At 47.7% G+C, this 230,686-nt stretch carries 197 protein-coding genes, 4 tRNA genes and 2 pseudogenes (2 of these 203 cut by a window edge); 82 read left to right on the top strand and 121 right to left on the bottom strand.

The genetic code is table 11. From position 1 onward, the window contains the following. The 10 genes from M1D30_RS04815 to ilvC all read left to right on the top strand — a co-directional run. On the top strand, positions 1 to 1,657 hold the 3' portion of the coding sequence (locus M1D30_RS04815) for a translation factor GTPase family protein (RefSeq protein WP_248506826.1). 503 nt of this gene lie to the left of the window's left edge; 1,657 of the gene's 2,160 nt are visible here — the last part of the coding sequence; its start codon lies off the left edge, out of view; its stop codon occupies positions 1,655 to 1,657. Between the two features lie 190 nt (positions 1,658 to 1,847). Next, positions 1,848 to 3,410, top strand: a complete 1,563-nt coding sequence (locus M1D30_RS04810; RefSeq protein WP_248506825.1) for a sensor histidine kinase KdpD — start codon at positions 1,848 to 1,850, stop codon at positions 3,408 to 3,410. Positions 3,411 to 3,459: 49 nt separating this feature from the next. Continuing rightward, positions 3,460 to 4,158, top strand: coding sequence for a response regulator transcription factor (locus M1D30_RS04805; protein WP_248506823.1), 699 nt, complete (start codon positions 3,460 to 3,462; stop codon positions 4,156 to 4,158). Between the two features lie 274 nt (positions 4,159 to 4,432). Beyond that, the gene (locus M1D30_RS04800) at positions 4,433 to 4,849 is read left to right on the top strand and encodes a hypothetical protein (protein ID WP_248506821.1); all 417 of its coding nucleotides are present in this window, start codon (positions 4,433 to 4,435) and stop codon (positions 4,847 to 4,849) included. A 114-nt stretch (positions 4,850 to 4,963) separates the two neighbouring features. Beyond that, positions 4,964 to 7,300 (top strand): transglycosylase domain-containing protein, encoded by a 2,337-nt coding sequence (locus tag M1D30_RS04795; protein WP_248506818.1) that lies wholly within the window; start codon positions 4,964 to 4,966, stop codon positions 7,298 to 7,300. A 4-nt stretch (positions 7,301 to 7,304) separates the two neighbouring features. Continuing rightward, a complete protein-coding gene (ilvD, locus tag M1D30_RS04790) occupies positions 7,305 to 9,107 on the top strand; it encodes a dihydroxy-acid dehydratase (protein WP_248506815.1) in 1,803 nt (600 codons plus the stop codon). 4 nt (positions 9,108 to 9,111) lie between these two features. Further along, complete coding sequence (gene ilvB, locus M1D30_RS04785; protein WP_248506812.1) at positions 9,112 to 10,818, top strand: biosynthetic-type acetolactate synthase large subunit; 1,707 nt, start codon at positions 9,112 to 9,114, stop codon at positions 10,816 to 10,818. A 17-nt stretch (positions 10,819 to 10,835) separates the two neighbouring features. Further along, a complete protein-coding gene (ilvN, locus tag M1D30_RS04780; protein WP_248506809.1) occupies positions 10,836 to 11,375 on the top strand; it encodes an acetolactate synthase small subunit in 540 nt (179 codons plus the stop codon). A 12-nt stretch (positions 11,376 to 11,387) separates the two neighbouring features. After that, positions 11,388 to 12,128 (top strand): acyl-[acyl-carrier-protein] thioesterase, encoded by a 741-nt coding sequence (locus M1D30_RS04775; protein ID WP_248506807.1) that lies wholly within the window; start codon positions 11,388 to 11,390, stop codon positions 12,126 to 12,128. A 198-nt stretch (positions 12,129 to 12,326) separates the two neighbouring features. After that, positions 12,327 to 13,376, top strand: a complete 1,050-nt coding sequence (gene ilvC / locus M1D30_RS04770) for a ketol-acid reductoisomerase (RefSeq protein ID WP_248506805.1) — start codon at positions 12,327 to 12,329, stop codon at positions 13,374 to 13,376. Between the two features lie 17 nt (positions 13,377 to 13,393). Here the strand turns inward: ilvC and M1D30_RS04765 are convergent, their stop codons facing one another. The 25 genes and pseudogenes from M1D30_RS04765 to M1D30_RS04645 form a co-directional block, all read right to left on the bottom strand. Beyond that, positions 13,394 to 13,792, bottom strand: a complete 399-nt coding sequence (locus M1D30_RS04765) for a hypothetical protein (RefSeq protein ID WP_248506803.1) — start codon at positions 13,790 to 13,792, stop codon at positions 13,394 to 13,396. A gap of 12 nt (positions 13,793 to 13,804) precedes the next feature. Next, positions 13,805 to 14,590: a glycoside hydrolase family 25 protein gene (locus M1D30_RS04760; RefSeq protein WP_248506801.1), complete on the bottom strand. Its 786-nt coding sequence runs from the start codon at positions 14,588 to 14,590 to the stop codon at positions 13,805 to 13,807. Position 14,591: 1 nt separating this feature from the next. After that, positions 14,592 to 15,902: a gliding motility-associated protein GldE gene (gene gldE, locus M1D30_RS04755; protein ID WP_248506799.1), complete on the bottom strand. Its 1,311-nt coding sequence runs from the start codon at positions 15,900 to 15,902 to the stop codon at positions 14,592 to 14,594. Positions 15,903 to 15,905: 3 nt separating this feature from the next. Further along, the gene (locus M1D30_RS04750; protein WP_248506792.1) at positions 15,906 to 16,247 is read right to left on the bottom strand and encodes a single-stranded DNA-binding protein; all 342 of its coding nucleotides are present in this window, start codon (positions 16,245 to 16,247) and stop codon (positions 15,906 to 15,908) included. 24 nt (positions 16,248 to 16,271) lie between these two features. Beyond that, entirely contained in the window at positions 16,272 to 16,829 is a 558-nt protein-coding gene (locus M1D30_RS04745; RefSeq protein WP_248506790.1) for a hypothetical protein, read from the bottom strand. A 41-nt stretch (positions 16,830 to 16,870) separates the two neighbouring features. Then, positions 16,871 to 16,943: transfer RNA gene (locus M1D30_RS04740), tRNA-Gly, on the bottom strand. Between the two features lie 34 nt (positions 16,944 to 16,977). Beyond that, positions 16,978 to 17,061 (bottom strand) — tRNA-Leu (locus tag M1D30_RS04735). Between the two features lie 28 nt (positions 17,062 to 17,089). Beyond that, positions 17,090 to 17,171, bottom strand: a tRNA-Leu gene (locus M1D30_RS04730). A 48-nt stretch (positions 17,172 to 17,219) separates the two neighbouring features. Continuing rightward, positions 17,220 to 17,292: transfer RNA gene (locus tag M1D30_RS04725), tRNA-Gly, on the bottom strand. Between the two features lie 103 nt (positions 17,293 to 17,395). Then, positions 17,396 to 18,550, bottom strand: a complete 1,155-nt coding sequence (nspC, locus tag M1D30_RS04720; protein ID WP_248506788.1) for a carboxynorspermidine decarboxylase — start codon at positions 18,548 to 18,550, stop codon at positions 17,396 to 17,398. A 312-nt stretch (positions 18,551 to 18,862) separates the two neighbouring features. Beyond that, complete coding sequence (locus tag M1D30_RS04715) at positions 18,863 to 19,282, bottom strand: putative toxin-antitoxin system toxin component, PIN family (protein WP_248506786.1); 420 nt, start codon at positions 19,280 to 19,282, stop codon at positions 18,863 to 18,865. Beyond that, complete coding sequence (locus M1D30_RS04710) at positions 19,279 to 19,578, bottom strand: type II toxin-antitoxin system RelB/DinJ family antitoxin (protein WP_248506784.1); 300 nt, start codon at positions 19,576 to 19,578, stop codon at positions 19,279 to 19,281. Before M1D30_RS04710 ends, M1D30_RS04715 begins: the two co-directional genes overlap by 4 nt. Before the next feature lie 442 nt (positions 19,579 to 20,020). Further along, positions 20,021 to 21,331 carry an McrC family protein gene (locus M1D30_RS04705; RefSeq protein WP_248506776.1) on the bottom strand — a complete coding sequence of 437 codons (1,311 nt, stop codon included), beginning with the start codon at positions 21,329 to 21,331 and terminating at the stop codon, positions 20,021 to 20,023. Then, entirely contained in the window at positions 21,315 to 22,553 is a 1,239-nt protein-coding gene (locus tag M1D30_RS04700) for an McrB family protein (protein WP_248506774.1), read from the bottom strand. Before M1D30_RS04700 ends, M1D30_RS04705 begins: the two co-directional genes overlap by 17 nt. Before the next feature lie 648 nt (positions 22,554 to 23,201). After that, on the bottom strand, positions 23,202 to 24,431 hold the full coding sequence (locus tag M1D30_RS04695) for an AbiH family protein (RefSeq protein WP_248506772.1): 1,230 nt from the start codon (positions 24,429 to 24,431) through the stop codon (positions 23,202 to 23,204). A 3-nt stretch (positions 24,432 to 24,434) separates the two neighbouring features. Beyond that, positions 24,435 to 25,907, bottom strand: a complete 1,473-nt coding sequence (locus tag M1D30_RS04690; RefSeq protein ID WP_248506770.1) for a restriction endonuclease subunit S — start codon at positions 25,905 to 25,907, stop codon at positions 24,435 to 24,437. Further along, positions 25,904 to 26,785: a protein adenylyltransferase Fic gene (gene fic / locus M1D30_RS04685; protein WP_248506768.1), complete on the bottom strand. Its 882-nt coding sequence runs from the start codon at positions 26,783 to 26,785 to the stop codon at positions 25,904 to 25,906. Before fic ends, M1D30_RS04690 begins: the two co-directional genes overlap by 4 nt. Then, entirely contained in the window at positions 26,782 to 28,296 is a 1,515-nt protein-coding gene (locus M1D30_RS04680) for a class I SAM-dependent DNA methyltransferase (protein WP_248506766.1), read from the bottom strand. The genes fic and M1D30_RS04680 overlap by 4 nt, the downstream gene beginning before the upstream one ends. Before the next feature lie 2 nt (positions 28,297 to 28,298). Next, a complete protein-coding gene (hsdR, locus tag M1D30_RS04675) occupies positions 28,299 to 30,641 on the bottom strand; it encodes an EcoAI/FtnUII family type I restriction enzme subunit R (protein ID WP_248506764.1) in 2,343 nt (780 codons plus the stop codon). Positions 30,642 to 30,857: 216 nt separating this feature from the next. Then, positions 30,858 to 32,009: a Fic family protein gene (locus M1D30_RS04670; RefSeq protein WP_248506763.1), complete on the bottom strand. Its 1,152-nt coding sequence runs from the start codon at positions 32,007 to 32,009 to the stop codon at positions 30,858 to 30,860. A 353-nt stretch (positions 32,010 to 32,362) separates the two neighbouring features. Next, positions 32,363 to 32,506 (bottom strand): annotated as a pseudogene (locus M1D30_RS04665) (cell filamentation protein Fic); the annotation flags it as partial. Between the two features lie 182 nt (positions 32,507 to 32,688). Continuing rightward, a complete protein-coding gene (locus M1D30_RS04660) occupies positions 32,689 to 33,711 on the bottom strand; it encodes a Fic family protein (protein ID WP_248506761.1) in 1,023 nt (340 codons plus the stop codon). Between the two features lie 820 nt (positions 33,712 to 34,531). Next, on the bottom strand, positions 34,532 to 35,203 hold the full coding sequence (locus M1D30_RS04655) for a YggS family pyridoxal phosphate-dependent enzyme (protein WP_248506759.1): 672 nt from the start codon (positions 35,201 to 35,203) through the stop codon (positions 34,532 to 34,534). Positions 35,204 to 35,211: 8 nt separating this feature from the next. Continuing rightward, positions 35,212 to 35,700 carry a DUF4494 domain-containing protein gene (locus tag M1D30_RS04650; protein WP_248507740.1) on the bottom strand — a complete coding sequence of 163 codons (489 nt, stop codon included), beginning with the start codon at positions 35,698 to 35,700 and terminating at the stop codon, positions 35,212 to 35,214. Positions 35,701 to 35,724: 24 nt separating this feature from the next. Next, positions 35,725 to 36,816: a hypothetical protein gene (locus M1D30_RS04645; protein WP_248506758.1), complete on the bottom strand. Its 1,092-nt coding sequence runs from the start codon at positions 36,814 to 36,816 to the stop codon at positions 35,725 to 35,727. Between the two features lie 138 nt (positions 36,817 to 36,954). Between M1D30_RS04645 and M1D30_RS04640 the strand changes: the two genes are divergently transcribed. The 4 genes from M1D30_RS04640 (at position 36,955) to M1D30_RS04625 (ending at position 42,876) form a co-directional block, all read left to right on the top strand. After that, positions 36,955 to 38,157, top strand: coding sequence for a pyridoxal phosphate-dependent aminotransferase (locus M1D30_RS04640; RefSeq protein ID WP_248506756.1), 1,203 nt, complete (start codon positions 36,955 to 36,957; stop codon positions 38,155 to 38,157). Positions 38,158 to 38,183: 26 nt separating this feature from the next. Continuing rightward, positions 38,184 to 39,419, top strand: coding sequence for an FtsX-like permease family protein (locus tag M1D30_RS04635; protein ID WP_248506754.1), 1,236 nt, complete (start codon positions 38,184 to 38,186; stop codon positions 39,417 to 39,419). A 125-nt stretch (positions 39,420 to 39,544) separates the two neighbouring features. Then, positions 39,545 to 41,200 (top strand): AMP-binding protein, encoded by a 1,656-nt coding sequence (locus M1D30_RS04630; RefSeq protein WP_248506752.1) that lies wholly within the window; start codon positions 39,545 to 39,547, stop codon positions 41,198 to 41,200. 14 nt (positions 41,201 to 41,214) lie between these two features. Further along, entirely contained in the window at positions 41,215 to 42,876 is a 1,662-nt protein-coding gene (locus M1D30_RS04625; RefSeq protein ID WP_248506750.1) for an AMP-binding protein, read from the top strand. A 64-nt stretch (positions 42,877 to 42,940) separates the two neighbouring features. Here M1D30_RS04625 and M1D30_RS04620 read toward each other — a convergent pair whose 3' ends face one another. Next, positions 42,941 to 43,540, bottom strand: a complete 600-nt coding sequence (locus tag M1D30_RS04620; protein WP_248506748.1) for a Crp/Fnr family transcriptional regulator — start codon at positions 43,538 to 43,540, stop codon at positions 42,941 to 42,943. A gap of 60 nt (positions 43,541 to 43,600) precedes the next feature. Next, positions 43,601 to 45,382, bottom strand: coding sequence for a translation elongation factor 4 (gene lepA / locus M1D30_RS04615; protein WP_248506746.1), 1,782 nt, complete (start codon positions 45,380 to 45,382; stop codon positions 43,601 to 43,603). A 109-nt stretch (positions 45,383 to 45,491) separates the two neighbouring features. Between lepA and M1D30_RS04610 the strand changes: the two genes are divergently transcribed. After that, positions 45,492 to 45,890 (top strand): hypothetical protein, encoded by a 399-nt coding sequence (locus tag M1D30_RS04610; RefSeq protein ID WP_248506739.1) that lies wholly within the window; start codon positions 45,492 to 45,494, stop codon positions 45,888 to 45,890. 33 nt (positions 45,891 to 45,923) lie between these two features. Further along, complete coding sequence (locus tag M1D30_RS04605; RefSeq protein ID WP_248506737.1) at positions 45,924 to 47,618, top strand: glycoside hydrolase family 43 protein; 1,695 nt, start codon at positions 45,924 to 45,926, stop codon at positions 47,616 to 47,618. Between the two features lie 85 nt (positions 47,619 to 47,703). Here M1D30_RS04605 and M1D30_RS04600 read toward each other — a convergent pair whose 3' ends face one another. The 7 genes from M1D30_RS04600 to M1D30_RS04570 all read right to left on the bottom strand — a co-directional run bounded on the left by M1D30_RS04600 (position 47,704) and on the right by M1D30_RS04570 (position 56,212). Continuing rightward, positions 47,704 to 48,435 carry a YebC/PmpR family DNA-binding transcriptional regulator gene (locus M1D30_RS04600; RefSeq protein WP_248506735.1) on the bottom strand — a complete coding sequence of 244 codons (732 nt, stop codon included), beginning with the start codon at positions 48,433 to 48,435 and terminating at the stop codon, positions 47,704 to 47,706. 85 nt (positions 48,436 to 48,520) lie between these two features. Then, positions 48,521 to 50,968, bottom strand: a complete 2,448-nt coding sequence (gene pheT, locus M1D30_RS04595) for a phenylalanine--tRNA ligase subunit beta (protein WP_248506733.1) — start codon at positions 50,966 to 50,968, stop codon at positions 48,521 to 48,523. A gap of 111 nt (positions 50,969 to 51,079) precedes the next feature. Next, on the bottom strand, positions 51,080 to 51,874 hold the full coding sequence (locus M1D30_RS04590) for a prephenate dehydrogenase/arogenate dehydrogenase family protein (protein WP_248506731.1): 795 nt from the start codon (positions 51,872 to 51,874) through the stop codon (positions 51,080 to 51,082). Between the two features lie 137 nt (positions 51,875 to 52,011). Next, positions 52,012 to 53,076, bottom strand: a complete 1,065-nt coding sequence (locus tag M1D30_RS04585; protein ID WP_248506729.1) for a bifunctional 3-deoxy-7-phosphoheptulonate synthase/chorismate mutase type II — start codon at positions 53,074 to 53,076, stop codon at positions 52,012 to 52,014. Positions 53,077 to 53,079: 3 nt separating this feature from the next. Continuing rightward, the gene (locus M1D30_RS04580) at positions 53,080 to 54,240 is read right to left on the bottom strand and encodes a pyridoxal phosphate-dependent aminotransferase (RefSeq protein WP_248506727.1); all 1,161 of its coding nucleotides are present in this window, start codon (positions 54,238 to 54,240) and stop codon (positions 53,080 to 53,082) included. A gap of 33 nt (positions 54,241 to 54,273) precedes the next feature. Next, positions 54,274 to 55,104: a prephenate dehydratase domain-containing protein gene (locus M1D30_RS04575; RefSeq protein WP_248506725.1), complete on the bottom strand. Its 831-nt coding sequence runs from the start codon at positions 55,102 to 55,104 to the stop codon at positions 54,274 to 54,276. A 229-nt stretch (positions 55,105 to 55,333) separates the two neighbouring features. Further along, complete coding sequence (locus M1D30_RS04570; protein ID WP_248506723.1) at positions 55,334 to 56,212, bottom strand: lipopolysaccharide assembly protein LapB; 879 nt, start codon at positions 56,210 to 56,212, stop codon at positions 55,334 to 55,336. Positions 56,213 to 56,306: 94 nt separating this feature from the next. Between M1D30_RS04570 and tatA the strand changes: the two genes are divergently transcribed. Further along, positions 56,307 to 56,522 (top strand): twin-arginine translocase TatA/TatE family subunit, encoded by a 216-nt coding sequence (tatA, locus tag M1D30_RS04565; RefSeq protein WP_371874171.1) that lies wholly within the window; start codon positions 56,307 to 56,309, stop codon positions 56,520 to 56,522. Further along, entirely contained in the window at positions 56,512 to 57,261 is a 750-nt protein-coding gene (tatC, locus tag M1D30_RS04560; RefSeq protein WP_248506721.1) for a twin-arginine translocase subunit TatC, read from the top strand. The genes tatA and tatC overlap by 11 nt, the downstream gene beginning before the upstream one ends. A 16-nt stretch (positions 57,262 to 57,277) precedes the next feature. Here the strand turns inward: tatC and M1D30_RS04555 are convergent, their stop codons facing one another. Both M1D30_RS04555 and M1D30_RS04550 read right to left on the bottom strand, forming a co-directional pair. Then, on the bottom strand, positions 57,278 to 58,792 hold the full coding sequence (locus M1D30_RS04555) for an SLC13 family permease (protein ID WP_248506719.1): 1,515 nt from the start codon (positions 58,790 to 58,792) through the stop codon (positions 57,278 to 57,280). A gap of 35 nt (positions 58,793 to 58,827) precedes the next feature. Next, positions 58,828 to 60,654, bottom strand: a complete 1,827-nt coding sequence (locus M1D30_RS04550; RefSeq protein ID WP_248506717.1) for a S41 family peptidase — start codon at positions 60,652 to 60,654, stop codon at positions 58,828 to 58,830. Positions 60,655 to 60,819: 165 nt separating this feature from the next. On the opposite strand from M1D30_RS04550, the gene M1D30_RS04545 reads away from it, so the two are divergent. The 5 genes from M1D30_RS04545 to M1D30_RS04525 are packed head-to-tail and all read left to right on the top strand — an operon-like array spanning position 60,820 to position 68,559. Further along, complete coding sequence (locus M1D30_RS04545) at positions 60,820 to 62,313, top strand: 4Fe-4S binding protein (protein WP_248506715.1); 1,494 nt, start codon at positions 60,820 to 60,822, stop codon at positions 62,311 to 62,313. A gap of 27 nt (positions 62,314 to 62,340) precedes the next feature. Continuing rightward, on the top strand, positions 62,341 to 63,690 hold the full coding sequence (locus tag M1D30_RS04540) for an aldo/keto reductase (protein ID WP_248506713.1): 1,350 nt from the start codon (positions 62,341 to 62,343) through the stop codon (positions 63,688 to 63,690). Then, positions 63,687 to 64,391, top strand: coding sequence for a YjjG family noncanonical pyrimidine nucleotidase (locus tag M1D30_RS04535; protein ID WP_248506711.1), 705 nt, complete (start codon positions 63,687 to 63,689; stop codon positions 64,389 to 64,391). Before M1D30_RS04540 ends, M1D30_RS04535 begins: the two co-directional genes overlap by 4 nt. A gap of 60 nt (positions 64,392 to 64,451) precedes the next feature. Then, positions 64,452 to 65,699: a phosphoserine phosphatase SerB gene (gene serB / locus M1D30_RS04530; RefSeq protein ID WP_305883868.1), complete on the top strand. Its 1,248-nt coding sequence runs from the start codon at positions 64,452 to 64,454 to the stop codon at positions 65,697 to 65,699. A gap of 25 nt (positions 65,700 to 65,724) precedes the next feature. Next, a complete protein-coding gene (locus M1D30_RS04525; protein WP_248506709.1) occupies positions 65,725 to 68,559 on the top strand; it encodes an outer membrane beta-barrel protein in 2,835 nt (944 codons plus the stop codon). A gap of 75 nt (positions 68,560 to 68,634) precedes the next feature. Here the strand turns inward: M1D30_RS04525 and M1D30_RS04520 are convergent, their stop codons facing one another. Together M1D30_RS04520 and M1D30_RS04515 are read right to left on the bottom strand one after the other, a co-directional pair. Beyond that, positions 68,635 to 70,032: an aminopeptidase C gene (locus M1D30_RS04520; protein ID WP_248506707.1), complete on the bottom strand. Its 1,398-nt coding sequence runs from the start codon at positions 70,030 to 70,032 to the stop codon at positions 68,635 to 68,637. Between the two features lie 67 nt (positions 70,033 to 70,099). Beyond that, positions 70,100 to 71,545: a Na+/H+ antiporter NhaC family protein gene (locus M1D30_RS04515; RefSeq protein WP_248506705.1), complete on the bottom strand. Its 1,446-nt coding sequence runs from the start codon at positions 71,543 to 71,545 to the stop codon at positions 70,100 to 70,102. 185 nt (positions 71,546 to 71,730) lie between these two features. Here M1D30_RS04515 and M1D30_RS04510 point away from each other — a divergent pair, with 185 nt between their 5' ends. Beyond that, the gene (locus M1D30_RS04510; protein ID WP_248506703.1) at positions 71,731 to 73,707 is read left to right on the top strand and encodes a hypothetical protein; all 1,977 of its coding nucleotides are present in this window, start codon (positions 71,731 to 71,733) and stop codon (positions 73,705 to 73,707) included. 100 nt (positions 73,708 to 73,807) lie between these two features. On the opposite strand, the gene M1D30_RS04505 is transcribed toward M1D30_RS04510, so the two are convergent. The 3 genes from M1D30_RS04505 to M1D30_RS04495 all read right to left on the bottom strand — a co-directional run bounded on the left by M1D30_RS04505 (position 73,808) and on the right by M1D30_RS04495 (position 77,338). After that, positions 73,808 to 74,317, bottom strand: coding sequence for an OmpH family outer membrane protein (locus tag M1D30_RS04505; RefSeq protein ID WP_248506701.1), 510 nt, complete (start codon positions 74,315 to 74,317; stop codon positions 73,808 to 73,810). Between the two features lie 102 nt (positions 74,318 to 74,419). Continuing rightward, on the bottom strand, positions 74,420 to 74,596 hold the full coding sequence (locus tag M1D30_RS04500; protein ID WP_248506699.1) for a hypothetical protein: 177 nt from the start codon (positions 74,594 to 74,596) through the stop codon (positions 74,420 to 74,422). 18 nt (positions 74,597 to 74,614) lie between these two features. Further along, positions 74,615 to 77,338 (bottom strand): leucine-rich repeat domain-containing protein, encoded by a 2,724-nt coding sequence (locus M1D30_RS04495; RefSeq protein WP_248506697.1) that lies wholly within the window; start codon positions 77,336 to 77,338, stop codon positions 74,615 to 74,617. A gap of 250 nt (positions 77,339 to 77,588) precedes the next feature. On the opposite strand from M1D30_RS04495, the gene M1D30_RS04490 reads away from it, so the two are divergent. The 6 genes from M1D30_RS04490 to M1D30_RS04470 all read left to right on the top strand — a co-directional run bounded on the left by M1D30_RS04490 (position 77,589) and on the right by M1D30_RS04470 (position 80,801). Further along, positions 77,589 to 77,834: a hypothetical protein gene (locus M1D30_RS04490; protein ID WP_248506695.1), complete on the top strand. Its 246-nt coding sequence runs from the start codon at positions 77,589 to 77,591 to the stop codon at positions 77,832 to 77,834. Further along, a complete protein-coding gene (locus tag M1D30_RS04485; protein WP_248506693.1) occupies positions 77,834 to 78,109 on the top strand; it encodes a Txe/YoeB family addiction module toxin in 276 nt (91 codons plus the stop codon). Before M1D30_RS04490 ends, M1D30_RS04485 begins: the two co-directional genes overlap by 1 nt. A 142-nt stretch (positions 78,110 to 78,251) precedes the next feature. Next, positions 78,252 to 78,386, top strand: coding sequence for a hypothetical protein (locus tag M1D30_RS13725; protein ID WP_256466176.1), 135 nt, complete (start codon positions 78,252 to 78,254; stop codon positions 78,384 to 78,386). Beyond that, the gene (locus tag M1D30_RS04480; RefSeq protein ID WP_248506686.1) at positions 78,383 to 78,754 is read left to right on the top strand and encodes a hypothetical protein; all 372 of its coding nucleotides are present in this window, start codon (positions 78,383 to 78,385) and stop codon (positions 78,752 to 78,754) included. Before M1D30_RS13725 ends, M1D30_RS04480 begins: the two co-directional genes overlap by 4 nt. Positions 78,755 to 79,211: 457 nt before the next feature. Then, positions 79,212 to 79,976: a competence protein CoiA gene (locus M1D30_RS04475; RefSeq protein WP_248506685.1), complete on the top strand. Its 765-nt coding sequence runs from the start codon at positions 79,212 to 79,214 to the stop codon at positions 79,974 to 79,976. A gap of 132 nt (positions 79,977 to 80,108) precedes the next feature. Beyond that, the gene (locus M1D30_RS04470; protein WP_248506684.1) at positions 80,109 to 80,801 is read left to right on the top strand and encodes a hypothetical protein; all 693 of its coding nucleotides are present in this window, start codon (positions 80,109 to 80,111) and stop codon (positions 80,799 to 80,801) included. Positions 80,802 to 80,858: 57 nt separating this feature from the next. Here M1D30_RS04470 and M1D30_RS04465 read toward each other — a convergent pair whose 3' ends face one another. The 5 genes from M1D30_RS04465 to M1D30_RS04445 form a co-directional block, all read right to left on the bottom strand. Continuing rightward, the gene (locus M1D30_RS04465; RefSeq protein WP_248506682.1) at positions 80,859 to 81,452 is read right to left on the bottom strand and encodes a hypothetical protein; all 594 of its coding nucleotides are present in this window, start codon (positions 81,450 to 81,452) and stop codon (positions 80,859 to 80,861) included. Between the two features lie 127 nt (positions 81,453 to 81,579). Further along, positions 81,580 to 82,248 carry a hypothetical protein gene (locus M1D30_RS04460; protein ID WP_248506681.1) on the bottom strand — a complete coding sequence of 223 codons (669 nt, stop codon included), beginning with the start codon at positions 82,246 to 82,248 and terminating at the stop codon, positions 81,580 to 81,582. Continuing rightward, entirely contained in the window at positions 82,245 to 82,649 is a 405-nt protein-coding gene (locus M1D30_RS04455) for an EVE domain-containing protein (protein ID WP_248506679.1), read from the bottom strand. Before M1D30_RS04455 ends, M1D30_RS04460 begins: the two co-directional genes overlap by 4 nt. Then, entirely contained in the window at positions 82,646 to 86,386 is a 3,741-nt protein-coding gene (locus M1D30_RS04450; RefSeq protein ID WP_248506678.1) for a BREX-1 system adenine-specific DNA-methyltransferase PglX, read from the bottom strand. Before M1D30_RS04450 ends, M1D30_RS04455 begins: the two co-directional genes overlap by 4 nt. 9 nt (positions 86,387 to 86,395) lie before the next feature. After that, complete coding sequence (locus M1D30_RS04445; protein ID WP_248506676.1) at positions 86,396 to 89,809, bottom strand: helicase-related protein; 3,414 nt, start codon at positions 89,807 to 89,809, stop codon at positions 86,396 to 86,398. 1,229 nt (positions 89,810 to 91,038) lie between these two features. Here M1D30_RS04445 and M1D30_RS04440 point away from each other — a divergent pair. Together M1D30_RS04440 and M1D30_RS04435 are read left to right on the top strand one after the other, a co-directional pair. Further along, a complete protein-coding gene (locus M1D30_RS04440) occupies positions 91,039 to 91,341 on the top strand; it encodes an ATP-dependent Clp protease adaptor ClpS (RefSeq protein WP_248506675.1) in 303 nt (100 codons plus the stop codon). A gap of 9 nt (positions 91,342 to 91,350) precedes the next feature. Further along, the gene (locus M1D30_RS04435; RefSeq protein WP_248506673.1) at positions 91,351 to 93,555 is read left to right on the top strand and encodes an AAA family ATPase; all 2,205 of its coding nucleotides are present in this window, start codon (positions 91,351 to 91,353) and stop codon (positions 93,553 to 93,555) included. 90 nt (positions 93,556 to 93,645) lie between these two features. Here M1D30_RS04435 and M1D30_RS04430 read toward each other — a convergent pair whose 3' ends face one another. Both M1D30_RS04430 and M1D30_RS04425 read right to left on the bottom strand, forming a co-directional pair. Next, positions 93,646 to 94,545, bottom strand: coding sequence for a M48 family metallopeptidase (locus M1D30_RS04430; RefSeq protein WP_248506671.1), 900 nt, complete (start codon positions 94,543 to 94,545; stop codon positions 93,646 to 93,648). A 152-nt stretch (positions 94,546 to 94,697) separates the two neighbouring features. Continuing rightward, complete coding sequence (locus M1D30_RS04425; RefSeq protein WP_248506669.1) at positions 94,698 to 95,057, bottom strand: hypothetical protein; 360 nt, start codon at positions 95,055 to 95,057, stop codon at positions 94,698 to 94,700. A 484-nt stretch (positions 95,058 to 95,541) separates the two neighbouring features. On the opposite strand from M1D30_RS04425, the gene M1D30_RS04420 reads away from it, so the two are divergent. From M1D30_RS04420 to M1D30_RS04410, 3 genes are all read left to right on the top strand, one after another. Next, the gene (locus M1D30_RS04420) at positions 95,542 to 96,156 is read left to right on the top strand and encodes a peptidylprolyl isomerase (protein WP_248506667.1); all 615 of its coding nucleotides are present in this window, start codon (positions 95,542 to 95,544) and stop codon (positions 96,154 to 96,156) included. 72 nt (positions 96,157 to 96,228) lie between these two features. After that, positions 96,229 to 97,347: a chorismate synthase gene (aroC, locus tag M1D30_RS04415; protein WP_248506665.1), complete on the top strand. Its 1,119-nt coding sequence runs from the start codon at positions 96,229 to 96,231 to the stop codon at positions 97,345 to 97,347. A gap of 252 nt (positions 97,348 to 97,599) precedes the next feature. Continuing rightward, the gene (locus tag M1D30_RS04410; RefSeq protein ID WP_248506663.1) at positions 97,600 to 98,499 is read left to right on the top strand and encodes a YafY family protein; all 900 of its coding nucleotides are present in this window, start codon (positions 97,600 to 97,602) and stop codon (positions 98,497 to 98,499) included. A gap of 203 nt (positions 98,500 to 98,702) precedes the next feature. On the opposite strand, the gene M1D30_RS04405 is transcribed toward M1D30_RS04410, so the two are convergent. The 5 genes from M1D30_RS04405 to holA form a co-directional block, all read right to left on the bottom strand. After that, positions 98,703 to 102,014, bottom strand: a complete 3,312-nt coding sequence (locus M1D30_RS04405) for an autotransporter-associated beta strand repeat-containing protein (protein WP_248506656.1) — start codon at positions 102,012 to 102,014, stop codon at positions 98,703 to 98,705. 117 nt (positions 102,015 to 102,131) lie between these two features. Further along, positions 102,132 to 103,040 carry a dihydroorotate dehydrogenase gene (locus M1D30_RS04400; protein WP_248506654.1) on the bottom strand — a complete coding sequence of 303 codons (909 nt, stop codon included), beginning with the start codon at positions 103,038 to 103,040 and terminating at the stop codon, positions 102,132 to 102,134. Further along, complete coding sequence (locus M1D30_RS04395; RefSeq protein ID WP_248506653.1) at positions 103,028 to 103,843, bottom strand: dihydroorotate dehydrogenase electron transfer subunit; 816 nt, start codon at positions 103,841 to 103,843, stop codon at positions 103,028 to 103,030. Before M1D30_RS04395 ends, M1D30_RS04400 begins: the two co-directional genes overlap by 13 nt. Before the next feature lie 279 nt (positions 103,844 to 104,122). Further along, positions 104,123 to 104,632 carry a helix-turn-helix domain-containing protein gene (locus M1D30_RS04390; RefSeq protein WP_248506651.1) on the bottom strand — a complete coding sequence of 170 codons (510 nt, stop codon included), beginning with the start codon at positions 104,630 to 104,632 and terminating at the stop codon, positions 104,123 to 104,125. 834 nt (positions 104,633 to 105,466) lie between these two features. Continuing rightward, the gene (gene holA / locus M1D30_RS04385; protein ID WP_248506649.1) at positions 105,467 to 106,495 is read right to left on the bottom strand and encodes a DNA polymerase III subunit delta; all 1,029 of its coding nucleotides are present in this window, start codon (positions 106,493 to 106,495) and stop codon (positions 105,467 to 105,469) included. A gap of 181 nt (positions 106,496 to 106,676) precedes the next feature. Between holA and M1D30_RS04380 the strand changes: the two genes are divergently transcribed. Further along, entirely contained in the window at positions 106,677 to 107,069 is a 393-nt protein-coding gene (locus tag M1D30_RS04380; RefSeq protein ID WP_371874170.1) for a type I restriction enzyme HsdR N-terminal domain-containing protein, read from the top strand. 91 nt (positions 107,070 to 107,160) lie between these two features. Here M1D30_RS04380 and M1D30_RS04375 read toward each other — a convergent pair whose 3' ends face one another. Together M1D30_RS04375 and M1D30_RS04370 are read right to left on the bottom strand one after the other, a co-directional pair. After that, entirely contained in the window at positions 107,161 to 108,024 is an 864-nt protein-coding gene (locus M1D30_RS04375) for a zinc ribbon domain-containing protein (protein WP_248506646.1), read from the bottom strand. 3 nt (positions 108,025 to 108,027) lie between these two features. After that, positions 108,028 to 108,807, bottom strand: a complete 780-nt coding sequence (locus M1D30_RS04370; RefSeq protein ID WP_248506644.1) for a Nif3-like dinuclear metal center hexameric protein — start codon at positions 108,805 to 108,807, stop codon at positions 108,028 to 108,030. 172 nt (positions 108,808 to 108,979) lie between these two features. Between M1D30_RS04370 and M1D30_RS04365 the strand changes: the two genes are divergently transcribed. After that, on the top strand, positions 108,980 to 110,332 hold the full coding sequence (locus tag M1D30_RS04365; RefSeq protein ID WP_248506636.1) for an aldo/keto reductase: 1,353 nt from the start codon (positions 108,980 to 108,982) through the stop codon (positions 110,330 to 110,332). A 3-nt stretch (positions 110,333 to 110,335) separates the two neighbouring features. Here the strand turns inward: M1D30_RS04365 and M1D30_RS04360 are convergent, their stop codons facing one another. Then, positions 110,336 to 110,737 carry a hypothetical protein gene (locus tag M1D30_RS04360; RefSeq protein WP_248506634.1) on the bottom strand — a complete coding sequence of 134 codons (402 nt, stop codon included), beginning with the start codon at positions 110,735 to 110,737 and terminating at the stop codon, positions 110,336 to 110,338. 157 nt (positions 110,738 to 110,894) lie between these two features. On the opposite strand from M1D30_RS04360, the gene M1D30_RS04355 reads away from it, so the two are divergent. The 8 genes from M1D30_RS04355 (at position 110,895) to M1D30_RS04320 (ending at position 119,839) form a co-directional block, all read left to right on the top strand. Then, a complete protein-coding gene (locus M1D30_RS04355; protein WP_248506632.1) occupies positions 110,895 to 112,184 on the top strand; it encodes a histidine-type phosphatase in 1,290 nt (429 codons plus the stop codon). Positions 112,185 to 112,213: 29 nt separating this feature from the next. Next, positions 112,214 to 113,734 (top strand): alkaline phosphatase family protein, encoded by a 1,521-nt coding sequence (locus M1D30_RS04350; protein ID WP_248506630.1) that lies wholly within the window; start codon positions 112,214 to 112,216, stop codon positions 113,732 to 113,734. Between the two features lie 43 nt (positions 113,735 to 113,777). Then, positions 113,778 to 114,236: a tetratricopeptide repeat protein gene (locus M1D30_RS04345; protein ID WP_248506628.1), complete on the top strand. Its 459-nt coding sequence runs from the start codon at positions 113,778 to 113,780 to the stop codon at positions 114,234 to 114,236. Positions 114,237 to 114,244: 8 nt separating this feature from the next. Then, entirely contained in the window at positions 114,245 to 115,132 is an 888-nt protein-coding gene (locus tag M1D30_RS04340) for a DMT family transporter (protein ID WP_248506627.1), read from the top strand. Between the two features lie 83 nt (positions 115,133 to 115,215). Then, positions 115,216 to 116,502 carry a M20/M25/M40 family metallo-hydrolase gene (locus tag M1D30_RS04335; protein ID WP_248506625.1) on the top strand — a complete coding sequence of 429 codons (1,287 nt, stop codon included), beginning with the start codon at positions 115,216 to 115,218 and terminating at the stop codon, positions 116,500 to 116,502. Beyond that, positions 116,502 to 117,296, top strand: a complete 795-nt coding sequence (locus M1D30_RS04330) for a hypothetical protein (RefSeq protein ID WP_248506623.1) — start codon at positions 116,502 to 116,504, stop codon at positions 117,294 to 117,296. The genes M1D30_RS04335 and M1D30_RS04330 overlap by 1 nt, the downstream gene beginning before the upstream one ends. 38 nt (positions 117,297 to 117,334) lie before the next feature. Continuing rightward, positions 117,335 to 117,835: a calycin-like domain-containing protein gene (locus M1D30_RS04325; RefSeq protein ID WP_248506621.1), complete on the top strand. Its 501-nt coding sequence runs from the start codon at positions 117,335 to 117,337 to the stop codon at positions 117,833 to 117,835. Between the two features lie 3 nt (positions 117,836 to 117,838). Beyond that, positions 117,839 to 119,839 (top strand): TonB-dependent siderophore receptor, encoded by a 2,001-nt coding sequence (locus M1D30_RS04320; protein WP_248506619.1) that lies wholly within the window; start codon positions 117,839 to 117,841, stop codon positions 119,837 to 119,839. Positions 119,840 to 119,899: 60 nt separating this feature from the next. Here M1D30_RS04320 and M1D30_RS04315 read toward each other — a convergent pair whose 3' ends face one another. The 13 genes from M1D30_RS04315 to M1D30_RS04250 form a co-directional block, all read right to left on the bottom strand. Next, on the bottom strand, positions 119,900 to 121,045 hold the full coding sequence (locus M1D30_RS04315) for an OmpA family protein (RefSeq protein ID WP_248506617.1): 1,146 nt from the start codon (positions 121,043 to 121,045) through the stop codon (positions 119,900 to 119,902). A gap of 32 nt (positions 121,046 to 121,077) precedes the next feature. Then, positions 121,078 to 121,626, bottom strand: a complete 549-nt coding sequence (locus M1D30_RS04310) for a 2-oxoacid:acceptor oxidoreductase family protein (protein ID WP_248506616.1) — start codon at positions 121,624 to 121,626, stop codon at positions 121,078 to 121,080. Positions 121,627 to 121,653: 27 nt separating this feature from the next. After that, a complete protein-coding gene (locus M1D30_RS04305) occupies positions 121,654 to 122,370 on the bottom strand; it encodes a thiamine pyrophosphate-dependent enzyme (RefSeq protein ID WP_248507734.1) in 717 nt (238 codons plus the stop codon). A 187-nt stretch (positions 122,371 to 122,557) separates the two neighbouring features. After that, positions 122,558 to 123,643 carry a 3-methyl-2-oxobutanoate dehydrogenase subunit VorB gene (locus tag M1D30_RS04300; protein ID WP_248506614.1) on the bottom strand — a complete coding sequence of 362 codons (1,086 nt, stop codon included), beginning with the start codon at positions 123,641 to 123,643 and terminating at the stop codon, positions 122,558 to 122,560. 3 nt (positions 123,644 to 123,646) lie between these two features. After that, positions 123,647 to 123,877: a ferredoxin family protein gene (locus tag M1D30_RS04295; RefSeq protein ID WP_248506612.1), complete on the bottom strand. Its 231-nt coding sequence runs from the start codon at positions 123,875 to 123,877 to the stop codon at positions 123,647 to 123,649. 190 nt (positions 123,878 to 124,067) lie between these two features. Beyond that, positions 124,068 to 124,427, bottom strand: a complete 360-nt coding sequence (locus M1D30_RS04290; RefSeq protein WP_248506611.1) for a hypothetical protein — start codon at positions 124,425 to 124,427, stop codon at positions 124,068 to 124,070. A 185-nt stretch (positions 124,428 to 124,612) separates the two neighbouring features. Beyond that, positions 124,613 to 124,792: a tetratricopeptide repeat protein gene (locus M1D30_RS04285; RefSeq protein WP_248506610.1), complete on the bottom strand. Its 180-nt coding sequence runs from the start codon at positions 124,790 to 124,792 to the stop codon at positions 124,613 to 124,615. Beyond that, positions 124,792 to 125,670, bottom strand: coding sequence for a bifunctional methylenetetrahydrofolate dehydrogenase/methenyltetrahydrofolate cyclohydrolase FolD (folD, locus tag M1D30_RS04280; protein WP_248506609.1), 879 nt, complete (start codon positions 125,668 to 125,670; stop codon positions 124,792 to 124,794). Before folD ends, M1D30_RS04285 begins: the two co-directional genes overlap by 1 nt. Before the next feature lie 82 nt (positions 125,671 to 125,752). Then, a complete protein-coding gene (ffh, locus tag M1D30_RS04275) occupies positions 125,753 to 127,096 on the bottom strand; it encodes a signal recognition particle protein (protein WP_248506596.1) in 1,344 nt (447 codons plus the stop codon). A gap of 85 nt (positions 127,097 to 127,181) precedes the next feature. After that, the gene (locus tag M1D30_RS13790) at positions 127,182 to 128,339 is read right to left on the bottom strand and encodes a 5-formyltetrahydrofolate cyclo-ligase (protein ID WP_371874169.1); all 1,158 of its coding nucleotides are present in this window, start codon (positions 128,337 to 128,339) and stop codon (positions 127,182 to 127,184) included. A 12-nt stretch (positions 128,340 to 128,351) separates the two neighbouring features. Then, the gene (locus M1D30_RS04260; RefSeq protein WP_248506594.1) at positions 128,352 to 129,116 is read right to left on the bottom strand and encodes a DnaJ domain-containing protein; all 765 of its coding nucleotides are present in this window, start codon (positions 129,114 to 129,116) and stop codon (positions 128,352 to 128,354) included. A 9-nt stretch (positions 129,117 to 129,125) separates the two neighbouring features. Beyond that, the gene (locus M1D30_RS04255) at positions 129,126 to 129,752 is read right to left on the bottom strand and encodes an AAA family ATPase (RefSeq protein WP_248506592.1); all 627 of its coding nucleotides are present in this window, start codon (positions 129,750 to 129,752) and stop codon (positions 129,126 to 129,128) included. A 75-nt stretch (positions 129,753 to 129,827) separates the two neighbouring features. Beyond that, positions 129,828 to 131,405 carry an NAD(P)/FAD-dependent oxidoreductase gene (locus M1D30_RS04250; protein WP_248506590.1) on the bottom strand — a complete coding sequence of 526 codons (1,578 nt, stop codon included), beginning with the start codon at positions 131,403 to 131,405 and terminating at the stop codon, positions 129,828 to 129,830. 153 nt (positions 131,406 to 131,558) lie between these two features. On the opposite strand from M1D30_RS04250, the gene thrA reads away from it, so the two are divergent. The 5 genes from thrA (at position 131,559) to M1D30_RS04225 (ending at position 138,798) form a co-directional block, all read left to right on the top strand. Continuing rightward, positions 131,559 to 134,024 (top strand): bifunctional aspartate kinase/homoserine dehydrogenase I, encoded by a 2,466-nt coding sequence (thrA, locus tag M1D30_RS04245; RefSeq protein WP_248506588.1) that lies wholly within the window; start codon positions 131,559 to 131,561, stop codon positions 134,022 to 134,024. 41 nt (positions 134,025 to 134,065) lie between these two features. Further along, on the top strand, positions 134,066 to 135,325 hold the full coding sequence (locus M1D30_RS04240) for a cofactor-independent phosphoglycerate mutase (protein ID WP_248506586.1): 1,260 nt from the start codon (positions 134,066 to 134,068) through the stop codon (positions 135,323 to 135,325). 48 nt (positions 135,326 to 135,373) lie between these two features. Further along, positions 135,374 to 136,768 (top strand): threonine synthase, encoded by a 1,395-nt coding sequence (thrC, locus tag M1D30_RS04235; RefSeq protein ID WP_248506585.1) that lies wholly within the window; start codon positions 135,374 to 135,376, stop codon positions 136,766 to 136,768. Then, the gene (locus M1D30_RS04230) at positions 136,765 to 137,844 is read left to right on the top strand and encodes an agmatine deiminase family protein (RefSeq protein WP_248506583.1); all 1,080 of its coding nucleotides are present in this window, start codon (positions 136,765 to 136,767) and stop codon (positions 137,842 to 137,844) included. The genes thrC and M1D30_RS04230 overlap by 4 nt, the downstream gene beginning before the upstream one ends. A 99-nt stretch (positions 137,845 to 137,943) precedes the next feature. After that, positions 137,944 to 138,798, top strand: a complete 855-nt coding sequence (locus tag M1D30_RS04225) for a carbon-nitrogen hydrolase (RefSeq protein WP_248506581.1) — start codon at positions 137,944 to 137,946, stop codon at positions 138,796 to 138,798. Between the two features lie 805 nt (positions 138,799 to 139,603). Here the strand turns inward: M1D30_RS04225 and M1D30_RS04220 are convergent. From M1D30_RS04220 to M1D30_RS04205, 4 genes are read right to left on the bottom strand one after another with little or no spacing between them, the layout of a single operon-like run. Continuing rightward, the gene (locus M1D30_RS04220; protein ID WP_248506579.1) at positions 139,604 to 139,786 is read right to left on the bottom strand and encodes a hypothetical protein; all 183 of its coding nucleotides are present in this window, start codon (positions 139,784 to 139,786) and stop codon (positions 139,604 to 139,606) included. A 6-nt stretch (positions 139,787 to 139,792) separates the two neighbouring features. Further along, a complete protein-coding gene (locus M1D30_RS04215; protein WP_248506577.1) occupies positions 139,793 to 140,602 on the bottom strand; it encodes a polysaccharide biosynthesis/export family protein in 810 nt (269 codons plus the stop codon). 34 nt (positions 140,603 to 140,636) lie between these two features. Beyond that, the gene (locus tag M1D30_RS04210) at positions 140,637 to 141,068 is read right to left on the bottom strand and encodes a BT0820 family HAD-type phosphatase (RefSeq protein WP_248506575.1); all 432 of its coding nucleotides are present in this window, start codon (positions 141,066 to 141,068) and stop codon (positions 140,637 to 140,639) included. After that, positions 141,065 to 143,602 (bottom strand): tyrosine-protein kinase, encoded by a 2,538-nt coding sequence (locus tag M1D30_RS04205; RefSeq protein WP_248506573.1) that lies wholly within the window; start codon positions 143,600 to 143,602, stop codon positions 141,065 to 141,067. The genes M1D30_RS04210 and M1D30_RS04205 overlap by 4 nt, the downstream gene beginning before the upstream one ends. Before the next feature lie 188 nt (positions 143,603 to 143,790). Between M1D30_RS04205 and M1D30_RS04200 the strand changes: the two genes are divergently transcribed. Next, positions 143,791 to 144,951 carry an FprA family A-type flavoprotein gene (locus M1D30_RS04200; RefSeq protein ID WP_248506572.1) on the top strand — a complete coding sequence of 387 codons (1,161 nt, stop codon included), beginning with the start codon at positions 143,791 to 143,793 and terminating at the stop codon, positions 144,949 to 144,951. 435 nt (positions 144,952 to 145,386) lie between these two features. On the opposite strand, the gene M1D30_RS04195 is transcribed toward M1D30_RS04200, so the two are convergent. Beyond that, on the bottom strand, positions 145,387 to 146,187 hold the full coding sequence (locus M1D30_RS04195; RefSeq protein ID WP_248506570.1) for a nucleotidyltransferase family protein: 801 nt from the start codon (positions 146,185 to 146,187) through the stop codon (positions 145,387 to 145,389). A 213-nt stretch (positions 146,188 to 146,400) separates the two neighbouring features. On the opposite strand from M1D30_RS04195, the gene M1D30_RS04190 reads away from it, so the two are divergent. The 4 genes from M1D30_RS04190 (at position 146,401) to M1D30_RS04175 (ending at position 150,996) form a co-directional block, all read left to right on the top strand. Next, entirely contained in the window at positions 146,401 to 147,609 is a 1,209-nt protein-coding gene (locus M1D30_RS04190; RefSeq protein WP_248506568.1) for a galactokinase family protein, read from the top strand. A gap of 382 nt (positions 147,610 to 147,991) precedes the next feature. After that, positions 147,992 to 148,363, top strand: a complete 372-nt coding sequence (locus tag M1D30_RS04185; protein ID WP_248506566.1) for a GxxExxY protein — start codon at positions 147,992 to 147,994, stop codon at positions 148,361 to 148,363. Positions 148,364 to 148,708: 345 nt separating this feature from the next. Continuing rightward, on the top strand, positions 148,709 to 149,815 hold the full coding sequence (locus tag M1D30_RS04180) for an NAD-dependent epimerase/dehydratase family protein (RefSeq protein WP_248506564.1): 1,107 nt from the start codon (positions 148,709 to 148,711) through the stop codon (positions 149,813 to 149,815). A 416-nt stretch (positions 149,816 to 150,231) separates the two neighbouring features. Further along, complete coding sequence (locus M1D30_RS04175; RefSeq protein ID WP_248506563.1) at positions 150,232 to 150,996, top strand: DNA alkylation repair protein; 765 nt, start codon at positions 150,232 to 150,234, stop codon at positions 150,994 to 150,996. A 254-nt stretch (positions 150,997 to 151,250) separates the two neighbouring features. Here M1D30_RS04175 and M1D30_RS04170 read toward each other — a convergent pair whose 3' ends face one another. The 17 genes from M1D30_RS04170 to gmd form a co-directional block, all read right to left on the bottom strand. Then, a complete protein-coding gene (locus M1D30_RS04170) occupies positions 151,251 to 152,561 on the bottom strand; it encodes a Fic family protein (protein WP_248507731.1) in 1,311 nt (436 codons plus the stop codon). Between the two features lie 250 nt (positions 152,562 to 152,811). Then, entirely contained in the window at positions 152,812 to 153,954 is a 1,143-nt protein-coding gene (locus tag M1D30_RS04165) for a Fic family protein (RefSeq protein ID WP_248506561.1), read from the bottom strand. 944 nt (positions 153,955 to 154,898) lie between these two features. After that, complete coding sequence (locus M1D30_RS04160; RefSeq protein WP_248506559.1) at positions 154,899 to 155,090, bottom strand: hypothetical protein; 192 nt, start codon at positions 155,088 to 155,090, stop codon at positions 154,899 to 154,901. Positions 155,091 to 155,227: 137 nt separating this feature from the next. Continuing rightward, positions 155,228 to 155,779, bottom strand: a complete 552-nt coding sequence (locus M1D30_RS04155) for a DUF4411 family protein (protein ID WP_248506557.1) — start codon at positions 155,777 to 155,779, stop codon at positions 155,228 to 155,230. Continuing rightward, a complete protein-coding gene (locus tag M1D30_RS04150) occupies positions 155,779 to 156,924 on the bottom strand; it encodes an ImmA/IrrE family metallo-endopeptidase (protein WP_248506555.1) in 1,146 nt (381 codons plus the stop codon). Before M1D30_RS04150 ends, M1D30_RS04155 begins: the two co-directional genes overlap by 1 nt. Positions 156,925 to 157,139: 215 nt before the next feature. Next, positions 157,140 to 157,370, bottom strand: coding sequence for a hypothetical protein (locus M1D30_RS04145; RefSeq protein WP_248506554.1), 231 nt, complete (start codon positions 157,368 to 157,370; stop codon positions 157,140 to 157,142). Further along, on the bottom strand, positions 157,336 to 158,052 hold the full coding sequence (locus M1D30_RS04140) for a hypothetical protein (protein WP_248506553.1): 717 nt from the start codon (positions 158,050 to 158,052) through the stop codon (positions 157,336 to 157,338). The genes M1D30_RS04145 and M1D30_RS04140 overlap by 35 nt, the downstream gene beginning before the upstream one ends. Positions 158,053 to 158,100: 48 nt before the next feature. Beyond that, the gene (locus M1D30_RS04135; protein WP_248506552.1) at positions 158,101 to 159,390 is read right to left on the bottom strand and encodes a hypothetical protein; all 1,290 of its coding nucleotides are present in this window, start codon (positions 159,388 to 159,390) and stop codon (positions 158,101 to 158,103) included. A gap of 68 nt (positions 159,391 to 159,458) precedes the next feature. Then, positions 159,459 to 160,490 carry a DUF2971 domain-containing protein gene (locus M1D30_RS04130; protein ID WP_248506551.1) on the bottom strand — a complete coding sequence of 344 codons (1,032 nt, stop codon included), beginning with the start codon at positions 160,488 to 160,490 and terminating at the stop codon, positions 159,459 to 159,461. A gap of 2 nt (positions 160,491 to 160,492) precedes the next feature. Further along, positions 160,493 to 162,064 carry a hypothetical protein gene (locus M1D30_RS04125; protein WP_248506549.1) on the bottom strand — a complete coding sequence of 524 codons (1,572 nt, stop codon included), beginning with the start codon at positions 162,062 to 162,064 and terminating at the stop codon, positions 160,493 to 160,495. A 5-nt stretch (positions 162,065 to 162,069) separates the two neighbouring features. Beyond that, positions 162,070 to 163,536 carry a hypothetical protein gene (locus tag M1D30_RS04120; RefSeq protein ID WP_248506547.1) on the bottom strand — a complete coding sequence of 489 codons (1,467 nt, stop codon included), beginning with the start codon at positions 163,534 to 163,536 and terminating at the stop codon, positions 162,070 to 162,072. Next, positions 163,529 to 164,647 (bottom strand): HNH endonuclease, encoded by a 1,119-nt coding sequence (locus M1D30_RS04115; RefSeq protein WP_248506545.1) that lies wholly within the window; start codon positions 164,645 to 164,647, stop codon positions 163,529 to 163,531. The genes M1D30_RS04120 and M1D30_RS04115 overlap by 8 nt, the downstream gene beginning before the upstream one ends. Then, entirely contained in the window at positions 164,647 to 167,079 is a 2,433-nt protein-coding gene (locus M1D30_RS04110; RefSeq protein WP_248506543.1) for an ATP-binding protein, read from the bottom strand. Before M1D30_RS04110 ends, M1D30_RS04115 begins: the two co-directional genes overlap by 1 nt. A gap of 456 nt (positions 167,080 to 167,535) precedes the next feature. Further along, positions 167,536 to 168,447, bottom strand: a complete 912-nt coding sequence (locus M1D30_RS04105; protein ID WP_248506541.1) for an AbiH family protein — start codon at positions 168,445 to 168,447, stop codon at positions 167,536 to 167,538. A 1-nt stretch (position 168,448) separates the two neighbouring features. Next, complete coding sequence (locus M1D30_RS04100; protein ID WP_248506539.1) at positions 168,449 to 168,637, bottom strand: hypothetical protein; 189 nt, start codon at positions 168,635 to 168,637, stop codon at positions 168,449 to 168,451. 200 nt (positions 168,638 to 168,837) lie between these two features. Next, on the bottom strand, positions 168,838 to 170,112 hold the full coding sequence (locus tag M1D30_RS04095) for a GDP-L-fucose synthase (RefSeq protein WP_248506538.1): 1,275 nt from the start codon (positions 170,110 to 170,112) through the stop codon (positions 168,838 to 168,840). Between the two features lie 93 nt (positions 170,113 to 170,205). Next, positions 170,206 to 171,309, bottom strand: coding sequence for a GDP-mannose 4,6-dehydratase (gene gmd / locus M1D30_RS04090; RefSeq protein ID WP_248506536.1), 1,104 nt, complete (start codon positions 171,307 to 171,309; stop codon positions 170,206 to 170,208). A 477-nt stretch (positions 171,310 to 171,786) separates the two neighbouring features. Between gmd and M1D30_RS04085 the strand changes: the two genes are divergently transcribed. The 8 genes from M1D30_RS04085 to M1D30_RS04055 all read left to right on the top strand — a co-directional run bounded on the left by M1D30_RS04085 (position 171,787) and on the right by M1D30_RS04055 (position 180,321). After that, entirely contained in the window at positions 171,787 to 172,125 is a 339-nt protein-coding gene (locus tag M1D30_RS04085) for a hypothetical protein (protein ID WP_248506534.1), read from the top strand. A gap of 150 nt (positions 172,126 to 172,275) precedes the next feature. Beyond that, positions 172,276 to 174,582, top strand: a complete 2,307-nt coding sequence (locus M1D30_RS04080) for a VapE domain-containing protein (protein ID WP_248506532.1) — start codon at positions 172,276 to 172,278, stop codon at positions 174,580 to 174,582. A gap of 1,048 nt (positions 174,583 to 175,630) precedes the next feature. Beyond that, positions 175,631 to 176,113 (top strand): DNA-binding protein, encoded by a 483-nt coding sequence (locus M1D30_RS04075; RefSeq protein ID WP_248506531.1) that lies wholly within the window; start codon positions 175,631 to 175,633, stop codon positions 176,111 to 176,113. A 123-nt stretch (positions 176,114 to 176,236) separates the two neighbouring features. After that, the gene (locus tag M1D30_RS13785; protein ID WP_371874168.1) at positions 176,237 to 176,347 is read left to right on the top strand and encodes a smalltalk protein; all 111 of its coding nucleotides are present in this window, start codon (positions 176,237 to 176,239) and stop codon (positions 176,345 to 176,347) included. Between the two features lie 2 nt (positions 176,348 to 176,349). Beyond that, complete coding sequence (locus tag M1D30_RS04070) at positions 176,350 to 176,784, top strand: N-acetylmuramoyl-L-alanine amidase (RefSeq protein ID WP_248506529.1); 435 nt, start codon at positions 176,350 to 176,352, stop codon at positions 176,782 to 176,784. An 874-nt stretch (positions 176,785 to 177,658) separates the two neighbouring features. After that, on the top strand, positions 177,659 to 177,955 hold the full coding sequence (locus M1D30_RS04065) for a hypothetical protein (protein ID WP_248506527.1): 297 nt from the start codon (positions 177,659 to 177,661) through the stop codon (positions 177,953 to 177,955). Between the two features lie 51 nt (positions 177,956 to 178,006). Further along, positions 178,007 to 179,263 (top strand): HNH endonuclease, encoded by a 1,257-nt coding sequence (locus M1D30_RS04060; protein ID WP_248506525.1) that lies wholly within the window; start codon positions 178,007 to 178,009, stop codon positions 179,261 to 179,263. After that, positions 179,263 to 180,321, top strand: a complete 1,059-nt coding sequence (locus M1D30_RS04055) for a hypothetical protein (RefSeq protein ID WP_248506523.1) — start codon at positions 179,263 to 179,265, stop codon at positions 180,319 to 180,321. Before M1D30_RS04060 ends, M1D30_RS04055 begins: the two co-directional genes overlap by 1 nt. 44 nt (positions 180,322 to 180,365) lie before the next feature. Here M1D30_RS04055 and M1D30_RS04050 read toward each other — a convergent pair whose 3' ends face one another. The 7 genes and pseudogenes from M1D30_RS04050 to M1D30_RS04020 form a co-directional block, all read right to left on the bottom strand. Beyond that, a complete protein-coding gene (locus M1D30_RS04050) occupies positions 180,366 to 180,596 on the bottom strand; it encodes a helicase associated domain-containing protein (RefSeq protein WP_248506521.1) in 231 nt (76 codons plus the stop codon). A gap of 21 nt (positions 180,597 to 180,617) precedes the next feature. Continuing rightward, positions 180,618 to 182,324 (bottom strand): DUF262 domain-containing protein, encoded by a 1,707-nt coding sequence (locus M1D30_RS04045; protein ID WP_248506519.1) that lies wholly within the window; start codon positions 182,322 to 182,324, stop codon positions 180,618 to 180,620. 156 nt (positions 182,325 to 182,480) lie between these two features. Beyond that, on the bottom strand, positions 182,481 to 182,885 hold the full coding sequence (locus M1D30_RS04040; protein WP_256466175.1) for a WbuC family cupin fold metalloprotein: 405 nt from the start codon (positions 182,883 to 182,885) through the stop codon (positions 182,481 to 182,483). Between the two features lie 160 nt (positions 182,886 to 183,045). Continuing rightward, a pseudogene (locus tag M1D30_RS04035) lies at positions 183,046 to 183,897 on the bottom strand (IS3 family transposase); the annotation flags it as partial. After that, on the bottom strand, positions 183,882 to 184,388 hold the full coding sequence (locus tag M1D30_RS04030) for a helix-turn-helix domain-containing protein (RefSeq protein WP_371874186.1): 507 nt from the start codon (positions 184,386 to 184,388) through the stop codon (positions 183,882 to 183,884). The pseudogene M1D30_RS04035 and the gene M1D30_RS04030, both read right to left, overlap by 16 nt. A gap of 103 nt (positions 184,389 to 184,491) precedes the next feature. Then, positions 184,492 to 185,097 (bottom strand): RloB family protein, encoded by a 606-nt coding sequence (locus M1D30_RS04025; RefSeq protein WP_248506515.1) that lies wholly within the window; start codon positions 185,095 to 185,097, stop codon positions 184,492 to 184,494. Next, positions 185,075 to 186,400: an ATP/GTP-binding protein gene (locus tag M1D30_RS04020; RefSeq protein WP_248506513.1), complete on the bottom strand. Its 1,326-nt coding sequence runs from the start codon at positions 186,398 to 186,400 to the stop codon at positions 185,075 to 185,077. Before M1D30_RS04020 ends, M1D30_RS04025 begins: the two co-directional genes overlap by 23 nt. 215 nt (positions 186,401 to 186,615) lie before the next feature. Here M1D30_RS04020 and M1D30_RS04015 point away from each other — a divergent pair, with 215 nt between their 5' ends. Further along, the gene (locus M1D30_RS04015) at positions 186,616 to 186,906 is read left to right on the top strand and encodes an HNH endonuclease signature motif containing protein (RefSeq protein ID WP_248506511.1); all 291 of its coding nucleotides are present in this window, start codon (positions 186,616 to 186,618) and stop codon (positions 186,904 to 186,906) included. Between the two features lie 206 nt (positions 186,907 to 187,112). Here the strand turns inward: M1D30_RS04015 and M1D30_RS04010 are convergent, their stop codons facing one another. The 4 genes from M1D30_RS04010 to M1D30_RS03995 all read right to left on the bottom strand — a co-directional run bounded on the left by M1D30_RS04010 (position 187,113) and on the right by M1D30_RS03995 (position 190,144). Beyond that, positions 187,113 to 187,904, bottom strand: coding sequence for a transposase (locus tag M1D30_RS04010; RefSeq protein WP_248506509.1), 792 nt, complete (start codon positions 187,902 to 187,904; stop codon positions 187,113 to 187,115). Positions 187,905 to 187,959: 55 nt separating this feature from the next. After that, positions 187,960 to 188,172: a hypothetical protein gene (locus M1D30_RS04005; protein ID WP_248506507.1), complete on the bottom strand. Its 213-nt coding sequence runs from the start codon at positions 188,170 to 188,172 to the stop codon at positions 187,960 to 187,962. Between the two features lie 71 nt (positions 188,173 to 188,243). Next, positions 188,244 to 189,527, bottom strand: coding sequence for a DegT/DnrJ/EryC1/StrS aminotransferase family protein (locus tag M1D30_RS04000; protein ID WP_248506505.1), 1,284 nt, complete (start codon positions 189,525 to 189,527; stop codon positions 188,244 to 188,246). Between the two features lie 29 nt (positions 189,528 to 189,556). Further along, the gene (locus M1D30_RS03995) at positions 189,557 to 190,144 is read right to left on the bottom strand and encodes a sugar transferase (RefSeq protein WP_371874167.1); all 588 of its coding nucleotides are present in this window, start codon (positions 190,142 to 190,144) and stop codon (positions 189,557 to 189,559) included. A gap of 545 nt (positions 190,145 to 190,689) precedes the next feature. Between M1D30_RS03995 and M1D30_RS03990 the strand changes: the two genes are divergently transcribed. The 3 genes from M1D30_RS03990 to M1D30_RS03980 are packed head-to-tail and all read left to right on the top strand — an operon-like array spanning position 190,690 to position 195,196. Next, entirely contained in the window at positions 190,690 to 192,270 is a 1,581-nt protein-coding gene (locus M1D30_RS03990) for a phage integrase SAM-like domain-containing protein (RefSeq protein ID WP_248506504.1), read from the top strand. A gap of 55 nt (positions 192,271 to 192,325) precedes the next feature. Continuing rightward, positions 192,326 to 193,879 carry a phage integrase SAM-like domain-containing protein gene (locus M1D30_RS03985; protein ID WP_248506502.1) on the top strand — a complete coding sequence of 518 codons (1,554 nt, stop codon included), beginning with the start codon at positions 192,326 to 192,328 and terminating at the stop codon, positions 193,877 to 193,879. Between the two features lie 54 nt (positions 193,880 to 193,933). Further along, on the top strand, positions 193,934 to 195,196 hold the full coding sequence (locus tag M1D30_RS03980; protein WP_248506500.1) for a RadC family protein: 1,263 nt from the start codon (positions 193,934 to 193,936) through the stop codon (positions 195,194 to 195,196). 93 nt (positions 195,197 to 195,289) lie between these two features. On the opposite strand, the gene M1D30_RS03975 is transcribed toward M1D30_RS03980, so the two are convergent. The 4 genes from M1D30_RS03975 to M1D30_RS03960 form a co-directional block, all read right to left on the bottom strand. Further along, positions 195,290 to 196,600: an ATP-binding protein gene (locus M1D30_RS03975; protein ID WP_073203472.1), complete on the bottom strand. Its 1,311-nt coding sequence runs from the start codon at positions 196,598 to 196,600 to the stop codon at positions 195,290 to 195,292. Positions 196,601 to 196,906: 306 nt separating this feature from the next. Continuing rightward, entirely contained in the window at positions 196,907 to 197,473 is a 567-nt protein-coding gene (locus M1D30_RS03970; protein ID WP_248506498.1) for a recombinase family protein, read from the bottom strand. Positions 197,474 to 197,764: 291 nt separating this feature from the next. After that, a complete protein-coding gene (locus M1D30_RS03965) occupies positions 197,765 to 198,898 on the bottom strand; it encodes an ATP-binding protein (protein WP_371874166.1) in 1,134 nt (377 codons plus the stop codon). Between the two features lie 119 nt (positions 198,899 to 199,017). Next, on the bottom strand, positions 199,018 to 199,581 hold the full coding sequence (locus M1D30_RS03960) for a recombinase family protein (RefSeq protein WP_256466174.1): 564 nt from the start codon (positions 199,579 to 199,581) through the stop codon (positions 199,018 to 199,020). Positions 199,582 to 200,267: 686 nt separating this feature from the next. On the opposite strand from M1D30_RS03960, the gene M1D30_RS03955 reads away from it, so the two are divergent. Both M1D30_RS03955 and radC read left to right on the top strand, forming a co-directional pair. Next, a complete protein-coding gene (locus tag M1D30_RS03955; RefSeq protein WP_248506492.1) occupies positions 200,268 to 200,807 on the top strand; it encodes a phosphoribosyltransferase in 540 nt (179 codons plus the stop codon). 11 nt (positions 200,808 to 200,818) lie between these two features. Further along, complete coding sequence (gene radC, locus M1D30_RS03950; RefSeq protein ID WP_248506491.1) at positions 200,819 to 201,544, top strand: DNA repair protein RadC; 726 nt, start codon at positions 200,819 to 200,821, stop codon at positions 201,542 to 201,544. Positions 201,545 to 201,674: 130 nt separating this feature from the next. Here the strand turns inward: radC and M1D30_RS03945 are convergent, their stop codons facing one another. Further along, positions 201,675 to 202,979 (bottom strand): hypothetical protein, encoded by a 1,305-nt coding sequence (locus M1D30_RS03945; protein ID WP_248506489.1) that lies wholly within the window; start codon positions 202,977 to 202,979, stop codon positions 201,675 to 201,677. Positions 202,980 to 203,656: 677 nt separating this feature from the next. On the opposite strand from M1D30_RS03945, the gene M1D30_RS03940 reads away from it, so the two are divergent. The 12 genes from M1D30_RS03940 to M1D30_RS03885 all read left to right on the top strand — a co-directional run bounded on the left by M1D30_RS03940 (position 203,657) and on the right by M1D30_RS03885 (position 214,276). Further along, a complete protein-coding gene (locus tag M1D30_RS03940; protein WP_248506487.1) occupies positions 203,657 to 204,001 on the top strand; it encodes a single-stranded DNA-binding protein in 345 nt (114 codons plus the stop codon). A gap of 444 nt (positions 204,002 to 204,445) precedes the next feature. Then, the gene (locus M1D30_RS03935) at positions 204,446 to 204,679 is read left to right on the top strand and encodes a hypothetical protein (protein ID WP_248506485.1); all 234 of its coding nucleotides are present in this window, start codon (positions 204,446 to 204,448) and stop codon (positions 204,677 to 204,679) included. Positions 204,680 to 205,269: 590 nt separating this feature from the next. Next, positions 205,270 to 205,554, top strand: coding sequence for a hypothetical protein (locus tag M1D30_RS03930; protein WP_248506483.1), 285 nt, complete (start codon positions 205,270 to 205,272; stop codon positions 205,552 to 205,554). A 67-nt stretch (positions 205,555 to 205,621) separates the two neighbouring features. Beyond that, positions 205,622 to 205,993 (top strand): hypothetical protein, encoded by a 372-nt coding sequence (locus M1D30_RS03925; RefSeq protein WP_248506481.1) that lies wholly within the window; start codon positions 205,622 to 205,624, stop codon positions 205,991 to 205,993. A gap of 72 nt (positions 205,994 to 206,065) precedes the next feature. Beyond that, positions 206,066 to 206,827 carry a hypothetical protein gene (locus M1D30_RS03920; protein WP_248506479.1) on the top strand — a complete coding sequence of 254 codons (762 nt, stop codon included), beginning with the start codon at positions 206,066 to 206,068 and terminating at the stop codon, positions 206,825 to 206,827. 321 nt (positions 206,828 to 207,148) lie between these two features. Further along, positions 207,149 to 207,769, top strand: coding sequence for a plasmid mobilization relaxosome protein MobC (mobC, locus tag M1D30_RS03915; RefSeq protein WP_248506478.1), 621 nt, complete (start codon positions 207,149 to 207,151; stop codon positions 207,767 to 207,769). Then, positions 207,766 to 209,337 (top strand): relaxase/mobilization nuclease domain-containing protein, encoded by a 1,572-nt coding sequence (locus M1D30_RS03910; protein ID WP_248506476.1) that lies wholly within the window; start codon positions 207,766 to 207,768, stop codon positions 209,335 to 209,337. The genes mobC and M1D30_RS03910 overlap by 4 nt, the downstream gene beginning before the upstream one ends. Positions 209,338 to 209,386: 49 nt before the next feature. Beyond that, the gene (locus M1D30_RS03905; protein WP_248506474.1) at positions 209,387 to 210,073 is read left to right on the top strand and encodes a ParA family protein; all 687 of its coding nucleotides are present in this window, start codon (positions 209,387 to 209,389) and stop codon (positions 210,071 to 210,073) included. A gap of 2 nt (positions 210,074 to 210,075) precedes the next feature. After that, positions 210,076 to 210,582, top strand: coding sequence for a hypothetical protein (locus tag M1D30_RS03900; protein ID WP_248506472.1), 507 nt, complete (start codon positions 210,076 to 210,078; stop codon positions 210,580 to 210,582). A 158-nt stretch (positions 210,583 to 210,740) separates the two neighbouring features. Further along, a complete protein-coding gene (locus M1D30_RS03895) occupies positions 210,741 to 211,157 on the top strand; it encodes a hypothetical protein (RefSeq protein WP_248506470.1) in 417 nt (138 codons plus the stop codon). Between the two features lie 545 nt (positions 211,158 to 211,702). Then, on the top strand, positions 211,703 to 213,139 hold the full coding sequence (locus M1D30_RS03890) for an ATP-binding protein (RefSeq protein ID WP_248506468.1): 1,437 nt from the start codon (positions 211,703 to 211,705) through the stop codon (positions 213,137 to 213,139). A gap of 63 nt (positions 213,140 to 213,202) precedes the next feature. Beyond that, positions 213,203 to 214,276, top strand: coding sequence for a DUF3644 domain-containing protein (locus tag M1D30_RS03885; protein ID WP_248506466.1), 1,074 nt, complete (start codon positions 213,203 to 213,205; stop codon positions 214,274 to 214,276). Between the two features lie 83 nt (positions 214,277 to 214,359). Here M1D30_RS03885 and M1D30_RS03880 read toward each other — a convergent pair whose 3' ends face one another. The 11 genes from M1D30_RS03880 to M1D30_RS03830 all read right to left on the bottom strand — a co-directional run bounded on the left by M1D30_RS03880 (position 214,360) and on the right by M1D30_RS03830 (position 225,182). Continuing rightward, the gene (locus tag M1D30_RS03880; RefSeq protein WP_248506465.1) at positions 214,360 to 215,268 is read right to left on the bottom strand and encodes a BRO family protein; all 909 of its coding nucleotides are present in this window, start codon (positions 215,266 to 215,268) and stop codon (positions 214,360 to 214,362) included. Positions 215,269 to 215,318: 50 nt separating this feature from the next. Then, the gene (locus M1D30_RS03875) at positions 215,319 to 216,161 is read right to left on the bottom strand and encodes a hypothetical protein (RefSeq protein WP_248506463.1); all 843 of its coding nucleotides are present in this window, start codon (positions 216,159 to 216,161) and stop codon (positions 215,319 to 215,321) included. An 8-nt stretch (positions 216,162 to 216,169) separates the two neighbouring features. Further along, positions 216,170 to 218,239, bottom strand: coding sequence for a type IA DNA topoisomerase (locus M1D30_RS03870; RefSeq protein WP_248506461.1), 2,070 nt, complete (start codon positions 218,237 to 218,239; stop codon positions 216,170 to 216,172). Between the two features lie 5 nt (positions 218,240 to 218,244). Next, positions 218,245 to 218,679 carry a DUF4494 domain-containing protein gene (locus tag M1D30_RS03865; RefSeq protein WP_248506459.1) on the bottom strand — a complete coding sequence of 145 codons (435 nt, stop codon included), beginning with the start codon at positions 218,677 to 218,679 and terminating at the stop codon, positions 218,245 to 218,247. Positions 218,680 to 218,704: 25 nt separating this feature from the next. Continuing rightward, the gene (locus M1D30_RS03860) at positions 218,705 to 219,301 is read right to left on the bottom strand and encodes a hypothetical protein (RefSeq protein WP_248506457.1); all 597 of its coding nucleotides are present in this window, start codon (positions 219,299 to 219,301) and stop codon (positions 218,705 to 218,707) included. A gap of 55 nt (positions 219,302 to 219,356) precedes the next feature. Continuing rightward, complete coding sequence (locus M1D30_RS03855) at positions 219,357 to 220,181, bottom strand: topoisomerase C-terminal repeat-containing protein (RefSeq protein WP_248506456.1); 825 nt, start codon at positions 220,179 to 220,181, stop codon at positions 219,357 to 219,359. A 79-nt stretch (positions 220,182 to 220,260) separates the two neighbouring features. Next, complete coding sequence (locus M1D30_RS03850) at positions 220,261 to 220,956, bottom strand: hypothetical protein (RefSeq protein ID WP_248506454.1); 696 nt, start codon at positions 220,954 to 220,956, stop codon at positions 220,261 to 220,263. Next, positions 220,953 to 222,131 (bottom strand): toprim domain-containing protein, encoded by a 1,179-nt coding sequence (locus M1D30_RS03845; protein ID WP_248506452.1) that lies wholly within the window; start codon positions 222,129 to 222,131, stop codon positions 220,953 to 220,955. Before M1D30_RS03845 ends, M1D30_RS03850 begins: the two co-directional genes overlap by 4 nt. A 40-nt stretch (positions 222,132 to 222,171) precedes the next feature. Beyond that, a complete protein-coding gene (locus tag M1D30_RS03840; RefSeq protein WP_248506450.1) occupies positions 222,172 to 224,043 on the bottom strand; it encodes a zincin-like metallopeptidase domain-containing protein in 1,872 nt (623 codons plus the stop codon). A gap of 44 nt (positions 224,044 to 224,087) precedes the next feature. Then, entirely contained in the window at positions 224,088 to 224,285 is a 198-nt protein-coding gene (locus M1D30_RS03835; protein WP_248506442.1) for a hypothetical protein, read from the bottom strand. A gap of 132 nt (positions 224,286 to 224,417) precedes the next feature. Continuing rightward, complete coding sequence (locus tag M1D30_RS03830; protein ID WP_248506440.1) at positions 224,418 to 225,182, bottom strand: DUF4099 domain-containing protein; 765 nt, start codon at positions 225,180 to 225,182, stop codon at positions 224,418 to 224,420. Between the two features lie 427 nt (positions 225,183 to 225,609). Between M1D30_RS03830 and M1D30_RS03825 the strand changes: the two genes are divergently transcribed. Continuing rightward, positions 225,610 to 226,443 (top strand): peptidoglycan DD-metalloendopeptidase family protein, encoded by an 834-nt coding sequence (locus M1D30_RS03825; RefSeq protein ID WP_248506438.1) that lies wholly within the window; start codon positions 225,610 to 225,612, stop codon positions 226,441 to 226,443. A 40-nt stretch (positions 226,444 to 226,483) separates the two neighbouring features. Here the strand turns inward: M1D30_RS03825 and M1D30_RS03820 are convergent, their stop codons facing one another. The 3 genes in view from M1D30_RS03820 to traM are tightly spaced (at most 58 nt apart) and all read right to left on the bottom strand, a layout consistent with a single transcriptional unit that may run on beyond the window. Further along, on the bottom strand, positions 226,484 to 228,808 hold the full coding sequence (locus M1D30_RS03820; protein WP_248506436.1) for a type IV secretory system conjugative DNA transfer family protein: 2,325 nt from the start codon (positions 228,806 to 228,808) through the stop codon (positions 226,484 to 226,486). A 23-nt stretch (positions 228,809 to 228,831) separates the two neighbouring features. Continuing rightward, positions 228,832 to 229,662 carry a conjugative transposon protein TraN gene (traN, locus tag M1D30_RS03815; RefSeq protein ID WP_248506434.1) on the bottom strand — a complete coding sequence of 277 codons (831 nt, stop codon included), beginning with the start codon at positions 229,660 to 229,662 and terminating at the stop codon, positions 228,832 to 228,834. Positions 229,663 to 229,720: 58 nt separating this feature from the next. Then, a protein-coding gene (gene traM / locus M1D30_RS03810) for a conjugative transposon protein TraM (RefSeq protein WP_248506432.1) crosses the window boundary here: on the bottom strand, positions 229,721 to 230,686 show its 3' portion. Its footprint extends 240 nt past the window's final position; only the last 966 of its 1,206 coding nucleotides appear in the window; the start codon falls outside the window, past its right edge — the gene reads right to left on this strand; its stop codon occupies positions 229,721 to 229,723.

Genomic DNA, 230,686 nt, shown 5'->3' with positions numbered 1-230,686 from the left:
TCCCGATTTCAATGCCGTAATTGATGTGCTTCTGATGAAGAAATATTCATGGAAGCCTGAAGGTGGTGCTCCTATCATTGAGGAGATTCCTGCCGACCAGATGGAGAAAGCAAAGGAGTTGCACGCTGCCCTCGTAGAGGCAGCTGCTGCCAATGATGATACACTGATGGAGAAATTCTTCGAGAGCGAGAGTCTTACTGAAGACGAAATGCGCGAAGGTATCCGCAAGGGTCTGGTAACCCGCTCCATCTTCCCCGTGTTCTGCGTCTGCGCAGGCAAAGATATGGGCGTGCGCCGTCTGATGGAGTTCCTGGGCAATGTTGTTCCTTTCGTGAGCGAGATGCCTAAGGTACGCAACACCCGTGGCGAAGAGGTCAATCCCGATGCCGCAGGCCCTGCATCACTCTATTTCTTCAAGACTGGCGTAGAACCTCATATCGGTGAAGTACAGTATTTCAAGGTAATGAGCGGCTCCGTGAAGAGTGGCGACGATCTGACCAACTCAGACCGTGGTTCTAAGGAACGCATCGGCACCATCTATGCTTGTGCAGGCGCCAACCGTATTCCTGTTGACGAACTCAAGGCAGGCGATATCGGTTGCACAGTTAAACTGAAGGATGTAAAGACCGGCAACGCTCTCAATGGCAAGGACTGCGAGTGGCGCTACGACTTCATTAAATATCCCAACTCTAAGTATTCTCGTGCCATCAAGGCCGTCAACGAGGCCGAGACCGAGAAGATGATGGTAGCCCTGACCAAGATGCGTCAGGAAGATCCCACATGGGTTGTTGAACAATCAAAGGAATTGCGCCAGATTATCGTTCATGGTCAAGGTGAGTTCCACCTGCGCACCTTGAAATGGCGTATGGAGAACAACGAGAAGATTAAGATTGAGTATATCGAGCCTAAGATTCCATATCGTGAGACCATCACAAAGATGGCACGTGCCGACTATCGTCACAAGAAACAGTCTGGTGGTGCAGGTCAGTTTGGTGAGGTTCACCTGATTGTAGAGCCTTATGCTGATGGCATGCCAGATCCCACTTCATTCAAGATTAACGGCCAGGAGTTCAAGATGAACATCAAGAGCAAGGAAGAAATCGATTTGGATTGGGGCGGCAAACTCGTATTCATCAACTCGGTTGTTGGTGGTGCCATCGACATGCGCTTCATGCCCGCCATCCTGAAAGGTGTGATGGAACGCATGGAACAGGGTCCGTTGACAGGTTCTTACGCTCGCGACGTGCGCGTCATTGTTTATGATGGCAAGATGCACCCCGTTGATTCTAACGAACTTTCATTTATGCTCGCTGCACGTAACGCTTTCAGTGCAGCCTTCCGCGAGGCTGGTCCTAAGGTACTGGAGCCCATCTATGATCTTGAGGTCTATGTACCTGCCGACTATATGGGCGACGTGATGAGTGACCTGCAGGGACGCCGTGCCATTATCATGGGTATGGACTCTGAGGCAGGCTATCAGAAACTCTCTGCCAAGATTCCTTTGAAGGAGCTCTCCAACTACTCTATCGCACTAAGCTCTATCACTGGCGGCCGTGCATCGTTCACCACCAAGTTTGCCTCTTACGAACTGGTGCCCAACGATATTCAGCAAACACTTATCAAAGAGCACGAGGCAGAACTCAAAGACGAAGATTAAACAAGCCATTTACACTTTCAAAAACAGGAGCAAAGGCACATCTTTGTTCCTGTTTTTATTTTCATAATTAAAACTATAAACAATCATTTTTGTTAATCCAAGTTAATTTTAACCAAAATCATTAACTAATTCAGCCCTTGAATTCTATAATTATTTATCTTTGCAACCAACAACAAAACATAGAAGCGAAATGAAGAAATCAACAATATGGACTATCGCCATCATCATGGGTCTCTCATTCTTGGGACTGCTCTACATGCAGATATCCTATATTGAAGAGATTGCAAAGATGAAGAAAGAGCAGTTTGACGAAAGTGTAAACCGTTCGCTTTATCAAGCCTCACGCAACTTAGAGTTGAACGAGACCTTACGTTACCTGGAAAAAGACGTCAATGATGTGGAACGCCGGGCTGTAACTCAAGACTCCGTCATCGTCAATGGTCTTGATGGCAGCATACAACATGCGCATCAATTCTCTGTATCGGCAGAAGACGGAACGTTCTACTCGGCTTTCGAGCTCAAGACCTTTGCAACAAAGCCAGCGAACACACCAAAGGCAATGATGATGCGCACAGACAAAGACCAGCTGTCTGAAGCTACTAAAAGCTTACAGGAAGCCGTACGCACACGCTATGTATATCAAAAGGCCCTACTCGACGAAGTAGTATATAACATTCTCTACACAGCAAATGAAAAGCCTCTCAAGGAGCGTGTCAACTTCAAGCTCCTGGATCAGGACATCAGCGTGCAGTTACAAAACAGTGGCATTGACATGCCATATCATCTTGCCGTTCTCACTGCCGATGGTCGTGAAGTATATCGTTGTCCAGACTATTCCACCAAAGGCGAACAGTGGAGCTATTCACAGACACTATTCCGAAACGACCCCTCAACAAAGATGGGCGTGGTTCGAATCCACTTCCCCGACATGGACTCATACATCTATTCGAGTATCCGATTTATGATTCCTTCCGTTATCTTCACTGTTGTGTTGCTCATTACATTCGTATTTACCATCGTCATTATCTTTAGACAAAAGCGTTATACAGAGATCAAGAACGATTTCATTAACAACATGACACATGAGCTTAAGACTCCTATCAGCAGCATATCACTGGCAGCCCAGATGTTAGGAGATGAGGCTGTCACCAAAAGTCCTTCAATGATGAAACATCTGAGTACAGTTATTGGTGATGAGTCGCGCCGTTTACGCTTCCTCGTAGAAAAAGTTCTTCAGATGTCAATGTTCGATCGTAAGTCAACATCCTTTAAGAAAAAAGAGCTTGACCTCAATGAACTTTTAGAGCAGACCTCTGCCACATTCAATTTGCGCGTAGAGCATACCGGAGGCAAGATTACGACAGAGATTGAGGCGATTGATTCAGCCATATTTGTGGACGAAGTACATTTTCAAAATGCCATCACCAACCTACTGGACAATGCGGTAAAGTATCGCAAGCCAGACCAACCCGTCAACATTCACATTCGTACATGGAACGATGGAGACAATCTTTGCTTCAGCATCAAAGACAATGGTCAAGGTATTAAGAAGGACAGCGTCAAGAAGATTTTCGATAAATTCTATCGCGTACACACAGGCAATGTTCACGATGTGAAAGGCTTCGGATTGGGCTTGGCATATGTCAAGGAAATTATCAATCTTCATGACGGAGAGATAAAATGTGAAAGTGAATACGGAAAGGGTACGAAGTTTACAGTTACGCTACCCGTTCTTAAAGAAGATTCCGAATAATAATTAAAAACATCGATATTAATAAATTTAAAGAAGAAAGGAAAAAGTTATGGAAGACAAACTGAAAATCTTGCTTTGCGAGGACGACGAGAACCTCGGTTCATTGTTGCGTGAATATCTGGCTGCTAAAGGCTACGAAGCAGAACTATGCCCCGATGGCGATGCTGGTTTCAAGGCTTTCATGAAAACCAAGTTCGACATCTGTGTACTCGATGTCATGATGCCCAAAAAAGACGGATTTACTTTGGCACAAGAGATTCGTTCTGCCAATGCAGAAATCCCCATCATTTTCCTCACTGCTAAGACTTTGAAGGAAGATATTCTCGAAGGTTTCAAATTGGGAGCCGACGATTATATCACCAAGCCCTTCTCAATGGAAGAACTTGTATTCCGTATTGAAGCAATACTTCGCCGCGTACGTGGTAAGAAAAACAAGGAGTCTACCGTTTACAAGATTGGTAAGTTCATATTCGACACCCAGAAACAGCTACTCTCACTTGATGAAAAGCAAACCAAGCTCACCACAAAAGAGAACGAGCTTCTGGCCCTCCTCTGTAGTCATGCCAACGAGATTCTGCAGCGCGACTTTGCTCTGAAGACCATTTGGATTGACGATAACTATTTCAACGCACGTTCTATGGATGTATACATCACCAAGTTGCGCAAGCACCTAAAGGACGATCCTCAGATTGAAATTATCAACATCCACGGAAAAGGTTACAAACTCATTACACCCGAGGAAGATTAATACAATCACAATACAACAAGGAGCCTCAAAAGTTTTTAACTTTTGAGGCTTTCTTTTTTAAATATGCTTAATCTTGATTTAATTTTATTATCTATAAGGTTTTCTAAGAAAAAACAAATAGTCTATTGTCAGAATTATTAATAAATTTGCAATCAGAAATCAAACAATAGACCAAAGGATTATGTCAACGAGATTGATCATCATTTTATTACTCATACTGGGCTATGCAGAAATAAAAGCCCAGCGACGATTAGTCGTTATAGACATCGAGACTATGAAACCGATAACCGAAGTCAACATAACAACAGAGAGCGGGATATGGCATTCCGATTCCCTTGGCTATATAACCATTCCAGAAAGTAGTAAGACATTAATTTTTAGCCACGTTAATTATGAAGAGAGGTTAGTTAATTTAAGTGAACTTCGAGATACCGTATTCCTTATCTCAAAACTATTAAACCTAAAAGAAGTCATAGTCTTTGGTAAAGATAAGCAACAACACGACTATCGAAAACTGAATGAAAAGATGCAACCAGACACAAAAGAATTACAAATGGTTGCAGCAGGAAAGAACATGAACGGAGGGCTGAATCTGCTAGGATTAATCAATTATCTTTTTCCATCAGAAAAGAGATTATCAAAAAAGGAAAAGAAAAAGAAAAAACTCAAGGAAATACTGGATAAATACTAAATAAAAACACATTGTCTCATTAAAACTCAAAAAAAGTCTTATTTTAGCGCTGTTTCGAATTAATTTCGTACCTTTGCATGCAAATTAATTAAGATTCGACAAATAAAAGACGAGATGAGAAAATGGTTTATCGGATTCCTATGGACCCTGCTAGCTATCATCGTGTTAGGAACAGCAGGCTGTTTTTGGGCAATCTCTGAAGGAAAAATAGGCTATATGCCCCCCATTGAGGATTTACAAAATCCTATTAACCGCTATGCAACACAGGTATATTCTGCCGATGGCGAGTTGATGGGCACTTGGAGTATCAGCAGAGAGAATCGCGTGATGGTACAGTATTCCGAGTTGTCGCCTTGGCTCATCAAAGCATTGGTGGCCACAGAAGATGCACGATTCTACGAGCATTCTGGTATTGACTTCTATGCCCTTGGCCGCGCTATCGTTAAGCGTGGAATCATGGGACAGAAGAATGCTGGTGGTGGTTCAACTATCACCCAACAGTTAGCCAAGCAACTATTCTCCGACGTTGCTCACTCTACCATGGAGCGTGCACTTCAAAAGCCCATAGAATGGGTGATTGCCGTGAAGTTAGAGCGTAACTACACGAAGGACGAGATCATCACGATGTATCTGAACTACTTTGACTTCTTGCATAATGCTGTAGGCATTAAGACTGCAGCCAACACCTATTTCTCAAAGGAGCCATCAGAATTAACCATCACCGAAGCAGCCACACTGATTGGTCTTTGCAAAAATCCCTCATACTTCAACCCCGTGCGCTATGAAGAACGTGCACTGGATCGTCGCAACGTGGTACTGAATCAGATGTTAAAGGCCGAGTATATCACTCCTGAGCAGTATGACAGTTGCTGTCAGGTCCCCATGAACCTGAAATTCCACGTCGCCGACCACAACGACGGCATTGCCACCTATTTCCGTGGTTTCCTTAGTCGATACATGATGGCGAAGCGACCAAACAGAAGCGACTATCCAGAATGGAACTATGTGAAATACGTCATTGACTCACTGAACTGGGAAACAGATCCATTGTGTGGATGGTGCAACAAACACACCAAGCGCGATGGCTCAAATTACAACATCTATACAGATGGATTAAAAGTCTATACCACCGTCGATTCGCGCATGCAACGCTATGCCGAAGAAGCATGCTACGAGCACGTGGTAAAAGGACTACAACCAGAGTTCAATAAAGCCAATAAGTCAAAACCCAACGCTCCATATTCACGAAATCTGTCGAAAGAAGAAATCAAAAAGATTCTTCAGCGCAACGTACGCCAATCAGAACGCTATCGTGTTATGAAGAATGAAGGCTATTCTGACGAGGAGATAAACAAGTCCTTTAACACGCGTATACCCATGACCATTTTCACCTATCATGGCGAAGTGGACACGATTATGACCCCCATGGATTCTATACGCTATTACAAATCATTCCTGAGAACAGGCTTCTTCAGTATGGAGCCACAGACAGGTGCCGTCAAAGCCTACGTAGGAGGTCTGGATTATCAGCATTTTGCCTACGACATGGCCACAGAGGGTCGTCGTCAGGTTGGTTCAACCATCAAGCCCTTCCTTTATTCATTGGCCATGGAAAATGGTATGACTCCATGCGACGAAGTACCCAACGTACAGGAAACCTACATGGTTGCAGGACAGCCATGGACGCCACGCAATGGCAGTCGCGCTCGCTATGGCGAGATGGTATCGCTGAAATGGGGTCTGCAACAGTCTAACAACTGGATATCGGCCTACCTCATGATGCATCGCCTTACCCCCGAAGGCTTTGTCACCTTACTTCGTAACTATGGCATCATGAACCCCGAGATACACCCCTCACCAGCCCTTTGCTTGGGTCCATGCGAGATTACCGTGAGCGAGATGGTTAGTGCCTATACAGCCTTTGTCAACCACGGCATCCGTTCGGCCCCCATGTACGTAACACGTATCGTAGATAATGAGGGCAACGTTCTTGAGGAGTTTAAACCCAGGATGAACGAGGTTATCAGCGGAGAGAGTGCCGACAAGATGCTCTATATGCTACGAGCCGTGGTCGATGGTGGCACGGGTGGCCGTTTGCGTTTCCGCTACAACCTGACTGCCCCCATTGGCGGAAAGACAGGTACCACCAACTCCAATAGTGATGGATGGTTCATGGGAGTCACGCCCAACCTCGTTTCAGGTTGTTGGGTTGGCGGCGACGACCGAGATATTCACTTTGATTCCATGCTCTATGGACAAGGTGCATCAATGGCCCTGCCAATCTTTGCGCTATATATGAAGAAAATATATGCCGACAGTCACCTGCCCTATACCCAGGAAGATCAGTTTGACATGCCTGCAGATTTCGACCCCTGCAATCGTGAAGACGACATGGAACTGGTAGACGATGCAGGTGCTGACGAACAAATCATTAATCAAATATTCGAATAGCCATATGAAAAATCAGTTGCGTAGTGCAGTATGCACAGAAGGTAGAAGAATGGCTGGCGCTCGAGCATTATGGGTGGCCACAGGTATGAAACGTGAGCAGTTTGGCAAACCAATCATAGCCGTCGTCAACTCGTTTACGCAGTTTGTACCAGGTCATACACATCTTCACGAAATCGGTCAGATTGTTCGCGAGGAAATCGAGAAGATGGGCTGCTATGCGGCTGAATTCAACACAATAGCCATTGACGACGGCATCGCTATGGGACACGACGGCATGCTCTACAGTCTGCCCAGTCGTGACATCATCGCCGACTCAGTGGAATATATGGTCAATGCCCACAAGGCCGATGCCATGATTTGCATTTCCAACTGCGACAAAGTGACACCAGGCATGCTGATGGCTTCCATGCGTCTGAACATTCCTACGGTATTCTGCTCAGGCGGTCCTATGGAGGCCGGCAAATGGCGAGGCGAGAATGCCGACCTGATCACGGCGATGATTAAAGGTGCCGACCCTTCAGTTTCCGACGAAGAGATGGCCCAGATTGAAAATTGTGCCTGCCCAGGCTGTGGTTCATGCTCTGGCATGTTCACGGCCAACTCGATGAACTCTCTGACAGAGGCCATCGGACTCTCTCTCCCAGGCAATGGCACCATCCTGGCTACGCATACCAACCGCATTGAACTCTTCAAGGCTGCTGCCCGACAGGTAGTGAAGAACGCCCTGGCCTATTACGAGGATGGCGACGAAAGCGTTCTGCCTCGCAATATCGCCACACGCAAGGCCTTTATGAATGCCATGGCACTCGACATCGCCATGGGTGGCAGTACCAACACCGTACTCCATCTGTTAGCAGTAGCCCAGGAAGCTGGTGCCAACTTCACCATGAAGGACATCGACGAGCTGAGTCGCCGTGTGCCATGTCTCTGCAAACTGGCTCCCAACACGCAGAAATACTCCGTTCAGGAGTGTGGACGTGCAGGTGGTATCCTGGGCATATTGAACGAGTTGAACAAAGGAGGCCTGATTGACGGAACTGCTCCACGTGTGGATGGCATGACCCTCGATGAGGCCATGAAGAAATACAGTATTGTTGATGGCGCCGTGGATCCTGAGGCGAATCGCATCTATCAGACAGCACCAGGCAACCGTTTCTCAACCAAGATGGGCTCACAGAGCGAACAGTGGGGCACCCTCGACACCGACCGTGCCAATGGTTGCATTCGCGACCTCGAACACGCCTACACCAAAGACGGAGGACTTGCCGTACTCTTTGGCAACATCGCTCAGGACGGTTGCGTGGTAAAGACGGCAGGTGTTGACGAGAGCCTATGGCATTTCGAGGGTCCTGCTGTGGTGTTTGATTCCCAGGAGGATGCTTGCGAGGGCATTCTTGGTGGCCAAGTGAAGAGTGGCGATTGCGTCGTCATCACCCACGAAGGTCCTAAGGGCGGCCCTGGCATGCAAGAGATGCTTTACCCCACCTCCTATATCAAGAGTATGCACCTGGGTAAGGAGTGTGCATTGATCACCGACGGACGCTTCTCTGGTGGCACATCAGGTCTGAGCATCGGCCATATCTCACCAGAGGCAGCCAACGGAGGAAATATAGGTAAGGTGAAGGATGGCGACATCATCGTCATCGACATCCCCAGTCGCTCTATCAACGTAAAACTCAACGACGAGGAACTGGCAGCACGCCCACAACAGCCCCTGAAGCGCCATCGCGTGGTCAGCAAGGCTCTGCGTGCCTATGCACAAAGTGTGAGCAGTGCCGATAAAGGTGGAATCAGAATAATCGAATAAGAAGATGAAAGACAGAATAACAGGAGCAAAAGCTCTGATGCGCGCATTACAGGCCGAAGGCGTGAAAACCATCTTCGGCTATCCAGGAGGCAGTATTATGCCCACCTATGATGCGCTCTACGACTACACACGAGGAGAGAAGAAATGCTTTGACCATATTCTGGTGCGCCACGAACAAGGCGCCACACATGCAGCCGAGGGCTATGCTCGCGTCTCTGGCCAGGTGGGTGTTGCCTTGGTGACCAGTGGTCCTGGTGTCACCAATACGTTGACGGGCATTGCCGATGCCATGCTCGACTCTACCCCTATCGTCGTTATCGCAGGTCAGGTACCCATCACAGCCCTGGGCACGGATGCCTTCCAGGAGGTGGACCTCGTGGGCTTGGCTCAACCCATCTCAAAGTGGTCATACCAGATTCGTCACGCTGAGGATGTAGCATGGGCCGTCAGTCGTGCCTTCTATATCGCCCGTACTGGTCGTCCTGGTCCTGTTGTTCTCGACTTCCCCAAGAACGCACAAGTAGAGGAGATTGACTGGGAGCCAAAGAAGGTCGACTTCGTACGCTCGTATGTGCCCTACCCCAAACTTGACAATGAGGCTGTTCGTCAGGCAGCCGAGCTGATTAACAATGCCAAGCGTCCCTTAGCCCTTGTAGGACAAGGCGTGGAACTGGGCAATGCGCAGGAAGAACTGAAAGCATTCCTCGAGAAGGCCGACATCCCTGCCGGACGCACCATGCTGGGTCTATCAGCCCTTCCCTCAAACCATCCTCTGAACGTGGGTATGCTGGGCATGCATGGCAACTATGCCGTCAACCTGAAGGAACAGGAGTGCGACGTACTCATCGCCATCGGCATGCGCTTCAGCGACCGTGTCACAGGCAATCTGAAGACCTATGCCAAACAGGCGAAGATTATCCATCTGGATATCGACCGAAGTGAGATTGACAAGAACGTGAAGACCCATGTGGCTGTTGTAGCCGACTGTAAGGAGTCGCTGCCAGCCCTCACCTCACTCATCAATAAGAATCATCACGAGGAATGGCGCGCATCGTTCAAACCACTCGACGAGAAAGAACGCACCAAGGTCATCGAGCCAGCCATCCACCCCAAAGAGGGTCCGCTACTCATGGGCGAGGTGGTCAACGCCGTGGCAGAACAGGCTGCCGATGATGCCGTCTTGGTAACAGACGTTGGTCAGAACCAGCTCTTTGCTACGCGCTATTTCAAATATCACCACAAGCGCAGCATCTGCACCAGTGGCGGACTGGGTACCATGGGCTACGGCATGCCGGCAGCTATCGGTGCCACCTTTGGCGCCCCACAACGCACCATCTGCTGCTTCATGGGCGATGGTGGTTTCCAGATGAACATCCAGGAGTTGGGCACCATCATGGAACAGAAGGCCCCAGTAAAGATGATTCTGATGAACAACAACTATCTGGGCAACGTACGCCAATGGCAGGACATGTTCTGGCTTCGCCGCAAGTCGTTCACCAAGATGATGAACCCCTGCTATGAAGCCATTGCCCAGGGCTATGGCATCCCCTATCAGGCAGTCGTCGAGCGTAAAGACCTGAGCGCTGCCATCGAGAAGATGCTCAGCACCGATGGACCATTCATTCTGGAATGCGCCATTATGGAGGAGGACAACGTACTGCCCATGACGCCTCCAGGCATGGATGTGGACAAGATGCAATTGGAAGTATGAAGTAAGAAGTTAGAAGTATGAAGGAGAATACGAAATTATATACCCTCCTCGTTTACTCAGAAAACGTGGCAGGTATCTTGAACCAGATTACAGCTGTGTTCACCCGTCGTCAGGTCAACATTGAGAGTCTCAACGTGTCGGCATCAAGTATCCCTGGTGTACACAAATACACCATTACAGCCTGGAGCAACGAAGACCAGATTAACAAGATCACACGCCAGATAGAGAAGAAGATAGACGTTATCAAGGCCAACTACTTCACAGACGACCAGCTGTTTATCCGTGAAGCCGGTCTTTATAAACTGTCGACAGATAAAGTGCTGGCCAACCCAGAGATATCGCGCACAGTACGCCGCTATGATGCCACGATAACCGAGGTGAACCCCACCTACACCATCGTGATGAAGAGTGGCCAGACAGACGACATCATCGAACTCTTCCGTGCGCTCGACGCCTTCGATTGTGTGCTGCAGTACACCCGTTCTGGTCGTATTGCCGTGACACGTGGTACTCAGGAGCAAGTAAGCGCCTTCCTTGAGGAGCGCGAAAAAAAATAAGAAACACATATTATGGAAAAAGTAGGAAAATATCAATTCCTGGCCGAGCCCTTTCACTGTGATTTCAGTGGCCGACTCTTTATGGGACATCTGGGCAACCACCTGTTGAACGCAGCCGACTTTCACAGCACCGATCGTGGCTTTGGCATGAAATATCTCATGACCATCAAGCGTTCGTGGGTACTCTCACGCCTCGCTATCGAGGTGAACGAGATGCCAGAACAGTATACCAAGTTCAATGTTGAGACATGGGTTGAAAACGCCATGCGCTTCTTCACCCAGCGTAACTTCGCCGTAACTGACGACAATGGCAAGGTGTATGGCTACGGACGCAGCGTCTGGGCCATGATCGACACCGACTCACGCCAACCCTGCGACATCCTGTCCATCAAAGACGGCGCCATCAACGAATGGATTGAGGCCGAGAAGCCCTGCCCCATCGATAAGGGCGGTCGCGTGAAGATGTCAGACAATGCAGAGTTTGTCCACGCCATCGACACCTATTATAATGATGTGGACATCAACGGCCACATCAACTCCGTGAAATATATAGAGCACGTGCTTGACCTCTGGTCAATCGACTGGTATAAAGCCCATCGCATCCAGCGCTTCGAGATAGCCTATGTGGCAGAATCACATGCTGGCGACAAGCTATCTTTCTATCGCGAGGAGACCGGCGAGAACGAATTTTGTGTACGTATCGTTCGTACCGATGGTACCGAATGCTGCAGAAGTAAGGTGAAATTCCTATAAAGTTGAAAGAATATTTGGTTATTTGCTTTCAATTTGTTACCTTTGCACAAAATTATTAGAATCAATCCCCCGTCACTCCCTCGTGTAGGAAGCGAATGGACTCATCAGAAGGCGGTGGTCATCACCAAACGTCCGGTTCTCGAGTAGGGCTGGCATAGTTCATAGGGACAAGTCGAACATTTAAAAACAAATGCTATTATGGCACAAATGAATTTTGGTGGCGTTATTGAGACAGTTGTCACCAGCAAAGAGTTCTCACTCGAGAAAGCACGTGAAGTATTGAAAGATGAAGTAATCGCCGTTATTGGCTATGGTGTGCAAGGTCCAGGACAGGCCTGCAACCTGCGCGACAATGGCTTTAATGTCATCGTTGGTCAGCGTCAGGGCAAGACCTACGACAAGGCCGTAGCCGATGGCTGGGTACCTGGCAAGACCCTTTTCTCAATCGAAGAGGCAGCCGAGAAAGGCACCATCCTCTGCATGCTTCTCTCTGATGCTGGTCAGATGCAGCAGTGGCCCACCATCAAGCAATATCTGAAGCCTGGCAAGACCCTGTACTACAGTCACGGCTTCGCCATCAACTGGAGCGACCGCACAGGCGTTGTTCCTCCCAAGGATGTCGATGTAATCATGGTTGCTCCTAAGGGTTCTGGCACATCGCTTCGCACCATGTTCTGCGAGGGTCGTGGTCTGAACTGCTCATATGCTGTCTATCAGGATGCTTCAGGCAAGGCCAAGGAGAAGACACTGGCCTTTGGTATCGGTATTGGTGCAGGCTACCTGTTCGAGACAACCTTCCAGCGCGAGGCCACCTCAGACCTCACTGGCGAGCGTGGCTCACTGATGGGAGCCATTCAGGGACTGCTGTTGGCACAATATGAGGTGCTGCGCGAGAACGGCCACACCCCCTCAGAGGCCTTCAACGAGACCGTTGAGGAGCTCACCCAGAGCCTTGGCCCCCTCTTTGGCGACAAGGGTATGGACTGGATGTATGCCAACTGCTCTACCACCGCTCAGCGTGGTGCATTGGACTGGGCTCCCCGTTTCCACGACGCCATCAAGCCCGTCATGGAGTGGCTCTACTACTCAGTTAAGACTGGCAACGAGGCACAGATCACCATCGATGCCAACTCAAAGCCCGACTATCGTGCCGGACTCGAGAAGGAACTCGAGGCCATGCGCAACCAGGAGATGTGGCGTGCAGGCGAGACCGTCCGCAAGTTGCGCCCTGAGAATCAGGAAGACTAAGAACAACTGAAATATTATTATTGTATAGTGTCGGACACCTCAACGTGTTCGACACTATCTTTTTCCTCCGACACCTCCGATACCACGGCACGCTGCTCCATTCTGCTGGCAATGGTCAACAGAATCTCACGCGCCTCATTCACATGCTTTCCGTCAGCATGCTGTTCCAGATAGTCACGATAAGCCCTTGCCGTATTCTCTGTCAGCGTCATCAACCAATCTAAGGAATCCGTGTCTACCGTCACCGATGCCAACTCCGCCTTCTCCCCTATCTCGTTCTGCTCCCTCAGCAGCACATCCTGCTGCTCAGCACGATAAGCCATCAGCTCATCGTTAGCATTCTTGGCAAAATAAAGGCCCACAAAGATGCCCAGCAGGGCAATAACAACAGATACAATAAGCGATGATTTATTCATTGTGGGATGATATTAATGAATAAAACGCAAATCGTTCAAAGTATGGCCCCCCATCAAGCAACTCTTATCCACCATGCCACTCACACCCTGGATACGCCCCTTGCAGGTATACTGCCAGATAGTATAGTCACGGTCGTCGGCCAGCACAGGCGGCTCATCGGCATACATAGCCACCATCAACTGATAGTCGTCCAACTCGCCCACCAGATACTTATTATAGAAGTTGCGGCCAGTATACACCAGCGGTTTCTGATGATAAACCTCCTCCAGCATATCCAGAAACTTATGCAGCGAGTCGCAGAACTCCTCCGTAGGCAGACTGCCCGTCGTCTCCACGTCGAGCATAGGAATCAAGTCCTGCTCACCAGGCAGACACTGCGTGGTGAAGTTCTCCAGCTGCAACTGCAGGTCGGCCTTGGGACGAAAGAAGTGATACGAGCCCACCATCAAGCCATGACGATGTGCCAGGTCAATATTGCGCTCATACTGCGAGTCAATACGATCGCCACCCTCCGTCGCCTTCAGATAAACATAAGCCATCTTCGTTTTCTCGCCTACCGTCTCCCAGAACACCTCACCCTGATAGTGACTCATGTCGATGCCATGCACATGCGTGCACGTATCCTCGCACACCAAGTAAGGATTCTCATGAATCGTTGGAGGCACCACGCGCTTCTTTTTTTTCACCACACGCGTGGTGCGAGCACGTTTTCTGGTTCTCTTACGCGTTTTTGCGCCAGTGTCCACCACGGCCACAAAACAAAACAGTATAGTGAGAAATATCGTCAGTTTCTTCATGTTAGCTCTGCTTCAAAATCACCTTAATCTTAGAAATACGATGGCCGTCCAGTTCCACGATCTCGAACTTAAACTGCCCATATTCTATGCGTTCGTGCTCACTTGGAAAGTCGCCCTTCAACTCCAGCAGCAGTCCTGCCAGCGTATCGGCATCGCCCTCCACCTCTTTAAACACCTCATCGTCCAGTTTCAGAATCTTATAGAAATCAGACAACAGCGTTTTGCCTTCGAAGATATAAGTATTCGCATTCACACGAACAAAGTTCTTCTCCTCCTCGTCATATTCGTCATTGATTTCGCCCACAATCTCCTCCAGGATATCCTCAAGCGTAATCAGACCACTGGTGCCACCAAACTCATCCACCACAATGGCAATGTGCACCTTGTTCTCCTGGAAGTCGCGCAGCAAATCGTCAATCTTCTTCGTCTCAGGCACGAAATACGGCGGACGTATAAGCGACTGCCAGCGGAACGAGGCCGGTTTGCCCAGATGCGGCAGCAAGTCCTTGATATACAAGATGCCACGAATATTGTCGGCAGAATCCTGATACACAGGAATACGCGAGTAGTTATTCTCCACGATACACTGGATCACCTCAGGGAACGTCGAACGGAAGTCCAGGTCCACAATGTCCTGACGGCTGGTCATCACCTCCTTGGCCGTCTCGTCGCCAAAGCGCACGATGCCCTCCAGCATATTCTGTTCCTCCTTCAGTTCCTCCTTATCGGTCAGTTCCAGAGCCTGCTCCAGGTCGTCCACGCTCAACACGTGGTTCTCTTTGCGCACCACCTTTTCGGCCAGGGCCCCAGAGCGAATCAAGATGCTCGACAAGGGATAGAACAACTTGCGCAGCAGCATGATGGTGGGTGCAAACCATCGGCACGCCTTCAACGCATGCTGTCCGCAATAAATCTTTGGCATAATCTCGCCAAACAGCAGCAGCAAGAACGTGAGCAGCACCGTGATCACCACAAACTCCAGCCATTTCACCTCGCCAAAATCCAATACAGAGGCGAAGAAATAGTTGCACAGCATGATGATGGTCACATTAATCAGATTGTTGGTAATCAGAATCGTGGCCAACGTACGCTCAGAATCCTCGCGCAAGAACTTGATTTTACGGTCAACCTTGTTTTTCTCGTCATCCAACTCGTTCAGATGACTGGGAGAAAGAGAGAAAAAAGCAATCTCAGAACCCGAAGCAAACCCAGAAGCCAGCAGTAGCAAGCACGCCAACACTGCCGAAAGCATTTCACCAAAACCAATTGGGTTCACCTGAACCCCAGATAACACTTCTTGGAGATAGTCCATTTTTTATGTTGTCTGCTGACGTGGCGTCAGCAATTCTATATTGTCAGCCCAAATTTCCGTATAGTACTGGCGTTTTCCCTGCTTGTCGTCGTACGACGCATAATGAATACGCCCTTCAATATAAAGTTTGTCACCCTTATGCACGAAACGCTCCACAATCTCGGCCAACTTATGCCAGCAGATTACACTGTGCCACTCCGTACGGTCGGGCACCTGCGTTCCGTTCTGCAATGTGTATCCGCGTTCGGTTGTTGCCAACGACAAACGAGCCACAGGCTGTCCCTGGTCCACATAGCGCACCTCGGGATCCTTACCCACATTGCCAATCAACATCACCTTATTCATTTTCCAGATACCGTCATTACACGATTATTTCATCACCTTCTTAGCTTTACCCAAGAAGACAAACTTAAAGTTCTTACCTTTGGCCGAGGGGAACTGACTGCGCTCGTCCACACGCTGGCGCAAGTGCTCCACAATGCGATTATAGCAATCCAGGCCAGAGAAGGCACGCACCTGAGCCACGAAATGCGTATCGCGATACTGGAACTTGCCCGTGCCAGGTACCATCAGCACACGCTTAAAGTCGATAGAACCCTCATACCAGCCATCACGCTCCTCGTTCAGTCGCATGATAACGGGCGAAGCCGCATGATTCTTAGCCTCGGCCCCCTCACTGGGACGAACAGCACGCTTCTCCTTAAAGTCGAGCATGGTGGGCGCTTCAGTCTTTATGATAATGAAATATACACGTGGACGAATTTTATAGCGTTTAGGATAGAGCACATCACTTGCCACATAGTCACGAATATCAGCCTCCAAAACAGGGTTCATGCCTATTTCGTTAATGTTACTCAAAAAATCCAGAGCTTCTTCTACATTCGAAACAAGTGTCTCGTTGTCAAAGTATCTTAAGTATAAATTCATTTTTATGAGAAAAAGGTTGTGTTTCCTAAAATAAAAAAAAGAGCGGAAAACGGGACTCGGACCCGCGACCCCAACCTTGGCAAGGTTGTGCTCTACCAACTGAGCTATTTCCGCAATTCTTATCAAAAAATAATCAAAAAAAAAGAGGTGAAGAGGAGGAGACTCGAACTCCCACGTCGCAATTGACACTACCCCCTCAAAGTAGCGCGTCTACCAATTCCGCCACCTCTCCAACACATTTTACATATTGAAAAAAAGAGTGCCCAGAACAGGACTCGAACCTGCACGCCTCGCGGCACACGCACCTGAAACGTGCGCGTCTACCAATTCCGCCACCTGGGCATTTTATGATTAAGGCCTTCCTTAATCTCTCTTTTTGTTCAATCTGTGAGCGGAAAACGGGACTCGGACCCGCGACCCCAACCTTGGCAAGGTTGTGCTCTACCAACTGAGCTATTTCCGCAGAAAACTTCTGTTCAAAGTGCATCTCTCTCGATTGCGGATGCAAAGGTACTACTTTTTTCTGAACCACCAAAATTTTTCCTTGATTTTTTCAAAAAAAAGTGCTAATCCATGCGATTTCTATAGTCTTCGTAGCCAAAAGTCTTCAAAATTTCTACATTTCCGTCCTCATGGAGCATTCCAAGGGCCGGATGAGAGATGCCATTAAACATACAAGTTTTCACCGTTGTGTAATGAATCATATCCTCAAAAATCACCTCTTCGCCCACCTTCAGTTCATGATCAAACTTCCACGACGCCATAAAATCGCCACTCAGGCAACTGTTACCTCCCAGTCGATAGAGGAAAGGCGTTTGTGGGTCCACACATACATCGCCGTCCATATCCACATGTTCAGCGCCACGCACATCAGGATAATAAGGCATCTCCAGGCAGTCGGGCATATGACAAGTAAAACTCACATCCAGGATAGCCGTACGAATACCCTTATCCTCGACCACGTCCACCACATGACTCACCAGCGGCCCCGTCTGCCATGCGAAGGCACTGCCAGGCTCCAGGATAATCTTCAGCCAGGGATAGCGCTCGTGCAGTCCCTTTAATATATTAATAAGGAGGGGCACGTCGTAATCCTTACGCGTCATCAGGTGTCCCCCCCCCAGGTTCAGCCATTTCAGCTGAGGGAACCACTTCGAGAACTTCTCCTCAATATGCACCAGCGTACGTTCCAGCACATCCGCCCCACTCTCGCAATGACAGTGGCAGTGGAAGCCCTCCACGTCGGCAGGCAGCGTTTCAGGCAACTTGTCGGCCGTCACGCCAAAGCGCGTGCCAGGCGCACAGGGGTTATAGAGCATGGTGCCCACCTCCGAATATTCAGGATTCACGCGCAAGCCTATGCTCACCTTTCCAGCCACCCTGTCGTGATATCGCTCATATTGCGACAGCGAGTTAAACGTCAGGTGACTGCTACAGTTCACGATCTCGTCAATCTCATTGTCCGTATAGGCAGGCGAGAACGTGTGAGCCTTGGCGCCAAACTCCTCCTTGGCCAGTCGTGCCTCACTCAGACTGCTGGCCGTCGTACTGTTGATATACTCGCGAAAAATCGGAAACGTCTTCCACAGAGCAAACGCCTTAAAGGCCAGGATAATCTCCACATCGGCCTTTTTAGCCACGTCGGCAATCAGCGCCAGGTTCTTGCGCAGTTTCTTCTCCTCAATAATATAAATAGGTGTCGTCATAGAATTCTGTTTCATGCTGCAAAGTTAACCATTATTTTTATGATGACCAAGGAATGCATCATTAAAGAAAAAATTTGGAGATAATTTTTGCAGTAAACGCAGTATTGTATTTAGGTCGATAGTGAGAAATTTTTAAAAAAAACTTTCCAAAAAATTTGGTACATTAAAAAAAACATCATAAATTTGCATCCGGAAGAACCATTTGCGTGCTTTACGCCGCATTTGCGTTTAGTTTTCATAATAAAGGATATAGTTGATATTTTCGCTGGTTCGTCGTGATGACGAGCCAGTTTTTCTTTTATGGCATAGCGTCAGCCCTCAGCCATCTTACTCTATATTACCCTTCGAATCCATTATCACCTTCAAGAAGTCGGCAGGACTAATAACCTTAGGCGTTTGAGGATAATGTTTGAAGTTGCCAGTAACCAAAAAAGAATCATCAACACTCAACGATACTTCATAAAACACGCGATCGTCCTCGTCAGGCATAGATTCATGAAAGGCTGCTCGCGAAGTTTCAATTCCATGTTCCTTGATAAAGGAGATCAGCGCATCTGCAACACCAGGCACAAGTTTGAACTTCCCACGATGAAGCACCTCCTGATATTCCTCAATGATGCTACTTTCATACAAGGGTGTAAACACACCATCAAACAACAACCTCACAACCTTGGCCGTTGCCGACAGCGAATTGCGAGTGATAAGGGCAGACACCAACACGTTGGTATCAATAACAGCGTATATCATGCTTTCTTACCCTTCCTTTTGCGAATATCTTCCCTTGCTGCACGAATCTCCGCATTGATTTCATCCAGCGAGAGTTCAGGCTCTTGACTCAACTCCGCAGCACTCCTTTGCTGCATAAACAAGTCCAACGCACTTGGCGCACCCTTGATAGTAAAGGGAATGCTGCGACTTCTTATCACAGCTTTCACAAAGATATTAAACGCAGTATTAGCACTCATACCAAACTGTTCGCAGAGTGCATCGAACTGCATTTTCATTTCAGAGTCCATTCTGACTGTAACTGCTGATTGTGCCATAACTTTTCTCTTTAAATATACATTATGACAGCACTATGCCATCATTTCGATGGCAAATATACAGAGAATTTCTGATAAATGCAAATTTTTCTGCAAAAAAACACTTATCTTTCTTCCAACCCTCAGCCATCAGACTTCAGACTTCAGACTTCACCCCTCAGCCCTCATTTTTTCAAAATCTTTTCTTATAATTTGGAATTCTTTAAAAAAATTCGTACCTTTGCACTCAGATATGTTTGATGCCTATGGGGTTTCATAATCCCATAAGGCATAAAAAAATTTTTGTGTTGGGAGACTGGTTCGTCGTGATGACGAGCCAGTCTCGTCTTTTTTATGGCATAGCGTCAGACATCAGCCCACAGCCTTCTCCCCTCGTTTTCCAAATGATATGCCGGTATGCCGATATGGGTAGACAGTAGCTGGCACCTGCCATCCCTGAACACTATTTAAATATAGCTCTAAACTCCCATTCGTATTGAGCCATGAGGCTGCAGTATTCTTTGTAACTATTTACAGGACTATCAACAGTAATACCATAAATATTCATAGAACCACCATAGCCATTAAGAATCTTGGGGACTGGTTTATAGTCACGCAAGCTATAAGGCCAAGGAACAATAAAACCACCATGATTTGCAGCCAGGATATACATATAAGTGATAACCTGATGAAGGTCATCCCCATCAAGCTCTTGCAGTTTCAAATTAGCATAACGCTTATATTTGGCATCAAGTACCATATCCCTTTTATAGAAATCAGGATAACGCCAACCACTACCATCCATAAATAGGGATACCTTCCCCTTAAAAATCTTGTTTTGAGGATGCTCAAAACCACAATCCTTCAGAATCGTATTCAGATATTCCTCCCACAGCCATGCGCCATCAAAAAGAACACCATATATCTCATCATCATCACGTCCGTACTTAATCTCTTCATAACGCAATATCTGAACGCAGAGTCGCTGCAGATGACGATATTCGCTAAAATAAGGATGACTCAAAGGACGAAGATTCTGATTGATAACCTTTCTACGATTATTCTGACTATAGCTTGGAGTAGCCTCCCTAATCAGGCTCACTGCATCCTTTGTCATATCATCATTCTTCAGAATACCACTGCTGTATTGATGATTAGCAATATACTCAATTGTATGGCGAATCAGTTGGGTCACATGATTATCGTAGGCATATTCCCTCGTAGAATAAGCCACCTTGCCAGCAAAAGGAATATTCATTCGAATATGTCTGGGCACATCTATCCTTCCTCTGATATTAGCATTATTATATTCACGAGTCTGATACTCCTTATACAATCCCTGCTGCATAGCACGCTTCAAGAACGCAGGAAAGAGATAAATCAGAAAATCGAAGATACTCTCTTCGTCTGCATGATACTTCAAATCAAAGAGATTGATAGCAAATACCTTCTGCAGCATATAGTGCAGGAAGTAGTCATCATCGCCCTGAGCAAAACGCGAATGGATTCTCACCTTCGTATCGCGATAACCAATAAAGCCCATGACATTCTTAGTGCATAGCTTGCCCTCCTTCACCTCAAACACATACTGCTTACCAATCTTATCCCCATACTCTTCCAGATTCTGAGGAAAGATTAGCAAATTGGGGTGATCTTCAAGGCTTAGCTGTCCAATGGGCTTCTCAGCAATCTTTTGCAGATTAGCAAGATGCAGCTCATCGTCAATAGGCAGGCCGTCCCAATTATTATCCGCTATTTTAAATAGATGCTTCATCTATTGGCGTTTCGTTGTCGTATGCCTTTTTCAGTTCGTCCAATTGCTCTTTAGCATTCATATTTCCACGCAGATACTCATAGAGCAAGCCTTTCAGATGATAATCCCACAGCTTCTGGAAATCTCCATTATATTGCTCAATCTTCTTGAAATAGGCTGCACCAATCTGATAAGCCTCGCCCAGTCCACGAACTTTCAGAATAGCATTATTCAGACTCTCCATTCGTTTCTTGGCCTCATCCTCGTAAGGACTACCCTCAAGCATCTTCATACTGTCCTTAGCCGTCACCTCCTTCCAAGTAAAACGGCGACGCATAGCAAAGTCCATACTTTCCACGCTACGATCAATATCATTCATCGTACCAATGATGTAGACATTCTCAGGCACATAGAAACCTTCCTTAAACACATCGCCCTCCTCTATCAGGTTCTGGTATTGCGTCTTCACGCGACCAGCCACGCCTCTGTATCCTGGGTCAATCGAGAAGAACAACTCACCAAATATCTTGGAAATCTCACCGCGATTAATCTCGTCGATGATAAATACGAACTTCTTCTCAGGAATCAGGTCTACAGTCACATTTTTTAAGTGAACAGACTTTCTCTTTTTCAGAATATTGTAGAACACATATATATACGAATCCTGCTGAGTTCTGTATTTGCGATGGAAGTATGTCTGAATATCTTTTCCACCTTTGATAGGAACATCGTTTTCAAGCAATGTTGTCAAATCAGATTTTGGTAGAGCAACCTCACTGGTTTTCTCATTTGCTGGAACTTTAACGATGATTGATTTCTCTTTATTATCTATTATATAAAAGGAGTTCTTGGTTCCTGACGTTTCGAACTTCGTGTTTTCTTCGAGCGACTCTTCGATAAAGTCCTCTAACAAGTCGCGAACAGACGATTCCTGCTGCAAAGCCTGAATAGTTTTTTTAGAATCCTGCAAATTCTTAAGAGCGCGAGCACAGAATTCTTTAAACACTCCATCTTTGCGTTCAAATCCTACCTCGCCAGCATTCTCCTGAATAGGACGCAATCCCTCAACAAAGTCGGTATAGTCATACGATGGATGGAACTGCACTAACTCACACTCTGCCTTCATTTCTTTGGCAATAGCTTTAGCCAGATACGTTTTTCCTGTACCAGGCGCACCTGTAAGAATCAAATTCTTATTTGCTTTCAACAATCGGATGTATTTATCAACATTCGTTGCTTGCATCGTTTTATCTCCTTCATCGCTTGACTCTGTCCTTTCTGGTGTAGAATCGCTTTCCTTCCAGATATCATTAAGCAGTCTACCATATTCATGTATATCTCTGCCCTTTCTATTTTTGATTAGGAACTTTTGTATATCAGCAATAGAGGCATCTTGGGTATTACCCATACCCATCCTTTCACCAATCACTCGTAGTCTGTCCAAGCTGTAATAAGGAATAATTGATTCATTGGAATACATGAAAGCAATTTTCCATTTAATCATTGGAGCTAATTCAATAGATTCAATAGCATCCAAATCTCCAGCAAACCCACTTTCTGCGGCTTTAACAACTGCCTTTTTTACGTTTTCAAACGCTTTTCTTGCTGTTTTGCCAAAAGACGAGTTCCATGCATATTTTCCATCAGACATACGAGCCCTATCATCATTAGGCCTTGTGTTATATTGATAAATTCCAAATTTAAATGATGAATTACCGCTGATTGAACCTAGTATTCTTGTTTTAATTTCAAGCCAATAGCAGAATGAATCTGAGCGATTCAAATTCGTATATTGCTCAAGAGTCATATCCTTTAGCTTCTCTAAAGGAAATCTCTCAAGAAATTCTTGATTTAATTTATGATGTTCTTTGTAATCCATATAGTTTTGATTTTAGTTATTATTTCGGTTGGTAAGTGGTTCACAATATTCCTTGTTCACCACCCTATCTCGCATCAACTTCATATCTGTAAAGTTACGACTGGTATTCTGAACGAGCTCAAGATAGTTGTCTGTTCCATCCTTTTTCACATAATAATATGGTTTGATGGAGATACAATTACGATGCTCGAAAAGAGTATTCAATAATGTTCTGTCTGAATTACCACACGAATGTCCCATGATGTAAATCTGAAAAGGTGCCGACTCTGCAAAAGACAATAACCTCCTATAATTATCTGATTCTAGATATTTTATTGATTTTACATTGGTAAGACAATCATTGTCATTCAATTTCTGTAGTTTCTTATAATCATCATCCAGTTCATCTCCATAGCCAAAGATGATACTTTGAGGATTATCTATTTTTCCATGTATATAATTGATGAAGCCCAAATTACTATCATGATAAAACTGAGCCGTTTGTGTATAGTTGAAGTTTAACAGCATCACAGCTTCTGGTAGCAGGTAAGAACGTGGAACATCAGTAAAGGGTATTTTCCCTTCATGATATTTATTGCGGAAATACCGAATACTTTCAATATAATCCTCTACTTTCCACCCGTATTGATGCATTTTGTTTATTATAAACGATTCATCCTGCTTCATCCACGAATCGACCCATTCTTTTAGAATGTTCTTGCCTGAAACAGAAATATCATCTAGCTTTATTGGAGCATATATCTTTTCTTTGATACTCTCATTTTTAGCTACCTTTTGTTTCTCGATATATCCTAAATACTTTATCAACAATTCTTTAATATACTGCAATTGTCTATTTAAAATCTCCGCTTTTTTCGCAGAGTCGTCAGACAATGCATATTCTTTCAAAAGGTCGTAATAATCATTCTCGATATCTACCCATTTTTTTGTCTCTATGCTCTTATGGATTCGCTCAAAAAGAGGGGAATACTCTATTTCAAAAGCTTCTTTATTCTTTGTCACATCAAAGAAGTCGTTGTCCTCTGCAAGGCTTATTTTATATTGGTTATAATAGAATAGGTCACGCCATGTGTCATAACCCAATATCGTGAACTTGCACAGGCCATCATCAGATGTCTTACCTCTGAAATCACGAAGTTTTAGCATCCTTTGTTTCCAATACCAGTATATAAAATCCTTATAGCTGGTTTTGAGACCATGCGCCAAGTCAAAGCCATTACCGATGAGTACAAGCCTGTTCATGTTTTACTTCTTTAGTTTATCGATTTCACCAAGCACTTGCTCGAGCTTCTCCACAATGCGGTGTTGCTCTGCAAGAGGAGGTATAGGGACAAATGAGTCTGCAACTTTATCAGAATTTAAGTTTTGTACAACAGCGCCAGCAACTTTATCGCTGAATTGTTTGTGGGCAAATGCTGAAGATAAAACATAGAATAAAAAGGATTGATCAAACACTTCTGCATATGGAGAAATCATGAGCCATCCGTCGTGTATACATCCCTCAATATTTGTTATATATGGTCTTCCGAAACTCATAGAATTAGTCAGGAGAAAATCTCCAGGATGAACCATCCTCGTTTTCTTTAATCCCTCTGGCTTTATTTTCTCCTTACATGAGTTGATATACTTACCTCCTTTATCGGTATCTCCAATTTTTATCCAATTCAATCCATTGGGAGCATCTGTCAAAAATTCTTTTATAGGACGAGGAGATCCACCGCGAGCTATTTCTGTAACATCGCCTAACCTTATCCACTCCCAACTCTCAGGAATCTCGAAAGGTATCTCGTCCTCGGAGATAGGTTTTACTTCGAGGTCTTTCTTTTTGAGTTTGCCAGCCTTTACAAGTTCTTCTTTCTCCTTGCGGATTTTTGCAAGGAGGACTGAGGCGGGTTCGTCGTTGGGGTCTTGGGGGACGAGACGGCCTTCAATGGCTTCTTGAAGAATGCTTTTCTTTAAGCGTTCTGGTAGTTCTGCATTCAGTTTGTTAAGTGCATCTTGAGCCTTGCCGTATTCCTCAACCTTTGGCAGAAGTTCTTCTATCTTTGCTACAATGCGATGTTGCTCTGCAAGAGGAGGAAGAGCAAAGGGGAATGCTACGATTTTCTCTCTAGATATATTCGGTTGAGCTCCACCTTCGCCCATTTCTGTAAATGTTTTCTTGCTTGCCATCAAATAGTACAACAAATACTTGTTATACACATGATAAGGAGTACAAGCACAACATGCTTGATTAGTGGTTAGTTTTATACCAGCAATCGCTACTTTACCAATGGTAGCACCATACATAGCAATTAGAACATCACCTACTTCGCACATCCTAAGCGAGCATTTTTCCAATGCTTTGGGAGTGACTTTAATCTCAGAATCATATACGAAGCCATTATTTAGTTCTCCAGTTCTTAACCAAGGTATAGTTCCATTGTTATAAAAATCGGGATTACCTTTAGCTGGTGTCGCTCCAGCTCCCCAATCACCAATCCATCCAAGTTTACACCATTCCCATGAATCAGGTATTTCAAATGGGGCTTCATCTTCAGAGAAAGGTATTTCTTTTAAGGCAGACTTCTTAAGTTTACCTTCCTTTACCAGTTCTTCCTTCTCCTTACGAATACGTTCTAGGAGGGCTGATGCGGGCTCGTCGTTGGGGTCCTGAGGTACCAAGCGGCCCTCAATGGCCTCTTGCAGTATAGCGTTCTTCAGTTGTTGTGCGTTCATGCTTCGTCCTCCTGCTCGTAGTAGTAAGAATAATCGATACCCTTCATGAAGATTTCGCGATCGTCAATCTTGTCTGTCAGAGCTTGTTTCAATAACTCACGAATTCGTGTGCTGTCCATGTGACTCGCAATCATAGCATCGAGATAGTCTTTCTTATCTATCTTACTCCAGTCCACACACATCTTCAGCTGTTTCTTGAAAATCAAGTCAAGCCAGATGCGTGTAGAGCGACCATTACCTTCCATAAAAGGATGGGCCACATTCATCTCCACATACTTATCTACTATCTCATCGAAAGTAGTCTCTGGCATCTGCTCGATAGTTTTCAAATTATCACGCAGGTATTCTGCAAGACAAAACAGGGTATTACCCTTTGAAATAGTCTTCGTGCGTATCTTTCCCGCAAAGTCGTAAAGGCCTCCAAAAAGATAGGCGTGAATTTGCTGCAAAGATTTTACCTTACCCACATCTTTGTCTGCAACGAGATTGCTTTCCCAAAGAGTATAAGCTTTTTTGCGGCTTTGACCGTCAATAGTGTTGTCGCTATATGTAAACCAATCAAGGAAGTCCATAGCGCGCTGATTATTAGTATATTTCGCTAGCAATTTGATGCCTTCTGCATCTAGCACATCTGTATCATATTGCTTGCCATCAGCTGCACGTAGTTTCAGTTGGTTAGTGGCACTAACCAACTCATTTTCTTCCTTGCGAAGTTTGGTCTTAAGATACTTCCAATAGTTGCGGTTCTTTTTGTAGTCCGATTGGTCGTTGATGGCTCCCACAACATCCTGTACTGAAAACCACCATTTGGAATTTTCTTCGTCCCAAATGGCTCTGACCTCATGGTCTTTATAGAAACGGAATGATATTTTGCTCATAACGACTCCTTATTGATTTCAATTCCCAACATCTGCTGAATTTCGTTCAGCGTCTGGTCAATTTTGGCATCGAGGGAAGTGCGTTTCTCGTGATACTGCTTCAGCAGCTCTTCGGGACGGAGCACCTCTTCCTCTTCTTTGGGGAACTTACATTGGTCGAAGTTCAGGCCAAGGTCCAGCAACTCTTGTGCTGAGAAACAGCGAGATTTCTCGTCGCCTGATTCTTCGTCGATGATTTCAACGCGATTCTGCCACCAGTCTTTGATGGGTTGGCAATGGGCTGCCTGCATGGGTTTGGTCTTTGAGAAATGCTTATAGCCCTCTGGCATATCCAGACGATAGAACCATGTTTCCTTGGTGCTAAAGCCCTCAGCAGCGCCTTCAGCTTTCTCGTTGTTGAAGAACAGGATATTTGTTGCAATGCTGGTATAGGGTGCAAAAATACTACCGGGCAGACGGATAATGGTGTGCAGATTAAACTCACGTAGCAGCTTTTCCTTGATGGCCAGTTTGGCATTGTCTGCACCAAACAGGAAGCCATCAGGCAGAATGACAGCAGCCCTACCCTTCTTCTTCAGTCGATACTGGATGACCACCATAAACAGGTCGGCTGTCTCACTGGAACTCAGATCGGCTGGGAAGTGACGCTTCACGTCGTTCTTCTCGTTGCCACCATAAGGAGGATTCATCAGAATCACGTCGAACTTGTCATCATCAGTATAGTTCAGCACATCCTTTGTGAGCGAGTTGCCATAGTTCACCTGAGGCGAGTCGATATCGTGCAACAGCATATTGGTGACGCAGAGCATATAAGGGAACTGTTTCTTCTCGATGCCATAGATGGAATGGGCATAAGCCTCTCGATCCTCTGCCGTCTTAACCTGCTTGTCAAGGGCTTTCAGCCATGAGGTGAGGAAGCCACCAGTGCCACAAGCGAAGTCGGCCATTTGCTCGCCTACCTGAGGCGCAATGATCTCTGCCATGAAATCTGTCAGGGCACGAGGGGTATAGAACTCACCTGCAGAACCTGCAGACTGCATTTCTTTCAGGATAGTCTCGTAAATCTCGCCAAAGGCGTGACTCTCCTCATAGCTGCTCAGGTCGAGGTCGTCGATAACGTTAATCACCTGTCGAAGCAGCACACCATCCTTCATGTATTGGTTGGCATTGAGGAAAGTGGCCTTAACAATGGCACTACGCATGGGCGTAGAGGGTGTTACCTCCAGTCCCTTCAGTGTAGGAAACAGGGTGTTGTCTACAAAGTCCAACAGCGCATCGGCTGTCAGGGCTTCACCATCGCCATTGTCCTTTGCCCAGTTGCGCCAACGGCAATCTTCTGGAATAAATGACTTGTAGTTATCTTCGTTAAACTCCCAATCGTTTTCTTTCTCATCATATACTTTCAGAAACAACATCCAGGCAATCTGTTCTATTCGCTGGGCATCGCCATTGATACCTGCGTCGTTGCGCATGATGTTTCTGATGTTCTTAACAAAGTTAGTTAATGCCATTCTTATGCTATATCGTTATAAATCATTGTTTCTAATTCCTTGACTGCCGAGAAATACTGCTGGTTACCACCAAACATCTTGGCAATACTGGCTGGTGAACCCATCTGACGGAAGGGGTCTAGGCTCAGCACCTTTCTGTTTTCCAACTGACTGATGCCGTCTGTGGCATACTTGTCAAGCAGGGCTTCGAGCACCTTCTTGGCTTCTGGGCCATACTTGCTGAACACGTCGCGCTTCTTCACGTTCTCAGCACGCTCTCTGCGAGAAAGCGGTTTCTTGCCATAAGCAATGTGGCAGATAAAATCAAAGTCGTCAACATCGGCCATGCCCTGACTCTCTTTCAAGGCTTGCAGGTCGATACCACTCTCGCGCATCAGGTCTGTGATTTCAGCCTTGCGCTCTGCCTCATTCCAATGGTTGATAAAGTCGTTGAGGTTGGCATAAGTGTCGTTGATATTCTTCTTGGTGTAGTCAGTGATGCTCTCTGTACGAAGCAGTTTACCATTCGAATCATACACAGAAACAACCTTGTTGATAACCCTTACCTCGCAACCATCTCTGTCGACAATGGGTCGTTCTTCCTGCACCTTGGTGCCACTGTCATCTGTTTTATCCGTGGGCAGCACATAGGGCTTTGCCCTGTCAGGCAGATAGCCTTTATCCACCTCTAACGGGCCATCCCAGTCTGGATCGGCAAACAGGCGTGTGATATTACGGAAGTCCATGATGGTGAAGTGTGTCTTACCATCCTTCTCACGTATACGAGTGCCTCGTCCCACAATCTGCTTGAACTCCGTCATGGAGTTGATGCGCTGGTCGAGTGCTATCAGCTTCACCATCTTGCAGTCTACGCCTGTTGAGAGTAGTTTGCTGGTGGTAGCGATGACAGGGGTCTTGGAGGCCACAGAGATGAAGTAGTCGAGTTTTGACTGACCATAGGCATCGCTGCCCGTGATGCGCACCACATAATCTGGATAAATCTTGCACATATCAGCATTCTCGTTGACCAAGGCAATGCGCATACGTTCTGCATGATCCTCGTCAGCACAAAACACAATGGTCTTCGCCATTGGATCAGTGGCTTTCAGATAACACGATATTTCGTGAGCCACCTCTCGTGTTCTGTCTTCTATGACGATATTGTAGTCGTAATCCTGATTATTGTATATTCTGTCTTCAATGGGATGGCCGTTGATATCCAATTGTCCCTTGGTGGGTCGCCATTCGTCACCAATGTTGGTGGTGATGTTTATCACCTTGTAGGGAGCTAGGAAGCCATCGTCGATACCCTCTTTCAGACTATAGGAATAGAGTGGTTCGCCAAAATAGGTAATATTCGACTGGTAGCGTGTTTCCTTGGGTGTGGCTGTCATACCTATCTGGATGGCCCCACTGAAGTATTCAAGTATCTCGCGCCAGTTGCTGTCATCCTTTGCACTTCCACGATGACACTCGTCGACAATCACTAAATCGAAGAACTCAGGCTTGAACAGCTCTTTATAATTCTGTTTGCCATCTTCGCCTATCAGCTGCTGGTATAACGAGAAGTAAACTACATGAGCAGTTGGCTTACTCTTTTTATCCTGTGCATAGTTCACCTTATGCGTCACGTTGGTGAGTGGCTTAAAATCCTGCTCGATAGACTGATCAACCAAGATGTTACGGTCGGCCAGATAAAGCACTTTCTTCACCAGTCCTGCATTAATCAGGCGATAGACTATCTGGAAGGCTGTATAGGTCTTACCTGTACCCGTTGCCATCACCAACAGCATACGCTTGGTTCCTTGGGCCACAGCGCCCACAGTGCGATTAACAGCATTACGCTGATAATAGCGTGGTGGATAGATATCCAATCCTGTGCAAAAAGGCTGATTGATAACCTTCAGTTCTGCATCAGACAGGCCATTGCCGTCATGACTCTCGGAAAGGAATCGGGCATAAAGCTCTTCTTTCGTAGGAAATTCATCCATTGAGAACGAACGCTCCCTGCCAGTCAGGAAATCGTACTCATGGAACCCAAAGCCGTTAGAGCTGAAAGCGAAAGGGATGTCCATCATCGAGGCGTATTCCTTGGCCTGCTGCATGCCATAACTAACGGAGTGGTTGGCATCCTTGGCCTCAACTATGGCTATAGGCGTAGCACGATTAAAATAAAGCATGTAATCAGCATACTTTGCCTTGCCTCGTGCCACAAGGTTTCCCCTAAGGTTAATCTTACCATCTGTAAGCTTCACCTTGGTTTCCATCGTGATGTCATCTACCGACCATCCCTTCCCCAAAATAGAGGGTGTGATGTATCGCAATTTGATGTCTTCCTCTGACAAGGAATAAACAGAATCGTCCATAATCTGCGGGTTGTTAGTTATGTGCCTACAAAGGTACTAAAAAATTCGCAAACTGTTTACATTTTATCTGGAAAAATTGGGGAAATGAAAAATGAAAAAACGAAATGATATGGGTGTAGGGGTGTATGCCATGCAGTGGTGGTGGGGGAAAAGAAATGCACCCACACAAGGAAAAGGATATTCCTGGTGTGGGTGCAATGGGGTGCGCTAGGATTGTCACTTATTCAATTCATTAAGAAGTGCAAGTCCCTTCACCGTCAACAGGTATTTCTGCCGTGGATGGCGAGGTGACTGGGGGTACAGCAGACGGACATAACCCTCTGCGATAGCTGGGTTGAGATACAGATTCAATACGTTCTTCCTGTCTTTCAACCCTATGCCTTCCATTATTTCCTTTACTGACAATTCCTGTTCTCTAACAACTTGGACCAATCTAACGATATTCGGATTATCAGTATGCAACTTATCCTGTACTTGTGGGGTACTTGTGGGGTACTTGTGGGGTGAAGCCAGATTCGGCTGCTCGCTCCACTCCTCAGTGGGATGGATATGCAGGTAGCGGTTACGCAAATCCCATTGCTCACCAAGTAGCAGATTACGGAAGAAACGCTCCAGATAAACGGGGGAATAGTCTATTCCTTTCGCCACATTGCGATAGTTGGCACGTACTAGTGCATTGCGGAAATACCACGAATGACGAGCAAACTGATCATTGCTTACTTCAAAACCTAATGAACGTAGGTACTGTATAGTAAAAACTGCCGTTGTGCGTGTATTGCCCTCACCAAACGCATGGATTTGCCATAAACCTGAGACGAATCGTGTCAGATGGGCTATCATCTCGTCATGGCTTTTGCCTTTGTAGCTGTATGCACGTTCCTGCTCAAGGTCGTAGTCAAGAGCACGATGCAGGTCTTCCCAGTTCAGATAGAGCACTGTGTCACCTTCCAACACCCATTCCTTCTTAGTGATGTCGTAGGTACGAAGCTCACCAGCATGTTTCATCACGCCCTCGAAAACGCGACGATGAATAGACTGGTAGCCACCTGTGCTGAAGTCGAAGGTAGGACTGGAAAGCACCTTCACAATGTTCGACGACACACGGTCGCCCTCCTCCTTATCTTCATCGTTAGCATCATGAGCAGTCTTGGTGATGTAGTATTGATTGACAAGTTCACGAGCTTCATCGATGGTAATATCACCCTCGATGTGCTTACGGGCAGTATCCTGAAGATAGTTCGAAACTTTCAAACCATCTACTGCCTGCAGTCCAATAGCAGTCTGCCAATAACCAGCCTTCTCCTGCTGCCCAGGCTCACCTTGGCGGATATACTCGTCAAAGTCTATATACAGTTCCTTTTCTTTCATTCTGCCTACAAAGTTACTATAAATTTTGCAAACTGTTTACATTTTATCTAGAAAAATTGGGGAAATGAAAAATGAAAAAACGAAATGATATGGGTGTAGGGGTGTATGGGTGTATGCCTAGCGGTGGTGGTGGGGAAAAGAAAATGCACCCACACAAGAAAAAGGATGTTCCTGGTGTGGGTGCAATGGAGTATGGATTTTCGAGGTACTTTCGTTAGAAACTAAAAATAAATCCTAATTTATTTGATAGTTTGCGCACTTAATCGTATCTTTGCAGCGTGAAAGGAAACAATTTCCTCCCGCTGAAATGATAGAGTAGCACCGTAATCGGGTTAGCAAATCAGTTCAGCGGTTTAATCGTTTTGTTCATAATAATATGAATAATCGATGCCCTTCATAAAAGTTTCGCGGTCATTGATCTTGTCGGTCATTGCCAGCGAAAGTAACTCTTTAATCTTGGTACTATCGTTCTGACTCTCTATCATTGCGTCAAGGTAAGCACGCTGCTTGCCATCTGGGGCTTCGAATTTGAAGTGGTTAGTGATACTAACCAGTTCAACACCATCTCGTTATAAAAACGTATTGACTTTTTGCTCATCGTCCCATAATTTTAGCCATTAACTCTTTTGCCGCTACGAACATCGTCATTAAACAGTGGGTTATTGCCAATGCATCAGGTCTATTCCTTTACGAAATCCCAGTAACCAGTTTTGTCACTTCCCTTTCTAGTAATAATTCCGAGGTCACGGAACTTCTTTAATTGTTTCTCTATGCCACGCTGACTCAATCCTATTTGAGCTGCAAGGTCTCCAGCAGATAAAGATGGATTGGATGCCAAAAGTAGCAAGACCTTTTTTTCGTTTACACCGAACTTTACACCATACTTTACACCGAACTCTTTGCCGAACTTTGCATCGAACTCATCAGCTGTATTTGACAAAGGGTTTCCCTGATGCTGTTTCAGCGTCTTATATATCTCACCCAGCATAAAGTCGATAAACGGACCTGACTGCCCAGCATTCGTACTGGCTGTGATGGCATCGTAATACTGCTGCTGATTGCTATAGACCATATTCTCTACAGGCAAATGCTCGAAGAGCGGATGCAATTTGCCAAGTATCAGTGACTGCCACAAGCGCCCCATTCGTCCGTTGCCATCGACAAAGGGATGAATAAACTCAAACTCGAAATGAAACACACAGGAACGGATAAGCAGATGATCTTTTGAATGTTTCAGCCAATCAAAGAGTTCGCCCATCAACATAGGAACACGATCGGCAGGAGGAGCCAAATGAACCAATCCTTTCTCGCCAAACACGCCCACGCCACCTTTACGATAGTGCCCTGCATTATCAACCAATGCCTGCATCATCACACCATGTGCCTTTAGAAGGTCTTTCTCCTTGAAGGCATCGAGCGTAGGATATAACTCGTAGGTCTTTATGGCGTTCTTTACCTCCTGAATCTGTCGGACTGGAGCCACCACGTTTTTTCCATCAAGGACATCGCGAACCTCTTCCTCTGAAAGCGTATTGCCCTCAATGGCCAGTGAGGAATGAATGGTCTTGATGCGGTTTGCCTTGCGAAGGCGCAAACCATCCTCCTGCTCCAAACGAATGGCATAACGCTCTATCTGTGCAGAAATCTCTGCAATCAGATTGATGGCTTCGGCACTTACTGTGAATGGTGGTATGTAGCTCATTGTAGTTTTATTTTCTCCTAACTGCCTACAAAGTTACTAAAAAAATCGCAAACTGTTTACATTTTATCTGAAAAAATTGGGGGACATAGGAGAGATTCCATGAGATGTCAGGAATATGTCAAGAAAACTTTTGGGATGCTTTCGGTTTATGGCATATCGGCATAACGGCATATCGGCATATCATTTGGGAAATCGATATTTTTATGGCGCATCGACGGAAAAGATATATATATTTTATATTTAATATATATTATAATATATATTAAATATAATTATTATACCACCCTCCTTCACACTCCCTATCATGAAAATGAAAAATCGAAATGATATGCCGATATGCCGATATGCCGTTATGCCATAAATAATTATACATGTAAAGAAAAAGTGCTAAAAATTAGGGGTCTGAGAATGGACAAACTAGAGTGGCGAAAGGGGTGTTTTTGGGGTGTTTTCGGCTTGATTTTCGGTGGTTTTGCTCCCCTATCGATTTTACGATGCAACGGAGGCTGAGTTACACCCTAACGGAGGCTGTTTTGCACTGTAATTCAGGCTCCGTTGCAAGGTAACTCAGCCTCCGTTGCACCCTAAACGAATATGCGAACGCTTTCTGATTCTTTACAATTTTGGAGGTGTTTTTATAAGTCTCTAACTATCAGAATATTAGTTATTTGCGCATATTTGGGCTGTACGCAAGAAAAAAATTTTTGGTGGAGAATTTTTAAATCTCAGAGGGGCTTTTGTACATTTTATTGTCATCTCGACTAAGCGCAGCGCATGGAGAGATCTCTCGGCAGGCTCGAGATGACAGGTGTCGCGAGGGTTAATACACCCTCGGACCAAAGATGGTGGTGCCCACACGCACCATGGTGCTGCCATGCTGCACAGCCAGGTGATAGTCGTGACTCATGCCCCACGAGCGCTCGCAGAAGTGGGGATCGGCAGCGAAATACTGCTGCTTCACCTCGTCGAAGAAGTTGGCAGCGGTTTGAAACTCGCTGGCTATCTGGGCCTCGTCGTCGACATTCGACGCCATCATCATCAGGCCGCAGATCTGGACGTGCGACATCTGGCGCCACTCGCCATCGGCCAGCAACTGGCGACAGGCATCGAGGGTGAGACCGTATTTCGTGGCTTCCTCGGCAATATGGAGCTCGAGGAGCACACGCACCACCCTATCGGCCTTGGCTGCCTGCTTTTCGATTTCGCGCAGCAGCTTCAACGAGTCGACTGCCTCGATCATCGAGATATAGGGGGCAATGTATTTCACCTTGTTGGTTTGCAGGTGACCAATGAAATGCCACTCGATGTCGGGGGGCAGCACCTTCACCTTCTGGGCCAACTCCTGCTCGTGACTCTCGCCAAACACACGCTGGCCCTCTTCATAGGCGGCCGTGATATATTCGGCAGGATGGAACTTACTGATAGCCACCAGTCGCACCCCATTGGGGAGCGACTGGCGCACTTTATTTAATTGTCCTTTAACGTCGTACATACCCACAATTAGCCTTCGTACTCTGGCTTATCATCGGCCTTGGCAGCGCCCTTGGCCACATGTTCAAAGACATCCATCAGCTGGGTCTCGGCCACGCTGGCAATGGTATAGTCGATCATGGTGCCACCCATCACCTCGTCGAGGTTTTTCACGGCGCCATTGAACGAGCCGGCCTGCACCAGGTAGTTCACGTTTGACTTCTTCTCTTTCTCGGTCTTCTCGTCGATGGTGATAAACTGCAGCTTGGCCTTATACCAACGGTCGGCCAACTCCTGGTCGCTGAAGAAGATCTCGCCATAGGGGGCCTTCTTGATGTCGGTGACGGTGAACTCGCCGCTGATATACGACGACATCTCTTCGATAATGCGCTCCTCGGCCTCGCTAAAGCTCAGGGCGTCAACGACATAGGCCTCGGTCACCTTTTTCTGAAGACCGTCTTCCATGGTCTTCTCATAACGTATCTTACATTCAAACCAGTTTGCTGTTCTACTTCTCATCATTTTTGTTTCGTTCTTTATTTTTTATTCGTTAGTATTATCGTTTGACTTATCGTTTGATTCCTCTGGCTCTACCACGCCCTTGGCACGCATCTGGCGCTTCTGGGCCTGCTCCTGCTGCTTCAGGGCCTCGGCCGCGCGCTCCTCGCGACGACGGAGGATTTCCTCGGCTTTCTTCTGGTAGATGGCATCCATCTCTGACTGCATCAGCGTGTCGTCCTCGAGCGACTCTGGGTCGAAGGTGGTGTCGAACGGATCGGCCGACGCCTTTTGCTGGGCAGGCTCCACAAACTCGATACGCTCGGCCGAGGGCATCAGCTCGGTGTAGAGATAGAAACAGAACAGGGCGATGACCACCGTGCCCACCAGGGCATAGACGGAACGCATGGTGCTGCGACGCTGGGTGAGGGTGTCCTTCATCTCCTCGACCGACTTGAAACGCTGCGAGGGATCCTGGGCCGTGGCCTTCTTGACCACCTTCTTATATTCGAACGGCAGGGCACTCTGGCCATAGAGATGAATAATGAGTTTGCCCAGCGAATAGACATCGCTGCGCTCGTCGATGGTGCCATGACTGAACACCTCGGGCGCCACAAAATCCTCGCTGCCTGCATAGAGGTCGTTCTGGTCGGACAGCGACGTATAGAACGAGCCATGGGTGAGCAAAAGAGGCGAGGTGTCGCCCTTGCGCACAAAGATGCTATCGGGCGAGAAACAGAGGTGATAGACGCCCTCGGCATGCAACTTCGTGGCATAGTCCATCAGCGTGGTGACCAACTGGTCGACAAAGCCCTTCTGGGCCACGATGGCAGGACTGGCGAAGAGCAACTGCGAGAGTGTCTGCCAGTTGCCGGTCTCGAGCTCCAACTCACTCACCGTACCGTTGTTTTCTTTCACGCCGAAATGCAACTGCTGGCGGGTGCGCTGGTGCAGCGACCATTGCTCGTCCTTCTTCAGGGCGTCGCAAAAGGCAATGCTATCGGTGAGACTTGGTTTGAGCTTCACCACAAAATGATATTTACTGTCTATCTGCGTCCTATAGAAGTCGCCTATAGGCAGTTTCTCGCTACGAGGCTTCAACTCCTCCTGCGCATTCAGCATTTCTTGGAAATTCATACGGTTTTCTTTTAGAATCGTGCAAAATTACGCAATAAATCCGAATTGAGCAAACAAATAAGGATTTTTTCGGCGGAACATGCCGTTATATCGAAAGAAAGTCGTAACTTTGCAAACGTTTAATCAAACAGAAAAAAGATGCCTGAAATATCAGTACGCGGTCTGGAGATGCCCGAGTCGCCTATCAGGAAACTGGCTCCCCTCGCCGTTGCCGCCAAGAAACGCGGCACAAAAGTGTATCATCTGAACATCGGACAGCCCGACCTGCCTACACCACAGGTTGGACTGGATGCTTTGAAGACCATCGATCGCGAGATTCTGGAATACTCGCCTTCGCAGGGCTATCAGAGCTATCGCGAGAAGTTGGTGAGCTATTACGCCAAATACAATATCAACGTGACGGCCGACGATATCATCATCACATCGGGCGGTAGCGAGGCTGTGCTCTTTGCCTTCCTCAGCTGTCTGAACCCTGGCGACGAGATTATCGTGCCCGAGCCTGCCTACGCCAACTACATGGCCTTTGCCATCTCGGCTGGCGCCAAGATCCGTACCATCGCCACCACCATCGAGGAGGGCTTTTCACTGCCCAAGGTGGAGAAGTTTGAGGAGCTGATCAACGAGCGCACTCGCGCCATCATGATTTGCAACCCCAACAACCCCACGGGCTATCTGTACACCCGTCGCGAGATGAACCAGATTCGCGACCTGGTGAAGAAATACGACCTCTATCTGTTCTCGGACGAGGTGTATCGTGAATATATCTACACGGGCTCTCCCTATATCTCGGCCTGCCATCTGGAGGGCATCGAGCAGAACGTCATCCTGATTGACTCTGTGTCGAAGCGCTATTCGGAGTGTGGCATCCGTGTGGGTGCGCTGATCACGAAGAACAAGGAGGTGCGCGCTGCCGTGATGAAGTTCTGTCAGGCCCGACTCTCTCCCCCATTGATTGGACAGATTGTGGCCGAGGCTTCGCTGGATGCGCCTGAGGAATACTATCGTGATGTTTACGATGAGTATGTGGAGCGCCGTAAGTGCCTGATTGACGGACTGAACCGCATTCCTGGCGTTTATTCGCCCATCCCCATGGGTGCTTTCTATACGGTGGCCAAACTGCCTGTTGACGATGCTGAGAAGTTCTGCCGCTGGTGTCTGTCGGATTTCGAGTACGAGGGACAGACGGTGATGATGGCTCCTGCCGCTGGCTTCTATACCACGCCTGGCGCTGGCATCAATCAGGTGCGTATTGCCTACGTGCTGAAGAAGGAGGACCTGATGAAGGCGCTCGTGGTGCTGCAGAAGGCTCTGGAGGCCTATCCGGGGAGAGTGAGTGAGTAGTTCAATTGATAATTGATAATTGATAATTGAACTTCCCATTATTCATAGCCAAGAGAATTTATAGCGATCAGGGCGACCGCCGCAAGGTGAGCCGCCCGGCTATTCGCATAGCCACCGTGGGTGTGGCCATCGGACTGGCCGTGATGATTATCACGGTGAGCGTGGTGCTGGGATTCAAGCACACCGTTCGCGACAAGGTGGTGGGCTTTGGCAGTCATATCCAGGTGTACAACCTGCAGGGCAACATCTTCCCCATCTGCATCAACGACAGTACGCTGAAGGCCTATGAGGAGGCTGACGGCGTGCGCCATGCTGAGCGCTTTGCCATGACGCAGGGCATCCTGAAAACGAACGATGATTTTCTGGGGGTGATCCTTAAGGGCGTGGGCAGCGAATACGACACGCAGTTCCTGCAAGACTGCCTGGTGGAGGGTGAACTGCCGACTTTCTCGGATGGGAAATCGAAATACCCGCTGGTGGTGTCGAAGACCATGGCGGATAAGTTGCGCCTGCATGTGGGCGACCGTCTGTTTGCTTATTTCATTGGCAACGACGATGTGCGCACGCGTCGCTTTACGGTGAGTGCCATCTACCAGACCAACATGAAGCGCTTCGACGATATGATGTGTCTGACGGACCTCAGCGTGACGCAACGACTGAATGGCTGGGACAGTCTGCAGTGTACGGGTGCTGAGGTGCTGGTGAACGACTTCGACCGACTGAAGGAGACGAACCGCAACCTGCTGGACATCCTGCACGGCAAGGGCGATCGCGACAACGAGATGTCGGTGAGCTATACTATCACGGATATCTATCCGCAGGTGTTCTCGTGGCTCGAACTGCTCGACATCAACGTGTGGATCATCCTGGGACTGATGATTGCCGTGGCGGGCTTCACCATGATTAGTGGACTGCTCATCATCATCCTGGAGCGCACGCAGATGATTGGCATACTCAAGGCGCTGGGTGCTCGCAATGCCACCATAAGGCGCACGTTCCTGTGGTTTGCCGTGTTTATTATTGGGCGTGGACTGCTGTGGGGCAACATCATCGGACTGGGCATCGTGCTGCTGCAGAAATATACGGGTCTGGTGAAGCTGGATGCGCAGACCTACTATGTGAACGAGGCGCCCATGGAGGTGAACCTGGTGCTGATTGCCCTGATTAACATCGTGACGCTATTGGTGAGCGTCTTTGTGCTGATTGCGCCAAGCTATCTGGTGTCGCACATCCATCCGGCACGCTCCATGCACTACGAATAGTCTATTTTAGGAATTAATTATTCTCTTTTTCCATTTTTTAAGATAATACTATAAAATACTGCACGATTTTTTTTGTTTTGTGCAAAAAACAATGTACCTTTGCACAAAATTTTGAAATTTGTGCAATGAACACTGGTTCTAGTTTTAATAAACTCATCTATGACGCTATCATCAAAAACTGGGATGCCGATGCCCTGACAGACTATCAAGGCGCAACGCTTCAGTTTCACGATGTGGCAAGAAAAATCGAAAAACTACATATCGTTTTCGAGAACTGTGGTATTCAGAAAGGAGACAAGATTGCCATCTGCGGACGCAACTCTGCCCACTGGGCCGTTACTTTCCTGGCAACGCTGACCTATGGGGCCGTGGCTGTGCCCATTCTGCATGAGTTTAATGCAGAGCAGATTCACAATATCGTGAACCATTCGGAGGCGAAGGCCTTGTTTGTGGGCGACTTCGTGGCTAAGGAGATTGACCCTGAGCAGATGCCCAACCTGGAAGGCATCGTCTTTATGCCCGACTTCTCGTTGATGGTGTCGCGTTCGGAGAAGTTGACTTATGCGCGCGAACATTTAAATATGATGTTCGGCTCGAAATATCCTCGTGCGTTCCGTCAGGAGCATGTGCACTATCACGAGGACCAGCCCGAGGAGTTGGCATTGATTAACTATACCAGTGGCACAACAGGCTTCTCGAAGGGAGTCATGCTGCCCTATCGCACCCTTTGTAGCAATGTGCAGTTTGTCATCGACCGTCTGTCGAAGGAGGTGAAAGCGGGCGACCCGCTGCTCGACATCCTGCCCATGGCTCACATGTATGGCCTCGCCATCGAATTTTTGTTCGGCTTCTGCAATGGTTGTCACCTGTTCTTCCTCAACCGCCTGCCTTCGCCTACACTCATTGCCAAGGCTTTCACCGACATTAGACCCACACTGGTGGTGTCGGTGCCCCTGATCATCGAGAAGATTATCCGCAAGAAGGTGTTCCCTGTGATTCAGACGCCAAGGGTGAAACTGCTGCTGTCTATGCCTATCGTTTCGCATAAGGTGAAGACGCGCATTCGCCAGCAGGTGTATGAGGCCTTTGGCGGCCGTGCCTACGAGGTGATCGTGGGTGGCGCTGCCTTGTCGAAAGAGGTGGAGGAGTTTCTGCTGAGCATCAACTTCCCCGTCACCGTGGGCTATGGCGCCACAGAGTGCGCACCACTCATCAGCTATCGCGACTACAAGGAGTTTGCTCCCAGCTCGTGCGGCTGTCCTGTGGACAGAATGGAGGTGCGCATCGTGAGCAACGACCCTGAGAATGTGCCTGGCGAGATTATCACACGAGGCACCAACGTGATGCTGGGCTATTACAAGAACGAGGAGGCCACCCGTCAGGTGATTGACGAGGAGGGCTGGTATCATACTGGCGACCTGGGCACGATGGATGCCGACAAGAACATCTATATCCGTGGTCGCATCAAGAACATGCTGCTGGGTGCCAACGGACAGAACGTGTATCCTGAGGAAATTGAGGACAAGTTGAACTCAATGCCTATGGTGAGCGAGAGCCTGATTGTGCAGGACGGCGACAAGCTGGTGGCCATGATCTATCCAGACCAGGACGAGACTGCCAGTCTGGGACAGGAGGAACTGGAGGCCGTGATGGAGCAGAACCGTGAGAACCTGAACGAGATGCTGCCTAACTTCAGTCGCATCAGCCGCGTTGTGATTCGCGACGAGGAATTTTTGAAAACACCTAAGAAGAGCATTAAACGCTATCTATACCACGTATAATACAAATCTAAGATATGGAAAAGATACCTAGTTTTAACGAACTCATCCAGCAAAGCATCATTGCTAACTGGGATATGGATGCGCTGACTGACTATAAGGGGCAGACGCTGCAATACCATGATGTAGCTCGAAAAATAGAAAAGGTACATATCCTTTTCGAGAACTCTGGCGTACAGAAGGGCGATAAGATTGCCCTCTGCGGACGCAACAGCAGTCAGTGGGCCGTGGCTTTCATCGCCACACTGACATATGGCGCCATCGCTGTGCCCATCCTACACGAATTCATGCCTGAGCAGATTCATAACATCGTGAACCACTCGGACGCTAAACTCCTGTTTGCTGGCGACTACGTGGCTGGCATCATCGACCCTGAGGCTATGCCTCACCTGGAGGGCATCATTCGCAATACGGACTACTCGCTCATCGTGTCGCGCTCGGAGAAACTGACGTATGCTCGCGAGAACCTGAACGCGCTCTACGGACAGAAGTATCCGAAATACTTCCGTCAGGAGCATATCAACTACTACATCGAGCAGAGTCCCGACGAGTTGGCACTGATTAACTATACCAGTGGCACCACGGGCTTCTCGAAGGGTGTGATGATTCCTTATCGTGCCCTCTGGTCGAACTACGACTTTGCCTGCAACGTGCTGGGGGCAACCATCAAGAAGGGTGACAACATCATCTCGATCCTGCCCATGGCGCATATGTATGGCATGGCCTTCGAGTTTCTGTTCGAGTTCCTGCATGGCTGTCACGTGTTCTACCTGAACCGTACGCCATCGCCTGCCATCATCGCACAGGCTTTTGCCGAGGTGAAGCCTCGCATCATCATTGCCGTGCCTCTGGTCATCGAGAAGATTATCCGCAAGAAGGTGTTCCCCAAGATTCAGAACAACCGCATGCGCCTGCTGCTGCAGATGCCTATCATCTCGGCCAAGGTGCGCGAGATGATCTGCAAAGAGGTGCTGAGGGCCTTTGGCGACAATGCCTACGAGGTGATTATCGGTGGCGCTGCCTTCAACCAGGAGGTGGAGCAGTTTATGCATCGCATCAACTTCCCTTATACGGTGGGATACGGCGCTACGGAATGTGCGCCCATCATCTGTTATGCCGACTGGCAGACGTTCAAACCTAAGTCGTGCGGACGTGCCGTGGTGCACATGGAGGTGAAGATTGACTCGCCCGATCCTGAGCGTGTGCCTGGCGAGATCCTGGCTCGTGGACTGAACGTGATGTTGGGCTATTATAAGAACGAGGAGGCTACGGCTGCTACCATCGACAAGGACGGCTGGTATCACACGGGCGACCTGGGTACGATGGATGCCGAGGGTAACGTCTTTATCAACGGCCGTTCGAAGAACATGCTGCTGGGCGCTAATGGTCAGAACATCTATCCTGAGGAGATTGAGGATAAGTTGAACTCGATGACCATGGTGGTTGAGAGTCTGGTGGTGCAGCGTGATACCAAGCTGGTGGCTCTGGTTCATCCTGACCTTGACGAGGCGAAGGCCATGGGCTTTACGAAGGAAGACCTGCAGGGCATCATGGAGCAGAACCGTGACACGCTGAACCAGATGTTGCCTGCCTACGAGAAGATTGCCGAGGTGGAAATTCACGAGGAAGAGTTTGAGAAGACTCCTAAGAAGAGTATCAAACGATTCTTATACAAATAAAAAAGGTATTCATATAAAAAAAGGCTCCAGATTTGGAGCCTTTTTTATTATTTGGGGATAGACCTTACGAGTTCATCAACACGGCCGTGCGCACACGACTCAGCGTCTCGGGGGTCATCTGCAGATAGCTGGCGATATAAACCAGCGGAGCACGCAGCACCAACTGCGGACAGCTCTTAACCAACTTCTGATAACGGTCCTGAGCACTCTCGAAACGCAGCATATCGGCATGCTGCTGACTGATGATGAGCGACTCCTCCAGAATCTTTCGATAGAGGATCTGGATGTTTACGCTACGCATGGCCACAGCTTCGAGTTCTTTCTTCGGCATGGCGTAGATGAGCGTGGGCTCCAGTGCCTGGATAACCTGCATAGAGGGTTTTTCTTTGAACAGGCTCTCGATACTCATCATGATGGTGTTCTCGGTGGCCATATACTCTGTCAGTTCCTTGCCGTTCTTAAAGTAGAACTGACGTGCCAATCCCTTTACTATCCAATATATATGTTCACACGTCTGACCTTCACTCAGGATTTTTTCTCCTTTTGCAAACTTCATGGGCACGAGCACGCTTTCAAGGATGTCGAGCTCTTCGTGCGTCATTGTACTGTATCTGCGGGCCAATTCGCGGGCCACGTCGCGTGGGGTTAAACTTAGGTTTGGCATTTTTACTTGTTTTTTGTCGGTTATATCGGTAAAATTGTTGTAGTTGAATTGTCTTGTGTATTAATCGAGCTTCAGAACAGCAAGGAAGGCTTTTTGAGGCACCTCCACATTGCCAATCTGCTTCATGCGCTTCTTGCCTCGTTTCTGCTTTTCGAGCAACTTGCGCTTACGGCTCACGTCACCACCATAACACTTGGCCAACACGTCCTTGCGCACCTGCTTCACCGTTTCACGAGCGATGATCTTGGCGCCGATGGCTGCCTGAATGGCGATATCGAACTGCTGACGGGGGATGAGTTCCTTGAGCTTCTCGCACATGCGACGACCAAAGGTCACGGCATTGTCCTGGTGTGTGAGCGTTGACAGGGCATCAACAGGCTCGCCATTGAGCAGGATATCGAGTTTTACGAGCTTTGACGGACGGAACGAGTCGATATGGTAATCGAACGAGGCGTAACCCTTCGAGATGCTCTTCAACTTATCGTAGAAGTCGATCACGATCTCGCCCAGAGGCAGCATGAAATGCAGTTCCACACGATTGCCACTGACATATTGCTGGTCGATGAGTTCGCCTCGCTTGTCAAGGCAGAGGGTCATGATTGGACCAATATAGTCGGCAGCGGTGATGATGGAAGCACGGATATAAGGCTCCTCGATATGGTCGATGAGTGTCTGTTCGGGCAGTCCTGAGGGATTGTGCACCTCTTTCTCCTCGCCCTGCTTCGTATAGCACATATACGATACGTTGGGCACGGTGGTGATGACGTCCATATCGAACTCACGGTCCAGGCGCTCCTGCACAATCTCCATGTGGAGCAGGCCCAGGAAGCCACAGCGGAAGCCGAAGCCCAGAGCAACTGACGACTCAGGCTGGAAGGTCAATGAAGCATCGTTCAACTGGAGCTTTTCCAATGAGGCACGCAGGTTCTCGTAGTCGGCAGGGTCGATAGGATAGACACCAGCAAACACCATGGGCTTCACTTCCTGGAAGCCCTCGATGGCCTTTTCGCAGGGACGATCCACATGGGTGATGGTATCGCCCACCTTTACCTCTTTCGAGTTCTTGATGCCACTGATGATATAGCCCACATCGCCCGTACGCAACTCCTTACGGGGAATCATGTCCATCTTCAGTACGCCCACCTCGTCGGCCTCGTATTCCATGCCGGTATTAAAGAACTTCACCTTGTCGCCCTTGCGGATGACACCATTGGTGATCTTGAAGTAGGCAATGATGCCACGGAAAGAATTGAAGACTGAGTCGAAAATGAGTGCCTGCAGAGGAGCCTCCTCGTCGCCCACGGGATGGGGAATACGGTCGACGACTGCATTCAGGATTTCGTCGACACCCTCACCCGTCTTTCCTGAGGCACGGATAATGTCCTCAGGGTCACAGCCAATGAGGTCAACTATTTCGTCCTCCACTTCGTCGGGCATGGCGCTGGGCATGTCAATCTTGTTAATCACGGGAATGATCTCAAGATTATTGTCGATGGCCATATAGAGGTTCGAGATGGTCTGTGCCTGCACACCCTGTGTGGCATCAACCACCAGCAGCGCACCTTCGCAGGCGGCAATGGAACGCGACACCTCGTAAGAGAAGTCGACGTGTCCTGGGGTGTCAATCAAGTTGAGGATATATTTCTCACCATTACGCTCATACTCCATCTGAATGGCATGACTCTTAATGGTAATACCACGTTCGCGCTCCAGGTCCATGTCGTCAAGCATCTGTCCTTCAGTCACTTGAATGGTCTTGGTGCGCTCCAGGAGTCGGTCGGCCAAGGTCGACTTGCCATGATCAATATGCGCTATGATGCAGAAATTTCTGATATTCTTCATTTAAGTATATGTATCTATTAGTTTGCAAAGGTACAAAAAAGAAAGTAAATTGGTGGCTCTTTTGCAATTTTTTTATATCTTTGCATCCAAATTATCAATAACAGCATTCATGAAAAAATTATTCTTGATGGTTACTACTATCATTCTGCTGACTGCATGTCAGGAATCTCTGGAGGAGAGGGCGGCACGCGAGGCACGCGAAGTGACCGAGGCAAAATGCCCAATGCCCATTGGAAACAACATGTATATGGACAGCGTGGTGTTTAACATCCCTACCCTCACCCAAACGCAATACTTCCGTTTTACTGGCGATACAGACAACGACAGTGTGGTCACGACACTGGAGAACACCAACGTCAAGGAAACCTTGGTTCAGGAGCTGAAAAACACGCCCAACTACAAGGCCTTGATGCAGCGTGGCGTGAGCTTCCGCTATGTCTATCGCTCAACGAAAAATCCAGAGAAGACCTACCTTGACATTACTATCGTCAAAGAAGATTACCAGTAAATAATAATCATCAACTTATTGTAACCATAAACAATGAAAAAGAAATTCATTCTTGCTGCTGGTCTGATGGCCATCAGCATGCAGATGGGCGCGCAGACCATTACCATTGCCAACGACCACAAAGGAACATCGAACGGCAACCCCATCAGCGCTAGTGTGTTTTGTGCCGACCCAACGGCTATTGAGTACGAAGGACGTCTTTACGTGTATGGCACCAACGACCACCAGCAGTACATCAAGAACAACAAAAAGGGCTCTAACGGCTATGGCAACATCAAGTCGCTGGTGGTGTTCTCGACCGACGACATAGTGAACTGGACCTTTCATGGCACTATCGACGTGGGTAAGGTGTGCACCTGGGCAGGACAGTCGTGGGCACCCTCGGCCGTATGGCGCGAAAAGGAGAACGGCACCAAGGAGTTCTTTATCTATTTTGCCAATGGCGGTGGCAGCGTGGGCGTGATGAAGAGTACGAAATCGCCTCTTGGCCCATACTCATCGCCTCTGGGACAGGCCATGATTCGTCATGGCATGGCTGGTGTGGACCCCTGTAACTGGGTGTTCGACCCTGGCGTGGTGATTGACGACAATGGTGTGGGCTGGATTGCCTTTGGCGGTGGCGACCCACAGAACTCGAACAACAAGCTGATGCCTGGCAACTCGCGCATAGCTAAGTTGAAGTCGTCGATGACGGCTCTCGACGGTGCTGCTGTAAACCTGCCTGCACCCTATCTGTTAGAGGCCAGTGAGATTAACATGATGAACGGACGCTATGTCTATACCTACAACACATCGTGGAGTGACCGTAATCAGTGGAGTTCGTATGACAAGCGCAACGGACAATCAGCGCCTTCATCGTGCAGCATGTGCTATATGGTGAGTGACAATCCCCTGGATCCCGACTCATGGGAATATCGTGGAGAGTATGTGCCCAACGAAGGCAACTTTGGCATGGGATGGGGCAACAACCACACCCACCTGCATAAGTTTAACGGCAACTACTACCTGTTCTATCACTCCACACTGCTGGAGAGCAGCATGAAGGACAAGGGCGAGATGAACAGCGACGCCTCGGGCTATCGCTCTATTGGCGTGAACAAGGCCACGGTGAACGAGCAGACACAGAAGATTAACAAGATGACGCTGTCGAAAACAGGTGTCAGTGCCATCAAGAACCTGGATCCGTATCAGCTGCAGCAGGCTGAGACCATGGCTTCGTCGGGTGGTGTGATGTACGAGGACTACAAGAACACAAAGAGTGTGTCGAAGAGTTCGCTGGGCAACGACGCCTCTGAGAACTTGTATATCAAGATGAAGGCTGGCTCGTGGACATCGGTACGCAAGGTGGACTTTGGTTCGAACGGTGCCAAGTCGTTTACGCTCAGGGCCAAAGGAACGGGTAAGATGGAGATCCGACTCACCAGAACAGGCAAGGCTCTTGCCACGGTGGAGTTCTCGTCGACTACATTCGAGGATCATGTGATAGAGGTGGATTCTACCACTTTCAAGGGTGTAAAAGGCAATGTGTTCTTTGTGTTCACGGAATCGACCAACGCGCAGTTTGACGCCTGGCAGTTTTCGGAGGAGTTGCCAACAGGCATCCAGAGTCCAACCAACAGACAGGCAGTCACGAAAAAAGGTACTTACGACCTGAATGGGCGTCGCATTGACGCTTCAAGAAATGTGCATGGCATCGTGATTGAGAACGGAAAGAAAGTGAAAAGGTAAAAGGGTAAAAAAGTAAAAAGATAAAAAGAAGCGGGTTGAGATGGTTCTCAACTCGCTTTTCTTTTATTATCTGTGACAGAGGGACTTACGCCTCCTCAGGCTTCATGTTGGTGTAGACAGTCTGCACGTCGTCGAAGTCCTCGAGCTTCTCAACCATCTTGTCAATGGTCTCGCGCTGCTCGGGTGTAACGTCCTTCAAGTCGTTAGGAATACGAGTGAACTCGGCACCAGTAACCTCGAAGCCGTTCTCCTCAAGGTGCTTCTGCACAGCGCTGAAGCTTGAAGGGTCGGCATAGATAGTGATGCTATTCTCCTCCTCGTCCTCGTCGTACTCGTCCTCTACACCGTAGTCAATCAGATCCAGGATCATCTCGTCCATATCCAGACCGTCCTTCTTCTTGAAGGTGAACACTGACTTGTGGTCGAAGAGGAAGCTCAGAGAACCCTGAGTACCCAGGTTACCATTAAACTTGTTGAACACCGAACGAACATCGCCAACGGTACGGGTGGTGTTGTCGGTCAGGGTCTCTACAAACACAGCGATGCCGTGAGGGCCATATCCCTCGTATGTTACCTCCTTATAGTCGCTTTGGTCCTTACCCATAGCGTTCTTGATGGCACGCTCGATGTTATCCTTCGGCATGTTCTCGCGCTTGGCATTGGCAATGCAGGCACGCAGTGCAGGGTTGTTCTCGGGCTCTGGACCGCCAGCCTTCACGGCAATGGCAATCTGCTTACCGATCTTTGTAAATGTCTTGGCCATGTGGCCCCATCTCTTCAGCTTTGTAGCTTTACGATATTCAAATGCTCTTCCCATTGGATTATTTTTTATTTTACTATTTTCTTTTAGTCGCTACGCTATGCAAAAGCGCTAAAGCGAGTTTCTTATTACCTTTTTACTTTTATCGAAGCTCTGCATTGAGCTGCTTCTTCAGATTTGCGATGAGCTTCTGCATGATAGCATCAATCTGCTTGTCGTTCATGGTCTTCTCTGTGTCCTGCAGAATGAAGTTCACGGCATACGACTTCTTGCCTTCGGGCAGGTTCTTGCCCTCGTAGACGTCGAACAGCTCTACCTTCTTCAGCAGCTTCTTCTCGGTCTGACGGGCAATCTGCTCAATCTGAGCAAACTCTACGGCATTGTCAACGAGCAGAGCCAGGTCGCGACTCACGGCAGGATGCTTAGAGATCTCGGAGAAGGTCACCTCGTTCTTCTTGGTTGCCTTCATCAGCTGAGTCCAGTTGAGCTCAGCGAAGTAAACAGGCTGTTGCAAATCAAACTGCTTCAAAAGCTTCTTTGACAGGATACCCATCTCGATGAGTTTCTTACCACCACGATTCTCAATGACGATGCCAGCCGAGAAGTTAGGATTCTCGCTCTTCTTCTGAACCATCAGGCCCTGCTTCATGCCAATACGACTCAGGATATTCTGAACGTAGGCCGAAAGCTCGTAGTATGTGGTATCTTCGTTGGGATGAGCCCAAGAACCCTCTACGCGCTTACCTGTCACCCAGATGCCCATGAAGTTCTCCTCCTTATAGGCCTGCATGGGATTCTCCTCGTTCTTCTTCTCAGGATCAAAGAAGTAGCAGTTGCCAAACTCGAAGAAACGCAGGTTGGCATTCTTACGCTTCACATTGTGCTCAACGCTCTCCAAACCACCGTAAAGCAGGGTCTGGCGCATCACGCCAAGGTCGCTTGACAGGGGGTTCATTATCTTCACGACCGTTTCGTCCTCGCCATAATAGGCAGTCTTCGTCAACGAGTTATTGAGAATTTCGTTGAAGCCAGCACCAACAAGCTGCTCAGACACCAGGTTCTGAAGCTTATGCTTACGGTCTTCCTCGGCCTTGATGACGAGGCTCGACTTCAACTGTGTGGGAATTTCCACATTGTTATAACCATAGATGCGCAGGATATCCTCTACCACATCGCAAGGACGCTGCACGTCCACACGATAAGCAGGAATCTCCAGCTTCAGTCCCTCGGCGTTTTCTTCGATCACCTTCATCTCCAGTGTCTGGCAGATGCTCTTGATGGTCTCCACAGGGATATCCTTACCTACGAGGTTGTGCACATAGCTATACTTCAGGTCGACGATGGCATTCTCCATCTTCTCAGGATAGACATCGCAAATCTCCATTGACACCTTACCACCAGCCAACTCCTTGCAGAGCAGGGCTGCCTGCTTCAGGGCATAGATAACGCCATTGGGATCGATGCCACGCTCAAAGCGGAACGACGCATCGGTTGAAAGGCCATGACGACGGGCCGACTTACGAATCCATGTAGGATGGAAGTAAGCACTCTCGAGCACCACATTCTTGGTGGTCTCGTAGGTACCACTACCCTTGCCGCCAAACACGCCAGCGATACACATGGGTTCCTCAGCGTTGCAGATGGCCAGGTCGCGCTCAGAGAGCTTATGCTCCTCACCGTCGAGTGTGACGAAAGGTGTGCCCTCGGGCATGGTCTTCACCACAATCTTGTGGCCCTTCACCATATCGGCATCGAAGGTGTGCAAAGGCTGTCCATAGGCCATCATCACATAGTTGGTGATGTCGACGATGTTATTGATAGGACGCAGACCAATGGTGGTCAACTTGTTCTTCAGCCAGTCGGGCGACTCCTTCACCTCGCAACCTGTGATGCTCACGCAGGCATAGCGCTTGCAGGCCTCCGTATTCTGAATCTCAACTTCGATGGGGAGGTCGTGATTGTCAACGGCAAAAGCCTCGTCCGAAGGACGGTGAAGACTAGTCTCGTAGCCATTCTGCTTGAGCCAGGCATAGAGGTCGCGAGCCACGCCCCAGTGAGACAGAGCATCAGCACGGTTGGCGGTGATGTCCACTTCGATGAGCCAGTCGCTCTCCAGATTGTAATACTCGGCAGCGGGCGTACCTACCACGGCGTCCTCGGGCAGCACGATAATACCATCGTGACTGGTACCCACGCCGATCTCGTCCTCGGCACAGATCATACCATTAGACTCGACGCCACGCAGTTTTGATTTCTTGATAACAAATTCCTGATCGCCGTCGTAGAGCACACAGCCCAAATCGGCCACGATCACCTTCTGACCGGCAGCTACATTAGGGGCGCCACACACAATCTGTGAAGGCTCGCCCTTGCCCAGGTCGACCGTTGTAACATGCAAGTGATCAGAGTTGGGATGCACTTCGCAAGTGAGCACCTTGCCCACATAGAGTCCTTTCAGTCCACCACGTATGGACTGTACTTCTTCCAGAGCGTCAACTTCGAGTCCCGTAGAGGTCAGTGCATCGCATACCTGCTGCGGCGAAAGGTCGAAATCAACGTATTCTTTCAGCCATTTATAAGAAATATTCATTCCTAAAACAATTGTTTAAATTCGAATTCGGCTGCAAAGGTACAAAATAAATCGCAATTAACGCCAAAAAAAATCTGATTATCCATTGCGAATAACCAGATTTTTCGTTTTCTATCGTTTAATCTCTATGTCTCCACGCACGTTATCCCGGATCTTGGTGAGATAACGCTTCATGCCAGAGGCATCTTTTTGGTCGATAATCTCAAGGAGTTCCTTCAATTCTGTACGAATCTGCGATACCTGATCGTGAGTATAGGGGTTGAATAGGATTTCCTGCAACAGGTAGTCGTCTTCATTCAACACTCCCTTGGCAATCTTCATATGACGTTTGAAGGTGGTGCCTGGTGCATCCTGATGCTTCATCACAGCCGCAAATACAAAGGTGGAAACAAAGGGAATACTCAACGAATAGGCCACCGTCTTATCGTGCTCCTCGAAGGTATACTCGTAGATGTTCAGTCCCAACTTCTGATAGAGGTCCTTGAAGAAACAGCGTCCCATGCAGTCGCCCTCCTGGATGATGATGGCATTCTCCTCGGACAGTTGCTGCAGGTTGGCAAACGTAGGTCCAAACATGGGGTGTGTTGACACATAGCGCATGCCTGTCTGCTCGTAGAAGTCCTTCAGGTCGGTCTTCACACTGGCAATATCGCTGATAATGCACTCCTTGGGAAGATAAGGAATCACCTCCTTAAACACAGGAATAGTGTATTTCAGCGTAACGGCATTAATCAGCAACTCTGGCTTAAATGCCTTAATCTCGTCGTAAGTAGTAAACCGTTGGCAGTTGTAAGTGAAACGCATGCGCTTGGCATCGCGTTCGAACACAGCCACCTCGTGGTCAAAACTCAGCAGGTCGATGAAGAAGCTTCCCATCTTACCTGCGCCCATCACTAATATTCGCATAAAAAAGACTCTCCCCCGACCCCTCCCTATGAGGGAGGGGAGTAGAATGTTTTGTCGGGGTATTCTACTTGATTAAGTTTTTATTATTTCAGAAGTAACCACTCCCCTCCCTCTAGGGAGGGGCTGGGGGGTGGGTCTTACTTATTGATAATTTCTATCTGTTGACGAACACTCTCTTCGTGGATACCTTCGAAGACCTTTGCCACGAAATCGGCACCCATGCCCAGCAGCGAGCCCTGAGCACCACGCTTGGCCAGAATCTCGTTGTAGCGCGAGGTCTGCAGCACCGTCATGTTGTGTTCTTTTTTATACTGACCAATCTCACGGCACACACGCATACGCTTAGCCAGGAGGTCCATCAACTGATTGTCCAGTTCGTCAATCTGTTTGCGCAACTGCTGGATACCCTCTGTAGTAGCATGCTCATCGCGGATGACAAGCAGCGAGAGGATATAGTCGAGCACATCGGGTGTCACCTGCTGAGCGGCATCACTCCAGGCCTTGTCTGGATCACAGTGACTCTCGATGATGAGTCCGTCGAAACCCAGGTCCATGGCCTGCTGACACAGTGGAGCCACCAACTCACGACGGCCACCAATATGACTGGGATCGCTGATGATGGGCAGTTCCGGTATGCGACGATGCAACTCGATGGGAATCTGCCACATAGGCATGTTGCGATAGATCTTCTTGTCGTATGACGAGAAGCCACGATGAATGGCTCCAAGACGCTTCACGCCAGCCTGGTTCACACGCTCCAGAGCACCAATCCACAACTCGAGATCGGGGTTCACGGGGTTCTTGATAAACACGGGCACGTCAACACCCTTCAACGAGTCGGCCAACGCCTGCATAGCAAAGGGGTTTGCCGATGTGCGAGCACCAATCCACAGGATGTCAATGCCATATTTCAGAGCCAGTTCCACGTGCTCGGGCGTAGCCACTTCTGTCGACACCAGCATCTTTGTTTCCTCTTTAACCTGCTTCAACCATTTCAAGGCAGGTTCGCCGTGGCCCTCAAAGCCACCTGGCTTGGTGCGAGGTTTCCACACTCCAGCTCGGAAGTTATGGCAGCCTTTCATCGCCAGTTGCTTGGCGGTGGTCATCACTTGTTCCTCAGTCTCTGCAGAGCAAGGGCCTGCAATAACGAAGGGACGTTCGTTGTCACTCGGAAGGTTCAGTTTTTCAAGTTCCAATTCCATATCTTATATTGCTTTTTTTATTCTTTCTAATGCTTCCTGTATCTTCTCCTCCTTGGCACACAGCGAGATGCGGATATAACGTTCGCCGTTCGAGCCAAAGATAAAGCCTGGTGTAATAAAGACGCGAGCCTCGTGGAGCACACGCTCCGTCAGATCTTCCACGTTCTGGACATCGGCAGGAATCTTGCCCCAAAGGAACATACCCACCTGATTCTTATCGTACGTACAACCCAAAACTTCCATAATTTTCTCGGCCCACTGGCGACGACGGGCATAGGTCTCGATGTTATATTCGCGATGCCAAGCCTCATCATTATTAAGCGCCTCAGCAGCAGCTAGTTGGATACCACGGAAAGTACCGCTATCCACGTTACTCTTAATCTTCAAAATCCACTGAATGAACTGAGGATTTGACACACACATGCCCACACGCCAGCCAGGCATGTTATGACTCTTCGACATTGAGTTGAACTCAATACAGCAGTCCTTGGCACCAGGCACCTGTAGCAGCGATAGATGTTTCTCATTCAGGATAAAACTATAGGGGTTGTCGTTCACCACAACGATATCGTGGTCCTTGGCAAACTTCACCAGTCGCTCGTAGGTCGCCATCTGAGCACGGCCGCCCGTGGGCATATTGGGATAGTTGGTCCACATGAGCTTCACCTTCGAAAGGTCCATCTTCTCCAACTCGTCGAAGTCGGGCTGCCAACCATTATCCTCGCGCAAGTTGTAGTTCACAATCTTCGCACCCAGAATCTTTGAGAGCGAAGTGTAGGTGGGATAACCAGGATTGGGCACAAGCACCTCGTCGCCAGGATTCACAAAGGCCAACGTCACATGCAGGATACCCTCTTTCGAACCAATCAGGGGCAGCACCTCAGTCTTGCCGTCGATATCAACATTGTACCAGCGCTGGTAGAACCTTGCCATTGCCTCGCGCAACTCAGGCGTACCCATGGTGGGCTGATAGCCGTGCGCATTGGGTTGACTGGCCACCTCGCACAACTTGTCAATGGTCTGCTTTGACGGGGGCATATCAGGACTACCAATGGCCAACGAGATGATATCCTTGCCTTCGGCATTGAGTTGGGCCACCTCCTTCAGTTTTCTGCTGAAGTAGTATTCCTGTACTAAACTTAATCTGTCTGCTGGTTGTATCATAACTATGAACTATAAACTATGAACTATGAACTTTTAATTCGCCTTATACTCTCCCAGGATTTTCAAATCGCGTGTCAGGGGTATGATGGCATCCACCGCCTGACGATAGCGAGTGAGGTCGTTGTAGGTCACATCGACATAGAACAGATACTCCCACTCCTTACCAATGATGGGCAGCGACTGAATCTTGGTCAGGTTAATCTTATAGAATGACAGAATAGCGAGTACGGCCGAGAGCGATCCCTCTTCGTGGGGCAGCGAGAAGACGATGCTGGCCTTGTTCGAATCGATGAGCGGACGCAGCATGTCGGCCTTCTGGGGTGCTGAGCACACAAGGAAGCGGGTGAAGTTGTGCTTATTGTCCTCAATACCATCCTCAAGCACTTTCAGTCCGTAGAGCTTAGCAGCCTCCGCATGACAAATGGCTGCCCATCCTTTGTGATGCCCCTCGGCAATCATCTTGGCCGAGCCGGCGGTATCGTCACCTTCCACAATGCGCAGGTTGGGATGACGCTCCAGATAATGGCGTGTCTGCATCAGAGCCACAGGATGAGAGTGTACCTCCGAGAGGGTGTCCCAGTCGTCCTCGGGCAGACAGCAGATGCAGTGGGTGATGTGGAGTTTATGCTCGCCAACCACCGTCATACCACTATCGCGCAGCAACTCATAGTTGTGTAGCAGCGAACCTGCAATGGTGTTCTCGATGGCGGCCATACCTATCACAGTTGGGTCTTGGCGCATACTGTCATAAACCTGTTCGAAGGTGTTACAGCAAATCAGCTGCAATTGCTCACCCTCAAAATACTGATGGGCTGCGATATCGTGAAACGACCCTGTAATGCCTTGTATTGCTATTCTCTTCATACTCTAAAAAGAAGCCCCACTTTCACTTTTCGTGAAGCGGGGCCTTATTTTATTTTTTTAATTTTCAATTTTGTTATTTACATACGACTACCCGCTTCACAATTGCTTGTAAAGTAATAATAAAAGTAGAAGTATGCATTAAATTTCTTCATTTTCGTTACTATTTGTAATTTTCGGATGCAAAAGTATAACAATTCTTTCAAATTACCAAACTTTTTCAAGGATTTTTTTATAATCCAAAGGGATTAATGGCAGAATACACGCGTTTCATGGCCTGCTCTACCCCCTCGGCCGAGTAATCACCACTCACATCGGCTAGTTCGTTGGGGTTCATCTCAAGCAGTTTCTGCATATCCTCCTCTGCCCCCTTCTTGTCGCCCTGCTCGTAACGTATCTGTCCACGTTCACGATAGGCATCCATCTGGAATGGGTTCAGGTCGATAACCTTATTATATATATCCAAAGCGGTGTCGTCCTTGCCCGACAGGTGAGCCACACGAGCCGCCATCAGCAATACGTCCTCATCGGCCTCGGTATGCTCCAGCAGCCAAACCACATCTTCCGATGCCCCTTTCACGTCGCTCATCTTCAGCAGGGTCTTGGCCCTCAGCAGACGGGCGTCGCTCAACTGCTCGTTTTGACTAATGGCCTTAGTCAGGTAAGCAATGCCACTAATCATATCGCCCTGACCCAGCACAGCCTGCGCCAGCATGTAGTTAGCCATGGCCAGTTCACTGTTCTGACTCAACGCCTGCTCGCACAATTTCTTCATCTCGTCATAGTCCTCCAGCATATAGGCTACATGCGCAGCCTGAAGCAACAAGGCCGCATTCGACGGTTGGGCGTTAATCATAATCTTCATCTCGGCCAGCGCCTCGTCCAGTCGACCCAGGCGCATCAGTGTCTGCGACAGATAATCGTTCACCTCCAAGTCGTCCTTTATCTTCATCGCCTCGCGGAAGCAGCGCTCAGCATAGTCAAACTGCCCCATACGCATGGCTTTTACACCGTCGTATTTAAACACGTCGAAGTTCTTAGCCTCGGCATTTTTCTTCTCTTCCTCAGGGTTTTCAGGTTCCCCTCCGAAAAACGATTTCCAGAATCCCATAACAATATTTTTTAATTTTTGACTGCAAATATACAAAAAAAGAATTTATTTTCGTATCTTTGCCAACAAATTAAATCATTTAATCACAAAAATTATGATGCTTGGACTAAAAACATTACTACTCTTCGGCCTGGGCGGACAGGAGCTTCTGCTCATTGCCCTCATTGTTCTTCTGCTGTTCGGAGGTGCTAAGATTCCTGAGTTGATGCGTGGCATGGGCAAGGGTGTCAAGAGCTTTAAAGAGGGTATGAAAGAGGTTGACGAGGTAAAAAAAGACATCGAGAACGAAGTAAAAAAGGATGAAGAATAACGAGGCGGCCACCTTCTGGCAGCATCTCGACATTCTGCGCTGGGTCATTCTGCGTTCGCTGGGCGTGGCAGTGGTCTTTGCCGTTGTAGCCTTCTGTCTAAAGGATCGGCTCTTTGCGGTGGTCTTGGCTCCCAGAACGAGCGAGTTTATCACCTTTCGATGGCTGGGTGTCGAACCGTTCAGCATCCATTTGATGAACACAGGTCTCACCGAGCAGTTCATGACCCACATGCGTGTGGCCATGTATGCCGGATTGCTATGCGCAGCCCCATATATTATTTACGAACTTTTCCGTTTCGTGTCGCCAGGACTCTATCAGAACGAACGGCGTGCAGGTCTGTGGATGGTATCCTCGGGCTATGTGATGTTTATGTTGGGCACTTTGATCAACTATTTTCTCATTTTCCCCCTCACCGTGCGATTTCTGGGCACCTATCAAGTCAGTCCTGAGGTAGACAACATGCTCACCCTGCAGTCGTATACCGACACACTCATCTCGATGTGCCTAGTCATGGGCGTCATCTTTGAGCTGCCCGTTGTCTGCGCCATTCTGGGCAAACTGGGTTTCCTCACCTCAAAACTCATGACCCGCTATCGCCGTCACGCCATTGTGGCCATCCTCATCGTGGCAGCCATCATCACCCCCACCACCGATGTCTTCACGCTTCTCATCGTCTCGCTACCCATCTGGCTACTTTATGAGATCAGCATTCTGGTAGTGAATCTGATGAGGAAATAAAAACTCACCATTTTTCTTATTGCAAGGGCGTCAACGGATATATCAGATTAACAATCAAGATGTTGGCAGCCAGGATAATGATATTCATCAACAATCCCACACGCATAAAATCACTGAAGCGATAGCCGCCAGGGCCATAGACCAGCATGTGCGTGGGCGAGCCAATAGGCGTTGCAAAACTACTGCTCACACTAATCATCAAGGCTATGAGGAAAGGATAAGGCTCATAGCCCAGTTTTTCGGCAGCTTCGTACATAATGGGAAAGAAAATGGCACCTGCCGCCGTGTTCGAGATAAACTCTGTGACAAAAGTGCCCACAAAACAGATGGCCGTCATCACCACCAATGGATTGGTGCCACAGGTATCGAGGATGCCAAAGGCCAGACGCTCAGCGATGCCCGTCTTCTGGATGGCAAGGCCAAGGACCACACTACCAGCAAAGACCATCAGGATGTCCCAGTTGATGGCCTTCATAGCTTGATTAGCATTGCAACAGTTACAGACAAGCATGGCGGCAGCGGCAATGAAAGCACATTGGAGCAGCGACATGACACCAAAGGCCGAGAGTGCCACCATGGCAATCATAATGACCGTAGATAGAAATGTCTTGATGCCCACGTTGATAACCTCCTCGCCCGCCACCAGTCCATGACTCTTGGTCAGTTCGAGGATATCCTTGATATGGCCAGCAAACACCAAGTGATCGCCACCCATGATAAACTCATTGGCATTGATGGGTACAGGCACTCGGTCAAAGTGGTACATCTTAACCAGTCTACCTCCCTTCACGTCCATCAAGCCTGCATAACCTAATGTCTCACCTATTAATTTATTGTCCGACGGAACCAGCAATTCCATCGTATATTCTACCGTATCCTCAAAGTCAGACTCAGGTGCTTTCCTATCAGGCAACAAGCGTCGCATAGCGATGATCGAAAGAACACCAATGGCCAGGCAGAACAAGCCTGGGATAGTGGTAGCCATCACGTTCATCGCCTCACCCGTATTGTTCTCGTAAAGTCCACTGATAATCAGGTTGGGCGGCGTGCCAATCAACGTACACACACCACCCATGCCCGATGCATAACTCAATGGAATCAGCAGTTTCGAAGGCGAAATACCAAGTTTCTTTGACCACATCTTCACTACGCCCACAAAGAGGGCCACAACAGTGGTGTTACTGAGAAACGAACTGAGCAAAGCCACAGGCAGCATCAGTCGGGTGACGGCCCTTGAATAACTCTTTGGCTGGCCCAGCAAGTTCTTCACAATCCATTGAAGCACACCCGTTTGTGTCAGTCCTGCCACTACCACAAACAACACGCCAATGACCACTACCGACGCAGAACTGAAACCCGAAAAGGCTTCCTTGGCATCGAGCACACCTGTGACGTAAAGAACACCAACGGCAGCCAGAAACACCAGGTCAGCACGCAGTTTGGTGAAAAGCAGAACGGAAAACATGCTCAACACCGTGACGATGGTAATCCAAGCGTCAACACCAAAACCTAAAAAAACAAACGTCTCCATGATACAGATTATCTTAGCATTTTCTTTTGTCTAATCTACTTATAATAGCTCTCCACAAGCTCTGTCAACTTAGGAATATCGAAGTAATCATCCGTTGAGTCGAGCGTGTAGGTGGGCGTGATGCCCTCGTCGATGTTCTCACCCTTTGTATTGTTCAAACGAGCTCTGTGGGTTGAGTAACGATAACCAAAGCCATCCGCCGACGGGTTAAATAGCACGCAGCACGAGCCGCCACCCGACGTCTGACCAATAATGGGAATACCATAGTCTTTCAGCAGCGCAGGCAGTAGGTTACCACACGAGAAACTATAGCAACTGGTGAGCAGGGCGAAGTTCAAATGATATTTCACCTCATTGTCTTTTTCGTCAAACTTACCATCCAGATTGCGGTCCACCTCGTACGAGCATTTCATCTTCTGACCTGTAAGCACGTTCTCATAATAAATATCATTCTTGTTACAGAAGATTGAGGTGATAAACACCACAATATCCGATGAACCGCCACCATTGGTCGAGATGTCGAGAATAAAATTCTTCACGTCGGGATCCTTCTCAGCCTTATCCAAAGCGCCTGTCAGACTAATCAGCCAGTCGTTCGGATAGTTTTTGGTTGTTGGTTTGGCTCCTTCACCCTTATAGTATTTACGCCATCCAGCGTCATTGCAGAAAAAGCTGTCGAACCAGCAATAGGCAGTATTGCCCTCCTTACGATATTTCACATTCTTTCCTATCTTCTCAGTACGCTTCTGATTCAGTTCTTTGGCCATAGCCCGCCTGTCGTCCATTACTTTTGTATAAGCCTTACTCTCAGGACAATACGACTCAAACTCCATCATCTTGACCTGGACAATGCTGTCTACTCGCGTCTTAAATGACATATTACCTTTGAGGTCACTGATGACGGTCACGTCCGTATAAGTATGACCACCGTCGTCCAGCATCCTCCCCAGTGTGGCAGTGCCAGCAATATACTCGTACATATTGGTCGACCGCAACAGGTCGCGCACCATCTGACCAGCCTTGCCATAATCCAGCAAAGCCTGATCCAATCCCTTCTCATGCATGCTCTCCTCAAGCAGCGTTCGTCCTGGATAGCCAAAGAAGTTCGTAAGTGTGAAGCACAGGTTACGATAGGCATAATCAGCCATATCACCTGAACGCGTTTCCTGCAGAATAGGTGTAATGAAGAACTTGGGATAGCCATCCAACAAACTATAGGCCCCATTAGGTGCCACCATCACTACATCGCCGTTGAAGGAAGCCAGGTGCATATAACCATCCACATAGAGGTCGGCAATGGTTGCAAAGGGGAAGTAAACGCCCTTATCATCAGCCCTCAAGTCGATACCAAACTTTCCGTAGTCCAGTGCCACATGGACGTTCTGCGGCTGTTTCTCAAGCGACTTCCATCGGATAATGGGCAGCGCATCATAGGTTGTATTCGGCATGCCCAACTGTACCATTCCCATCATGTTGGTAAAAGCCTCATAGTCGTCGCTCTCAAAGACATCCTTATCCGTATCAACCGTTGCCGTGCCAAAGGGGTTCGTCAGTACATATTGATTATCGGCCGTTTTATACGTCTGTATGGTAGTACCAGGAAACATCATGCTTTGAAAGTTGCTCACATTGACATAGGGAACAAAAGGCATATCACGATAGAAACGCAGGGTTATTACGCCGCACGACTCATTCTGCGGGGTCACAACGGGCACTAAACGTTCCTTATAATAAAGCTTTTCAGGCGTCTCAGTATCCTCTTGGGTTGGAATCTCAGGATCCTTAGAAAAATCATCATCGCCACATGCCACGAAACCGCATGTGAGCATCAAGGTTAGCATCAAATAGTTCAGTTGTTTCATCCTATAGGTTGTTTACGTTATAATTAATCGACGACAAAGTTACGCTTTTTTTTAAAAACGTCCAAAAGAATTGGATAAATACTACCCTAAAAGAACAATTTATCACCTATTTATTTTGTAATTATCCTATTTTTCCGTACCTTTGTCGCCACAATCTCTAAGACTATGCTTAAAAAAATCAGAGTAACACTGGGCAGCCTCTTCCTGATTGGACTGACGCTGCTATTCTTAGATTTCACAGGCACGCTCCACCACTATCTGGGGTGGATGGCCAAGGTTCAGGCGTTGGAGGCCGTTCTGGCACTCAACGTGGTGATTATCATTGGCCTCGTGGTGCTCACGTTTGTCTTTGGACGCATCTATTGTTCTGTCATCTGTCCGCTGGGCGTGATGCAGGACCTTTTCGGATGGCTGGGAAAGAAATCCAAGAAGAATCGCTATACCTTTTCCAAGGAAGTAAGATGGCTGCGCTACGCCATGCTCGTCATCTTTGTTGCAGGCTGTCTGGCAGGTGTCGGCACCATCATTGAACTGCTGGCCCCCTACTCTGCCTTTGGTCGCATTGCCACCATGCTACTGCAACCCCTGTGGATGCTGGGCAACAATGTGCTGGCGCTAGTAGCCGAGCACTATGAGAGTTATGCGTTCTATGGCGTCGACGTATGGATGAAGTCGCTCCCTGTCTTCGCCATCTCCCTGATTACGCTGGTCGTTCTGGCAGTATTAGCCTGGCGAAACGGCAGAACGTATTGCAACACCATCTGTCCTGTGGGCACAGTGTTGTCGTTCATTTCGCGCTTCTCACTTCTGAAGATCCACTTCAACGAGGATAAGTGTCGCAACTGCTCGCTGTGCACCAAGAACTGCAAGGCGGCCTGCATTGATTTCAAGAACCATCAGGTGGACTATAGCCGTTGTGTGGTTTGTGGCGACTGCGTCGAGAGTTGTAAGTTTGGGGCACTGAAGTATGGTTTTAACAGGCCTCATGGGGCCCATAAAACCCATTCAACCCAAGAGGCCCATTCTGCCCAAGACCCCAGCAAGCGCGCGTTCCTCATTTCCAGTGCCCTGCTCACCACGGCTGCCCTGGCTCAGGAAGCCAAGCACGTGGATGGCGGACTGGCCGATATCATCGAGAAGAAAGCCCCAGAGCGACTGACACCCGTGGTGCCTCCTGGTGCCCGTTCGCTGAAGAACATGACCCAGCATTGCACAGGCTGTCAACTCTGCGTATCGAAATGCCCCAACGACGTGCTGCGCCCCAGCATGGACATCGCCAGTCTGATGCAGCCTGTGATGTCGTTCGAGAAAGGCTACTGCCGTCCTGAATGCACGCGTTGCTCTGAGGTTTGTCCTGCAGGCGCCATCAAACTCATCGACAAAGAAGAGAAGACAGGCATTCAGATTGGTCACGCCGTGGTGGCTGCCGACTTCTGCATCTCGGCGTTGGGCGAGGCTGAGTGTGGCAACTGCGCGCGCCACTGTCCTGCTGGTGCCATCGAGATGGTGCCCAGCGATCCTGACGACGACCTCTCGCCCTCTGTACCTGCCGTCAACGAAGCCATGTGCATCGGCTGCGGCGCCTGCGAGCACCTCTGTCCTGTACGTCCCTTGTCGGCCATCCATGTAGAGGGCCACGAGGTTCACAAGATGATTTGAGAGATGAAAAATGAAAGATGAAAGATTATGGATAGAAGAGATTTCTTAAAATATATGGGACTGGGCTCGGCTGCTGCTTTGGCGGCCTGCGCTGACAAGAAGAACAACGAGGACAATGCCATTGGCGAACCTCCTGTTGGTCAGATGACCTATCGAACCAACCCCAAGAACAACGATAAGGTGTCGATTCTGGGCTATGGTATGATGCGACTACCGCAACTACCTGATTCTGAAGAGTTTGACCAAGAAATGATCAACCGTCAGACAGACTATGCCTTGGAGCACGGTGTCAACTATTTCGACACGTCGCCCGTCTACTGTCGCGGACTCTCTGAGCGCTGCACAGGCATCGCCCTGAGTCGCCACAAGCGCGAGGAATACCTCGTAGCCACCAAGTTGTCCAACTTCGGCGACGCTTCTCGCGAAGGTTCCATGCAGATGTACAACAACTCGTTCAAGGAGTTGCAGGTAGACTATATCGACTACTACCTGCTCCACGCCATTGGTGGCAGCATGGAGGAGTTCCGCAAGCGCTATGTGGACAACGGCATGCTCGAATTCCTTATGGCCGAACGCGAGGCAGGTCGCATTCGCAACCTGGGCTTCTCGTTCCATGGTCAGAAAGAGGTGTTCGACGAGGTCCTCGCCATGGTCGACCAGTATCACTGGGACTTCGTACAGATTGAGTTGAACTACCTGGACTGGAACTATGCTAACGAGATTAACGACTTCAACGTCGATGCCTCCTACCTCTATGCCGAACTCCAGAAACGCGGCATCCCAGCCGTTATCATGGAGCCATTGCTGGGCGGCCGACTGATGAAAGACCTGCCCCAGTATGCCATCAACGAACTGAAACAGCGCGACCCACAGAAGAGCATTGCCTCGTGGGCCTTTCGCTATGCAGGCACCCCCAAGGGCGTCCTCACCGTGCTCAGTGGCATGACGTTCATGGAGCACCTCAAAGACAACCTCCTCTCCTATTGCCCTCTGGTGCCCCTCACAGAAGAGGAGCAGCGTTTCCTCGACACAGAGATTGCCCAACAGATGATGGAGATGGGCACCATTCCCTGCAACAACTGCCAATACTGCATGCCCTGCCCTTATGGCATCGACATCCCCAGTATCTTTGTTCACTACAACAAATGGGTGGTAGAAAAGAAACTGCCTGAAGACCAGGGCGACGAGAACTATCGCAAGAACCGTCGCAACTACCTCATCAGCCTCGACCGTGCCATCCCCAAGGACCGTCAGCCCGATCATTGCATCATGTGCAACCATTGCATCGAGGTGAAGACCTGTCCACAGAAAATACGTATTCCTCAGGAGCTGAAGAAGATTGCCGACCTGATGGAACAACTGAAAAGAGACGAATGAAACAGTATACAGACATTTTTTTAGATTTCGACGATACACTTTATGATACCCACGGCAATGCTGTGATAGCCCTTGCCGAGACGTTTGAGCACTTCCAGCTGGGCCGTTATTTCGACGACCCTGAAGTGTTTTATGAAGACTATTGGAACACCAACGTCGACCTGTGGGGACGCTATGCCAAGGGCGAAATCACACGCGACTACCTCATTGTTGAGCGTTTCCGTCATCCGCTGGCCCTGGGAAAGGGATTAGAGCCCACGCCCGACTATTGTCTTCAGGTGAGCGATGTCTTTCTGGACTACTGCTCCACCAAGCCAGGCGTCATTGAGGGAGCCCACGAGTTGATGGACTATCTGAAGCAGAAAGGCTACAAGCTCCACATGACCAGCAATGGCTTTCACGAGGTGCAATACAGAAAGTTGAAGAGTTGCGGCCTGGAGCCCCATTTCGACACCGTCATCCTGAGCGAGGATGCAGGTGTCAACAAGCCCTCGCCCTTGTTCTTCGACTACGCCCTGAGGCAGTCGGGTGCCCACAAGGAAACCACCATCATGATTGGCGACAACTTCCAGACCGATATCCTTGGCGCCAAGAACGCAGGGTTCGACACCATCTTCTTCAACCGCAGGCCAGAGTATCCTGCCACAGAACCCGTCACTCATGAAGTCAAGTCGCTCAAAGAGATAATGACCATACTATAACAGTAAAAAAGCAACAAGGTGAAAACAATAAAGAAACAAGATAAAAATAACATGACTACAATGGAAAATGCTATAACAAAGAAAGAAGAACAGATATTGGTACGCATCACAGGTCAGGACCGTCCTGGACTCACAGCCTCAGTGATGAGTATCCTGGCAAAATACGACGCACAGATTCTGGACATCGGTCAGGCCGACATCCACGCCACCCTGTCGCTGGGCATTCTCATCCGCATGGAGGAATCTCATTCAGGCCAGGTGATGAAGGAACTGCTGTTCAAGGCCACCGAGTTGGGCGTGAACATCGGCTTCGCCCCCATCTCAGACGACGAGTACGAAGACTGGGTGGGCCATCAGGGCAAGAACCGCTATATCCTCATGGTGATGGGTCGCCAGTTGGAAGCCAAGCAGATTGAGGCAGCCACTCGCATCATTGCCGACCAGGGTCTGAACATCGACTCCATCATCCGCCTCACAGGACGCAAGAGCATCAAGAACCCAGCCAAGCACACACGTGCCTGCATCGAGTTCTCGCTGCGTGGCGAGCCTGCCGACCGTCACGAGATGCAGTCGAAGTTCCTCAAGCTGTCGGCCGAGATGGAAATCGACTTCTCGTTCCAGCGCGACGACATGTTCCGCCGTATGCGCCGCCTCATCTGTTTCGATATGGACTCCACCCTCATCCAGACCGAGTGTATCGACGAGTTGGCCGAGCGCAATGGTGTGGGAGCCGAGGTGCGCGCCATCACAGAGAGTGCCATGCGTGGCGAGATCGACTTCAAGGAGAGTTTTACACGCCGTGTAAAGTTGCTCAAGGGCCTCGACGTCAGCGTGATGCAGGACATTGCCGAGCATCTGCCCATCACTGAGGGTGTCGACCGTTTAATGACCACCTTGAAGCGTTGTGGCTATAAGATTGCCATCCTCAGTGGTGGATTCACCTACTTTGGCGAATACCTGCAGCGTCGCTACGGCATTGATTACGTCTATGCCAACGAGTTGGAGATTGGCGACGACGGCAAACTCACAGGCAACTACGTAGGCGAGATTGTCGACGGCACTCGCAAGGCCGAGCTCCTGAAGCTCATCGCACAGGTCGAGAAGGTGAACCTGGCGCAGACCATTGCCGTGGGCGATGGTGCCAACGACCTGCCCATGATCTCAGAGGCAGGACTGGGCATAGCCTTCCACGCCAAGCCGCGTGTGGTAGCCAACGCCAAGCAGAGCATCAACACCATCGGCCTCGACGGTGTGCTCTATTTCCTGGGCTTCAAAGACTCGTATCTGGGCGATCAGGGCAAACTCTAAGAAAACCAAGACCATACAATAGAGAATGAAAAGAACAGTCATCATGATGCTGTCACTAGTGATAGCAACAGCACTATGTGCGCAGACCGACTCTCTGCAAACCAAGAAGAAAAAAGAAAGAAAGGTAGAACTCACTGGCGAGGTCTACGACTCGTTTACCAAGGCCAAGGTGAAGGCCCTCATCACACTGATGAAGAAAGACTCTACCTTTGTCGACTCCATGACCTGCTGGACATGGGGCACCTCGTCGTACTATGAGTTCAAGGTGCCTGCCAAGAACGACGACTTTATCCTCCGTGCCACGGCCGATGGCTACGAGACCACCTACCTAAACTACAACCTGCGCCATATTGCGCGCAACTCATGGTTCGAACTGCCTCGCATCCTCATGAAGAAGAAGCAGCGCAGCGAGGACGACGTATATAAAGAGGTGGGACTTGGCGGCGTGGTGGTCACAGGCACCAAGGTGAAGCTCACCTATCGTGGCGACACACTGGTGTATAATGCCTCGGCCTTCAACCTGCCAGAGGGCTCGATGCTCGACGGCCTCATTCGCCAGATGCCTGGCGCCGAGTTGAAGGACAATGGCGATATCTATATCAACGGCAAGAAGGTGGATTATCTCACCCTCAACGGCAAGGACTTCTTCAAGGGCCAGAACAAGGTGATGCTCGACAACCTGCCCTACTACACCGTCAAGGAACTGAAGGTCTTCGACAAGAGTACCAAGCAGAGCGAGCTCATTGGCCACGACGTTGAGAAGAAAGACTACGTGATGGACGTGCAGCTGAAGCGCGAGTACAACCGTGGCTATCTGGCCAACGTCGAGGGCGGCTATGGCACAGACGATCGCTATATGGCGCGCCTTTTCGGTCTCTACTACGACGACCACTCGCGTGTCAGCGTCTTTGCCAATACGAACAATATCAACGAGATGCACCGTCCAGGCAGCGAGGGCGAATGGCGTCCCTCCAACATGCCCCAAGGTCTGCGCACCACCAAACAGACAGGCCTGCACCTGGAGACTGAGGATGCCGACAAAAACTGGGAGACCAACCTCGATGCCACCTTCGAATGGAACGATGCCAACAACCAGAGTCGCACCTCCAGCGAGCGCTTCGCCACAGGCGGCAGCATCCTTGGCGGTTCAGAGTCGTGGAACAAGCAGAACGACTTCCGTTTCTCGGCCTACGACTACTTCCAGATCAAGAAGCCCGTCACCCTTTATGGCACATTCAACGCCAGCTATACCAATGGCCGTCGCACCCATGGCAGTCAGGACTCCACCTATCGCGAGTCGCTCATCAACCAGAGCCTCAGCGATGGATTGACACGCTATCGCACGCTGAACCTGGGCTTTGACATCGGTATGCAGCATAAGTTCGACTGGGGCGACTATATCATTGCCTCGCTCTCAGGCAATTTCTCGCGACAGAAGCCCAGCGACAGTTGGACCATGGATCGCACCAACTTCAATCAGACAGGCGACACCGACCTGCGCCACAACTACATCGACACCCACGGCGACAACTATAGCTACGACGCCAGTCTGGGCTACACCCTCCAGCTGCTCAACAGATGGTTTATAGAGGCCAGCATGACCTATAATCAGTCGATGACCAACAGCAACAACCTGCGCTACCGTCTGGACCGCCTTGCTGAAGACAAGTACCAGACAGAATGGCTGCCCTCCACCCACGAGGCCCTGCTCAGTGTGAAAGATATGAACAACTGCGACGAACAGCAGTTGCTCACGCGCACAGGAGGAGCCGTGCTGCAACTGATGCACTCCACCGACAACGACTATTTCTCGCTGCGCCTGCCCATCAACAGCACGCACGAGCGCCTGTGGTACAACGACTTCGCTGGTCTCGACACCATTGCCCATCGCCGCTTTGTCGAGGTAACTCCCAACATCTTCTGGTCGCGCTGGGGCAAGAAAAACGGCCTCAACTCCTTGAACTACAGCATGAATATGAGTCGCCCCTCGCTGGCCGACCTGATGCCTGTTGATGATACCAGCAATGCCCTGTCGCACAGCATCAACAATCCCGATCTGAAGTCCACCCTCACCCATTATTTTGGCATGGGTTTCCGCTTCGCCAACGACTCTACGCGCCATTTCCTCAATATCAACACCAATGCCTCTATCACCCAGAACGCCATTGGCATGCGCACCCTCTACGACCCCACCACGGGTGCCTATACCTATATGCAAGACAATATCAATGGCAACTGGACCTGGAGTCTGAACACCAACTACGAGCAGCCCCTCGACAGCGCCAAGCACTTCACCCTCGAGCAGCGTGCCAGCGCCAACTACACCCACTCAGTCGACTTCGCCATGGCCTACGAGCAGGATGTGCCCTTCCAGGATGTCAGCTTCGGCCGAAGCACCGTTCACAACTGGACTGTCAACGAGCACCTGGGTGTAGAGTATCAGAAAGACAAGCTCACCATTGGCCTCAGCGGCGATGTCAGTTGGCGCCGTTCCACCAGTCATCGCCAGGACTTCCAGAACATCTCCGCCTTCGACTATAACTACGGTGGCCTCTTGCGCTACGTCATCCCCTGGGTCGAGCTCAGCCTGGCCACAGACATCCGCATGTACAGTCGCCGCGGCTATCAAAGCGAGATGATGAACACAGACGACCTCGTTTGGAATGCCGAGTTGGCGCGCTCGTTCTTCAGCGAGAAGCTCACGCTCAAGTTCACAGCCTTCGACCTTCTGCATCGCCTGTCCAACAAGCAGTACAGCATCAACGCCCAAGGTCGCACAGAGACCTGGAACAACTGTATTCCACGCTATCTCATGCTCTCCGTGGCCTATAAGTTCAATATGACCCCCAAGGAGCGATAAAACAATAAAAAAAGAATGCCTGACACACCATCGTGCCAGGCATTCTTTTTTATCATTTATCTTTCTACCTTTTTTTTACTCATCATACTGGAACAAAGGATCCTCAGGCATCACCATCACAGGCTTGGTGTTGTAGGCCTTCATCACCTTCTCAGGCACAAATTCATTGGGCACCACCAGGCGGAACATATACTCACGGAACCAGCGATCGGTCATAATCAAGCAACCCTGCTGACCCCATGTAGCGCCCCACGAGTTCTCCACCTTCCATTTCGTGGCCTTGCCGTTCTTGTCCAGGTCGACAGCCGTCAGCGTCATGGCGTGCGTCGAGCCACTGTCGAAGGTCGAGATGCGCTGTGCCTTGTCCATGGAGAACGACGTGCCAAACAGCGAGCCATAGTCAAAGTTCTCCGTATCGGCATAGCCACGCTTGCGATCCAGCATCTTAGCCACGTCGTACGAGCTGTACAGCTTGTGACCACCCTTCAGGGCGCTGATAGCCATCTCCTCGATGTCGTCCATAGGCAGGTTCACATACTTCCAGTTATGACCATCCTGCGTGTGACGGTCGAGCTCCACCTCATAGGTCTTATAGTACTCGCGTCGAGGGTCGTTCATCACCATGATAAACGTGCCGTTCAACTTCTGTCCTACCACCTCCTGATAGAACGACAGCGGCGTATATTCCTTAGCCTCGCCCACGGTCTCGCCTTTCTCGTTCTTGAAGGCATAGGTAAACGACTTCACAGGGTCGCCAATCACAAACTGCAGCATGCGATAAATCTGACTCAGCATGCCCGTCTTGGCCTTCTCGATGGCAGCAGGCTTCTGACCCTTCTGCACCATGTCGCGCAACTGCAGTCCAAACTCGCGCAGTTTCGACGAGATCAGGGCGCGCGCCTTCGTAGTGTTGTCGCTCGAGAACGACTCAGGCATCACCTCCGTGGGCACCAGTCCGTATTTCTCGGCCAGGTCGGCCACACCACAGAACGTGCCACCATCACCAATGGGATGATTAAAGAAGAACTGCACGCGCACGTCGTCCATGGGCTTCTTAGCCGTCTCGATGCAGCCCTGCAGCATCAGGTTAGCCTTCTCCAGCTGATCCCAGAAGAAGAGGTAAGCCTGCGAAAACTCCACCGTCAGCGAGTCAGAGCGCAGGTTGAAGTCAGAGCGCAGCACGTTCATGCCACTGAACATCCAGCAGCGACCAGATGACTTCTGGTCCGTGATCGACTGTTTCTTCGTTTCGATGCTGAAGTGCGTGTCCAGCGCCTTGGCGTTCTGATGGTTCTTCGCCAGGTCGTCGATGGCGTTGCCAGCAATGGCGTTCACCAGCGCACGGTCCGTAGCCTTCAGGCTGTTCTCACTCTGAATCTCGTTGAGCATCTTTGTGCTGATGCCTCCCGTTTTGGTCTGTGCTGCTGCCGTCGTTGCGACGCACAAAGCAGCAAATAGTACTACGTTTTTCATATTTTCATATTATCATTTTATCATTTTATCATATTATCATTTTTATGATTTTATCATCTCATATCTTTCATTTTTCATTTCTCATCTTCCTCCTGATCTTCCATCCCACAGCCGCCACCAGAATCGTCATCAGCGGACTCAGGATATTAAAGAAGCAATAAGGCAGATAAGCAATCGTGGCCACGCCCAGCACCGTGCTCTGCGTCAGTCCACACGTGTTCCAAGGCACCAGCACACTGGTCACCGTGGCCGAGTCCTCAGCCGTACGGCTCACCAGTCGCGCCTCGTAGCCCTGCCGTTTATACACGTCCTTAAACATGTTTACCGTCAGCACAATACTGATAAACTGGTCGCCCGTGGCCACATTCAGAAACAAGCCCGTACTGGCTGTCGAAGCCACCAGACCCACTCTGCTGCGCACCCAACTGATCACCACCTTCGTGATACTCTCAATCATGCCGCTGGCCACCATCGCTGCACCAAAACACATGGCGCACACAATCAGCCAGATGGTGTTCAGCATGCCAGCCATGCCACCCGTCGACACCAGATCGTTCAACTCGGCCGAGCCCGTTTCGATGGCCGTAGGACCATAGAACGTCATCACCAGTCCCTTGGTCAGCGCCCCCACCCTGCTCAACTCAGCATCGCCGGCAATCTCCGTCAGGATGTGTGGCTGCAGGATCAGCGCCATCACGCCAGCCATCATGGCCGACAGGAACAGTACGATGAGCGAGGGCGCACGCTTCACAATGAGCACGCCCGTGAGCACAGGCACCAAGAGCGTCCACAGCGAGATGTTGAACGTCTTCGACAGTCCCTCCGTATATTGGTGCACATGAATACTGTCGTCAGCGTCGAAACCCAGTCCCATGGCCGTAAAAATCAGCAGCGTAATCAGGAAGGCCGGCATCGTGGTCAGCATCATATAGCGGATATGCGAAAAGATGTCCACCCCAGCCGACGATGATGCCAGGATGGTTGTATCACTCAGTGGCGACATCTTATCGCCGAAGTAAGCACCCGATATGATGGCACCAGCCGCAATAGCCTCGTTGATGCCCAGTGCATGACTGATGCCCAGCAGTGCCACGCCAATCGTGGCTATTGTGGTCCACGAACTGCCCGACAGCAGCGACACCAGTGCACAAATCACGCAGGCGCACACCAGGAAAAACTGAGGCGACAGCATCTGCACGCCATAATAAATCAGCGTAGGCACCACGCCACTGATCATCCACGCTCCAGCCAGCATACCCACAGCCAGCAGAATCAGGATCATCACGGCCACGCCCCCCACCGTCTTCTCAATCTGCGCCTCGAAAGCCTTCCACGGATTGCGATAGAACACCATCGAGATAAACACGCACACGGCCATGGCTGCCAGCAGGCTCACCTGACTGCCGCCACTCAGCGAATCGCTGCCAAACAGCGCAATAATCACGGCCAGCAATCCAATCAGAACCACCAGCGGAATGGTTGCCACAAGGGGATGGGGAAGTCGATTCATCATTTAATTTTTGCAATTTGCCTGCAAAGGTACGAAAAATAACGCATTTTCAGGCCTTCTCCCTCCCATGTGTTATCTTACACTTAACTTTTTTTAACCCGTTATCACATACAACTTGTTATTTTTTTGCCTATATTTGCGCAAAATCTTAATAATTAGAATACTAACCAATCTAACCTATTAAAATTATGGGAAACAACAAGCATCTCGCATTGATACTGGTTGGAGCAACCATGTTAAGCACCACAGCGCTATTCACATCATGTAGGCACGACGACTCATTCAACGGTGGCAGCATCGAAGAGACCGTCAACGCCACCTATGCCCAGGCCTTCGAAAACGCCTTTGGCAAAGTGGCCCCCAATGTCGACTGGGGCTTCAGCAGTAACCCTTCCAGCTTGCGCACCTCGGCTCGCGCCATGGGCACCAATGCCATGTTCCGCAGGAGTCTGCAGCCCACCATTTCGTTCCCCACCGACTGTGCCGCCAGCAATTTCCTGGCAGCCGTTCCTGAGGGTGTCAACAAACTGCCCACCTGGGGAGCAGGTGCAGGTTCCTATTATATTGACGCCACCACCCAGAGCGTTTCCACGTGGTCAGGCGCCAGCAAGATCTACGTCACAGGCGTTGTCGACCTGTCCGAAGGCGACCTCTCGGCCGAAAGCCCACGTTTCGCCCCCGACTATCGTTCAGAGATTTATCTGATCGAGGGCGCCACACTCAAGTTGGGCAAGGTCAGCGCCAGCACCCTCAACGTAGCAGCCATCTATATTGCCCAGGGAGCCACACTCGAGGCCGCCACAGAACTCACGGCCAACACCAACACCAAGGTCTATAACCACGGCACGCTGAAGGCAGGCACCTTCCAGGTCAACATGTCCAGCTTCCTCTATAACGTAGGCCGACTGGAAGCAGGCAGCGTCAATGTCGAGAGTAATACCAGTCGCATCGTTAACGACGGCACAGCCTATGTGGCCAACGTCACTGTGAATGCAGGCGCCATTCAGAACAATGGCACGTTCACAGCCACAGCCACCACCCGTGTTCAGTCCAACAACTCAGGCTGGGTGAACAATGGCCATTGGACCACCTACGACTACGCCTATATCGGAGGCAGCGAGAACGTCATCAACAACTGTTTCCTCGAGGTGGGTCACGATTTCGAGATGAACATCTCATCGGCCCAGGGCACCTTCAAGATTGATGCCGGCTGTGGCGTGGTCACAGAGAATTTCTATGGCGGACGTGACACCCGTCAGGGCGTTGTCACAGGTCCGTTCAAGATCGAGATGGGTGAGGATGCTGTCTTCGTTGTCCATCAGACAGCCCAGCTCGAGTCAGGCACAGCCGTCGACGAGGGCTATGGCATCTTTGGCATCTCGCCCGATGGCTATGCCGTGTTCCAGGCCAAGGACATCGTTCGCGACCCCTATCTGGCCAGCATCAACAGTCATGGCGCAGTAACCTATGGAGGTAATCTCTACGTGTCGGCCCAGACCCATTTCGCTCAGGGCTACGACAGCGATGGCAGTGGCTCTGCCCAGCCCAAGCCCTTCATCAACGAGGCCGACGGCTTCAGCATCGCCACCAACCTCTTTGCTGCAGGTTTCCTCCCAGGCAAGCCCAACATCACCATTGCCCCATCGCCCTGTAACCCAGGTTTTACAGGCGGCACCCCACTCTATCGCGTCATTGCCGAGGACCTGTCTGCCTCAGAGGCAGGCGACTTCGACTTCAACGATGTCGTGTTCGATGTGGTGAAGGCCCAGAATGGCAAGACCACCCTGAAGCTCATCTGCGCAGGTGGCACCCTGCCTCTGCGCGTCATGGGCATCGAGGTTCACGGTCTCTTTGGCCAGACCACGCCCAACGCCAACGGCACCTATCAGATGTTTAACACAGGCGCAGGACCCACGGTCGACCCAGTCACCTTCGAGGTCGATGGCGAATACACCACGCCAGAGCAGATCAAGAACATCACCATCGAGGTCTTGAAGAGTGGCGTCTGGATGGAACTCAGAGCCACCACTGGCGAGGCAGCCTGCAAGATTCTGGTGGACGACACCTTCGCCCCAGTGCCAGAGCGCATGAACATAGCCGACGAGCACGATCGCTTCACCGACTATGTGCAGGGTTACTTTGTCGACGATTTCTGGTGGAAGTAACCACCATTTTCATAAAGAATAACTGATATAATTTTACAAATTCTTTTCAAAACAAGATAGGCTCGTCGTGATGACGAGCCTATCTTGTTTTATCCCTTTCCTACTTTTTTATCCCCAACTTAGCCTTCACCTCCTTGGTCACGTCAGTAGAGAGCGTAGTCGAGATATAGGGGATGCCCTGCGTCGTGTCCATGATATAGACATATCCACCAGCCTTGCCCACAGCCTGAACGGCCTCGAGAATCTTATCCCTGATAACCTTCAGTTTCTTTTCCTGCTCGTCGGCCAGCGCCTTCTGACTGTTCTCATAGTAGCCCTGAACAACCGACTGCGCCATTCTTATGTCCTCCTCCTGACTCTTCCTGGCAGCCTCGCTCGTGTTTGCAGGCATTTTCTGATACCCCTCCATTTTCTTCCGAACGTCATTCTGCAGTTCATCCAGTTTTTTCTCATACTGCCGTTGCAGCGCCATTATTTCTTTCTGCGACGTTGTGTACTCAGGCATCGCCTGAATAATCTCCGCTGAATTAACATGGCCGAACTTACCCTGGGCATTGACAGCCACAAAGCCCCACATAGCGCAGATAGCGCAAAGAATAATCCTCTTCATAGTATAACATTATTAAAATTCTACGACTGCAAATATAAAAAATAATTTGGCATCATCCAAAAAATTCCCACAAATTCTATTCAAAAACAGCAGGGGACAGTCCTAAATCACATCGTCCTCGTCGATGATATCATCATCATCGTCGTCCGGGTATGTAGGGATGGGCGTGTCGCCAAGTTCTTTATAATTATTAAAACCTTTCTTACTGCCTGCAAGCAGAGAGCAGCTGTTGGTCAACATTACCACGCACATCGTGGGTTTCATATATTCTTTTTTCATATTGCTTTTCTTACTTAATTACTTAATTACCACCTTGTGTCCATTTTCGATATACAGTCCCTTCTGCGTGGGCTTACCCTGGAGCTTACGTCCGTCGAGGGTGTACCATGCGTCAGCCTTATCCGATTGATCCGTTCTATCCGTGGTCGAAACAATTCGTGTGCTCTCGTCCTCGAACACCATGCTGAACGAACGGGCGTCGGTCGACGTCGAAACGGTGAAGTAGGCCTTGCGAGCAGGCACATTGGCGCCACCAAACTTGTGGAAGCCAAAGTGGTCGTTCTTGTTGCTCAGCATAAAGAGCGTCTGGGCATCGTTGTTGGTGAGTGAGGTGCGAGCCGTCGGCAGGTCCACGCCATTAAGGTCGTTCTCAACTTTATATTCAGCAGCCGAGACATCATCGCGAGTCATGCTGATGTCGTTGTTCTCGCTGGCAATGATGACGGCCGTGCCCTTGGGAATCACCTTGCCCAGCTGGTGGAGGGTGATCTCGTCGTCGCCCAACGTAGCGGTATAGGCGCAGGCATTCTCTTCCTCATTAATGCGATAGCCTGCATCGCCACAATAGAAGGTGCTCCAGTTGACACCTTCATTCAGACTGCCCTTAAAGATGATATCATTCATAGGCTCCCAAACGGCCGTAACACTCACGTTCTTCTGTGGCATTTGGAACGAGTTATCCTCGATAGTAACTTCCTCGCTTTTGTAATTTACCAATTCATATCCCGCACGATTTGCATAAAGCCATATTTTATCGTACAGCTCACCCATAGTGTAGTTTCTGATAGTAATGGCTTTGGTTGATGTTATGCCATAGTCGAGATTCAGATGAAGGAGAGGCCTGTTTTTGGCGAGTCTTGCATCAAGAAATGGGACATCCACGTCCTCACCGTAAATATCCAGTCCCGTGCTGACATCGAAGTCGCATCTAACGGGGATTTTGCCACCACCGATGACGCAACCTATAAATGAACCTGTGCCACTGATAGATGGATCAATAACATTGCACTCGCTAATAGTTCCTTTTTCATTTTTGCCTGCAATGCCACCAAGATGCGAATCGCCACTTATAGATGGAGCAATAACGCTACAATTAGTAATACTACCACCATTGTTATTGCCTGCAATGCCGCCAATACTATTAGTGCCGCTAAAGTTTGGGGCGATAAGGGTTACGTTCTTGACAATCGAATTCGTTGTGATGGTACTGAATAGTCCTACATTTTCTTCACCGCTGAATTTGAGTCCCTTTATGGTATGTCCCTGCCCATCGAATGAGAAATATATCGAAGATAAATAAATATCGATTGGCATGAAGTTTCCTCTTTGATTTGAAGTAATCTCACAGTCTAACGGCATATTTGTGAAGTCAAGGTCTGCCGCAAGTTTTACCTTCTGGCCTTTGAGCCTAAAACTCTGTAATTCTTCGGCCAATTTATCACCAAGATCAATTAATCCTTGCTTTTGCGAGATGACGTAGGTTGTATCCTGTTCGTCAAATGATATGGCAATGTCATCGAAGGAAACGCGTGTGAAATCAAGTTTCTTACTGCCATTAGCAGTAATTCTTAGATTAGACTTGATATTCGCCCCAACGTATTTTGTGTCTGGGTTAACAGACCTATATTTGTCGTTGACATAGAGAACGCAGTTCTTGTAGGCAACATAGACTTTACTCGGTTTTGAATTTATAAATGCATCCTTTTCGATTATTGATAGGCTGACTGGTAGCCTGAGGGTGCCAGCCTGGTATCCTTCAAATGTATTCTTATGGATAATAGTCAGGCTTGTGCATTCACGCAAATCTATATCGCCCTTGAAGCCATTGAATGCATTGGCTTTGGGATACTTGAGTTGGCTTCCTTGGGCCATGGTCAAAGTGCAGCCTTTACCGAGTTTACTTCCCACGTTCTGAAAAGCATAGGATTCGAATCTTTCTACACTGGCAGGAATGGTTATCTTTTCCAAATTAACAGCACCAGAGAATGCGTATTGACCGATAGTGGTCAGGCTTGTGCATTCAAGCCAATCTATGTCGCCCTTGAATCTCTTGAATGCATAGTTTCCGATAGAAGAGAGTTTGCTTCCTTGGGCAAAGGTCAAAGTGCAGCCATTATCGAGTTCGCTTCCCACGTCCTGAAAAGCATAATCATCGATTATTTCTACACTTGCCGGAATGGTTATCTTTTTCAGCAAATAGCCACTGGCGAATACGTATTTACCGATAGTGGTCAGGTTTGTGCATTCATGCAAATCTACGTTGCCCTTGAAGGACTTGAATGCCTCTTTTTCGATAGAAGAGAGTTTGCTTCCCTGGGCAAAGGTCAAAGTGCAGCCATTATCGAGTCCTACGTACGTAAAAGCATATTCATTGATTTGTGTGACACTTGCTGGAATGGTTAACTCTTTCAGATTACCAGCATTGTAGAATGCCCAACTACCGATTTTACTCAAGCCTTCAGGCAATATGATTTTATTTATTTTGGATATATAATGACGCCATGGATCTTTTCCAGGATCATAGTCATCCATATCGCCTGTACCACTAATGGTGAGCGTACTGTCGCTCGACGTGAATTCCCATTTCAGGTTGTCACCACATGTGCCACTATCGTCCGCCCATGCCGTCGTGACGGTGAGCATTACTAACAGCAGCGTCATACTCAGGCGCAGGAGTGCGCCCCTGAATCCTTGTAGCCCCAGGCATCCTTGCAGGGCCAGCATCATAGCATTTGTTTTCATTTATATTATTTTTTAATCGTTACTTTTTATGGTCGAATGCGTGTAAATTTGAACACGCGCACGGCAAACAGGATGCAAAGGTACTAAAAAAATAGTGTATTTGCAACATTTTTTGGAAAAACATGGGGGGACATAGGAAACTGTCAACCCCCTACGTCATCTATTCGTGGTTTGCATTTTCAGTTTTTCCATATATTATTTTGTATTTTCAGTTTTTATTTCTATTTTTGCATCGAAAAAAAATTATGATATGACAGCAATACAGATGAATGCCGAACTGCTCCGTAATATGAGCATCATAGCAGAGGACGAAAATCTGCTGAAGCGTGCAGCCAAATATCTGCGCAAGCTTGTGGCAGAAAAAGAAGATCCGACGCTCATGACGAAGGAGGAATTCTTTACTCGTGTAGATAAAGCAGAGAAAGAAATCGCTGAGGGTAAAGGTATCACCTTTACAAATAAAGACGACATGAATGCTTGGTTAGATTCGCTCTGATGAAATACACTATTACATATGCCCCCGAAGCTAAAGAGGGACTTGCCAAACTAAAGCGCAGCGAACCCGCATCTTATAAGAAAGCTGTCAAATTGCTCAACGAGATTGTAGACCATCCTCAAACTGGTACTGGCCATCCAGAACCACTGAAGGGTAAGCCTGAGAATCGTTGGAGCCGTCAGATTACCAAGAAACATCGTTTGGTGTATCGCATCTTCGAAACCGAAGTTTACGTAGATGTGCTTTCTGCTTATGGGCATTACGATGACAAGTGATTGATTATTCATAAGCTGCCCTTTCCCGATTAAAGGGATTCAAGAGCGAGACGCTCGCCTGTCCCTAATGTCTGTTTGTTTTTATTTGTTTATTCGGAAAATATTCTTAATTTTGCAGCAGAAATCAAAATGGACTGCCATTATGGATATCAAGAAAATTACACACGAAGAGGCATTACGTCGATGGAAGCATTCGTTGGAAATCAAACGCGAATGGGAACGTAAAGTTGCTGAGCGCTGGGCTAATGAAGACCAGCAGAAAATAGCTTTGGTATGATAAAGATTACTCTCGAAGATATCAATCGGAAGTCGCCATACGAGGTTACCCTCAACAATGGCGACTTTGATTTTACCACTGATTCGGGCACAAGATATAGTGTCAGTTTCCTCGAAGACGTACCACTGGGTGGGTGCGATACTTATCAGTTTGGCTTTCGAAAGCGAGAGGACACCCATTCGGGATACGACGCACATATGGGTAGACAAGAGAGTGAAATCAGCCCTCAGCCCTCAGCCATCAGCTTTCGTCCTCTCAAAGTTTCCCAAGAAAAATTTGCAAAACATTTGGAAGTTCGCCTGAGAATACGTATCTTTGCAGCCGTAGTATTAAAACGTATGCGTGCTTTACGCCGCAATAACGTTTAGTTTTATTATAACAATTTTGTTTTTGTGTGCTGGTTCGTCGTGATGACGAGCCAGTCTCGTCTTTTTTATGGCATAGCGTCAGACATCAGACATCAACCATCAACCATCCTACTTCTTCCCTCAGCCATCGCCAATGTCACTCACCTGTCCCTACGTCATCGTTAGTCATGTATTAGTAGGAGGAGTAGATACAGACTACGTCTCACTCACATATGTTACACCTGATATGGTCATTGACCAATTATCAGTTGCAGAAGACGATTTATAAGATTCAAAGATTTATTTCACAATTTATTTGTGATTTGTTTGTATAATCCAAATATAAAACTTATCTTTGCACCATCTAAATGAAATTGTGATTCTCAATTTAGATCTACTTGGTTGGGACGCACTTTGGTGCGTCCCTTTTTATTTTGGCATATAATTTGTATTTATCCCTAATATAAATATTACGATTATGAAATATGCTATTGTTGACAACCAGAAAATAGAGGCAAAGAAAGGTCTAAAAGGACTTTGCCCTTTGTGTAATCAGCCAGTAATTGCAAAATGTGGTCAATTCAAGGCCGATCATTGGGCACATAAAAGCTGCAAACATTGTGACTCATGGTGGGAGAATGAGACAGAATGGCATAGACAATGGAAGAATTTGTTTCCCCAAGAGTGGCAAGAGGTTATCTCTTACGACGAAAAGACTGGAGAGAAACATATCGCTGATATAAAAACAAATAGGAATATGGTTATAGAATTCCAACATTCAAATATCTCGGAGGCTGAAAGGACCTCACGCGAAAAGTTTTACGAATACATGATGTGGATTGTAGACGGGACTAGACGCAAACTTGATTTTAAGCATTTTAAGGATGCCTTTGAATATTGTGTAATCTGGCCAACGAGTCCTAAAAGTGATATCTTTGTTCTTGAATGTCCAGAAAGATATCTACCCAAAGAATGGCTGAATAGCAATGTTCCTGTAATTTTTGATTTCAAAGGACTACTTGCGCAAGACGAAGATAATTATGACAATGATCCATTACGAGAACCATTATGGAGTCTTTTACAATTCAAAGGAACGAATGTTAAAGTGTTGGTATGTGCAGACCGTAAGAAAGTGATTGAAATGTTACAGAAAGGAGTTTTAGGTTTTAATTATAGAAACATTGCTAATACTGTTAATCAGGCAATTAACTATAAAAATCGATTATGGCGTTATGGCTATTAGCAATAAAGAAACTAGGTCAGGTCACTGTTTCGTCCAGACGACAGGGAGGATGACAGTGGATTGGCACCTGCCATCTAACATTTCCCTCCTCAATTTGAGATTATTACCAATTATTATTCGTATTTTATCATTATGACAACAAGAGATGCTTATTGCGTATTAGAATCGGCAAATTTTCTTAGGGATTTAGGGGAGGTACAACCTGTGACTCCTGAAGATATGGAAACCAGACGTCGTATTATTGATTTCGTGCGTGAACTTGAAACGGCACGTTTTATGTTGGCGATGTCATACAAGCATCCCTATTTGGACATAGTGGAAGAAAAAGACTTTGGCAACAAGTTCAAAACGGAATATTTCAAACAGCATTATCTATATTCGGCACTTATCTGGTATCACAACAGCTTCGATATGGTGTTGCAATGTCTCTGGTTTAATCACCAGCTATATGCACCAACAGAATTGACAGGACAGAATATGGAAGAAATATTGCGAAGGTGCAAAATCTCTCAGATAAAAAAACTACTGTATCAGAACAAAGACGACAACCCAATTTCTAATTTCGAGAAGCGCCATAAGGAAGTGCTTGATTTGGCAAACAGGCTTAAGCATCGCCAGTATTTAGAGAACAGCAGTTATATACTGTACGAAGAATTCTTCAACGTTGTGAAAGGCAAATACAACTCAGATGAAACAAAAAAACATGTTGATTTAAACAAGATACAAGATTTGCTGATAGTTTTTCATAAGGACATCATCCAGATGGCAAAAGAATTGCTTGTTCCTATCCACGATACATTGTCAAATCAGTTCGGCCAGTCTTAAAAACATGAATTAACCTTTAGCGATGGCAGGAGACTGGTACCTACCATTATAATGCTGCTAAATATCCCAAGCCCTTATCTCCATCTCGCCAAATGGTCCATCTACTATTTCCATCTTAATTTTTCCCTTACCAGAACATACGTCACACTCTACGATTTCGCTATGACAATGTTCATCAGAACGGCCACATTTTGGACACGCCCGTCCCCACATTACTTCTCCAAAGTACCATTCATTAATGGTCCTTTTACCTTTACCTCCACATAAACCACATGTTTTGTAGTAGGTTTTAGCCCCTTGTCTATTGGAAATAGTTGTATTGTTTCCAGCAGCGGATGAAGATGAATAATTCGAGGACGAATTATCAACACTCATCGAACGAGAAGGAGAGTCATAAACAGAATTCGAAGATGATGGAGATGTACTTCTTCCATCTTGATATTCTGTTGGCTGGTCATTTGTATGTGTATAATCTTCTAAACTCCCATTGTTGCTGGGTGATGAAGTTTGATTGTATTCCACATTGTAACCATTAGAAGTCCCATTACCTCCAGAGCCACTACCAACATGACTGGAACCAAGCTTTGGCAGTTTTAGATCGCCATTAATTAGTTTTTCTGTGCAACCTCTGATACCAGCAATAATAGCCATCACTATTATAAAGACTATTATACAACCACACCCATTACTATTACTTCTGTACGCCATTAAATTATTATACTTTCACGTTATTTCTTACTTCCTCCCTCCTTCATCATTCATATTACCTACTGACCAACTACTCTGGTTTCCCATCTTCTATCTTTAGTCCAAGGTGATAGTAGTCTGAGATGCGTTTCAGGTCTTCTTTCTTGGTTACGTTGCTGATGTTCGAGTAAATATACCAGCCATCACACTCATGCTGCCAGATACGACCTGGAACTGTGGGGCGCTTCTCCTTGCTGACAAGATTGAAGTCGCTATGAATAATGCCAACCTCAGGAATACGCTCTAACCCTATCTTACGTAGAGCATCAATGAAGGTATCAATGGCCTGACGATACCAAATGACTGTGCCGTCTGGGAAAGTGACGCGCATACCCTTTGTAGTGTTCTCTATGTGCTTCTTGGGTTCGTGTGGCTCTACTTCTACTGGTTCTTCATCACTCTTTACAGGCGTGCTGCTTCGAGGTGTCAGCGTCTTAGCTCCCATAATCTCACTAATCTTTGTCTTACGGCTCAGGGCCACGCTGATGGGTTCACCAGGGTGATACTCCACTACCAGAACCAAGTCACGCTTGATTGGTTCCAAACGTGGCGCAATATCGTTGCCCAACGCAGGCAATATCTCTTCCTTGATAATACCTTCCTCCAATTCCTCTACTTGTTGAAGGACATCCTTGCTTAGCTTCACTCCCACCTCACGAGAGTTCTCTATGATGCTGTATAGCTTTTCAAGTTTCGTCATATTGATAATTGTTTAAGGGTTTCGTATTCTTCTTTTGTCAACTCACTTACTGCCAAACGAGGTTGACGAACGAGTGCTATTTGACTTAACTCTTCTGTATCCTTGATTGCTTGTAGAGTAATGGGGCATTTAAGTGTTTCAACAGGTTCGAAGGTGACAGACTTCCAACGAGTGTCTGAAGTGGTGAAGTCCTGATGGGCCTCTTGACCTACTTGCATGATGCCCATCACTCGTTTATCAGTCTGACTATGATAGTAGAAAGCAAGATCGCCAACCTTCATCTGTTCGAGATTGTTGCGCGACTGAGGATTCCTCACGCTATAAATCTCAAACTTTCCTGAAGCCAAGATGTCTTCCCAACTTACACGAAATGGAGCGAACTTTACCATCCAGTATCTCATTTTCTCTTCAACTTTTCAAGATTACTACGTTGAGCCGATGCAAGTTTGGGATAACGACGAGCAAACCATGTTTCAACCTCGTTGATGTCATCTTCGTTTAAGCCATAGGCTTTATAAACTAATTTGTCGATCTCAATTTGTTCATGAGAAGCATAGTCATATCGGAGATTGCCAGGCTCATGCTGTTTCTTTATAATTGCTTCTACTTTTTCTTTCAATCCACTGATTTCATCAACCACTATCGGTAGCAATAAGTGATCATCCGTCTGACTGTTTACAGTACCATTTACATAGTTAATAAACAAGAAACGGTAAAATTTGCTACAAAGTATACCCATCAGGTAAATTGTATCCAAATCTGTAAAGATGTTATTACACCCAGAGTCGTATGGAGCATTGGATGACACTCTGAATGTTGGACTATACATACCAACTCGCGAAACATTTATTGCTGGTAAGAAATAAGTTTGAGGGCTTCTAATAACAGCAGCTAAGGTGTTTTCTGCACGTGCGTTTATTTTCTTTTTCTCCTTATTAATTCTTATTCGATCAGCTATGGTCAGTGATTTCATTCTATTAACTGCCCATTCACTCCAATCAATATAATAATTTGTTGGGACGTAATAATTGGGGAGCCAACCTCCATCGCTATCACTTTCTCCACCCTTGTCATATGGGAGTATATACCTACCTCCAAAATATCTCTGAGAACGTGTATTATCTATACTTATTCCATTTGAAATGATATCCAAACGCAACTTCTTGTCTTTGGAGATTCTATTGAAATCTTCATCGTTAAGGACTTTTTCAACAAATAAGTTTATATCTTTATAGGTACCTCTTGCATCAGGATCTTGAAAAAGATATGCTGGGTTGTCGCCTGTTTGAAGTCCGGTTTTGACTTCAGATACGAGGCCCAGATTTACAACTCTTATGATAGATTCGTTTATGCTTGCTTGTCTGAAAGGGATACTTATACCCCCCAATTGCGTTGTACCTCTAATTGCGTTCCTATCTGCATCATTCATCAAACCAAATATCTTTGGTGAAGCCACAAAGAACGGAAGGTTAGAACAGTTCTTGATTAGTTTCTGCTCATAGTTGTAAATAGCATATTCCTCATTGGCAACATTGATTATTTGCATAGTGCTTCGAGAAAGGATGTCCATGAAATGCTCAAAATCCTCATGAATATCTATGTTTGACATATCGGCCATTTGACAGATATTTCCCTCAATGGCAGAGTCGGTAGCATCTGCTCTGCATTTCTCACAGACAATAACAACGGTATTGACTGTGGCACTAAATGTTTTGGGAGACATGCGTACCATCTTGTATATCTTGTTGTGCATCATCTGTTGACGAAGCTTCAGATGTGTGCCAATAGTCATAAAGGTGTCGCTGACAATATAGGATAATACGCCTCCATATTTTAGAGGTGTGATTCTTGAGCCATTACCCAAGAAACGAGCTATAAAAGCTCCGTATGGATCTTTGTTTCCAAGTCCAAGGCCATCTTTTACATCATCTTCTATCTTGAAACCTCCGTACGGTGGATTGCCAATTACAATGTCGAAGCCATTTTCAATTTCTGGGAAAAAAGTCTTCAAATCGAAGAATGGGGCATTGACACTACCAGTCATAAACCACTTCTTCAAAACGGCTTTATTAGAAACCTGCTTCATCCCGAGTCTAATCGCAAATGTGGGATATAAGACATCCATCATATCTGCTATTCTTCCAGCAATCTCCTTACGCTCATCAGATGTAACATCAGGCTGATAATACTTCTCGCGTTCAAGAATCATCTTGGCCTTCAGATCTTCTTCAAAAACATCTGCACTGAGGCTTTTCAATGAGTCAGCACATACAATTTTCGTTTCCAAATTTGGCAATGGAGTAACACCTGCATTATCGGCATTCTTGTCAATTTTTTGGTCTATGAGAAGAGAAATAAAGAAACGCAGTTTTGTAATCTGTACGGCTATAGGCTGAATGTCGATACCATAGATACAGTTCTGTATAATACCCAATTTGCGAGAGTAGTCATCCTGATGACAAACCAATTGCTTTTTGAAGTTCTCACGAACAGTCCAGTCTTTTATCGGTTCCAGCATGATATCAAGCCAAAGGCTGTTACCAGGATCGACTATCTTCAATAAGTCCACAATTCGCTGTAACATGCCCATAGGAAAAGCACCACTTCCACAAGCCGGGTCTAATGCTCTAATTTCATAGAGGCCCTCTACAATCTGACGATTATGCCTATCATTATTTAGAACATCGTGATAAATCAAGTTGGTCAGGAACTCCGTTGCATTTTCGTTTGCCTCAAATCCGATACACTTCTTCAAGTAGACTAATAGACTTTCATTAACCATAGACTGAATTACAGGGCGAGGTGTATAGTAAGAACCTGTAGCCTTGCGAATACTCTTGGTGGTAGCGTCATCGTTATTGGGGTCAATTTCTGCTAGCAGATTCTCAAATACCAAACCAAGCATCTCTGGGTCTAAGGCAATGTCAATATCAAGCGGTGTATTCTCTTCGATAGTGAAGTGGTAACTACAAAAAATTTTGTTAATACCTTTGTTTTCGTCATCACCATAGAACAGTCGGTTGGGTACTGAGATTACAGTGTCTTCAATCGATTCCTTGTTAAAGTCCTCTTCCAAAGGGTCGAAAGTTCCACAGTTGAGGAATGGCAGATTGAGGAAACGCTTGTAGTCAAAACCATCAGGCAGATAGTTCGTACACTTGAAATCCTTTTGTGTTGACTTGTTCTGTTTGTTAAGACCATTGAAGAACATGTTTTGCAAGATGCCACGATAGTAACTGTTGCTATCAAGGAAATTCTCATCATCAATATCTTTTACGATAGGGTATCTATGATTATTGAAGTCAGTTAGCTCTAATAGTTGTTTTTCTATGAGGCCACGTTCCTTTATAAACCAACAGAACATCAGACGTGAGAGCATCCTCACAATGAAGTTTTTGGCTTGCTGGTCATCGTCCTGATTACTATATATGACTTGAGGTAACTTAATCTCGTCAACTGCCCAATAGAACCATTCCTGCAATTCCTTATAGAACTGTTTGTTGAGCAGCGAAATGTCGAACTCCGTCATCCATTTTCTGTAGAGGTCATCAAAGTTCGTGCATTCCTCTGCATTCATTTGAGAAAGAATGTCGATTTGAGCACGATGTGGATTATTACAATCAATATTCCTTAAAATTGTGACACGTCCCAACTTCTCTCCTTGACCTTGTTTCCATTTCTGTTTGAACTCTGTACGTTCACAAGTGCCGATGCTCAGCAGATGCCCTTGACGGAAAATGACGGTTACAGGGAAGTTATACACTAAGCGGTTGAAAGCACGAGTCAGTACAGCCATATTGGAGCGGGTGATGCTAGCATCAGAATGCAAGTCAACGGCAAAGAGCATCATGCTTTTATATTTGGCATTATCTCTCAGTTTCTGTAGGTCCTCGCTGAGGGTAGTTGCATCTTTATTGTTACCAGATAGTGAATCATCGCTTACTTCACCTATATAATAACACCTTGTTGTTAATGATAGAGCATTCTTGATATACAGAGGTACTTCTCCGTCAAAAAAGTCGCTGTATTGTATGGGTGAAGGTATTTCTTGCGTATGCTTGATATTGAGTTCACCCAGCAATAAGTTAGTGGCATCAAAAAGATTGCCGTTGATAAATTGTTTCAAAGTTTGTTCCATACCTTTTCCTTATTTGCTTACATACTCCCATGCGATGAGGTCAAAGTTCTCCTTCTGAAATTTCTTGTCTAGGCTTTCCTCTTCAGCAGATTTTTTTGTCATACTTCCTTTAGAGCGGAAGCGATCTTTCATATCTATAACCGCCTGTTGTGGCACCTTCTCCTCCATCCATTCCTGCACAATGGCAGATAACTTCGACAGACGCTCTTTCTGATGACTCTCAATCCAGTCTGGCAGATAGCGATCCTGATATTTGTTTTTACGCAGGAAGTCTAGTACCTCTGCACGATTCATTTCTGTGAAAGTGGGAGCCTGCGATTTGTCGGCGGGTTGGCACATCAGATAGATTTCACGATAGTGATGACTCTTGGTATTCTGTTCACGTTTGGGATAGCCAATGACAGCCACCAACGATTCTGGAACATGCTCAAAAAGCGTATCTTCGTTTCTAAAACCTGAGTAGATACCATTCGGCATACTTTCTAACTGCTGCTTGTAGCGTTCAAAGTAGTCGAGTAAATCCTGACGATAAACTTCGAGTGAGAAGTCTTTGAGCGACAAGGTACGTGGAGATTCGATGTCGCTGATGCTGTTGTTTTCCAACTCTGCCAAGAGACGGTCTGCATTCTTGTCAATCAGAGGGTTATCTTTTTCCATCTGTAAATAGGCATCGTTCAGTTCCTGGGTCTCTGAACCAACAAGATTCATGGTCACCATTCGATTCATGATGCGACTTTCCAAACGGAGGTATTGTTCAAAGGATTTTGCAGGCCAGAAATTAACACATTGCACCAACTTATTAGGTGAGCCAATACGGTCAATACGGCCAAAACGCTGGATTAGACGAACAGGATTCCAATGGATGTCGTAATTCACCTGCATATCAGCATCTTGCAAATTCTGACCTTCTGATAGACAGTCTGAGGCTATCAGAATATCGACAGGATCATCAAGCAGACGAGCCGTAGCTGGTTCTCTCTCTCTGACCAATTGCTCCCACAATTCATAAGGGACATTCCACTGGCGCTTTTCTGCATTGTAATACTGTTCTGTATCGAGTTTCGAATCTTCATAAAGCGTACTCCAATCCTTTTCCTTGTAGAGTTTGCTATAAGGTGCAAAACTTTGCAGAACTTCTTGAAAGTCATTGGTATGATGATTTCCTGAACTATGAATATCAGAACCTGAAACTGTAGCAATATGTGCAAAGCCTCGCTTCTGCAGTTCATCATAGAGAAACTTGGCTGTATCACTATAAGCAGTAAAGACAACCACTTTTTTATTGTTTGCCTTTTGCTTCTCTTTGAGAATCCTGATAAGCTCCTCCATCTTCAAGTCTTGCTCAAAACCATTATGATAGTCTTCTTCAAAGGTTTGCAGACTCTTATAGATTTCATTCAGACGATTCACATTGTAGCGCAAGCCAGCCTCGAAACCGCCAAGATTCTTCATGTCGCTCAGACGAATAGTTCCTTTGCGAAGAGTGAACATATCGTCAACATCGAAGTTCTCATCCTCATCAGGTACATCAATATCTAACTCTCCATTTCTTTGGTGTTCCTTATATTCGAGCACCTTTTGCAGCGTTTGCTCATGCACATCAAGTACTTTCTTGACGGTGAGCATACAAGAAAACCACGAACTCTCCAGTCGCTTCATAAACAGGATGCCCATCATCTTCACAAGGAAGCGTTCACGGTTTACGTTGTCTTCCCAATCGCTTTTTGCTCCCTTCTTGGCTTTCTGCTGTGAATCAGGTAGGAATAGACTTGGTTGGTAAGCCGTCAGTGTCAATTTATCGAAGGCATCATAGATTTCATCTGTACTCTGATACTTGCCAAAATGGTCAACGCCCTGATAAACATTTTGTGGTTTTGCCTTCTCTGGAAAGCCCATATCCTCACCTAATGTTTTTTCGATCAAATGGCGTGTACGAGCTACGATAAGTTTATCTGTCAAGTTAAAGAACTTAGGTTGCAGTTTGGCAATGAACGAGCCTATTGTGCGATCTGGGTCTTTACACCATTCCGTGTATTTTCTATGACTATCAGCAAAGAGGTTTCGCAGTGACTCAACACCAAAATCATCAGTATCAAAAGCATTATCTTTTCCACGGCCAATCAGATTGAATTGCCCTTTCACATCGCGCAGTCCTGTATTGATAGGCGTAGCAGAAAGCATGAGCACCTTTAGTTGGTGTCCCTCTTTTTGCGACTGAACCTGAATGAGTTTTTCCATCAGTTCCTGATAGCGGCCTGATTTCTCATTGCGAAGGTTGTGGCTCTCGTCAATAACCAACAATAACTTTTCACGTTTTTGCAAATAATCCAAACGGAATGTATCGTAGGCCGTTTGCAGGCGCTCATTCTGAAGATCTGTATGGAAGCGCACTTGATAGTCGAACTTATCTTTGTCAAAGCGTGAACCAGCTCCTTTCAGATATTGCGTCCAGTTTTGCTGCAATTTCTTAGGGCAAAGCAATACGGTGGTGTAACCTTGAATCTGGAAATACTTTATGACTGCCAATGCAGAGAAGGTCTTACCCAAACCAACAGCATCGGCAAGGATGGCGCCATTGTACTTTCGCAGCATTTTAATCAACGAGATAACTCCCTTTTGCTGGTAATTGAACAGGGTGCGCCATATCTCACTAGTTTGCAGCAACGACATATCTTGCTGATGTTCGAGTGACGTGCCGTCAAGGTCTAAATCAGCCTTGAACAATTCATAAAGTATCTTGTAATAGATTTCCTCAGGTGTGTATTTCTTGAAGTATTCCTCTATCTTGCGAATAAAGAATTCTTTTACACTAATCAAGCCTGCCTTACTGTCATCAGGATCTTGAATCTTATCTTTAGCATCACGCCAGATGTCCTCAAACCAAGAACAAACCTCTGTATAGTCTGGATTGGCACCATTAACAGCTTCGCCAATAGTCAGCTCCACATTTGAGGTTTTCTTGAGACCAAGACCAGCATCTGTCATATTACTGCTGCCTGTCAGATAGTAACCCTGACCACGAGGGTTGGAGTTCTTAAACATATAGGCCTTTGCATGGCAGAATGCATTCAGAATGCTTTTTACCTGCACGTTGTTACGCTCCAAGAAAGCCTTTGCTTCCTCAGCATATTCGTCCAACTCGAGGGCTGTGTCAATACTCTGGTCGCCATTCAACAGGTCGATAATGTCATCAGTCGCCTCGTCTGGTCTTACCATCTCAGAAGAAACAATGCGGAAGGTATCCGTTTCAGGAATTTCCCTGTATAGCTTACTCAGCGCACGGATAGTGAAGTAGCCTGTCACAATATCCAGACGTCCCATCTGCTGTGACTGGTTACCAGAATACATGTTGATGAAATCCCACACGGTCTTGATACCCAAGCCACTTGGGGGATAACGATCGTTACGATTGTCTATAAGCATAGATTAACGATATAGTTTTAGCAAGCACCAAAACTATATCTTCAGGTTAGCTTACAGGTAATCACAATAAGACCTCAGGACACAAAAGAAGCGCGAGTCATGGCTCTTCTCTTGCATCGTGAGGTCCTAGGAATAACCTGTAATATATAAGATATAAGTCATGCCCGCGCTATCGCACGGACACCAACTGACTTATCCATTATATTACATCTTTGAAATTTCCTAGGTTTCACGACGCTCTGAATAAATAGCTGATGCTATTATATTTACCCACTAAAATCATATCAGCACTCTGCACTCAGAGATTTTTGCCTTGCAGCAAGGGGTTCTTGCGAACGATTTCTTGCCTGGGGCAGGCGTCGTTTACGACGGTTTGCCGATACTTGCCTACAAAGGTAGTAAAAAAAATGCAAACTGTTTACATTTTATCTGGAAAAATTGGGGAAATGAAAAATGAAAAAACGAAATGATATGGGTGTAGGGGTGTATGGGTGTATGGGTAGCTAAGATGGCTCGACAGGCTCAAGAAACCACTCGGCTGTATTAAAGTTTTAGGCATACACCCATACACCCATACACGCATATCATTTGGTAAATCGATATGTATGTGGCGTATCAAAAAAAGGGATATATATATTTATATATTATATATATATTATAATATATATATAATATATAAATATTTACTACCCTCCTTCATCCTCCCATCATGAAAAGCGAAAAACGAAATGATATGCGTGTATGGGTGTATGGGTGTATGGGTAGACAAAATACTGATGTAAAGAAAAAGTGCTAAAAATTAGGGGTCTGAGAATGGACAAACTAGAGTGGCGAAAGGGGTATTTTTGGCTCTTTTTTCGCTTGATTTTCGCCCATTTTTGACCCCTATCGATTTTACGATGCAACGGAGGCTGAGTTACACCCTAACGGAGCCTGTTTTACAATGCAACTCAGGCTCCGTTGCAAGGTAAAACAGGCTCCGTTGCACCCTAAACGAATATGCGAACGCTTTCTGATTCTTTACACTTTTGGAGGTGTTTTTACAACCGCTTGAATATCAGCACATTGCTTATTTGCTCATATTTCGCCTGTACGCGCGCGAAAAAATTTTGGTGGAGAATTTTTAAATCTCAGAGGGGCTTTTGTCATGAGAATTGAGACTATGTCCCCCCATGTTTTCAGCAAAAAACTTGCATTTCCATCCGAAATTTAGTAACTTTGCACTTGTTATGCCACAGGAACAATCACACATCAAGGAGAGGCAGCGCACAGACCTGCGCGAGCCGCCACGCTACAAGGTGACCATCCACAACGATGACTTCACCCCCATGGACTTTGTTGTCAAGGTGCTGACGCAGGTATTCTTTAAACAGCCGGCCGAGGCAGAACAGCTGATGCTGCAGGTGCACCACTCGGACAAGGCCGTGGTGGGCATCTATACCTACGACATTGCCGTGTCGAAGGTGAGAAAGGCCACCATCATGGCACGCAAAGAGGGATTTCCACTGAGGCTGACGTACGAACCTGATTAAAAAATCAACATGGAAGATATAAAACTGACTGAACGACTGAACGACTTGTTCGCCGAGTGCGTGGACCTGTGCAAGGAGCGCCGATACGAATTCATCACGCCTGAGGTGGTGCTGCACGCACTGCTGGGCGAGGATGTGTTCTGTTCGGTGATCGACTTCTATTGCGACATCACGGCACTGGAGGACGAGCTGGAGGAGAAACTGGCCGAGATGGACCGTGTGCCTGAGGAGGTGGACTATCAGCTGATGCCGTCGGACCTCTATACGCAACTGATGGGCGAGGCCTCGCTGCAGGTGATTTCGAGCAGTGCCGAGGCGCTGGACACGCCCCACGTGGTGGTGGCCCTGCTGCAGCTGGAGAAGTCGTGGGCGACCTATCTGCTGAAAAAGTACCTGGGCGAGAGCGAGTCGGAGTTTGTGAGCGACATCATATCGAACTACGAGATGGACGACGAGCAGGCCACTGACGCCACTAACAACAGCGACGACGAGCAGGCCAGCGAGGCCAGCGGATGGCGACGACTGGTGACTTGCATGAACGACGTGCTGGACCAGAAGAACCCCCTGATTGGGCGCGAGGCTGAGTTGGAACGCACCATCCAGGTGCTGTGCCGCAGGGACAAGAACAACCCGCTGCACGTGGGCGAGCCTGGCGTGGGTAAGACGGCGCTGATCTACGGACTGGCTGAGCGCATCAACAGTGGGCGCGTGCCTGAACGACTGAAGGGCAGCAAGATCTATATGCTTGACCTGGGCACCATGCTGGCTGGCACGCAGTACAGGGGCGACTTTGAGAAGCGCATCAAGATGGTGATGGACGGCGTGGCTGGCGAAAACACGAATAATATTGTTTACATTGACGAGATTCACAACCTGGTGGGCGCTGGTGCCGTGGGCGAGAGCTCGATGGATGCGTCGAACATGCTGAAGCCCTACTTGGAGCGTGGCGACTTGCGCTTCATCGGCTCGACAACCTACGAGGAGTATAACCGCCACTTTTCGCGCTCCAAGGGACTGGTACGCCGCTTTCAGCAGATTGACATCCTGGAGCCCAGCATCGACGAGGCCGTGAACATCCTGATGCAGCTGCGCCCCAGATATGAGGAGTTTCACCACGTGAAATACGACGACGAGGCCCTGCGCTATGCTGTGGAGGCGAGTGCGAAATATATTAACGACCGCTTCCTGCCCGACAAGGCCATCGACCTGATGGACGAGGCAGGCGCACTTGTTGAGTGTGGAGCGGAGAGTGGAGAGAGTGAAAACTCTACACTCGTAACAAAGGCTCTCATAGCCGAAGTTTTAGCCAGAACCTGCAAGGTGGAGGACGACTCCACAGCGGAAGCAAACTCTAAACTCTACACGCTCAACTCTACACTCTCCACCCAAATCTACGGCCAGGACGAGGCCATCCGACAGGTGGTGGAGGCCGTGCAGATGGCGAAGGCAGGACTGCTGGACGACAACAAGCCAACGGCGGCACTGCTGTTTGTGGGCCCCACGGGCGTGGGCAAGACGGAGGTGGCACGCGTGCTGGCCAAGGAACTGGGCATCGAGCTGCTGCGTTTCGACATGAGCGAATATACGGAGAAACACACGGTGGCTAAGTTGATTGGCTCGCCTGCTGGCTATGTGGGCTACGAGGACGGCGGACTGCTGACGGACGCCATTCGCAAGACGCCCCACTGCGTGCTGCTGCTGGACGAGATTGAGAAGGCGCACCAGGACATCTATAACATTCTGCTACAGGTGATGGACTACGCCCGACTGACGGACAACAAGGGGCGCAAGGCCGACTTCCGCAACGTGATTCTGATTATGACGTCGAACGCTGGGGCTCAGTATGCCGGCCAGTCGATTGGTTTTCAGGGTGGCGTGAGCCGAGGCGAGGCCATGATGAAGCAGGTGAAGAAGACGTTTAAGCCTGAGTTTATCAACCGACTGAGTGGCACGGTGGTGTTCAACGACATGGATCGCCACATGGCCGAACTGATTCTGAGGAAGAAGGTGGGCGAGCTGCAGGAGAAGTTGAAAGCGAAAAAGGTGGAACTGACACTGAAGGACGAGACTTTTGAGGCGCTGCTGAAAGAGGGCTACACACAGGAATATGGCGCAAGAGAGATGGACCGCGTGATTGGTCAGCGACTGAAGCCGCAACTGATGCGCGAGATCCTGTTTGGCACTTTGAAGCAGGGCGGAAAGATTGAGATATGACCTAATGAATCATTAAGCAAAAACGAAGAGGCCGTTCGTCGTGATGACGAGCGGCCTCTATTTTTATTTGTATCAACCTCAACGAAGGGATTACTTTTTCTTGGTGGTAGTCTTCTTCGTGGTGGTTTTCTTGGTGGTTGTCTTCTTCGTGCTAGAAGTGGTCTTCTTCGTAGTCGTGGTGGTCTTGGGCACGTAGTACTTCAAGGCCTCGGGCATCCAACCCTGAATATCCTTGATGCGCTTCTCGTCGGAGGGGTGGTCAGAGAACAGACCGCCACCACCAGTGCCCTGTGCGGCCATGCGCTGCCAGAAGGCTGTGGCCACCTGAGGATCGTAGCCGGCCATGGCTGCGAAGATGAGTCCCATGTGGTCGGCCTCGCTCTCCTGCTTACGAGAAAAACCTGAGGTCCACAGGGCGCCACCCAACTGCTGACCCAGCGAGATGAGGGCCTGCGTCTTTTCGCTGACACCTGCTCCCTGGACCACAGCGCCAAGGATGGCTGTGCCATACTGGTTCTTATATTCGTTGCTCAGGCGCTCGGCCGAGTGCTTGGCCACGGCATGGGCTATCTCGTGACCAAGGACAATGGCCAGCGAGGCCTCGTCCTGGGTGATGGGCAGGATGCCTTCATAAACCACAATCTTGCCACCAGGCATGCACCAGGCGTTCACCTGATTGTCCTGCACGAGGTTAAACTCCCAGGCGTAGTTCTGGAGCTCGGCACTCATGCCGTTGTTGGTGAGATAGGTGCTCACGGCATTGGCCAGGTTCTGCCCCACTCGCTTCACCATGGCGGTGTTGGTGGCGTTGGTCGAGGGCTTGGCGCTCTGCATGTACTGCTTGTACTGCTGGGTTGACAGACTCAGTACTTCGCCGTCGGTCACCAGCAATGTTTGTTTACGACCCGTGATGGGCACTGTACTCGTGGTGCCGCAGCCCACCAGAAGGGCGGCCAACAACGACATCACAACAATTTTCATAGCTTTCATAAGTTTGTTTGCGTTTAAAAAGTTTCTGCAAAATTACGAAAACTGGAGCAAAAGGCCAAAGATTTATACAAAAAAGAAAAGAGAGACGCCTCAATAAAAGGCTTCCCTCTCTACTCAACAACAATCTCTATACTATTCTCTTTTCTTTCTTTTTACTTCAAACCACGGTTCTTCAGCGTGGTCATCAGAAGAAGCTCATACTTCTTGTACTGTGCATCGTTAAGGATGTAGTGCATATAACGCATGTCCTTCTTCACTGCCTGGTTTACCATGTTACTGCGCTCGTCGCTCTGAGCATGAGCAGCCAGCATCATGTCGTTGCAGAAGGCGTTGTGAATGTCCTGTACGGCTTCCATCTGGTCGCTGGTCAGGTCAAGTGTCACGGCCAACTTACGCATATTGATCGTCATATCGTAGGCCTCAACGCTCTTCATTGTACTGTTGTTCTCGTTCTCAGCAAAAGCTGCAGTCATTACGAACATGGCAACTACCATCAAAACAATCTTTTTCATTTTTCTTTTCCTTTCTTTTTTTTAACTCGGAGCCTTCGAACGTCTTTTTTTCGTTTTTGTTTGTTATCCTGTTTTCTTTAAATTTGTTATCCTGAATCTTTTCTACCTCTTCAGGCTCCTACCTATTAATTATGTTTGTTATCCTGTCGCCAGGATTTATTTCCTTTTGACGATGCAAAGGTACGACGATTTTTCTAACCGACAATGTTTTTTGTGTGATTGTGTGCGCAAACAGCACTTTTATTGACCCATGTCAAATACTGTAGAGTTTTCTTGTACTTTTATCCTGCTTGTTGGCTTTTTTTGTGCGATGAGGCGCCTATTATAATATAATAAGGTGAGAATTGGGTGGATTCTCGTTTCTTTTTCGTAACTCTGGCTTCGCCCAAGTTACTGCGTCTCGGCAAAAAAAGAAATTAATTTCTTTGTTTTGCTCTCGACTTTTTCGTAACTTTGCACCCAAAACGGAATAAAAAAGACCAAAATGGATAATAAGCAAAACAAGTACATCTCAGTGAACTACCAGCTCTACACCATCGACAAGGACGGACAGAAGGAGCTGGTGGAGGAAACACAGAAGGACCGTCCCTTCCAGTTTATCACAGGTTTCGGCTTCTCGCTGGACAGCTTTGAGGAGCAGATATCGCAACTGGAACAGGGCAAGGAGTTCGACTTCACGCTGACACCTGCCCAGGCCTTTGGCGAATATTATGAGGAGGGCGTGCACAAAATGGGTCGCGAACACTTCGAGATCAATGGTAAGTTTGACAGCACTAACATCTATGAGGGTGCCGTGATCACCATGCAGAACGAGGAGGGTAAGCACTTTATGGCTCAGGTGACCAAGGTGGAGGCCGACGGCGTGACACTGGACACGAACCACCCCCTGGCTGGTCAGACACTGGAGTTTAAGGGACAGGTGCTGGAGAATCGCGACGCTACGGCTCAGGAGATTCAGAACCTGATTGCCCACATGAGTCACGGCTGTGGCGGATGCGGCGGCGACTGCGAAGGCGGTTGTGGTGGCGACTGTGGCGGACACGAGCACAAGGAGGACGGCGAGTGCTGCGGCGGCGGTTGCGGACACTGTCACCACTAAAAAAAAACTGCAACAAGCAGCAAATCGCCATAACAAGACACATATCATTAATCATTATAGGAGTAAGGAGTTGTGAGAAATACGTTCGGACAGCTATTCACACTGACCACCTTTGGCGAAAGTCATGGGGCGGCTATCGGTGGCGTGGTCGACGGCATGCCGGCTGGCATCGAGATTGACATGGAGTTTATTCAGAGTGAACTGAACAGGCGTCGACCTGGACAGAGCCGAGTGACCACTGCACGCAACGAGGCCGACGAGGTGGAACTGCTGAGCGGCGTGTTCGAAGGCAAGACAACGGGATGCCCCATTGGCTTTGTGGTGCGCAACCAGAACCAGCACTCGCAGGACTATGAGAACCTGCGCACGCTGTTTCGACCTTCGCACAGCGATTTTACTTACTATAATAAATATGGTACGCGCGACCACCGTGGTGGCGGCCGTTCGTCGGCTCGCATCACCATCAGCAGGGTGGTTGGCGGCGCACTGGCCAAACTGGCACTGAAGCAACTGGGCATCAGTGTGCAGGCCTACACATCGCAGGTGGGCCACATTGCCCTGGAGCGCGACTACCATCTTTACGACCTGTCGAAAACGGAGACGAACGTGATGCGTTGCCCTGACAGCGAGAAGGCCAAGGAGATGGAGGAACTGGTGATGCAGGTGAAGGCCGAGGGCGACACCATTGGCGGCGTGATTACGTGCGTGGTCAAGGGATGCCCCGTTGGACTGGGTGAGCCTGAGTTTGGCAAACTGCATGCACAACTGGGCAGCGCCATGCTGAGCATCAACGCCGTGAAGGGCTTTGAATATGGCGAGGGCTTCGAGGGGGTCACCCAGCGCGGCTCTGAACAGAACGATGTCTTTGTGAGTTGTCGTGACACGACAACAGAGGCAACAGACGAAGCTGGCGAGGATAGTAAAAAAATTACTACACTGACCAATCATAGTGGTGGCATTCAGGGTGGCATCAGCAACGGACAGGACATCTACTTCCGCGTGGCTTTCAAACCTGTGGCTACCCTACTGCGTGAACAAAATACTGTGGACTTGGAAGGAAATGTTACTACATTTACGGCGAAGGGAAGACACGATCCGTGTGTGCTGCCACGTGCCGTTCCTGTGGTCGAAGCAATGGCAGCAATGACCATTTTGGACAGTTTTTTGGCCCAAAAAACCTGTCTTATATAAAAAATATCCACTGAAAATGCAAAAAATGTGGAAAATCCATTGCTATATGAAATTTTTTATTTAACTTTGCATTCGTAACGGTGAGGGTTTGTGAAAATCTGCGTTACATTAGTTAAGTCTAGTTTAGTTTTTGTGTTGGTTGAAGGGTGCCGATTGGCACCCTTCATTTTTTAAAAAAGGTGTCCGCTCGACAGAGCGGGTGACGATTGGCACCCTTCATTTTTTAGAAAACCCTTCATTCATATAAATATTATGATTCAGACAAACCGCTTTAGGAAGTGCATTTGGATTATCAACGCGCTGAGAACGCACAAGGCACTGACACTCGACGAGATGAACGAGAAATGGATGCGCGACGCTGTGGACTGCGGAAAACCGCTGTCAAGAACGTCGTTCAACCGCAATCGCGACTATATCAGCGACAGTTTTGGCATTATCATTGAGTGCGAGCCCAAGACGTATAAATACTATATCAGTAATAAGGACGCACTGACGGATGGCAGTATTGAGCGCTGGATCATGTCGACCATGGCTGTGCAGGGGGTGCTGACGGACAGTGCATCGATCAAGGATCGTGTGATTTTGGAGAACGTGCCTGCTGGCGAGGAGTTTCTGTCTGTGATTGTGAGTGCCATGCGCACCAACAGGCAACTGCTGATGGGCTATCAGAAGTTTGGAGCCGAGGCCTACGAGAAGATGGTGTGTCCCTATGCCCTGAAGCTGTTTCACCAGCGCTGGTATATGCTGGCAAGGACGGCCGACAATAAGATGCGCATCTATTCGCTGGACCGCATGACGCACCTGGAAACAACTGAGGAGGCGTTTGTGCTGCCAGAAGACTTCAGTCCACAGGCGTATTTTGCTGAGTATTTTGGGGTGCTGACGGATGGCACACCCATGGCGCACGTGGTGGTGCGCGCCCATAAGTGGACGCCCAACTACCTGCGCACGCTGCCACTGCATCACTCGCAGCGTGAGATTGCCTCGACAAGCGACTATGCCGACTTTGCATTCGACATCCGTCCTACGGCTGATTTCATAGCGCAACTGCTGTCGCAGGGCGATGGCATCGAGGTGCTGGAACCCAAGGAACTGAGGGAGAAAATGAAGGGCATTCTGATGGGGAGCAGCGCGAGATATGCGGCTGAATAGTTAAAAGGCGTTAAAAGAAAAGGGGGTGTACCTAGTTTGCGGTACACCCCCTATATTATCTTTGCATCCAGAAATTCAAACAAATAAAAAAACTTAAGATTATGGATGCATTATTCTGGATTTACATCATCGCCATCGTGGCTGGTGCTGCCATGGAGGACTACAAGAAGTTGAAGGCACTTGAAGAGTCGGAGAACAAGAACTCAGCGAAATAGAACCTTGCGCTGGGTGGTGTTGCCCTGAGCATCGGTGGTGCGCATCAGGTAGAGACAACCACTGCGAGGATGCCCCACCCTATGGCCAGACAGCGTGTAATAGACTGTGCTCATGGCACTTGCATGAGAGGCGGTCTGGATGGCGTTGGCATCGTCGGCCACGCGCAGGGTGCCCTTTGAATAGAGCTCGGAGGTGTCCCAACGGAGGCCTTCGCCTGGGGTGGCTGGAATGATCTGCGCAAAGGTGCCTGTGGCTGTGCCAGTGAAGACCTTGAGGGTGCTGCCCACGGTGCGCTCGACAGCAGCCATACGGTCGTTCAACTGGAGGATGGCGCCACTCTGAATCTTCAGGCCACCCTTGAGGGTGAGTCCCTTATCGGTGGCCAGGGTGTCGCCCACCTGGAGGATGGCTCCACTCTGAAGGGTGACTGCGCCTGCGAGGGTGCCTCGACCTGCGAGGATGGCGCCTGAGCGCACGGTGATGGCACCTGTACCCGTGTGATTGCCGTTGATAATGAGTCGACCCTTGCTGACCACGGTGGTGCCGCCATAGCTGTTGCTGCCCGTGAGTCGCCAGTCGCCTGAACCTTGTTTCTCGATGGAGGTGGTGCCTGGGTGCGAGTTGGCCTGGTCGTTGTTATTGATGATGCCTCGGAAGGTCTCATCGGTATTAGCGCCTCCCACAACCCACTTGCCTGTGCCTGCCTTCTTCACGTCGAAGCCTGCCAGCACGGTACTGCCATCGCCTGAGAGGCCACCAAGATAATAGGTGACGTTGGTCTTGGCGCCATGCACGGCTGCATTGCCCTTGAGGGTGAGCACACCATTCTTGATGCCTGCGCCATTGCGGATGGCAAACTGACTGGAGCCGGCATTGCCTGTGCCCTTGACAATGAGTCGGCCTGTGAAGCTGTCCCAGTTGCCTTCGATATACTCGCGCACGTAGTGCACATTCCACGTGAGCGTGCCCTGACCTGAGACACGACACTTGTTGGTGTTCCAGAGGTCGAAGTCGACAGTGCCGTTGGCGCCCTCTGGCACCTCGATGGGGAAATTATAGGTGATATTGCCCTCGTTCTTGCCCACAGTAGTAAAGAGGCCGCCCTGAACAACGAGCTTCGAGGCTGTGCCAAGGCCTGCCTCGGAAATCTCGCGATTGTTGAGTTTGAGGGTGCCGCCACGCATCACGAGGTTGCCATTATACTTGAAGAAGTTGGGGGTGTTGACGCCCACCGTGCCCTGACCGTCGATGATCAGATTGCCTGTGCCCTCGATGCTGCCGTTCATGGTGACCACACTGCTCTTGGTGGCCACGGCAAAGGTGGTGTTGTCGTAGAGACGGGCCGAGCGGTTGGTGGTTGTGGTGGCGCCTGTATAGCGATAGGTGCCGCCATCCATCACCCAGTTTTGGGCAAACTCCTGACTCATGCCAAGGCCGCTGGGCTGCTCGCCGTTCTTGAGCACAGAGAACTCGTAGGTGCCGCGATGGAGCACGGTGGGTCCCTCGTAGTGCTGGGCCGTGAGGACGCTGAGGGTGCCTTCGCCACCTTTGTTCATCGAGGCAGGACCACTGATATAGCCTTCGCCATCGAGGGTGACGTGGGCATCGGAACGCACCACAACGGCTGTCTTCTGGGTGGGGGCGCTAAGGGTGATCACCTCGTCGGACGTGGGATTGATGAGCCATTCGCCCTCGCCCTGGCCTGTGAAGGTGTCGATATCGATGAGGTCGGTCTGCTCTGGACGGGTCTTCACGGTGAGTGCTGGGGTATAGGCTGACTTCTGGTCGCCCTGATAGGCGCAGACGCGCACCTGATAGGTGGAGGCGGCTGTGAGGGGGAAATCAGCTGTGGTGACGAGGAACTGCGAGGCTGTGGTGCGCCCTACCTCGACAAACTGGCCATTCTGCTGGATCTCGACGATAAAGCCGTCTTCATCGTCTGTGAAGTCGCTCCAGGCAAGGGAGAGACTGTTGGGGGTGGATGCCTCGAGATTCAAGAGCAAGGGGGCGCGCAGGAAGAACTCACGATTGGCCTTGGTGATGCTGTTGATGTAGTTTTCGATGTTGGCATAGCCATTGTCGGCCATCACCATGGCGTCGTTGGCACTCTTGTTGGTGCCGTTGGCCTCTTCCCACCAGTCGGGCATGCCGTCGTTATCGGTGTCCGTGGGTTTCTGACCCTGGAACCACGACCACTGGGTGGGCACGCCGATGGGCAGTTCGTTCTCGTTGGTGATGAGTTTTCCTTTCTGGCCAAACGAGCGTACTTCGTCAATCATATAGCAATCGGCCAGGTCGCGATAAGGCAGCGAGGCGCCCACATCGGGCAGGAGTTTCTCTGCGAGGTCGCGCGCTGACCATTTCTCCAAAGCTGGATAGGCGTAGGGGGTTGACTGGCGATCGCCTCCACCGTTGGCTGTAAACTCAGTGGGATTGAGTTGGCCGTCGCGATTGGCGTCCTGCCAGTTGTCAGTGCCATAGAAATGAAACTTGGCATTGCCACCGTCCAGGCAGTTGCCACCTCCGTCAGGACCGTTGACAAAGAGGTTCGACTCGATATTGGCAAACGACTCGCCCTCGCTGTCGCCTCCCATGTTATAGGCGTAGTTCTTCCAGTTGTAAACGAGGTTGTTGACATATTGGTTGATGCCTTTCACCTTGAAATTACGTGTGGAGTTGTCGACCAGCAGGATGCGATAGAGCGTGATGTTGTCGCCCTGCATCAGTCCACCAGCCGAATGGGTCATCAGGCCCTGCCCCACGATACTGTTCATCAGGGTGATATTCTTGGGTGCCGTGCCTTTATTGTCCCAGTTGACGGAAAAATTCTCGTCCTGGCCCCACGAAAAGGAGCAGTGGTCGAAGATCATGTTCTGGCCATTGGCAATGCCGCCAGCGTCCTTGTCCTTGGTGCCCACAGCGCCCATACGGAAGCGCATATAGCGCACGATAATATTATCGGCGCCTGAGAAACTTACGCCATCGCCATAGACGGTGACGCCCTCGCCTGGGGCTGTCTGACCAGCCACGTAGAGGTTCTTGGCAAACGTGATGCGCGAGTTGATGCGGATGACGCCTGAGACGTCGAAAACAACAATGCGATTGGGCTGACTCACAGCATCGCGCAGGGAGCCTGTGCCTTTGTCGTTGAGATTCGTAACGTGATAAACGGTGCCTGTGCGACCGCCTGTAGCGTATCTGCCCCAGCCTTGAGCGCCTGGAAAGGCAAGCTGTTGAGCAGTGGCCGTCAGGCACATAGCCGACAGAGCAAGCCCCACAAAGAATTTGTTAGAGTTCATATTTCTATTGTCTTTTTTGTTTTTAGTCGTTATTTCATGGCAAAACTACGGTATTATCTGCATATACCGCTTTTAATATTGATAAAACACCTATAATTATTGGAAAAAAAATAGGAGCTACTGAATAGCTCCTATAATATCGTTGACATCGGCCACGCCATGACTGTCGAGCCACTCGTTGATGCCATCGCGCACCTTGATGGTGACGGATGGGTCGAGGAAGTTGGCTGTGCCTATCTCAATGGCCGTGGCACCACACATCAGAAACTCGATGGCGTCCTTGGCCGTGCTGATGCCTCCCAGACCTATAACGGGGATTTTTACTGCCTTGGCCACCTGATGGACCATGCGCAGGGCAACGGGTTTTACACAAGGGCCACTCAGTCCGCCAGTGCCAATAGACAGGGTCTTCTTGCGCTTCTCAATATCGACGGCCATGCCCATCAGGGTGTTGATCAGACTCACGCTGTCGGCTCCCTCGGCCTCGACGGCACGGGCAATCTCTGTGATATCGGTGACGTTGGGCGAGAGCTTCACGATGAGGGTCTTGTGATAGGCCTGACGTACGGCTTTCACCACGCTGGAAGCTCCTGCACAGGTGACGCCAAAGGCCATGCCACCATCTTTCACGTTGGGGCACGAGATGTTCAACTCGATGGCCTGGATATGGTCCAAAGCGTCGACACGGGCTGCACACTCGGCGTAATCTTCTGGTGAAGAGCCACTTACGTTGACGATATAATTACCGCCAGTGGGCAACAGCTGGGGATAGATGTGCTCGCAGAAATAGTCGACACCCTTATTCTGGAGTCCCACACAGTTGAGCATGCCCTGAGGGGTCTCGGCCATGCGTGGATAGTCGTTGCCCTCGCGAGGCTTCAACGTGGTGCCCTTCACAATGATGCCACCAATCTCGCTGAGATCTACAAAGTCCTGAAACTCAAGACCATAGCCAAATGTCCCAGAGGCGGTCATCACAGGATTCTTCAGCTGGAGTGCGCCTATATTTACTTCTAATTTTGCCATAACAATCGATTGATATTAAATACGGGTCCTTCCTTGCATACACACACATTCGTTGCCACAGAGGCGTCTGCATCGGCCTTCACCTTCTCAACGCAGCAGAGACAGGCGCCCAGGCCACAGGCCATCAGATTTTCGAGCGACACCTCGCAGCAAATGTGCTTCTCGTGGGCATAGCGCGCCACAGCCTTCATCATAGGCGTGGGACCACACACCTGGATCATGTCGAACGTCTCTTGCTGAAGCACGCTGTGATTGGTGACGAAGCCTTTCTCGCCCATGGTACCGTCTTCAGTGGTGACCAGCACACGACCGTATTTCTGGAACTCGCTAAGCATCAGCAGATCCTTGGCAGAACGGGCGCCCAGGAGGAACGTAGGCTCGACGCCCTGGTCCTTGAGTACCTTGCCCAGATAGAGCAATGGGGCCACGCCAACGCCTCCGCCAGTGAGCAAAACCTTTTGCCATGACTTGCCAACGGCAGGGGCAGTAGCAGGCAGCGAAAAGCCATTGCCCAGGGGCAGCACGCAGTTCAGCGTATCGCCAGCCTGAAGCTCGGCCATGCGACGCGTACCATCGCCCACGCAGGCCACAAGCAGCCACAGCTCGTTGTTCTGGTAATCTACGAAATGAATGGAAATGGGGCGGCGCAGGAAGGTTGATGAAGAGCCATCAACACGCACCTCTACAAACTGACCAGGGTTCATGGGGGGCAGCGCAGCCGACTGAGTCAACTTGATCAGTACGTAACGCTCGTGTACTCGCTCCACAGACCTCACAGTCAAGTCTAGGATATGTTTTTTCATTACACCTTATTATATATGATTATAATTGGGTGCAAAGTTACGAAAAAGTCGAGAGCAAAACAAAGAAATTAATTTCTTTTTTTGCCGAGACGCAGTAACTTGGGCGAAGCCAAAGTTACGAAAAAGTCGAGAGCAAAACAAAGAAATTAATTTCTTTTTTTGCCGAGACGCAGTAACTTGGGCGAAGCCAGAGTTACGAAAAAAAGAAGAAAAGCCAAAAACAAATTTGGCCTTTCCTCGCAGCGATTCTATAAATTGATAGTAAAGTAAAGGGGTATTCTATTTCTTTGCTGGCACAAAGCTCTCCCAGGTCTGATCGTCATAATACACACGAATTTCAGTGACGCGACGGGCAGGTTTGTCAACTATTCTTACCTCTTCTCGAACAATTTCGGGTCGTGTATTTCTTACACTATTATTGTAAGAGGGTGCTGAATGCACATTTTGCGACTTAAAAAGAGGATTTTGAGGGGTAGGAGACGAAGGCATGTCAAAATCGAGGGTCGATTCTTCTACCGATTGAGGGGTGAAAAGGCCATTATTATCCTCATCAGAGGCATCCTTCTGGGGGGTAGAGGATGACTGGAACATATCACCTATGCCAAACATCAACCATTCGAGGCTAATGTCAGGGAATTTCTTTTTGATGTTTTCTATGATGTTAATGGTGGGGCGAGTGCGATCGTTAAAGATGCCACTAAGGGTGGCTGGTGTCGTACCAATGTAAGTTGCGAACACTTGTTGGGTCATGTGTTGCGCCTCCATAATCTGTCTGATTCTGTCCTTCATCTGCTAATCAAGTGGTTTTTGGCCCCTAGGGGAGCGTTTTACATTCAGTTTACAAAGGTAAACCAAAAAATTGAACCATGCAAATTTTTAAAGAGAAATTTATGATATTAAACTTTAAATTTTCTATTTTAAATTTGTGAAATTAAAACGATAAAGGTGAGTTTTCAAGGTTTACATTCATATATTTTAATATTAAGAATTTAATACTGTTAAACAGGAATATAAGAAATAATGCGTATTTGATTGGTCTTCAATGTTTTATAGGTATAAATAGGGAGATTTTTAGGGGATATATTCATATTTTTAAAGGCGTTTAAAGGTCTGAACACGCTATAAACCAACGGATTCGTTAAAAAGGCCATATTCAGGTAATAGAAGGATAAAAAGGTGTTTTACTTGTATATATGCATGCTAACTATTTGATTTTTAATAATATAAATATTTAAAAATGTAGTTTTATATTTATGCATTCAATGTTTTAAATCAACAAATTAAACTTTTAATATTTTAAACTTTAAAACATCAAATTCAATGAGTTTACGTTTTAAAACATAAATACCACTTGTTTTCCATTAGCATTTTAAAACTTTAAACTTTCAAACTTCAAATTCATAAATCATAATAAACGTTAACACTAAATTTGAAGCGGGCGAAAAATGGCTATTTTGCCATAGCTTAAAAATTCTGAGCGAGCGGTCGAGAAGCTCGAAATTTTTAAAATATGAGGGTAGTTATTTTGAGCTAACTGCCTATAAATACAGGCACTTAGGCCTAAAAAAAGGTACTCTGGCGAGTACCCATTCTAGATAAAAAAAGGACTAAAAAACAGCCCTTTTAGTGCAATATGTAAAATATAAGTTCCTTCATGAGCTCTTCTGGAGGGGTATTTGGGTTATCCAAACCCTTACTTTTGGCATCAATTTCGCGTAGTTTGGAAATTATCTGCATCGATTTCATCGCAGAGAAATTTCTCATGCCAGTCATGTAGTCCTTCGCTGCCCATGGAGATCGCAATTCTAACCAGTCAGCAACAGCCTCCTGACTGCCTCTATTGGGAGAATACCAGGCAATTAATAAATTCTGGAAGTAATTAAAGAGCATTGGGAGAAATGAGTAGAGACTACCAGCCTTTGGATTCTTGTCAAAATAGTTGATTATCTGGTTTGCTTTGAACACATTTCTGTTGACGATGGCATCGCGAAGCTCAAAACCATTAAAATCCTTGCTCACCCCTATTTGGTCTTCCACCACCTGGGGTGTGATGCGTTTGTTGTTTTCCGGCAGACTGATGAGCACCTTATCGAGTTCGCTTGTCAGTCGACTCAGATCTGCGCCAATGGCATCGGCAATGAGTTGCGTGGATTTTGGATCAATGGATGCGTCCTTCTGCTTAGCATAATTCTCAATGAAAACAGGCAGGTCGCGCTCGCGCAATTTCTGACTCTCAAACAGGATGCCAGCTTGCTGAACAGCCTTCACATAGTCGCGTTTACGCCCGTCAATCTTACCGTTTTTGTGGCAAATCACGAGCACAGTGCTTGGCAGCGGCTGTTTCATATACTTCTCCAGCGCATCTGTATTCTTCAAATTCTGCGCCTCTTTCACGATCACCACCTGCCTTTCGGCCATCATGGGATAGCGACGGGCAGCATCGGCCACTTGCGAAGCAGTTACGTCACTTCCAAAGAAGATTGTTTGATTGAAGTCGCGCTCCTCAGGCTGTAGTGCATGCTCAGCAATATAATCGCAAATCTTATCGATATAGTACGACTCGTCGCCCATCAGATAATACACAGGGCGATACTGACCGCTCTGCAACTCCTTCATAATGGAGCTATAAGTCACATTTTTGGTTTCTGCCATTGTTGATTGAAAGAGAATTAGTAACTTTAAACTCTGTTTTTAGGTACTTTCGCTCGGAAAATGCAAATAGAATTTGCATTTTAACTCGCTTATTCGTACCTTTGCATCTGCAAAGGTACATAAAAAAATGGAAATAAACCTCCCTACATTTCATATAAAATTGCGTGAGCAAGCAGGAAAGATGAAGATTTTCGATTTCCTGCGATGTAAATACGTGGCACTGACGCCAGAGGAATGGGTACGCCAGCACTTCGTACATTTCCTTGCAGAGCACAAGGGCTATCCCAAGGGACTACTGGCCAACGAGGTGGAATTGCGCGTAGGCGAGAAGAAATTGCGCTGCGACACCATATTATATAATAATGCCTTGCAGCCACAGATGATTATTGAATACAAGGCGCCACAGGTTGAGATCACCCAGCAGGTGTTCAATCAGATAACGGTGTATAACCACCTGCTGCACGTGGATTATCTGGTGATCTCGAATGGCCTTCAGCATTACTGCTGCAAAATGGACTATGAGCAGCAATCCTACACGTTTCTGCAGGATATTCCTGATTACAACGCCCTATAAAACAAAAAAAGGTGAGAGACAATGCGTCTCTCACCTTTATTGTTTTCATACCGTCTGACGTTGTTATCTGACAGACAGCATCAGCGTGCTATTAAATCATGTCGTTAGCGTCGGTAGCGCGCTTCGAGTTTGAAGTCTTGCGAACGCTGGCACCAGCAGCACGACGACGTGTGGTCTTCTTCTCCTCAGTAGCAGGCTTCTCAGTCTTCACACCAGCCAACTCAGGATCGATGAGGATACGACCGCAGTACTCGCAAACGATGACCTTCTTGTGCATCTTAATGTCCAACTGACGCTGAGGTGGAATCTTATTGAAGCAACCACCACAGGCATCACGCTGCACGTATACGATACCCAGACCATTGCGAGCGTTCTTGCGAATACGCTTGAACGAGGTGAGCAAACGGGGCTCAATCTTAGCCTCTAACTCCTGAGCCTTCTCCTTGAGCTTATCCTCCTCAGCACGAGTCTCCTCCATGATCTCGTCCAACTCATTGCGCTTCAAGTCCAGGTCACCCTGCTTGTCGTTCATCACGCTCTGGTTGGCCTGCAGTTCCTCCTGCTTCTCGGCAATGCGGCGCTGTGCCTCGTTAATCTTCTTATTGCAGAGCTCGATCTCCAGGCTCTGGAACTCGATCTCCTTAGACAGTGTGTCGTATTCGCGGTTGTTACGAACCTCGTTCAACTGCTGCTTGTAGCGATCCACACTGTTCTGAGCCTCGATAATCTCTGCCTTCTTCTGAGAGATGGCACGCTCGAAATCATTCACCTCGGCCTGAATGCGCTCAACACGCGTGTTCAGACCCTCAATCTCAGCCTCCAGGTCTTCTACCTCCAGGGGAAGTTCACCACGCAAGGCTTTCTTCTCGTCGATGGCCGAGAGGGCCGTCTGCAACTGGAAGAGCGTCTTCAGTTTCTCTTCAACTGACAAATCTGTAGGATCTTTCTTTGCCATAATTTAATAATATTTAATTGGATTCGTATTTGTCTCAGTAATCTGGCACGCCACACCAGGGCATGCCTTTTCGATGATCTCGCGGAAAATCTCAGAGGTAAACTGCTCACTCTCGTAGTGACCAATCACGCAGATTTGAATCTCCTGCTCGTGACCGAAATAGGAGTGATAGTGCATCTCGCCTGTGATAAAGGCATCGGCACCACTTGCAATGGCCTCGTCGAGCATAAAATCAGCTGCGCCGCCACATATAGCCACCTTTTTGATGGGACGCTGAAGCAGTTCGTTGCAATGAGCGCACTCCACAGAGAAGCAACGCTTCACATGCGCCACAAACTGACGTGCGTCGAGGGCCTCAGGCAGTTCTGCCACAACCATGGGCACTTTCTCCAGCGAGTCATTTTCACAAGCGCCGTTGAGCACCATGGCGCCCAGTTTATCGGCCATCTTAAAGTTCACCCCACCCTTGGCATTATCCAGGTTGGTGTGCATCGAGATGACACAGACGTCGTGCTTAATGGCCTTACGCACAGTGCGTTGCACATCATTGGCATCGCTCACCTGCTTCAGTCCGCGAAACAGGAGGGGGTGATGACTCACCACCAGGTTGCAGCCTTTTGCCACAGCCTCGTCGATTACCTGTTCAGTAACGTCCAGACACAATAATGCCCCTGAAACCTCCGCCTCTGTTAATCCAATCTGCAGGCCAGCATTGTCCCAACTTTCCTGCAGCGGCAGGGGCGCGAATCGTTCAAGGGCGCTCAGCACTTGTTTTATTTTCACGCTTCTAATCGCTTTTAAGACCGCAAAGTTACGACTTTTCTCTGAGAAAAACAAATAAAATGCGAAAATAATGAAATTATTTGTTTATTCCATGACATATTTGTATCTTTGCATCGCACAACTTGAAACAAACAAATACTTTAATTGTAATAACAACAAAAACTAAAAACTGATGAACAAGAAAGAACAAATGGACATGAACCGTCGATTGTTCCTCAAGCGACTGGGCCTAGGCGCTGGCTCGGCCATGGCACTGATGGCCATGGAGCCCCTGAACGTGCTGGCTAAGGAAAAAAGCGAGAAACCTGTTGAGAATCGCATGACCTATCGCGTGCAGCATGGCTCTGGCGAACAGATCTCGCTGCTGGGCTTTGGCATGATGCGTCTGCCCAACAATCAGGACGAGGTGAACCAGTTGGTCGACTATGCCATTGAGCATGGTGTGAACTACTTCGACACGGCCCCTATGTACATGGGCGGACAGTCGGAAGTGCTCACTGGCAACGCCCTAGCGCGCCATCCTCGCGAAAAATTCTTCGTGGCCACAAAGATGTCGAACCAGAACCGTCGCACATGGACGTTCGACGAGTCGAAACGCATGTACGAGACCTCGATGGAGCGCCTCAAGGTGGACCATATCGACTACTACCTGCTGCACGCCATTGGCGGCGGCATGGACACACTGAAAGGGCGCTTCCTGGACAACGGTATCCTGGACTTTCTCCTGAAGGAGCGCGAAGCAGGACGCATCAAGCACCTGGGCTTCTCGTATCATGGCGATGTGCGCGACTTTGACTGGCTGTTGGACCGTCAGGAGGAGTATCACTGGGACTTCGTTCAGATTCAGATGAACTTCCTCGACTGGCGCCATGCCTCTATGCGTGGCGGACGACGCAGCGATGCCGACGCAGAATACCTGTATGATAAATGTAAGAAGACGGGCGTTCAGTGCGTGGTGATGGAACCTCTGCGTGGCGGCTCGTTTGGTCGCATGGCACCTGAACTCACAGACCAACTCAAGGCCGTTCATCCTGACGACAGCACGGCTCGCTGGGCCTTCCGCTGGGTAGGCAGTCACACGAACATTCTCACCACGCTGAGTGGCATGAACCGCATGGACCACCTGGAGGACAACGTGAAGACATTCTCGCCCCTGGACCCCTGCACAGAGCAGGAGAACGCCCTATTGGCCAAGATTGCCGACCAGATGTCGGGCATCCCCACCATCCCTTGCACGGCCTGCGAATATTGCATGCCTTGTCCGTTTGGTGTGGATATCCCAGGCAACTTCGCGGCCTATAACGAGGCCGTGAACAGTCATCTGCTGCCCCTACCTGAGGCCTCGGCAGCCGACTATGCTACACGTCAGCAGGCCTTCATCGATGGCTATAAGAAGGCACTGCCCGACGAGAAGAAATGGGCATCAAAATGTCAGGACTGCGAGGTCTGCCTGGCCAAGTGTCCTCAGCAGATTCGCATTCCCAATCAGATGTCACGCATCGTTGAGACGCTTAGAAAAAGATAACTGTTAGTCTTTTCCGAACAACCCCTTAAAGAAGCCGCCGACAGCACTACCTACCCTGCCGGTGGCTTTTGCTATGCTGTCGCCTGTGGCCTCCAGACCCTCACCCAATCGGTCACCACGATATTGCAGCAGTTTCTTGGTGAAACGGCCCTTCAGCGTGTTATACTCCTCCACCTGCTTACTCGTCAGCAGGGGTTTCACCTTGCGATACTGCTTCATCAGCGAGTCCTGGCGGGCAATGAGCGAATCGGCCATGGGCTTGGTCAGCACACGCTGCTTCTCAACACAGGCTGCAAACTGGCGATAGGCTGTCATAAACTGCAGGGTATCGTTCTTCACTGTTTTCTGGGCGCTAGCACTTGTCAACGCCATCACTGCTATGATCGTTAAAAATATCTTTTTCATACTGAATTCTTATTCTTTTTACCTTATTACTATACTACTTTCCCACCCTTCGAAAGGTGGTTTGTGGCTGCAAATATACGCATTATTTTTATAATCCCTTTGGCCGTTGACATTTTTTTAGTAATTTTGCAAACCTGAAACCTAACAAAAACAAAAAATGAAGAAAATACTAACTCTGCTCCTCTTGGGAGTCACTTTTTCTGCTTCGGCACAGACAGCACGCGATGACATTAAAGCCAACCCATTCTTGGCAGGTTCCAACTATGTGGACTACGATCGCCAGTTGCCCGACTTTGCCTACACCAAGGCCCCTAAGGGCTATGTACCCTTCTATTTCACCCACTATGGCCGACATGGCTCACGCTGGCTCATTGGCAAGGACGACTACAACCGTGTGATTCGCCCCTTGCAGAAGGGCCGCAACCAAGGCAAACTGACTGCTGAGGGCGAGCGCATCCTGCGACTGCTGGAGGAGTTTAACAAGACCACTGACAAGCGCCTAGGCGACCTCACCACCGTTGGCGAGCGCCAGCACCACGGCATTGGCCGACGCATTGCCCAGCACTTCCCTGAGATATTCCTCACCAAGAACGTGGCCATCGATGCACGCAGCACGGTGGTCAACCGTTGTATCCTGTCCATGGTGGCCGAATGCGAGGAGCTGATGGCTGCCAACCCCACGGCTCGTATCCACAACGATGTGAGCGAGGCACTGCAGTACTATCTGAACAAAGACTGGGAGGGCAAGGTCAAGGAGAGCAGTCGCCATGAGGACCGTCGTCGTATCAGCGAGTTCAATAATCGCAACACCCACCCTGAACGCCTGATGAAGGTGCTGTTCAACGACCAGCAGTGGGCGGCCGACAGCATTCATCGTCACACCCTGATGCGCCAGCTCTTCGAGATGGTCATCAACATGCAGAGTCACGACAACGCGCCCATCGACCTCATCAACATCTTTACGCCTGAGGAGCGCTACGACCAGTGGCGCATCAACAACGTGGGATGGTATGTGCGTTATGCCAACTCGCCCATGACCGACAACAACATGCCTTTCAGTCAGTATAACCTCCTGACGAACATCATCCAGACGGCCGACACCTGCGTAGCCCTGGGCAAGCCTCAGGCCACCATGCGCTTTGGCCACGAGGTGTGCGTGATGCCCCTGGCCTGCCTCATGGAGTTGGGCGACTGTAACGCCAGCATTGAAAACATCGACGAGCTCGACCTTCACTGGCAGAACTACAAGATCTTCCCCATGGGCTGCAACATCCAACTCATCTTCTACAAGCCCAAGAAGGGCACGGGCGACATCCTGGTGAAGGCGCTGCTCAACGAGCGCGAGATGACATTGCCCGTTCAGTCCACAGCCACTCCTTATTATTATAAGTGGACCGATGTACGCCAGTATTGGACCAACAAGCTCAATCAGTTTAACGCAAAATAATCAAACAGGAAAGAAGCATTTTTATAAATATGAAAAGGTTTTATTTGCTCATATGCTTTTTGCTCACGGCCAGTATCACGGCCTTGGCTCAGACGTTCACCAGTAAGCCGAAACTGGTGGTGGGCGTAGTTGTCGACCAGATGCGCTGGGACTATCTCTCACGCTATTACGACCAGATGCCCTATGGCGGACTCAAACGCCTTATCAACGATGGCTATTCGATAAACAACTGCCTCATCAACTATGTGCCCACCATCACGGCCATTGGCCATTCGTCCATCTATACTGGCACCACCCCAGCCTATCACGGCATCTGTGGCAACTCCTTCTATGTGGATGGCGAACCTGTGGGCTGCGTGGCCGATGATAACTACCAGACCGTGGGTTCCGACACCAAGAGGGGACAGTCGTCACCCCATCTGCTGCTGGCTTCGACCATTGGCGACCAGTTGCGCCTGCACACTGATTTCCGCTCGAAGGTGATTGGTGTCAGTTATAAAGACCGTGCAGCCATTCTGCCTGCTGGTCGCAGTGCCAATGCGGCCTATTGGATGGACAACACTGCTGGCTGCTTCGTCACCAGCACCTACTACATGAACGAGTTGCCAGACTATGCCAAGGACGTTAACGCCCAGATGGCCAAGAACAAGGAGGTGAAGGCCTTGGGCAAGGACATCAACCTGAGTCCTGTTTGCGGCCATCTCATCACCGATATGGCCATCGCAGCCATCAAGGGCGAGAATCTGGGGCGCAACGGCACCACCGATATGCTCTGCGTGAGCTATTCGCAGACCGATGCCATTGGACATAAGTGGGCCACGCGTGGCCAGCATACCGACGAGGCCTACATGGGACTCGACCAGGACATCAAGCGCCTGCTCTCGGTCCTCGATGCGCAGGTGGGCCACGAAAACTATCTGCTGTTCCTCACAGCCGACCATGGTGGCGCCCACAACTGGCAGTTCATGCAGGACCACAAGCTCAATGGCGGCAAGTGGCTCTATCAGGACCATCAGAAGCAGGCCGAGGCCTATATCGCCAAGAAACTGCATGCCACGAAGAACGTCATCAAGGACATCACCGTGTATCGCATCTACCTGGACCACCAGTCTATTGCCGAGCAGCATCTCAGCGTCTCTGACGTAAAGCAGTGCCTCACTGAGTACTTCCGAACAGCACCCAATGTGGTGCAGGTGGTCGACTACGAGAAACTGCGCACCAGCAGTCTGCCTGAGCGTCAGATGAACATGGCTCTCATGGGCTATCATCCTCGTCGTTCTGGCGACATGCTCATCATCGTCGAGCCTGGCTATTATGAGTATGGTGACTGGTCATCACCCGTTGGCACCACCCACGGCACCTGGAATCCCTACGATGCCCACATCCCCCTACTCTTCTACGGCTGGCACATCAAGCACGGCGAGAGCAGTCGTGAGGTGCATATCAACGACATCGCCCCCACCATCTGCCAGATGCTCCACATCCAGCAGCCTAACGCCTGCTCGGGCGAGGCTATCCTAGAGGTAATGAACAGCGCTGCGGCGCATTAAAAGTACGCTGCGACATTGTCGCAGCCACAAAAAAATAATAATTATGAAAAAAATCTTTTTAGCCCTCATGCTCATGCTGAGCCTCAGCGCCAGCGCCCAAAGTGCCGATAAACTCTACGACGAGGGCAAACAGTTGTTTGATGCCGAGCAATACGACAAGGCCGTGCCCAAACTCCAGGCGGCAGCCGACAAGGGTCACAAGAAGGCTCTCTATCGCCTGGGGCGCTGCTACGACAAGGGCTATGGCGTCAAGGAGAACGACAAGAAGGCCTTCGAACTCTATCAGAAGGCGGCGCGCCAGGACTATGCCAAGGCCATGTATCAACTGGGCAAGTGCTACCTCAAGGGCAAAGGCGTTACTGCCAATGCCGACGAGGCCAGGAAATGGATCAAGCGTGCTGTGAACGACCCCAAGAACGGTCCTGACATCCTCAAGGACCTGCGCAAGGCCAAGGCCGACGGCGAGGAGGCTGCCAAGATTCTCACGCTGATTGGCAAGTAAATGAATCAATGAATAAATTAGTATATCACCTCGTAGCTTTCTGGGTGGTGGCCGTATGGGGCACCACCTTTATTTTCACCAAACTGCTACTCATGGCAGGACTCACAGCGGCACATATCTTTGTGCTACGCTTCATCATTGCCTACGTGCTGCTGCTCATCTATTTCCTGCCCAAGAAGACGTTCCGATGGTTTGCCTCGTCGTGGAAAGACGAGCTGACCATGATGGGACTGGGCATCACTGGCGGCTCCATGTATTTTCTCACAGAGAACAGTGCGATGAACTACACCACAACCACCAACACGGCCCTCATCGTCTGTCTCAGTCCACTGTTTGCCACGGCTCTCATCTCCGTGTTCTATCGCTCACAGCGACTGCATGGCATCCAGATAGTGGGCACGCTGATGGCAGCGCTGGGCGTGAGCGTGGTGGTACTCAATGGCCATTTCGTGCTCCATCTCTCACCCCTGGGCGACACCCTGGCCTTCTGTGCCTGCCTCTGCTGGGCCTTCTATTCACTACTGATGATTCCAGCCAGCCAGCGCTATCGCACAAGCTTCATCACGCGCAAGGTGTTCTTCTATGGCCTGCTGTCCATGATCCCCTATTTCATCCTCTTCCCAGACTTTCCCTCGCCCAGTCTGGTGTTCCGTCCCGATGTGCTGGCCAACCTGCTGTTTCTGGGTTGCGTGGCCTCCATGCTGTGTTTCCTGGCGTGGAACTGGGCCATCAAGAAGATTGGAGCCGTGGCAGCCACCAACTACGTGTATTTCAACCCCGTCACCACCGTACTCTTTGCCTGGCTCATCCTGTCGGAGCGTATCACCCTCTACTTCACCATCGGCACCATTCTCATCCTCACAGGCATGTTTCTGAGTAACAAGGTGAAGAAGTAAGACGGAAAATCCATATAAATATGGATATGGAAAGCAGAAAAAAAGCAGTACCTTTGCAGCCGAAAAAGAAAAGAAGCAAAGAAATGACCCAAAGATACCTGTTACTAGCGCTGACACTTGCCCTGATGATGCCACTGCACGCACAGCAGCAACGCAACATGAAGGCAACTGTGGAGTACCTGGCGTCGGAAGAGTTGGGCGGCAGATTCCCTGAGTCGAAGGGCGACACGCTGGCCTCAGCGTTTTTGACAGACCAGTTGCGAAGCATGAAGTTGAAGCCCATCCTGAAGGAGAAAGGAGCGAAAGCCTTCTTCCACGACTTCTCGTTCAGTAAGAAAAACATCGTCAGCGACAGCACAACCACATACAAGACCCACAACATCGTGGCAGTGCTGCCTGGCAAGGACAAACAGCTGAAGAACGAATATATCGTGGTGGGCTCACACTACGACCATCTGGGCATGGGCGGACAAGGCTCAGGCTCACGCAGACCAGACACCCTGGGCGTGCATCCTGGTGCCGACGATAATGCCAGCAGCGACGCCGTGGTGCTGGAGTTGGCCAAATACTTCAAGAAGAAAGGCACGAAAAGAAGCATCATCTTCATGTTTTTCGGCGCCGAGGAGCAAGGACTCGTAGGTTCGAAAGCATTCGTGGAATGGATGAAGCACGAGAGCAACGAGCGCATCAACCTGCCCAAGGACATCAAAGGCATTGTGGCCATGGTGAACCTCGACATGGTGGGACGCATGCGCGACGATGCCATGAGCGTGTCGGGCACAGGCACCAGTACCTCGTTCAAGTCCCTGGCCGAGCAGGTGGGCGAGCAGACAGGCCTGCACATCAGTTGCACGCCAGACGGCTATGGCCCCAGCGACCAGGCCTCGTTTGTGGCAGCCAACATCCCTGTGCTCTATCTCACCACAGGCGGACACATGGAGTATCACACACCAGCCGACAAGCCAGCCACGCTGAACTACGACGGCATGCAGCAGACGCTGACCTATGCCCAGGAACTCATCAGCAGGGTGGCCAGCATGCCCCAGACACCCGATTTCATCAACGTGCCAGGCAATGGCGACATGAAGCACGCCAAGTTCAAGGTGACCCTGGGTCTGATGCCCGATGTGACCGGCGCCAGCACCATACCAGGTCTGAGGGCCGACATCGTAGTAGCAGGAAAGCCAGCCCACAACGCAGGCATCAAGAGCGGCGACATTATTCAGGAGATCAACGGTAAGCCCGTGAAGAACATCGAGGAATATATGGAGCGCCTGGCCGAGTTGAAGGCAGGCACCGTGGTCCCTGTGAAGGTGCTTCGCGGCAATCAAACCATCAAGTTTCAAGTTCACTTAAGAACCGATAAGTAATGAAAAAGACCGTCTACTGGACATTAGCCATCGTCATCACACTGGCCCTGAGCGTTTATCAGCGCATAACAGGTCCCACCCACCCCAAGAAGGTGACGATTGAGCTGAATGGCCAGCAATATAAGATGAAACTGCCCAGGAGTGGCGTGCGAACAGACGAGATTGTCACCCTGAGCGACGTGCCAGCCGAGGCCAACGCCCAGATACACTACCGTCGATATCCCTCACACGATGACTTCTCGACCAAGGCGTTCACATGGCAGGACAGCACCTGGCAGGCCACCCTGCCCGTTCAGCCCGTGGCAGGCAAGCTGCAGTATTACATCACCGTGAACAACCACAACTATCCCTCCGACGAGCCACTGGTGATACGCTTTCGCAACGACGTGCCAGCCTACATCCTGGTGCCCCATATCCTGCTGATGTTTGCAGCCATGCTGTTTGCCGTCTACACACTGTTGCTGGTAATCACACAACAGAAATACAAGAGATGGCTGAAGCTCACTACGCTAACCCTGTTTGCTGGCGGCTTCATCCTGGGTCCCATGGTGCAGCACGAGGCCTTTGGCCCCTGGTGGGCAGGCTTCCCCTTCGACACCGACCTCACAGACAACAAGACCCTCATCTCGCTCCTGTTCTTCCTGCTGGCCTTGGCCACCAGGAAGTGGAAATACAACAGATGGGTGGTGGCCCTGGCCGTGATGGTGATGATAGCCGTGTTCACCATTCCCCACAGCGCCAACGGATCGGAGTATAACTACGAGACCCAGCAGTTGACCACTGGCAGCAACTAAGAAGAAGAAATATAATTAAAACAAAAAAAATAGTAGAGATGAAACTGAGAAAATTTTGGACCATGATGGCAGCCGCAATAGCCATCACCGTAGGTATGAGTTCATGTGGCAGCGACGACGACAATCAGGAGGCTGCTGTAGCCGCCCAGGTGGCAGGCGCATTCAATGGTCATGAGGTGCTGACCGTCAGCGCTGGCGGCAGCAATACCGACTTCATGCGCGATACAACCTACACATTCCCCAAGGCCACAGACACCACTATCGACCTTGTCATCCCCGCCATGGACGATATGGGTCACATGTCAATCCCAGCCCTCACCGTCAAGGGTATCAGTCTGACCACCAATGGCAAGACCATCAATGGCACCCTCGACTCATACGCAGGCAAAGCCATCGTCTCTGACAGCATCGAGAAGGCATTCACAGTAACCGACCTCGTGGTGGTGTTCAGCGACAAGGCAGCAGTGGTAACCTATACATTGAAATACGGCAACATGCCATTCCCCTTTGCCGGACAGTTTACTGGAGAAAAAAATTAAGGGGTGGCACACTCTTTTCATAGCAAATCAGTCATAGCCAGCGTGGTGTTATCCATGCTGGCTATTGGCGTCTCTGCACAGGGCGTACGCGACTCCATAGAGCTGGAACAGGTGGTGGTGACAGCCTCCCAATCGCCCAAGGCCCTGAAGGACGCCCCTGTGGTGACACGCCTCATCACCCTGCACGACATCAAGATGGCCGATGCCACCAACATCCAGGACCTGCTCACACAAGAGATTCCAGGATTGGAGTTTGGCTTTGCCATGGGTCAGGAAACCTCGCTCAACATGAGTGGCTTTGGTGGCAATGCCGTGCTGTTTCTGGTCGACGGCGAGCGCATGGCAGGCGAGACGCTGAACAATATGGACTATACGCGCATGAACATGGACAACGTGGGACGTATAGAGATCGTAAAAGGCGCCTCATCAGCCCTCTACGGCTCGAATGCCGTGGGTGGCGTCATCAATATCATCAGTCGCGAGAACATAGAGCCCTGGACGGCCAATGTCAACACACGCTACAGCGATTTCGGCCACGAATGGCGCCATGGAACCACCTTCTCGTTCAACACCAAGAAATGGAACTCGCAAACCAGTTTCCAGCACACCAGGATCAACCCTGTTGACCTGCCCAAGCGCCATTCGGCCATGGAGATAGCGCTGGAGCGACTGAAACAGGCGCAGGGACTGCCCTACGACTCGACCGTGTTCATCGACGACTCGAATCTGAGCAGACTCTTCGGCCAGAAGACCTACAACGTGAAAGAACGACTGACATGGCGCGCCACAGACCACCTGACACTGACAGGACGAGGCAGCTATTTCTTTCGCACCAGCGAACGCGACACATACGACTATCATTTCAACGCCTATAGCGCAGGTCTGAAGGGCAAGTACGTATGGAACCACGAAAGGAGTATGGAGCTGTCGTATGCCTACGACCAGTACGACAAGGCCAACTTCACCCCCGACGGCAAGCGCACCCACGACCACGACTACAGCAACCAGCAGCACGTGGTCCACGCACTGTACAGTCAGGCCTTTGGCAAGAACAGTCTGATTGTGGGTGCCGACCTGATGCACGACTACCTCTCCACCTATCAGTTCATCGACAATGCCAGTCACACGCAAAACAACATCGACGGCTATGTGCAGTTCGACTGGAACATCACCGACCAACTGAACATCGTGGGCAGCATGCGCTACGACTATTTCTCAGCCTCCAAGCAAAAGGCCTATACAGAACGCTTCGCCGTGGTGTATAAGTTGCCCTGGGCCACCCTGCGTGCCAACTACGCCAGCGGCTTTCGTGCCCCCACGCTGAAGGAGATGTACATGTACTTCGACATGGGCAACATGGGCTATATGATCCTGGGCAACCCCAACCTGGAGCCAGAGAAGAGTCACAACTACAACATCGCCATAGAGCGCACCAATCACATCAGCAACGGTGGACTGCTCGACGGGCGCTACAGCTTCACGCTGGTGGGCTATTGCAACCGCTTCAACAAGCGCATCACCACCATCGACGGAGGCCTCTACAACGGCATGGAGAGTGCGGTCTACTGGAACGAGGACGGCGTCACCGTATGGGGACTGGATGCCAGCATGGGACACGTATGGGACTGCGGTCTGTCGTTGAAGTTCAACTACGCATGGATGCACGAGACAGGCAACGTCATCAACTCACAGTTTGACCAGCCACGCTCCCACTCCATGACCTGGCGCCTGGGCTACGATCATCGTTTCTCGTGCCACTACGCACTGGATGCCTCACTCTCAGGGCGCCATCTGGGTAAGCCACAGTCAGGCCGCAAGGACGTTGACCAGGGCTATACCATCTGGAAACTGATGCTGCAGCACCACATCTGGCGCGGCATCAACATCAACACCGCTGTTGACAACCTGCTGAACTACAAGCCCAAGGCCTACTATTACAGTTCGCCCCTCACCACAGGACGCTCAGTGAGCATCGGACTGTCAATAGACCTGGACAGAATATGATAAGACACAAAAAAAGGCTGGAGCACTGCCCCAGCCTTTTTTTATTTTGCACGTATCAGCTTACTTGGTGGTATCAGTGAAGGTAGCCACGCGGTTGAAGTCGATCTCGTCGAAGAGCTCGCTCGTAGCACCCATGCCCTGCACCGTCAGGCGACCCTCAGCAATGCCATAGCGACTCACCAGCACCTTCTTCACAGCGTTGGCACGCGCCTCAGAAAGCTTCTGGTTCAACTCAGGGTTACCCTCAGGAGAAGCATAGCCCTTGATCAAGATCTTCGACTCAGGATGGTTCTTCATATACTTGGCAACCATGGCCACGCTAGCCATCTGGGCAGCATCCACAGTACTCTTGCCCTGACCGAAGATAACGGTAGGCTGCAGCACGTTGTTGTTCACCACCTTAGTCACAGTCGTCACCGTAGGCTTCACCTTCTTGGCAGCCTCCAGGTCGTCCTGCAGCGTAGCAATGGTCTTGTCACGCTCAGCCACCTGCTTGTTCTTAGCCACCACCTGAGCCTGCAGGTCGTTGATGCGATTGTTCAGGGCGTCAATCTCGCGCTGGTTGCGCAACTCAGCAAACTTAAAGTTGTGCGTGCCGTTGCAGTTGCTGAACTTATAGTTGAAGCCAGCAGTCAGCTGCACACCAGAACGGTTCACGTTGAAGCGCACCTCGTTGGTGTTGGTGAGGTTGTAGTTGATGGCAGGCTCGATATAGAACTGCCAAGCCTTCTTCTCGCCAAGGTTGAAGGTAAAGTCAAGACCAAACTTCGACACCATATCGTTGGCACGAGCCAGCTTCGTATCGAACACATGGTTCCAGCCCAGACCAGCCAAGGCAACAACTTCGAAATGACGAGGCTCACCCAGATAGCCACCAAACCAGTTACTCAGGTTCAGCGTTCCCAGCAGGTCAACACTTGTGCCCTTCACGGTCTTCGCATCACTCCAGTCGAAAGCCTTGTCACGCAGGAACACCTCACCAGAGATCATCCAACCCGTTACAGGAGTCCAGTAACGACCCAGACGCAAACCAACCGATGGGTTCAGGTTCTTCAGAACATCGCTGTTTTCGGTTGTCTTCATACCTATGCCAGCATTCACACCCACATACCAGTTGTCACAGATGTTGCTCTCCTCGAGAGCCTCTTGGGCATTAGCCTGTAGCGCAAAAAGAGCTACGGTCGCCATCAAAATTGTTTTTTTCATAACGATTAGAAAATTAATAGATAATATACTGTTTACAGTTTCACCTCGTTAATAATCTTGGCACCCTCCTTCAGGGCCTCCATGTTCAGGGGAATCAGTCCATGGTGGCGCTCAGGAAGCGTCTTGTAGAGTGCTTTCTCCACGCCTTTGTCGCTCACCACAGGAGCCACCTTCAGGAGTCCACCCAGCACAATCATGTTAAAGACCTTACCATTCTTCATCTCGGCAGCCTTGTCCATAGCGTTCACCTCATAGATAGTGATGTCCTTACGCGTGGGCTTGTTGATGATGCCAAAGCCGTCGTAGATCAGGATGCCACCAGGTTTGATCTTGGGTTCAAACTTCTCGAGCGAAGGCTGGTTGAGCACCACGGCGATGTCGTACTTGCTCAGGATGGGCGAAGAGATACGCTCGTCGCTCACAATCACCGTCACGTTAGCCGTACCACCACGCTGCTCAGGACCATAGGCAGGCATCCAAGTCACCTCCTTGTCCTCCATCAGTCCACTATAAGCCAGGATCTTACCCATTGAGAGCACGCCCTGACCTCCGAAACCACTGATAATTATTTCTTTTTTCATAACTTCTTACGTCTTACTTCTTACATCTTACTTCTCACCCGTTGTATCCTTCAGGTCACCCTTGGGATAGAAGGGGAACATGTTCTCCTTCATCCATTCGTTAGCCTTGGCAGGCGAGAGCTTCCAACCGCTGTTACAGGTAGACACAAACTCCACCAGTGAAGAGCCTTTGCCAGCCATCGAAGCCTCAAAAGCCTTGCGCAGTGCCTTCTTAGCCTTGTTGATAGAGGCCACACTCTCCACACTCTGACGAGTGACGTAGCATGTACCCTCGAGCTGAGCAGCGATATCAGCCATCTTCAGGGGATAGCCATGAATCTGGGGATCACGTCCGTAAGGACAGGTAGAGGTCTTCTGACCCACCAGTGTGGTAGGAGCCATCTGACCACCCGTCATACCATAGATAGCGTTGTTAACGAAGATAATCACGATGTTCTCGCCACGGTTCAGGGCGTGAATGGTTTCGCAAGTACCGATACAAGCCAGGTCGCCATCACCCTGATAAGTAAATACCAGTCGGTCGGGCCAGCAGCGCTTGATACCAGTGGCCAGTGCAGGTGCACGACCGTGGGCAGCCTCCTGCCAGTCGATATCAATATAATTATAGGCGAAGACAGCACAGCCCACAGGCGATACGCCAACGGCCTTGTCTTCCATACCCATCTCTTCGATGACTTCGGCAATGAGCTTATGTACCACGCCATGGCTACAGCCAGGACAGTAGTGCATATTGTTGTCGTTCATCAGCGTCGGCTTTTTGCAGACGATGTTCTCTGGTTGAGCAATGCTCTTCCTCAATTGCGACTCGGCATAGTTGGAGCAAGCTCCACTCTGCTCTCGCTGCTCATTCGGTTGAACTATTTGATTTCTATCCATTGTTCTTTTCTTTTTCTAGGCTATCCTAGGCATTCCTAGGCTATCCTAGGTAATCCTAGATTAATTTCTTTAAAGCCTCAACAATTTCCTCAGGATCGGGCACGATGCCACCCAGACGGCCAAACTGCTCAACGGGCACGGCACCATTCACAGCCAGACGCACATCCTGCACCATCTGACCAGCATTGATCTCGGCCACCAGGATGCCCTTCACCTTCTTCGACAGCTCAGCAATCTGCTTCTCTGGGAAGGGGAACAGCGTGATAGGACGGAACAGACCCACCTTGATGCCCTGTTCGCGAGCAATCTCCACACTCTTCTCAGCAATACGGGCGGCAGAGCCGAAGGCCACGATAGCATACTCAGCATCGTCCATCTGCTGCTGTTCAAAGCGTACCTCATTCTCCTGAATCTTGCGATACTTCTCCTGCAGCGCCAGGTTGCGCTTCTCCATAGCCTCAGGCTTCAGTTCCAGCGAGGTGATCACCACACGCTCACGGTTCTTGGGTTTACCCGTAGAAGCCCAGGGACACTCCTTGATTACCTCCTCGTCAGTACGACGGGGCTTGAAAGGAGGCAACACCACCTTCTCCATCATCTGACCGATAACACCATCACTCAGAATCATGGCAGGGTTGCGATACTTGAAGGCCAACTCGAAGGCCAGGTCCACGAAGTCAGCCATCTCCTGCACAGAAGAGGGCGCCAGGACAATCACCTTGTAGTCGCCATTACCACCACCACGCGTAGCCTGGTTATAGTCGCCCTGTGAAGGCTGGATAGTGCCCAGACCAGGACCACCACGCTGCACATTAATAAACACACCAGGTACCTCGGCACCAGCCATATAGGTGATACCTTCCTGCATCAAAGCAATACCAGGCGACGATGACGACGTCATGGCACGTTTACCAGCGCCAGCAGCACCATACACCATATAAATAGATGCCAGCTCGCTCTCAGCCTGCACCACCTGCATACCAGTGGTTTCCCAGGGCTTCAACTCAGCCAGTGTCTCAATCACCTCACTCTGCGGAGTAATAGGATAGCCGAAATAGCCGTCGCATCCGCATCGAATAGCAGCGTGGGCAATAGCCTCGTTGCCTTTCATCAACACAACTTCTCTTTTTTCTTCAGCCATAGCTTATTCCTCCACTTTTTTACGATACACGGTAATACAGCCATCTGGGCAGACAATGCCACACGATGCGCAGCCCACACAGGCTTCCTCGTTGACAGCCTCCACAAAGGGATAACCGTGAAGATTAACTTTGTTGGCCAGGGCGATAACCTTCTGAGGACATGCAATGATACACAATTGGCATCCCTTGCATCTCTCGGTATCGACCACAATAGCACCTTTTAATTTTGCCATAATGTATTTGTTTGATGCATTTAAATCCAAAATTCAATGTGCAAAGGTACTAATTTATAGGGAAAATGCAAAAGAAAAGTGTTTTTTTTCGAGCGCAACAGCGATTATCTGAAAAATTATTCAGAGGCTATACAGAAAAGATATCGGGGGAACCAATTGGCTCCCCCGATATCTGCTTTAAATGATGATTTTAAAGACCTTTGTTACGAAGTGTGACGCCCAGAAGCATCATGTAGGTATCATACTGTTTATCATTGAGTACCTGTCGCATCTGTTGAGCATCCTTGCGCACGGCCTGATGAATCAGGTGATGGCGCTTAAGGCCTCTGGATGTTGCAGCTTCCTGCACTTCGTCATTGAAGCAGTCTTGAATCACTTGCACAGCCTCCATCTGATTAGCATCGAGATCCAACTTGACTGCCAGGCGATGCATGTCGAAACTCATGTCGTAATTAATTGGTTGACGATTAAATTTGTTACTCTCTGAAGTCTCGGCATAACTAACTGCAAACATCATCATTGTTACCACTGATAATACAATCTTCTTCATAATTCGTTTCCTTTCCATTTTTTAGTTTTGTTATTACTATCGTTTTGTTATCCTGTTCTGTCTTTTTGACGTGACAGGCTTCGGAAAGTTTAAACCAACCTAGAATAAAAAAGTTTTGTACACAGCCAAAACACCGATAAACAGAGGGGTTTCAGAGGGATAAAAAATTCCGCAGGACGCTTGTCCTACGGATTATACATATCCTTGCAATAGAAGGCCATGATATCGTCGAGCATGCGCTTGGCCTCGACAGCCGGACTGTCGGGGTCAAGCTCAATCGCTTTGATATAGCAGTTAATGGCCTCGTGCCATTTGGATTCCTTACGAAAGGCATTGCCCTTCTCATACCATTCCTCTGCAGTCATTACTTATAATATTCTTTTCTGCCTGCAGCCAGTGTATTCTTCATCAGCGAACAGATGGTCATAGGACCCACGCCACCAGGCACAGGTGTGATGAACGAGCACTTAGGAGCCACCTCGTCAAACTTCACATCACCAGTCAGACGGAAACCACTCTTGCGCGTTGCATCAGGCACACGCGTAGTACCAACATCCACGATCACGGCACCATCCTTCACCATGTCAGCCGTCACAAACTCAGGACTGCCAATGGCGGCGATGATGATATCCGCAGCGCGGCACTCCTCCTTCAAGGTCTTCGAGCGCGAGTGACACACTGTCACGGTCGAGTCACCATACTGCTTCTGCATCATCAGCTGAGCCATGGGTTTACCCACGATGTTCGAGCGACCCAGGATCACACACTTCTTACCAGAAGTCTCAATGCCATAGCGCTTCAGCAGCGTAATGATACCCAGCGGCGTAGCCGAGATGAAGCAAGGCAGACCAATGGCCATGCGACCCACGTTGATGGGATGGAAGCCATCCACATCCTTACGATAGTCGATAGCCTCAATAATCTTCTGCTCGTCGATATGCTTGGGCAAAGGCAACTGCACGATGAAGCCATCCACATCGTCGTCCTTGTTCAACTTATCCACACAGGCCAGGAGCTCCTCCTCCGTGATGTCGTCCTCATAGCGGATGAGGGTCGACTTAAACCCGCAGGCCTCGCAGGCCAGCACCTTGTTCTTCACGTAGGTCTCCGAGCCACCGTCGTGGCCCACCAACACAGCAGCCAGATGGGGCTGTTTGCCACCCTTGGCCATGATCTCTTTCACCTCTTCGGCAATCTCAGCCTTAATCGCCGTTGCCGTTGCTTTTCCGTCAATCAGTTGCATATCATTAAGTCTTTTAAAGTTCTTATAATCGTTAAGGACCTTAAGGGCGCGAACGTCCTTAAGGTCCTTATCACATGCGACATCAGGGTCGCTTCATATTCTTCATGGCAGCAGCCATCTGCGCCATCTTTCCTCGGTCCATGCCAGACACCATCTTCATCATCTTCTTGGTCTGGTCAAACTGCTTCAGCAGTCGGTTCACCTCCTCAAGTTTAGTGCCAGAGCCCTTGGCAATGCGCAACTTCCTGCTCTGGTTGATGATATCCGGATTAGAGCGCTCCTTGGGCGTCATCGAGTTGATGATAGCCTCGATACCCTTAAACGCATTATCATCGATATCCACATCCTTCAGGGCTTTACCCACGCCAGGAATCATGCCAGCCAGTTCCTTGATGTTACCCATCTTCTTGATCTGTTGGATCTGGTTCATAAAGTCGTTGAAGTCGAACTTGTTCTTGCGGATCTTCTTCTCCAGCTCCTTAGCCTGCTTCTCGTCAAACTGCTGCTGGGCGCGCTCCACCAGTGAAACCACGTCACCCATACCCAGGATGCGGTCAGCCATACGCTCAGGGTGGAACACGTCGATGGCCTCCATCTTCTCACCCGTTCCCACGAACTTAATAGGCTTCGTCACCACAGTGCGGATACTCAGGGCTGCACCACCACGCGTGTCACCATCAAGTTTGGTGAGCACCACGCCGTCAAAGTCCAGGCGGTCGTTAAACTCCTTGGCTGTGTTCACAGCATCCTGACCAGTCATCGAGTCGACCACGAACAGGGTCTCATTCGGATTGATGGCCTCCTTCAGGTTGGCAATCTCGTTCATCATCTCCTCGTCCACAGCCAGTCGGCCAGCAGTATCTACGATGACCACGTTATAGTTCTCCTGCTTAGCCTTGCGGATAGCATTCTGAGCAATCTCCACCACGTTCTTGTTGCCCTCCTCGGTATAGACATCCACACCAACGGTCTGAGCCACCACCTTCAACTGCTCGATGGCAGCAGGACGATACACGTCACAAGCCACCAGCAGGGGGTTCTTGTGCTGACGCTCCTTCAGCATCTTGGCCAGCTTACCCGTGAAGGTAGTCTTACCAGAGCCCTGCAGACCAGACATCAGGATGATGGCAGGACGGCCCTCCAGGTTCAACTCAGCAGCCTTACCACCCATGAGTTCAGTCAACTCATCGTGCACAATCTTCACCATCAACTGACTCGGTTTGATAGCTGTGAGCACGTTCATACCCATAGCCTTCTGCTTCACCGTATCAGTAAACTGCTTGGCCACCTTATAGTTTACGTCAGCATCCAACAGGGCGCGACGCACATCCTTCAAAGTCTCGGCAACGTTAATCTCGGTGATCTTTCCCTCACCCTTCAATATCTTGAACGACCGTTCCAGTCGTTCACTTAAATTCTCAAACATATTTTATAATTGCAATTATTGGGGTGCAAAGGTAGTAAAAAAAAAGCATTTGCGAAAGAAAATCAAGCGATTTCTTTCACCAGACTCACCCCACAACCATGTCCACCGTAAAATCATGCGCATCCACAGGCACCTCAGGCACCCTTTGGAAAGGCCAGCAAACACCCATTTTCCTGGCCTGCGGCACCAGTGGCAGGAAACGGTCGTAATAGCCCTTTCCACGCCCCAGTCTGTGTCCTGCGGCATCAAACGCCATGCCAGGCACCAGCACCACATCAATGGTGTCATATGCCGTGAACGACTCGCCAACAGGTTCCAGCAAGTGATAAGGCCCCTCAGCCAGGTCTTCTTCCGGCGAGAAGCGGCGCAATTCCATCCTCTCACCATCCAGCACCTTGGGCAGCACCACCGTATGGCCATGCTCCACCAACTGCTCCACCAACGGGCGGATATCCACCTCATCAGGCAGCGACCAGAACGCCATGATGGTTTTGGGTGAGGGGTTAAGGGTTAAAGGTGAAGGGTTAGAGGTTAGAATTAGGCGTAATTGATCCGCAAGCTTTTCCACCACCTCTTTTGACAGCCTTGCCAATTGCTCCTCGTGCTGTTTCTTAGCCTCGCGCATCTGGGCACGCAGCAAGGGTTTGGTGTTCGCCCCATTCCTGGCCGAAAACTCGCACCCACAGTATTGCTGGTTATAAAACTGATTCTCCTTGAGCAGTTGGTTACGACGCTCCTGGAGTCCACCCTTGCGCCAGTTCTGTGCCCAGAACAGCGGTGAGGGACTATCCTCCGATTTCACAGTTTCCTGCGCTATCAGTCCAGCCCGTTCAATCTGCTCCAAACTCTTCCAGCGACTCGAAGCCAGCGTGGTGGCAAAATAGCGGAACCCCAGTTCCTTGGCCTTGCGAGCCGTCTCAGTGAGTCGCAGCGTGAAGCACATTTCACATCTGCCTCCACGTTCAGGCTCGTTCTCCAGTCCACAGACACCCTTGCGCCACGCCCCATGGTCATAATCCCCATCAATCCAGTCGATGCCTAAGCCCTCAGCATGGCGCTTACTCTCATTCTTGCGAATCTCATATTCCTCGCGCGGCCAGATGTTCGGATTAAAATAAAAGATGGTAGGGCGCACCCCATTGTTGAGCAACCACTCAACAATGGCCGATGAACATGGTGCACAGCAAGCATGCAGCAGCACCTTCTCACACCCTTCAGGAATCAAAATAGCCGGCTGTTTCAACTCTCAGTTCTCCTAAAGTCCTCTGGCTTTCCAAATACGTTCTTTGGCAGCATTGATCTCTTGGAATTTCTTTTCAGCAGCCTTGCGCACATCATCACCCAGTGCAGCCACACGGTCAGGATGATGCTCCAGGGCCAACTTACGATAAGCCTTCTTCACCTCAGCATCACTGGCATCAGCACTTACGCCCAGCACCTTATAGGCATCCTCCAGCGAGTTGCCCTCCAGGTGCAGCATGGCATCCACCTCCTGAGGCGACATCTGCATCCACTGAGCCACCTCCTTCAAGGCCATCACCTCCACCTGATCCACACGTCCATCAGCCTGTGTAATCATCACGAGGAAGTTCAGGAGTTGCAGGCGTCCAGAATAGTCCACATTCATCGCAATCTGCTGACAAGCCTGACGGATGCGTTCCCGATAGACACTTGCCCCCTGGCGATCCTGCTCAGCAAACAACTCGCGCATCACCTGATCACCCTGTTGGGCGGCAGACTCGCCAAAGTTCTGGCGCAGCATGCCACGCACCAGTTCCATCTCAGAATGCATCACCTTACCGTCAGCCTTCACGATATAGGCCGACAGCACCAGCATTGACAAAAAGAAACTATTGCGGTCGCCCTGTCGCGACTGCTCATTGTCCAGACGTATGGTATCAGCGCCCTCCTGAGAAGTAGCAGTATCAAACAGCGCCCCAACAACAAATCCGATGAGTCCACCCAACGGACCAAAGGCGCTCCATCCCAGATAGCCGCCTATCCATTTTCCAAAAGCCATATCAATTTTTTATCCTATGACATTCATCAGGAAATCGACAGCGCCATTCACGCCAAACTGCTTGACGTTCAGCGAGATGTCATAGTTGCGGGCATCCTGCCATTCACTTCCTGTAAACGTCTTTGTGTAGAGCTCACGACTGTAGTCGTTGTCAACGATCATGGCAGCCGCATCACTCTCTGAAATATCGTACTTCCGCCCGATACGCTTTTTCCTGCAGTCCACATCCGCATGAATGAAGATCTTCAGGGCGTTAGGATGATCGCGGAAGATATGGAAGCCACAGCGGCCCACAATGACGCACGACTCCTGATTGGCAATCTTCCTGATCACCTCCGCCTGTGCCTCAAACAACTGGCGTGAGGTCTCGTCATGCTCCTGACCACTATATTCAGCCTTGGCCATATACGAGCGATAGAACTGGGTGAAGTCATCACGCCACAAGGGGTTGCGGGCCTCAATCTTCTCTACCGCCTCTTCCACAATATTAAACCTGCGAGCCATCTCGTTGAGTATCTGCTTATCGAGAAGCTTCACATTGAGCCTACGGGCTAACTCGGCTCCAATCTCATGTCCACCAGTACCGAACTGTCGACTAATGGTGATAACAAATTTCTCCTCCTTATTCATAAGCATATAGATTAATAGGTTCTACGTAAAGTGTTTGTTCTGCCGCAAAGATAAGAAGAAAAAATGAAATTCACAAAGAAATCAGCTATTTTTTTCGAGGTACAGCGCACACATTTCTGCGCAGCGCTCACCATCCACACCAGCCGACACGATGCCACCTGCATAGCCAGCACCCTCACCGCATGGAAAGAGGCCTTCCACCTGCACATGCATCAGCGTCTCATTGTCGCGCACAATGCGCACTGGCGATGATGTCCTGGTCTCCATGGCAATCATCACAGCCTCGTTGGTCAGGAAGCCATGCGCCTGACGGCCAAACACCTTAAAGCCCTGTTGCAGGCGGTGCGAGATAGACTTCGGCAACCAGAAATGCAAGGGCGACGACACCAGTCCAGGGGCATACGAACTCCTGGGCAGGTCGTAACTCAGCTTACCGTTCACGAAGTCTGCCATGCGCTGTGCAGGCGCAGTCTGCTTCATATTGCCCTGCTGCCAGCACATCCGTTCCAGTTCCTCCTGGAAACGCATCATGGCCAGCGGGTCCCCACTCTCTCCCTCGGAAGACGGCAGAGAGGGCAAATCCTCCGGTCTCACCTCGACCACCATGCCCGAGTTACTCCATTGCGTGCCACGACTGGCAGGACTCATACCGTTCACCACCAACTGTTCAGGACCCGTGGCGGCAGGAATCACAAAACCGCCAGGACACATGCAGAACGAATACACGCCACGACCATCCACCTGGGTCACAAACGAATATTCAGCCGCAGGCAGCCATTGTCCCCTGCCCTCCTTACGGTGGTATTGAATCTGGTCAATCAACTGCGACGGATGCTCCAGGCGCACACCCACGGCAATGCCCTTCGCCTCCAAGTGGATCTTTGCCTCGTTCAGATAGCGGTACACGTCACGCGCCGAATGACCTGTAGCCAGGATCACTGGGCCCATAAACTCTTTCTCGCCAGCAATACAGCCTATCACCTTCTGATTTTCAAGTAACAGCCTTGTCATCTTCGTCTGAAAATGCACCTCGCCACCACAACGGATGATGGTGTTGCGCATAGCCTCAATCACCTGAGGCAGACGGTCGGTACCAATATGCGGATGCGCATCAGCCAGGATGTTGGTCGAAGCCCCATGCTGACAGAACACACGCAGGATCTTCTCCGTGTTACCACGCTTCTTCGAGCGCGTATAGAGTTTTCCGTCAGAATAAGCGCCGGCGCCACCCTCACCAAAACAGTAGTTGCTCTCGCCATCCACCTGTTGCGTACGCGAGATATTGGCCAGGTCCTTCTTGCGCTCATGCACATCCTTTCCACGCTCCAGCACAATGGGGCGAAGACCCAACTCAATGAGTCTGAGGGCCGCAAAGAGTCCGCCAGGACCAGCACCCACCACAATCACCTGTGGTTTGTTGCTCACATCCTGATAGTCCACATGCTCAAACTCATCCTCCGTGGGCAGCTCGTTCACATAGACCCTTACCTTCAGGTTCACGAAGATCGTACGCTGACGGGCATCTATCGAGCGCTTCAGTATGCGCACAGCCTTCAGCGCGCCCAGGGCCAGTCCCTGTTCCTCAGCAATATACTTGCGTAATTGGTCTGCGTTGGCCGCCACTTGCGGCAAAACGCGTAGTTGGTATTCATTCGTCATAATTCGGCTACAAAATTACGAAAAAAACAGTAAAATATGGGTATTATTGCAATTTATTTCCAATAAAACAGCTGTGTCGGAAAAAATCCAAAATAGTTTTGGTTTTTTACACACTTTATCGTACCTTTGCACCTTAGTAATATAACAGCAGATATGAAAGTACTCAAGTTCGGCGGAACCAGTGTGGGTTCCATAGAGAGCATCCTTAGCCTGAAACGCATTGTCGAGGCAGAAAAAACACCTGTCATCGTGGTGGTGAGTGCCCTGGGTGGCATCACCGACAAACTCATAGCCACCTCACGCTTGGCCCTGCAGGGCGACGAGCAGTGGAAGCACGAGTTTGAAGCCATGCGTTTGCGCCATCTCGATATGATTGACACGCTCTTCAAGGAGCAGAACAAGAACCAGCAGCTCACCGACACCATCAACTCCCTGTTCGACGAGTTGAAGTCTATTTACTACGGTGTCTTCCTGATTCACGACCTCAGCCCCAAGACCGAGGCAGCCATTGTGAGCTATGGCGAGCGCCTGAGCAGTCACATCGTGGCAGCCCTGATTCGTGGGGGCAAGCGCATGAACTCACGCGACTTCATCCGCACGGTGAAGAAGCAGGGCAAGCACGTGCTCGATGCCGAGCTCACCAACCAGCTCGTCAAGGAGGCCTTCCAGTGTGCTGCAACATTGTCGCAGCCTACAGTCGCTGTGGTTCCTGGCTTCATTGCACGCGATCGCGATACCAACGAGACCACCAACCTGGGGCGTGGCGGTTCCGACTATACCGCAGCCATCATTGCAGCGGCTCTCGATGCCGAGGTACTGGAAATCTGGACCGACGTGGACGGCTTTATGACAGCCGACCCACGCGTCATCAAGACCGCCTATACCATCAACGAACTGTCGTATGTCGAGGCCATGGAGCTCTGTAACTTCGGCGCCAAGGTGGTCTATCCCCCCACCATCTATCCTGTCTGTGTCAAAAATATCCCCATCAGGGTGAAGAACACCTTCAATCCTGAGCATCCAGGCACGATGATCAAGCAGAAGATCGAGAACGACTCGAAGCCCATCAAGGGCATCTCCTCTATCAGTGGCACCACCCTCATCACCGTCACGGGTCTTTCCATGGTGGGTGTCATCGGTGTCAACCGACGCATCTTCTCTACCCTGGCCCAGAACGGCATCTCAGTGTTCATGGTGTCACAGGCCTCGTCCGAGAACTCTACCTCTATCGGTGTGCGCGACGAGGATGCCAACCAGGCCGTGGATGTGCTTAATCAGGAGTTTGCCAAGGAGATCGAAACGGGCGCCATGTTCCCTATGCATGCCGAGAGTGGCTTGGCCACCATCGCTATCGTGGGCGAGAACATGAAGCACACGCCAGGTATTGCCGGTAAGTTGTTCGGCACATTGGGCCGTTCGGGCATCAGTGTGATTGCCTGTGCCCAGGGTGCCTCCGAGACCAACATCTCGTTCGTGGTCGATGGCAAGTACCTGCGCAAGTCGCTCAACGTCCTGCACGACTCGTTCTTCCTGTCTGAATATAAGGTACTCAACCTCTTCATCTGCGGCATCGGCACCGTGGGTGGCAACCTCATCGAACAGATCCGTTCACAATACGAGACGCTGAAGGAGACACGCCAGCTGAAACTCAACGTCGTGGGCATTGCCTCGTCGAAGAAGGCCATCTTCAATCGCGATGGCATCGACCTGAGCAACTACCGCGAGCAGTTGCAGGACAGTAACATTGCCAACCTCAAGAACGAGGTCATCGGCATGAACATCTTCAATTCGGTGTTTGTCGACTGTACAGCCTCCGAGCAGGTGGCCAGTCTCTATCAGGACTTCCTCGACCATAACATTTCGGTGGTCACAGCCAATAAGATTGCGGCTTCATCGGCCTATGACAACTATGCCAAGTTGAAACAGACGGCCATGAAACGCGGCGTCAAGTTCCTGTTCGAGACCAACGTGGGAGCAGGACTCCCCATCATCGGCACCATCAACGACCTGCTGAACTCGGGCGACAAGATCCTGCGCATCGAGGCGGTTCTCAGTGGCACGCTGAACTTCATCTTCAACACCATCTCGAAGGAGATTCCTTTCTCCGAGACCGTACGACTGGCCAAGGAGAAGGGCTATAGCGAGCCCGACCCACGCATCGACCTCTGTGGCAAGGATGTCATCCGCAAACTGGTCATCCTCACGCGCGAGGCGGGTTATAAGGTGGAACAGGAGGATGTTGAAAAGCACCTCTTCATGCCCGATGCCTTCTTCGAGGGCTCACTGGATGATTTCTGGAAGAATCTCCCATCACTCGATACCGACTTTGAAGTACGTCGTCAGGAGCTCGACAAGGAACAGAAACGCTGGCGCTTCGTGGCCAAGATGGAGACCATCCCTGGCAGCGAGAACAATGAAAAGACGTTCAGCGCCTCGGTATCACTCGAGGCTGTAGGGCCCCGTCATCCGTTCTACGGACTCGAAGGCTCTAACAACATCGTACTGCTCACCACCGAGCGTTATAAGGAATATCCCATGCTCATCCAGGGCTATGGTGCAGGTGCAGGCGTCACTGCGGCAGGTGTCTTTGCCAACATCATGAGTATCGCCAACATCTAACCCACCGAGTCCATTCATCCTATAAAGACCCATCAAGACCCATGAAACATCTCATCATCCTCGGCGACGGCATGGCAGACCACAAGGTGGAACGCCTGGGAGGCAAGACCCTCCTGCAATATGCCCGTCCTGAATATATGAACCGACTGGCCAAGGCTGGTCGTACAGGTCGTCTCGTCACAGTGCCCGAGGGCTTCCCTCCTGGCAGTGAGGTGGCCAACACGGCCATCCTGGGCTACGACCTCAACCAGGTATACGAGGGACGCGGCCCACTCGAGGCAGCCTCTATCGGTTACGAGATGCAGGCCGACGATTTGGCCCTGCGCTGTAACATCATCACGCTCGAGGATGGTAAGATCATCACGCATAACGGCGGTAACCTCCAGACCGAGGATGCACGCGTACTCATCGACTATCTCAACGAGAACCTCGCCAAACCCATCAACGAGCAAGAGGGCTGCGAGCGCGTCAAGTTCATCTGTGGCATCCAGTATCGCCATCTGCTCATCATCAAGGGCGGCAACAAGCATATCCAGTGTGCCCCGCCCCATGATCATCCCAATGAGCCCTGGCGCAGACTCCTGGTAACCCCCGAGTCCTCTCTCGTAGGCAGCGACATTGTCGCTGCACGACGCACAGCGGCTCTTCTCAACGAGTTAATTTTGAAGTCACAGGAACTCCTCGCCCAGCACCCCTTCAACCAGGCGCGTGCGGCCCGTGGCGAGCGCCAGGCCAACAGCATCTGGCCCTGGAGCGGTGGCTATCGTCCCTCCATGCAGACGCTCATGCAGCAGTACCCCCAGATCCATTCTGGGGCGGTCATCTCGGCTGTCGACCTCATCCAGGGCATTGGCAAGTATGCTGGTCTGCGCATCATCAAGGTGGCAGGCGCCACCGGACTCGCAGACACCAACTACGAGGGTAAGGCGCAGGCAGCCATCGAGGCCCTGCAGCAGGACGACTTCGTGTTTGTGCATGTAGAGGCCACCGACGAGGCGGGGCATGACGGAGACCTCGACCTGAAGCTCAAGGCCATCGACTACCTGGACCAGCGACTCATCAAGCCCATTGTCGAGGCCTGCGAAAAGATGAGCGAGCCCGTATGCATCGCCATCCTGCCTGATCACCCCACCCCTGTGGAGCAGCGCATCCATGTCAACGAGCCCGTGCCCTTCCTTATCTATTATAAAGGAATAGAGCCCGACAGCGTGGAGCACTACGACGAGGAGTCATGCGTCACTGGTGGCTACGGACTCCTGCGCCTCCAGCAGTTTATGCAAGAATTCATGAAAATCAATTAAAATTCTCAATTGTCAATTCTTAATTGTCAATTATCAATTCTCAACTATATGAAATACTATAGCACCAATGGAAAAGCCCCTGTGGCTGACCTGCGCAAGGCCGTGGTAAAAGGCCTGGCCGAAGACCGCGGACTCTATATGCCCGAAGTGATTCACCAGTTGCCCAAGCAGTTCTTCACCGACATGCCGAACATGTCGTTCCAGGACATTGCCTTCAATGTGGCCAGTGCCTTCTTTGGCGACGATGTAGACCTGGACAGTCTGCAGGACCTGGTATACGACACCCTGCAGTTCCCCTGCCCTGTGGTCAAGGTCAAGGACCGCTCGGCCGAAGGACGCTTGCAAGGCAAGAATATCTACTCCCTGGAACTCTTCCATGGTCCCACCCTGGCCTTCAAGGATGTTGGTGCCCGCTTCATGGCGCGCCTGCTGCAGTATTTCCTGCGTCACGGCAGTTCATCCTTCCCCGTAAGCTGCAACAGTGTTGCAGCCAACAAGGAAGTCAACGTCCTTGTGGCCACCTCTGGCGACACAGGCTCTGCCGTGGCCAACGGCTTCCTGGGTGTCGAGGGCATTCATGTCTATGTACTCTATCCCAAGGGCAAAGTGTCACCCATCCAGGAGTGCCAGTTTACCACCCTGGGCAAGAATATCACAGCCATCGAGGTCGATGGTGTCTTCGACGACTGTCAGGCATTGGTCAAGAGTGCCTTCATGGACCAGGAACTCAACGAGCACATGATGCTCACCTCGGCCAACTCTATCAACGTGGCGCGTTTCCTGCCCCAGGCCTTCTATTATTTCAATGCCGTAGCACAACTCTCAGCCCTCGGCCATCAGCCCTCAGACATCGTCATCTGCGTTCCTTCCGGCAACTTCGGCAACATCTGTGCGGCCCTGTTTGGCCATCAGATGGGCATGCCCGTCAAGCGTTTCATCGCGGCTAATAATGCCAACGATATCTTCTATAATTATCTGCAGACGGGCCAGTACAACCCCAAGCCCTCTAAGCAGACACTGGCCAACGCCATGGATGTGGGCGATCCCTCCAACTTTGCCCGTATCATCAACCTCTATTCCCAGAACGGCAAACTGTCGCCCGAGGAGACCCACCAGCGCATCACCTCGCTCATCAGTGGTGCCACCTATAGCGACGAGCAGATCCGCGAGACCATGCGCCAGTGCTATAAGGAGACAGGCTATATCCTCGATCCTCACGGAGCCTGTGGCTATCGTGCCCTCGAGGAACAACTCAAGCCCGGCGAGATCGGCGTGTTCTGCGAGACGGCCCATCCGGCTAAGTTCAAGGAGAAGGTCGACGAGATCCTGGGCATCGACGTGGAGATTCCTGAGCGTCTGGCAGCCTTCATGAAGGGCCAGAAGCAAAGTGTGCCCATGACCAAGAACTTTGATGACTTTAAGAAATACTTGTTAGCACAATGACGAAAAGACGAATGCTCGCGGAATGGGAGCCCCAAAGCATGGTGCAACTCACGTGGCCTCACAAGGACACGGACTGGGCCCCTATTCTCCCCGAGATCACCGCTGTTTATGAAGAGATGGCACGCGAGATATCAAAGCGCGAGACCCTGCTGGTGGTAGCCCCAAAAGATTCAGGACTAACCACATCTTTCATCTCTCATCTTTCATCTTCCTGTCCCACCAACGACACCTGGGCGCGCGACCATGGCTTCATCACCGTTGAGGATACATCAGACATCAGACATCAGACATCAGACATCAAACTTCTCGATTTCCAGTTCAACGGCTGGGGCGAGAAGTTCGAGGCGAAGCTCGACAACGCCATCAACAAGCACCTCTACGAGCAGGGACTGGTCAAGGGCAACTACGAAGACCATCTCGACTTCGTCCTCGAGGGCGGCTCTATCGAGAGTGATGGCAAAGGCACCATTTTTACCACCACCTGTTGCCTGATGGCACCTCACAGAAACCAGCCCCTCACACAGACCCAGATAGAGGAACGCCTCAAAGCATATCTGGGTGCCGAGCGCGTGGTGTGGCTCAACCACGGCTCCCTGATTGGCGATGACACCGATGGCCATATCGACACGCTGGCACGCATCTGTCCCAACGACACCATTGTCTATACCGGTGGCGATGCTGACCATCCCGACCTGGCCCTGATGGAAGAAGAGTTGAAAGCCCTGCGCACTCTGGAAGGCAAGCCCTACCGTCTGCTGAAACTCCCTCTTCCCCGTCCTATCTATGACCCGCCTGTGGCAGAAGGTTCTGTAGTCAACGATGCCATCGTTGCAGAAGGTATAGAGAGCGGTGACGCCGTTGCAAATGGCGACAGGCTCCCAGCCACCTATGCCAACTACCTCATCATCAATGGTGCAGTGTTGGTGCCCACCTATGCACAGCCAGACCTCGATGCAGAGGCCATGCGCATCATTGGTGAGGCCTTCCCCGACCGTGAGATCATTGGCATCGACTGCCGGGCCGTTATCAAGCAGCATGGCTCGCTCCATTGCTGCACCATGCAATACTATCAATAACCCTTTCTCGTAAGCTGCGACATGCAATACTATCAATAAGTCCTTCATCCCGTAAGCTGCGACACCGTCGCAGCCCCCACACACCCAAAATCAATAATTATGAAAACAGGAATCATTCAGCAACACAACACCCCCGATATCGAGGCCAACAAGCAGCGCTTGGCCGAGAAGATACGCAAACTCGCCCACGAAGGCGCAGAACTGGTAGTCCTTCAGGAGCTTCATAATGGCTTGTATTTCTGCCAGGTAGAGGATGTCAACCTCTTCGACCAGGCAGAGCCCATTCCAGGCCCCTCCACCGAGTTTTTCGGTGCCTTGGCCAAGGAACTGCAGATTGTCATCGTCACCTCACTCTTCGAGCGTCGTGCCGCAGGACTCTATCATAACACCGCGGTGGTGCTCGAGAAAGACGGCTCCATTGCAGGCATCTATCGCAAGATGCATATCCCCGACGATCCTGGTTACTACGAGAAGTTCTATTTCACCCCCGGCGACCTCGGTTTCCAGCCCATCCAGACCTCAGTAGGAAAGTTGGGCGTACTCGTCTGCTGGGACCAGTGGTATCCCGAGGCAGCACGTCTCATGGCCCTGGCGGGTGCCGAGATGCTCATCTATCCCACCGCCATTGGCTATGACCCTCATGACACTCGCGACGAGCAGGAGCGCCAGCGTATGGCCTGGCAGACGGTGCAGCGTGGCCATGCCGTGGCCAACGGTCTGCCCGTTATCACGGTCAACCGTGTGGGCGACGAGGATGGTGTGCCTTTCTGGGGCACCAGCTTTGTAGCTGGGCCGCAGGGTGAGCTCCTTTATGAGGCGCCCACCGACCAGGAGGTAGAAACCGTCATTGATGTTGATCTTAAGCGCAGTGAGCAGGTTCGCCGCTGGTGGCCTTTCCTGCGCGACAGGCGGATTGAGTCTTACACCAATCTCACCTCTCGCTTTATCGACTAATTTCTTTTTTATCACAAAGGGGTTTCGGCCCCTTTTTCCATTATTCCGTAATTCCCTTTTTCCGTTAATCCCTTTCTCCCTCTCTCCATTTCTCCGTAATTCCGTTAATCCGTAACCCCGTCCTTCCCTTTTTTGCAGCTGGCGCTGCAGGGTCTCAACTCACCCTACCCTCTCTTACCTTCAACGAATTATTTTTTTTCACAACCACCCAACCCTCCTTGCCTAAGGAGGGCTTCGACCCACCCCCGGCCCCCTCCCTTTCCAGGGAGGGCTCCAACCGCGACTACCCGTCGCTCTTACATTAAGGTAAGCTCGGACCATCAAAGGTCCGGCTTGGCGTTTTTTTCGGCTATCGCCCCATTTGCATCTTCATGGAGGTTGTTTCTTTCGCCTTTCATCTCATATCTTTCATCTCTCATTTTTCATCTTTAATTTCTCATCTCATATCTTTCATCTCTCATTGATTTCCCACCGCGCTAGCCGAAAAGAGCGCATCCTTGACTCTTTGATGGGTCAAGGATACCAAAACCCTGACGAAGGGCGGTCGCTGCCCGTAGTCAGTTGGAGCCCTCCCTGGAGAGGGAGGGGGCCGGGGGTGGGTCGAAGCCCTCTCTTACGGTAAGAGAGGGTTGGGTGAGTTGAGACACCGCGGGCTTTGCCCGCATAAATATCAGTGGGCTTCGCCCGCAAAAATAGGTCGTGGGCTTCGCCCAACACAAGCCCGTTGGGCTAGGCCCAACAACAAAAAAAGCATTTCAGGTTTCCCTGAAACGCCTTTATATGATAGAAAAGTTGTTTCGCAATTTTACATAATAAATTGCGAAGCAACCACAGCCAACGCCATGACAATGGCCAAAACCACCAAAAAAACCTTCAGCACTTTCTCCACCCTCCTTCGGGTTTCGATAGCCTGCAGCGAACGCTGCTTAAAAAGACTGGCACCATCCTTCTTGTGATGATGATGGTGATGATGATGTTCCTCTGCCATGACTGTTTACTTAAGAATGTTATACATCAGAGAAGTCAGTGAGATGAGGATGCTCGTAGCACTGAACCACAACGTTGTCATGCTACCCACGCTAGAGTTCTGCGCCTTCACCTTGTTAGGCTCCACATACAGGATATCGTTCTGCTGCAGATAGTAATAAGGTGAGTTCACGATGCCCGCATCGTTCAGGTTCAGCGTGTGCACCTCCTTCTGTCCATCAGGGTTCTTACGAATCAGTTTCACACGGTCGCGCACACCATAGATCGTCAGGTCACCAGCCTGAGCCAGCGCCTCAAACACGTTAATCTCCTCACGCGACACCATATAACTACCTGGCTTAGCCACCTCACCCAGTACCGAGATTGAGTAGCTCGACATGCGCACGGTGACGATAGGGTTCTCGTTCTCAGCCAGGAACGGCTTGATCTTCTCCTGGATCATGCGCTCGCACTGACGCTTGGTCAAGCCAGCCACATGCAGACGACCAATCACTGGGAAGTTGATGCAACCCTCATTATCCACAAGGTAAGGCATCAGCGTACCACCAGCACCCGACGACAGTGTACGACCCTGCTGGTAAGCATTCTGCATCAGCAGGTTATAGGGCAGCGACACCTCAGGATCCGTCGTGTTCACCGTGATGGTAATCTCATCCTTCGGCATGATCTTCGCATCATAGAGATACTGCGACTTCTCGTAGTTGACACTATCACTATTCTGGATATAGGCAATGTTCTTCACGCTGCCGCACGAAGAGAAGGAAGCCATCACCAGTGATACCACTGATACAACAAAAATAAGACTCAGTTTCTTCATATACTTATTTTTTTATGATTCAAAAAACAGGGCGTTAGAACTGCCACCAGTGCTTTTTCTTTGGCGGGCGGTGCCACTCAAACGAGTTATGTCCCGCCTCGTCAATCAGGTGTTCCCATTTACGATGATGCTTAATCATGCGATACATGGTCCCCCAGTCGGGCAGTCCCCCCAGGTTACGGTCATCGATAAACATGTCCGCCTTCAGCTTGCGCGAAAAATGCGGGTTGTTCTCCACCGTCTCCTCAGGATAGTCACGGTTCACCGCATAAAACTCCAGTCCACGCTCCTTACACCAGTTCACAGCCTCCTCCAGCAGTTCGCCCTCACGGACAGACCACAGGATCAGCTTGTGATGGTCCTGGACCAGCATCTTCAGTGTTTCCACGGCAAAAGGTATCTCCTCACCAATCTGTGGGTAGCGATGCTCCACGATGGTGCCATCAAAATCAACAGCTATAGTCATTTCTTAATACTATCATCGTTCTTGTTACTGTAGCGCGAGTCAGCATAATTTCCGTAGTTTCCATAGTTGCCATAGCCATACTTACCATAGCCATAGCGACCGTAGCCGTAGCGTCCGTACTTGCCATACTTGCCGTAGCCATAGTAGTAGCCATACTTCTTCTTCGACATATCCACACCATTCAGGATGATGCACGTGTTCGGCAACTTGTTCTCCTTAGCCAGCGTGTTCACCACACCCAGGTTAGCCTTTGGCGTGTAGTCGGCACGACACACATAGCAGCTCACGTTCGTGAACTTAGCGATCTGCAGTGTATCCGTCACCAGACCCACAGGAGCCGTATCAAGAATCACATAGTCATACTGCTGTTTCAGAATCTCGATGATATCCTGCATGTTGCGGCGGGCCAACAGCTCAGTGGGGTTAGGAGGCGTAGGACCAGCCAGCAGCAGGTCGAGATTGTCGTTCACACCCGAGGGAGTGATCTGGGCGCGCACGTCAGCCGTGGTCACCTCGTTCTTCACCAGCAGTGCCGTAGCACCAGCCTTACGGTCGCTCACGTTGAACAACTTACCCAACGCAGGCTTACGGATGTCCAAGCCGCAGAGCACCACCTTCTTACCCAGCAATGCGAACGACACGGCCAGGTTAGCGGCCAGGAACGTCTTACCCTCACCCGACGTAGACGAGGTAAAGAGGATCACCTTCTCGTTCTCCTTCATCAGGAACTGGATGTTCGTACGCAGCGAGCGGAATATCTCGTCAATCTGGTTATTTTTGTTAGCCTGCACCACGATGCCGGCAGTCGTCTTCACACTATCGCTGGCCACGGGCACATCAGCCACGATGGGCAGACTGGTCAACTTCATCACATCATCGCGACCCTCAATACGGTAGCGGAAGAAGCTGATGAGGAACAGCACCAGCAGGGGCAGGGCAAAGCCCAGTACCAAGGCAGCCAGAAGGATGATAGAACGCTTAGGACTCACGATGCCCAGATACTGAGGATCGTCAATCAGTTTACCCTTATCGGCCGTAGCAGCCAGCGAGATACTGTTCTCCTCGCGCTTCTGCAGCAGCATCAGGTACAAGCCCGAGCGCACCTCCTGTTGGCGACCAATCTCTGTGAGCACACGCTCCTGGTCGGGCGTCTTACCCACACGACTCTGGTACTTCGAGTACTGGTCCTGCACACTCTTGCGTTGGATCTCAGCCGAGCGGCGGGCCTGCGTCAAGGCATTGATGATAGACACCTGCAACTGGTCTAGCGTGCTGGTCAGTGTCAGCACCTGAGGTGCATGCGCACTGGCAGTCTGCAGATAGCGGTTGCGGTCCTGCACAGTCTGGTTGTAACTCGTAATCAACGCCGTAGAAGCCGCATCCGTCATACCCACGTTCGAGGGGATGATGCTATACTGGTTGGCAGGGTTGTCCACATACTGGCGCAGGTAGTCCAGCAACTGGATCTGCGAGCTGGCCTCGGCCAGTTTTGTAGAGTATTCATTCGTCATCTGCAGTGTCTGAGCAGCATCCAACTGCAGGTCAACCACCTCGTTCACCTTTTTATAGCTCTGCAGCTTACTCTCCGTCTTACCCAGTTCCTCGTTGATCTTCTCGATACGCTCATTGATAAACTCCTCCGTCTTCAGCGCAATCTCGTTCTTGTCAGCATTGGCCTGACGGTTGTAGCAGTTCACCAGTGCACGCAGGAAGTCGATACCACGCTTGGGGTTCGCATCCTTCAGCGTAATCTCAGCGATATCCGTCTGTTTCGAGGTAGCAGCCACGTTCATGGCAGCCAGGTATTTGCGAGCCACCAGCATGGGCGGCATAATCTTCACAATCCACGTACCATTCAGGCTGTCAGCCTTGTTCACCACATTCTTGGTGAAGGTCAGTGTGCCATAGGCCGTCTTGCACGAAGCAGGCAGTTGCTTAAACTGCTTTAAGAACGAGCCCGCAGGCTTACCATTCTTCTTCAGCAAGCCGTTCACCTCATATACCTGTTCCTTGCGGACAATGCTCATCTCCATGGTACGCGTCTCGTCCATAATCAACTTGTCCAGACTATCCAGACTCACCGGATCCAGATCCACGTTGATGGGCTGGTTGCCGTAAGTCAGGTTCTTCTTCACATAACCCTTGCTGTAATACTCCGTGTAGAGCTTCAGGTCCTTCACCGCACTGCGCAGCAGCACGTTACTCTGCAGGATCTCCATCTCGTTCTCCAGACCCACCGAATTGGTCATAAAGCCCAGGTCCTGCATATTGGCCAGCATATTTCCGGTATTACGACGGGCATTCTTATCCTCCTTAATCAGCATGCGAGCCGACACCGAGTAAGTCGGATCTGTGTAACGCAGATAAATCAGTGCGCCACACAAGAAGATAAACATAGTCAGCAAGAACCACTGCCAGTTCAGGATCAGAATGGCATAGATATTCTGAAACGTAAACCACGACTGGGCATCGTTTTCAGCATTCAGGAGTTCCTCGTTTTCGGCAAGGTTAGCCTTTTTTTCTTCTAACGTCATATTGTTTGGTTTTTCTTTTATCGTTCAGACAATCGGTGCAAAGGTACAAAGAATTTCACAATTGGCAAACTTTTTTCATGAAAAGATATGATTTTTCAGAAAAAAGGAGTAATACTTGGCGGATTCAGAATATTGTAGTATCTTTGCAGACAGGATGTATTAACTTTATAGACATTTTAAAAAACGATATGATAAGCGATACCATCAAGTATATCGGTGTTGACGACATCGACATCGATCTCTTCGAGAGTCAGTATGTGGTGCCCGAGGGCATGAGTTACAACTCCTATCTCATTGACGATGAGAAGATTGCCGTCATGGACACGGTCGATGCCCGCAAGGCCGACGAGTGGAAGACCAACCTCACAAAGGCTCTGAACGGCCGTCAGCCCGATTATCTCGTTGTTCACCACATGGAGCCCGACCACTCGGCCCTCATTGCCTGGATGCTGGAGACCTATCCTCAGGTACAACTCGTTTGCAGTGCGCAGGCCGTGAAGATGCTGTCAAACTTCTTCGAGGGCGTCGATTTCGAGGGGCGCGTGACCACGGTTAAGGAGGGCGACACCCTCTCGCTGGGCCACCACACCCTGCAGTTCATTGGTGCCGCCATGATCCACTGGCCCGAGGTCATCATGACCTACGACCTCACCGACAAGGTACTCTTCTCGGCCGACGGTTTCGGTAAGTTTGGCGCCTTAGTTAATGAGACCGACGATTGGGCATGCGAGGCCCGTCGTTATTATTTTAACATCTGTGGCAAGTACGGCACCCAGGTGCAGAGCGTCCTCAAGAAGGCCGCTGCCATTGATATCCAGACCATCTGTCCCCTGCACGGACCAGTACTCAAGGGTGAGGCCCTGGCCGAAGCCATCCGTCTGTATGACATCTGGAGCAAGTACGAGCCCGAGAGCGAGGGCATCCTCATTGCCTATGCCAGCATCCATGGCGGCACGGCCAAGGCTGCCGAGCACTTTGCGGAGATGCTTCGTCAGAAAGGCGCGAAGAAGGTTGTAGTGAGTGATTTGAGTCGCTCGGATATGGCGGAGGTCATCGAAGATGCGTTCCGCTATCCCACGGTGGTGGTAGCAGCCTCGAGCTACGATGCAGGTGTCTTCCCCGTGATGCACGACTTCTTGTACCACCTGCAGATTAAGAACTACCAGAAGCGCAAATTCGGTATCATCGAGAACGGCAGTTGGGCCCCCACCGCAGGTCGCACCATGTGCACCATGATCGAATCCCTGAAGGACTGCGAGATCATCGAGCCCATGGTCACCATTCGTTCGCGCATGAAGTCCACGGATGAGCCCCTTCTTCTGCAGCTAGCTGACAACCTGCTGAAATAAAACGAACACGGATCTAACGGATAATACGGATAATCCGTTCAATCCGAGTCATCCGTGGTCAATTTAATAAACGAACACGGATTTAACGGATATAACGGATTATCCGCGAACCTGTGAGTCCCTTTCCAAGGGACGGCGACAGCAGGGATGTAGGAAAGAATATCGCGTGTCCCGCGATACCAAAAAGGCACGGGAGTCGTCGGTCGTCCGCGACTCCCGTTTGCATCCCCCTTTGAAGGGGGCCTTGGGGGTAGCACCCCTCTTTTGGTCCTTTTCTCGGAGTGAGCGAGAAAAGGATAGATAAAAAAAGATCTCTCGACAAGCTCGAGATGACAAAACGAACACGGATCTAACGGATAATACGGATAATCCGTTCAATCCGAGTCATCCGTGGTCAATTTAATAAGCGAACACGGATCTAACGGATATAACGGATTATCCGTACTTCTCCACCGCCTCGTAATAAGTATCAAGACTTCCGATGTCAAATCTTCCGGCGGACATGGGCCAAGCGTGCATGGTGGTGTGCTCCACCATGTAATGGGCAAGGTTACCAGGCGCATCCTTCCCACACCCATTCTCTACCGAGTGGCGAACAAGGTCCAGATCCTTCTTCAGATAGATATAGAACGGCGGCACAGCCCAATGACTCTTCGGCACCTGGGGCTTCTCCTCCATACCCAACACCTTATTATTGTCATCGAGTTCCACGACTCCCGTCCTTTGCAATTTCTCTATCGAAGGCTGCTCATGGCACATAATGCACGATGTCCCCTTGGCCTTCGCAAAGTCCACGAACTCCTGGAACGAGAAGAACAGCAAGTTATCCGCTGCCACCACCAGCAAATCATCATCAATCTGGAGCTTGTCCATCGCAAACAACAGGTCGCACACAGCACCAAGGCGGGTGTCGTTGGTCTCAGTACCATCATCAACCACTGTAATCGGTTTCTTATATTTTGAACACGGATTTGACGGATAATCCGTTATATCCGTTAGATCCGTGTTCGTTTTTATATCTCCATCCGTAGTCGTTTTAACCCATTCCTCGAAGATATGAGCGAATTTGTGGTTAGTGATAATGATATGCTCATCAATCTCCGGAATCTTATCGATATCATCGAGCATCCTACCCAGAATCGTGTTCTCACCTATCTTCAACAATGGCTTTGGGAAATTCTTTGTCAACTCCCCCAGCCTCGTGGCATATCCTGCCGCTATTACAACACATTTCATTTTTTCTTTTTATTTATTTTGACCACGGATAACTCGGATTGCACGGATTATTATATCCGTTATATCCGTCAAATCCGTGTTCGTTAAACAAAACGCGCTCCAAAGTTACGAATTAATTACCAAACATCAGCATTAACACCAGAAAAAACTGAATATTTTTTGCAGTTTTTGAAATAATATGTACTTTTGCATCTAAATCAATAATTATCACCTATGCAGTATCACATTTTCTCGCCCTATCGCGTATGTCCCTTGGGCGCTCATGTTGACCACCAGCATGGTCTGGTCACGGGTTTTGCCATCAACAAGGGTGTCGACCTGTGGTTCGATGTTGCCGAGGATGGTCATGTCCACCTCGAGAGTAAGACTTTCGAGGGAGTCGTAGATTTCGATATTGACGCCCCCTCTCAGGTACGCGAGCGCCATTGGGGCGACTATGCCCGAGGTGCCAAGTACGCCCTCAAGAAGCGCTTCGAACTCACGCGAGGCATCACGGGTGTTATCCAGGGCTCACTGCCTGTAGGTGGACTCTCATCTTCAGCAGCGGTATTAATTGCCTACGTGATGGCGTTTGCCAAGGCGAATAATATCACCCTTCAGCCCTTCGAGGTAGTAAAAATTGCTTCCGAGGCCGAGCGCGAATATATCGGACTCAACAACGGTCTGCTCGATCAGGCCTGCATCGCCCTGAGCAAAAAGGACCAACTCTTATTCTTAGACTGCGATTCTAACGAATACCGACTGATACCTTTTGGTTCATCCGTGGTCGAAAAAGAAACGAACACAGATCTTTCGGATAAAACGGATCATCCGTCCAATCCGAGTCATCCGTGTTCAACAATCCCCTTCGAGATTGGCATTTTCTTCAGTGGCCTCACACGTTCACTTGTCAACAGTGATTACAATCTGCGTGTGTACGAGTGTAAGACGGCCGCATGGAATATGCTGGCCTATACCGAACAGCCGCTCAAGACGTTCGACAAGACCTTCCTGCGCGATATCCCCAAGGCCACCTTCGACAAGACCCGTATTGCCATGCCCGCCCGTTTTGCCCGTCGTGCAGAGCATTTTTATAGCGAGTATCGTCGTGTGCGCCAGGGTGTAACAGCTTGGGAGACGGGCAACCTCAAACTCTTCGGAAAACTCTCGTTCGACAGCTGTGAGTCGAGTATCCACAACTACGAGTGTGGCTCGCCCGAGCTCATCGCCATCTACGAAATCATGCGCTCCCTCCCCGGCGTCTATGGCGGTCGCTTCTCTGGTGCCGGCTTCAAAGGCGCCTGCATCGCCTTAGTCGATCCTGCCCACAAAGCAGAAATCGAAAAAGCCCTCACAGAGCGCTATCTCGCCCAGTTCCCTGAATACGAAAAGACCTTCAAGGTCTTCTGGGTCCGTCCAGACGACGGAGCCCGATTCGTTTAACGAACACGGATTTAACGGATATAACGGATAAATTGTAACGAAAAAAAATCCGTTCAATCCGAGCAATCCGTGGTCAATATAATAAACGAACACGGATCTAACGGATATAACGGATATAATCATCCGTACAATCCGAGTTATCTGTGGTCAATTTAATAAACGAACACGGATCTAACGGATAAAACGGATGATCCGTACAATCCGAGTTATCCGTGGTCAATTTAATAAGCGAACACGGATTTAACGGATAAAACGGATATAATCATCCGTACAATCCGAGTTATCTGTGGTCAATTTAATAAGCGAACACGGATCTAACGGATAAAACAGATAATCCGTACAATCCGAGTTATCTGTGGTCAATTAATAAAAAGAAAAAACAGTGTTGTTATATAGCGACCTAAGTTATGCTATCAATGGAGCTGCGTTCCAGGTTTACAACAAGCTTGGTCATGGCTTTCTTGAAGCAGTATATCAAGAAGCATTGGAAATAGAATTCCAACGTCGTGGCATTCCGTATGAAAGAGAGAAAGAATTGAAAATAACGTATGATGGTGTAGAGCTAAAACAAACTTATAAAGCAGATTTCGTCTGCTATGGGAAGATAATCGTAGAACTGAAGGCTGTAAGTGCATTAGATGATGGTCACAGATCTCAGGTTTATAATTACCTGCATGCCACAGGCTACAAGCTTGGTTTACTCTACAACTTCGGATGTTCTGATGGACTGGAGAAAGAACGTATAGTTGTATAAAGCGAACACGGATCTAACGGATAGCACGGATAAACTGAAAATAATAATCCGTAAAATCCGAGCAATCCGTGGTCAATTAATAAACGAACACGGATCTAACAGATAACACGGATAAATTGTAACGAAAAAAAATCCGTTCAATCCGAACAATCCGTGGTCAATTAATAAACGAACACGGATCTAACAGATAAAACGGATAAAATGCAGCAGTGAGAATCCGTAAAATCCGAGTCATCTGTGGTCAATTAATAAACAAACACGGATCTAACGGATAACACGGATAAATTGTAACGAAAAAAATCCGTTCAATCCGAACAATCCGTGGTCGAAAACAAAAAAAGGAATATGGAAAAAATTGATTTAAACCACAAAACCATTCTGGTTACAGGTGCAGCCGGTTTCATCGGCAGCAACCTTGTTAAGCGTCTGCTTAACGACCTTTCAGGTGCCACTATCGTAGGCATCGACAACATGAATGATTACTACGACCCCACCCTCAAGGAGTACCGTTTGCGGGAACTGGAGAATAATGCGACCACGGATCTAACAGATAAAACGGATTATCCGTTAAATCCGAGTCATCCGTGGTCGAATAAATGGATCTTCGTTCGTGGTGATATCTCCGACAAGCCTACCATCGACAAGCTCTTCGACGACTATCACTTTGATGTGGTCGTGAACCTGGCCGCTCAGGCCGGTGTGCGCTATTCGATTACCAATCCCGATGCCTATATCCAGAGCAACCTCATTGGCTTCTACAATATTTTGGAGGCCTGCCGCAACCACCCTGTTGAGCATCTGGTATATGCATCCAGTTCCAGCGTTTATGGCGGCAACAAAAAGGTGCCCTTCTCTACCGACGATCGTGTGGATAATCCCGTGTCACTCTATGCCGCCACTAAGAAGAGCAACGAGCTCATGGCCCACTGCTACTCGAAGCTCTACGACATCCCCTCTACCGGCTTGCGCTTCTTCACCGTCTATGGTCCTGCCGGTCGTCCGGACATGGCCTATTTCGGCTTCACCAACAAACTGCTGAAGGGTGACACCATCCAAATCTACAACTATGGCAACTGCCGTCGCGACTTCACTTACGTCGATGACATCGTTGAGGGCATCGTGCGCGTGATGCAGGGTGCTCCCGAGCGCAAGAAGGGCGAAGACGGACTCCCCATCCCACCCTATGCTGTGTATAACATCGGTGGCGGTCAGCCCGAGAACCTGCTCGATTTTGTCACCATCCTGCAGGAGGAACTCGTTCGTGCCGGTGTTCTGCCTCAGGACTTTGATTTCGAGGCCCACAAGCAACTCGTCCCCATGCAGCCCGGTGATGTCCCCACCACCTATGCCGATGCCACCGCCCTTGAGCGCGATTATGGCTTCACGCCCAAGATCACGCTGAGAGAGGGATTAAGGCATTTCGCTGAGTGGTACAAACAATACTATTTTTAAACGAACACGGATTAAACGGATAATACGGATAAATTGTAACGAGAAAAAAATCCGTTCAATCCGAGTCATCCGTGGTCAATTAATAAACGAACACGAATCTAACGGATAAAACGGATAAATTGTAACGAAAAAAATCCGTCAAATCCGAGCAATCCGTGGTCAATTTAATAAACGAACACGGATCTAACGGATAAATTGTAACGAGAAAAAAATCCGTCAAATCCGAGCAATCCGTGGTCAATTTAATAAACGAACACGGATCTAACGGATATAACGGATAAATTGTAACAAAAAAAATCCGTCAAATCCGAGCAATCCGTGGTCAATTAATAAACGAACACGGATCTAACGGATAATACGGATTATCCGTTCAATCCGAGTCATCCGTGGTCGCTCCTGATGAATTAGTTAGATAAATGACAGCAAAGGAGATAATAGTTTATATGGAGTCGTTGCGCAACGAAGCGCAACGCAAGGTTTTGATGGGCTTTTTCAAAACCGGCCCAGGCGAGTACGGCGAAGGCGACGAGTTCCTAGGCCTGAAAGTGCCCCAGACAAGGGAGGTGGTCAAAAGCGTACCCCAGGACTTTCCTTTAGAAGAGGTTCCTGAGTTATTGATGAACCACTGGCACGAAGTACGCCTCTGCGGCTTCCTTATTTTGGTGGCAAAATTCGAAAAGCTCGCTACAAAACGCCTGGAGAACAACGAGGAAGCGATAAAAGGTCGTGACGAGATCCTTCAACTGTACCTCAAATATGCCGAGCAAGCCAACAACTGGGACCTGGTCGATTTGTCTGTCCATAAGATTCTGGGCCATTGGCTCCTGTTGCCAAGCCACCTTGGCGACAAAGCCTATAAGATAAAGGTCCTCGATGACCTTGCCCAAAGCCCTTGCCTGTGGAAACAACGCATGAGCATCGTCTGCTCATGGAAGACCTCACAGATGGGCGACCCCTCCTGGTGCCTCCGTTATGCCGAGATCCACCTCCACCACCCTCACGATTTGATGCATAAAGCCGTCGGCTGGATGCTAAGAGAAATGGGTAAGCGCGTCTCCATGGACCTCCTCCGCGACTTCCTCCACCAGCATGCCCACGAAATGCCTCGCACCATGCTCCGCTATGCCATCGAAAAGATGTCCGATGCCGAACGCAAGCAATGGATGTCCATCCGCGCATAGTCCCGTCATGCCGCCCCTCCTTTGTCATGTCGAGCCTGTCGAGACATCTCATCCTTGTCCCAACACAAAATTAGGGGGAATTCCCCAAAAATTTCCCCTAATTTCCCAAATTTAACGTAAACAACTTACTTATATCGCCCAAAATGTTCCCCAAAAGGTTGTAGGGTTACAACCTTTTGAGCTATTATAATCAGAGCCTAACTAACATTCTATTTCTTTCCAATTCTTTCCAATTCTTTAAACATTGGAAAGAATTACTTTAAGAATGGTTTGACAGCATCTTCAAATTTATCACTTCTCACATAGCCTCTCTTAACCTTATTAAAGGCAAACTCATTAATTAGATCACGATTCACAAGGCCCATAATATCATTCTTTGCAGTCGTAGCACTAATTAAGTACTTACATTGAATATCTTTAACTGTGATGACTTCCTTCGGATTATCAACAAACATCTTAATAATCTGAGCCTGTCGGTCATTGATATCTCCTAACTGTAGGAACGTATTTGCAGCTTTCTTTTCGTCCTGTTTTCGTTTCAGATAACGTTGCAACTGTTTAAATGAAATATCTAGCACTCTCAGATTATAGGCCACAAAATACCCCATATCATTACCATCTGCTTCTGTATACAAGAAGGACTTCTCGTACGATTTCTTCGAATTTGCAATAACCCTTGATATAGAAAGATATTCTGTCAACCAATACTTCTGCTTCAGCATATACCAATAGAAAAGAGCTCGTGCAGTTCTTCCATTACCATCAACAAATGGATGCATATAAGCAATCATAAAATGGATAATAATACCCCGAATAATAGGATGAATAAAGACCTTCGTTTTTTCATCATTAAAAAACTTACATAGGTCTTTTACAAAAGAAGGCAACTCTGTATATGAAGGAGGACGATGTACTATCTCGTGGGTGATACCGTTTTCTACCACCACATCATCGTTTGTACGGAATCTTCCAGCATCCTCAGGATTATCCAATGTATTCTCAGTCATCAGACGATGAATGCGCTGTAATAGTTCTATAGTCAAAGGTGTATCTTGATTCTGGACTACAAATTGGATTGTCTGATAGTTGTTAGCTATCATCTGCTGCGACTTGTCCTTTGGTGTCATCTTCTTGCGAAGCATCTCCTTTGCCACCTGTCGTGTTGTAGCAGCACCTTCCATTTGACTAGAGAATATAGCCTCTTCCATCAGTGAACTAACCAAGTATCTCTCTTTACTGTCTCCTGGTATTATGGAACTCGTTCCCCAAGAACCACCAAAGTTCATATCAAGCTCATAACATATTCGTTGCATTTGGTTAGTAACGCCAAGAAACATATTGAATTGAGGCCATACATTAATCATATTCCTCATCCTAGAGACCTTTACATAAGTCCACAACTTCTTGGAAGAACACTTTTGGGTACTCTTTTTGTACTTAACAGTATCCCAATACTCATATTCTTCATTTATCTTATCCACCAATGCAGCAACATCTTCAGGAGGAGAAGTGACTAAACAATCCAACATCTCCTGATTATCAATTTGGGGAGGGGTTTCTATTATACTCATATCTAACAATTTTGTGGCAAAAATAAGAAAAACTTTCCAATCTTGCAAGAATTGGAAAGAATTGGAAAGAAACGCACAATGGATTTAACATTATATAACATAAAAATCTTTCAGATATAGAAAAATAGACCTATGACATTATTTATTGCGCCACGACAACAAAAAAAAGCAGCAGTAACCGACCTGTGAGTCCCTTTCCAAGGGACGGCGACAGCAGGGATGTAGGGGGCCTTGGGGGAATCAATCACTGTGTCACAAACACCCGCCAGCTGCCATCCTTCTCGCCCCGCTCCACATACTTCTTCTCAATCAGCCTGTCCAGCAGTTTCTGTATGGCAGCCATGCTGATGCCCGTTTCTTCCATCATGTCTGCCAGCGTCAGCGTAGGCAGCGTGCGCATGGCGTTCAGAATCTTCGTGTAGTTCGGCGTACGGAAAGCTATCCTCTCCCCGTCATACCACCAAACGTTCTCATCCTTCTCGCTCACAAACAGCACATCGTTGTACACCTCCGTAGCCACCAACTCGTTGAAGTACTTCATGAAAGGCCTGATGTCCTTTATCTCAGCATGAGCACCGTCTGCAGGCACAGGCCCTACTTCCATATCAGCCTGATGCAGGGCCTCCAGATATTCGCTCTTCTTGCGGCTTCTCACCACTATCATCGGATAATCATGACGCATCAATATAAAGTTCACCATCAGGCGGGCAATACGTCCATTACCATCCTCAAACGGGTGAATGCGGATGTAGCGGTAGTGAAACAACGCCGCCAGTTCTATAGGCGACAACTTCCCTTCCTTTTCAGCCTCATTGTACCAATCCACCAAATCCGTCATCAGCCCTGGTGTCTCCTCTGGCGAAGCATACTCAAAACGGTCACCATAGCGGGTAATCACGCTGTTCGGTCGAGTTTTATACTGCCCAGCATGAACTGACGGAACAGCGAGCACAGTGCCGAGCTCGTTCGAGCATTGTCGAGTCGTGACGGAAGTCGACAATCCGTCAATAACATAGCTAGTTTGCTGTCCTCCGGGCAGATTGCGATACACCGTATAATCCTCCCTCAACAATGTTTTATGCAATGTTCGGATAAAGTTCTGCGTCAGCGGCATCTCCTTCACGCGAGCCTCCTCAGTCATCATCTTCAGCCCCACATTGCTCGCCGTCATCTCTTGTACTGCATGCACATCAGCCTCACCTATCACCTTTCCAAACAGCAACAGGATCTCCGTCTGCCCATACGTCAGCGTATTACCCTCAATATGGTTGCTGTTGTAGTTAAAGTCTACGGTGAATCTACGACTTAGCCTCTCCCTATCTTTCTCCGATAGAGGTTGTAACTCCTGCCATGCCGCCAGTGCCTTTTTAATATTCAGATGCTTCATACGGTGCGAATCATTGTAATTTCGGCTGCTAAGATACAAAAAAATCCCTAAATGGTTGTAACGTTACAACCTTTTTAACGTTTTTCTTACTAAAAAAGGCCGATTTCCATCAGAAATCAGCCCTATTTTCACATTTTTGCTCCACTTCAGTCTTAATTGGTTTTCGCCAACAGAGCCTTCGCGGTCATTAATTCGTTAAACTTTGAAACGTGAATGACCCTTGCATAATCTTTAATATGAGGCACAGACACATTCAAAGCCACCGAGCCCTATACATCATCATGTGATAAACAAATAATATCTATATTTTATTAGATATTTTCAAATTATCTACTATTTTTGACATTCATAATAGAATGGGGTCATGGTTTCGAATCCCAAGCGGATCATGCAAAAAAAACAGCTACAACTTCAAAGACTAAGTTATAGCCGCTTTTGCAGTTACTTGTAGTTACAACTATTGTACTACATATTCGTGATATTCGAGTGATTCGTGTTCAAAAATCCCCGTTTTCCATTCTCTCTGTCTAAAATTTTTCGTACCTTTGCCCGCCAAAAGACGAAAACATCATGCCCAGACAGCCAAGGAAACCATCAAGCACCGGTATCTTCCATGTAATGATGCGAGGTATTATAATCCAATCCTTATATAGACAGACCTTCTGTCCCGTGCGCTACATTTGCGCTACAATTCTTAATTTCCAGGAAAAAGAAGAAACTCGGAAGCCCTTTGTTTATCATGGTTTCCGAGTTTCTTTATGAGGTGCCTGGCGCACCAGAACCACCATTTCCAATTCTACATGATGTCTAATGTCAAATCATGCACGTTCGCGCGAGACGCTGACCTGTCCCCACTGTCTTCAGCGTAATCTGTGCGCCTTACTCTCTCCACGTGCCCCATATAAACCAAGAAAAGCCAGCCCATCGGCTGACCTTCCCATATCCTATTCATACTGATTCTTCCGTTTATACTCCTCCATCACCTCATTATACTTCGCTAGCCAGCGTTCCTCCTGTGTCATATCCGTAATTCCGTAGTTCCTGCCTCCGGGGGTACCATCAGGCTCATGCGACAGAGCCATCATCATCACGTGATAAATCCCCGTTCCTGATGATTCTCTAGCCTGTCTTGGCATTACTTTACCAATATTTTAGCCAACTCCTATTGTTGCGGAAAATGTACCCGTCCCCCCGTTCCTCTTGTTGCAACTCCGATATAAGGTTGCAACTGCTGTTTGCTTTTTATAATTTGTTGTAACTGCAGGAATAACTATCACATCGCTACATGGAATGACGTTGTTGACAAGAACTCTGCCAATGATATACACCTTGCTCCAATAAATTCACATAGAGCAGGAATCTTCTTAAATATCTTGCCATCATTCCCTGTTTTCGATTCTTCTGTCACAATACATATATTGGCCTCCTTGTCATCATGCAACCGGTTATACATAGTGAGAATCAGCTTACCATCCCCGCTGTTCAAGAAAGATTGTTTCATTATAGAATAGTTCACCTTCCCATTATTCACCAAAGCAGCCACAATGAAGTTCTTGTCAACCATATTATCAAACTTCTTGGTACTGTATGGCATCAACTCCTTCGTATCAACAATAAGGTCTTTTTGCTCTACTATAAAAGGATATGCTTTCAGTACAATACCCTTAGAAGTGAATTTAGCTTCATTCAATATAGCATCAAGAACAATAATCTCCTTACTTTGAAATTGGTTACGCACAAAATCGAAAAGCCGTCCGTCTTTGTCAAAAGGATGATAGTAGCGAGCCAGGGCCACAAGCGAACTGGTATCAAAATAGTATTCCATCACAAGTAAGCCTCCATCCTTTCAGGTTTCACATTCAACTGCTGGCAAAAAGTCGCCTCATCTATTACACCTCTATAAAGCGCACACTGCATGGTGTCACGAAACAGATTCGAAATAATTGGGCGTGGAGATGACATAACCGATTTTCCATCTTTCGCCTCCTGCTTTCGTTTTTCCTCTGCCCGTCTCACATTGGCCATGATACCACCTCTCACGAGCGCGTAGTCATCCTGACTCATCTTCTTCTCTATCACGAGACGGGTGTAAATGGCCAGCATACTTACATGCGTCGCGTCCGACATGCCTTTTATCATGTCGTGGGCATAGTCGTTTTTGGCATTGACATACTTCAGCCCGTCCAATTTTACAGCTTCATCACCCATCAAAAGGTAGAAAGCAAAATCATTGCACCATTTCTCTATCTCCGACAGGCCAGACGACAACTCATCCGAAACGTTTTCAACCTCTTCCACATTTATTACGCAATGCCCCAGCTCATGAGCCAATGTAAACAGTTCTCTCTTCAGTCGACCCTGTTGTCTCTTTACAACTATAACATTTGGTGCGATAAAGAAACCTTCAACATTACTCTTCTGTTTCTTATTGAAAGTCTCAACAAACTCAAACACATAAATATTTAGTTTAGCCAACTGATTAATTATGAACTTCAGATGATCCTTCTCGTCCTTATGGCTTCTCATCTTCAGCAGTCCACTAATCACACGAGCCGTTTCCCGAGGGTTGTCCTTTACGGTAAATGATGGCAACTGACGTTCAAAAGACACATCTGCCAACACATTGTATGTATCAAGCGTATTTTTCAGAGTTTCAAATTTGTCCACCATTTTCCGGGCTTCCAAATTGAGCTGACCATTAAAACTCTGCTTCCTGAAAAATATACTTGCATGAGACCCCTGCGACACTGGCGTAAAATCAATATAGTAGTATATACCCTTATTGAATATTTTATCTATACGCTTCAACAAAGCCATAGACATCTCATTAGTAAACACCTCCTCGCGGTTTAACGCCCGTTTGTGTCCACTATTAAGCATCGCCAAGAACTCCCCTACCGAAAGGTTATACAACCTCAAGAGATAGTGCAGACGCTCCAAGTTAATTTCTACTATACAGTCCTTAGTCATTTACGTTTTCTGGGCGCAAAGATAGGAATATTTTCCAATATAATCACATTTTTATACCAAAATCTTCTTTTTCAACCTATCTTTTTATTATTTCATCTGCGATAATCTACAAATCCCGTATATTATCCTCACGCTTTAGCTTGAGACTTTCCATGGTTTCCGTATGCCCCATATAAACCAAGAAAAGCCAGCCCATCGGCTGACCTTCCCATATCCTATTCATACTGATTCTTCCGTTTATACTCCTCCATCAAAGCCATCAGTCTCCCGAAAGCCTCCATCCTTTCAGACCTCATCTTCCCCGCATTCATCGCCTTCCGATTTGCCTTCACCCAGTTCAGCATATCATGCTCCTCAATCCGATGTTTAGATGGATTCCGATGGTTCTCTTCCAAGAACTCCATCACCTCCTTATATCTCACCAACCACCGTTCTTCCTGTGTCATTTCCATTCACCTTTTCTTGAGATTTCCTCATCAAATCTTCCGCTTTCTTTGTTACCCCATGAAGATACTCCTCCAAATAATCCTCATCTACCTCACCATTCAGCTCTCTTAAGCTCTTGAAATAATCAAATATAGGACAGATTACATCCAAGACATGAAATCCATACACACATACCGACGGTACATCATCATCCATTCTGAAAACCTTGGCAGAATTATTCGGCAGAGGATATCTAGCGGCCCAACGAATCATATCTGACAAGCTTTGGAGTACATTCTTTGTAAGTTTCCCTCCAAATCCGCCTTTACGATAATCATTATTTCTATCCAGCATTCCCGCACGGTTAGCAAGAGAATACAAATCATGATTCCTACTCGCTTTTCCACCAATATCATGCAAGATAACATCATCGCCCGATATTTCAAAGTTAACCAACTCCGGCTGATTTTTTACGATGATTCCCTTTAGCCCATTCTCAATCCCAATACCGTAGTGATACAATGCATTTGACCACAAAGCAACGTATTTGTTCAGGTTCGACTCTTTCCTAAGGCTCAGCAAGAAATCCTTCTTCATGATGACATCTACAAGCAATTTATCCGCCACCATCTTTTGAGCAAAGGCATGTTCAAACCAAACCTCTGGATTCTTAAGTTTTATCAGATAGTCATCATTATTCATTTTCTCTTCCCTTTCACGATATTATAGAGTATTCTTTTCACTTTAGACTTACTTATCATGTACAAACAACCCCATCGTCTTTCTAAACACTTCCTTTGCCTCCACTTCGGCGACCTTTGCCTTAACCTTCATGTTGGTGAAAGCAATAAACACCAAAAATGCTTTTAAAATAGCAGAGTCAAATCCTTCTGATACAAGATAGACTCCTTTTTCAATTTGAAGGTATCCAGACACTGCTAGGAAAACTAGATACACAAAGTATAAAATAAATATCACATTGCTCGGATGAATTAAATAGATAGCCAATCGTTCTTTATACGATTCATATTCATGATTGCCCCAGTCACGTAATGGAGAATAGCGTATCATGCACTTCGTTGCCCTATATGAGTTTGAACACAGTAGAGATCCGACTGTAAAAACAATAAATGCTATAGTCTCGGGTTTGAGATCCAACCACCCCAAATGCGAGAATGCTGTCAAAATGATAGCCGGTAAGCCAAAAGCAAATAATGCCACAAAAAAATATGTACCTACTATAGTTATGAAAGGTAAACCTGCATGAATTATAATATACAAGACAGCAAATGGTATCGTCACAACCCACCTAATGACATTCAGCAACTTATTTGGATACTTAGAATATAACCATTCAGACAAAGAATAAATACATAGATAGCCTATAAAAAACAGAATCAGCCACCACTTATATCTTTCCATCAGCCAACAGAAGCCAGCAAAAGACAATCCGCCAATGATAACGATAGTACTCAGCAAAGTCCACAAGGTCGCATTCTCAGACATTTTGAGACTCTCTATAAAACGTCTCCACCTCTTTGGATTAATGCTTCGTATATGTTTTTGATTCTTACTTACAATATGATTCCTTTCGCACTCAAAATAGGCCCCTCTTTTCTTAGACTTATGATAAATCAATGGGTATTCCCAGACCTTCTCGTTATCCAATAATACCAGAAAGCAACTAGCCTCGACTATTCCATAAGTTCCTTTGCTATCATGATTCACTAAGCTTTTAACCACCTTCGAACCTGCTGCCCTTGCATCTTCATTTACCACATTGTCCATTATTTCATGAACCACATTAGAAATAACTGCTTCATTGCCCCGCGTCGGAATATCTGTCCACCACAAGAAGAAGACAAAAAGGACAAAGGATACTGGGGCCAGCAACCTATAACTGTCCCATACGAAAAACTCCACACTGCATGTTGCAGCAGCAAGAACTACCGCTGTTATTATTATCCACGGCCGTTCGAATGTTTTACGCATTGGGAATCGGAAACAAACATTCCCCTTTGAATTAGTCCATTTCTCCATTTCTCTCATTTATTATTGTCCCTTATGCCGAAATAGCATTGCCGACCTTTTTTTATTCTCCAACACTATTATTTTCTAACCAATTTTCCATTAATTATGTCATACTCAAACGACTTCATTGGACGCACATAGCCATCTTGATCTACCTTTGCCCAAATCAAGATATGCGGATACTTTCCATCGTCCGTCACAACAAAATGAGAAATACCTGTAAGAAACGGTTCCTTGCTCACCTCGCTCATGGCTGCTTCAACAAACGGGCGATACTTATACCCAACACCATCTGAATATCGGTCCCACTCAATGAGTTTTTCTATATCATATTCAACTTTGTTCGGGCAGTACTTATCTGCATCAGGATATCTGTCTTTCAATTCCTGCAATAACAACTTGTATGTATTATCTTTCAGAACTATCTTATAATAATCCAAATCCCGGCCCGAAAATAACTTCATAACATAGTCTATATCCTCGTCCTTCATTCTGCAGCCAAACACAAATCCCTTGATAGCCCTATAGTCAATCGTCAGGCTCTTACCACCTTTATCAAACACCAATCGGTGTTCATTCTCATGCTCCCATGCCTCCGACTTGTTACCAACGAGACATGATAATGCCACAGTCACATCATTCTCTCTGCGTAAACGTGAAATATCAAATTTGGGAAGTTTCTTTGAATAATTTACATCTATCTCATACATACCTCCCCATTTTCCATTTTCAAACGACCGAGCTAGTACATCGGTGTCAAAGATAATAGCGTATCCGCTATGGCCGCTTGCATAATAAGCCCACATCAACTCATTATCTATTTTTTTGCTGAGGGAATATATACCAGAGTCCCGAATGATGCCTTCATAAAATTCAATATATCGTTCCCTTACCATATTGATACTATCCTTCGCACCCAGTTTCTTGAAAAGCTCCAGTTGCATCTCGAAGATTCTGTCATCCACGAGTGCTTCCGTTGGATCATTCAACTGAGCAACCGTAGGAACATAAATCGTATCTTTGGCCAACATATTAATGTCCCTTTCAAAGATATCATTTCCCTGGGCATCTTTTTGGCCTCTTCCTGAACGATATTTATATGCTATCATAATTATTCCTTTCCTCCTTTCTTCAACTGCCCAATCAAATCCTCAATTCTCTCTTCCAACATCCGCTGTCCTCTTACTTCCATCAACATCTTTGCCGATGGCCACTCTGTTTCTATCCTCTGCAGTAACCATTTTACAATATTATCAGCCAGCGTCATACTACATTCCGAAAATACCGTCAACAATGCTACAATGCTCAGCACATTATCCAGCATCACCTCATGCAGATAGTCCCGACAACCATCATCCTTTAGCTTCGCAGCCATCTCTACAGCCACTCTAAACGGCACAGTAAAATCATCTCTTAGTATATATTCGTTATCGCAGCGCCGATACTCATGCAAATAGACATCCACCAAGGTTTTCCATAACGGGAATAAGCTACTATCCTCAACTGTCTGAATTTCAAACACCCTAAATAGGCAACATATTAAATACGCTTCCCGTCTTGCTTCTGCGTAAACCTGCTGGTAGTCCAAATTCCATCCCTGAAACCGCGTCGCAACACCATTTACAAATCCACCAAAATCCAAATCTGGACTAATTAAAGACATCAGCTTCGCAATTGTTCGCTGTCGTTTCTCTTCAACTTTTGATTTCTTTTCCATATTGGAAAAGTTCTCTTTCATCAAGCACCCCTTCAGTTTCTCATATACTTCTTTTCCATAAGCCTCATCATGATCTTCCACTGCCTTATTTGCCATCAGCAATAGCATATTCAGATTCAAATCCTTTTCTGGTATTGATTTTAACTGAACAACTTTCGACAAGTCATCCCATATCTGATATATGCAGCGATTATAACTCGCGCTATACGGATTACTCAAGGTGTCATCTCTTAGCGGCTCATTGGTTGCCCATGCTAGAATTTTTTCAGGTTGCAAATGCAGTGCAAAACAATCCATGATTTCATGAATCATCACAGGCAGTTCTTTCTCCCATTCTCCTCTTACTGTTTGGCCTTCCTTTTTCAGTTCCTGTGCCTTAGGATTCTTATCATAATTTCCACGCTCATCATCATAACTTATCAGATGTCCGCATGCCCTCGTAAGCCATTCAAACCAATGATCCAAAAGCGACAGCACGAACGTATGCGGATAATCCAGTCGTCTAACGTCTATCGTCTTCAGTACATTGCAAAAATCACGATGGCTTTTTAAGCAATAACAAAAAGCTTTCTGCAAAGGTACGTAACGAAGGTTAAACAGTATCTCCGTCCATTTAGCATAGTATTCTTTCTCTATCAGATTATGGCTAGCTACAAGAATAGCAGCAGGCAGTAGTGTCAATGATGCTACGTATTCCAAACTTCTCAACTCCGTCACTTGTTCCTCATCACTCCCCTCCGTAAATAACTTCAAATAGTGTTCGTCAGTCCCTGCATAGCTAATGCATTTGACCATTATCACTTTGGCATCGATAGTTGCTGCCGGATTTTCAGCCACTACCTCCGCCTCTTTACGTATCCTCTCCTGCTCTTTTGCCCATTCTAAATCTATTTCTTGTGCAGAAGCCAGTTCTCTCGACAACATCATGGAGAGGTCATTATTTATAAACAAATCTTTCCTTTCCATTCCATTTACTCAATTTTGTATGAAACACTCCTGTCGTCACACCACCCACGTAGTAAATTCTCTAATTCCATATGGGCACTATCAAAGAGTTTGATGATGCAACAAGCTCTCGTACCGAACTCACTTAATGAGGAACCTATCTGCCACCCTTCTTCTTCAGTCAGCACAAATCTGTCATGCAGACGTCCTTGTCCTGTAACGCAATAAATATCAACATTATTCCCATTCACATTTGCGTTAAAACTTACTACTAAAGCCTTCAGATCACTCTCTATATCTTGAAACTTTTTTTGCAGGCCATGCGCAACATCCTCCAATTGTTCTTTGCAGTTCACGATAGTTATCTCAAGGTCTTTTTCGTTTGCCAATGGCATGATATATTCATTAAACTGGTCTATTGCAAAGTATGGGTCTGCTATCAACAGGTGCTTTTTCGCCCTTCCCAGCATCTTTTCCACACAATCTTTGGCTTCATTCTTGTTCTCAGCCTTCTTGGTTGGATCTCCGTCAAAATACACGAACTCCATCCTCGACCGTTTTATCTTTGCCTCTTTTTCAAGTATTGCCGCTCTCAGATAGTGTTCCAATCCCACGGTCTTGACTGGTAACGGCGATGGTTGTTTCTTTTGGCGTTGGTTTGAATAAAACGACACAGTAGAACCAAAGAACACTATACTCCTCAGGAAGAAGTATACCTCACCTGCTCCATTTTCCACATCAAGGTCTATCCTTCTTGGCCTACTCCCCATTTGGACTAAAGCAAACGTCTGTCCTTTTGTCACTTGCTGGGTAAAAACATTGGGGGTACTTTGCTTATCAGTCACTTTTTCCGTCACTTTCACATACACATCTTCTTTGGTCGCATCTACCCGCCAGTCTATTTCACACCTCACTGCAGGCATCATTGGCACCGTCTCTACATGCACAGCTTTAATAGGGCTATAATGTACCACATAGATACAACCTATATGTAGAGGATTGTCAGCAAGGTTGATACCAAGATGCTTCTTTGTAAAAGAACCTACTTTGTTAAGGTTGATATTGTGCGTTCCCAAGAAATTGTACATCTGTCTCTGCAAATCAAACCAAGCCCATGTTTGTTGCACAGATTGTGACTCTGGCAGCATGTCGGTCACAGAATCTATGTCAAAGTTTCCTTTTTTCAGCATGAATCCATGATTGCCAGGATCAGGATCTCTCCGCATATCTCCCCATAGCATTTCCACTTTGCCTTGCAACACCACGTGTGGCAATGGGTCGTCCTCTACGTTTGCAGTTATATCTACCTCATCAACATGCACACAAATATCAAACCTGCCATCGTTGTTAAAGTCTTTTCCTTTGGGATGCATATGCAGCGGTGATGGTGTAACCATATCTGGCCACAACTTCTCAAACACACAAAACAACATATAGTCTTTTTTCGTCTGCGTGTCATCAAGTGTCACTATAGTTCTACGGTATTTACTCATCCTTTTTTACCTGTTTCCAAATATCTTGTTTCATCGCCGTAAGAGGGCGCTTTAAAGCATCTTCCCTGTTTGGATATGTACCAAGAATATACCTTCCAAAGTCAAAGTCCTCTATCTGCAAATCCTTAAATTGGCTACTGGTAGCACTTACTATTCCATGTGTATAAATTCTGTTCCGCCAAAGCAGTTCCTCCACCTCATCCTCATGCTCTGCGTATATTTTGTCTATATCAAAGATGTAATTGAAGCGTTCTGCCAATGTTCCGTTTTTTCTTGCCCTTACACGTTTGGTAGGATTAGCCTCATCACACAGGTATGGCTTTATTCCCTTACACTTTCCTTTGGTATGGAAGTCTATCACGTCTTGCGGACTGATGGCAAAACGTAGCGGTGCAGGATCTGGATCACCCTCCTCATAATAGATAGAAAAAGGCAAATCTCGCGTCAACTTACGCTTATTGCACGAACTGCAACATGGTTGCAGATTATAGAAATTTGTACATAGATAGGGATATTTCGACTTTGGTTTATTATGGTCCATCTCATAATAACCACCTAGGCGGGGGATAACTATTGCTTTCTTCGGACGTCCAGGTTTGCCTAACATTATCTTCTCACGTACATCTTCTATGAGCGTCGTAATCGCAAACTGGGCGTTGCAATAAACACAAGTCTTTATCTCCAATTTATTAACATATTGGGGCAGTACTTCTTTTCTAACCTTGTTATATCCCATTATATCTACTATCAATTCATATAATGGTTGCTTTTTCTTTCCTCTCAGTTTTACTAATACTTCATCTACCTTTATTGTTCCCAACTCTCCATCAATCTCGCTCATCACACCATCATATTGCGATGGCAATAGATTGTTGATTTCATCATAGTGGCCAGCTATCTTGCCAACATACTTCGATACACTTTGGTATTCATCACCCTTATAACGATTCACATTGTCAGCTGTACAGACATAAATCTTAGTTGTTTGCTTTTTTAGCTCTTCAGTCAAGTTCCGCAAACAAGCCTCAACATCTCCCACTACGGTTTGTATATCTTTCACGTAGTCGGCAGCCATGTCTTTTATTCTTTTATCAATCAGTATTCTCCTCATCAGTTTTCCTTGTCCAGTCCCAACCTTTCATATTCTTTCTTCAGCCAAGCCTTATAGCCCAAACTATCCTTTCCGTATTTTTGTACGAACAATCTGCGTAATTGCATTTTCACGACATCATCACCTACCAGTTCTATCAGCTGGTCTGCCGATTTCATGTTCCACTGGCGTTTGCTTTGTTTGTCTAAGAGATATTGAACCAAATCATTAATCACCTCACTGGCAAACTCCCCAGCAAACCCTCCTTTCAGAAAAAAGCTCTCTGCAAGTAACTCATTGATATTCGATGCAAACGTCTGCACTTTCATTTCCGCTCTTGCATCTTTTCCATCTTTTAAATACAGAACATTGTTCTTTATCACATCACTAAGTATAAATGGCGAATGGGTCACAAACAGAAGGAAAATACTTTTCACATTCTCCAAGTTCGACTGTTTAATCTGATGCAACAACCTGTTAATATAACCCTTCTGATATTCTGGGTGGAAATATAGTTCCACCTCCTCAAATACCACAAACACATTTTTATATTGTATCTTGCTATTGTCCGTCTGATTGGCATCAAGGTTGCGCAGATGATAACTAAACGACCCGACGGAGTTCAGCCGTTGTCTTTCGCCAGAACTCATCGACGCCATTTCATGATATTTCACTGCTTCTTCATCCTGATATTTAATAATAATATCCCCGATAAAGATTGGCGGTGGCAACAATCCGATGATATTATTAATGCCTTTATATCCTACAATGCCTGTCAGCAACTTCTTTAATTCGCTAAAAGTTACATAGTATGTATCATCCACCTTTTCTTTATAATCTGGCAGGACTTCTTTTATAGGCTTTGCTCCGTAGTACTTGATATTGTCTTTATAGTTCTTGATGTAATTCAGTGACTGTCTCAGCTTTAATGTAGTATAGTCGTCTTTTTCCAGAATTTCATGCAAGTCACTTCTCATTCTCTTAAAGCCAATATTCTTTGAAATGGGGTTAACCAACATCTCGAAAGTTCTATCTTCAATGTAGCTATGATCCCTATAGGGGGTATAGGTATTCATAATTTCCATCACCTTATACAGCACATACAACTTGGCCGCATATAGTGGCTGTTTTCTCTTTTCTATAGCATCATTTAGGTTACAATCTATCTCTTTGCATTCTTTGCGCAGCATTTCCCACAACTCAATCACCCTTACTAGCCTATAAAATTCGGCATAGTTCATGTTTCTGAATGGTTCGCTTTGCAAAAACTTTTCTTTACTATCCTTGTAAGGCTTTATTGCATCGGCATGGTGCTGTTCCATGTAGCCAAACAACTTCGTCACATATTTATTGAAATCAGACTCACCGCTTCTGCCCATCCTCTCACTAGAAAGAACGTTTCCAGCTAGATCCCATAGCTTATTATACTGCTTATACAACTCATCAAACTCCTTCCAGAATTCCAGGAAGTGCTTGCTGAGGTTATTCTTTTCTTCGCTATATTTATCCTCTGCATGAATTAATGGTACAAAGTACACATCTACATTCTGCCACTCAAAATCCTCCCTATGGTATTCTATAAAGTAAGCCTCAATCGTTTTATCTACGAACTTCGATTCTTTCTCCTGATAAAAAGCATATCCAATGGCCTCTTCGTGCTCCTTTATTTTCCTTTCAATGTTGTTTTCACCCCCCACGGTATACAAACTCAACAGCCGTTGGTACGACAAATGATCCTCCCTATTCACATCTATATTACCGTCAGTACGCATGGGGTTCAGTACCACTGGTGTTTGATATGAATCATTCTTATGGAACAGTTCCTCCATCCAACTGCCGCCGTCTTTCGTTTCATTCATCATCGTGAGCGAATTATAGGCATAGAGCGAATAGTTTATCACCATGGTATAAAACAGTTCCTCCAAGTGCATCTCCTTCAGTTTCTGTTTCTTTGTGATATCATCTTCTCTCAAATCTATACCCTCCATTATTACACCGTCCTTATAGCACGATATATTAGGAATCCCGTTTGTATCAAAAGCCTTATCTCCTCCTTCACATCTAATCGCATAGATATGATTATCCAATTCATAATACAATATTCCAGCCACGCCTATGTTATAGTGTAGCGATTCTTGGTCTGTAAGGAAGCCAAAGGCGTGTGCAAAGTTATTCAACAGTCGTAATACCACCTCCACGAATGTACTTTTTCCATCTCCATTCTGACCCACAATTCCACTTACGGTGATGTCTATTTTATGCCCGTTATCACATGTAACACTGTAAAGTTTATATTCTGCGCCACGTTCTTGTTTCTTGCAAATCAGGTTATATGGATTGTCCTTATCCTCCTCATAATAATCAAAGAGGAGGTAAGGTACGCCTACCTTTAGGATTTTATGAACACTCTCAAAACATCCTTCCAATATTTTTATACCTAGAATTCTAAACATATAAGATAATTATTTCTTTGAATTACATTATTACCAACAAAGGGACATGTGCACTTTCCTACCCTATCCTTTCAAGCCTATCGAGGGGATCTCTCCACTTCAGTCGAGATGACACCTGAGGACGCATCCGTTCCATCCGAACTATCCGTGTTCAGAATAGATGCATTGAATCATGATGTTTGAATCATTTTAGTTTTTGTCTATGGCAAAAGTTTATGATTCTCACAATTCACGATTGCAAATATACAGATTTCCTTCGAACAAAGCAAGCAAACAGTGAAATTTTTTAAATTAATTTTATGTAGTTATGCCACCCCACCCTTTGAAAACAATAAAGGGCCTTCGCACATCCTTGTACGAAAGCCCTTTGTTTTTCACACGATATACTTATCTAAATCAAATCAGAGAGATTCAATGACATTTCTCATCCAAGCTTTGCCATCAGTTAATCTATCCCTACGACTTCAAATCCCCAATCAGCCTATCAAGTTTATCACATTCCATGGGATTCTTCTCATATACCCCCTTCGTCATGATAAACTCCAGAGCAACCTTATTGAAGAGACTTCTTACATCTATACCATTCGCACGGAAATTATCCTTAATCTGCATGGCAGACCGCTCATCGTACGTAATGATTGTAATATGTCGCTTCTCCTCCTGAGGAATTCGCATTTCCACCAATTGCAAGAAATAATCCTTGAAATACGGGAAGTCCATACCGTTAATAGAATGACCAAAGAAAACCACATGGTCAGCCATATTCAGATCCCTCAACAAATTTGTATAGCGATAATACGGACTATTAGACTTTATCAAGAAAGTCAACTGCGGAGGGATTGAAGAAAAATCCTCCATCTCTATTCCCAAGATTATCTGCTCATTCGGGGCTAACGAGCCATGAACATATTGAACAAGAGGCAACTTAGACACATGGAAACGCTGACTCATTTTCGCGATGTCAGTATAGTTAAACGTATAGATACATTTAAACACCTGCCTAGAGTCAATCACCTTCAGCAGCCGCTCTGCCACACTGTTCTTCGTCGGAGTGAAACTCTCCTGCTGCTGTTTAATATACGCCCTCAGTTCCTGAATCAGAATCTGAAAAGAGTCGTAATATTCAGAAACATCGGAAGTTCTCCTTATCCTACCCTTCAAGTTTTTAGCACCCTCAAGCAGACCCGACTCTAAATCAAACCAGTTATGAGTAACGCGATACTTCTCCAGAGAATTGATAAGATACGGCTCAGGACATTCTCCCTTCACCTCATCCCATCTGTCGCTTTCCCAGAATTCCGAATACCGAGTATGAAGTCCCAGGTCAAGATCAAATCCATTACCTAAGATTAACAAGTTCTCACCCATTTCACTCCCCATTGTATAATTCCAGAGCCTCAGCGCTAAACGTCCTTTCGCTAAAGCCCTTACCATCAGAAGACCACACACAAACCACCTTCCCCATCTCAATCTCATTAACAGTCATAACGATAGGAAAATGCTTCAATGCATCACTCTTCAGAATAACGATATCACCAATTTTAAACTGTTGTTCCATATCACTAACATTATTTATGTTTTACCTACCAATCCCACAGGTGCCATTCTCCTTGAATCATTCACCATGAACCCTGAACCAATAACAATAAAATGGCATAGCCTCATCAGCTATACCCCTTTAACAATCTCCTTAATCATTCGCTCGGCTCTGCCGCTTTGCTCTGCAAAGAACCATGAACAGTCATTATTCCATCCACCTCATGCCATCGCGAGACACTGACTGTCCCCGCTGTCCTGCAGCGATTCCTTGTACCAATCAAACAGTTTCTGGACACCATCCTCGATCTCGACTTTATGCGTCCATCCGAGGCTGTGCAGCTTCGAGACATCGATGAGCTTGCGCATGGTTCCATCAGGCTTAGATGCATCAAACTCTACTGTGCCCTCAAAGCCGACGGCCTTGACGACGAGCTCAGAGAGTTCACGGATGGTGAGTTCCTTACCTGTGCCCACGTTGATGTGACAGTTGCGAATCTCACCAAGACTCGGAATGGCGCCACCACGACCAGCACTGTGGTTACGATCTACGGCACCATCGGTTGCAGCACCGTAATGAACCGACGAATATTTCTCGATGCCAATCACATCCTTAAAGTCCACGTTCAGTAGCACATGCACTGAGGCATCAGCCATGTCCTCAGACCACAGGAACTCACGCAATGGCGTACCAGTACCCCACAACACCACCTTGTTGTCAAAAATGCCATACTTACCAAGAACATCTAGGGCCTTTTTTCTATTTTCTAACATCGAAATACCCGAAAGACTCGATTTTTTGTTATTTTCGTGATTTTCGATGTTCTCTTCACACAGGCCTTCGCCTGTAACACCCTCAACAGGACGCTTGTTCAGGTCAATCGCAATCTTGTCCCACGCCCCATCGTGGATGAGCTTCGCCAGATACACCTTGCGCATCATCGCCGGCATCACGTGACTGTTCTCCAAGTGGAAGTTATCGTTGGGGCCATAGAGATTCGTCGGCATCACCGCAATGTAGTTGGTGCCGTACTGCAGGTTGTAGCTCTCACACATCTTCAAGCCAGCGATTTTCGCAATGGCGTACTCCTCGTTGGTGTACTCAAGGGGACTTGTCAACAAGCAATCTTCCTTCATGGGTTGTGGCGCATTCTTCGGATAAATACACGTCGAACCCAAGAACAGCAACTTCTTTACGCCATGGGCATACGCCTCTGAAATCACGTTGCACTGAATCTTCATGTTCATCATGATGAAGTCAGCACGATACAGCGAATTAGCCATGATGCCACCGACAAATGCGGCAGCCAGCACCACCGCCTCCGGCTGTTCCTCATCAAAGAACTTCTTCACTGCCACCTGGTCAGTCAAATCCAGTTCCTTGTGACTTCTACCAACAAGATTTGTATAACCTCGTTGAAGCAAATTATTCCAAATGGCAGAGCCCACCAATCCATGGTGACCTGCCACATATATCTTACTTTCTTTACTTAACATCTTAACATTTTTGTTTTAACATCGAAATGCACTAAAAACTCTAATATCTTTCGTTTCTTCCGTGTCTTTAGATGTTAATCTTTATATGTTCTGTTACTTCACGATGCCCTTTTCGAGGTACTCAGCCAAGTTTGTGCGTACCTTCGCAGCAGCGCCCTCGGCGGCAACCTTGGCGATGTCGTGTTCCACCATAATCTTCACGAGCTCCTCGAAAGATGTCTTGCTAGGATTCCACTTCAACTTAGCCTTAGCCTTTGTGGGGTCACCCCAGAGGTTGACTACGTCCGTAGGACGATAGAAGTCTTCTGAGACAGCCACGAGGGTCTTGCCGATGAGGTTCTCAGGACCGGCCACGCAGATACCCTTTTCGTTGATACCCTCACCCTCGAACTTCAGTTCGATGCCAGCGTGCTTGAAGGCCAGCGTGGTGAACTCACGAACACTGTGCTGCACACCCGTGGCAATCACGAAGTCCTCAGGCTTGTCCTGCTGCAGGATGAGCCACATACACTCCACATAGTCCTTGGCATAGCCCCAGTCACGGAGGCTATCCATATTACCTAGATACAGACAATCCTGCACGCCCTGCGAAATACGTGCAGCAGCCAGCGTGATCTTACGGGTCACGAAAGTCTCACCACGACGCTCAGACTCGTGGTTAAACAGGATACCCGAGCAGCAATACATATTGTAAGCCTCACGATACTCTTTCACAATCCAGAAGCCATACTGCTTAGCCACAGCATAGGGGCTATAAGGATGGAAAGGCGTATTCTCGTTCTGAGGCACCTCCTCCACTTTACCATACAACTCAGATGTAGAAGCCTGGTAGATACGGCAAGTCTCCGTCAAACCCAGCTGACGCACAGCCTCCAGGATACGCAATACACCCACAGCATCCACGTCGGCCGTAAACTCAGGCGAATCGAACGACACCTGCACGTGACTCTGTGCAGCCAGGTTATAGATCTCATCGGGCTTCACCTTACCGATGACACCCAGCACACTCATCGAGTCGCCCAAGTCTGCATAGTGCAGATGAAAATGAGGCGTACCCTCCAAATGTGCTATACGCTCACGAAAGTCCACAGAACTACGACGAATAGTTCCATGTACGTCATATCCTTTTTCCAACAAAAACTCGGCCAGGTAACTTCCATCCTGACCAGTAATACCAGTAATAAGTGCTGTTTTCATATCTTATGTGAATCTTTTTATCTTATACCATTAAGGACATATGTTGAATATGAATGTGCAAAAGTACAACTTTTTTTTAATATCTCCCCTATTTTATCTTAAAAAACGCACTTTCACATCAATATTCAATAAACAAACACGGATTCTTTTTTTTATAACATCGAAAAACACGAAAGACTCGAATTATTTTTTTGTGACTTTCGAGTTTTTAGATGTTCATAAAATCATTCGTTTAATTCGTGTTCAAAAACAGAACGAAATGACAAGAAAAGCACATAATAATCTGTTGTCTTATTTTTTTATATATTTTTCGCCATTAAAAGTATAAATTTTCTTAAATCTTTGTGGGAGAATAGACGACTATAGACATCTCCATTATATAAAAATCTTGTTGTACCTTTGTATCGTAAAAGGCAACATACCGCCGCAATAAACACAATCGCTATTATCAACAATAACTTATAGTCTTTGTCAAAAATGACTTTCTTTAAAAACCCACCAATTCCTCCTATGGAGGAAGGTCCAGAACGAGAGTTGCTGACCTACATCATCCATGAAACGAAACGCATCAAGGGCCTCACTTCGTCCCTTGTGAAGGAAGGAGGCGTCAACAGCCGGTGGCTGCGGTGCGACGACCCTCGCAACATCCCATCCAAGCGCCTCCTGCGCATTCTTCTCCACACCATGGAGTTCATTGGTCGTGATGAGACGAAGCATCGTGCCGACGAACTCATCGACTATGTCTTCGACAACATCCTCCACTGGGGCCTCCTGCATGCCCGTGAGTCCCATGACTCTCCCACGAATCCCCCGTAATAAGCGAACACCGATCTAACGGATGAAACGGATATAATAATCCGTAAAATCCGAGTAATCCGTGGTCAATTAATAAACGAACACGGATCTAACGGATATAACGGATAATCCGTTCAATCCGAAAAATCCGTGTTCGAAAAGAAAGAAGATATGAAGATAGAAGAAATAAAACTCAGTATATTCAAAGACCTGCAGTCTTACGAAAGTAAGACAGTAGGTCTGGAAAGCGTGTTATGGTGGATAAAAAGCGATAAGAGCTTGGAGCAAAAAACCGAGCTCTATCGCAATATCGCAAAGACCATAACCCGCGACGAAGCCAATAAAAAAGTCAAGAACTCCATTATGCCGGCCTTCTCCGTGGCCGTAGTGTTCAACGGTCTGGGCAAGCAGACCACCCACGCCACGCGCGTCACAGGCCTGTCCATCTGCGACATCGACCATGTGGAGCGCGAGAAGATGGAAGAGATAAGAAGTAAGATCTGGGCAGACCCCCACACGGTCCTCGCCTATCGCACCGTGAGTGGCGAAGGCTTCCGCATCATCTTCTGCTATTCAGGCGTCTCATCCTGGGACGCCCAATCATCCGTTCCATCCGAGCCATCCGTGTTCGTAAACTCACCCGTGGTCACAGCGTTCTCGCCCCCCGAGAACGGCATACTCTATCGCGCAGCGTATAAGAAAGGCAACCAGTACTACGCCGATTTGTGCGGCGTGGCCTACGACGGCCAGTGCAGCAACATCACCCGCCTGAGCGGCATGGCCCACGACCCCGAGGCCGTGCTGAACCTCCAGGCGCAGCCCTTCCTCATCACCGACGACGAGGCAGCGGCAGCCAACACCGCAGCCGACACCGAGCCCGGCAAGCGCCGCAAGGACGACCCCGTGGGTACCCACCATGCCGAGGCCGAAGCCGCCTGGGCCGTCATCGAGCAGATGCTGGCCAAGCGCAACATCACCTACGGTCAGGGCACCCACCATCACTACGTGATGCATGCCGCCCATCTGTTCAACCACTTCGGCGTGGCGAAGGAAGACCTCCTGTCGTGGGCCGCCCAGAACTGGTGCGACTACGAGCAGAAGCAGCGCGAGAGCATCATCCACTGGGTGTATCAGAACCGCCAGCACGAATATGGCCGTTGGCGACTGAACAAGGCCGGGCGGCCCAAGGAAGTGTCGATGATCACCCTGCCCGACATCGTCACGTGGCTCAGCGAGAACAAGGTCGAAGTCATCTACAACCAGATCACCGACCAGACCTACTACCGCTGCGAGATGCTCAACCTGCGCGGCCAGGGCAATGGGCTGACGCCCCCCACCCCCGAGTGGCAGCAGATGGAAGACAGCGTGGTGTGCACCCTGCGCAAACTCATGGCCACCGACACCGCCAAGCGCGTGCTGAAGTCAGACGTGCGCGACATGATCATGAGCGACTATGCCCGCTGCATCCACCCCGTGCGCGACTATGTCCGTGATCTCCCCGCCTGGGACAAGACCGACCGCGTCAGCGAGTTGGCCGCCCATGTGCATGTAGACCCCGTGCAAGACAACCAAGAGCCCGCCGACGCCCAGCAGCTGTTCCAGTGGGCCCTCCACAAGTGGCTCGTGGCCACCATGGCCGACTGGCTGAGCGACGACATCTGCAACGAAACCATCCTCACCCTCATCGGTCCGCAAGGCATCTATAAGACCACCTTCTTCCGTTACCTCCTGCCGCCCTCGCTGCGCCCGTATTATTTGGAGAACTCCAGCAACTCCTTCTCGCAGAAAGACGACCAGATAGCCCTCGTCGAGAACTGTCTGGTGGAGATCGAAGAGATCGACATGTTCAAGGACCGCGACAACGCCGAGCTCAAGTCCTTATCGACCAAGGTCACCCTGAAGATCCGCCGCCCCTACGATAAGTTCGTTATGGCCAAGCACCGCCTGGCCTCGCTCTGCGCCACCGGCAACCAGGAGCGCTTCCTCACCGACGACACCGGCAACCGTCGCTGGCTCTGTTTCCGCGTGAACAACATCGACAACCCCCGCGCCTGGGACCTCGACTACGAGCAGCTCTATGCCCAGTTGCGCGACGAGTATTACGACGGCTTCAGCTACTGGTTCAACAAGCATGAAGAAGAGCGCATGAAGCAGCAGAACGAGTATTTCCGCATTGTGTCCGACGAAGAACAGCTCATCCGCTGTCGCTTCCGCCAGCCCAAGCCCGGCGAGCCCTTCAAGCGCCTCAACGCAGCCACCATCGCCCAGATGATCTCCTACGGTCGTCAGCCCATCACCTCGCGTCGCGTCTCCCTGGTCATGAAAGCCATCGGCTTCCACTCCGAGCGCAACAGCAAGGGCTGCTACTACAAGCTCTTCGAGATGGACACCAACGAGTCGCAGCGCGTCATCTCCGACATGCTCTCCGCCTCCGACCAGTGTAACGAATGTAGCGAAGAATTAGACCTTCCCTTCTAAGAAATATATTCACCTCCATCCAAATGCATTTCCATAACGCAATTTCCCATTTCTCATTACACTCATTACACAAATGTATTTATACATTTGAAAGAATTAGTTTAATCCGAACCATCCGTGGTCAATTAATAAACGAACACGGATCTAACAGATGAAACGGATAAACTGAAAATAATAATCCGTACAATCCGAACAATCCGTGTTCGTAAAAAAAAGAAAAAAAATTCGTTCAATTCGTGTCGCTCGGCTTTGCCGCTTGGCTCGTCCAAGAATTCGTGTTCAAAAATAAAAGAAAAATGAAAGCAATGTACAAAAGTGAGCTAGCCAAGCTAGCCGGGGTCTCCCCCCGCACCTTCCGCCGTTACCTCGCCACCCGTCGTCCCATCCTCACGGCCATGGGCGTCAGTCCCTTCGCCCGTAAACTTCCCCCTCCCGCCGTCCACTACATCTCTGAGGACTACTGCATCGACATCCCCGATAACACAGCGACTCTATCTAACAAAACGACCACGGATCTATCGGATTTAACGGATTACCCACCGCGCCAGCCGATAAAAACGATTCATCGCGGACCTGTGAGTCCCTTTCCAAGGGACGGCGCAAGCAGGGATGTAAGAGAGAATATCGCGTGTCCCGCGATACCAAAAAGGCACGGGAGTCGTCGGTCGTCCGCGACTCCCGTTTGCATCCCCCTATCTAGGGGGCCTTGGGGGTAGCACCCCTCTTTTGGTTCCTTTTCTCGGGTGAGCGAGAAAACGAACATAAAAAAATAGAAGATTTAGGTTTGTAAAGCGGACAGAAAGGGACAAGACCCTTTCCAAATGTAGTACCTTTGCAAACGAAATCAAGCCCCACAAGGGGCGCGACTTTCGCCCCATCGAAACCATCTGAACGCCCCGTTCAGATACCTCGAACGAACGATCGAGATAACCCCTTAGGGGGTATCGAGATAACCCGAACACCCCGTTGAGATTATCTCAACGCCCGATAGAGACTATCCGGATAAGTAAAAAATAATATGTTTAACTAAAAAATCCTTTTTAAAACAATGAGTCAGAAATTCATTAAAACACAAAACAAGAACACCGCCAGCAAAGCCTACTGCAAGTACTTTGCCCAAGCCATTTACGACAACCACTTCGTGGCCACCGAGGAGCTCGCCGACTTCATCCAGCGCCAGGCCTCCGTGAAGAAGAGCGACATCAAGGCCGTGCTCCAGGAGTTGGGCGAGGCCTTCAAGCACTTCTTCGAGATGGGTCAGAAGATCAAGCTCGACGGCATTGGCATCTTCAAGGTCGGCTTCTCGAGCATCGGTGTCGCCAAGATTGAGGACTGTGGTGCCCAGACCATCACCACCCGTCGCGTCCTGTTCCAGCCCGAGACCACCCGTGTTGTTGTCGGTCAGCAGAAGAAGGCCGACGGCTCTGTGAAGCAGAAGTACGTCAACGCCATCACCATGCTCAAGGACGTTGTCTTCGAGGAAACCCACGACAACGCCATGAACGTTGACAGTGAGCCCACGAATCCCTAATCCGTTCAATCCGAGTTATCTGTGGTCAATTTAGTAAACGAACACGGATCTAACGGATAAAACGGATAATCCGTACAATCCGAGTCATCCGTGGTCAATTAACAAATTTAATCCTTTTCAAAAATGAAACTATCCCCTTCATCTTGGAAGCAGCTGCTCCAGATCATCGCCACCATCATCACCACCATCGCCGGCACCCTCTGCGTGCAGTCCTGCTCACCTAATTGGTTTTAGCTATGCGACACATTAACCTCATTATCTGTCACTGTTCAGCCACGCGCGTCACGCGCGACTTCTCCCCCGAAGCCCTCGAGGCCTGTCACAAGGCCCGGGGCTTCACCACCACCGGCTACCACTACTACATCACCAAGGACGGGCACCTGCATAAGTGCCGCCCTGAGGACATGATAGGAGCCCACGCCCGTCGTTACAACGCCCACAGTATCGGCGTTTGTTATGAGGGAGGCCTCGATGCCAATGGCAAGCCTGCCGACACCCGCACCCCTGCCCAGAAGCAGACCCTCATCACGCTTCTTCGCGCCCTGAAGGCCGACTACCCCGATGCCCAGATCCTTGGTCATCGTGACCTTCCCTGGGTTTGCAAGGCCTGTCCCTGCTTCGATGCCCGTGCTGAATACAATCATCTCAAGCCCCTCACGCTTGAGCAGTAACTAACCCCCAAACCCGAATTTTTCCATGATACTTTTTAGACCGCCACCGCCAAAACAAAGAAAGCAGCTACAATCAATGTTGTAGCTGCTTTTGCATTATTGCAATGTCTCCCACCACCGCTCTGTCACGTCGACCGTAGTGGAGACATCTCCTTCATCATCACTACAAGACACAGACCTGTCACCACGGTCCTACTATTTACACTTACTGTTAGTGAGTTGACATAAAAAGACCCCAACGTGACATACAACGTGGGGAAAGAAACCAACTATAGTTTACTTTTCGAGAACATTTAGAGTAGATGCATTCTTTTCATTAGAGAAAGAGCATCTTGCTGCCATTGTGAAGTATAAATTTTACTCATAAGGCAATACTCCTATCCTTTCTAAACCGACTTTCTTTGGGGGCTGATGTTATTATGTCAAATACAGCCCTTGAGCCGATTATGAAGCAAAATTACAAAATCCCATTGACATACATTGAATATGCCGATGGAATTTATTCTTTATTAACGAAAATGAAAATGAACAACCGTGATTGGCTGCTCATTTTTGTATAGTTATACACTATTGATATTTAGAGTCAACAGGTATATAGTTCCCTAAATATATTTACTAAAGTAATCGGAGAACCGTCCCCTGATCAGCGTGTAATGTCAGTGTAACCCCTACTCGTTACACTCACTACCCCATACCCCTGATAAAAGAGCATTGTCAAGCACATTTATCAGCCTCAACAAAGTGTCTGTCCGATTATCATCCGGCAGCATTGCCTATCTTACCAATGCCATTATGTCATCTAACAAAGTTTGGCACTCTATTTGCACAATCCACTACAGAAGATTTTTTGTATAATAATTTAAAATATAAGCTTATGAATAACATCCGTTACAATGAAGATGATTTTAAGGGTTTTGTTGAGGATCTCATTTCCTCAGGCCGTATTGAAGACAAAGAAGCAGGTATTGCAAAATACATGATAGACAATGGTTACGAATCACTTTCAGAAAAACAAAAGTATGTTTTCGATCAAATGATTAAAGACAACACCGTTGAAGAGTGTCAGAGATGTGGCGTTGATATCCCTTGGTGTGAAATGCTGGAAGCGCTCTATAATGGCGGTCTATGCAACTATTGTCAGCACGTAAAGGAGAAAATGGACGCAGAATAACTTATGCCTCAGTTTACCGTCATAGCAAACACTATAAGCTCAGTACTTTATATGGACATTGGCAATATAGCCACTGCCCAGTTATTTACTAAACTCATTACTGGCAATCCCAATACAGAAAAGATTAATTACCTGCAAACTGCCTCACAGGAATTGAAGGACAGGCTCCCTATGCTTGATGTAATCGGTGAGCGAGCATATGAGTTGAGAAAGTTCTTCAATGGCATTCCTACTGGTCAGCATTTTCTAATCTTACCAGAGCGAATTGAAGACCGTATTCAGATGTATCTTTATACGAAACTGCTATCAGAGATAGATAAGGTTTCTCTCCAAACTACCGATTTGGAAAAAATTGCCTCTTACTTATATGACCATTATGAGGTTCGCACCTTCAACGGCGACGAACGTCTCAACATTGGTGTATTTGATAGAAAAAAACGCGTTTGCCGTTTTTGTGGCCGTTCAATGCCTGATGTTAAATTCACGCAAAAAGCCCATGCTATCTCAGAATCCCTTGGTAACAAAGGCTTAGTCTGTCGAGAGGAATGTGACGAATGTAACGCGCGTTTCAATCAAACCATCGAACAAGACATTACCCGTTTGCTCCAATTCTTCCTTATCCTAAAAGGCATCAAGGGCAAGAACGGCAATCCAACACTCCAAGGCGATGGCATTTCCATAAAGAATGATCCATCCTCACAAGCAACACTTGGGAGGAGTACCTTGGTGCTGAAAGTTCCTACCATGCCTGATACACACGACCCTCAGGAGATTGTCCAACATTTTTCGGGATCTTTTGCAGGTTTCTCCAGCGTCAAATACATCCCTCAAAACATCTACAAATGTTTCTGCAAATACGTTCTTAGTGTGATCGACAGCAAATTCCTACCATATTTTAAGGGTACCATCGACTGGATTAATGAGGCGCCAACCCACCACCGTCTACCACCAGTATGGCATTATACGGTCCCTAACAGCACCGACTCCCCTTATTTGATAGTTATGCAGCGCAAGCATAAACATAAGAACTTTCCTTATTGCTGGGCCATACTGAGCATAGCAGGCGATCAGTATTTATTTATCATCCCATTCTGCTCTCTCGACAAATACAAATTTGTTGGAAATTCACGTGTAGAATTCTTCCATCAATGGCTTAAGAATGCCATGCCAAACATCAACTTACAACCGATGAAGTTACATGGTATTGCACCTACTAGTCTGAAGATAAATGCCAATTTCAATATCTCACCAGATTGTGTGGAAGGCCGCGACTATTATTTCATCAAACCTCAGAAACCATCAAAATAATGAATAATACGAACACACAGCACGCCCCTTGCGCTATCTGCAAGTCAAAACCTGCAGACAAGACCAACTCGCACATCATTCCGAGTTTCTTTGTTGCTATGGTTTCTAGTATTGACAACAGTTATAAGCGAGATAAGGAGTTGCTATATACCATTGGCGACCGTATTACTACGGCATATATAGGGCGTTCCGTTAGAGGTGATGAACTACTCAGTAGTTTCGATTCGGTAACAGACGAACGCCTTGCCATGATGAGTGAAAACACCGCTTCGAAAGATTACATCTTCTGTCCTCATTGTGAAAAGAAACTTGGAGAGTATCTTGAATCACCTTGGCATGATCATCTATTTAACAACAGAAAAATTGCCCCAACCTCGGCATATTTCTTTTGGGTATCTATCCTTTGGCGACTCTCTGCATTCGAGGGCATAAATTTCAAATTACCTACTCATATAGAACAATCTCTCAGAAAACGACTAAACAATTTTATCTTAGCCAAAGACAACAATAGCGACACATCCCAACTAATGTGTAAGTTTCCATTCTACTATAAAGTCCTATACTGCAAGGATTATTCTAAGTATCAAGGCGGGCTCATCTATTACGAATACGATCGTAAATCTAAAGTAGTCACCCTGCTTTTGGGCGATGTAGTAGCTTGTTTCTCATTCCATAGACATCGTTCATTTGACAAATACACATTCCACGGTCTCGAAAAAGCATTCGCAAATGCCCCTATTAACGATGGCTCTTGCAGCGAAATTATCTTTAATATAGATACTAGCATATTAGACTCTGTTATTTCAAGCCTATTCTATAAATTAAAAAAATTAAGATTAAAGGCAGATAGGAAGAACATTCTTTCCATGTGGGAAAATGTAAGGAAGATGTTAATACCAAATCTTCCACTAAAGCCTAATGAAATATTTATCAAATACGTTATATCTGAACTATACAACGATGCCGTTAAATCTGGCGAGAGAATTACCCCTGAGTATTTTTCCAAATGCTTCGGTAAGGGTTTAATAAAAATCTACGGCATTCAAATCGTTCATTAGTTCCATTAACCAAGAAAAGCCAGCCCTTCGGCCGACTTTCCAAATTACTCATATTGATTCTTCCTCCTATACAGTTCCGTCATGGCAAGAAGCTCTTTAAACTTCTCCACTCTCTCCTCCTTCATCCTCCCCGCATTAAGCGCTTTCCTATTTGCCTTTAGCCAGTTGAGCATATCATGCTCCTCTATTCTATAACGCGAAGGATTGTGTTTATTAGTCTCAATAAACTTTTTTACTTCCTCATACCTAGTATTCCACCTTTCATCCTGCGTCATCGCCCACTATAGTTTTTCCACCTAATCAAAAGCAGCCTTTTTAATTGCTTCCTTTATGAGTTCTCGCCTTGCCTCAAGAAATTCTAGGAAATGGTCATAGCCATAGTCTTCCATCTCTGGAATAAGATGACGAGCCTTGAAGTTAGCATCACGCGATTTAATCCATTCGTCAAAGGGAGTTGCGTTTTTAGACTTGTTCTCACTGTCCTCCAACAACTCCAAGTTCGCTATTGAATTATAAACCGCTTGATACTGCTCTATGACTTCATCGCTCAATCCTCTTTGGCGCAATTCCTTGGTTCTGAAAGATGCCTGTGGATAGATGTGGTCTTCATTGAATGTCTTGTCTTTCCAATCTCTTCCAGGATATATCAGTGAGAGTATCAAATAGCTATAGCGAGTACCATAATTATAGCTTAATAGTTTATCCAACTCCATATCTGTAAAAGTAAGATCTACTTTTAGCTTATCAGACAGTTCCTTTACCGGGAACGCATTTCCTTCTTCGTCTACAACTTCTCTCATCTGGTTCAATGTGGCATCAGTCGAACTGCCAAGCAAATTCTTAAGAATTGCCATCAGCAGCCACTTCTGAATGTTATTCTGGTCTTTTACGTCTACTTCAGCACTCGACGAAATATATGATGGCCAATTCTTGTTCCTGATATATTGGGCAATGGGGAGAAGAGCCAACTTAGTAACAAGGTTCTTATCATTAAAACCAAAACGACTCACTAGTCTTACTGTATCTCTAACAGCATCCTTTGTCGTTTCCCAATGCTCTTCTATCTTTTCAAGATTCTCCCTTGTAAACGAGCTTACCTTATATTGTATAGGCAAATCCTCTGTCAGATACATGGCCGCTTTCATCACGAAGTCCTTGCCAAAGGAATAGCCATTGCCTATCTTTTCGATTTCGTCGGTAAAGTTGTTTATCTCTTCACGAGCATTCAGTTTTCTCCATTTGGCCGTTGCTGTAGATAGCAGGATATCACTGTATTCTAGTTTCTTACCACCCGTATTCGTTCTAACGAAGATCTCCAACACCTTGTCATAATCATTAGATGTCTCCTCATAATAGTTGATGATATTCGCAGAATTCAACCTTCCGTGCAACTTTCCGATAATTCTATTAGCACAATCACGTTGTTCTTGAGTCAGCCCTTCCAATTCTTTCTTGATGTCATCTTTCGCATCTTCCGCATCTTCAAAGGATAATATTCTTCCCACCTCATACCAAAGTTGTGGTTCCGTCGAGTTAGGCCAAGGATTAGCATTTTCTTTGAAATAAAAGTCATACGACCTTTCTTGTGGATTGAACGCACCCGGAGATTTGAGAAGATTTAGATACAGTTTGCACGTTCTCCATTTTCTGTAGAAGAAGCGATACGACCCTCTCAATCCGATATACAGGGAAGTGATTCTTTGCTGACCATCGAGAACTAAGTAGATATCCTTGTTTACACCATTCAGGTTGGTTTCCGTATTATGCGGTTTCTCTGCGTCATAGTCACGAATGAAATCATACGAAATCCAATCATTCTTATGTTCCTCTCTGATTTTCCAGAAAAGGAATGAATTGATAGGATAACCATTTAATAGTGAGTCAAACAACATCTCCACCTGATAGGGGTTCCATACATATTCACGTTGGATAGCAGGCAGAAAAGTATCTCTTCCCACTCTATCCATAATCAATTGACGTACAGAAATATTTAAGTATGACATTTTGCTTAATTTTAAATTCTCTCCTCAGTTAACGGTTTCGTTTTTAATATAGTTAACATTAAAGAACGTCCGTACTTTCCGCGCTATCCATGTGACCTAAAAGTTATCGTCAAGGTTCTTACGCTCCAGTAGGTGCTCAGGCGCAAGCGGAGTTCGTTATCGTTGAAGGCGCAAAACGCCTTCTTCCTCATGCGGCACGAACGGTCCTTCTTTGCATTCAAAGAATACACTCCCGGACTCCAAGCTTTCCACATTATGCCAGACGTTCTTGGGGATATCTACCCCATAGAGTCCTTCCTCTGGGCAAAGAATTACACTCTCTATCACAGAACCATCATCATTGTAGGTATTCACTCTAACTCTACCACGAAGCAATACAAACGACTCGTCTTTCGTTGGATGGCGATGTATCTCAACCTTAGTTCCAGGCTCCACTGCGTTTAAAAAGCGATGGCACTTATCCTCAAGACTCTGATGGAAGTTATAGTTCATCCTCAGCCTGTCAGACTTTTGTGCCTGCCTACTTACGTCATCTAACAATTGTTTGTCTATGAGTTTCATCTTACATCGTAGTTCTTACATCTTCCATCAGCCTTCAAACATCAGCCATCGTCAGTTCCTGATGCTTCCCTAGCCCGTCTTGGCATTACTTTACCAATATTTTAGCCAACTCCTATTGTTGCGGAACATGTACTGAAGTGAACCCCAAAGTTTGGACGAATTAAACAATCGAAGCAGTAAGCATCTTCCTGTATTGTACGGGCGACATGCCATTAAGCCTCAGTTTTATTCTCTCGTTATTATAATATTCCATGTATTCTACCAGGTCTTTGATGAAGGTGTCTGCTGATGTGTACTTTCCAGAATACAGCAGCTCTGACTTCATGAGACCAAAGAAATTCTCCATCATGGCGTTATCCAGACAATTTCCCTTGCGAGACATGCTTTGGATAATGCCATGTTTCTTTAGACTATTCTGGTAGGCTACGTGCTGGTAGTGCCATCCTTGGTCAGAGTGCAATACGACACCCTCAGGCAGCTTTATACGCCTGTACATCTGGTTGAGCATACCGAGTACCATTTCCATGTTTGGCTTCTCTGTGATTGAATATGCAAGAATCTCACCATCGCACATGTCAAGTATAGGTGACAGGTAAATCTTGCGTCCGCCTATCGTCATCTGGGTCACGTCTGTTGCAAGCTTCTGATAAGGTCTTTCAGCTGTAAAATCCCTGTCTATGATATTAGGCGCAGTCTTGCCAACTTCTCCTTTATAGGAGTGAAATTTCACCTTCCTCACCTCGCTCTTCAGTTCCATTTCGTCCATAAGCTTCTTGACTGTCTTGTGATTGATAGGACAGCCATCTTTACGGAGTTCCAGCGTTATACGCCTGTAGCCGTAACGACCTTTGTGCTTATGAAATACGGTGTATATCATATCTTTTACTTCCTTGTACCTGTCTTTCTTCTTGCCGTGCTTGAGGTGATAGTAGAACGTGCTACGCGCCATCTTCTTGAGCTCTAGCAGGACATCTAAGTCCGCATGCTCATTACGCCTTAGTTCTTCGATGGCTTGCGCCCAATCGCTCTGTTTTGGGTTTCTCTTTCCTCGACTAAGGCTCTCACTTTTTTTAGCAGGAGATTCTCCAGTCTTAAGCGTTCGTTCTCCTTGCGAAGACGCTCGTTCTCCTTTTCGTACTCTTCTTTTGGTAGTCGTTTAACCATATGCTCACCAGTTTGGAAATGCCTGGATCGTCGAGATTCCAGTGCTTCAAATCCATTTCGCTCAACCAATTTAACCCAATTGCCAATTATCGAGCTTGACAATTGATATTTGGCTGAAAGCTGGAACAAAGTTAATTCACTTTCCTGATAATCACGAACTATTTTGCATTTTTCTTCATATGAAAGCCTCTTTTTCTTCTTCGGCTTTAATTTTAGACCTTCAATGCCAAGGAGTTTGTAACTCTCTATCCACTCATATAGAATATGATGGCCTAAGTGGAGTCTACGGGACACAGAACGGGCTGACTCGCCTTGGAACACAAACCCAATTGCGGACATCTTTTCTTCTAAACTAAATTCTTTTTTCATTTGAACCTTTCTGTTGTGTCCAACTTTCTGGGTTCACTTCATACCTGTCCCCCCGGTCCCCAAACATAACCCCCTACTTCGTTATCTCCTTGATAATATCAAACAATTTATACATCTGAGAGTAAGACTTGTACACCTCCGGCTCCTTCTCGTGCAACTCATCCAAGTCACGAGACACCTCAATGGCTCGTTCCATATCACCCTTCTCCTTCAGTTCACGGTAGATATGAGTTTTGTTGAAGAAAGCCTCTGTCTTGTCATAGTTAGGGATGTGCTTCTTTAGTTCCTGGGCCACGGCATCGTAGTTAGCAAACTCCTTACTCGATGGCCTAGGCATATAATGCATCAGGAACCAGTATTCTGTACAAGGGCTTGACTCCACAAAAATGATCTTAGGATTACCCTTCTTCAGCGCTTTATAATGCTCCATTTTCTCGTGATTACCTTCAATCACGTCCATATCTATCAGGCACAACACATAGTCATACCCTGCTTTCACCCGTTCATTGGCAAGCTTTACAATATCATCCAGGTCGGAATGTTTAGGGATACCGGGTACCAGACTGAATCTGTAACGCTCAGTCGTGCGCATGTCGTCCACATAGCGATACTCTGTCAGCCCCTCACCAATGATGGCTATACTCTTCCTTTCTCTCTTATTCCTCTGTCTCGTGCTCATAGTATTCATCCATATCCATATAAATACTGTCCAGGAAAGGCAGATCCACAAGCTTCTCCTGCTTGTATGCATTGTAAACAGACAGAGTCTTGTGCAGACCCAGCGTTGACAACCTTATCAGTTGAGTCTCACCACAGCCGTTCTTATCTGTGAACCAAATCACATCCCTGCGGATATAGTCCTCATCCAGCAGGTTAATGTCATGCGTAGATGCAATCAGCTGTCCACCCCTCTTGCTATTCACAAGGAACACCTTGATAAAGTAGGAAAGCAATTCATAATGAATACTGGTTTCTATTTCATCTACAGGAAGAATTACGCCACGAACCAACAGATCATAAAGGATTGTTGCTAAACCCATATACCTCTTGGTTCCACGAGACTCTAACTCTTCGTCAAGCTCTTTATCACCATTATTGGTATGATGCACAAAGAACATCTCGTCCGAATGTAAGGTTCCCTTTTTCAGAATCTCCTCTTTTACCTTGGCGGGCATACCAGAAGTATTCTTGATCATCAATTCCATTTCAGGCGTAATGTTCACCTCTTCTTCATGGATGGAGATATCCGAGATATTGAAGTCGGATGCTTTCAGAAAATGCAGAATGAACTTCTTCAGTCGTCCATCCTTATCTTTAGTTATACGACGTTTTGTGAAGCCCATCAAACTGCTCTGCGGATACATGATGGGAGCAATCCTCTGTGAAAAGAAATCATATACCAGATTCAGCCTGGATTTCTCCACATTTGACTTTCCAAAGGCAGCGATAACCGTGCGGTTAATGATGGCATTCCCCTCAATGGCCTCCCTACTTTTCTTAATCAAACCCACCTTTCCGCCAAACACAATATCAGTAGCGTCTTTCTCAGCATTGAAGGTACGCTTATATAACAATGTAGGTTGAACTGAGGAATAGACTTGCAAGGTCTCCTCATAAATAACCTTGCTATCCAGTACCAGATTGAGCTTATACTTCTCACGGTTCAGATAGAAAGTCATTTCAAACTGTGTCCGCTCCTGCCGAGACTCGTCATCCAGCAAGAAAGGTACAACTCCTATTTCATCCCCCTTGTTCAGGCTGTCATCAACCATAAACCGGGAGAAGAAGTCAAGCGCTTTAAGAATATTTGTTTTACCCGAAGCGTTGGAGCCATAGATGCAGCCTATTTTCAAAAGCGAGACACCGTCAGCCACCTCTTCAGCGTAAATATCGCGCGACGTATCATCGTTAGTCGGGATGAAACTCAACGTTTGCTCATCCCGCAACGAGTAGAAATTCCTGATTTTGAACTCAGCTATCATAATTGATCAGTATTAAATGACGGTGCAAAGATACTACAAATTATTGAATTGAACGAATCTATTTCCAATTTTCGTTTGTTTTTCACGAAATTTTCATATAAAATCTACCATTTTGTCATTCTTTGAGCCTTTGGCACTTTATTTGCCATATAAAAAAATGAGTCCTCGAACTTAAAACCCTGCTCCAAGGAGGCAGAGAGGATTCAATTAAAAATATGGAAGATAATCTTATTCTTCAAGTTTGGAACAAGGGACAAGCCGTACCAGGTTACGACAGTTCCAAGTATCGTAAGGACCAGTGTGGTGCCTGGATGACGTTCAGCGAATACGGAAACCGCTCGTCCATCTACGGCTGGGAAATTGACCACATCACGCCGCAGTCCAAAGGTGGTAGTGACGCATTGTCCAACCTGCGTCCTTTACAGTGGGAGAACAACATGGCCAAGTCTAACGGTAGGCTTAGCTGTGCTGTTACTTCAGAAGGAGACCACAACAAACGTCTCTAACAGTTCTGCATTCTGCAAGTTGCCGCTCGCAGAATGGTTTTGTATTTTGACAGGTTGCAGTGTTACCAGCACTGCACCCTGTTTCTTTTCAGCTTTCAGTCACCCCACTCTCCCATCACTCATACTCTCTTCTCGCTCTAGCCATACTCATGAGCGAGCTAGTGCCACGGGGACGAGTGCCACGGGGACGGGTCCCTGGCCTCAATTCACAACTTCTGAATCACCCCTCTTCCCACACCAGTCAAACGCTCTAACTGTCGATGAGAGGCACCTCGTTCCTTCAATTCCCTCAATACACCTCTCTTCACATCATCATTCAACTGCTGAAAAGCAGAGGCATTCGTTACACCAGATTTCTCAATTATCATTTGCCATACCTGGTCGTCAGAAGGTCTTTTTCGTGAGGGATCCTCAATATCCAAGCAATGAACATCACCAGACAAAGGCTCATTTACCCATTCTTCTAGTTCACTGAAAGGGATACGATTCAAAACTGTCTGCGTATGGCAAATCTGAAAGACAGGTTCAACAGTTCCATCATACTCACCCCAGCTACTATATTCATAGTCTTTTACGTGTTCAACAATACCAGCCTTTAACGGATTCTGATGGATATAGCGCAACAGAGTCATGAAATAAGCCATATCGTTGACAGGTTCACTCTTAAAACGCTCTTTGAAGAGATGCCCATCACGCCCATATTTCCTGTTGTAGTAGTACACGTAAGAGCCTGCAATACGTTTGATCGTTTCACCTACGCTCTCCTCACGCTCACGAATCAGCAAGTGAAAGTGGTTCGACATCAGACAGTATGCGTAATAGGTACAATTACTTCCCATTGGAGTTCCGTCCTCATCATAACGGAAACGCATCCTATCCAGAGTAGCAATAAATTGATAGTAGTCTTCTGGCTCCTCGAAGAGATTCTGGTGATTAATACCGCGCATCATCACATGAAAGATCCCTGTTCCAGACTCGACCCTTGCCTTACGTGGCATATACTTCTTTTATAATATCTATGCAATTAGTTGAAACAATGTGAATGATGATTTCTCATGCCAGGAACCTGTCCCTCTGCCATCCCCTAATCTTGCTCTTCAGGCACTGAGGCTGTGTCATCACCCAGAACAGCGCATGCGACAGAACAATACGATCCTCAGAAGAATGATAGGAAAACATCCTATCTTCTTCCTTTGGATGTATCTCTTGCAGCCGCTGCTCCATCTGAGCGAACATCTGCTTTCGCGTCTCTTTCAACTCATTCATTTCTATTGTTTCATCCCCATTGAGTCAAAAAGAGGCATGAGCCTCCGCTCATGCCCCTCTCCACACATTCTTTATCCCTCTATCGCACTCTTGATAGTCTCCACGATGTACTTCACATCATCATCGCTCACATAAGGACCAGCAGGCAGACACATACCGATTTTGAAGATGGCCTCAGATACACCATTCACATACGCAGGCGCATTCTTATATACCGGCTGCTTGTGCATGGGCTTCCATACTGGGCGAGCCTCAATCTGAGCCTGATCCAGATATACGCGCAAGGCTTCTACGTTCTCATTTGGCTGACAGTCGGTGGTAGCAGACGAAGCAGCATGAATCACGCCAGCAGCACCACCCACAGCACCAGTCACAATGGTCTTATACGCATTCTCCTGACCTTTAATCTTCAAATCAGGATCCAGTGTGATAGTACAGAGCCAATAGTTCGAGTCATATTCGCCTGTTGCGGGCTGCTTGTGCACAGTCACGCCCTTCACGTCCTTTAGCAGCTCTTCATAAAGAGCCTGCACATGCTTGTGGTGGGCGATATGATCATTGGCTACCGTCATCTGTCCGCGACCGATACCAGCGCAGATATTACTCATACGATAGTTATAGCCTATCTTCTCATGCTGATAGTACGGATAGCTCTCACGGTACTGTGTGGCATACATCATAATCTCCCGCCAGCTCTCCTCATCGGGTGTAATCAGCGCACCACCACCAGAGGTAGTGATCATCTTATTACCGTTGAAGCTCAATACGCCATACTTACCAAACGTACCTAGTACCTGGCCCTTGAACTTCGATCCGAATCCCTCAGCCGCATCCTCCACTACGGGGATGTCGTATTTATTGGCTATCTCCATGATACGATCCATCTTATACGGCATACCATACAAAGCCACTGGCACAATAGCCTTAGGCTTCTTTCCAGTCTTGGCAATACGGTCTTTTATCGCCTCTTCTAGCAGTTCCGGATCCATATTCCAAGTATCCCTCTCGCTATCAATGAACACTGGAGTAGCTCCCAGATACGTAATTGGGTGCGAGCTTGCACAGAATGTAAAGCTCTGTACACACACCTCATCACCAGGGCCTACGCCACAAGCCTTCAATGCCAAATGCACCGCCGCAGTTCCTGCACTCAGCGCCACCACTCGCTTCGAAAGCTTTTCGCTTTCATTATCGTTTTGGTTCACAAAGTTCTCCAGATCCTTCTCAAATCCATTCACATTCGGACCAAGAGGCACCACCCAATTGGTATCAAATGCCTCCTTGATATACTTCTGTTCTATTCCTTCGTCCGACATATGCGCCAAACAAAGGTAAATTCTCTTTCTTTCAGACATATTTTAATGTAATTGTTTATTCGTAACCTTTATATTATTTCCCCTGCATACTCCATCTTCTTTCCAAGGACAGTACAGATAATCATTTGGATGTCCTTGATAAAGGAATAATGCCTATAGTAATAGCAGTTCAGCCTTACCTTATCAGGATAAATCACGTTATCGTTATACCACACCGCAACCTCCTGATCACTCATCTTCTCCAATTCCTCTTTGGTAATTCCATAAGCCGTAAGCTGTAAGCCGTAAGCCAGAGTCCTCGCATTCGCGAGATACTCATCTTCGAGTCTGTACTTCAAAGTAGCAGGTCCCGTAATCCCCGGTCTCAACTTCAGCACATCCCTATCATCCCCTTGCAACGTGTCCGCATACCCAGGCACGTCAGGCCTTGGGCCTACGAAACTCATATTGCCGATGAGCACATCCCACAGCCCAGGAAGCTCATCCAGTTTATAATGACGAAGTTTAGCGCCAAATGGCGTGATGCGACTATCGCCAGCCACACTCACAGAAGATCCATTATGCTTCACCGTCATTGTGCGGAACTTATGGCACTTAAACAACTTCCCATTAAGACCCACACGCTTCTGCACAAAAAATGCAGGACCGCCCGGCATCTTCACCTTAATCTAAATGTGATTTTCTCGTTTTGTCGGGAGATAAATGGCGAGAAAAAAAATTTTTGCTTAGTGACAAATCCGCGTAAGAAGCTGAAAAACAGAATGTTTACGGAAGCCGAATCCTAAAATGATAAATGCAGACGTAAATGTCATCCCGGAGAAAGGGCTCAAATGAAAGTAAAGACATGTGGTTAAAAGTAAACCCAAAAAGTCTGATGAAATTTGAAGGGGTTTTTACCCGGTTTTCTGGTCATTTTGGCATGTTTTACCTCGAAGTTGGGCGTTAAAAAACATTAACGACAAAAACTCCGACAGGGGATGCTCTGCGCCATAGCGAAAATGGCCGTTTTAGGGGCATTTGGGACATAAAAAGTAATCTTTCCTTACAGAATTGTAGGACTGGTGCTTTTTTACTTGTTCCCATATATGGTTACTTGTAAAATGGTCGATTTTCGCCAAAATTCGGCTCTCAGGCCCTGAAAAGGTAAATTTGCAGAAAATTAAAAAATTCAGCGGGTAAATCCGCTATAAAATTGACTTATATGGCTACAATAAAGTATGAGGTGCTGAAGCACAACATGAGAAAGGACAAGACGTGGAACGTCGTCATCAGGGTCACGCACAAAAGGGTGATGAAATACATCCCTACTACGGTGTTTGTTACCCGTGACGAGCTGACCTCGTCTTTCAAGATCAAGAACTTTCAGAAGAAGGAGAAGTGTGAGGACATCCTCCGCATCTACCGTAAACGTATCGAGGAGGAGAACCTGGAGTTCAACGACATGACTGCCGATGAACTTGTAAGGAGAATCACACGCAAAGACATTGTCAAGCCAACCTTTGTTGACTTCGTGGACTATTACCAGAAGTGGATAAAGACTCATGAGGATGAAATCAAGGGTATGGGTAACTACAAGACTGCCCTCAACTCGTTCATCAAGTTCATGGGACGTAAGGTTATCGACTGCAATGAGATTACGGTAAGACTGATGGAGGCCTATGTACGCTGGCTTGGTGACAGGCATCGTGCGGCCAACCTCTACTGTATATGTATCAAGCGCGTATTCAATGAGGCCCGCGAGACCTACAATGACAACCTCGACGGTGAGGAGATCATCAAACGCTCACTGGAGTTCTTCGACCCTCCTGTTCATGTATGTACGGAGAAACGTGCCATTTCCCTGGAGCATCTGAGGGCTTTGGCTGCCATTCCTGATGAGGAGCGCTCGAATTCAAGCCGCAATGTGGCTCGTGACGTATTCCTTATCTCATTCATGATGATGGGTGCCAACAGCATTGATATCTTCTCATGCAAATGGGATGGCGAGGGAAACATTACCTATGACCGTGCCAAGACAAAGGACAGGCGACCTGACCATGCCCGCATCGTCATCAAGCCGCATCCGCTGCTCATGCCTCTTATCAAGAAATATGCGTCTGTATTGGACAAAAAGGAAAGGTATGTGTTCCGTTTCAACCGTATGTACAGGAATCCTGCCGATTTCAGCTATAACCTGAACCGAGGCATGAAGGAGGTTGGAAAGGAGATTGACGAGGAAGGTCTCACTTTTTATGCCGCAAGACATACGATGGCGACCATTGCCTTCAATGAAACCGATATTGACAAGATGACCATACACGACATGCTGAACCATCAGCTGCCTGTGTACAAGATAACGGATATCTATATCAAGAAGGACTTCCGCAAAATTAATGAGGCTAACTTCAAGCTCATTGACTTTGTCTTCAATGACATGGAAAAGGAAAAGTCAGGCACTCATCAGGACAAGCATCAAGGTGGTGCCTTGTTGACTGGCGACTTCCTGACGAATGTTGTTGATACGGTTGTGGACATCACTTGGCAGCTGACTCCACAGGACATCAACACCAGAAAGTCATGGAATGTGGAGATCAAGGTAGCATACAAGGGGCAGAGCAAGCTTATCGGAACATCGATATTCGTTTCGGAGAATGATGTTTCTGAGGATGGCCAGCTCACCAACGAGTATCTTGTAAAGCGTTGCGAGGCTCTTGTCAATTCCTGTAAGGAGCGTATCAGCAGGCTTGACTTGAAAGCGGCTCAGTATGACATCAACGACTTGGTCAACAAGCTATTGTCATAGACAGTATATAATATATGTACGCGCGAAAATAATAGTTAATATCATAACAACGATTATGGCTACACTAAAAGTTGAAGTTTCAAAGACTGCCATCAGCAGGAAGGGAACCTGTGAGGTTGGCATACGCCTGTATCACCACCATGAGAAAAGGCTGATTGAGACAGGCATATATGTTTCCAAGACGGAAATGACCAAGAAGTGGACTATCCGCAATGAGCTGGTGAAGCGAAAGGTCAAGGCTCTTCTGAAAGACTTCAATGCCAAGTTGAAGCAGCTGGAGTTGGACCAGTATGACATGAACATCGATGCGGTAGTCAATTACATCGTCGGTGTCGGGGATGTCAGCATTGACATTATCCAGTATGGGCGTGAGTGGATCAAGGAGCATGAAGACCAGAAATGCAGTCGGAACCATCTTGTGGCCTTGAATGCTTTCATCAAGTTCGTCGGTCGTGACAGCTATATGTGTAATGACATCAGCAAGGTCTTTATGAGGAGCTTCGAGAAGTGGCTTGGTGACAAGAAGACGGCTCGCAGTGTCTATCCGCAGGTCATCAAGCGTATGTTCAACTCGGCAAAGCAGCGTTATAACGAGGGTCGTGAGGAGAACAAGGTTATCAAGAGGACTTTGGAGTTCTATCATCCGCCTCATGTGGAAATCCAGACGGAGAAACGTGCCCTGCCTGTGGATATTATCCGGGCTATAGCAAATCTTCCCGACGATACCGAAGGAAGGGCTGTCGCCGACCTCGCCCGTGACGTGTTCACCATCTCCTTTATGTTGATGGGTACAAACACGATAGACCTGCTTAACTGCAAGTGGGACGAACGGGGCAACATCACCTATGACCGTGCCAAGACGAAGGACAGGCGGCCTGACCATGCCCGCATCGTCATCAGTCCGCATCCTCTGTTATTACCGCTTATCAAGAAATATCGGTGTACCAGGCACAAAAAGAAGAACTATGTGTTCTGCTTCAACTACATGTACAAGGATCCGACGACTTTCAACCAGACAGTCAACAGGGGATTGAAAATCGTAGGTGAGAAGGTGGGTGTGCCCAATCTGCAGTTCTATGCGGCAAGGCACTCGATGGCCACTATTGCATATAATGAAGCTGGCATTGACAAGTTCACGATACACGAGATGCTGAACCACAAAGTGCAGGTGTTCACGGTCACGAACATGTATATCCGGCAGGACTTCTCACGCATCAACGATGCGAACTTCCGTCTGATCAATTACGTGTTTGAGTATCATCTGATGTCGAATAGCCGTCTGAAAGAGCTGGGTGGAACGGAGGGTGACTTCCTTACTTCGGTACATGAGGACACAGTCACGTTCAGATACTATGTCGATCCTCTGCTGAAGCATGAGGACGGCAAGCTGGGCATCTGCTTCAACGTGGCTTTTCGTGGCCAGAGCAGGGATATAGCCACACCGCATACAGTAGCCAACAATGAGGTAAACTCACGGTATCAGATAGTGTCAAAGAGAGCCGTCGATGAATGCGAAGCCTTAATAGACCGATGTAACAGTAGGCTTAAAAGGACGGACTTGTCTGCTACTAACCTGACCATCCTTGATGTAATGCGTCTGTTGGCATGAGAGTAAGCAAGAGAAATTCAATCAATACAATATCAACATTTAAAATCAAATCGTATGAAGAAGTTAGTTGCATGGCAGGAAGAGCCTGTAATGGAGGCCCCTGCTGAGAAGGAAGAAACGGGTGTTAACATCAACATGGACAATGGTGAGAACAATTTTGTCGGGGAACTGGTCGATGAACCCATTGAGACACTGATCAGGAAGCCTTCAAAAAAAGAGCTTGACAGGGAGGAAGGACGAAGAGGAAATGAACGTAAGCCAAGTAACAAGGTGACTTATCACCCTGTTACTGGACGGTCTGACTCTTCTCCAAGTGTTCCATATAGACCTGGAGTCGCACGTGGCAGTTATCGTCCCACTGGTGTATTAGGCTATGTGAATCCTGAGAAAGAGGATAAATCCAGAAGACGCAGTCGTTCAAGAGACGAATTCCGTCCAAAGGATGGCAGGGAATCATTTCGTCATTTTGAGGATAGGGAAGAAAACAGACGGCCAAGGAGAAGCAGAGATTTCGAAGAAAGAGACAGCAGAAGACTTGAAGAACATGAGAAAAGGATGTCTATGCTGGAAGCCTCTCTTCATGAGCTGTACCCTACTTCAGCTATCACCGTCCAGAAAAATCAGGAAGAGGATCCTGTTCCATCAATCAAGAAATGGACTAATGATGACATCCCAATGGAGAAATTCCAGACGGATGGTGTCAGCCAGCTCAGCGAGAGTGAACTTTTGGCCATCATTATTGGCAACGGCCCGAAAGAGTTTCCTACCGTAGATCTCATGAATCAGATGTTGGATGACTGCGGCAATGACCTTTCCAAACTGGGTAAAAAGACAATGGAAGAACTGATGTGCTACCGTGGCATTGGTAAGAACCGGGCCATTGCAATAGTCGCTGCCTGTGAGTTCGGGAAGCGTTTTAGAAAGACAGCTCCAGAGGAGAAACCTGTTCTAAAGAATGCCTTGGCCATCGGTGACTACATGATGCCACAACTTGAAGACCTGGATGTGGAGGAGTTCTGGGCATTGTTCCTTAATCCGAAACATGAATTGCTCAGAAGAGTCAGAATCTGCCGGGGAGAGGTGTCTGAAAACGCTGCCGATCCAAGGAATATCATGCGGTTTGGGGTGCTCTACAATGCAACCTACATCGTCACAGTACATAACCATGTCAGTGGAAACCCCTCTCCCACAAAATTCGACAATACAATTGCTGCTAAGCTCACACAGGCTGCAGAGTCTGTACGGATGACCTTGCACGACCACATCATCCTTGCGGATGAGCAGTACTATTCGTTCAAGGATAACAAGAAACTGTAGCCGTACATCATCTTTGAACACAACAATGGCTCGACACTTTTCTATCGGTATCGAGCCATTATTAAATTATATTTCCTTATCAATAATCGTTATTCATTCTTTTAGACATCCGATTGGAACTACTAACACCCCATCCTCTGGACGTTTGTATGCATATTCACCGATACCCGTCAAAACCATCAGGAAAGAAGGCTTTTTCATTTTGGTAGTGTCAATTTTGTCCGAAAGAGTCTTCAGACTCTCTGCTCCATCATTTACGAGTTCAGATCCTCCAATTTTAATTTCAATCAACCCATAAGAACCGTTTCTAAGATGAACGACTGCATCACATTCCAGATTGTTTTTGTCTCTATAGTGGTAAACCTTTCCATTAAGCGATTCCGCATAGACACGCAAATCCCTCACAGCAAGAGTTTCAAAAATAAGTCCAAAAGTGTTCAAATCATTAATCAAATCATTCGGTCCTAAGCCCAAAGCAGCAGTGGCAATAGACGGGTCAGTGAAATAACGGGTGTCTGAGGTTCTAATAGCTGTCTTACTCCTCAAATTTGGGTTCCATGCAACGGAGTCTTCTATAACGAAGATCTCCTTCAATGCCTTAATATAGCTATACACGGTGCTATCAGATAAAAGTTCATCACCGTTGTTCTTTATATCAGCCAATATGGTTCCCGCTGTTGCCTGACTAGCTTGGTTACGGGCATAAGAACGCATAATACGTTTGGCCATTTCCTCATCTCTTTCCACGTCATCAACTCTCTTAATATCGGTGCTTACCACCGAATCGAAATAGTCAAATGCTTGTGCCAACGCAGCTTTCTCACTTTTTCTCAATACAGCTTTCGGCCACCCCCCCCGACATGTCAGATAAGCTAAACGTTCCAAATCTATATGACTCTCCCCATCGACATAATCTGAATTCTTAAACAACTCACCCAAACTAACCATTCCTGTCGAATCCTCTGACTCCCATAATGTCATAGTACGAAGTTTTAGTCGGGAGATTCTACCAGTTCCTGTATGGTGTATTTGTTCTTCCTCTATAAGATTTCCATTTTCATCCTTTTTGGGTTTCGGAGGGACAGCAGAACCTGTAAGCATGAATTGTCCATCATCATCACGATTATCCACCTCATTTCGAATTGCATCCCAAAACTGAGGTGCAATTTGCCACTCATCTATTAATCTTGGTGTCTTTCCAACAAGAAGTCTCGAAATGTTCGTCCGAGCAAGAGCAAGATTCTGAGCTAAAGTGTCAGGATCTGCCATTGACAAGACGCTCCCTGCCTGTTGCTTGGCCAGTGTTGTCTTTCCGCAATACTTAGGCCCTTCTATAAGAACGGCACCTGATGATTCTAGTTTATCAGCAAGTATCTGGTCTGCTATTCTTTTCTTGTATTTCATAATCTTACACTATTTTGGGTGCAAAGTTACGAAAAATTTTCCATAATCAGTCGTTTTAAACAAATTTTAATGCGACAGTTGGCCGATTTTTGACACAACAGTTGGACTTATTTTAATGCGACAGTTGGCTGTTTTTTGATGCGACAGTTGGACGACTTTCATTCACCCATTTGACGCTATTTTATTCACCAATTTGGCCAAAATTGCGTTATATTACTTCGGTAACCCACTTTTTTTCGAGTTACCGTAGTAATATAAGCGTTTTTATTGTAAATACCATTCCTCAAAAATGAGAGTTTTCAAGCATCAAAGTTCTCCATTTTTTCTCCTATTCAAATACAGATAAAGAGTCGGACGCTTTACACCTGTACGCATTTCTATTTCTGCCAGTGTAAAGCTCTTGCTGTCATACATCTTCAAAGCTGCCTCGACATCATCTTTTGGAATTTTTGGGCGACCTCCCAAGCGTCCACGTTTACGAGCAGCATTCAACCCCTCCATTGTCCTTTCATGAATCATGTCACGCTCAAATTGGCTAATGCCTGCTATAAACGTAAAGAGCAATTTACCTGTAGGAGTCGTTGTATCGAGCCATTCTTCTTTCAAAGATTTAATGTCCGCGCCCAATTCGTGTATCTTGTCGACAATGGCAAAAATATCCTTGACTTTACGACTAAGACGCGAAAGCTCGCAGACAATGATGATGTCGCCTTCGCGTATCGTGTTCATCATCATCGTAAACTCTGGGCGATCTTTTTTGGTACCGCTCACCTTATCCGAGAAGATTCTCTCACAGTGAGCTTCTTGAAGCCTGTCAATTTGCCGATTCAGACTTTGTTGTTCCGTTGAAACACGTGCATAACCAATAATCATCTAATTACTTGTTTATATGAGGGTTTATTATAACTTGATAAATATATGAGTTGTTAGACAAAGATAGGCATAATTTCATAACCAAACAAATATCTTATCTGTTTTTATATAAAACGGTGGTTGGACTCACCAAAGCCGCAGAGTCTGTAGGCATGACCCTATGCGGCTACATCATCCTTACGGATGAACAGTACTATTAAATCAAGGAAAACCAGAAACCGTAGACGTTCAAATAGTCCTGTCAAACACAATTATGGCTCGGTACTCATCTTTCAGTATCGAGCCATAATATTAAACTATCCCATATTCGCGTTTTAACCAAAGCTCAAACAGCGGATCCACGAAGGAAAATGTATCTCTAGTTTTCTCAACCAAATCTTTTTCGACAAGTGTCTTCTTGTTCCTTGTGATAGTCTGGGACTGGCCAAGACGATATTTCTCTACCACATTTTTGGCGTTAAAATGCGTTTCGCCTGATGCAATTGCCTTCAACAAGGCAATCTGTGAGGGTACCAGCTCATCAAGTTCATTTTGGAATGTTTCCGCATTAGTATCAATAACCATGTCTAACTGCCGGTCAATATCCTCATCAGAAACGATTCCTTCTGTATGCGACCAGACAAAGAAACAGTATTGCTGGACATACCATGAATTATATTTCACCTTTTCACACAACTTCTCCGCTTGTTCTTCCGTAATATGTTTACCTGTAGCTTCAAAGTTGTTGACAATGTACGGCAACCAGTATTCTTTGGATATTCGCTTCAGCTGCATCATCTGACCAAACTTATAAAATGGGCTCCTAGAGTTATTGAAGATTTTCTTCATCATATGCATCTTACTTCCATACAGACAATAGGTCGTATGGTGCTGCAACTGCCACTCTGAACGCAGCATAGACTCCAATCTTTCCCAATGAGGAATATTTGCCAACTGCTGAAACTCGTCTATACAAACTATGACACGGATTCCCTTCTCGATAGCTATCTTCTCTGGGAGCTGAAGAATCGTTTCCGGATTTTCTTTCACAGGATTTATCTTCAAATCCACCTCAATGGAGTTCATTGGATCACTTGCAATCGTTATGCTAGGTGTCAGGCGGTTCACGAATCGTAGGAAATCACCCCATTTCTGCTCCAAAGTAGATGAAACACCTTGTATAATAGCCGATGCGAATTTATTATAAAACTCTTCCTCTGTATGTATTTTATATGCATCCAAGAAACAAACTTTAATATTCTTTTCCTCTTCCACAAGTTCTTTCATGGATTCTTTCACTAACGACGATTTACCCCATCGTCTTGGGGATACCAATATAGTATTAATCCCATGACTCAGGAAATTCTTCAACTCCCGTCTGTCATCGATTCTATCAATGAAGCTTTTAGCTTCAGCTAATCTCCCGTATTGAAAAGGTACTTCCATCTATTTACAAGCTTAAAATTTTATGCAAAGATACAAAATTATACGCGTGCGTATAACACAACCGCGTATAATTTATTTTTTTTTAAGAGAAATCTTACCAGATAATACACATACATGACTCAATGATTGCCATTTTGTTGCCTTATATATCTGTATAAAGTCGTTTTGCTAATCCCGGTTGTTTCCAAAATCTGCGATATCGAACAGACCTTTGATTCATACATACTCAATGCTAGTTTTACCTTTGACTTTTCTTTAGGAGGTCGACCACCATTGCGACCTCTTGCACGTGCTGCCTGTAATCCTTCAATAGTTCTTTGACGGATCAAGTCTCGTTCGAACTGGCTTATTCCAGCAAAAATTGTAAAGAGAAGTTTACCCTGAGGAGTAGTTGTATCAATCCACGATTCCTTTAAAGACTTAATGTCTGCACCGATATTATGGATTCTATCCACAATTTCAAACAGGTCCTTAACAGATCTGCTTAATCGAGACAATTCTGTGATAATGACGACATCTCCTTCTCGAAGGGCATCCATCATTCGAATCAACTCTACTCTGTCACGTTTGGTTCCTGACGCTTTCTCTTCATAAATCCTTTCACAACCAAAATCTTTCAATTGGTCAATTTGTCTAAGCGTCTGTTGATCTTGCGTACTTACACGTGCATACCCGATTATCATAAGCCTGTGCCAAAATTAAAACTGTTCTATATTTATGATACTTAGATTAAAGTACCAATTTTGGCACAAAAATACAAATAATTATTGTGATTTGCAAGAGTTTATTGAAAAAGTAACAAAAACGGCGGTTTTTAGTACTCATTTTAGAATTGCATAATAATGCAACGAGCCAATTCTTTTTCATTTTATATAAAACGGTGGTTTTTTAGAACTGTTTAACTATAACAAAAGCGAGTACAACCTTTTGTTCATTATTTCAAGCATGTTCACGAATTTGTGAACAGCATCGATTTCTTGAACATTTCCTTGTGGTGCCTTGACAAGGGAGTGAATACCCTCTTCGTGGTGCAAGCCCTTTGTGCTTGGTCGTCCGAACCGTGAACCTTCGCTGTGTATTTCCGTTACGCCCGTTAGATACGTTCCTGTGGCAAAGGTAAACCCTCAGCTTGGAATGTCAAGTTCCAGGCCCAAGGGTTTCCGGGAAAATCTCCACACCTCTTCAAGGGTAGTATTTTGCCTGAAAAACTTGCCTTATCCTCACTTGCGACCTTCTTGAAAGCCACAGGAACGAAACAAACGGCGATAGAAATACGCAAAAAAAAAACGAAGGGTTCACGGAGTTCGGACTTGGTTCAATAGGAACTCACTTCACAGCTCCTGAATCCGCATAAAAAAAATCGCAGAATATGGACAACCAAGGCATTTTCAAGTACGCACTGATGAGTTACCTGCCGCAGAAGTACCTCAGACACGCATCATTTGAGGCGCAGGAGGCAGACCGCCTTATCATAGACTTCAAAAGTGGACGCAAGTACGCCACCGAGAGAGTTTCACGGCTCTTTGCAAAGTCTCTTGCACTCTTGGACTTGAAAGACACCATCATCGTTTGCATTCCTGCCAGTTGTCAGCGCACCTACACCCGACGCTTCCGTAAGTTCTCTGAGAATGTATGTGCCATGACCGGTGCCATCAACGGATTCGACCACATCAAGGTTATCGGCAAACGTGAAAAGGTTCATATCTGCGGAGAGTATGCAGCCGAGGATAACGTATGGATTGACACGGACTTCTTCCAAGGCAAGCGAATCCTCATCATCGATGACATCTGCACCACGGGCAGGACTTCTGATGATTTCCGTGAGAAGATGGAGCAGGCAGGCGCACACGTCAGAATGGCCATGTTCCTCGCAAAGACCAAGCAGTTCAAGAAGAAAAAACTCAATTAAATTTCAAGATTATGAATACAGCAACAGCATTAAAGGCAGACACGGCAAGTACCGTAAAAATGACTATCAGACAGTGGGCTACCGAAGACCGCCCAAGTGAGAAACTTCAGATGTACGGAGTGGAAGCGCTCTCTGATGCGGAACTCCTTTCCATCCTCATTGGCAGCGGAACAAGCAAACTCACCGCAGTAGATGTCGCTCAGAACATTCTGGACAAGTTCGACCGCAACCTCAACACCCTCGGCAAGGCTCGTTTCGATGAAATCAACGATGTGGAAGGTGTGGGCACCTGCACCACCTGTAAAGTCCTTGCAGCCGTAGAACTCGGCAAGCGCAGACAAAAGGCTATGGCAGCACTTAAACCCGACATGGCCACCGCCACCCGCATCTACAACTACATGCTACCGAAGATGATGGACTTAGAAACAGAGCATTTCTATATCCTGCTGATGAACAACAACTACAGACTCATTAAAGCAGAGTGCATCAGTCAGGGAGGTCTGACAGAAGTCAGTGTTGACGTTCGAATCATCATGCGTGAAGCCGTCCTCAACAACGCCACCATCATGGCTATCTGCCACAACCACCCGTCAGGAAGCCTTCATCCCAGCAAGTACGATGATATGCTGACCCAAAGCGTGAAGAAGGCCGCTGAAATCATGCGCATTCACTTTACCGACCATGTGATTGTAACGGACGGATGCTACTATAGCTATGCGGAATGCGGTAAGCTCTGAACTATTACCATATAGGTGGCCAGGTGATGCAAATTCGCCTGGCTTCCTTTTCTTTGGTAATGCACCAAGAAAAGAGAAGCTAAAAGAAAGTGCAGAAGTAAATACTTAAAAGAAAGACTCTTTCATCGTCTTAACACCCAAATGCAATCTTGAACAATTCATACCTATCCCTTAACTCCAGATTCGTATACCTGAATACCGAATCCGATCCTGCTCGATGCAAACCCGCGACATAGTAATTGATCTGAACCTTGCTGAGCATATCAATATGTGTCTTACGGGCTAGTTTCGAACTCGCTACCTCACATAGAGGTTTGTATATATTGTCACCTGTATCCTGACAGAAAACACTTACTTTCCGTGTGATACCACAATACGACAAAAGCTTTCGTAGTGCTATATTATACCTTTGTTTGCCGTAGTGAGGATTATAGTCTAACAACTTCAACTGCGTTCTGTTCACAATCTCTAGAGCAGGTTCAATCAACGGTGTGACTACCTCAACATTGTTAGTCTGCAACTTTGAGGTCTTCGAAGGTATGTAATGTACATAGGGAATGCCCTCATCTGACACCGCCACCTTCTCCATGGTCAAACGAAGAAGGTCGCTGATGCGGCAACCGATAGCACAGTTCAGCACAAACAGATCCTTAGCCCATTGTAATTCTTCTGGCACAGAGGTTTCCAATACCGATTTGAACTCCTCTGCTCGTAAACAAACTGGCGTATCATACATCACATGCATGATGACACGGCGCCGCTCACCAGATATGTTATGGAATGGTGAGCGGCGGATTTCGTCAGCATTTTTAAGCTCCTCATAAAAGGCCTGTAGGATCTTCAAATCATGTACAACGGTCGTGTCTTTCATTCGTTTCGTAGGAGGACGATGGCCATTGCCACGAGGATATAACTCTGGGAACTGGGGGACATACATGTACTCATCATATACGAAGTGCCGGAATTTCAGCACCAATTCAGTCGAGAACTCACGTACAGTAATCGCACTTCGACCTATGATGTAAAGAAACCTATGTAGTTTCTTGGCTTTGCCAAGAGCAACAGCATATCGGCCATCGCCCATTATACCGTCACGGTGAGCCTCTTCAATATATCGTATCAGGCGTGGATATAGTGGTTTGGAACGTGTTTTAGTGGGAAGGTCGTAGTTGTCTGTTAATATACGGGACACTTCCATCTCGAAAACACGACTGGTCATGTCCATCCTACGAACCTGCATGATGGTATAGGCCTTACACATGGCCAAACGATGTCGGCCCAGTTCACTACGCAAGCCTGAATTAGTTCCGGCATCATCAGGATCTGCCTGAATGCCGGTAGAGTGATATAGGACTTGCTCTCCATCCTCAAGTTGAAAAAGAATGCCAGGGACAGTTCCTGGCACATGATCGTGACATAATGTTATTTTCTCCATTGCTTTTTTAATTAAAAAACGGAAAAATGAAGCTTTTATTTGATACCCAGTATGATGTACTACGTCACAAGCCATGCCCGTATAGCCGATGGCACAGGCTAGTCCTTGGTTTCTGCCTCCCTGTCATCTTTCAAGAATCTCCATTAGCTCCTGGTCGATTTCTGTTGTTTCGCTCCTCACTACCCTCTTCCTTTGTGTCTATGTAAAATCGGTGTTGCAGCCAGCCCTCCCTTTAGGTCGGCCCATACTTCTGCTGTTTGGTTTGGTCTTTCTTGTCTCAACATTGGGAGCATGGTTGGTGTCCCATCATTCTTGTTCTCCGGCTTACTCTCTGCAGATACGGTATGCTCTTCTCTTTTTATCCCTATCCGTCACTGTGCTGATGCGCTCTGTAAACTCTACTTTTTCATTTCCATTTTAATCTTGGCGTTATACTCATTTATTCTCCGCGAAGTTACGAAGCGGGAGCCTGTTTAATTTCCGGCTCTTCCGTGGACTGCCTACCGCCCTTGGACAATGATTTTTCCATGAATCTTCCTTTTTCTTTACCGACAGGTCTTTGCCTATGGGCAATAAACAAAACGTGTATTCACAGATAAATCCATGTCGCACCACTTTTCCGCGTCGTTTTGTTGCCTCGAATAAATTGAATATAAACCAATTAAAATTTTAGAAAAATGAAAAAGATTAACGAGTTTTCAATCAGCGCATTCGTCGCTACAGTACCTGAAGTTAAGGAATTTGAGAAGAGCAGCATCGCTCGCTTCTGTCTCTCAGTAAGCCACACCGAGAACAAGGGTGATGAGAAGGTCACCAAGACTGCATTGCTCCCTGTTGAGAAGTGGGTGTCTAACAGCAAGAAGGATGAGCTGGACGACCTAAAGGGTAAGTACGTCACCTGCAACGGATTCTTCAAGCCCGACACATGGGAAGAGGATGGCAAGAAGCGCAGCCGTATCATCTTCGCTGTCACTAACATGGAAATCCAGACTATGAAAGATAACGAGGAGGCAGCCGAATAAGTCCTTCCAAGCTGTGCTATCGGGCTATACGGGCAATTTTTCTTTTCAAGTTTTACTTCAATATTTCGGTTATGACACAGTACATTATCCAGAATGACAACGAGGAATATATGGCTGTTTTCAGTAAAAAACGTATTACTTGGACTAAAGTCCCAGAGTGCGCAAAGACCTTTGACTCTCGCGAAGCGGCAAATACCATGTTACGGAAGATAAGCTTCTTCCATAATGTGTCTTGCTGGTTAGCAAGGGTGGTTCGTGACTGAAATCACGGTTTAGGTTCATAGTATAACTGTGAACCTATTATTATGGCACTATTGGTACCCTAAAATACGAATTTATATTACAATCCGCCCATTACGTTTGGTTATTTGGCAAGTTTTCGTTTGGTCATTTGGCAAAATTTTGGTGCGACAGTTGGCCGACTTTTGATGCGACAGTTGGCCGATGAAAGAACCTCATTGTTTCCCTTCTGCCAACGTAAAGCACGGCTGTCACTGTGCCTTACTTTTCCGCTTGCCGACAGTCCTCACATGGGATGGATGCCGGATGCCTGGATCTGGTCATACACGTCAGAACTGCGGGAGTCTTGTTCAGACATGCACACTTCTGACAAGTATTTACCCTTACTGCTCAGACCCTATCCTGCTCTCGGGATTCGGTATGTCGGACCATGCCTGATATACCGAAACGCTCGTCAGGAAAAGGTCTGTCATCGCTCACGATGAACCGCAGTACCATTCATCCTCTGCATTCATTCCCGTGAGGCCTTTGTCGGCACACGGAACTGGCTTGTCGGGAGAGTCGGCATAGCAGGGATGCTGTGCCATCACTTCCTAATGCCTTATGGCTTCACGTATGAGAAGGCCTTGTGGTATTCACCGTCTCTCACTTCTGGAGTGCTCGCCACCCTTCCCTCATCTGTTAGTCCCTGCTTCGCCTTGGTTTTCTGATTTTGCGGTGCAAAGTTAGTGAAAGGAGCTGCTGACAAAATACCGCATACTATTTCGCTTGCCTTCTTCCAGCAGGCTTCCCGTTTTCTCTGATACTCGGAGGAAAGCGGGTATTCTGAAAGAACGCACGAAATTATTTGGTCATTCACTCCTGGTCTTTCACTCTTCTCAGCACCGGAAAAATCGAAAACCCCGACGGCGATGCTTCAGCCGATGAAGGAAATAAAAAAAAGCTTGCACTCCAGGAGACGGAGAAAAAGGAAAAATCTCATCCCCCTCGGGACTCAGGCTTAGTCGATAAAATTCAAATTCACAGTTATGACTCAAACAACAGTTTATCCCAAACATCGCTTCTACTTCAACGTAGAGACAGAGAGCAACGGGCAACAGATTGCCAATGAGCTGCCATCGTACCGTATCGCCTGCCAGCATATCAAGCACTATGCGATGGAAACAGGCAATGCGCAGGAGGTCTATTACATCCGACTCTATAGACGAAAGAATCACCGATGCTGGTCTGTACTCCAGTGCAGGGTCAAGTTCAGGGATGACCAGGTGCTCATAACAGGAGCCAAGTACATCGAGCATAAGAAAGCGGCATAACAACCGCCATCATTGATAACAAAGGTAACGGCAGGTGTAACCGGCCTGCCACAATTTTTCAATCAGCATGCAAGAATTAAAAGTTGCAACAGTGAACAGGGTCAGCTTTGAACAGGGCGACCTGCAGCAGTGGATTAAGAACTACGATGACGTGAGCAAGGACTACTTTCTCCGACTCTTCAACATCGTGTTCGAGTGTGACATGGAATTTCCTACCGACGGCCAAGGCGAAGCCATCCCCGACGAGTTCCAAGTGGACAAGGAAGACTTGGAGCGCGTGACAGAGGCCGTAGCCTCATGGCATCTGGAGGATGGTGACGACATCGACTGCATCTGCACGAACTTCGGCATCAGCCATGATGAACTGGTCTCTCTGCTCCGCGATGCGCTCAACAAGTGCGACAAGGAAAGCAAGTGGGTAAGGTTCTGCTGGGCATAACCATCATATAGGCAGGATTGGCAGGGCTTCTTTGCTCTGCCTTCCCTGCGCATCCTTTTAAGACAAGTTTTTATGGACTACATAACAGATAACAGCATGGACAAGGTTTCCAAAGAGGAGGTTCTTCACAATGTGATGAGCCAAAGCAAGGGCAGAAGGGTTATTTCTGCCGAGAATGTCAACCCCTTGAAGATTGCAGAACTGACAAGGGAAATGGTTTCGGATGGCGGTATCATCCATCCTGTGCCGTATGAGAGAATCAAGGACTTCACGTTAGACGAGATTAACCTGTTTCTCATGCAGACGGCTCTATACACGTTTCCGACCACAGAACTGGTCGAGTGGCTACGCTCGGAGATTGACGATGGCGGTGAGTTTGCACCCGATGCCATCGAGATCTGCTGTGGCAGCGGATGGCTCGGTCGTGAGCTGGACATACCAATTACGGACTCCCGTCTTCAGGAACGTGAGGACATCATGAAGATATACCGCGAAATGGGGCAACCTGTCATCCAATACCCTGATGACGTGGAAAAGCTGGATGCGGTAAGTGCCGTTAAGAAGTATCAGCCGGAGTTCGTCATCGGCAGCTACGTCACCAACAAATGGGGCAACGGCACGTCTCGGAAGGTTGGTAACATCTATGGTGTGGATAACGGATGGATTGCCGCTCACTGCCATAAGTACTTCATGATTGGCAACGAGAACGTTCATGGACGGGACATCGTGATGAAGCGCAAGCACCAGGAACTGGCTTTCGACTGGCTCGTGACTCGTGGTGACAGCAGCAAGGCTCGTATCTATGTCTTCGAGAATAAGCAGTGGGCTCCATAATCTGAGTCTGCGCAAACGCATGAACGCATAACTGCATAATTGTGTGCAATTGTGCAAGCACAAGTGCATGACTGCACAAGGGTCTGCGATTACGCAATAATGCAGGCACAAACGTACAACTGCACAAATGCATGAAAGTACAACTGCACAAGTGTGTGCAATTATGCATGCACAAGCGTACAAGGGCACGAACGTACAAGGTTATGCGGTAGTGCATGCACAAGCGTACAACCGCACACGTGCATGAATGCGCAAGCGCACGAATGCACAAGTATATAAACTTTTTAAATAGGACATATTAATCAATGAAAATGACTACTTTTGCAACGACTTCGGCGATGGACTTCCATCGACTTCAATTATGGCAGGCCTCTTTCAACGGCTCTGACCGACCTTTATTCCGGGGAGTGTCCAACTGGACAGACGGCTCCATCGTTGATGGGATTGCAAGTTGTGCGTTTGTTACCACAAAACGCCACTTGCCAGACCTTCGGCTGGGGAAGAAAGTCTGTTCGCAACTCACAGACTATTACAGAGACCATGAAAGAATCCGGAAACAAAGACCGTATCGTAAGACTCCGAGTAAGCGGTGCGGAAAGGGATATGTTCGAGGAAAAGGCGGCTAACTATAGCGGCATCAGTGCCATGATCCGCGATGCGGTGGCCCACTATGATGACACGCTCATGAAGCGTCGTATCGAGTCGATGAACTTGCTTTATCCGCTCATATCAAGGCACGAGGCCGACCTGAATCGTATCGGAAACAACCTCAATCAGGTGGCGCATTACTGCAACGTGCTTGCGGAAAACGGCGAGTATGAAATGCGGTATGTGACCTCTGCCATTGAGCCGGTACTGCATCAGCTCCTATCCTTGAACAGTGACATAGCAGCCACGGAACATAAGATTTTTACACGTATCTTCAGCGAGAAACCAGTATGATTGCAACCATCCTAAAGTCCAGTAGCACCTTCTCTGCCGTCCGCTACAACGAGCGGAAGGTGGAGCATGGTGTGGCAGAACTGGTAGCCATCCGTAACTTCGGGTACCTGCAGGATGCTCCCGATATGCGTGGCATTACGTCGCTCAGAAACTATCTGATGGACTATTCTGCCAGGAATGACCGTACTCGGATGACTCAGTTTCATGCTGCCATTTCCTGTAAGGGTTCTGAGTATTCCAAGGAAGAGCTTATCAAGATTGCTTGGAAGTATCTTGATAAGATGGGCTACAACAACGATGGCCAGCCTGTGCTGATATACTTTCACCACGACACGGGTAACAACCATCTGCATATCGTAACCAGTCGTATTAGTCCTAATGGAAAGAAGATTGCCGACTCTATGGAGAATATCCGTTCACTGAAGGCCATTGAATCAATCATGAGCATTGACCAGAAGCATCAGAACTCTGAAATGATGAAGCTGGCCAAGTCGTACCACTTCGAGAGTGTATCTCAGTTCATGGCGGTCTTCGAGACTTCGGGCTACGAGGCATATATCCAGGACAAGGACATATATATTAAAAGAGGTGGTCAGGTACAGGACAGCATCGCAGTAAAGGACGTGGAGAAGTTATGCCGTAAGAACGGTGAAGAGGAAAAGAAACGCATCCGTCAGCTCCGGGCTATCCTCAAAAAGTACCGTGACCAGAGCAGTAGCCGCGAGGAGGTGGAGGCAATGCTAAAGAAAAAGTTCGGCATTAGCTTAAAGTTCCTCGGCAAGGAGTTTACACCTTACGGCTATATGGTGGTCGATAATGCTACCAAGTCCGTATTCAAGGGCAGCGACATTCTTAGCGTGAAAGATCTTCTCCAGTTCCAGAGCCGTGAAGAGAAGCTTCAGAAGGTGGACTTCTTCATCGAGGACAAGCTGCGAGAGAATCCTCTTGCAACAACCTTCGACCTCAACCGTGACCTACACCGTTTCTACGGCTGCTACATCAAGCATGGCAACATCATCATGGGAAAGGATAAAGAGGAACTGGCCAGCTATCTCGTACAGAAGATCAAGTATAACGATAAGGTGGCTTGGGTACAGGGCTTTTCTCCTGTCAACGAACAGCAGGTTCGTTTGCTCTCAAAGATGTTCAATGTATCTTCTGAGCATCTGCATGTCTCTGAGAATGGCAATAACATTTATTCCACCCTTTACACCATCAACGAGCAGTTGGAGCTGGGAAAGGATAAGGGTTGCAACGAGAGTATCTTTGACCGTCTGAATGACGAGGGTATCTGGACGTACCGCTTTGAAGACAAGTTCTTCTGCGTGAATCCGTCGAAAAGGGAGGTGGTTGACCTTGAAGCCAATGGCATAGACATGAGCAAGTTCAAAGCTTCACGTTCTGCTGACATCGAGACATCGGAGCATAAGCATCATGTTACTTCTGGCAAGTCCCGTCCTATATCGAATGATATTGGCAGCAGTGACCGCATCAACTACAATCCGGATGCCAACCGCAACAGCTACGGTGAGGTGGATGATGAAAGGGCTATGATCCGTCGGTCTTGACTGAGTATATAAGTAGTATCGAATTAGTAATAACTAAATATGTATCGCAATGAAAAAGAACATTACCATTACTTGGGCGAATGAGAAAGGTGGCGTAGGTAAGACCACCCTGTGTACGCTCTTCGCAAACTATCTCTCTGAGAAAGATGTGTCTGATGTCTGCGTCCTGGACTGTGACCGTCAGCATTCCATCGTTGATAAACGCAAGTTCGACAGTCAGAGCCTACAAACGGATAAGGTGCCTTACGAGGTCAAGCAGATTGAGATTGACCGTCTGCAGCAGTCGGCACAACTATTAAAGTCAGTAAAGACTGCCAACGGCATCTATCTCTTTGACTCTCCCGGCAATATCTATCTGGAGGGTATGGTGCCTCTGCTGGGCTTCAGCGATGTGATTGTCTGTCCGTATCAGTATGAGTTCAACTGTCTGAGTGCCACTCAGAAGTTCCTCAATCTGGTGGGAAAGATCTGGATAACCTACCTCAAAGGACGGCAAAAGCCGAAACTGATATTCGTTCCGAATCTAGTCATCCGTACCCGAGGAACGGCAGCGGAACTTCAGACTTGGAAGAAGACGGACGAGGCACTGGCACAGGCAGGTGGCATCGTCACACCGATGGTAGCTGACAGGGCTGACATTGCCCGTTACAACACCTTCGGGAACACGAAGATTCAGGCTGAGTGCGTAGCACCTGCCTTCGACATGATTTACAATGAACTTCAAAAACTGGAATAGTTATGGCAGCAAACAAGTTAATTCAGCAGCCCGACATCCTTAATCTGGATTCTCTGGGCGCATTCATGGATGCACAGAATGATCCGATTCCTACTGCATCGGAAGAGAAGAAGGTTACAACAGCAGAGGAAACCACTTCTGATACTGAGGGTGAGGAGATTATTCAGAACAAAAGCTCTGAGGTCGCACCAGTAGATACGACACCTCAAAGACCGAAAGTAGCAAGAGCACGTCGAGGAAAGCAGGTAAATGTGCAGCCTATCATCGAGGCTGGCTCTGGTGAGTGGGATATGATGGTCAGATATGCAGAGTTCTACAACGACAATCCCGACGAGAACAGGATTACCGTGGTTCTGAACCCGGACATCAAACGGGCTCTAGACATCATCCGCATCAACTGCCGACAGTTCAACTTCGGCAATATCCTCAATGCGGTATGTCGGACTTTCATTGAGCGGAACAAGGAACAGATCCAACGGATGCAGAAGGACAAGGGGGGCATTCTTTGATAGGCAGTTTCTTCCATCGGGTGACAAGCCAGACACATTACATGCCCAGTCTATATGAGGCACGCTAATGTGTCATGGCTGCACCCTGATGGAGTTAGATACTCCACAAAAGGGATATGGCTCAATTCACATTTATCAACTTTAAAGACAGTACGACTATGATGACAACAACAAATACGACAGTATTCAAGAGAATGGGACGGATTCTCTCCCTGGTATTCAGCGACTATAACGAGGCAAGGGCTTTTCGTGAGGCATTTATGCGTCTGGTGACTTACACTGTACTCTTCGTCATCGGGTACAGGCTCAACCTCGTATTCGACAATGTTCCTGATGGACGCATCTTTGATGGCTATGCTATGGCAGCCCTCTTCTGCGGCCTGACAGTTCTCTCCGGCTTCATGAACAACATGATCTGCATCGGCGGTTGCCTGACTATGCTTATCTTCATGCTAATCAAGCTGGCAGTCTCTATGGCCATCGGCATCATAGCCCTGCCCATCTGTGTTGCGGTCAATCTTTACCGCATCGTCAAGATGGGTACAGTCCTCGTAAAGAGTAGCTTTTTGAGTTAACAAGGCACGTTGGAAAGCACTTTTATGAAGGAAAAAGCAAAAAAACAAAACTAAAAATACAATATCTAAGGATTTTTCTTAGAAGTTCTAAAAATAATTCTTACCTTTGCACCACCAGAACCCGCCAAGCCTCTCAACGATGCTCAAATGTGCGGGTCGTTCTATTTTGATAAGAGTCCCCGCCAAGCATACCACAAGAACTGCTGGCGGGTCATTTGCATCTAATCCATTAACGAAAAATGCGTATTTACGCAAAAATAGTAATTAGAATCCGTTGATTTGACATGTAAAAGACTCATTAATTACAAACTTTGGGGCTAAATCTAACAAAAAAGACCACATTTAGCCCGAAAGTCTGCATTTTTATCTTTCTATAGCAGGAAACGATAGTAGAACATAAAGTAGAAAACGGGATAATCCACATAAATTATGCAGACTTCGGGGCTAAATCGCATAAAAATGCCAACATTTAGCCCGAAAGTTTGCATTTTTCTTTGTGATTTCAATAATTATTACTACTTTTGCATCAATAAAACATAACAAGTATGGAGCAGAAGCAGGACATATTGATAGGACGTGATGCAGAAAAGAAGCATCTTGAATCTATAGTATTATCAAAGGAAGCTGAATTTGTGGTTGTCTATGGTAGAAGACGAGTTGGCAAGACATTCCTTGTCAACACATTCTTTGGCGACCAATATTCATTCAAGCTAACTGGACTTGCCAAGAAAAGCAAGCGTGAACAGCTAGCGAATTTTGCGGTGTCACTTAATAGATACAGTGGTGGTACAAAATATAAGAAGCCACGCACATGGTACGAAGCCTTTAATATGCTTAGAGAACTATTAGAGAGAGTAAACGTTAAAGGTAAACGGGTGGTATTCATTGATGAGCTTCCCTGGATGGATTCTAGAGGGAGCAATCTGATTTCTGCATTGGAGCATTTTTGGAATGACTGGGCTGTAACACAGAACAATCTCATTCTTATTGTTTGCGGTTCAGCCACCTCATGGATGACAAAGAAGATTCTGAAGAATCGAGGCGGCCTACACAATCGCGTAACGCAAAAGATCTATATCCGTCCATTTACATTGGCAGAATGTAAAGAGTACCTAAAGAGCCGTGACATCATTATGGAGGACAAGGAGATTGCTGAATGCTATATGATTATGGGAGGCATTCCTTTCTATCTGAAAAACATCAGGCGTGGTGCAAGTCTTTCGCAGAACGTTGACGAGATGTTTTTTGCAGACAAAGGACGTCTCGATGATGAGTTCAACGCTCTGTACACATCATTATTCCAGAAATCCGACAATTATATAAAAGTTGTTCAGGCCCTAAGTTCCAAGAATAAAGGATTGACACGTGAAGAGATTCTGAAAGCTACAAAGCTCGATAACAACGGGCACTTTTCGACAATACTGCAAGATCTCATAAATTGCGATTTCATCCGTCGCTATCAAGGCTATGGCAACAAGTCAAAGATGAGTATCTACCAACTTGTGGACCCATTCTCTTTGTTCTATTACAAGTTTATCAAGAACAACGGTAAGACTGACAAGGCATTCTGGCAGTATCAGATAGGAACACGTCAACATGACACATGGGCAGGGCTAGCATTTGAACAGCTTTGCCTGAATCACCATAAACAGTTAGAACAGGCTTTGGGGATAGCTGTCATTAGTACTAAAGTCTATTCATGGACGTCTCCACAAACAGCAGAAGAAAAAGCGCAGATTGATTTGATAATTAAACGTGCAGATAAAGTAATCAACGTGTGCGAAATGAAATTCTATGATGGTGACTATGTAATGAAGAAAAAGGATTATGATGATATTGAGCGTAGGGTACGGGTATTCCGTTCGACGAATGGAATCCGTCAGGCTATTCATCCTGTACTAGTCACAACATACGGACTAGCGAACAACCAATACAGCAGTGCATTCCAAAATGTAGTTACTCTTAAAGACCTTTTCAAGTAGCCATTCAACAGGAAACAAAGGGAGCATATAGTATCATTAGTACCAATAACATTTCATAATTCAATGAGTAAGAGACTTCCATATAAAGTTCGAAACATGCTTGAAAAAGCTAAGGAATCTGCAATGTTGGCAATTGAGGTATATAATAAACCGGCCACCAAATTCCGATCGGGAGGTTATATAGTCCTTATGTGCATCGCATGGACTTCTCTGTTCCATGCCTATTTCTACAGAGAGAAAATTAAGCCAATCTACAAGGACAAGAATGGTAGATTTAAAAGAGTTAATGGTGAATTGTTCTATTGGGAATTGCAGGAATGTGTCAAGAAATATTTCAAGACAGAGAATAGCGCCATCAGAAAGAATATAGAATTTTTCATCCCACTGCGAAACAAACTTGAGCACAAGTTTATGCCAGAAATAGATCCTGACATTTTTGCTGAGTGTGAGTCCTTCTTGTTGAATTTTGACAAGATAATAGAAAAAGAGTTTGGCGAAGAACATCGTTTAAGAGAAACTTTATCTTTTGCTTTGCAGCTATTTCCCACATCTTCAGCTTTTAGTGATTGTATAAAGTCTACAAAAGACTCTGAAGCGGTTATCAACTATATCAAGAAGTATAGGCATTCCATTAGCACTGACATCTTAAACAGTGGAGAATATGCTTTCAAAGCCTTTCTTATACAAGTCGCGAACCACGATAGTGAAGATGCCCTGCCTATTCAATTTATGGCCTATGACAAGATGACCGATGAAGAAAAAAGAAATACAATGCGAATAGCGGCTCTAGTGAAGCCCAAAGTCATGCAGGTGTCAGTAACGAACAAAGATAAGTTGAAACCCGGAGTCGTTGTAAAACGAGTGCAAGAAAGATTGGGGAACCCGATGGTAACACGAGGAAACAAACAAACCCAAAAATTCAATCAAGATACTCACACACGCTGTTGGAAAAAATACAAAGTCAGGCCTGAAAACGAATCAGATTCACCAGAGTTGACAGATTCCAGATACTGTGTATATGACTATGCTAACGACAACTATTTATATACTGAGGCATGGGTAGAGTTCTTAGTTGAGAAGATGCAAATAGAAAGTGAGTATAACTCATTATTTGACAATTGCACACAATCGACCTGATTATTTACGGGTTAAAGAGCAATAAATGAAAAAGGCAGAGGATTACGACTCCCTGCCTTCTTCTATTCCAGTTTACAGGCTAACTACAAAAACTCTATGATACCCTGCGGTTCCTTCTTCACAATTCGACGTGAGCGATGGAATGACATTGTACCATTCAAAATCATAATAGTGTTAAGATCCCCTGGTTCCAAAATATCCACGTCTGCAAACTGGTCTTCCATGATAAAATCCAGAATCGAGCCGTCCAATACTACACTACAGGGAATGATAGTATCGATTACAAGGAACTCACGATTGTCATCATCGAGATCAAGGAAACTGATGTGCATGGCGCACACATCAATCCTACCGTCAACCATCTTTCGCAGATAGACATTCATTCTGACGTTCTCATAGACATAACTGTCAGACTGGCAGTTAAACTGAAGCATAAAAATCGTCTGGTCATTGAGATTATGCCACCACCCTATCAGATGTGACTGCGTCAATTCTGGAATATCCTTTCCTTTCATGAAATGGCCAGACTTTATCACATTGTCGGCGGTGGCCATGTTGCGCAGCACCTGACGTTGAAAGTCCACATCTAAGACAAGCGTGTCATGATCTGTAGCTGTATCGTCACGGTGCTGTTCATGCAGCGACTGGAAAAACTCCTTGTCCAACCAATTCTGTACTTGAATGGTATACTTTTCCTTACTCAGGAAATACAGCAGATAGATGCCGACTTCATCCACATAGTCCGTGTCATACTTTGTCACCTCAGTCTTTTTGGGTGAGACAGTATGCAGGTGGCCATCAAGTTTTTCTATCACTTCTTTCTTGGACAGATTCAGAATGTCACATAGGTCGTCAAGGCAGGCAAATCCTTCACCATCTTCGGTCTTGACGACTTTTACCGTACCGAACTTCTCATTATTGAGCTGTTTGAGTACTACTCTTTTCACTACCATGTTTGCAGCTACTGTTTTTGTTGATTTTGTCTGTTTCATATTATTCTTTATTACTTTGGTTTGATATTTATCCTATTACACTCTTCACCTTAACGATGAAACGATCTGCGAGGGGTTTCCTCCTGTCTGTCATTCATCTTTACCTTCTTCGCTACCTTATTGTCTGACTTCTGTTTATCCAAGAGTTTTGATGATTCAGGCAGACGATTCCGTGCTGCATCCCTTGTCATTGGCATAGCAAGCAACGGGCTTTCCGCGAGAAGTTCCCGAATAATTTTACGGTCTGCATCAGAATTAACAGGAAGTCCCTGATCACGAAGCAACTGGCGACGTTCCTTAACGGCATTCACGAAACGCACAGCATCGTCACCATCATTTTGCACAAGAATATGGTTGACAACTGCATGCACATCGGCAATACGGCTGATATTGACAAGGTCATTGAATAGGTCAAGCTTCAACGTATCCGGCAGAATAGCGGCAATCTCACGAAGTTCCGCAGATGAGAAAATACGCCGTTCATTGCTATTCACCTGCTTGACATAATGCTCCCACTCATCATCAGAAGTATGCTGTGGACGTTCGCCTTTCTCATTCTCAGGAACCGAGAAGTCATACTTGCTCACACGTCTAAGGTAGTCCGGATTAAGTCCCTTATTGTCAATAGCCCACTTAAGCGTATTAAAAAGGTCATCCCATGGGTTTGGCATGACAGTCTTGTCACCCATACCGGTAATGGAAAAACGCTCATAGCCGAGCAGCTGGAAGGCAGCTTCCTCCAGAACAGGCTGAGCAATGCCAAAACGTATGTCACAAGTAAAGAACTTGTAATTCCTAAAATTCTTATCAGGATTACCGAAACCAAGCTCATGGACGCGCTGCTCATCACGCTCAACAGAGAGACGGTGCTGGTCTGCCACAATGTAAGACATAGTTCTTTTCATCGCTGATTATTTCCTTTCTTCTGACTAAACACGAAGGCTATGCCTCCTTTATCATCTCTCTTCAGCTTTGCCTTGAATGGCTTTCCATCCTTACACTTGAAGCCTGACAACTCACGGGTCTGGCCTTTGATGATAAGGTCTGTCAGCTCACTATTGGTTAGCTTCTTTCCCAGGATGGTACGGAAGATATGGAAGTTACAGCCTTCGTTCCCACAGTTGGCTACCTTATCAAAGAAGCGTATATGCCCCTGATGACATAGCGGACATTCTATCTCTGTCTGCTTACCTGTGAGGATAGGCTTCAAGTCTGAATGCAGGAACTCATCAGTCACATGCCTGGTGTACTCTACAATGTCACTGTTGAACTGGCTGACATTCAACTGACCCCGCTCGATGGCAGCAAGCTTTGCTTCCCACAGTCCCGTCAGACTGGCATTGGCAATATCCATGTCCCTGACGATCTTGTAGATTTCCATACCCTTGGGCGTAGGAACCAACGATTTCTTTTCCCTCACCACATAGCTCCGGGCAACAAGGGTTTCAATAATACCTGCTCTGGTGGCTGGTGTACCGATACCACTATCCTTAATGGCCTCTCGCTGTGCTTCATCATCGATGTCCTTACCGCAGGTTTCCATAGCTGCAAGCAATGTTCCTTCTGTATGCAGCGGTTTGGGTTTAGTCTGTCCCTGCTGCAACTCTGCACCAGTAAAGCAGATGGTCTCACCCTGATACCATGAAGGAACAGCCAGACGTTCCTTATCATCGATACCATAGACAGCCCTCCAGCCTTTCTGGAGAATGATGGTACTCGACTCTGTAAAGAGATACCCTCCTGCATCAACGGTGTAGGTATCAATCTCCTTTTCACAGGGTCTTGAAAAGGCTTCTACCATCCTGCCGAGTATCATATCATAGATAACCTGCTCATCGGGCTTGATGTCCTTGGTCTTAGGATTAACTCCCGTTACAAGCAATGCATGGTGGTCTTCTATCTTCGAGGCATCGACACTACGCTTGGAAGGCTTTACGATGGTATCAACACTTGCTCTAAACTTATCAAAGACTGGATTCTTCAGTAGTCCAGGGATAGTGTCATACACATCATCGGGGATGTACGATGAGCCAGTTCGTGGATAGGATATGAGCTGCTTCTCATAGAGACTCTGGGCTATGTTCAGCGTCTTGTCAGCTGAATAGCCGTACTTGGAGTTTGCAGCCTTCTGCAAATCTGTCAGGCTGAACAGCAATGGCGGCAGTTCCGTCTTCTGTTTCTTCTCGGCCTTAATGACTTTCCCATTACGGGCTTTGCTTGCTGTGTTATAGGCTCGCTCTGCCTGACCCTTCTCATCCCACTTACCGGCACTCATCAGCTTCACACCATCGGTCGTATTCAGAGCAACCTGCCAGAAAGGAACAGACTTAAATTCCTTGTTCTGCAAGTATCGCTCCACAATCATCACCAGTGTAGGTGTCTGCACCCTGCCAATGGAACAGAGCGACTTCCCTGTAATGCTACAGGCTTGTGTGGCATTCATACCCACGAGCCAGTCAGCTTCGCTACGTGCCTTGGCAGCAAGAAAGAGATTATCATAGTTGCTATCAGGCTGGAGATTTGAAAAGCCATCCTTGATAGCGGCATCAGTCAGACTGTTAATCCACAGACGCAAGACTGGTTTCTTGATGCCGAGATAATTGTAGATATACCTAAAGATAGCTTCTCCCTCTCTGGCTGAGTCAGTCGCACAGATGATGGAGTCTGCTTCCTCGAAGAGGTGCTTGATGATTTTGAGCTGCTTCATCACGCCTGGATCATTCTTATAGGTCTTGCCCTCTTTCTTCTGTCGGGGAATCATCAGGAACTCCTTGGGCAACATAGGAAGATTGCTTTTCGACCAACTGTTATAGCCGTAGTTCTCAGGCATGGCTAACTGTATCAGATGACCAAAGGCATAGGTCACCTGCCAGCCGTTGCCCTCGAAGAAGCCATCCTTCTTATGGGTGGCTCCTACGATACGGGCAATGCTCTGGGCAACGCTGGGTTTCTCTGCTAATACTACTTTCATGGCCTTCAATCAAGTTGGAACACATCAAGGATGACTGTCTCAGAAATACTGCTGATAGCGGTATTACTGTCATTCAGGAATGACTTCACATCACTCTCTGCAGATTCCAGCGTATCAGACTGCACCAGATACAACTCAGAGGTTTTCTTCTCCTTACCTGTAGTCTCATCCAAGGTGACAAAAGAAACCTTGGCCTTGAAAAATTTGTCTGCATCCTGATTGGTGCTGATAATCTGACAGTAGCCTGCTATCTTGATGTCGGTAACATCAAACTCACCCTCGATATAGGGCTTCAGGCATTCTGTGATACGACGCTCTGCCTCACCAAAGGTAGCAGCTTCTACTACGTACTGCTCACTGACCTTCTTCTGAGTGCCATCTTCTTGGGTCTTCTGCATCTTGACTTTGACCTCGAAATACTTGTTGACTGTGTTTTTCATTCTTTCTTTTTGTTTTTATGGGTTATTACTTTCCTGTTGATAACATGATTTTGCTGGCAGTATTTCCTTGTTTCTTTTTGGTAGCTGACTTTGTAGTCTTGTCTGCCTTGCTTGTCTCTACAATGGGCAGGTCAAAGCTTCGGATTACGGTCTGGCAGTCTTTGTCGAGGAAGTACCATCGCTGTGCCTTGTACATGCAGCCGTACTTACTCTTACAGATATAGGTGACTCTGACTTTCCATCCTGACCAGGCTCCTTTCTTGCAGTCACCGAGCATTCCCGAAAAGAGTCCTGTGGACATACGCATCTCCAAGTCGGCAAGGGTCATCGTGTAAGCATCATCCAAGTCAGGCTTGGTCATGTACTCCGTGCGCTCCATCAGAACCTTGGTGACGTTGGTAACTGTGCCGAGCATATAGGCCTGCTCCTGCTTTGTAAAGTAGTTCAGGCCAAAAGCAGAGTCTGGCTCTGCAATCTCCAGCACCTTTAGGTTCTGAGGATTCTCCAGTGACTGCTCCAGATGGCTCGATACTAACTTGTTGATCTTACTCTCACGGCTCTGACAGGATGCCAGCAGCACCACTGAGAGCATGGCTAATGGAATAAACTTTGTGATTTTCATTTTGCTTCTTTTGTTTGTTATGATATTATTTTATAAGGGTTATACTTGATTATACTTATGCCAGGATGACTTTGCCATCCTCCAACTTCAGTTTCTTGTCGAACTGGCTGCCGTCCTTACGGTAGAAATGTATGACCTCATCGGTCTCGCCCTTGTCACAGAGCTGCTTGACTTCTTCGGGTGTCACCTCATGACCGTCGATGGTTCGCCAGACGGAGAACTGACATTTCACGTCCTCGTTGCTATAGTTGGAACAGTTATAGGCTCGTGGCCCGACTCGTATCTCACCGCCACACTGAGGACACTGGCAAATGGTGGAGTTCAGCATCACCTTTCCTTCAATCGTGGTGGACAGCAAAGAAGAAAAGTGTTTGCCTGCCTTGGAACAGAAGCCGTCAAGAATCTGCTTCTTTCCTGCCAGGAAGTTCTCCACCTCCTGTTCCGTGATGACCCTGTTACAGAGTGTGCTACTGATGAAGAAGTTGCAGTGGCCTTCATCTTTCTTAAAGAAGTTCTCACAGGCATAGCCCTTACCAGTCACCTTGATACGACCTCCACAGACGGGGCAACGTCCTTCGAGGTAACGGGGAGGAAATGCCAACTGTACTTTGCCTTCCTTGATGACGAGCTTCCCGATGAAGGGTTTCCCTTCTTTGTTGCACATCTGAAGCTCACCTGTCTCACCTGTTGCCAAAAGCGTCTTTACGTCTTCCTCGGTGATGTTGGCTCCATGATACTGTCGGAACACAACGAACTTACAGTTGTACCATGTTCCGTCGTCATTCTTCTTTGAGTTGTCACATGCCCATCCGAAGGGGTGCTCTGTGATGTGGCCCTGTCCGCAAATGGGGCAGATGCCGATTGATTTAGTGCTTTCCATTTTCTTTTTTGTTTGATTAAAGTGTGTTTACTATTGTTATCCTATTCTTTCTTCTCTCTTATTTCTTACATCTTACCTCTTACTTCAATAGGTCATCCCAGTCCCTGATACATGACTCAGCCATCCATTTTCCCTGCATGTAGTTGCACCAGGTCTCTGGATCAAGGCCTCGCCAGAGGTCTTCCCATGACAAGTACTGTATCTGCCAGGAAAGGATATATAGTGCAGAATTGATGTCTTCAAGTGACGATACAATTTTCTCACACAGCCAGTAGCGTTCTGCGGCATTGAGGAGGTTCACCTTATTACCGTCAACGGTCTTGGTCTTAACCAGTGAGGTACAAAGAGCAGAGAGACTGGCAATCTCGGTATAGACACTCTTCACCTCATCAGAGACGGCCAAAGCAATAGCTGTACCTTTCAGATGTCCCTTGCAGGCTTTCGTCACCTCATTGATATTCTTTGGTATCTCTACGGTGACAAGTTCTGTCGTACGCTTCACCTGATAGAGGTTCTGCATCAGTCCTGAGACATTGGCCATATAGTCGAGTACCTTCTTCTCAATATCATGCAACTGCTGCAGCTGTACGTTCTCAATTCCTGTAGCGGCCAAGATCTTTTCCTGCGTGCTCTTACGGGCATCAAAGAGACTTTTCAGGGTGACAGTCTGAGCCGTCACAGCGGCCGTCAGTGCCGGGTCTGTCTGCTGGGAATGACTCGTAAGCGTCACTGTCAGCAGCATAGCTGTTAGTACATATCGTATTCTTATTCTCATACTTTGCTCTTTCTTCTGTTTTCTCTCAGGTTTTCGTTTCTCTGGTACTTAGTCTTTACAGGCAGGTCTTTCATGGGTTTGTTCATTGTCACATCATTCCAGTCCTTAAAGGCTTTCGGGGCTTTCCATACATAGATATGTCTTTCCAAGCCTAACTTCTCTCTGACCTTGGGCAGAGTGACTTCCTCTTTCTTCAAGCGGAGTTCATCTGCTCCTTTCTGGAAGATGATGGTATCATCGGTAGTAACGATATTGACAAACTGCCCACTCAGCTGTGACTCCATCCTGACACCATAGAGGATGCCGGGGATGTCATTGTCAAAGCAGTCCCAGTATCTGGCTTGCGGATAATAGTCTGTGATGCCCTTGATCTGCTGACTGGAAAAAGTGCCGCCCGTAGAGACGAATACGGAGGTTTCGAGAATCAGCCTTGACTTGTTCACCTGATAGAAAGCCATCGCATCATAGCCACTCTCGAAGAAATATACATTCTTGGCACTATCGGGCTGTTCCTTTGTGAAGTCGGCAATCCATGCTGCACTACTGCTATTCGTGCCTGGTGCCTTCTGACGGAAGTTATTATAGCCGCGTAACTCAAAACCTTCTATCTTCTCTGAGCCTGGCTTGGTATAGGGGAATGCCAAATCCTTGTACTTATACTGGGCTTCGGTATCAGTGACTCGCATGATAAAGGGAAGGAATGTCCTGACAGTTTCTTCATCAATGTTACGTGCCCTGAAAAAGGACATCACTGCCTCGAAGTGCTCTGCTGCATTTTCCATCTGGAAACGCTTAATATCGAAGACTTGTGGCTTCATGTCCTTATACCTGTCCTCGGCCTTGGTAATGAAAGTGTCATCACTGGTAAGCTTCGACATGACGGCAGCAAGCATTTCTGCCTCGCTGCTGCCCGTCACGCCAAAACTATTGATGTTTGCCTTTATCAGACTGATGGCATCGCCGCCACTGGCTCCGTTCCTATGGAAGTAGGTCTGGCTGGATTTGTCGCCCGGGTGACTGATGACAATGGAGTCAATCTTACGTCCCCGACCATCACGGATATTGTACTCGACATATTTGCCGACTCCAGCTTTTCTATCGAGTTTATAGCCAAGATAGGCAGCGACATCATCCACACCGACCTTTTCCTTGAACGCCTTATATTCTTCAAACATCGTTTTATCTTTGTACTTTTTCCTTTCTTACTACTTCCTGTTACATCGCTCTGGCTCTGCTACGCTCTTCCTGCTTTGGCTGGGAGAGCTCCTTGCCATAGTACTTCTGGACCAAAGCAGCCTTGGTAGTGGTATGCTCGAAGAAGGCATTGCGGTCTTCTTTATCCAGTGCCTTGACGCTCATCTGCTGACCGTCCACCATAGCCCTCACACCGTAGTTGCCGCTCTTCATCTTGAACACGGCAAAATGGTCTATCTTCTTACCATCCTCGGTTTCGAGTTTATTGAACTGATCCAAGGGAATGGTCTTAGCTACCTGTGAGGTCTGCTGAGTCTGCTGGTTCTTTTGTTTCTCTGCTTTAACCTGCAGCTCGTTCCTGTCTGCAATACGCTGCTTGGCCATATCCTCCAGATTATCGACAATGGCGACACGATGGCCGTCACGGACGAGTTTGGGCAGGTACTTGTCAAGACTGGTGTTCTTGAAGTTGACATAGGAAACGCCTTTTTCACCCTCTTTGTTTTCCTTATTAGCAAAACCTTCCTTGATGATATGCTGCTCCTTCAAGCCTGTTGACTTGGCAACTTTCTTGGCATCGTCTTCAAAGGCTTCATAGAAGTCTCCCTTACGCATCAATAGCAGGGCATCGGGATGCTTTTCCTTCAAGTCCTTAAAGACGGCTGCTGTTTCCTTGGCAAGTTCTGCCTTTTCTTCTGCCTTGGTCTTGGGCTTGGCGATAGGTTCTGCTGCTATATCCATCTTGGTCTCTGGGGCAACCTTGGCTTCCGTTGTTTTCCCGTTGTTTGTCTCTTCCTTGGGCTGGAGGGCTGTCATGCCCATCTCCAGACGCTGGGCATCCACATGGTCGAGGATCATCTTCGAGGCTTTGTTGACATCGGCCATCACACTGAGAATGAAACGGGGCTCTTTCTTCAGGGTGTCCATCCAGGAATCGACATACTTGGCATTGTTGTCGAGGATGCGTTTGTCAAAGCCCATCGTATTACCTACCATGGCAGCGGTCAGCTCTGCAACAAGTTCTTCCTTGGCATACTTCGGATCACCGAAATGTCCTTCCATATCTCTTCCGAGTCGTTTCTCTACACCTGTAGAATGAGCCATCTCATGGGCGATGGAGCTGTAGTACTCCATACCGTCCTTAAAGACTTCCTCCGGGGTATCGTGGACTTTGAACTGTTTCTTCGTCGGAACGGTAATCTCATCCTTTGTCGGACTGTAGTAAGCACCGGCACCTTCGACATTGTTGATCTTGCAGACCCAAGTCTGCTTGTCAATCATCTGGTCGAACTCCTTGGAGGTGTACATACCGGTGGCATCCTCGATATGCGGTGCCTTGAACTTATCCTGCAGCTTGGCATACTGCTCTGGCTTGATCTCAGGGAAGTTGGTCTGCTGCAGGTTCCAGACATAATAGCCCATCATAATGGGGATGGTCTTGACTTTCTCCTGCTCTGCCTTGGTCATGGCTTCGTAGGCTTCATCAGAAACCTTCTGACCGTTCTCATCCTTATGGGTGACATTCCAATAGATGACGGGCATGGCCTTCTCACCCTTGGCGATAGTGGCTCCAGCTTCCTTTATCTGCTTATAGGTGGCATAGACGGGTACATCATAGCCGTTGGCAGCGGTATGCAGCTGGAGGAAGAAGTCATTATGTCCTGAATAGCGGCGACCGGAGAGGTTCTGAGGCAGGCCGTGCGTCCTGCCGCCTCCGTCAATCCAGCCTTTTTCCCACTGCTGGCCTTTCATCTCCTCCAGACGGGTGACCATCATCTGAGCGAAGCGGTCGATGGCCTTTTCTGCCATCGTCTTACCGCCAGTCTTGCCCTCAGTCTGTTCCTGGGGCTTTTGCTCAGTCTCTTTTACACTGTTATCCTTGTTATCTTCCATAGTGTAGTCATTATTTTGTTGTTATTAACTTTGGAGTTCTGCTACTATGCCACTACGTGTTCCTCGGTGAGCGTCATAAAGGCTTCTGCCGTGTCCTCGTTCATGTCGAGGTCGTTCTCCACGCACCAGTGATAGTAGTCATCCTCCATCTCAGGCTGCCTGCGGATAAACTCGCGCCAGCCTATCTCTCCTGATTCTTTGAGCTGTACAAGCTCTTCATAAGTATTTCCTGTTTTCTCCATGTTTCCTGAATTTAAAAGTGTGTTTTCACAGTATAGATTATAAGGTCTCGTGTTTTCATAGTATCTAAGAAATGGCAAGAATCATTGTTGTTATCCTTTATTCAATCTTTACCTTGTTATACCTTTGTTCTCTTATTTGAAGTGGAGCGTCTGTCGCACTTCCTCCTTGACAGTCTTCTTCTCTTCCTTCTTAGCCTCCGGTATCTTGTATTTCTCCTGAACCTGCTTGTACTCCCAACGGTTCTCGTCGGTCTGCCAGTAGCCCATCTGACCGGGATTGGCCATGTCCCACTTGATTTCCTGCTGACGCTTCCATTCTGACATGTCACCGTCGATGGCCTTGAAGCCGGAGTTCTGACGGAGGTCAACACCGACTGTTACCTTGGTATCGCCTACCTCCAGTTCCACTGGCTTACCTTCTCTGATGGCCTGACGCTGGTTCTGACCAAGGGTGATGTCCTTCACATGCTCCAGCTCATCGATGCGTTTGTCAATCTCAGCCTTATTGACCTCCCGTTTCAGCAGCGACTTTGTTTCCTGGTCTAACTGGAGGAACATGGTTCTCGTACGATTGCCCTCACGGATGTCCTTCTGGATGACCTCTCCAGCCTGCAGACGTTTCAGCTCTGCATCCTGTAGCTTCAGGTCACTCACGATGTCCCTGCTCACTGGATAGGCTTTCAGCACGGCATTGCCGTCTGTATCTCGCTGCAAACGTAGCTTCACAGGCATGGTGGCGATGATGCCGTTGTCCAGCTGGTCACGGATCTCCACAAGTGGAGTGAGCTCACCGTTCAACAGTTTCTCCTTGATTTCCTTGGGCATCGACCTTACATCTATGTCGATACGCTCAAAGTCCTTCTTACTCAGTTCTCTTTCACCAAATAGCTTTCCCATTCTCTTCTTTTGTTTGATAGTTATACCTTATTATTAAAATGTGGCAGGATTACTCAGAGGATATAAAGTTTTTATTCTTTCGATTTCCTCGTCGGTTTTCCGTACCTTTGCACCCGTATTCAGGAGTGACTTGGTTTATCAAACCGAGTGCAAAATTAAAACAAATAATACCATGAAAAGCAGAAAAAATTATTTCTTATACTTCTTATTCCTGCCGACAATTCCAGTATCTTGTCCGGCACAGTTTAATACGGTTCAAAAGCTGCCACAGGTAGTTAAAAGTAAGCCGATTTCAGAGGTTCAGACGGATTCCTGTAATTTAGCGGCTTCTGAACAAAAGAGCTCAAAAGAATACTTTGACCTTCCTTCGCATCAGGAAATAGCCATTGAGTACGATGTCCCTTTATTCGTTTCTATCAAAGACAGTATGATGATGGAACTTCTGAACCGTCGTACTTCAGTGGCTCTTCCTTTGGATTTCATCCATATCACTTCCGACTATGGCTATCGTCAGGATCCTGTTACTTTTGTAAAAGGGACATTTCACAACGGAATAGACTTGCGCTGTGCCAAAGGCTCTCTGGTTTACGCAATGATGCCAGGAGTCATCGAAAAGGTGGTATATAGCGAATCGGGCTATGGTCATCATGTCATCATCAACCATATAGGACTACGCATCCTGTATGGTCACTTAGGACTGATTGCCGTCAGAGAAGGGGATATCGTATCAGCAGGAACGATAGTGGCTTTGTCCTCTGATACAGGTAAGTCAACAGGCCCGCATCTGCATATCCGGGCTGAAAGACTTATTGATGGGGAATGGAAATCCATCAATCCAGAGCCGTTCATCAATCATCTGAACAGTTACATCTGTAGTTTGCAGGAAGAAATGGAGAACTTACATTTTGCCTCCAGACCTGACAGACCGCTAAACCTTCACAACCTCTTCAAGGTCATGAAGGATTGCGGTGTTCTCTTCCCGAAAATTGTAGCTGCTCAGTATTGCCTTGAAACGGGCTATGGTTCTTCAAATGTTTGCCGGAACTACAACAACCTCTTCGGGCTTTATAACTCATCCTCTCATGACTACTATCGTTTCCGTTCCTGGGAAGAGTCTGTTGCCGGTTATGTCCGCATGATACAACGACGTTATAACCCCAAGAAGGACAAAGACTACTATGCTTTCCTAAAACGTATCGGATATGCGGAAAACATGGACTCCTATAACGCCAAAGTCAGAGCCATCGCGAATACGCTATAACGAAAGAAACCTGTCTCGCATTGGAGGCAGGCTTCTTTGTTTATTGGGCATTTTCTTTTCCAAGCAAACTGGCTGTGAGCTGAGTCACTTCTTCATTGATGCGTCGGAAGTTTCTTGCCAGCATCACTTCTTTCTCATGTTCATTCTCGAAACAGTATTTCTTGGGCAAGGGGGTATAGTGTTTCTTCTCTTCCTCGATATGGCTCATATCGAAGTTGGTTTTACAAAAGAACTTGGTGGTCTTGAACTCGTCGGTCTCTTCGAGGTTCACGCTGTGCATAGCTGCCGCTTCTGTGGGCGTAAAGTCGCGTGCAGTCTGTCCGCAGATCCAACCAGTGGCCATATCGGCAATCTTGGCAGCAGGAACCAGACAGTCCATCTTCTCATTGAAGGAGGTAGAGACACGCTCATCATTGATACTGATGCTCTGGGTGGTCTGCTTCACCTTACCAAAGATGTCATTCTGCAACCATTCCAGCGTTTCCTTGTTTCTCGCTGAACCAGCGAAGACATTACCACACGTGGTTATCACCTTCTGCATACCGTTCTTGCCATAGTCGGCTTCCAACTGGGGCAGTTCCTGAAAGGCCATCGTCACACTGACCTTATTGCTACGTGCTGTACCTATCAGTCGGTCTATCTTATGGAAATAGAGTGTCGGCAACTCATCGATGATGATGCTCACCGGCACGTTCTTTCCCTGTCCGCTATTGACACGGGTAGTCAGACGGTTCAATATCAGGGCATTCAGAGAACCTATCACTTGTTCTTTCTCCGGGTCATTGGCGATAATCAGATACGAGGGTTTCTTGGGGTCTGATACCTTCAGGTCGAAGTCATCACCCGAGAATACCCAGTAGGCTTCCTGTGATACCAGTCGTGCAGCGTTGACACGAAGTGTTCCAACCATACCTTCCAACTGATCCATGGCATTATTATCGTAGGCACTCTTGAATGGGGCCATCAGCGACATGATGTTTTCATCTTGCATTAGGATATTAAAGGAATCTTCATAACTGAGCTGCAGGAAGCTGAGTACATGGGGCATGTCACTATACTCGCCCGTAAAGGTGTCGGGCTGGGTGATACATCCTTCATCATCCTCGTAGAACTCATCTTCGATAAAGACTACTCTCCCCTCTCTATCGACATACGAAAAGCCTTTCAAGGTGACTGGCATACCATCGGCATCGGTGCTGACATTATTACCGTCATTATCAGTGAAGTCAAGAACGACATTACCATCTTTATCCAATGCCACATAGTCATCCCACATCCGTATCTTGATTTCCAGTTTTCGTCCGTCACTGATAATCATGTGATGCAGTTTTCTGCCGTTCTTCCATGCCACAGGACGGAAGGTAACAAAGAAATAGATGATGGCTGCCAGAAAGTTTTCAGCAGAGTTGGTAAAGAACTTGTCACTTCCGCCACCGCCTGCCTGTCCTGCACCTTTGTTCAGGGCTGCAAGCAGTGTGGCTGCTGTCTCTGAGGCAGCACTCAAATCTGGGATGTACTTCCGTTGGATGGGGTTCACTCTGTTGGAGTACTCCACATCGGTAAAGTTGATGATATTGAAGTTCATATCTTTGGGGATATTACCAAGCATTTTATTCTTGTTAAAGTGGTAAAAGGTCATCTCTGCAAGTGCTGGAAACTTGTAGTCATAGACAACTAACGAAAAGCCCTTGGCTGAGTGTTGTCGGATGAAGGGTTCTACCACAGAGAAAGACTTACCGCTACCTGGTGTTCCTACTACCCATGTACCTCGGAAAGGGTTCACCACATTGCACCAGCCTTTTCGCATTCGTCCCTTATAGTAGAAGATCATCGGGATATTGACGCTATACTTATTCTCCACCAACTGCTCACATTGTTGGAAGCTCTCGTTCTCAAAGTTAAAGCGGTCTTCACCGAGTTTGCAGTTAAAGTACTGCGCAATGGCATCGAGGCTTCGGTGAATACACATCACGCCTGTTATCGAGGTAACAAGATAGAGAATGCGGTTCAGCGAATAGCCTGCAATATGGGTTCCCCAATGACTGGGCTGGACAAAGATACATAGCACGGTCAGGGTGATTCCTGCCGCACAGGGATAGACGACCATCGTCCTCACATCAAACTTCAAGCTCCGTCGTGCCGTTGTTCCTGCACAGGTAATCAAGATGGTCACCAACTCTATCACCTTACACGACACCACAGAATTAAAAAAGCCCAGTCTGGCTATCATCTGCAAAAAGGAGTTGGCAATGCTACTCCCTGTATGGACAGGCATATGCATCACCAACTCGATAATCAAGAAAATATAGATGAACGATCGGAACAGATTATACATCTGCTGCTGTTCCTTGGTTTCCTGAATCATGCTCTTCTTCTACCTTTGTTTGTTTAATCGTCAAAGCAATCGGCATCCAGCACATCATCATAGTTGATGTTCAGCTCGATGGTTCTGCCGGAAATCTGGTTCTCACTGACCTCGATCTTCAGGACCTTGGCCTTTGGGAAGGTGAGCTTCTTTACCGCCAGCACATTACGGTAGCGCTTCTTGAAGTGCTTGTTGCAGTTCAGCATATACTCTGGTGTCAGCTCAACACTCTGGTAGTTGGTGGCTTTCTTCTGCTTCTTATCCTCCAGCTTGACGCGTATCTCTGAAATGTCGTATGGTATCTTGGTCTTGTTCTCCAGTGAGAAGTCAATGAAGAAGTAGTCACCTGCCGAACAGATATGGTTCACCCATGCCTTCATCTTGTCTTTCTTGGTATGGATATTCTCCACACTGCGCTTGGTGTTAAAGATACGGATGGCATAGCGGCTCATCTCTCCTACAGACATACTCACATCAGGATTCTGGTATTCCTGCATATCCCAGTACGGAACAGTGAAGCGGGTACTGGCAAAGGGCAGACAACTACGATAGACCAACTTATACTGGGCGATATGCCGTTCTCCGATGACAGTCACGATGCCAGCTTGCTCATAGTCCTGCATCGCACCTTTGGGTTTCAGACGCACGATATTGTCATTGACCTGGTTGCCAACGATGGTATCAGTGGAGATATCCACCAAGCGAATGGTCTCTGGCATAATCAAGTGGGTGGTTACCTGCTCGTTGACATAGATGGTGCTCAGATATACGTCATTGGACTGTGTTGTCTCTGCACTTACATTGGTTGTGCTCATGGCCATCAAAGCCACTGCTACAAATAGAATCTTTTTCATACTTTTCATGGTTACTCTTTTGTTATTCTGTTATTATGTCTTTAATTGTTATTCTGTCTTACTGTTCGTTAATCAGATATACAATGGTGTTATACTTAATCTTTGCCTTGTTTTTCTTAATAGCCTGTGAAATGGCACTTGATGTACTCTGATAGGCATTCTGCAGAGCCTGCAGAGCCAGTGCCTGTGCTGAGATACCGCTACCACCGTTGGAGTCAAAGCTGATGTTGCTCTGCATGGCAGCACTACCGGCATTCTTCATCATATCCCTAAAGGCTGACTCAGGTACGTAAAATCCCTTCATACCGTCAAGGTCATAGACTGACAGGTGAATCTTCAGGAACTTATCCTTCACCAGAATACTCGTGATGTCTGCCATCACTCGCTGCTGACCGAAGCCGGTCACTGTTCCATAGAGGTAGGTGCCTTTCTTCAGCTTCACACCCATAACAACTACATCATCCAACAGCTTGAAGCGGAGTCTGGTTCCCTCATGGGCTTTGGTGGTCTTGTCTATCATGGCCTTAATCAGTGGGGCATCGAGCTTTTCATCATCAGCAATGGTATTGAAGCTTTCCGCATGGGTATCATCAGCCTTGGCAACAACGGCTATGGTGTCTTTCTTGGGCTGTTGGTTAGCCATGATAGGATTGCCGTAGATGTCATAGCCTGCTATCTGGCCATTCAGATTGGGCTGTGCCTGCTGACCATTCCTTGAAGGATAGTCATCACCAGTGATGTCCCGTGCCATCTTCCTGCTTCGCTCCTGGATCTGGCGCATCTGCTCCTCAAACTGCTCCATCTCCCGCTGCTGACTGCCATTACTGCTATGGCCGGTATAGCGGTCATCATATTGGTTGATGTGCATCCTCGACTCTTTGAGCTGCTGTTGGAGGGCTACCATCTCTTGCTCCTGGCGTTTCTTCTCTGCCTTCTCCTTGTCGATTCTGTCCATCTCACTCTCGCTATACACGTTCTCGTCATCGCTCTCTCCCTGCTCTTCCGCGCCAAGGGCATTGATGGC

Source organism: Prevotella sp. E15-22, assembly GCF_023204875.1.
Taxonomy (GTDB): Bacteria; Bacteroidota; Bacteroidia; order Bacteroidales; family Bacteroidaceae; genus Prevotella.
Note: the sequence above shows the minus strand (reverse complement) of the source record. Positions and strands in the feature narration are given on the sequence as shown.

Excerpts from the sequence above, each read along its gene's own strand:
- M1D30_RS03965 (WP_371874166.1), bottom strand. The coding sequence starts at position 198,898 with ATGGAAGTACCTTTTCAATACGGGAGATTAGCTGAAGCTAAAAGCTTC.
- lepA (WP_248506746.1), bottom strand. The coding sequence starts at position 45,382 with ATGAAGAATATCAGAAATTTCTGCATCATAGCGCATATTGATCATGGC.
- gmd (WP_248506536.1), bottom strand. The coding sequence starts at position 171,309 with ATGAAAACAGCACTTATTACTGGTATTACTGGTCAGGATGGAAGTTAC.
- thrC (WP_248506585.1), top strand. The coding sequence starts at position 135,374 with ATGAAATACTATAGCACCAATGGAAAAGCCCCTGTGGCTGACCTGCGC.
- M1D30_RS04020 (WP_248506513.1), bottom strand. The coding sequence starts at position 186,400 with ATGATAGCTGAGTTCAAAATCAGGAATTTCTACTCGTTGCGGGATGAG.
- M1D30_RS04150 (WP_248506555.1), bottom strand. The coding sequence starts at position 156,924 with ATGACTAAGGACTGTATAGTAGAAATTAACTTGGAGCGTCTGCACTAT.
- M1D30_RS04200 (WP_248506572.1), top strand. The coding sequence starts at position 143,791 with ATGATAAGCGATACCATCAAGTATATCGGTGTTGACGACATCGACATC.
- M1D30_RS04105 (WP_248506541.1), bottom strand. The coding sequence starts at position 168,447 with ATGGGTGAGAACTTGTTAATCTTAGGTAATGGATTTGATCTTGACCTG.
- M1D30_RS04365 (WP_248506636.1), top strand. The coding sequence starts at position 108,980 with ATGAACAAGAAAGAACAAATGGACATGAACCGTCGATTGTTCCTCAAG.
- M1D30_RS04660 (WP_248506761.1), bottom strand. The coding sequence starts at position 33,711 with ATGAGCTACATACCACCATTCACAGTAAGTGCCGAAGCCATCAATCTG.
- M1D30_RS04555 (WP_248506719.1), bottom strand. The coding sequence starts at position 58,792 with ATGGAGACGTTTGTTTTTTTAGGTTTTGGTGTTGACGCTTGGATTACC.
- M1D30_RS04250 (WP_248506590.1), bottom strand. The coding sequence starts at position 131,405 with ATGACGAATGAATACCAACTACGCGTTTTGCCGCAAGTGGCGGCCAAC.
- M1D30_RS04135 (WP_248506552.1), bottom strand. The coding sequence starts at position 159,390 with ATGGAGAAATGGACTAATTCAAAGGGGAATGTTTGTTTCCGATTCCCA.
- M1D30_RS04500 (WP_248506699.1), bottom strand. The coding sequence starts at position 74,596 with ATGAAAAAAGAATATATGAAACCCACGATGTGCGTGGTAATGTTGACC.
- M1D30_RS04315 (WP_248506617.1), bottom strand. The coding sequence starts at position 121,045 with ATGAAAAAAACAATTTTGATGGCGACCGTAGCTCTTTTTGCGCTACAG.
- M1D30_RS04005 (WP_248506507.1), bottom strand. The coding sequence starts at position 188,172 with ATGAATGAGTTGAAAGAGACGCGAAAGCAGATGTTCGCTCAGATGGAG.
- M1D30_RS04335 (WP_248506625.1), top strand. The coding sequence starts at position 115,216 with ATGACCCAAAGATACCTGTTACTAGCGCTGACACTTGCCCTGATGATG.
- M1D30_RS04670 (WP_248506763.1), bottom strand. The coding sequence starts at position 32,009 with ATGAAAGAAAAGGAACTGTATATAGACTTTGACGAGTATATCCGCCAA.
- M1D30_RS04520 (WP_248506707.1), bottom strand. The coding sequence starts at position 70,032 with ATGAAAAACGTAGTACTATTTGCTGCTTTGTGCGTCGCAACGACGGCA.
- M1D30_RS04260 (WP_248506594.1), bottom strand. The coding sequence starts at position 129,116 with ATGGCTTTTGGAAAATGGATAGGCGGCTATCTGGGATGGAGCGCCTTT.
- M1D30_RS03860 (WP_248506457.1), bottom strand. The coding sequence starts at position 219,301 with ATGAAAATCACAAAGTTTATTCCATTAGCCATGCTCTCAGTGGTGCTG.
- pheT (WP_248506733.1), bottom strand. The coding sequence starts at position 50,968 with ATGAATATTTCTTATAAATGGCTGAAAGAATACGTTGATTTCGACCTT.
- M1D30_RS04340 (WP_248506627.1), top strand. The coding sequence starts at position 114,245 with ATGAATAAATTAGTATATCACCTCGTAGCTTTCTGGGTGGTGGCCGTA.
- M1D30_RS04715 (WP_248506786.1), bottom strand. The coding sequence starts at position 19,282 with ATGATATACGCTGTTATTGATACCAACGTGTTGGTGTCTGCCCTTATC.
- folD (WP_248506609.1), bottom strand. The coding sequence starts at position 125,670 with ATGCAACTGATTGACGGAAAAGCAACGGCAACGGCGATTAAGGCTGAG.
- M1D30_RS04300 (WP_248506614.1), bottom strand. The coding sequence starts at position 123,643 with ATGGCTGAAGAAAAAAGAGAAGTTGTGTTGATGAAAGGCAACGAGGCT.
- M1D30_RS04060 (WP_248506525.1), top strand. The coding sequence starts at position 178,007 with ATGGACATTGGCAATATAGCCACTGCCCAGTTATTTACTAAACTCATT.
- M1D30_RS03825 (WP_248506438.1), top strand. The coding sequence starts at position 225,610 with ATGATGATGGAACTTCTGAACCGTCGTACTTCAGTGGCTCTTCCTTTG.
- M1D30_RS04110 (WP_248506543.1), bottom strand. The coding sequence starts at position 167,079 with ATGTTTAGAATTCTAGGTATAAAAATATTGGAAGGATGTTTTGAGAGT.
- M1D30_RS04160 (WP_248506559.1), bottom strand. The coding sequence starts at position 155,090 with ATGCCAAGACAGGCTAGAGAATCATCAGGAACGGGGATTTATCACGTG.
- M1D30_RS04630 (WP_248506752.1), top strand. The coding sequence starts at position 39,545 with ATGAACACTGGTTCTAGTTTTAATAAACTCATCTATGACGCTATCATC.
- M1D30_RS04700 (WP_248506774.1), bottom strand. The coding sequence starts at position 22,553 with ATGCAAGCAACGAATGTTGATAAATACATCCGATTGTTGAAAGCAAAT.
- M1D30_RS03980 (WP_248506500.1), top strand. The coding sequence starts at position 193,934 with ATGAAGAAGTTAGTTGCATGGCAGGAAGAGCCTGTAATGGAGGCCCCT.
- M1D30_RS04095 (WP_248506538.1), bottom strand. The coding sequence starts at position 170,112 with ATGTTAAGTAAAGAAAGTAAGATATATGTGGCAGGTCACCATGGATTG.
- M1D30_RS04485 (WP_248506693.1), top strand. The coding sequence starts at position 77,834 with ATGAAATACACTATTACATATGCCCCCGAAGCTAAAGAGGGACTTGCC.
- M1D30_RS04450 (WP_248506678.1), bottom strand. The coding sequence starts at position 86,386 with ATGGAACAAACTTTGAAACAATTTATCAACGGCAATCTTTTTGATGCC.
- M1D30_RS04100 (WP_248506539.1), bottom strand. The coding sequence starts at position 168,637 with ATGGAACAACAGTTTAAAATTGGTGATATCGTTATTCTGAAGAGTGAT.
- M1D30_RS04705 (WP_248506776.1), bottom strand. The coding sequence starts at position 21,331 with ATGAAGCATCTATTTAAAATAGCGGATAATAATTGGGACGGCCTGCCT.
- M1D30_RS03985 (WP_248506502.1), top strand. The coding sequence starts at position 192,326 with ATGGCTACACTAAAAGTTGAAGTTTCAAAGACTGCCATCAGCAGGAAG.
- M1D30_RS03830 (WP_248506440.1), bottom strand. The coding sequence starts at position 225,182 with ATGGGAAAGCTATTTGGTGAAAGAGAACTGAGTAAGAAGGACTTTGAG.
- M1D30_RS03990 (WP_248506504.1), top strand. The coding sequence starts at position 190,690 with ATGGCTACAATAAAGTATGAGGTGCTGAAGCACAACATGAGAAAGGAC.
- M1D30_RS03840 (WP_248506450.1), bottom strand. The coding sequence starts at position 224,043 with ATGGAAGATAACAAGGATAACAGTGTAAAAGAGACTGAGCAAAAGCCC.
- M1D30_RS04575 (WP_248506725.1), bottom strand. The coding sequence starts at position 55,104 with ATGAAGAGAATAGCAATACAAGGCATTACAGGGTCGTTTCACGATATC.
- nspC (WP_248506788.1), bottom strand. The coding sequence starts at position 18,550 with ATGAAACAGAATTCTATGACGACACCTATTTATATTATTGAGGAGAAG.
- M1D30_RS04295 (WP_248506612.1), bottom strand. The coding sequence starts at position 123,877 with ATGGCAAAATTAAAAGGTGCTATTGTGGTCGATACCGAGAGATGCAAG.
- M1D30_RS04405 (WP_248506656.1), bottom strand. The coding sequence starts at position 102,014 with ATGAACTCTAACAAATTCTTTGTGGGGCTTGCTCTGTCGGCTATGTGC.
- M1D30_RS04225 (WP_248506581.1), top strand. The coding sequence starts at position 137,944 with ATGAAAACAGGAATCATTCAGCAACACAACACCCCCGATATCGAGGCC.
- M1D30_RS04015 (WP_248506511.1), top strand. The coding sequence starts at position 186,616 with ATGGAAGATAATCTTATTCTTCAAGTTTGGAACAAGGGACAAGCCGTA.
- M1D30_RS04580 (WP_248506727.1), bottom strand. The coding sequence starts at position 54,240 with ATGATACAACCAGCAGACAGATTAAGTTTAGTACAGGAATACTACTTC.
- M1D30_RS04255 (WP_248506592.1), bottom strand. The coding sequence starts at position 129,752 with ATGCTTATGAATAAGGAGGAGAAATTTGTTATCACCATTAGTCGACAG.
- M1D30_RS03905 (WP_248506474.1), top strand. The coding sequence starts at position 209,387 with ATGAAAAAGAACATTACCATTACTTGGGCGAATGAGAAAGGTGGCGTA.
- M1D30_RS04795 (WP_248506818.1), top strand. The coding sequence starts at position 4,964 with ATGAGAAAATGGTTTATCGGATTCCTATGGACCCTGCTAGCTATCATC.
- M1D30_RS04765 (WP_248506803.1), bottom strand. The coding sequence starts at position 13,792 with ATGAATAAATCATCGCTTATTGTATCTGTTGTTATTGCCCTGCTGGGC.
- ilvB (WP_248506812.1), top strand. The coding sequence starts at position 9,112 with ATGAAAGACAGAATAACAGGAGCAAAAGCTCTGATGCGCGCATTACAG.
- M1D30_RS04050 (WP_248506521.1), bottom strand. The coding sequence starts at position 180,596 with ATGACGCAGGATGAAAGGTGGAATACTAGGTATGAGGAAGTAAAAAAG.
- M1D30_RS04800 (WP_248506821.1), top strand. The coding sequence starts at position 4,433 with ATGAAACCGATAACCGAAGTCAACATAACAACAGAGAGCGGGATATGG.
- M1D30_RS03880 (WP_248506465.1), bottom strand. The coding sequence starts at position 215,268 with ATGAAACAGACAAAATCAACAAAAACAGTAGCTGCAAACATGGTAGTG.
- M1D30_RS04075 (WP_248506531.1), top strand. The coding sequence starts at position 175,631 with ATGAGTCAGAAATTCATTAAAACACAAAACAAGAACACCGCCAGCAAA.
- M1D30_RS04115 (WP_248506545.1), bottom strand. The coding sequence starts at position 164,647 with ATGAGGAGAATACTGATTGATAAAAGAATAAAAGACATGGCTGCCGAC.
- tatA (WP_371874171.1), top strand. The coding sequence starts at position 56,307 with ATGATGCTTGGACTAAAAACATTACTACTCTTCGGCCTGGGCGGACAG.
- M1D30_RS04130 (WP_248506551.1), bottom strand. The coding sequence starts at position 160,490 with ATGATAGCATATAAATATCGTTCAGGAAGAGGCCAAAAAGATGCCCAG.
- M1D30_RS04285 (WP_248506610.1), bottom strand. The coding sequence starts at position 124,792 with ATGACTGCAGAGGAATGGTATGAGAAGGGCAATGCCTTTCGTAAGGAA.
- M1D30_RS04345 (WP_248506628.1), top strand. The coding sequence starts at position 113,778 with ATGAAAAAAATCTTTTTAGCCCTCATGCTCATGCTGAGCCTCAGCGCC.
- M1D30_RS04395 (WP_248506653.1), bottom strand. The coding sequence starts at position 103,843 with ATGAAAAAACATATCCTAGACTTGACTGTGAGGTCTGTGGAGCGAGTA.
- M1D30_RS04745 (WP_248506790.1), bottom strand. The coding sequence starts at position 16,829 with ATGAATTTATACTTAAGATACTTTGACAACGAGACACTTGTTTCGAAT.
- holA (WP_248506649.1), bottom strand. The coding sequence starts at position 106,495 with ATGGCAGAAACCAAAAATGTGACTTATAGCTCCATTATGAAGGAGTTG.
- M1D30_RS04410 (WP_248506663.1), top strand. The coding sequence starts at position 97,600 with ATGATTCAGACAAACCGCTTTAGGAAGTGCATTTGGATTATCAACGCG.
- M1D30_RS04510 (WP_248506703.1), top strand. The coding sequence starts at position 71,731 with ATGGGAAACAACAAGCATCTCGCATTGATACTGGTTGGAGCAACCATG.
- M1D30_RS04145 (WP_248506554.1), bottom strand. The coding sequence starts at position 157,370 with ATGACACAGGAAGAACGGTGGTTGGTGAGATATAAGGAGGTGATGGAG.
- M1D30_RS03850 (WP_248506454.1), bottom strand. The coding sequence starts at position 220,956 with ATGAGAATAAGAATACGATATGTACTAACAGCTATGCTGCTGACAGTG.
- M1D30_RS04545 (WP_248506715.1), top strand. The coding sequence starts at position 60,820 with ATGCTTAAAAAAATCAGAGTAACACTGGGCAGCCTCTTCCTGATTGGA.
- M1D30_RS04605 (WP_248506737.1), top strand. The coding sequence starts at position 45,924 with ATGAAAAAGAAATTCATTCTTGCTGCTGGTCTGATGGCCATCAGCATG.
- M1D30_RS04440 (WP_248506675.1), top strand. The coding sequence starts at position 91,039 with ATGCCACAGGAACAATCACACATCAAGGAGAGGCAGCGCACAGACCTG.
- M1D30_RS04480 (WP_248506686.1), top strand. The coding sequence starts at position 78,383 with ATGATAAAGATTACTCTCGAAGATATCAATCGGAAGTCGCCATACGAG.
- M1D30_RS04155 (WP_248506557.1), bottom strand. The coding sequence starts at position 155,779 with ATGGAATACTATTTTGATACCAGTTCGCTTGTGGCCCTGGCTCGCTAC.
- M1D30_RS03900 (WP_248506472.1), top strand. The coding sequence starts at position 210,076 with ATGGCAGCAAACAAGTTAATTCAGCAGCCCGACATCCTTAATCTGGAT.
- M1D30_RS04525 (WP_248506709.1), top strand. The coding sequence starts at position 65,725 with ATGAAAAGAACAGTCATCATGATGCTGTCACTAGTGATAGCAACAGCA.
- tatC (WP_248506721.1), top strand. The coding sequence starts at position 56,512 with ATGAAGAATAACGAGGCGGCCACCTTCTGGCAGCATCTCGACATTCTG.
- M1D30_RS04360 (WP_248506634.1), bottom strand. The coding sequence starts at position 110,737 with ATGAAAAAGATATTTTTAACGATCATAGCAGTGATGGCGTTGACAAGT.
- radC (WP_248506491.1), top strand. The coding sequence starts at position 200,819 with ATGAATACAGCAACAGCATTAAAGGCAGACACGGCAAGTACCGTAAAA.
- M1D30_RS04435 (WP_248506673.1), top strand. The coding sequence starts at position 91,351 with ATGGAAGATATAAAACTGACTGAACGACTGAACGACTTGTTCGCCGAG.
- M1D30_RS04380 (WP_371874170.1), top strand. The coding sequence starts at position 106,677 with ATGAAGATTTTCGATTTCCTGCGATGTAAATACGTGGCACTGACGCCA.
- M1D30_RS03895 (WP_248506470.1), top strand. The coding sequence starts at position 210,741 with ATGATGACAACAACAAATACGACAGTATTCAAGAGAATGGGACGGATT.
- M1D30_RS04750 (WP_248506792.1), bottom strand. The coding sequence starts at position 16,247 with ATGAATAAGGTGATGTTGATTGGCAATGTGGGTAAGGATCCCGAGGTG.
- M1D30_RS04355 (WP_248506632.1), top strand. The coding sequence starts at position 110,895 with ATGAAGAAAATACTAACTCTGCTCCTCTTGGGAGTCACTTTTTCTGCT.
- M1D30_RS03885 (WP_248506466.1), top strand. The coding sequence starts at position 213,203 with ATGAGTAAGAGACTTCCATATAAAGTTCGAAACATGCTTGAAAAAGCT.
- M1D30_RS04640 (WP_248506756.1), top strand. The coding sequence starts at position 36,955 with ATGCCTGAAATATCAGTACGCGGTCTGGAGATGCCCGAGTCGCCTATC.
- M1D30_RS04810 (WP_248506825.1), top strand. The coding sequence starts at position 1,848 with ATGAAGAAATCAACAATATGGACTATCGCCATCATCATGGGTCTCTCA.
- M1D30_RS04165 (WP_248506561.1), bottom strand. The coding sequence starts at position 153,954 with ATGAAGCATCTGAATATTAAAAAGGCACTGGCGGCATGGCAGGAGTTA.
- M1D30_RS03975 (WP_073203472.1), bottom strand. The coding sequence starts at position 196,600 with ATGAAATACAAGAAAAGAATAGCAGACCAGATACTTGCTGATAAACTA.
- M1D30_RS04290 (WP_248506611.1), bottom strand. The coding sequence starts at position 124,427 with ATGAAGAAGATTGTATTATCAGTGGTAACAATGATGATGTTTGCAGTT.
- M1D30_RS04495 (WP_248506697.1), bottom strand. The coding sequence starts at position 77,338 with ATGAAAACAAATGCTATGATGCTGGCCCTGCAAGGATGCCTGGGGCTA.
- traN (WP_248506434.1), bottom strand. The coding sequence starts at position 229,662 with ATGAAAAAGATTCTATTTGTAGCAGTGGCTTTGATGGCCATGAGCACA.
- M1D30_RS03935 (WP_248506485.1), top strand. The coding sequence starts at position 204,446 with ATGAAAGAACCTCATTGTTTCCCTTCTGCCAACGTAAAGCACGGCTGT.
- M1D30_RS03890 (WP_248506468.1), top strand. The coding sequence starts at position 211,703 with ATGGAGCAGAAGCAGGACATATTGATAGGACGTGATGCAGAAAAGAAG.
- M1D30_RS04550 (WP_248506717.1), bottom strand. The coding sequence starts at position 60,654 with ATGAAACAACTGAACTATTTGATGCTAACCTTGATGCTCACATGCGGT.
- M1D30_RS04175 (WP_248506563.1), top strand. The coding sequence starts at position 150,232 with ATGACAGCAAAGGAGATAATAGTTTATATGGAGTCGTTGCGCAACGAA.
- M1D30_RS04025 (WP_248506515.1), bottom strand. The coding sequence starts at position 185,097 with ATGAGCACGAGACAGAGGAATAAGAGAGAAAGGAAGAGTATAGCCATC.
- M1D30_RS04120 (WP_248506547.1), bottom strand. The coding sequence starts at position 163,536 with ATGAGTAAATACCGTAGAACTATAGTGACACTTGATGACACGCAGACG.
- M1D30_RS04475 (WP_248506685.1), top strand. The coding sequence starts at position 79,212 with ATGAAATATGCTATTGTTGACAACCAGAAAATAGAGGCAAAGAAAGGT.
- M1D30_RS04805 (WP_248506823.1), top strand. The coding sequence starts at position 3,460 with ATGGAAGACAAACTGAAAATCTTGCTTTGCGAGGACGACGAGAACCTC.
- M1D30_RS04215 (WP_248506577.1), bottom strand. The coding sequence starts at position 140,602 with ATGAAGAAACTGAGTCTTATTTTTGTTGTATCAGTGGTATCACTGGTG.
- M1D30_RS04445 (WP_248506676.1), bottom strand. The coding sequence starts at position 89,809 with ATGCTTATAGACAATCGTAACGATCGTTATCCCCCAAGTGGCTTGGGT.
- M1D30_RS04600 (WP_248506735.1), bottom strand. The coding sequence starts at position 48,435 with ATGGGAAGAGCATTTGAATATCGTAAAGCTACAAAGCTGAAGAGATGG.
- M1D30_RS04710 (WP_248506784.1), bottom strand. The coding sequence starts at position 19,578 with ATGGCACAATCAGCAGTTACAGTCAGAATGGACTCTGAAATGAAAATG.
- M1D30_RS04650 (WP_248507740.1), bottom strand. The coding sequence starts at position 35,700 with ATGAGAAGTAGAACAGCAAACTGGTTTGAATGTAAGATACGTTATGAG.
- M1D30_RS03865 (WP_248506459.1), bottom strand. The coding sequence starts at position 218,679 with ATGAAAAACACAGTCAACAAGTATTTCGAGGTCAAAGTCAAGATGCAG.
- M1D30_RS04390 (WP_248506651.1), bottom strand. The coding sequence starts at position 104,632 with ATGAAGGACAGAATCAGACAGATTATGGAGGCGCAACACATGACCCAA.
- M1D30_RS04505 (WP_248506701.1), bottom strand. The coding sequence starts at position 74,317 with ATGAAGAGGATTATTCTTTGCGCTATCTGCGCTATGTGGGGCTTTGTG.
- M1D30_RS04375 (WP_248506646.1), bottom strand. The coding sequence starts at position 108,024 with ATGGCAAAGAAAGATCCTACAGATTTGTCAGTTGAAGAGAAACTGAAG.
- M1D30_RS04310 (WP_248506616.1), bottom strand. The coding sequence starts at position 121,626 with ATGAAAAAAGAAATAATTATCAGTGGTTTCGGAGGTCAGGGCGTGCTC.
- M1D30_RS03930 (WP_248506483.1), top strand. The coding sequence starts at position 205,270 with ATGACTCAAACAACAGTTTATCCCAAACATCGCTTCTACTTCAACGTA.
- M1D30_RS04515 (WP_248506705.1), bottom strand. The coding sequence starts at position 71,545 with ATGATGAATCGACTTCCCCATCCCCTTGTGGCAACCATTCCGCTGGTG.
- M1D30_RS04210 (WP_248506575.1), bottom strand. The coding sequence starts at position 141,068 with ATGACTATAGCTGTTGATTTTGATGGCACCATCGTGGAGCATCGCTAC.
- M1D30_RS04625 (WP_248506750.1), top strand. The coding sequence starts at position 41,215 with ATGGAAAAGATACCTAGTTTTAACGAACTCATCCAGCAAAGCATCATT.
- M1D30_RS04045 (WP_248506519.1), bottom strand. The coding sequence starts at position 182,324 with ATGTCATACTTAAATATTTCTGTACGTCAATTGATTATGGATAGAGTG.
- ilvN (WP_248506809.1), top strand. The coding sequence starts at position 10,836 with ATGAAGGAGAATACGAAATTATATACCCTCCTCGTTTACTCAGAAAAC.
- M1D30_RS04760 (WP_248506801.1), bottom strand. The coding sequence starts at position 14,590 with ATGAAGAAACTGACGATATTTCTCACTATACTGTTTTGTTTTGTGGCC.
- M1D30_RS13785 (WP_371874168.1), top strand. The coding sequence starts at position 176,237 with ATGAAACTATCCCCTTCATCTTGGAAGCAGCTGCTCCAGATCATCGCC.
- M1D30_RS04620 (WP_248506748.1), bottom strand. The coding sequence starts at position 43,540 with ATGCCAAACCTAAGTTTAACCCCACGCGACGTGGCCCGCGAATTGGCC.
- M1D30_RS04190 (WP_248506568.1), top strand. The coding sequence starts at position 146,401 with ATGCAGTATCACATTTTCTCGCCCTATCGCGTATGTCCCTTGGGCGCT.
- M1D30_RS04535 (WP_248506711.1), top strand. The coding sequence starts at position 63,687 with ATGAAACAGTATACAGACATTTTTTTAGATTTCGACGATACACTTTAT.
- M1D30_RS04240 (WP_248506586.1), top strand. The coding sequence starts at position 134,066 with ATGAAACATCTCATCATCCTCGGCGACGGCATGGCAGACCACAAGGTG.
- M1D30_RS03920 (WP_248506479.1), top strand. The coding sequence starts at position 206,066 with ATGGACTACATAACAGATAACAGCATGGACAAGGTTTCCAAAGAGGAG.
- thrA (WP_248506588.1), top strand. The coding sequence starts at position 131,559 with ATGAAAGTACTCAAGTTCGGCGGAACCAGTGTGGGTTCCATAGAGAGC.
- M1D30_RS04205 (WP_248506573.1), bottom strand. The coding sequence starts at position 143,602 with ATGACGTTAGAAGAAAAAAAGGCTAACCTTGCCGAAAACGAGGAACTC.
- M1D30_RS04690 (WP_248506770.1), bottom strand. The coding sequence starts at position 25,907 with ATGAACGCACAACAACTGAAGAACGCTATACTGCAAGAGGCCATTGAG.
- M1D30_RS04610 (WP_248506739.1), top strand. The coding sequence starts at position 45,492 with ATGAAAAAATTATTCTTGATGGTTACTACTATCATTCTGCTGACTGCA.
- M1D30_RS04330 (WP_248506623.1), top strand. The coding sequence starts at position 116,502 with ATGAAAAAGACCGTCTACTGGACATTAGCCATCGTCATCACACTGGCC.
- M1D30_RS13725 (WP_256466176.1), top strand. The coding sequence starts at position 78,252 with ATGGATATCAAGAAAATTACACACGAAGAGGCATTACGTCGATGGAAG.
- gldE (WP_248506799.1), bottom strand. The coding sequence starts at position 15,902 with ATGGACTATCTCCAAGAAGTGTTATCTGGGGTTCAGGTGAACCCAATT.
- M1D30_RS03870 (WP_248506461.1), bottom strand. The coding sequence starts at position 218,239 with ATGAAAGTAGTATTAGCAGAGAAACCCAGCGTTGCCCAGAGCATTGCC.
- fic (WP_248506768.1), bottom strand. The coding sequence starts at position 26,785 with ATGAGCAAAATATCATTCCGTTTCTATAAAGACCATGAGGTCAGAGCC.
- M1D30_RS04400 (WP_248506654.1), bottom strand. The coding sequence starts at position 103,040 with ATGGCAAAATTAGAAGTAAATATAGGCGCACTCCAGCTGAAGAATCCT.
- M1D30_RS03875 (WP_248506463.1), bottom strand. The coding sequence starts at position 216,161 with ATGTCTTACATTGTGGCAGACCAGCACCGTCTCTCTGTTGAGCGTGAT.
- M1D30_RS04065 (WP_248506527.1), top strand. The coding sequence starts at position 177,659 with ATGAATAACATCCGTTACAATGAAGATGATTTTAAGGGTTTTGTTGAG.
- M1D30_RS04585 (WP_248506729.1), bottom strand. The coding sequence starts at position 53,076 with ATGGAATTGGAACTTGAAAAACTGAACCTTCCGAGTGACAACGAACGT.
- M1D30_RS04420 (WP_248506667.1), top strand. The coding sequence starts at position 95,542 with ATGGATAATAAGCAAAACAAGTACATCTCAGTGAACTACCAGCTCTAC.
- M1D30_RS04460 (WP_248506681.1), bottom strand. The coding sequence starts at position 82,248 with ATGACGAAACTTGAAAAGCTATACAGCATCATAGAGAACTCTCGTGAG.
- M1D30_RS04230 (WP_248506583.1), top strand. The coding sequence starts at position 136,765 with ATGACGAAAAGACGAATGCTCGCGGAATGGGAGCCCCAAAGCATGGTG.
- M1D30_RS04140 (WP_248506553.1), bottom strand. The coding sequence starts at position 158,052 with ATGAATAATGATGACTATCTGATAAAACTTAAGAATCCAGAGGTTTGG.
- M1D30_RS03995 (WP_371874167.1), bottom strand. The coding sequence starts at position 190,144 with ATGCCGGGCGGTCCTGCATTTTTTGTGCAGAAGCGTGTGGGTCTTAAT.
- M1D30_RS03960 (WP_256466174.1), bottom strand. The coding sequence starts at position 199,581 with ATGATAATCGGGTATGCACGTGTAAGTACGCAAGATCAACAGACGCTT.
- M1D30_RS04590 (WP_248506731.1), bottom strand. The coding sequence starts at position 51,874 with ATGCGAATATTAGTGATGGGCGCAGGTAAGATGGGAAGCTTCTTCATC.
- M1D30_RS04000 (WP_248506505.1), bottom strand. The coding sequence starts at position 189,527 with ATGTCTGAAAGAAAGAGAATTTACCTTTGTTTGGCGCATATGTCGGAC.
- M1D30_RS04180 (WP_248506564.1), top strand. The coding sequence starts at position 148,709 with ATGGAAAAAATTGATTTAAACCACAAAACCATTCTGGTTACAGGTGCA.
- M1D30_RS04490 (WP_248506695.1), top strand. The coding sequence starts at position 77,589 with ATGACAGCAATACAGATGAATGCCGAACTGCTCCGTAATATGAGCATC.
- M1D30_RS04570 (WP_248506723.1), bottom strand. The coding sequence starts at position 56,212 with ATGGGATTCTGGAAATCGTTTTTCGGAGGGGAACCTGAAAACCCTGAG.
- M1D30_RS04655 (WP_248506759.1), bottom strand. The coding sequence starts at position 35,203 with ATGTACGACGTTAAAGGACAATTAAATAAAGTGCGCCAGTCGCTCCCC.
- ilvC (WP_248506805.1), top strand. The coding sequence starts at position 12,327 with ATGGCACAAATGAATTTTGGTGGCGTTATTGAGACAGTTGTCACCAGC.
- M1D30_RS03845 (WP_248506452.1), bottom strand. The coding sequence starts at position 222,131 with ATGTTTGAAGAATATAAGGCGTTCAAGGAAAAGGTCGGTGTGGATGAT.
- M1D30_RS04430 (WP_248506671.1), bottom strand. The coding sequence starts at position 94,545 with ATGAAAGCTATGAAAATTGTTGTGATGTCGTTGTTGGCCGCCCTTCTG.
- M1D30_RS04645 (WP_248506758.1), bottom strand. The coding sequence starts at position 36,816 with ATGAATTTCCAAGAAATGCTGAATGCGCAGGAGGAGTTGAAGCCTCGT.
- M1D30_RS03940 (WP_248506487.1), top strand. The coding sequence starts at position 203,657 with ATGAAAAAGATTAACGAGTTTTCAATCAGCGCATTCGTCGCTACAGTA.
- ffh (WP_248506596.1), bottom strand. The coding sequence starts at position 127,096 with ATGTTTGAGAATTTAAGTGAACGACTGGAACGGTCGTTCAAGATATTG.
- M1D30_RS04085 (WP_248506534.1), top strand. The coding sequence starts at position 171,787 with ATGACTTTCTTTAAAAACCCACCAATTCCTCCTATGGAGGAAGGTCCA.
- M1D30_RS04030 (WP_371874186.1), bottom strand. The coding sequence starts at position 184,388 with ATGTCCGCAATTGGGTTTGTGTTCCAAGGCGAGTCAGCCCGTTCTGTG.
- M1D30_RS04080 (WP_248506532.1), top strand. The coding sequence starts at position 172,276 with ATGAAGATAGAAGAAATAAAACTCAGTATATTCAAAGACCTGCAGTCT.
- M1D30_RS04425 (WP_248506669.1), bottom strand. The coding sequence starts at position 95,057 with ATGAAAAAGATTGTTTTGATGGTAGTTGCCATGTTCGTAATGACTGCA.
- M1D30_RS04125 (WP_248506549.1), bottom strand. The coding sequence starts at position 162,064 with ATGGAAAGGAAAGATTTGTTTATAAATAATGACCTCTCCATGATGTTG.
- serB (WP_305883868.1), top strand. The coding sequence starts at position 64,452 with ATGGAAAATGCTATAACAAAGAAAGAAGAACAGATATTGGTACGCATC.
- M1D30_RS04350 (WP_248506630.1), top strand. The coding sequence starts at position 112,214 with ATGAAAAGGTTTTATTTGCTCATATGCTTTTTGCTCACGGCCAGTATC.
- M1D30_RS03945 (WP_248506489.1), bottom strand. The coding sequence starts at position 202,979 with ATGGAGAAAATAACATTATGTCACGATCATGTGCCAGGAACTGTCCCT.
- M1D30_RS03925 (WP_248506481.1), top strand. The coding sequence starts at position 205,622 with ATGCAAGAATTAAAAGTTGCAACAGTGAACAGGGTCAGCTTTGAACAG.
- M1D30_RS04195 (WP_248506570.1), bottom strand. The coding sequence starts at position 146,187 with ATGAAATGTGTTGTAATAGCGGCAGGATATGCCACGAGGCTGGGGGAG.
- M1D30_RS04305 (WP_248507734.1), bottom strand. The coding sequence starts at position 122,370 with ATGAACGACAACAATATGCACTACTGTCCTGGCTGTAGCCATGGCGTG.
- M1D30_RS04695 (WP_248506772.1), bottom strand. The coding sequence starts at position 24,431 with ATGAACAGGCTTGTACTCATCGGTAATGGCTTTGACTTGGCGCATGGT.
- M1D30_RS04325 (WP_248506621.1), top strand. The coding sequence starts at position 117,335 with ATGAAACTGAGAAAATTTTGGACCATGATGGCAGCCGCAATAGCCATC.
- M1D30_RS03835 (WP_248506442.1), bottom strand. The coding sequence starts at position 224,285 with ATGGAGAAAACAGGAAATACTTATGAAGAGCTTGTACAGCTCAAAGAA.
- M1D30_RS04055 (WP_248506523.1), top strand. The coding sequence starts at position 179,263 with ATGAATAATACGAACACACAGCACGCCCCTTGCGCTATCTGCAAGTCA.
- M1D30_RS04470 (WP_248506684.1), top strand. The coding sequence starts at position 80,109 with ATGACAACAAGAGATGCTTATTGCGTATTAGAATCGGCAAATTTTCTT.
- M1D30_RS04455 (WP_248506679.1), bottom strand. The coding sequence starts at position 82,649 with ATGAGATACTGGATGGTAAAGTTCGCTCCATTTCGTGTAAGTTGGGAA.
- M1D30_RS04540 (WP_248506713.1), top strand. The coding sequence starts at position 62,341 with ATGGATAGAAGAGATTTCTTAAAATATATGGGACTGGGCTCGGCTGCT.
- M1D30_RS04680 (WP_248506766.1), bottom strand. The coding sequence starts at position 28,296 with ATGGCATTAACTAACTTTGTTAAGAACATCAGAAACATCATGCGCAAC.
- M1D30_RS03910 (WP_248506476.1), top strand. The coding sequence starts at position 207,766 with ATGATTGCAACCATCCTAAAGTCCAGTAGCACCTTCTCTGCCGTCCGC.
- M1D30_RS04465 (WP_248506682.1), bottom strand. The coding sequence starts at position 81,452 with ATGGCTATTATTGCTGGTATCAGAGGTTGCACAGAAAAACTAATTAAT.
- M1D30_RS03970 (WP_248506498.1), bottom strand. The coding sequence starts at position 197,473 with ATGATTATTGGTTATGCACGTGTTTCAACGGAACAACAAAGTCTGAAT.
- M1D30_RS04070 (WP_248506529.1), top strand. The coding sequence starts at position 176,350 with ATGCGACACATTAACCTCATTATCTGTCACTGTTCAGCCACGCGCGTC.
- ilvD (WP_248506815.1), top strand. The coding sequence starts at position 7,305 with ATGAAAAATCAGTTGCGTAGTGCAGTATGCACAGAAGGTAGAAGAATG.
- M1D30_RS03955 (WP_248506492.1), top strand. The coding sequence starts at position 200,268 with ATGGACAACCAAGGCATTTTCAAGTACGCACTGATGAGTTACCTGCCG.
- hsdR (WP_248506764.1), bottom strand. The coding sequence starts at position 30,641 with ATGGACGATTCTGTTTATTCCTTGTCAGAGGAAGACATCAAATTGCGA.
- M1D30_RS03855 (WP_248506456.1), bottom strand. The coding sequence starts at position 220,181 with ATGGAAAGCACTAAATCAATCGGCATCTGCCCCATTTGCGGACAGGGC.
- M1D30_RS04010 (WP_248506509.1), bottom strand. The coding sequence starts at position 187,904 with ATGCCACGTAAGGCAAGGGTCGAGTCTGGAACAGGGATCTTTCATGTG.
- M1D30_RS04040 (WP_256466175.1), bottom strand. The coding sequence starts at position 182,885 with ATGAAACTCATAGACAAACAATTGTTAGATGACGTAAGTAGGCAGGCA.
- M1D30_RS04775 (WP_248506807.1), top strand. The coding sequence starts at position 11,388 with ATGGAAAAAGTAGGAAAATATCAATTCCTGGCCGAGCCCTTTCACTGT.
- M1D30_RS04220 (WP_248506579.1), bottom strand. The coding sequence starts at position 139,786 with ATGGCAGAGGAACATCATCATCACCATCATCATCACAAGAAGGATGGT.
- M1D30_RS03820 (WP_248506436.1), bottom strand. The coding sequence starts at position 228,808 with ATGATTCAGGAAACCAAGGAACAGCAGCAGATGTATAATCTGTTCCGA.